This is a genomic window from Agromyces solani, from assembly GCF_058349925.1.
This window is the reverse complement of the sequence record NZ_JBYRER010000001.1, coordinates 738,566-963,306: the sequence shown is the minus strand read 5'-3', so window position 1 is coordinate 963,306 and position 224,741 is coordinate 738,566. Positions and strand designations below refer to the sequence as shown.

The following is a 224,741-nucleotide window of genomic DNA, read 5'->3' as shown; positions in this document are numbered from 1 at the left end:
GCATCGCGTTCGCGGCGATGCGCACGTAGGAGGCATCCAGCTCGAGGTCTTCGGATGCCTCGCCGGCGTCGAACGCCGACAGCGTCCACCAGACGCGGCCGGGGTCGGGCTCGCCGGGCGCGCTGAACAGCGTCGCATCGCGCAGCTGCGCGACCGTCAGGAAGTCGCCGGCGTCGAGGTCGATCGGGGCGCCTGCGCCGACGGTCGCGGCACTCCAAGCCGCCGCGAGGAACTCGCGGTTCGTCTCGGCGAGGCTCGTGGCGCGACCGGCGACTCGCTCGGGCGCGATGACGGCGACGGCCGCCTCGCGCGGCAGGTAGTGCGCGATCGGCACGAGCCGTTCGGTGAGGGCGGGGGCGAGCGACTCCATGCCCTCGACGGGGATGCCCTCGGCGATCTTCTCGAGCATCGCCGAGAGGCTCGGGAACTCGTGCACCATCTCGCGCGCCCGCTGCCTGACGGCCGGCGTGAGCAGCAGCTCGCGGCTCGGCGCGAGGCGCACCCGCTCGACGGGCTCGGGCAGCGACCGCTGGTCGGCGACCGAGAAGGCGCGCAGCTCCTCGACCTCGTCGCCGAAGAACTCGACGCGAACGGGGTGGTCGGCCGTCGGCGGGAAGACGTCGAGGATGCCGCCGCGCAGCGCGAACTCGCCGCGACGCGACACCATGTCGACACGCGCGTAGGCGAGGTCGACGAGGCGCAGGGCGATCTGCGACAGGTCGTGGCCGCGGGCGCCCTCGACGAGCTCGATCGGCTCGAGGGCGGCGAGGTTGTCGGCGATCGGCTGCAGCGCGGCGCGCACCGAGGCGACGACGACGAGGGGATGCTTCGGGCCCGATGCGGCGGCCCACTCGTGCATGCGGCGGAGGGCGTGCAGGCGCCGCCCGACGGTCTCGGCGCTCGGCGAGAGTCGCTCGTGCGGCAGGGTCTCCCACGCGGGGAACTCGAGGAGCTCGGCGTCGGGGAGGTACGGGGCGAGCGACGCCCTGAGTGCCTCACCCTCGCGGCTCGTCGCCGTGACGACGAGGAGCGCGGGTGCGAGACCGGCGGCCGCACGACGCTCGAGGAGCGCGGCGAGCAAGGGCGCATCGAGCCCCGACGGTGCCGAGAAGTCGGCGTTGCGCTGGGCCTCGGCCAGGGCGCGTTCGATCGTGGAGGCGCGCGAAAGCGCCGTGTTCAGACCCTTGAGGCTCACCGGAGAAGTCTATTCCGCCCCGCCGACACCCCGGTCGGTCGAGGAGCGGCGACGGAGTCGACGCGTATCGAGGCCACGCCCTGCAGAGGTGGTCTCGATACGGGCTGCGCCCTACTCGACCGACCTCGACCGACCCGACACGGGCTGCGCCCTACTCGACCGACCTCGACCGACCCGACACGGGCTCCGCCCTCCTCGACGGACCTCCCGATACGATGACTCCGCCCCGACGGAAGGACCACCCCATGATCATCGCCGCCGCAGACGGCTCGGCCCTCGGCAACCCCGGCCCCGCCGGCTGGGCCTGGTACGTCGCCGACGACTGCTGGGCGGCCGGCGGGTGGAAGCACAGCACCAACAACGTCGGCGAGCTCACCGCGGTGCTCGAGCTCTTCCGCGCGACCGCCCACCTCGACGACGAGCTGCTCGTGCAGTGCGACAGCCAGTACGTCATCAACTCGGTGACGAAGTGGATGCCCGGGTGGAAGCGCAAGGGCTGGCGCAAGGCCGACGGCAAGCCCGTCATGAACGTCGAGATCCTGAAGGAGCTCGACGCCGCCCTCGTCGGGCGCCGCTACCGCTTCGAATGGGTGAAGGGCCACGTCGGCCACCCGATGAACGAGGCCGCCGACCAGCGCGCCCGAGCCGCGGCCGAGGCGTTCCGCAGCGGCGGCGCGGTGCCGGCGGGCCCCGGCTGGTCGGGCGCGTGCGAGGGCGACGCCGCGGTGGCGACCGCCGTGGTCGAGGCGCTTCCCGAGCCCGAGCCGGTGCCCGCAACCGACGAGGCCGCCGCCCGGGCATCGGTCGAGGCATCCGAGTCGCTCGAGCGCCCGGCGCACGACGACCGCTCCCCCGCCGACGCGACCCTCTTCGACTTCGACGACCCGGCCGCCGACTGGCTCACGATGACGCTCGACCTCACGGTCGACGAGCACACCAGGCTCGTCGAACGCGCCCGCGCGGCGGGGCAGAGCCCCGAGGAGTTCCTCCGCGGGCTGATCTAGTGATCTAGCCGGGACGCTCAGCTCGGCGAGTGGAACCGCTGCTGCGCTGCGAGCAGCCCGTCGCTCGCGACGGCCTCGACGGCATCGGCGGCATCCGAGACGAGGTTGGGCAGCGACTGCCGCTCGGTGCCCGAGAAGTCCTTGAGCACGAAGTCCGCCGGGTCCTGTCGGCCCGGCGGTCGCCCGATGCCCACCCGCACGCGGATGAACTCGGGCCCCTGCGACTTCGCGATGTCGCGCAGCCCGTTGTGGCCGCCGTGGCCGCCGCCCTGCTTGAGCTTCACGGTGTCGAAGGGCAGGTCGAGCTCGTCGTGCACGACGATGATGCGCTCGGGCGGCACGCCGTAGAACTTGACGAGCGCCGACACGGGCCCGCCCGACGTGTTCATGTACGAGTTGGGCTTCGCGACGACGAGCTTCGGTCCGCCGGGGCGCACGAACCCCTCGGCGACGCGCGAGGGCGTCTTGTGGCTCTTGAAGCTCGCCCCGAGGCGCGCGGCGAGTTCGTCGGCGACCATCTGGCCGACGTTGTGCCGGTTGCCGGCGTACTGCGCTCCGGGGTTGCCGAGTCCGACGACGAGCCAGGTGTTCTCGGCCATGCCGTCGTCCTTCCGCGCGCGTGCCCGCCTGAACCACGCCATTCGTGCTCCGCTCGGGTCGATCCGGGCCGCTCCGGCCCGCAACGAGCGTACCCGGTCAGAACGTCGCCTGATGCGAGTCGTCGTAGGCGATCGAGTCGGCGAGCATGCCGCGCAGCGGCAGCGTGAGCCGGGTCAGCCCGGCGAGTTCGTCGGCGGTCGGCGTCGTCAGGGTGTCGATGAGCCGCTTGGTGCCGTCTTCGAGGATGCCGGAGATCGAGGGGGTGTACACGACGACGTCGCCCTCGACCGTGAGGGTCGTCGCGGTGTTTCGGAGCCCGCCGTCGCCCGCGGGCACGTCGAGCCGGAACCCCTCGATCACGATGCGGTCGGCGGTGAGCCGGATCGCGCGCTCGGTCGACCCGTCGGCGAGCTTCACCGAGACGATCGCGATCCCCGAGAGCCCCTCGATCGCGAGCGAGTCGCCCGAGAGCGTCGCCGGGTCGCCGGTGAACACCGGCGCGCCCGCATCGAGCGGCGCGAGCGGCGGGGTGGCCGGCGCGGCGGGCTCGGGCGCGGCCGGTTCCGGTTCCGGCGTCGGGGACGGCTCGGGCTCGGCGCCGCCCGAATCGGGGCCTCCCGTGCCTGGCTCGGCGGTCGGGGTCGGCGTCGGCTCGGGCGTCGCGGTCGGCACGGGCGTCGCTGCCGGGTCGTCGCAGCCGTCGATGCCGAAGAACTGCTCGATCGCGCTCGGCTCGGTGCAGTCGGTCGCCGCCGTCCGGATGTCCGTCACGGCCGAGGCGCCCTGCGCGGTGCCGGCGACGAGGAGGAGCGCGAGCGCACCGATCGCGCCGACGCGGAGATGACGAGCCCGGCTCACGCGGCCGCCTCCGAGGTCGCCTCGGCCTCGGTCTCCGTCGCGGCGGTGTCGGGGTCGGCGGCACCGGGCTCCGCCCGCTCCCCCTCGGCAGCGGCCGGCTCCGCGGTCCGATCTCTCCGCGGCGCCCAGGAGACGACCATGATGCCGCCGATGCAGCCGAGCAGGAATCCCACGAAGAAGCCACCGAGGTTCACCGCGACGAGCGAGTAGACCGAGGCGGCGAGCGCGATCACGCCGTAGAAGATGCGATGCGCGGGCATCAGGACGGCGAGCACTCCGGCCAGCACGACGATGATCGGCAGGATCGTCGCCTGCATGCCCTCGACGCCGACGTGGATCGTGAGGTTGCCGAGGTCGAGCTGGCTGGAGAGGAACATCGCCGCACCGGCGAGCACCGTGATGATGCCGCCGATGAGGGGGCGCGATCGATACCAGGCGCCGAACCCGCCCGGGCCGGCCGCATCATCGGGGTCGGCGGCCGCGGCCCCGTCGTCGTCGCGCGCGGGCGAGGCGAGTGCGGCGAGCAGGTCGCCGCCGGCGGTCTCGTCGGGTTCGGTCTGCGGGTCGTGGGTCGCGGGCATCGGTGACTCCTTCGTCGTGTGCTGGCGCGTCGTGTGCTGGCGGTGAGGGTCGCGGGGCGGGTGGCGTCGGGTCGCGCACCCGCCCCGCGGGTCGTTCCGGCGTTCAGCCCGGGATCGGGCTCAGAAGCATTCCTTGCCGTTGGTCAGCTGCAGGTGCAGGCCGTTGAGGGTGAACACGCCGGCCTGGGTGCTCCACGCGGTCTGCTTGAGCCCCGAGATCTTGATCGTGTCGGCGTCCTGCGCGAAGCCGCCCGCCTCGCCCTTCGACGGGGTCTTCACCGTCGAGGCATCCACGCCGATTCGGATGTTGCCGAACGTCGCGTCGCCCTGCAGGTCGGTGAGGCCGATCTGCAGGTCGCTCGCCGTCGCCGGCTTGCCGCCGCCGCCGGCCGAGATGAGCATGCCGAGCTTGCCGAGCGGGGTGTCGGTGACGACCGACTGGCAGAGGTTCGAGAGCGACGCCTCGCCGATGTTCGAGATCGCGACGGGGTGCGGGGTGCCGTTCTTCTCGGCGGCGACGCCCGCGTACTGCGAGAACCCGCTGCCGTCGAGCGAGGATGCGGCGATCTTGAACTGGCTGCCCGAGACGGCGAACGACACCGGTACGGCGCCGTTCGCGACGCCCGCCATGACGAGGCTGGCGGCGACGCCGACCGGAACGGCGGCGATGGCGACACGACCGAGGCGCGAGCCCGTGAGTGAGCGGAACTTCATGGATCCTCCTTGATGCGCTGAAGCGGGCGGCGGTTCGCCGCCACGGGCGACCTTACGGAGGCTATTGACTCTCCGTCAACAGCTGTTCACTCGAAGTCAATAACGATCCGGTCACTTCGACGGCGGGTCCGCCGGCCTCGCGCCGTTAGGCTCGGAACATGGCCGCCCGCGTCGATGAGATCCCCGCAGCGCGGCGGGCGCGGCTCTCGCCCGACGAACGGCGCGCCCAGCTCATCGCCCTCGGCGTCGCCGCCCTCGCCGAGCACCCCCTCGGCGAACTCAACATCGAGCGGCTCGCGGCCGAGGCGGGCGTGTCGCGGGCACTGCTGTTCCACTACTTCGGTTCGCGGCAGGGATTCCAGCGCGAGCTCGTGAAGACCGCGCGCGACAGCATGCTGCTCGCCACCGAGCCCGACCAGTCGCTCACCGCGCTCCCCCGGCTCACCGACACGCTCGCACGCACCGTCGGCTTCGTACGGGCACACGGGGGCACGTTCTATTCGCTCGTCCGCGGCCCGGCGAGCGGCGACCCGCAGATCCGCGCCGTCGTCGAGCAGGCTCGCGTGCTGCAGACCGAGCGCGTCGTCGTGCTCTTCCGCGAGCTCGGCGTCGAGCCGAGCGCGAAGCTCCGCATCGGCCTGCGCGGATGGCTCGCCTTCACCGAGCAGGCCCTCGTCGACGCGGCGCTCGCCGACGAGCTCGCCGACGACGAGATCGTCGAACTCCTCGAGCACGCGCTGCGGGGCATCGCGAGCGAGATCGACCCCGAGGCATCCCGCGTGCTCTTCGAGGCCTGAGCCGGCCGCCGCGCCCCGACCGCTCTCACGCGCGCCGGAGAACGACGAAGGCCCGCCGCGCGACCGTACGGTCGCGGGGCGGGCCCTCGGATGCCGGATTCCCCGGAGGTCGCGCGATTACTCCGCGGCGGCCTCTTCGGCGGGCGCCTCTTCGGCGGCCTCGGCCTCGGCGGCCGGGGCGGCCTCTTCACCGAGGTCGACCTTCTGCGGGGTGTGCACGTTGACGACGAGCGCGTCGCCGTCGGTCAGGAGCGTCGCACCCTTGGGCAGCTCGACGTCCTTCGCGTGGATCTGGGTGCCCTCTTCGAGGCCCTCGACCGAGACGACGACGTTCTCGGGGATGTGGGTGGCCTCGACCTCGAGCGACAGCGCGTGGTGGTCGAGGTCGGCGACGGTGCCCGCAGCCGACTCGCCCTCGAGGTGCACGGGGACCTCGACCTGGACCTTCTCGCCCTTCTTCACGACGATGAGGTCGAGGTGCTCGATGACCTGGTGCACCGGGTCCTTCTGCACGTCCTTGACGAGGACGAGCTGGCTCTTCGAGCCGATCTGCAGGTCGAGCACGGCGTTCGCCTTGCGGATGAGCAGGCCGACCTGGTGCGCCGGCACGGTGACGTGCTGCGGGTCGGTGCCGTGGCCGTAGATGACCGCGGGGATCTTGCCGGCGGCGCGGATCTTGCGGGCCGCACCCTTGCCGAAGCTGTCGCGGGCCTCCGCGACGACCTTGTTGTCCTCGTCCATGATGTTTCTCCTTGCGGGGCCGGGCGTACTGCCCTGGCGGCCCAGATCGTGTGTCTGTCGTTTCGACTCGAACGCGCGCAGCGTGCTGCGCAGAGCGTGAGGAAAAGCCGTGGAGCCTGCCCCTACCGCGTCGATCACGGATGCCTCGCCCACCGTTCGCACGGCGGCGCGACCTCCCTCGCCGAAGTCCAATCCGCAAGTCTACCAGCCCCTGCGCCCACCACGAGGCACACCGTCTCACCGCAACGTCGCGCAACCGTGAGGCCCGCTCACAGTACGCTGGAAGCCGACCCCACACCCTTCTCGAGGAGAACTCCGTGCCTGTCACCCCTTCAGCAAACATCGGCGTCGTCGGACTCGCGGTCATGGGGTCGAACCTCGCCCGCAACCTCGCGAGCCGCGAGGGCAACACCGTCGCCGTGTTCAACCGCTCGCCCGAGCGCACCCGCACGCTCGTCGCCGAGCACCCCGAGGCCGAGTTCGTCGCGAGCGAGTCGTACGACGACTTCGTCGCGTCGCTCGCGAAGCCGCGCACCGCGATCATCATGGTGCAGGCGGGCAAGGGCACCGACGCCGTCATCTCCGAACTCGTCGCGCGCTTCGAGCCCGGCGACATCATCGTCGACGGCGGCAACGCGAACTTCCACGACACCATCCGCCGCGAGGCGGAGATCTCGCCGACCGGCATCCACTTCGTCGGCACCGGCATCTCGGGCGGCGAGGAGGGCGCGCTCAACGGCCCCTCGATCATGCCCGGCGGCACCGCCGAGTCGTACGAGACGCTCGGCCCGATCCTCGCGTCGATCGCCGCCCGCGCCCCCGAGGACGGCGCGCCGTGCGTGACGCACGTCGGAACGGACGGCGCCGGCCACTTCGTGAAGATGGTGCACAACGGCATCGAGTACGCCGACATGCAGCTCATCGCCGAGGCCTACGACCTCATCCGCCAGGGCACGGGCAAGTCGCCGGCCGAGATCGCCGACATCTTCGCGGAGTGGAACACGGGCGAGCTCGAGAGCTATCTCATCGAGATCACCGCCGAGGTGCTGCGCCAGGTCGACGCCGAGACGGGCAAGCCCCTCGTCGACGTCATCCTCGACTCGGCGGGCGCCAAGGGCACGGGCGCCTGGACGGTGCAGAACGCGCTCGACCTCGGCGTCCCCGTCTCCGGCATCGCCGAGGCCGTGTTCGCGCGCAGCCTCTCGTCGCAGCGCGGCCAGCGCGCGGCGGCCACCGACCTGCCCGGCCCGTCGGGCGACTTCACGGTCGCCGACCCCGACGCCTTCATCGAGGACGTGCGGCAGGCGCTCTACGCCTCGAAGATCATCGCGTACTCGCAGGGCTTCGACGAGATCATCGCCGGCGCCGCGCAGTTCGGCTGGGACGTCAAGAAGGGCGACATCGCACGCATCTGGCGCGCCGGCTGCATCATCCGCGCCCGCTTCCTCAACCGTATCGCCGACGCCTACGCCGAGAACCCCGAGCTCGTGGCGCTCGTCGTCGCCCCGTACTTCAGCGACGCCGTCACGGGCGCGCAGGAGGCCTGGCGCCGCGTGGTCGTGGCCGCGACGCAGGCCGGCATCCCCGCGCCCGCGTTCAGCTCGTCGCTCGCGTACTACGACGGCCTCCGCGCCGAGCGTCTGCCCGCCGCGCTCGTGCAGGGCCAGCGCGACTTCTTCGGCGCGCACACCTACCTGCGCGTCGACAAGCCGGGCGTCTTCCACACGCTGTGGTCGGGCGACCGCTCCGAGATCGAGACCACGCCGTCGTCGCACTGACGGCACGGGGCATCCCAGGATGCCTCGGAGTCGAGTCGAATCGCCCGTCCCGTCGTCCGGGGCGGGCGATTCGCGTCTCGCGCGTCGGCGTGCCGCGCGGTCGCGGATAGGCTCGACGCATGGCCGAACCGAAGTGGCGCAGCGAGGGCGACGATCCCGACTACCGCTTCACGCTCGCGAACGAGCGCACGTTCCTCGCCTGGATCCGCACGGCCCTCGCCCTCATCGCCGGCGGCGTGCTGCTGCACGAGTTCGCGGCGAACGTCGGCCCGGGTCCCGTCGTCACCCTGCTGGCGGTCATGCTCGGCCTCGCGGCCGCAGCCCTCGCGCTGCTCTCGTACTTCCGCTGGCGCAGCAACGAGATCGCGATGCGCCACGGCGGCCGGCTCGGGTACAGCTGGGCCCTGCCCGTGCTCGCGGGCGTGTGCCTCGTCGCGGCGATCGTGCTCACCGTCTTCCTGGCCCTGCCATGAGCGACGCGACCGTTCGCGACCCCGGCCTGCAGCCGGAGCGCACGTCGCTGTCGTGGAGTCGAACCGCGCTCCTCGTGGCGGTGAACGCGCTGCTCGCGCTGCGCACCGGCTTCGTCGAAGGAGAGGACTGGCTCGTCGTCGCGGGTGTCGTGCTCGTCGGGGCGGCGGCCGCCGTCGCCGCGGTCGGCGCGGTGCGGCGCCGGCAACTCGAGTCGGGGCGATTCGCGCCGCCCGCGTGGCTCATCGTCGCGATCGCGACCGTGACGGTCGTCGCCGCAGCGGCGGGCATCGCCTCGGTCGTGGGCAGGAGCGGCGCATGATCGCCGATCACCCCGGGTTCGACGACAGCCCGCACGACGAACGACCGGTCTACGGCGAGCGCCGGCGGAAGGCCCTGCGCATCACCGTGCTCATCGCACTCGGTGCGCTCGTGCTGCCGCTCGTGCTCTCGCTCATCGGGCAGGCGCAGTCGGCCGCGACCCGCGCCTGCGCCGTCTACGTCGAACGCTACGACGTCGACGCCCTCGACTTCCGGGTCTCGCTCGAGCTGTTCGGCGCGGGCGGTCCCGGCTGGCAGTGCTGGGCCATCGGCCCCGGCGGCGTCGCCACCCCGCTCGCGAACCTCGGCCTGCTGCCGTCGGCGCCGACGCCCGTCGAGCCCGAGGAGCGGCCGGCCTGACGTCGGGAATCGACCGCGGAACGGTCAGGCGATCGTGTTCGCGCCCGTCCCGGTCGGGTCGCCGACCGGTTCGGGACGGTCGGCCCCGTCGGCCCCGCCGACGGCCGACCCGACGCCTTCGGCCTGCGCCGGGTCGCCGGGGTTCCGGAGGAACACGATCACCCAGCTGAACACGAGCACCGCGACGACGAGTTCGACCGCGGTCAGGTTGTAGTACCCGTTGATGAAGAACGCCGCCATCACGACGATGATCGCGACGTCGACGTAGCCGAGGATGACGAACGGGCGCGGTACCGCCGGCAGCCAGCGGTGCAGCGCGAACACGAGCACCGTGAAGACGATCGCCATGCCGGTCGCCGCGAGGTTGTGCGCCTGCAGGTACTCGTCGACCGGGAAGACGCCGACGCAGGCGAGCAGGACGCCGAGCAGGGCGAGCATGCCGGTGACCTTGCGCCGGCCCTTCATCTCCTTCGGCGTCGTCGCCGCGATCGACGAGACCGCGTAGTGCGCGATCGTCGTGACGAGCACGCCCGCGACGATGAGCGTCAGGTTGAAGGCGAGCGCGGAGATGTCGTCGGTCATGCCGAGCGAACTGAGGTTCATCTTCCACCAGTACGGGTCCGATGCGCTCAGCATGCTCGCGAGCGCGCCCAGCACGAGGAAGACGGCGAGCACGAGCGAGAGCATCATCGGGCTCATGTGCACCGACGACAGGAACACGACGTAGGCGGTGAGTGCGACGGCGACGCCGGTCAGGGCGGCGGCCGGCACCGAGAAGACGACGGCGTCGATGAAGCTGAGGCTCAGCACCGAGGCGAGTCCCGTCCAGCCGAGCAGCGCGATGACGGCGTGCGCGATCGCGAGGGCGGCGACGTCGAACCAGCGCAGCCGCCCGCGACGCTCGGCGGCGTCGGTGACACCGGCCCGGCCGGCCCGGGTGGCGACCACCGCCCGCCCGAACACGAAGGCGGCACCGGCGACGACGGCCGACGTGATCGCGATCGCCTGGCCGAGCGAACCCGGCCCCGAGATGGGCCATTCGCCGTCGCGGTAGAACAGCCAGGAGATCGGCGCGACGACGACGAGCACCGCACCGGCGAGCAGGAGTGCGACCGATTCGAGCGACTGGGTGCTCGCCGCCGGATGACGCAGCAGCTTGGCGATCGACGTGGACATCGCACTCCCTCGGCTCGGTGACCGGACGTGCGATCGAGCGATCGGACCCGGCCGTCCGGCGGGCCCGTCTTCGGGCCTCAGCCGCAACCTAGCACCCGCGCGAACGCCGCTCCAACACCCGCGATCGAGCGTCGCCGACTTCGCTCGCGAGGGCACGCCGAGGGAGATATCTTGATATCGAGACATCTCGGAGGCCAGCATGCTGCACCACGTCCAACTCGCCTGTCCCCCGCACCGGGAGGAGGCGCTCCGCGACTTCTACACGGGGGTGCTCGGACTCACCGAGCTCGAGAAGCCGCCCGCTCTCGCGGCGCGCGGCGGCTGCTGGTTCCGCGGCCATGGCATCGAACTGCACCTCGGCGTCGAGCCCGACTTCCGCCCGGCGACCAAGGCGCACCCGGGCCTGCTCGTGACGGGCCTCGACGAGTGGGCGGCACGGCTCCGAGAGGCCGGCTACCCCGTGCGCTTCGACGACGACTTCCCCGGTATGCGCCGTTTCTACAGTGAGGACTGCCACGGCAACCGGCTCGAGTTCCTCGAACCGGTCGCGTGAGCGAAGGCGGCCGCCGGCCGGTTCACCCGGCGGTGTCGGCCGGGAAGACGCGCTTGTACTTCCGCCCGTCGGCGAGCTCGACGGTGCGCGCCTCGAGCTGTCCCCGGTTCACCCGCTGGTAGATCGCCTGCGCCGTCACCCCGAACTTCGCCGCGGCCTCGGCGACCGAGAGACCGGGCAGGTCGGTCGGCACGCTCGACGGCCGCTCGCGCTTCCGGCGCCGGCTCGCCTCCTGCCGATCGGCGATCGCGGCGTCGTCGCCCGCCCAGCGGTATTTCGCCGCGGACGGGCTGAGGCCCGCGGCGTCCGCGATCTCGTCCCAGCCGGTGCCCGCTGCGACGGCCTCGCGCACGGCCGCGAGCACGGCGGGCTCGGCTTCGAGGGCGGCCACGAGCGAGCGGATGCCTCGGAGCCGCTCGAGCGGCGAGGCATCCCCCTCGCCGTCGCCGTCGCCGTCGCCGTCGCCCGAGGCGAGCGCGTCGAGGGCCACGAGCTCGGCGAGCGCCCTCGCGGTCTCGGCGGACAGGAACGACACGATCGTCGCCCGCTCAGCCGTTCAGGAGGCCGTTGCGCACCTCGCGGCGCAGCACCTTGCCGATGAGGGAGCGCGGCAGGTCGTCGGCCTGCACGATGCGCTTGGGCACCTTGTACGGCGTCAACCCGTCGCGTGCGAACTCGCGGATCGCACGCTCGTCGAACGTCGCGCCGTCGCGCAGCACGACGACCGCGACGACCTGCTCGCCGGAGTGCTCGTCGGGCAGGCCCACGACCGCTGCGTCCTCGACGTCGGGGTGCGCGCGCAGCGCCTCCTCCACCTCGCTCGGCGACACGTTGAAGCCGCCCGTGATGATGAGCTCCTTGATCCGGTCGACGATCCGCACGAAGCCCTCGTCGTCGATGGCGACGATGTCGCCCGTGCGGAACCAGCGCGCACCGCCGGCCGGATCGTCGACGAAGACGGCCTCGGTCTCGTCGGGCTTCAGCCAGTAGCCCGAGAACACCTGCGGACCGCGCACCACGAGCTCGCCCTCTGCACCCGGGGCGACGTCGGTCATGGGATCGTCGGGATCGACGACGCGGCACTCGGTCGACGGCAGCGGCAGGCCGACCGTGCCCGCCTTCCGGTTCGGAGCGACCGGGTTCGCCATGAGCACGGGCGAACACTCCGACAGGCCGTAGCCCTCGACGAGGTACCCGCCGGTCGCGGCCTCCCACGGCTCGACGACCTCGGCCGAGAGCGGCATCGCACCGGAGATCGCGATCTGGATGCCGTCGAGGGACACCCCCGCGGCCGATGCCGCCTTCGTGAGCCGGTCGTAGATCGGCGGGACGGCGGGCAGGAAGGTCGCCGGCCGCTTCTTCACGACCTTGAGCACGAGATCGGGGTCGAACTTCGGGAACAGCACGAGCCGCGCGCCCATGCTCATCGCGAAGGTCAGGCAGAGCGTCAGGCCGTAGGCGTGGAACATCGGCAGCACGGCGTAGACGACCGCGCTGCCGCGCGGCACGTCGGGCACCCAGGCGCGCGCCTGCGCCGCGTTCACCTCGAGGTTCGCGTGCGTGAGCGTCGCGCCCTTGGGGCTGCCGGTCGTGCCGCTCGTGTACTGGATGAGCGCGACGTCGTCGACGCCGGGCGCGATGATGTGCGGGTCGATCGGCTTCGAGGCGGTGAGCTCCTCCCAGCGGATCGCCCCGCGCACCTTCGTCGTGAGGGCCGCGCGCGACTCGCGGGCCTTCGCGATCGGCAGGCGCAGCATCGCCCGCATCGTGAACGGCATCGCCCGGGTCACGTCGACCGAGATGAGGTGCGGGACCGCGATGTCGTCGGGGAAGGCCTGGATCGTCGCGACGACGTTGCTCCACGCGATCGCGACGCGCGCACCGTGGTCTTCGAACTGGTGGCGGAGCTCGCGCGGCGTGTAGAGCGGGTTGTGCTCGACGACGATCGCACCGAGCCGCAGCACCGCGTAGAACGCGACGATGTGCTGCGGGCAGTTCGGCAGCACGAGCGCGACCGGGTCGCCCTTCTGCACTCCGAGCAGCCGCAGCCCTTCGGCGACGCGCTCGATCTCGTCGCCGAGTTCGCGGTAGGTCATCGTGCGCTCGAAGAACTCGAGCGCGACGTGATCGGGGTACTGCTCGACCGACGCGCGGATCAGGTCGTACAGCGACCCCTCGGGCGGCTCGACCTCGTCGGGCACGCCGTCGGCGTAGCTCGCGACCCACGGACGGCCGGGCAGGGCCGAGCGCACGATCAGGCCTCGCCGTTGAACATGCTCGTGACCGAGCCGTCTTCGAAGACCTCGCGGATGGCGCGACCGAGCAGCGGCGCGATCGGCAGGATCGTGAGCCCCTCCCAGCGCTTCTCGGGCGGCAGCGGGATCGTGTCGGTCACGACGACCTGGTCGATCGCCGGGTCCTGCAGGCGTTCGGTCGCCGGGTCGCTGAAGATCGGGTGGGTCGCGGCGACGATGACCTTCTCGGCCCCGTTCGCCTTGAGCGCCTGGGCGGCCTTCACGATCGTGCCGCCGGTGTCGATCATGTCGTCGACGAGGAGGCACACCCGGCCGTCGACGTTGCCGACGATCTCGTGCACGGTGACCTGGTTCGCGACCTTCGGGTCGCGACGCTTGTGGATGATCGCGAGCGGGGCGCCGAGATCGTCGGCCCACGTGTCGGCGACGCGAACGCGGCCCATGTCGGGCGAGACCACCGTGAGCTTGGTGCGGTCGTCGCCCGAGAGGCTCTCCTGGAAGTGGCGCAGCAGCACGGGCTTCGCGAACAGGTGGTCGACGGGGCCGTCGAAGAAGCCCTGGATCTGGGCCGCGTGCAGGTCGACGCTCATGATGCGGTCGGCGCCCGCCGTCTTCAGCAGGTCGGCGACGAGACGCGCCGAGATCGGCTCGCGGCCGCGGCCCTTCTTGTCCTGCCGCGAGTAGGGGAAGTACGGGGCGACGACGGTGATGCGCTTCGCGGAGGCGCGCTTGAGCGCGTCGAGCATGATGAGCAGCTCCATGAGCCACTCGTTGACGGGCGGGCCGAACGACTGCACGACGAAGACGTCGCAGCCGCGGACCGACACCTCGAAGCGGGTGTAGATCTCACCGCTCGCGAACGTGCGGTGCTCGGTCGGCGCGAGCTCGGTGCCGAGCGTCGCGGCGACCTGCGCGGCGAGCGCCGGATCGCTGCGGCCCGACACGACGACGAGACGCTTCTTGGTCTTCGCCTGCAGGCCGGGTGCGATGTTGTTCTCTCGGTCCAGGTCAACGACCTTCTTCTTGCGCCCCATGGTTCGCCTTCTGCTCACTCGCCTCGTTCGACGGACCGCGCCTCGGCGGCGACACGAGCCGCCTCCGTACCGGGCCGATGCTCTTCGACCCACCCCTCGATGTTGCGTTGAGGGGCGACGCTGAGGGCCAGTGCCCCGGCGGGAACGTCCTTGCGGACGATCGCGCCGGCGCCGGTCTTCGCTCCGGCACCCAGCCTAACGGGCGCGACGAGCACGGTGTGCGAACTCGTGTGCACCTCGTCGGCGATCTCGGTGCGGTGCTTGTTGACGTCGTCGTAGTTGGCCGTGATCGTGCCGGCGCCGAGGTTGACGCCGCGGCCGATCGTGGCGTCGCCGACGTACGAGAGGTGCGGCACCTTGCTGCCATCGCCGATCGTGGTGTTCTTCGATTCGACGAAGGCCCCGATCTTGCCGTCGGCGCCGAGCACGGTGCCGGGGCGCAGGTACGACCACGGGCCGACGGTCGCGCCGGCGCCGATCACGGCGAGCGTGGCGTCGGTCCGCCTCACGTGCGCGCCCGCGCCGACCTCGCAGTCGACGAGGGTCGAGTCGGGGCCGACGATCGCGCCGGTCTCGATGACGGTCGCGCCCTTGAGCTGCGTGCCGGGGCGGATGGTCACGTCGGGTTCGATCTTCACCGCGAGGTCGATCCAGGTCGTCGCCGGGTCGTCGATCGTGACGCCGGCGAGCTGCCAGCCGCGGACGATGAGGGCGTTGAGCCGCGCCGCCGTCTCCGACAGCTGGGCCCGGTCGTTGACACCGGCGACGAGCCACGGCTCGCTCACGGGCACGGCCTCGACCTCGGACCCCGCGGCCCGGAGCAGCCCGATGACGTCGGTGAGGTACTTCTCGCCCTGCGCGTTGTCGGTCGTGAGGTTCGCGAGCTGGTCGCGCAGCGCCGAGGCGCCGAAGGCGTAGATGCCGGCGTTGATCTCGGCGATCGCGCGCTCGTCGTCCGACGCGTCCTTCTGCTCGACGATGCGGTCGAAGGCGCCGGCCTCGCCGCGCACGATGCGGCCGTAGCCGGTCGGGTCGTCGTAGACGGCCGAGAGCACCGAGGCGGCCGACGCGGTGCCCCGGTGCTGGGCGAGGAACCCGGCGAGGGTGTCGGCGTCGAGCAGCGGCACGTCGCCGTTCAGCACGAGCACGTCGCCGTCGAAGTCGTCGGGCAGCGCGGCGACGGCGAGCTCGACGGCGCGGCCCGTGCCGTCGACCTCGTCCTGGTCGACGATGACGATGCCGGGGAACTCGGCCTCGACGGCGGCGGCGACGCGGTCGCGCTCGTGTCGCACCACGGCGAGCACGTGGGCCGCGTCGAGCGCGCGGGCGGTCGCGAGCACGTGGCCCACGAGGGGGGTGCCCGCGAGCGGGTGCAGCATCTTCGGCAGCGACGACTTCATGCGGGTGCCCTGGCCGGCGGCGAGGACGATGATCGCGAGGTTCTGGTCGGTCATGCGGGCTTCCTGTCGGTTGCTGGCGGATGCTTCGGCGTCGGCCACGAGTTCGCTCGAACCCGATCGTGGCCGGGCGGGCTCCGCCACCAGGATTCGAACCTGGTCCTCACAGCTCCAAAGGCTGTCGTGCTGCCGTTACACCATGGCGGATCGCGCGAGCGGTCGCGTCGCGCGCGACATCAAGTCTGCCATGGCGGCCGGGGCCCGATCGGCGCCCGGGCGGCCGTGCGCGCCCGGCCGAGGCATCCTCACCGGGCGCCGCCGCGACCGGCGGGATAATGGCGGGGTGAGAGATGCTGACGAGGTCGACCGGATCGTCGACGACTGGGAGCGCGAGCGTCCCGATCTCGACTTCGCCCCGCTGCAGGTGCTCTCGCGCGTCGCGCGCCTGTCGAAGCACCTCGACCGCGCGCGCCGCCAGGCGTTCGCCCGGTCGGAGCTCGAGTCCAGCGAGTTCGACGTGCTCTCGGCGCTCCGCCGCGCCGGTTCGCCGTATCGGCTCTCCCCCAAGCAGCTGCTGCAGCAGACGCTCGTCTCGAGCGGCACCATGACGAACCGCATCGACCGGCTCGTCGAGCGCGGGCTCGTGAGTCGCCAGACCGACCCGAACGACGGGCGCGGCATCCTCGTCGAGATGAGCCCGGCGGGGCTCACCCGCGTCGACGCCGCGATCACGCGGCTCGTCGACGCCGAGGCGGAACTGCTCGCCCGGCTGCCGGCGGCCGAGCAGAAGCGGCTCGCCGGCCTGCTGCGCAAGCTCAGCCTCGGCTTCGACGAAGGCTGACCGACGCACGGGGGCTGCCCGCTGGTCGTGAGTCGGCCCTCGCTCCGAGGTGAGCCTCGCCCGAGGCGGCCCTCGCTCACCGGTGCCGCCGTCAGGCGTAGTCGTCGCTCGCGAACCAGCGGACGCCGCCGTCGTGCACGATGAACTGCGACCACACCTCGACGTGCTCGGCTCGGCAGGCCGCGGCCAGTTCGCGCGCCCACTCGCGGTCGACCGGCGTACTCTGCTCGGGACCGCAGCGTTCCCAGGCGAAGGCCACCCGCGTCGCGCCGACGAAGTCGCACACGTACGCCACGCGGTTCGCGAGGACCTGCGCGGCCGTGCCCTCCGGGGTCGGCTCGTCAGGCGCACCGGGATAGTCGGCCATCGGCATCATGAGCAGTTGGTGGCCCTCGTCGTCGAAGAAGAGCGTCCACCACTGGCGGCGGAACGCCTGCTGGATGAGCACCTCTACCCGGTCCTGCAGTGCGGCGTCGGTCATGACGGGCACGTCGGGCAGGTTCGGGTCGGTGCTTCGCTCGCTCGTCGGTTCGGTCTCGGCGTCTCGGTCGGTCATTCATCGATCCTGCGGGCGCGCCGCGAGGTGCCGCGCGACGCGAGCACGAATCGTGAGGGATGCCGCGGAACAGCGCCCTGTGGAGGACGGGTCGTGCATCAAGCGTCTCGCCGCACGACCGGCGGTCCATCCGCGGGCAGGGCACGAGCGGCGGATCCGGGCCCGCCATCATCCACCGAATCACTCGAACATTCGTTCGAACTTCGGTACCATGGAGCATGACCTTCGACGAGCGCACGACCCCCTCCTCCGGAGCGCTCGCGGAGCACGTCACGCCGCCACCCGCAGCGTTCTCGCCACCCGCTGAGATGTCCCCGTTCGCGCGCGCACAGGAGGGTCTCGCCGTGCTCGTCGACGCCGCCGTGCGGGCGCAGCGCATCGAGGCGATGCATCGGGCGATGCACATCGATGTGATCGCGATGACGGTCGCTTTCGCGCTGCGCCATGCCGGCGCCTTCGTTTCGGCCTCACTGTCGACCGCACGTCGCGATGAGATGGCGCGCCGCAGCGTCGTGGCCGAGCTCGCGGTCGCACTGCGAACCCCCGAGCGCACGATGCAGCGCGAGATCGACGAGGCATGGGCGCTGTCGAACCTGCTGCCGGCCACCCTGTCGGCGCTGCGCCGCGGCGAACTCACGATGCAGCACGCTCGCGTCATCATCGGCGCCGGCTGCGACCTCGCCGATCAGCCGCGCGTGCGTGCCGAGCTCGACGAACGCCTCGCCGCACTCGGGGCCGAGCTCACTGCGGCGAAGCTGCGCGTCAAGGCCCGTCGCCTCCGTGAAGAGCTTCTCGCCGAGACGACCTCCGAACGGCATCGAGCCGCGCGCGACACGCGGCGAGTCGAGTTCGAGCCCGCCGCCGACGGCATGGCCTGGGTGCACGTGCTCCTCCCGGCGGCTGACGCACTGAGCATCGTCGTGCGGCTCGACGGCGCCGCGCGCGCCGCCGCCGACGCCGGTGACCACCGCACCCGGGAGCGACTTCGAGCCGACTTCGCCGACGACCTCCTTCGTGTCGGCCTCCTCCCCGATGGCGACCCGGGTGGCCAGGCGATCGCTGCGGCTCGTGCGACGGTGCACGTCACCGTTCCGGTCTTCACGCTCATGGGGCTCGACCACGCGCCCGGGCACCTCGACGGCTACGGGCCGATCGACGCCGACACCGCACGTCGCCTCGCGGCGAACGCTCCCTCGTTCACCCGGTTGCTCACTCACCCGGTGACGGGCACCGTGCTCGACGTCGATCGCGCGAGCTACCGACCGCCGGCCGACCTGCGCCGCTGGTTGCGCGTGCGAGACGGCACCTGCCGGTTCCCTGGCTGCAACCGGCCGGCGGTTCGCAGCGAGATCGATCACACCCGCGACTATGCCGACGGCAATCCGACCGCGCACGACAATCTCGCGCACCTCTGCACCGGTCATCATCACCTGAAGCACGAGACGGCCTGGTCGGTCGTGCACGGCGGCGCCGGCGTGCTCGAGTGGCGCTCGCCCTCGGGGCGGGCCTATACGACCCATCCGGCTGAGCCGATACCGACACCGCCGTATCCGGTCGAACCCGGTGATCGCCGCGGGCCGGACGCGCCGGGTCGGGTGGCCGATGCACCGAGCCTGCCGAACGTCGAGCACGGCCGCGCCGAGTACCCGCCGAACGCGCCGTTCTGACCGGGTCCATCGACGTCCCGAGCAGGTCCGACGACCCCATCCGCCGCACCGCCCCGATGACGCACCGCGCCGATGCGCCGCACCGCGCCGATTCGCCGCGCTCGCGCCCGATCCCTCTGCCGCGAACGAAACGAGCGGCGCGCCGCCGACCGCGCCCTACCGGCGCATGACCTTGCGGGCGAGCCAGTTGCCGAGGAACTGCAGCACCTGCACGAAGATCACGATGAGCAGCAGCGCCGCCCACGTGATCGCCGGCTGGAACTGGCGGAACCCGTAGACGAGGGCGAAGTTTCCGAGGCCGCCGCCGCCGATGAACCCGGCCATCGCGGTCATGTCGACGATCGCGACGACGATGAACGTGTAGCCGAGGATCAGCGGCCCCAGCGCCTCGGGGATGACGACGGTGCGGAGGATCCGCACCGGCCCCGCCCCCATCGACCGCGCCGCCTCGATCACGCCGGGCGACACCGTGATGAGGTTCTGCTCGACGATGCGCGAGATCGCGAAGGACGCCGCGATCGACAGCGAGAAGATGAGCGCGTCGTTGCCGATGCCGACGCCGATCACGTAGCGCGCGAGCGGCTGCACGGCGGCGAGGAAGATGATGAACGGGATCGGCCGGAAGAAGTTGATGACGACGTTGAGCACGTTGTACACGACGCGGTTCGGCATGAGTCCGCCGGCCCGCGTCGCGTAGAGCACGATGCCGAGCACGAGGCCGACGAACCCGCCGATGAGCAGGGTCAGCGCGACCATGTAGAGCGTCTCGGCGGCCGCGATCCAGAAGTCGGGGCCGAGTTCGAACAGGCGATCCATCAGAGGGCCTCCGTCACTTCCGCGCGCGAGCCGATCGAGGCGAGCACCGTATCGATCGAGGCATCCGCCCCCCTGATCGCGAGCGTCAGGTGACCGAACGCCCGCCCCTGGATGTCGTTGATGCCGCCGTAGACGAGTTCGAAGTCGAGCCCGGCGTTCGCGAGCTCGAGGAAGACGGACGCCTGCGAGGCGTCGGTGTCGCGGAACGAGATCGTGACGATCCGGCCATCGTGGCGCTCGCGCAGCACCGCGAGCTCCGCGGGCGACGGCACGCCCTTCACGACCGTCGCGACGAAGCGCTGCGACGACGGGTTCCGCGGATCGGAGAACACGTCGAAGACGTCGCCGTTCTCGATCACGCGACCGCCGTCCATGACGGCGACCTTCGTCGCGATCGACTGGATGACGTCCATCTCGTGCGTGATGACGATGATCGTCACGCCGAACTCCCGGTTGACCCGCTTGAGGAGCTCGAGCACCTCCTGCGTCGTGTCGGGGTCGAGCGCGCTCGTCGCCTCGTCCGCGAGCAGCAGCCGCGGCGAGGTCGCGAGCGCCCGGGCGATGCCGACGCGCTGCTTCTGGCCGCCCGAGAGCTGGTCGGGGTACGCCTTCGCCTTGTCGGCGAGCCCCACGAACTCGAGCAGCTCGGCCACGCGGGCGGTGATCTCCGTCTTCGACCAGCCGGCGACCTTGAGCGGGTAGGCCACGTTGCCGGCGACCGTCTTCGCCTCGAACAGGTTGAACTGCTGGAAGATCATGCCGATGCCGAGCCGGATGCCCCGGAGCTCGCGCTCGGGCAGGCCGACGATCTCGCGACCGTCGAGCTCGATCGACCCCGAGCTCGCGGGCTCGAGGGCGTTCACGAGCCGCAGGAGCGTGGACTTGCCCGCGCCCGAGTACCCGATGATGCCGTAGACGTCGCCCGGCTCGATGTCGAGGGTGACGTCGTCGACGGCGACGATCTCGGCCCCGGCACGATCGGGTGCCGGGTACGTCTTGGTGACGTTCTTCAGCGCGACGAGCGCCATGATGGGTCTCCTCCCGGAACGCCGCATCGGGCGGCGAGCGCCCGCGGTGACCGCGGTGCCCGCCGCCCGTGCGACGAACGATCCATCGTTCCTGCCGGAACGATCAGCCCTTGGCGGCCTCGGTGTCGGCCTCGACCTTGGCGAGGGACGACTCGAGGTCGGCGACGGGGGTGGTCACGGGAACACCGGTGCCGCCCGATGCCTCGATGAGGCCGGCCTGCACCTCGGGGTCGGTCTGGAAGATCTCGACGAGCTTCTTGTAGGTGGCGTTGTCCTTGTCCTCGGCGCGCGTGGCGAAGATGTTGACGTAGGGCAGCGCGTTCGGGTCGGTCGGGTCGTCCTGCGCGATCGCGTCCTCGAACGTCAGGCCCGCGTCCTCGACGAAGTCGTTGTTGATGACGGCCGCCGCGACGTCCGGCAGCGAGGTCGGCGTGAGCGACGCCTCGAGCGCGGTGACCTTCACCTTCGACTTCGCCTCGTCGATGTCGGCGAGGTCGCTGAAGATGGTGCCGCCGCTCTTCAGCTCGATGAGGCCGGCCGACTGCAGCACGAGAAGCGCGCGAGCCTGGTTCGAGGCGTCGTTCGGCACGGCGACGGTCTCGCCCTCCGAGATGTCGTCGACCGACTCGTACTTCGTCGAGTAGAGGCCGAGCGGGTAGATCGCGGTCGCGCCGATGGGGGTCAGGTCTTCACCGGCCGACACGTTGTAGTCCGCGAGGTACACGATGTGCTGGAACTGGTTGAGGTCGAGCTCGCCCTCGGTCGTCGCGGGGTTCGGCTGCGTGTAGTCGCCGAAGTCGATGATCTCGAGCGTGATGCCCTCGTCGGCGGCGGCCTGCTCGAAGGCGTCCCACTGCGGGTCGCCCGCGCCGACGACGCCGATCTTCACGACCTCGTCGGAACCGCCCGCCTCGGAGCCCGAGCCGTTCGAGGCGCAGGCCGCGAGCGACGCGACGAGGGGCACCGCGGCGAGCGCGGCGATGACTGAGGTGATGCGGGTACGACGTGACATGGGATTCCTCTCTCGGTGGGCGCACGCGATCGAGGGCCTGATCGGCTGCATGCCGGCATGGCTCCGCCACGGAGGATGTCGGTGGGGGCTTCGATGCCGCGAACGCGGGCGCAACTCCACGTTAGGCGAAGGTTCTTCGCCCTGTTGACCGCATGGTCACAATGCGTCACAGCTTCTGCGACGTCATCCTTCGAGCGCTTCAGATACTTCGAGCCAGCGGGTTTCGAGATCGGCGACGGATGCCTCGAGCCCGCGCAGTTCGTCGCCGAGGACGCCGAGGCCCACGTAGTCGGACTGGTCGTGGCGCGCGAGCTGCTCGTGATGCCTGGCGATCTCCCCCTGCAGCTTCTCGAGCCGGCGGTCGATCGACGAGAGCTCCTTCTCCGCGGCGCGGCGGTCGGCGCCGGAGAGCAACGGTGCAACGGTCGAGCCGGAGACGGGCGCGGCATCCCCCGCGGGGGCGAGCCTGCCGGGGCCGCCCGCCGAACCGCCCGGTGCCGCCGCAGTCGCCGGCCGCGCGGCATCCGCACCGGCCCGCAGCTCGAGGTACTGCTCGATGCCGCGCGGCAGGTCGCGCAGGTGCCCGTCGACGACCGCGAGCTGCCGGTCGGTGACGCGCTCGATCAGGTACCGGTCGTGCGAGACGACGAGGAGCGTGCCCGGCCACGAGTCGAGCAGGTCCTCGATCGCCGCGAGCATGTCGGTGTCGAGGTCGTTCGTCGGCTCGTCGAGGATGAGCACGTTCGGCTCCTGCAGCAGGATGAGCAGCAGCTGCAGGCGCCGCTTCTGTCCGCCCGAGAGATTCTTCACGGGCGTCGAGAGCTGCGCGTTCGTGAAGCCGAGCCGCTCGAGCAGTTGCCCGGGCGTGAGCTCGACGGCCTTCGACCCCTGGCCGATCGTGTAGCTCGCGCGCTGCTCGGCGACGACCGCCGACACCCGCTCGTCGCCCCACTCGGCGAGCTCGGCGAGCTCCTGGCTGAGGGTCGCGATCTTCACGGTCTTGCCGCGCTTGACCCGCCCCGCAGTCGGCTCGACCGCTCCGGTCACGAGGCCGAGCAGGGTCGACTTGCCGGCCCCGTTGACGCCGAGGATGCCGGTGCGCTCCCCCGGTGCGATGCGCCATTCGATCTCGTGCAGCACCGTGCGCGGCTCGCCGTCGAGACCCGGGTACTCGACGGTCGCGTCGAGCAGGTCGACGACGTCCTTGCCGAGGCGCGACACCGCGAGCCGGCTGAGCTCGACCGTGTCGCGCACCGGCGGCTCGTTCTCGATGAGCTGGTTCGCCGCCTCGATGCGGAACTTCGGCTTCGACGTGCGCGCGGGCGCGCCGCGCCGCAGCCATGCGAGCTCCTTGCGCATGAGGTTCTGCCGCTTCGCCTCGCTCGCCGCGGCCATCCGGTCGCGTTCGACGCGCTGGAGGATGTACGCCGCGTAGCCGCCCTCGAAGGGCTCGACGATGCCGTCGTGCACCTCCCACGTGGCCGTGCAGACCTCGTCGAGGAACCAGCGGTCGTGGGTCACGACGACGACCGCGCCGGCGGTCGCGGGCCAGCGGGCGTTCAGGTGGCGGGCGAGCCACGCGATCCCCTCGACGTCGAGGTGGTTCGTGGGCTCGTCGAGGAAGAGCACGTCCCAATCGCCGACGAGGAGCGCGGCGAGCCCGACCCGGCGGCGCTGCCCGCCCGACAGGCTCGCGACGGGCGCCTGCCACGGGACATCCGCGAGCAGGCCCGCGATGACGTCGCGCACCTTCGCGTCGCCGGCCCACACGTGCTCGTCGATGCCGCCGACGACGGCCTCGGCGACCGTCTTGCCGGGGTCGACGACGTCGGCCTGGTCGAGCATGCCGATGCGGAGGCCCCGGCGCTGCGTGACCCGCCCGCCGTCGGGCTCGAGCCGGCCCGCGAGCAGCTTCAGGAGGGTCGACTTGCCGTCGCCGTTGCGGCCGACGATGCCGATGCGGTCGCCCTCGTCGATACCGAGGGTGACCTCGTCGAAGACGGTGCGCGTCGGGAACTCGAGATGCAGGCGCTCGGCGCCGAGGAGGTGTGCCATGACCGAACGAGCCTAACGCCCGGAACCGCCGGACACGTCCGTCGGTCGCGCAGCGGCGAACCCGCGGATCGAGACCGCGCCCGAGCGCGCCCTACGCGTGCATCAGCCGCGCCCCGTGCACGGCCCCGTGCACGTGCACCGCGTTGAGCCGCGCAGCCGAGAGCGCGACCTGCAACTCGATGGCGGCATCGGCGTCGTCGACGAGGAAGGCGACGGTCGGGCCCGACCCGGAGACGATGCCCGTGAGCGCCCCGTGCGCCTCGCCGAGTTCGAGGATGCCGCCGAGCCCGGGCGCCAGCCCGAGCGCCGCCGCCTGCAGGTCGTTGTGCAGGGCGCCGGCGAGCAGGCGCGCGTCGCCCGCCCGAAGGGCCTGCAGCACCTCGGCGTCGACGACGGGGCTCTCGTCGCCCGGGTCGGCCGAGGGGTCGGCCTCGCGCCGGCGGTCGAGCTCCCGGTAGACGCCCGGCGTCGAGAGGCCGAACTCGGCGACGGCGAGCACCCAGTGGAACGAGCCCGTCGCGAGCGCGGGGCTCAGGCGGTCGCCGCGACCGGTGCCGATCGCGGTGCCGCCGGAGAGGGCGAACGGCACGTCGGCGCCGAGCTTCGCCGCGAGCGCGTGCAGCTCGTCCTTGGTGAGGCCGGTGCCCCAGAGCGCGTCGCACGCGACGAGGGTCGCGGCGGCGTCGGCGCTGCCGCCGCCCATGCCGCCCGCGATCGGCACGTGCTTCTCGATCTCCAGGCGCACGCCGCCGGGCACCCCGACCGTGCCGGCGAGCAGCTTCGCAGCCTTGATCGCGAGGTTCGAGCCGTCCGTCGGGAGCCCCGAGACGTCGATCGAGCCGCTGAACCCGACGCTGAACTCGTCGTCGGGCCACGCCCGCACGTCTTCGTAGAGCGACACGGCCTGGTACGCGGTCGCGACGTCGTGGTAGCCGTCGGGCTGCACCGCTCCGACGCGCATGAAGAGGTTGATCTTGCCGGGCGCCCGAACGTGCACTGCCTCGTCGGCCCAGGCGATCGTCATGCCACCACGCTACCCGACGGCATCGGGGCTCCGATCTCAGCCGACCTCGGCGAGCCACGCCCGCATGCGCGCCTTGACGTCGGCGAGGCGTTCGCCGTCGGGCATGCGGCCCCAGGTCAGCCCGATCGAGCTGCGGCCGCCGGCGCGATCGCTCGACGAGGCGAGCACGAACTCGCCGCCCTCGATCGGGAACCGGGCGGTGGGATGCTTCGCCCCGAGGTTGAGCGCGAGCGGCGGAGTGCCGAGCTCACGTTCGACCACGGCCGCGAGCGCTTCGAGCGCCGCGGTCTTCCCGAGATCGACGGTGCGGGTGACGCTCGCCTCGTACGTGCCGTCCTGCCGCTGGCCGGGCCGGCGGATGCCTCGGGCCTGCTCGTACGCGACCGTGACGTTCTGCGCCCACCACGGGTCGACGCCGTGCTCGGCGACGAGTCGGGTCGCGACATCCTTGTGGGTCATCTGCCGGGCGCCCGCCTCGTCGAGGAGCGCGAACCACTCGTCGCGCGGCCTTCCCGTCGCCGCCAGCACCGCGTCGTCGCCGACGCCGTCGGCATTCGCCCCCACCGCCGTCTTCGCCATGCGACGAGACTATCCGGCGGCGCGGTTCTCCCGCCCCCGCCCGGCGCACCACCGCTCGGCTCGCCGCACGACCGCCCGACTACAGGCACTTCCGGGCGACACGCCGTCGCCGAGGCCGCCCGCTCGGCGTGTCGCCTGAAGTTGCCTGCGATACGAAGCGCGAGAGAGCTCCAGAGGCCGCGCGAAACGCCAGGCGCAGGCCACCGCCGCGTGATGCGAAGGAGCTCGGCGTCAGGCGGTGCCGGCGGCGCGGGCGACGCGGAGGAAGTCGTCGACGGTGAGCTGCTCGCCCCGCGCCTGCGGGTCGACGCCCGCGGCGGCGAGTCGTTCGGCGGCGGCCGCCGAGCTGCCGCCGAGCACGCCGGAGAGCGACTGGCGCAGCATCTTCCGGCGCTGCTGGAAGGCCGCGTCGACGAGCGCGAACGTCGCGACGCGCTCCGCCTCGGACCCCGGCGCCTCGCCGCGCTCGAAGCCGACGAGCACCGAGTCGACGTTCGGCACGGGCCAGAAGACCATGCGCGACACCTGCCCGGCGGTGCGCCAGCGCCCGTACCAAGCGGCCTTGACGCTCGGCGCGCCGTAGACCTTCGAGCCGGGCTCGGCGGCGAGTCGGTGCCCGACCTCGGCCTGCACCATGACGACGCCCGACACGAGCGACGGGAAGTGCTCGAGCAGGTGCAGCAGCACGGGCACCGAGACGTTGTACGGCAGGTTCGCGACGAGCCGCACGGGCTCGGCCGGAAGCTCGACCACCTTGAGCGCGTCCTGATGGACGACGGTGAGGGAGGTGCCGGGCTGCATGATCGCCACGGTGTGCGGCAGCTGCTCGGCGAGCCGGCCGTCGATCTCGACGGCGACGACGTCGGCGCCGGCCTCGAGGAGGCCGAGCGTCAGCGACCCGAGCCCCGGACCGATCTCGAGCACCGTCTCGCCGCGCTGCACGCCCGCGGTCTGCACGATGCGCCGCACGGTGTTCGCATCGTGCACGAAGTTCTGCCCGAGCTTCTTCGTCGGGGTGACGTCGAGGAGCTCCGCGAGGTCGCGGATCTCCGCGGGGCCGAGCAGGCGCGGCGCGGGCGACTCGGCGCCGTCGGCGGGCTCGGCCTCGTGGCGGTGCATGCCGCTCATCCTGCCATGTCGACGGTCCACGACCCGTACACGTCGACCGTGTTCGCCGCGAGCTGCGCGCAGAACTCGTCGAGCGGGGTGCCGAGTACGTCGGCCATGAACCGCACTGTGTGCGGGACGAGGTAGGGCGCGTTGGGCCGACCACGAAGCGGCACGGGCGTGAGGTACGGGGCGTCGGTCTCGACGAGGATGCGATCGCGAGGCACGACTCGCAGGGCCTCGCGCAGGTTCTCCGCGTTTTTGAACGTCACGTTGCCGGCGAACGAGCAGTACCAGCCCTCGTCGGCCGCGAGGCGGGCGAGGTCCTCGCCGCCCGAGAAGCAGTGGAAGACCGTGCGCTCGGGAGCGCCGACCCGCCGCAGCGTCGCGACGACGTCGTCGTGGGCGTCGCGGTCGTGGATCTGCAGCGCGATGCCGTGCCGCTTCGCGATCTCGATGTGCGCCTCGAACGAGCGGAACTGCGCCGGCCGGCCGTCGTCGCCGGTGCGGAAGAAGTCGAGCCCCGTCTCGCCGACGGCCCGCACCCGTGGCTGCGCCGCGAGCTCGTCGATCACGGCGAGCGCGTCGTCGAGCGAGCCGGATGCCTCGAGCTCGGGCGCCTCGTTGGGGTGCAGCGCGACCGCGGCGAGCAGCCGCGCTTCGCGCGCGGCGGCCGCGGCCGACCAACGGCTCGTGGCGACGTCGGTGCCGACCTGCACGGCCCCGGCGACGCCGACGGCCGCCGCCCGTTCGAGGTGCTCGTGCACGCCGAGGAGCGTCTCGGGGCGCCCGGGCGGCGCGTCCTCCGACGGCTCGAGGTGCGTGTGGTTGTCGTACACCGCGACCGGCAGCGGTTCGGGCAGCGGCGGATACTCCGGCATCCGGCCTACTCCGCGACCTCGACCCGCGGGAACAGCGCCTCGAGCGGCGCGACCCGCTCGCCGAGCTCGGCCTCGTGGGCGCGGTCGATGCGCTGCTCCTGCACGGTGCCGGGGGCGCCGAGCGCCGTCCACAGCTTGGCAGTCGCCTTCGGCAGTACCGGCGAGAGCAGCACGGCGAGCGTGCCGAGCCCGCGGTACGCCGTGGCGAGCACGGTCTCGAGCCGGTCGCGCTGCTCCGGGTCCTTCGCGAGCGCCCACGGCTCCTCGGCCGTGAGGTAGCCGTTGAGCGCGTCGACGAGCTCCCACGCCGCGCCGATCGCGTCGTGGATCGCGACGCGATCGATCGCCTGCCACGAGGCATCCGTCGCCCGTCGCTCGACCGCGCCGATCTCGATGTCGGCCGCCTCGAGCGCGCCCTGCTTCGGCACGACGCCGTCGCAGTAGCGGTTGATCATCGCGACGACGCGCGACGCGAGGTTGCCGAAGCCGTTCGCGAGCTCCGCCTGGTAGCGGGCGGCGAGGTCCTCCCACGAGAACGAGCCGTCCTGGCCGAACGCGATCGCCCGCATGAAGTAGTAGCGGAACGCGTCGGAGCCGAACGTCGAGGTGATCTGCTCGGGCGCGATGCCCGTGAGCTTCGACTTCGACATCTTCTCGCCGCCGACGAGGAGCCACCCGTGGCCGAAGACGCCCTTCGGCACGTCGAGACCCGCGGCCATGAGCATCGCCGGCCAGATGACGGCGTGGAACCGCAGGATGTCCTTTCCGACGATGTGCTGGGCGGGCCAACGGCGCGCGAACTCCTCGTCGTCCTGACCGTAGCCGACCGCGGTGATGTAGTTGAGCAGCGCGTCGAACCACACGTAGACGACGTGGGTCTCGTCCCACGGGACCTTGACGCCCCAGTCGAACGTCGAGCGCGAGATCGACAGGTCGGCCAGGCCCGAACGCACCCAGCCGAGCACCTCGTTGCGGGCCGACTCGGGCTGCACGAAGTCGGGGCGCTCCTCGTAGAGGGCGAGCAGGCGGTCGGCGAACGCCGAGGTGCGGAAGAAGTAGTTCTTCTCGTGCAGGAGCTCGACCGGCTTCGAGTGGATCGCGCAGACCTGCTGGCCCTCGTACTCGCCCGTGCCCGCGACGAGGTCGGACTCCTGCTTGTACTCCTCGCAGCCGACGCAGTAGAAGCCCTCGTACTCGCCCGTGTAGATGTGGCCGTCGTCGTAGAGCTTCTGCAGGAACTTCTGCACGTTCGCCTCGTGGCGGGCGTCGGTCGTGCGGATGAAGTCGTCGTTCGCGATGCCGACCGTCTCGAGCAACGGGATCCACGCGTCGGCGACGAGCTTGTCGGCCCACTCCTGCGGGGTGACGCCGTTCGCGGTCGCGGTGCGCAGGATCTTCTGGCCGTGCTCGTCGGTGCCCGTGAGCATCCACGTGTCGTCGCCCGCCTGCCGGTGCCAGCGCGCGAGCACGTCGGCAGCGACCTCGGTGTACGCGTGCCCGATGTGGGGCACGTCGTTCACGTAGAAAATGGGCGTGGTGATGTAGAACGAGGAGGCTTCGGCCATGCGCTCAATCCTATGGGCGCACGGAGCACCATTACTGCGGAGGCTTCGGGCTCACCCGGACAGCCGCTCAATCCCATGGGCGCACGGAGCACCATTACTGCGGAGGCTTCGGGGAGCTACTCGGTCGCCGCCGCCTGCTGCCGTTCGTGCTCCTCGCGGTGCCGGCGGCGCACGCTGCCGTCGCCGATGGCGGGCGGGATCGCCTCGGTCACGTCGAGGTGCGCGTGCGGGGTCGGCACGCCGAGCGTGACGTCCTGCTCCTTGATGGCGGGTTCGCGCACCTTCTGCCCCGGGTAGTCGACGACGCGCAACCCGAGCACGATCTTGCCCGGCGCGTCACGGCGGTCGAGGGCCCGGTACGCGTCGACGATGCCGTCGAGTCCGAACACGTCGGCGATCGGCAGGCGGACCCGCCGGGCCGCGACGAGCGCCGCCACGCGGCCCATCGCGACGACGTCGCCCGCGCCGGCCGCGACGGCGTCGCTCGCCTCGATCGCGTCGTGGTCGAGCACGGTGAGCGTTCGCGAACTCGTCACCCCGAGCTCGGCGGCGGCGTCGGTCTCGCCGCCGAGGAAGTCGAGGAAGGCGCTCACGGGCCGCGCATGCTCGGTCGCCTCGACGATCGCCCGCACGCGATCGGCCAGCCCGGGCCCGTAACGCGTCGGGATCACGCCGAACTGCCGCAGGAAGTCGAAGCGCTCCTGGGTGGTCGTGCCGATGACGGTCGCGCCGCGCATCCGCGCGAACTGCACGGCGAGGCATCCGACCCCACCGGCCGCGGCGGTCACGACGACGGTGTCGTCGGGGCCGAGCGCGAGACCTTCGACCGCGTTCCACGCGGTCGTGCCGGCGACGTAGAGCGAGCCGGCCACCTCCCATGAGAGCCCGGCCGGTTTCGGCAGCAATTGCCGCTCGGGCACGGCGACGTGCGTGGCCTGTGCGCCGCGTTCGACGAAGCCCATGACCTCGTCGCCGCGACCGAAACGGCCCACGTCGGGCCCCGTCGCGATGACCACGCCCGCGAGATCGCGCCCCTGCATCGCCGGCAAACCGGCCGCGCCGCCGCCATGCTCGCCGCGTCTGGCCGCGCTCTCGGCGGGGTTGAGCCCCGTCGCGAAGACCTCGACGAGTACCTCGCCCTCGCCCGGCACCGGCATCGGCACGTCGTCGACGTGCAGCACCTCGGGGCCGCCGTACTCCGTGTATCGCACCGCCCGGGCCGTGAACGCCCGCGACTCGTCTCTGGTTGCCATCTCGCACCTCCTGGGTCGTGCGAACGGTTCCATTGTCCCCCTCTCGGGGGGTCGAGCGACAGGGGTTGCCCGTCGAGCCGGTTTCGGGGAAGGTACCGTGTCAGCGCCCGTCGCGGCTTGCGAGCGCGGCCTCGTAGAGCTCGCGCTTGCCGAGGCCCGTCTCTGCGGCGACGAGCCCCGCGGCGTCCTTCAGACGGGTGCCCGAGGCGGCGAGGCCGAGCACCCGCTCGAGGGCGGCCCCGGCGTCGACGACCGCCTCGCCCGCACCCCCGACGACCACGACGATCTCGCCGCGCACGCCGTCGGCGGCCCACGTCGCGAGCTCGCCGAGCGGACCGCGGCGCACCTCCTCGTGGAGCTTCGTGAGCTCGCGGCAGACGGCCGCGGGGCGGTCGGCGCCGAACGCCTCGGCGAGCGCGTCGAGGCTCGCCGCGAGCCGCGACGGCGCCTCGAAGAAGACGAGGGTGCGGCGGTCGCCCGCGAGTTCGGCGAGCCGGCGCGACCGCTCCCCCGCCTTCCGGGGCAGGAATCCCTCGAACGCGAAGCGGTCGGTCGGCAGCCCGGACACGGCGAGCGCGGTGACGACCGCGGACGGTCCGGGGATCGCGGTCACGACGACGCCCGCCGCAGCCGCGGCGGCGACGAGCGGGAAGCCGGGGTCGGAGACCGTCGGCATGCCGGCGTCGCTCAGCACGAGCAGGTCGCCGTCGCGGGCGAGATCGACGAGCTCGGCCGACTTCTGCCGCTCGTTGTGCTCGTGCAGGGCGATGAGCCGCGGCCGGTTCTCGATGCCGAGCGCGGAGAGCAGGCGCTGGGTCACGCGCGTGTCCTCGGAGGCGATGACGGTCGCCGTCGCGAGCGCTTCGCGCAGTCGCGCCGACGCATCGCCGAGATTGCCGATGGGGGTCGCCGCGAGGATGATCATGCGTTCCAGTCTGGCCTAGGGTTGGGCGCATGAGTGTCGACGAGTCGGTTGAGCCGAAGGGGTCCCGACTCGACGAGGTCGACGACGCCGACGAGCCGCGCGGTTCACGGCTCGACGAGTGGTGGGCGGCCGCGACCGCGACGCCGCGGCGCCGGGCGCTCTGGACGTGGGGCGGCCCCGTCCTCGTCACGCTCGTCGCCGCCGTGCTGCGCTTCTGGGGGCTCGGCCACCCGCAGCAGATCGTGTTCGACGAGACCTACTACGTGAAGGACGCGTGGACGCTCTGGCACAACGGCTACGAGTCGGCCTGGCCGGACGGCGCCGACGCCGACTTCGCCGCGGGCGATCCGAACACCTACCTCGACGATCCCTCCTACGTCGTGCACCCGCCGCTCGGCAAGTGGCTCATCGGGCTCGGGATGGCGGCGTTCGGCGCCGGCGACGCGTTCTGGTGGCGGGCGACGACGGCCCTGGCCGGCACGATCGCGGTCTTCCTCATCACGATGGTGGCCCGCCGCCTCTTCACGTCGACGTCGCTCGCGGTCGTCGCGGGCCTGCTCTTCGCGATCGACGGCAACGCGATCGTGATGTCGCGCGTCGCGCTGCTCGACAACTGGGTCATGCTCTTCTGCCTGCTCGGCTTCTGGTTCGTGCTGCTCGACCGGGGGTACGCCGAACGCGCCCTCGACCGTCGGCTGGCGGCCGAGTGGGGCGCCGGTCGCGACCCGCACTTCGGGCCGGCGCTCTGGGCCCGGCCCTGGGTGGTCGCCGCCGGCGCCGCGTTCGGGGCCGCGACGGCGGTGAAGTGGTCGGGCCTCTGGTTCCTCGCCGCCTTCGGGGTCTACCTCGTCGTCGTCGACGCGCTCGCCCGTCGCCGCGCCGGCGTGCCGTTCTGGGCGAGCGCGGCGCTGCTCAAGCAGGCGCCGGCGACCTTCGTGCTGCTCGTGCCGGTGGCCGCGGTCGTCTACCTGGCGTCGTGGACCGGTTGGCTCACGACCGACGGCGGCTACTACCGGCACTGGGCCGACGAGGCGGGCAACGCCTGGACGGGCGGGCTCGCCTGGGTGCCGACGTCGCTGCAGAGCCTCTGGCACTACCACGACAGCGCCTACGACTACCACGTCGGCGTGCACAGCGAGCACCCGTGGCAGTCGAACCCGCTCACGTGGCTCTTCATGATCCGGCCCACCAACATGTACTACGACCAGGGTGCCGACGGCAGCGTCTCGTCGATCATCGAGGTCGGCAATCCGCTGATCTGGTGGGCGGCGGCGATCGCGGCCGTCTACCTCGTCTACCGCTTCGCGAGGTACCGGGAATGGCAGGCGGCGGCGATCCTCGTCGGCCTCGCGGCCGGCTACCTGCCGTGGCTCATGTACCTGAACCGCACGGTCTTCCAGTTCTACTCGATCGCGTTCGAGCCGTACCTCGTGCTCGCGCTCGTGTACGTCATCGGCATCGTCGCCGGCCGTCCGACCGATCCGCGCTGGCGACGGCAGGGCGGACTCTGGACGGTCGGTGTCTACCTCGCCGTCGTCATCGCCGTCTCCGCGTTCTTCCTGCCGATCTGGACGGGTGTGCCGCTCGCGCCGATCCTCAGGCAGCTGCACTTCTGGCTGCCGACCTGGGGGTGAGCCCGGACGGCGCCGGTCGCTGCAGCGTCGGGCGGACGACAGGTCAGTCGGCGCGCCCCGCCGCGCCGAGCGCGGCGCGGCGCAGTTCGAGCTGGTCGAGCACGAGGTCGAGGCCGTAGCCGAACTCGTCGCCGAAGTCGTAGTCGTGCCCGAGGACCATCTGCTCGAGCATCTCGGCGAGGTGCGGGTACTCGTCGGCGGGCAGCTCGAGCCCCTCGGCGAAGGCCTCCGGGCCCGTCTCCGGAGTGAACGGCAGGCTGACCTCGGTGAGGACGAAGCCGTAGATGTAGGCGTCGAGCGCCGAGTAGGCGTGCGCGGCGAGCGCGAGGTCGAAGCCGTCGTTCCGCAGCACGCCGAGCACGCGGTCGTGGTGCCGCATGACGGCCTGCCCGGGATTCGAGCGCGACTCGAGGAGGCCGAGCGCCCAGGAGTGCGCCTTGAGCACGGCCCGCATGGCGTCGGCGCGCGACGTCATCGCGGTGCGCCACGGCGTGCCGATCTCGAGCAGCGGGATCTCGTCGAACGCGGCGTCGGCGAGGAGATCGAGCAGTTCCTCCTTGCCGGAGACGTGGTGGTAGAGCGACATCGCCTCTGCGCCGAGGGCCTTGCCGACGCTGCGCATGCTGACGGCCGCGAGGCCGCCGCCGTCGGCCACCTGCATGGCGGCGGCGATGATGCGCTCGCGGCTGAGCGGTTCGCGTCTCGACATTCCTCGCCCCCGTTCTCCCGCACCACTTGCGTCCTTACAACCGTAAGGCTATCGTGAACGACACAGAGACTTACAGGTGTAAGGGAGCAGCATGCGTGCAGGAGTGGTCGACCGATACGGGCCGCCGTCGGTCGTGCGGATCGAAACCGTGGCCGACCCGGTCGCGGAGCGCGGCGAGGCGCTCGTGCGCGTCATGGCGGCGACCGTCAACTCGGGCGACGCGCGCATCCGCGGCGCCCGATTCCCGCGCGGGTTCGCCCTGCCGGGCAAGCTCGCCCTCGGCGTGAAGGGCCCCCGCGCCGGGGTGCTCGGCGTCGTCTTCGCCGGCGTCGTCGAGGCGCTCGGTGCGGATGCCGCGGGCGGCGCCCCGAACGCGGGCGGCACCGGCGCCGCGTCATCCGGGTTCGCCGTCGGCGACCGCGTCTGCGGCATGACCGGCGCGCGCATGGGGGCGCACGCCGAGCTCGTCGCGGTGCCGGTGGCACGGCTCGCGCGCCTCCCCGACGCGGTGCCGTTCGACGACGCGGCCGGCGTGCTGTTCGGCGGCGCGACGGCGCTCCACTACCTGTGCGACAAGGGTGCGCTGCGGCCCGGCGAGCACGTGCTCGTCGTCGGCGCATCGGGCGCGGTCGGCACGAACGCCGTGCAGCTCGCGAAGCACTTCGGGGCGAAGGTCACGGCCGTCACGAGCGCACGGAACGCCGAACTCGTCACCGCGCTCGGCGCCGACCGGGTCGTCGACTACCGCGCGACGCCGCTCGAGTCACTCGCATCGAGCGGCGAGCGCTTCGACGTCGTGTTCGACACCGTGGGCGTGCTGAGCCCCGCGACCGGGCGACCGCTCCTCACCGACGGCGGCAGGCTGCTGCTCGCAGTCGCGAGCCTCGGCGAGATGATCACCTCCCATGGCCCGGTGAAGACGGGCACCTCCCCCGAGCGCGCCGAGGACTTCGCGACGCTGCTCGACCTCGTCGAACGAGGCGTGCTGCGGGTCGTCATCGACGACACGCTGCCGCTCGACCGCCTCGCCGAGGCGCACGCGCGCGTCGACTCGGGCCGAAAGGTCGGCAACCTCGTGCTGCATCCGCAGGAGTCCGCGCGCGCGGATGCCGGCTCGGCCGACGAGGCGGCATGACCATGGACCCGACCCGCATCATCCTCGCCGGCGGCTGGATCTCGCTCATGCTCGTCTACCTGCTCGGCGACGTGCTGCGCATCTTCTCGGGCGATGCCGAGCCGGGCCGGATCGACGACAAGCCCGCCGCAAGCTGGATGTGGCTGCTTGCCGCGCTCATCATGCTCGTGCCCATCGTCATGATCACGGTGTCGCTCATGGTGCCCGCGACGCCGCTCAAGTGGATCACCGTCATCGTCTCGGCGGCGCTCGTGGTGTTCAACCTGACCGCCCTGCCCTACAAGGGCCTCTACGACAACGTGCTCATCGTCGTGAGCTTCGCCTTCAACGCGCTCGTCATCTGGGTGGCGCTCGCCTGGAAGCCGGTCCCGGAGGCCTGATCGGCGACGCCGACTAGTGACCGGCACCGCCGTCGACGAACTTGAGGCCGATGACGCAGCCGACGAGGCCCGCGATGAGCGCGAGCTTCAGCCACGAGACATCCGAATCGCCCGTGACCATGGCCCAGACGACGGTGAGCGCCGCACCGATGCCGACCCACACGGCGTAGGCCGTGCCGGTCGAGATGTCGCGCATCGCCCACGCGAGCCCGCCCATCGAGAGGACGAGGGCGCCGAAGAAGATCACCGACGGCCAGAGCTTCGTGAAGCCCTCGCTCTTGCCGAGCGCGGTGGCCCAGACGGCCTCGAGCACACCGGACGCGATGAGGATGACCCATGCCATGACTGTTCACTCCTTGAGTGCCAGTCGTCGTGTCCGGGTACTGGGTTCCCTCGTCCGGTCGGTCGCGGATCGGGCGACCGGTCTTCAGGGTAGCAACCGGGCCTGATCACCCCCTGTGCACGCATCCGTTGCCGTTCATTACGACTCGCCCGCGAGGCGACCGCCGCGAACGCGTAGCGTTCGTTCCATGGCAGACCGCGAATACGGCTTCAAGACCCGCGCCATCCACGCGGGCAACATCCCCGACCAGGTGACGGGCGCCCGCGCGCTGCCGATCTACCAGACGAGCGCCTTCGTCTTCGACGACACCGCCGACGCGGCGGCCCGCTTCGCCCTGCAGAAGTACGGCAACATCTACTCGCGCCTCGCGAACCCGACCGTCGCGAGCTTCGAGGAGCGCGTCGCGAGCCTCGAGGGCGGCCTCGGCGCGGTGGCCACCGCCTCGGGCCTCGCCGCGCAGTACATCACCTTCGCGTCGCTCGCCGGGGCCGGCGACCACATCGTGGCGTCGGCGAACCTGTACGGCGGCTCGATCACCCAGCTCGACGTGACGCTCCGCCGCTTCGGCATCGAGACCACGTTCGTCGCGAGTGCGGACGCCGACGACTACGCCGCTGCGATCCAGGAGAACACCAAGGCCCTCTTCGTCGAGACGATCGCGAATCCCTCGGGCGAGATCGCCGACCTCGAGGCGCTCGCCGACGTCGCGCACGCGCACGGCATCCCGTTCATCGTCGACTCGACGATCGCGACCCCGTACCTCAACCGGCCGATCGAGTGGGGCGCCGACATCGTCACGCACTCGGCGACGAAGTTCCTGGGCGGGCACGGCACGACCCTCGGCGGCGTCGTCGTCGAGTCGGGCCGGTTCCACTGGCACTCCGAGAAGTTCCCGCTGTTCGGCCAGCCCGTGCCGAGCTACGGCGGCCTCGAGTGGTCGGGCAACTTCGGCGAGTACGCATTCCTCACGCGCCTGCGCGCCGAGCAGCTGCGCGACATCGGCCCGACCCTCGCGCCGCACTCGGCGTTCCTGCTCGCGCAGGGCGTCGAGACGCTCCCGTACCGCATCCAGGCGCACGTCGACAACGCCCGCACGGTGGCCGAGTGGCTCGCCGCGGACCCGCGGGTCGAGCGCGTGTTCTGGGCCGGCCTCGAGGACCACCCGCACCACGACCGGGCGAAGAAGTACCTGCCGCAGGGCCCCGGCTCGGTGTTCAGCTTCGAGGTGAAGGGCGGCCGCCGGGTCGGCCAGGCGCTCATCGAGAACGTGAACCTCGCCTCGCACCTCGCGAACATCGGCGATGCGAAGACCCTCATCATCCACCCGGCGTCCACGACCCACGCGCAGCTCACCGAGCAGCAGCTCGTCGACGCGGGCGTGCTGCCCGGCGTCGTGCGCCTCTCGGTCGGCATCGAGGACGTCGACGACATCATCTACGATCTGGACCAGGCGCTCACCGCTGCGACAGGAGGCACGCTGTGACCGACACCATCACCGCTTCGATCGACCGGGATGCCTCGGCCGACGCATCCGACCTGGAGACCGTGCGTCTCGTCAACGGGCTGAGCTGCGACCTTCCCGCCGACTCGCCGCTCGCGAAGCTGCTCCGCTCGCAGCGCACGTGGACCGGGCCCGACGCGAAGGCGCGCCTGCGCATCCTCGACGCCGCGAAGTCGGTCGCGATCGTGGGCGCCTCGCCGAAGCCGCAGCGCTCGAGCTACTTCGTCGGCACGTATCTTCAGCAGTCGAGCGACTACCGGCTGTACTTCGTGAACCCGATGGAGACCGAGATCCTCGGGCAGCCGGCGTACGCGAGCCTGAAGGACCTCCCAGAGGTGCCCGACGTCGTCGTCGTGTTCCGCAAGGGCAGCGACATTCCCAAGGTCGTCGACGAGGTCGTCGCCGCGGGTGCGAAGACCATCTGGGTGCAGCTCGGCATCTGGAACGAGGAGGCCGCGTACTACGGCGAGGAGCAGGGGCTCACCGTCGTCATGGACCGCTGCATCAAGGTCGAGCACGCCCGCTTCCACGGCGGCCTGCACCTGCTGGGCTTCGACACCGGGCAGATCACGTCGCGCAAGACGGTGCGCTGACTCGCTCACGGGCGGGATGCCTCGGCCGAGGCATCCCGCCCGTGCCGCGTCTCGCTACGCTGGGTCGATGCCCCGCGACCTCGAGTTCTCGACCGACCCCGCCAGACTCGACCGCGGGCTCGTTCACCGCTGGCTCTCGGAGCACGCGTACTGGGCGCTCGGCCGGCCCCGCGAGACGCAGGACGCGGCGATCGACGGGTCGATGAACTTCGGCGTGTACGACCGGGGCACCGGGGCGCAGCTCGCCTACGCGCGCGTCGTGACCGACGGGGTCACGTTCGGCTGGCTCTGCGACGTGATCGTCGACCCCGAGTCGCGCGGCGAGCGGCTCGGCGTCTCCCTCGTCGAGTACGTGCTCGCCGAGCTCGACCCGCTGCACCTCAAGCGCGTGCTGCTCATCACGGGCGACGCGCACGGGCTGTACGAGAAGTTAGGCTTCGCGCCGATCGGACGCACGGAGGACTGGCTGGCGCGCGTCGGGCCCGACCCGAACGTCTGACGGCGGACGCCCGCGCGGCGGGCGGCTGCTCAGGCAGCGTCCCGCCCGTACGCCAGCATCTGGAACCCCGTGCCGTCGGGGCGGACGAAGCGGTACTCGCGTTCGTGCAGGCGGGTGAACCCCAGCCGGTCGTAGAGCCGCTGGGCGGCCAGCATGTCGGGGCCGGTGTTGAGCACCACCCGCTCGACGCCCCTGATTCGGGCGAGGAGCAGCACGTGCCGCACGAGCGTCTCGCCGACGCCGCGGCCGCGCGCGTCGGGCGCGACGCCGAGGAAGCGGAAGTCGAGCTCGCCCGGCTGCGCGACCGGCGACATCGTCGCGCCCGCGCGCGGCGTGGAGGCCGTGCCGAGCAGCCCGCCCGTCGCCGTGTCGACGGCGACCCACACCCGGTGGTCGCGCGCCCGCTCGGCGACGGCGACGATGTCGGCGCGGTAGCCCTCGCTGAGTTCGAAGTCGGCCGCGTAGGCGTTCTCGACGAGCGCGGCGACCGAGTCGCCCTCGTCGACGCGCATGAGCCGGACCACGACGTCGTCGCGCGACTGCAGCGGGTACCGGTAGACGACCGAGTCGACGTCGGCGCCGACGGCCGCGTCGCGATCGGGAGAGCGATCGAAGCCGAGTCGCTCGTAGAGCGCCTGGGCCCGCGTGTTGCGGCGGCCGGTGTCGAGCACGAGGGCGGAGGCGCCCCACTCGAGCGCCACCTCGAGGCTCGCCCGCGTGAGCGCGGCGCCCAGACCGCCACCCTGCGCGGCCGGGTCGACGGAGATCAGCCGGACCTCGACCTCGCCCGGCCTCGCGACGCGCGAGTAGCGAGTGCCCGCCCGCAGCACGCTCGCGGTGCCGACGACGGCGCCGCCGGCGTCGATCGCGACGAGCACCGCGCCGTCGTCCGCCCGCCCGGCGGTGTCGGCCTCGAACGCCGCGCGCTCGGCACCCTTCGGCAGGTGCCCGTAGGGCCCGGCGGCGAACGCGCGCGCGATGACCGCCGTCTCGGCGGCGGACTCCTCCGCCCGGACCGGGCGGATGGTCGCGGAGGCGGGCGAGGTCCGGGCGGCGTTCGACATCGTCAGCCAGCCTAGGCCCACCCGCCCGCACGACGGCCCGACGACGGTCGCCGCCGGTAGGCTCGACGCGTGCTGACCGACCGCCGCGACCTCCGCGTCGCGCTGCTCGGCCCGGTCCTCGTCGAGGGTCGGTCGGGCGAGCCGACCGAGCCCGCCGGCGCGCTCGCGAAGGCTCTCCTCGCCGCGCTCGTCGGCCCCGACGGCCGCGGGGCCGGACGCACCCACGGCATCGACGCGATCGCCGACGACGTGTGGGGCGATGAACGCCCGGCGAACGAGCGCGCCGCGCTGCAATCACTCGTGTCGCGCGTGCGCTCCGCGAGCGCCCCTGGGCTCGTCGTGTCGCGCCCCGGCGGGTACGCGCTCGACGTCGACCTCGACGAGACCGACCTCGGGCTCGCCGGCGACCTCGGCCTGCGCGCCGCCGAGCTCGCGCGGTCCGGCGACCCGCGTGCCGCGATCGACGTCCTCGACGAGGCCCTCGCACTGTGGCGGGGCGAGCCGGGCCTCGACCTCGGCTCCGCACCGATCGGCGCCGAGCTGGCCGGTCGTGCCGGGGCCCGTCGCATCGGCCTGCTCGAGTTCCGCGCACGTTGCCTGCTCGACGCCGGCGACGCCGAGGCCGCGATCGACGCGCTCACCCCGCTCGCGGCGGCCGCCCCGCTCGACGAGCAGCTGCACGGCTCGCTCATCTCGGCCCTCGCCGCGGCCGGCCGGCGGACCGATGCGCTCGCGGTGTTCGCCCGGATCCGTGCGGCGCTGCGCGACGAGCTCGGCGTCTCGCCCGGGGCGCACCTCGTCGACCTCAATGCACGACTGCTCGACGACGGCGCCGAACCGTCAGCAGCCGCTCCGGCACCCGCGACCGTGCTCGTGCCGGAGCCGGACGCCCGCCCCGGGACATCCGTCACCGTGGAGCTGACCCGCGCACTCGATCCCGTCGCCGACGGCCGAACCCGGCTGGGCCTGCGCGCCGCCCCGAACCGCCTCATCGGCCGCGACACCGACCTCGACGCGGTCGCCGCGCTGCTCGCCGGGCATCGCCTCGTGACGATCCTCGGAGCCGGCGGCCTCGGCAAGACGCGGGTCGCGCAGGCCGTCGCCGAACGCTCGGACCTCCCCGCCGTCGCGGTCGCCGAGCTCGCGGGCGTCCGCGACGACGACGACGTCGAGCTCGCGCTCGGCTCCGCCCTCGGGTTGCGCGAGGCCCGGTCGTCGCGCCTGTCCGACGCCGCCGGCCGGCCCGACCTGCGGCGGCGCATCGAGGCGCGCCTCTCCGAAGCGCCGACGCTGCTCGTGCTCGACAACTGCGAGCAGGTCATCGACGGCGTCGCCGCCTGGACGGCTGACCTGCTCGCAGCCGTGCCGACGCTGCGCGTGCTCGCGACGAGCCGCAGCCCGATCGCGATCGGCGCCGAGCAGGTCTACCCGCTCGAACCGCTGCCGGTGCGCATCGACGACGAGCCGGGCCCGGGGGTGCAGCTCTTCATCGAACGCGCCCTCGCCGTGCGCCCCGACGCCGCGCTCCCCCGCGACGTCGTCGAGCGGCTGTGCGCGCGCCTCGACGGCCTGCCGCTCGCGATCGAGCTCGCGGCAGCGCGCATGCGCAGCATGACCGTCACCGAGATCGAGTCGCGTCTCGACAACCGCTTCGCCCTGCTGGCCGGGCGCGACCGCAGCGCGCCGCCGCGGCAGCGCACGCTCGAAGCCGTCATCGAATGGAGCTGGGCGCTGCTCACCCCCGACGAGCAGCGCGCGCTGACCCGCCTCTCGGGATTCGTGGACGGATTCGGCCTCGACGCGGCCGAGGCGGTGCTCGACTCCGCGCCGCTCGGCACGGCCGCCGTCGACGCGCTCGACGGGCTCGTCGAGCAATCGCTGCTCACCGTGCGCGACGATCCGCTCACGGGCGCCTCCCGGTACCGCATGCTCGAGACGGTGCGCGAGTTCGGCCAGCTCCGCCTCGAGCGGGCCGGCGAGGTCGCCGACGTGCGCGACGCCATGGCCCGCTGGGCCGAGCGGCTCTCCGACTTCCCCTACGTGGGCGGCGGTGCGACGCAGCTCGCGGCGCTGCGGGTGCTGCGCCTCGAGGAGGAGAACCTCGTCGAGATCCTGCGCCACGCCAACGCCGCTCGGCGCGTGCCGACGGCGCTCCGGCTGTACGCAGCGCTCGGCTACCTCTGGAAGGTGCGCAGCGCGCACGAGGAGATCCTCGTCTTCGGCGAGGCGATGCTGGAGGCGACCCGGCACGGCGCGCACGAACGAGAGCTCGCCGTGCCGGCGACGATGTCGGCGGTGTTCGCCGCGGGGACCTCCCTCGCGTACAGCACTCCCGGGGCCGCGCGGGCGCTCGCCCGGTTGCGCTCGCATCTGGACGACGGGTGGCCGCTGCCGCCGTGGCTCACCGCGATCGCGCGGGTCATCGGTCGCGGAGATCTCCACGGCGCGCTCGACGACGTCGTCGTCATGTCCGACTCGGCCGACGACGGGACGGCGCTCCTCGGGGCGCTGCTGCGCTGCCAGTTCGACGAGAACGCCGGCGAGCCCGCCCTCGCGATCGAGTACGCCCAGCGCGCCCACCGGCTCGCGCGCCGCCTCGGCGACGGCTGGGCCGAGTCGATGAGCTCGATGATGATCGCGCAGCTCGCGAGCCAGTCGGGCGACCCCGAGCGGGCACTGCACTGGTCGGACGTCGCGGCCGAGGGCCTCGTCGCACTCGACGCGGAGCCCGACCTGCTCCAGCTCGAGTGGATGCGCGCGGGCAACCTGCTCTCGGCGGGCCGGCTGGACGAGGCGCGCACGCTGCTCGACGAGTTGGCGGCGAGCGAGCGGCGCACCGCGGACGGCCTCGCCCTCACCACGGTCGGCGCGCTGGGCCGTTCCGAGCTCGCGCGGGCCGAGGGACGTATGGCCGACGCCGGCCGGCATGCCCGGGAGGCGGTCGACTCGTTCGGCGTCCACGATCGCTCGACGCCGTGGTACCTGATGGTGCTCGCCGACGTCGTCTCGGCGGCCGCATTCGACGGTCGCGACGCCGACGACGCCGGCCGTTGGGCGGCCCGCGTCCGCAACCGCACGGTCGCGCTCCACCGCGCCTGGCCGGCCTTCACCGACAAGCCCGTGCTGGGCACGGCCGCGCTCGGCTGGTCGGCGTGGGCGATGCACCATCCGCCCCTGCGTGCGCGCGCCGTCGAACTGCTCGCCCTCGCCGAACGACTGCACCCCCGGCAGGACCTCCCGGCGCTCCGCCTCGAACCCCACCTCGCCGCGGCCGAGCGCCTCGCGGGCGCGGCGGCCCTCGAGCAGGCGCGGGCCGGGAACGCCGACCTCACCCAGCCCGAGCGCGCCGAACGGGCCCTGCGACTGCTCGCAGCGCCCGTCGCGCCCGGCGGCCCGGGGACCTCGGCCTGACCCTCACCCGCCGTGCGGGCGTCGGCACGGTGGGAGCGCCGGCCCCGAGGCATCCGCCCTTCAGGCCTTGCGCATGTACGCGCGCACCGTGAGCGGGGCGAAGATCGCGACGACGACGGCCGCCCCCACGAGGGTCGCGAGCAGCTCGCCCGTCACGTCGGTGCCCATCGTGATGCCGCGCGCCGCGGTCACGAGATGCGAGACCGGGTTGACGTCCACGAACCACTGCAGCCAGTCGGGCATCGTGTCGGCCTGCACGTACGCGTTCGAGAGGAACGTCAGCGGGAACAGGATCAGGAACGAGATGCCCTGCACCGACCCTGCCGAGCGCGCGATCACGCCGAAGAACGCGAAGATCCAGCTGAGCGACCACGCCGCGACGACGACCACGAGGCTCGCCGTGACGACGCCGCCGAGGCCGGCCTCGGGCCGGTAGCCCATCGCGTACCCGGTGGCGAAGGTGAGCACGGTCGCGATGCCGTAGCGCACGGTGTCGGCGAGCAGTGCCCCCGCGAGCGGGGCCACCCGCGCGATCGGCAGCGAGCGGAACCGGTCGAAGACGCCCTTGTCCATGTCCTCGCGCAGTTGCACGCCCGTGACGACCGAGGTCGTGATGACGGTCTGCACGAGGATGCCCGGCAGGAGGAACGGCAGGTACGTCATCGCGTCGCCCGCGATCGCACCGCCGAAGATGAACGTGAACATGACCGTGAACAGGATCGGCTGCACGGTGACGTCGATGAGCTGCTCGGGCGTGCGCTTGATCTTGAGCAGGCCGCGCCAGGCCATGCTGAACGAGTTGCGCACCGTCTGGCCGAACGAGACGTGGTTCTTGAGCGTGCGGGCGGCGCCCGGCACGATGGTCGCGGTGGTCATGCGCGGCTCCCTTCGAGTTCGAGTTCGGATGCCTCGCCGCCGTCCTGCTCGGACTCGGCGGTGTGGCCGGTGAGGGTGAGGAAGACCTCGTCGAGCGTCGGCTTCTGCACGCTGAGCTCGGCGAGGTGGATGCCCGCGTCGCGGAACGTGACGAGGAGCTCCGCGACGAGGTCGGCGTCCTGCATGGGCGCGGTGAGCCGCGCGGCCTCGGGGCTCGCGGTGGCGCGCACGCCCAGCACGCGTTCGATCGCGGCCCGGGCGTCGCCGAGGTCGCGCGGGTCGACGAGCCGCAGCTGCAGGCTCGACTCGCCCACCGAGGCCTTGAGCTCGTCGCCCGTGCCCTCGGCGACGACGCGTCCGCGGTCGATGACGGCGATGCGATCGGCGAGCTGGTCGGCCTCGTCGAGGTACTGCGTCGTGAGCAGCACGGTCGACCCCGTCGCGACGAGCCGGCGGATGGTCTCCCACATGCGGGCGCGGGTGCGCGGGTCGAGGCCCGTCGTCGGCTCGTCGAGGAAGATGAGCGGCGGCTGGGCGATGAGGCTCGCCGCGAGGTCGAGTCGGCGCCGCATGCCGCCCGAGAACTGCTTGAGCGGGCGCTTCGCCGCCTCGGTGAGTCCGAACTCCTCGAGGAGCTCCGACGCCTTGCGCTTCGACTCGCGTCGGCCGAGGCCGAGCAGCCGCGAGAAGAGTACGAGGTTCTCCGTCGCCGACAGCGTCTCGTCGACCGAGGCGTACTGCCCCGTGACGCCGATCAGCTGGCGCACGACCTGCGCCTCGCCCTGCACGTCGTGGCCGAAGATGCGCGCCGAGCCGGCGTCGGGGCGCAGCAGCGTCGCGAGCATCGAGATGGTGGTCGTCTTGCCGGCCCCGTTCGGGCCGAGCACGCCGTAGACGGTCCCGGTCGCGACGCGCAGGTCGACGCCGTCGACCGCGCGGTTCTCGCCGAAGACCTTGACGAGGCCGTCGGCCTCGATCGCCCAGTCGCTCTGGGCTCGTGTGGTGATGTCCATGCCGATCATGCTCGCGGCACGTGCTTCCGGCGCGCTGTCGCGGCGCTGGCACGGCGCTGTCACGGAGGCCGCGACCCGGGCCGCCCCGGCCGTGTCGTCGAGGAAGCTGTCGCCGAATTGCGCGCCGGCACCCGGGGACGCACGATTCTTCGACCCGGAGCGGCATCCGTGCGCGCCGGGGGACGTACCCTTGAAGCGTGACAGCGTTCGTCTCTGCCCTCGATCTCTTCTCGATCGGGATCGGCCCCTCGAGTTCGCACACCGTCGGCCCCATGCGGGCGGCCCGCATGTTCGTGGAGTCGCTCGCGGCCCGCGGTGCGCTCGGCGACGTCACGCGCGTGTCGTGCTCGCTCTACGGTTCGCTCGGCGCCACCGGCCTCGGTCACGGCACGCCCGACGCCGTGGTCGCCGGCCTCGCCGGCCTCGAGCCGCACGACTGCGATCCCGACGACGTGCGCGACGCCTGGACCCGCCTCGCCGACGCCGGCGAGGCCGGCGCCGAGATCGCCCTGCTCGGCACGCAGCCGATCCGGCTGCGCCAGAGCGACATCTCGCTCGAGCCGCGCACGCGCCTCCCCGGCCACCCGAACGCGATGACCCTGCAGGCGTTCGGCGAGGGTCCGCTGCCGATCGCCGAGGAGACCTATTACTCCGTCGGCGGCGGTTTCATCCGTCGCGACGGCGACCCCGCCGCCGAGGCCGAGGCGCTGCGGCATCCCCTGCCCTACTCGAACGCCGCCGAGCTGCTCGCGCTCTGCGAGGAGCACGGCGTCTCGTTCTGCGACGTCGCCCGCCACAACGAGGTCGCCGTCCACGGCGAGGCCGGCATCGACGCCGGGCTCGACGCCATCTGGGACGCGATGGCCGAGTGCGTCGAGCACGGGCTCGAGACCGAGGGCACGCTCCCGGGCGGCCTCCGCGTCAAGCGCCGCGCCCCCGAGGTGCGCCGGCGCCTCGAGGAGTACGACCGCAACGAGCTCGAGTCGACCGCCCAGCGCGACACCTCCACCGAATGGCTGCACGCCTTCGCACTCGCCGTCAATGAGGAGAACGCCTCGGGCGGCCGGGTCGTGACCGCGCCGACGAACGGCGCCGCCGGCATCCTTCCCGCGGTGGGCCACTACTACCTGCGCTTCGTGCCGGGCGCCGACCGCGCGGGCATCCGCCGGTTCCTGCTGACCGCCTCGGCCATCGCGAGCCTCGTGAAGAAGAACGCCTCCATCTCGGGTGCCGAGGGCGGCTGCCAGGCCGAGGTCGGATCGGCCTGTGCGATGGCCGCCGGCGCGCTGTGCGCCGTGCTCGGCGGTACCCCGCGGCAGATCGAGAACGCCGCCGAGATCGCGATGGAGCACCACCTCGGGCTCACCTGCGACCCGGTCGCCGGGCTCGTGCAGGTGCCGTGCATCGAGCGAAACGCGATCGCCGCGTCGACGGCCGTGTCGGCGGCGCGGCTCGCCCTGCACGGCGACGGCACGCACCTCGTCTCGCTCGACACGGTCATCGAGACCATGCGGCAGACCGGGCTCGACATGATGACGAAGTACAAGGAGACGAGCGAGGGCGGCCTCGCCGTCAACGTCATCGAGTGCTGAACCGCGTGTCCCCCACTCGGGGGCTCTCCCGGACCCGCCGCGTTTCTGCCATGGTGGCCCCATGGAAAGCGACCCGACGATCGATCCGAACTACTTCCTCGGCGCCGGCCTGATCGGCCTCGTCATCGGCCTGGTGATCTACCTCGCCGTGCTCGGCCTGATGCTGTGGATCGGCTACCTCATCATCAAGGCGGCCGTGCGCAACGGCCTCAAGGAGCACACGCTCTGGCTCGAGAGCCGGCGCGGCCCGCTGCGCTGACCCGGCCGGCTCGCGTGCGGCTCAGCAGGCGCAGGTGATGCCGGATGCCTCGGCCGGGGTGACCGGCGAACCGCCGGGTCCTTCCGCGGCGACGTTCGTGAGCGGGTCCGCCGGGCGCTGCACGAGCCCGTCGTCGGTCGCATAGGCGAACCCCTCGCGCACCCAGTACTCGAACCCGCCGATCATCTCCTTGACCGGGTGGCCGAGCCGGGCGAACTCGAGCGCCGCCCGGGTCGCCCCGTTGCACGCGGGACCCCAGCAGTACACGACGACCGGGGTGCCGGCGGGCAGCCTCCCGGGCGCCTCCTCCGCGATGCGGCGGCCGGGCAGGTGCACGGCGCCGGGCACCCGGCCCTGCGCCCAGGCGGCGTCGTTGCGGGTGTCGACGAGCACGAACCCGGGGTCGCCCGCGGCGAGTCCGGCCGCGACGTCCGAGACATCGGTCTCGAACGCGAGCCGCCCCTCGAAGTGGCGGACCGCCGTCGCGGCGTCGGCCACGTGGGCGAAGAGCGGTGAGGTCGTGATCGTTGCGGTCATGCGCCCAGACTGGCAGGCGCGACGTCGGCGGCGGGCCGGAAATCGCGCCAACGCGGCGCGACTTCCGGCCAAACCGCCGCGGCTCAGTCCTCGGCGAAGAACTCCGTCACGGCCGCGCCGAGGGCGGCGAGGTCGTCGACGTGGGCGAGTTCGCGCGCCGAGTGCATCGAGAGCAGCGGCACGCCGACGTCGACCGTGCGGATGCCGAGCCGGGTCGCCGCGAGCGGCCCGATCGTCGACCCGCACGGGATCGCGTTGTTCGAGACGAACGGCTGCGCCTCCACGCCCGCGCGGCGGCACACGCCCGCCCACAGCGCGGCCCCGACCGCGTCGGTGGCATACCGCTGGTTGGCGTTGAGCTTCAGCAGCGGCCCGCCGCCGAGCACGGGTCGGTTCGCCGGGTCGTGGCGCTCGTGGTAGTTCGGGTGCACGGCGTGCCCGGCGTCGGACGAGACGATCCAGCTCGCCGCGAACGCGCGGCGCCGCTCGTCGTCGGATGCGCCGACCCCCGAGGCGATGCGTCCGAGCACGTCCTCGAGGAACGGACCGCTCGCCCCCGACCGCGACTCGGACCCGAGCTCCTCGTGGTCGAACGCCGCGAGCACGCTCACGTGCCCGGCATCGGCGGGGGCCCGCAGGATCGCGACGAGCCCCGCGTACACCGAGGTCAGGTTGTCCATGCGGCCCGAGGCGAACAGCTCGCCCGAGCGCCCGAACCGCGCGGGTGCGGCGGTGTCGGCGACGAGCACGTCGTGACCCACGACGTCCATGCCGGGTACGCCGGCCGCGGCGGCGAGCTCCGCCAGCAGGTCGACCTCCTCGTCGCCGGCGACGACCCCCCAGATCGGCTGGGTGTGTCGCTGCTTGTCGAGGTGGAGCCCCTTGGAGTTCACTTCGCGGTCGAGGTGGATGGCGAGCTGCGGGATGCGCAGCATCGGTCCGGTGCGCACGAGGTGCACGCCGCCGTCGGCGGTCGCGATGCGTCCGGCGAGCTCGAGCTCGCGGTCGAGCCAACTGTTGAGGAGCGGCCCGCCGTACACCTCGACCGAGGCCTGCAGCACGCCCTCGCTGACGGTCTGGCCGTTCGGCTTGAGCTTGAACGAGGGCGAGTCGGTGTGGGCGCCGAGGATGCGGTACGGCGTGGTCGGACCCGCGCCCTCGGGCTGCACCCACGCGATGACCGCCCCGTCGCGGACGACGACGCGGCGGCCCGGCCCCGTGGGCCAGGCCGCGGTCTCGTCGAGGCGCTCGAACCCGGCCTCCTCGAGGCGACGGGCGACCTCGGCGGCGGCGTGGTACGACGAGGGCGAGGCCTGCACGAAGCTCGCGAAGTCGACGATGTAGTCGTCGAGGTCGGGCAGGGAGCGGGATGCGGCGGTGTCGGTCGGCATGCCTCCATCCAACACTGCGAGGCGCGCGCGGGCGAACCGGAGGCGACCGTGGACCGCGCACGATCGAGGTCGGCGCGATCGAACGCCGGGTGCCATCGGACGTGCGGGGGTCAGGCGAACCGCACGACGGCCTGCAGGCGCGAACGCACCTCCATGACCTCGGTGCCGCCGAGGTGGGCCGACCCGGGCAGCCCCTCGCGGATCGCACTCGCGAGCCGTGAGCGCCGCACCAGCGCGACGACCGCGCCGCGCACCGACCCGCCGAGCTCCAGCGGCTCCGCCGCGTGCTCGTCGGGCACGACGATCATGAGCGCCGTCGGCCTGGCCTTCGCGGCCCGCCCGACGGCCTTGGCCCGCGCCGCGAGCGCCTTGAACGGCCGCTCGCCCGCGAGCGCTTCGCCGACGAGCTCGCCGCGCTTGAGCGCGACCGGCCCGCCCCAGTCCTCCGACTGGATCGCGAAGAGCCCGGTCGGCCCGAGCACGAGGTGGTCGAGCTTCGGCGGCAGGCCGTGCCCCGCGGCATCCGTCGCGAGGTCGTGCCAGATCGTGTAGGCGATGCCGAGCGTCGAGAGCGACCGCGCGGTCGCCTCCTCGGCGAGCGCGTCGGCGAGGAGGTGCCGGATGTCGCGGGGCGCGCCGCGCACGAGCGCCGGGTCGTACGGATCGGGCAGTTCGGCCCCGCGACCGACCCACTCGCGGATGGATTCCAGGTATCGCTCGCGCGAGAGCCCGCCCGGGTGCCCGTACGATCTCGCGAGCGGGCGCGAGTCGCGTCGGGGGCGGGGTGCGGCGGGCGCCCATGCCTCACGGCTCGGCGCGGTGCCGGCCGTGCCGCGACCCCGGTCGAACGCGGCCCGAGCGGTCGGGGTGCCCACGAGCGCCCATGCCGACTGCACGGCGTGGAACTTCGCCGGATCGCCGCCCGTGTCGGGGTGCGCCTCGCGCAGGGCGCGACGGTAGGCGGCGCGCAGGGTCGCCTCGTCGGCATCGGCTGAGACGCCGAGCAGTTCGTACGGCGACGCTGACAGGGGGCTCTCGGGCATTGGCTCGCTTTCGTTGCGAGCACGAGAATACCGCGCACGAATCGGCCGGCCCTCCGAAATCGGGGAGCCGGCCGTCATCCGCGCGTCGGCGTCGCCGGACCCGGGGAGTGCGAACTCCCCGGCACAACCGGAGGTGATTCTCCGTTCGCGCCGATCGGTGCGTCACTCCACCGGCAGCAGCAGCAGCCCGTCGTCGATGAGCTCCCGCACCTCGGGCAGCAGTTCGGCGGAGAGCGCCGTCTCGTCGACCTCCAGCAGTTGCGCGAGCGCCGCGACGATCGCGCCGACCGCGAGTTCGCCGTCGCACGCGCCGACGAGCGCGGCGAGTGCGGTGCCGGGCGAGATCGTGCGCGCGAACCCGCCGCCCTGCCGCAGCAGCATGGCCGTGGGGTCGGCGTCGCCGGGCCAGTAGTGGCGCTCCTCGGTGACGTCGCCGGCGACGGTCAGGTGCACGGCCCCGAGCGCCGCGTCATCGAGCGCAGCCGCCCGGTCGTGCGCATCGAGGCACCGGGCGAGGTGCCCGCCCAGGCCCGCGGGATTCGATCCGATCGCACCGTGCCGTCGCTCGACGCGGGCGAGTCGAGCCGTCGAGGATGTCGCGGCCGAGGCATCCACGTCGAGCGGGCGCCGCACGAGCACATAGCCGAACCCGACCTCGGTGACGCCCCGCGCCGAGAAGTCGTCGAGCCAGGCGTCGTACAGCCGATCGAAGGCGGCGGTGCCCGACCGGGTGCCGCCGTCGCGGATCCACGTCTCGGCGTACTCGGTGACGGGCTGCACCTCGCGCTCGACGATCCAGTGGTCGAGCGCCGCGGCCCAGCCGGCCGCGCGCTCGAGGCCGTCGGCGCCGTCGCGGTACTCCCAGTTCGCGAGGAGCTGCGCCGTTCCGCCCGGTTCGAGGTGGTCGGCGCAGCCGCGCACGACCGCCTCGACGAGCGCGTCGCCGACCATGCCGCCGTCGCGGTAGTCGTACTCGGGCACGCCCTCCGTGCGCGGGGTGATGACGAACGGCGGGTTCGAGACGATGCGGTCGAACCGCTCCCCCGCGACCGGCTCGAACAGACTGCCGAGGCGCAGCTCGACACCCTCGATGCCGTTGAGCTCGAGGTTCATCCGGGCCAGCGCGAGCGCCCGCTCCGAGATGTCGGTCGCGACGACCTCCTCGGCGAAGCGGGAGGCGTGCATCGCCTGGATGCCGCAGCCGGTGCCGAGGTCGAGCACGCGGCCCGCGGGCGTCGGCAGCATGAGCCCCGACAGCGTCGTCGAGGCGCCGCCGACCCCGAGCACGTGGTGCTCGCCGAGCGCGTGCCCGAGGGCGAGTTCTCCGAGGTCGGAGAGGACCCACCAGTGCGCCTCGCCGCGGGCGTCGGTGAACTCGTACGGGCGCAGGTCGAGTGCCGCGACGACCGTTTCGCCGTCGCGGCGCACGAGCCCCAGCCCGACCGCGTCGTCGAGACCGAGTCGCGGCAGGGCCTCGGCGACCTCGTGGGCCGGCACCGGCAGCCCGAGCACGAAGAGCTCCGCGAGCGCGGCGAGCGCCGCCGTCGTGCCGGGTCGACGTCGCCGCGCGTCGAGCACGCGCCTGGCGGGCACGCGCTCGCCGCGGTGCAACGCCGCCGAGGCCGCCTCGCCCCAGAGCTCGTCGAGCACGTCGACCGTGAAGTCGGCGGCGCGCAGGTCGGCGGCCAGGCGGAGCAGGGGCGTCGGAGTGCGTTCGGAGTCCACCCGACCATTCAAGCAGCGGGCGCTCCGAGCACGCGGTGCGATCCGGTCAGGCCGCCGTGTCGGCGTCGCGGTCGACGCCGGCCGCGCCCGGGCCGTCGACGAGGTCGAGCACGATCGGCAACGGCCCGAATCCCTCCTCGATCGTGAAGTGCCCGGCACCGGCGACCGTGATCCGGTCGAGCCCGAGCGCATCGGCGATGCCCAGCGTGCCGGCCGGGCTGCACGGGTCGTCATCGCTCTGCACGACGAGCGGCGCGGCCGTGCTCGCGTCCGCGAGCGCAGCCCCGAGCCGCTCGCGCTCCGCCTCGTCGGACCTCCCCGCGACGAACCCGGCGATCTCCGGGATGCCGGCGAGGAAGCCCTCGGACGGAGGGGCGACGAGGACGACCCGTGCCGCGGAAGGTCCGCCGAGCCCCGCCTCGGCGCGGGCGAGCGCGTGGGCGATCCAGAGGGAGCAGCCCAGACTGTGCGCGACGACCGTCAGGTCGGCGGGGCTCGTGCCTGCCAGCTCCGCCTCGAGCGCCGCCAGCCAGTCGGCGCGCTCCGGGGTGTCGGCCTCCGGCAGCTGCGGGTACCGCACCCGGTGGCCGCGCGCCCCGAGCTCGCCGGCGAGCCAGCGCTGCCAGTGGCCCTCGGGCCGATGGTTCTGCCAGCCGTGCAGGATGAGCACCTCGCCCACGTCGCCTCCTTCGTCCGCGCAGCGGCCGTCGGCCGCGGCCACCATTCAAGCGCCTCGCGCGGCGGTCCGCTCGCCCGATGTCACACACCCGTCATCTGCGCGCCATCTGGCATTGCGCCCTGTAACCCGCCTGTCACACGGTGCGCGTAGCGTGGGCGTACGATCGTGGCAGGCGAGGGAGGGTCGCATATGACGGAGTCACCGGCGCTCGAACGCCTGCGTCAAGACGCGCGCGACGAGCTCGCCGCACTCATCGAGCTGCGCTGCCGCCTCGGCGAGGACCCGTGGATGTTCCTGCCCGACCTGCCCTCGGTCGACGAGCAGGTCGTCGCGACCCTGCGCGAAGAACGACTCCAGTCGGAGGCGTGGGGCCCCGCCAGGTCGCGCGCGTACCATCCGGCGGCCCGCCCCGGCGAGGCCGCCCGATTCGAGTTCGAGCTGCTGCGGGGCATCGCACTGGAGCATCCCGAGCTGAGCGGCGCCGTGTGGGCACTGCTCGATCGCGTGCCCGCCCCCTGGTGAGGCCGCCGCCTCAGCCGGCGACCCACCCCGCTCGTCGTCAGGCGAGTCCGGTCGACGCCGCCTCGCGACGGCGTTGCACCCGCAGCCAGGTGAAGAACCCGAGCAGCGTGAACGCCCCGTAGAACAGGTAGAGCAGCGCCGAGGCGTAGTAGCCGGCCGACACGAGCAGCGGAACGCCCACGATGTCGACGGCGACCCAGATGAGCCAGAACTCCGTCCAGCCCTTCGCCATGCCCCACGTCGCGAGCAGCGATCCCATGAAGATCCACGCGTCGGCCCAGACCGGCTCGAACGACCCGAGCGCGCGGAAGATCGGCGTGAGCACGAGCGTGCCGCCGACGAGCAGCACGACGAGCAGCACGCGCTCGCGACCCGTCGCCCAGCGGGGGTCGACGGCGTTCGCCGACTCGTGGCGGTGCCGCGACCACTGGATCCACCCGTAGATCGACACGACGATGAACATGAGCTGGCGCGCCGCCTGGCCGAGCAGGTTGACCGGGTTGGGGGTGTCGAAGACGGCGCCCATGAACACCGTGAAGAGCAGGGCATTGCCGATGATGCCGACCGGCCACGCCCAGACCTTGCGTCGCAGGCCGCCGAGCGCCGACGCGAGCCCGAAGAGGTTGCCGATGATCTCGCGCCAGAGGATCACCTGTCCGCCGATCACGAGCTGCGCATCGAAGAGCCACTCGATCGGGCCGGGCTCGGCTGCGGCCTCGAGCATCATGGCGCGGTCCGCACGCGTCGGCGGCCACGGCGCACGAGCGCGGCGATCGCGCGCCAGCCGATGAGGAAGAGGGCGAGCGTCAGCGCTGCGACGACCATGAACGCCGGCTGTGCGGTGTCGCCCGTGATGACCCGCAGGGCGAGCCCTCCGGCGACGGTCACGGCCCAGACGACGACCCCGGTCGGCCACACCGCCGCGGGTGAGCGCCACGCCCGCGCGACGCCCCATCCGGCGAGAGCGGCGACGACGAACGGCCAGGCGGTCGCGACGATGCCCGCGACGTCGAGCCCCTCGGCGTGACTGCGTCGGCCGATCAGCACGAACCCGACGACGAGCACGAGGTCGACGGCGAGGCTCACCAGGATCGTGCTCGTGCCCGGCCCGCTGGGGCGCGCCGATTCGGCGCCGGTTCCGCTCATCCCCCCATCGTAGGCAGCACGGCCATCGCCCGGAGCGCGCCGGCGTCGGCGACCGGCAGCGCGCAGACGAACTCGCGGCAGCGGTAGGCCGCGGCGGCGCCATCGCGCAGGTCGCGCCCGGCGAACAGCTCGAAGCCGGCGTCGGCGAAGCGGCGCGCCTCCTGCGCGGTGACGACCGCCGTGACGGATGCCTCGTGCCGACGGCTCTCGGCGACGAGTGCCGCGCCGGCGGCGTCGTCGGGCGTCGCCCGACGGGGCGTCTCGTCGGGCACCACGGTCACGAGCTGCACGACGGGCGCGGCGAGTTCGGCCATCAGCGCGAGCGCCCCGCCGAATGCGATCGGACGTTCCACGGCGATCGCGGCGACGCTCTCCATCGCCGTGGCGGCGGCAGACCGGTACCGCTCCCCTGCGCCGAGCAGCCAGAGCCGCCAGGCCGCCTCCGCGCAGGCGGTCACGCCCGACGGGGTCGCCCCCTCGGCCGGATCGCTCGGCAGCGCGAGCCCCCTCGCGGCGAGCACGGGGTCGGGCCCTCCCGGCACCGCGAACGGCACGGGCCCTCCCGGCGCGGCCGCCTCGATCACGGCATCGACGAGCTCGCGCGCGACCTCGGCGTAGCTCGGTTCGCCGCTCGCGAGCGCGAGGTCGACGAGACCCGCCGCCAGCATGCCCGCGTCCTCGAGCGCGGCCGCGGCGGCCGAAGCCCGGCCGTCGAGCGAGGCGCGGACGATCCTCCCGTCCCCGGTGAGATGGTGGCCGATCACGAAGTCGGCGGCTCGGCGCGCGGCGCTCAGCGCCCGATCGCCGTCCTGCCCGCCGAGGACCCCCGCCGCCCGGGCGAGCGCCCCGATCGCGAGGCCGTTCCAGCCGGTGAGCACCTTCTCGTCGAGCGGGGGCGGCTCGAGCGACCGGCGTCGTCCGGCATCGGCGCGGGCGTAGCCGCCCTCGGTGCGCACGCCGTCGACGACGCTCTCCGAGTCCTGGGCGGCCGCGAACCCGCCGTCCGGCAGCTGCAGGGTGTCCACGAGGAACGCTGCGACGCCCCGGGCGACCTCGACGAGGCCCGGATCGTCGCGGGCCAGGTCGGCGCCCACCGCGAGGAGCAGGGCGTTGTCGGTGAGCATGCGCTCGTAGTGCGGTTCGCTCCAGTCGGCCCGCGTGGCGTAGCGGAAGAACCCGCCGTCGACCGGATCGCGCAGCGGCGACGCCGACATCGCCGCGAGGGTCCGTCGGGCGAGGGCACGCCCGTCGGCCCCGCTCCGCGCGAGGAAGCCGAGCACGGGCGCCACCGGGAACTTCGGCGCGCCGCCGAAGCCGCCGTGCACCCGGTCCTCCTGCACCGCCAGGGCCTCGACGGCCTCGGTCAGTCGGGCGGAGGTCGGCAGTGCCCCGGCGGTGGGTGCGCTCGCCGCCGCGGCGAGCGCACCGGCGACCGCGTCCGCGGTGCCGGTCAGCTCCGTCCGGCGCTCCCGCCAGGCCTCGTCGACCGCCGCGAGCGCCTGCCGGAACGACGGCATGCCGCGCTGCGGCTGCGGCGGGAAGTACGTGCCCGCGTAGAAGGCCCGCCCGTCGGGCGTGGCGAACACCGTGAGCGGCCAGCCGAGCTCGCGCGTGAAGGCCGACGCCGCGGCCAGGTAGCTCGAGTCGACGTCGGGGTGCTCCTCGCGGTCGACCTTGATCGACACGAACCGCTCGTTGAGCACGCGCGCCGTCGCGGCGTCGCTGAAGCTCTCACGGGCCATGACATGGCACCAGTGGCACGTCGCGTAACCGATCGAGATCATGACCGGGACGTCCCGGGCGCGCGCCTCGTCGAAGGCGTCGTCGCCCCAGGGGAACCAGTCGACCGGGTTCCCCGCGTGCGCCCGCAGGTACGGGCTGACCGCATCGGCGAGGCGTCGGCCCATGTCGCCCTCCTCAGTTCACGTCGTCGGGGTGGGAGCTCACCCGGCCCTCGCGCTCGAGCGCCGTGATCGCCTGCATCTCGGCGTCGCCGAGCTCGAAGTCGAACACGTCGAAGTTCTCGGCCATGCGCTCGCGTCGGGTCGACTTCGGGAAGACGATGTGCCCGCGCTGCAGGTGCCAGCGGATCACGACCTGGGCGGGCGACTTCTCGTGCGCGGCCGCCGGGCCGGCGATCTCCGGCAGCTCGAACAGCGGGTACTTGCCCTGCCCGAGCGGCCCCCACGCCTCGATGGCGATGCCGTGCTCCTCGGCGAACGCGGCGGTCGCCGGCTGCTGGTGGGCGGGGTGCAGCTCGATCTGGTCGACCGCCGGCACCACGTCGGTCTCGTCGAGCAACCGCTCGAGGTGCGGCACGAGGAAGTTCGACACGCCGATCGAGCGCACGCGGCCGCTGTCGCGGATCTTCTCGAACTCGCGCCAGGTCTCGACGTAGCGGTCGCGGGCGGGGCTCGGCCAGTGGATGAGGTAGAGGTCGACGTAGTCGAGCCCGAGCCGGTCGATGCTGGCGTCGAAGGCGTCGTGCACCGACTGCGTGCCCTGGTCGTCGTTCCAGAGCTTCGTCGTCACGTACAGCTCCTCGCGCGGGAGGCCGGACGCGGCGATCGCACGGCCCACACCCGACTCGTTGCCGTAGATGCGCGCCGTGTCGAGGTGCCGGTACCCGACCTCGAGCGCGTCGGTGACGATGCGTTCGGTCTCGTTCGGGTCGACCTTGAAGACGCCGAAGCCGAGTTGCGGAATGGAGTGACCGTCGTTGAGCTGGATGCGGGGAACCGTCATGCCGCCATCCCATCACGACGAGCCGCGACCGCGACAGGCCGGTTCGCTGCCCGCGAAGCGCGGGCGGTTCGCGCTTCGCGCCGTGGATCAGGCCGCAGGCGACGCCGCCTCGTCGGCACGGCGCACGGGCAGCCGCTCCCCCGCGCGCACGGCGACCGGCCACCGGTTGCCGGCCGACGGCAGCGGGCAGACGTACTGGTCGCTGAACGCGCACGGCGGCAGGTACGCCCGGTTGAAGTCGAGCTCGAGCGTGCCGCCCTCGTCGGGCTCGCCGACGGCGAGGAAGCGGAACCGGTACGACTCGACGCCGCTCGTCGCATCCGCGAACACCGCGCCGAGACCGCCCGCGTCACGGGTCAGGGTGAGCTCGACGGGGGTGCCCTCGACCTCGAACCGGGCGACGCCCGCGACGTGCTCGGTCGACGAGTGACCGTCGACGCTCGTGACGTCGAGCGTCGACTCGGCCGCGGGTTCGAAGCGCGCCCGTACGAGCCATGCGGCCGACGGCGGGAAGACGTCGATGCCCGTGAGCGAGGTGCGCGTCGGGGCGTCGGGGTCGAGCACCCGCAGCGCGAGCGCGCCGTCGCGCTCGAAGGCGCGCAGCAGGACCGCGCCGGCCGCGAGCTCGTCGCCCGGTTCGAGGCGCACCGCGCCCGAGCCATCCGCGAGACCGATGCCGACCACCGCGCCGTCGTCGGCCGACCACCGACCCGGCGCGCCCTCGACCGCCTCGGGCTCGGTGCCGAGCCAGTGCGTGTGCCGCAGCGCGGCGAGCCCGTGCGGGGCCGTCGCGCGCGCCTCGCGCGCGAGGTGCCAGGTTCGCCAGTCGGACTCGAAGCGCTCGCTCGTCATGCCTCCACGGTAGCGATCGTCGCGGCCCGTTCGGTGACGCGCGACCTCGGACGACGCGCACGTCCTACGATGGAGGGCTATGTCGACGCCAGCGCCGATCCCCGTGATCACCTATCCCGCCGAGCTGCCGGTCTCCGCGCAGCGGGACGAGATCGCGCGCGCCCTCGAGTCGCATCAGGTCGTGATCGTCGCCGGCGCGACGGGATCGGGCAAGACGACGCAGCTGCCGAAGATCTGCCTCGAGCTCGGCCGCACCTCGATCGCGCACACGCAGCCCCGGCGCATCGCCGCGCGCACGATCGCCGAGCGCATCTCCGAGGAGCTCGGCGTCGAGCTCGGCGGGCTCGTCGGCTACCAGGTGCGCTTCACCGACCGGGTGAGCGACGCGACCCGCATCAAGGTCATGACCGACGGCATCCTGCTGAACGAGATCCACCGCGATCGCGAGCTGCGCCGATACGACACGATCATCATCGACGAGGCGCACGAACGCAGCCTCAACATCGACTTCCTGCTCGGCTACCTGAAGCGGCTGCTGCCGCGCCGCCCCGATCTCAAGGTCATCGTCACGAGCGCGACGATCGACCCCGAGAGCTTCGCGAGGCACTTCGAGGATGCTTCGGGCGAGCCCGCGCCCGTCATCGAGGTCTCCGGGCGGACCTACCCCGTCGAGGTCCGCTACCGGCCGCTCGTCGCCGAGGCGGGCGCGGGCGACGACGAGGACGACGAGGGCGCCGCCGCCGAGGACAAGGACGTGCAGCGCGGCATCATCGAGGCGCTCGAGGAGCTCGACCGCGAGTCATCCGGCGACGTGCTCGTCTTCCTCTCGGGCGAGGGCGAGATCCGCGATGCCGAGCAGGCGGTGCGCGCCCGCTACGCGGGCGGCCGCGGCGGCGAGACCGAGGTGCTGCCGCTCTACGGCCGGCTCTCCTCCGCCGACCAGCACCGGGTCTTCGAGCCGTCGAAGGTGCCGGGCCTGCGCCGACGAATCGTGCTCGCGACCAACGTCGCCGAGACGAGCCTCACGGTGCCGGGCATCCGGTACGTCGTCGACGCCGGCACCGCGCGGATCAGCCGCTACTCGGTGCGCTCGAAGGTGCAGCGGCTGCCGATCGAGGCGATCTCGCAGGCGTCGGCGAACCAGCGCTCGGGCCGGTCGGGCCGCACGAGCGACGGCATCGCGATCCGGCTCTACTCCGAGGAGGACTTCGAGCGCCGTCCCGAGTTCACCGACCCCGAGATCCTGCGCACGAACCTCGCCGCCGTCATCCTGCAGATGGCGTCGCTCGGGCTCGGGCAGATCGAGGAGTTCCCGTTCCTCACCCCGCCCGACGCCCGCGGCATCCGCGACGGCCTCGAGCTGCTGCGCGAGCTCGGGGCGCTCGATGACGGCGCGACCGGCGACGGGCCCCAGCTGACCCGCATCGGCCGGCAGCTCTCACGGCTGCCGATCGAGCCGCGGTTCGCGCGCATGGTGCTCGAGTCGAAGGGCCAGGGCGTCTCGCGCGAGGTGCTCGCGATCGTGGCGGGCCTCACGATCCAGGACCCGCGCGAGCGCCCGCTCGAACGCCGCGAGGAGGCGAACGGGTTCCACGCGCGGTTCGTCGACCCGACGAGCGACTTCCTGACGCTGCTCAACCTCTGGAACCACCTCGAGAAGCAGCAGCGCGAGCTCTCGGGCAGCGCGTTCCGCCGCATGTGCAAGTCGGAGTTCCTCAACTACCTGCGCGTGCGCGAATGGCAGGACCTGTACCGCCAGCTCGTTCGTCTCGCGAAGCCGCTCGGACTGCACGTCGCCGAGCGGGCCGGCGAGCCCGACGGAGATGGCATCCACCGGGCGCTGCTCGCGGGGCTGCTCTCCCAGATCGGGCTCCGCGACGACGCGAAGACGCCGACGGGGCGCGGCGGTGCGGGCGCGGCCCGCGACGCCGACCGCCGGGGCCGACGGCGCGGGGCCGAGTTCCTCGGCGCCCGCAGCACGCGCTTCGTCGTGTTCCCCGGCTCCGCCCTCGCGAAGAAGCCGCCGCAGGCGCTCATGAGCGCCGAGCTCGTCGAGACCAGCCGGCTCTTCGCCCGCACGAACGCGGCGATCGACCCGGCCTGGGCCGAGCAGCTCGCCGGTCCCCTCGCGAAGCGCAGCTACTCCGAGCCGCGCTGGGAGCGCCGGCAGGGCTCGGCCGTCGCCGACGAGAAGGTGCTGCTCTTCGGCGTGCCCATCGTCGCGAAGCGACGCATCCAGCTCGCCCGGGTCGACGCCGAGCTCGCCCGCGAGCTCTTCATCCGGCACGCCCTCGTCGAGGAGGACTGGGACACCTCGCGGCTCGATCGCCGGCTGTTCTCGTTCGTGCAGCGCAACCGCGCCCTGCGCCGCGAGCTCGGCGAGGTCGAGGAGCGCACGCGCCGCCGCGACCTGCTCGCGGGCGACGAGGCCGTCGTCGCCTTCTACGAGGCGCGGGTGCCGCACGACGTCGCCGACGTGCGCTCGTTCGAGCGGTGGTGGCGCGGTGCGCAGCGATCGACGCCAGACCTCCTCACCATGCGGCGCGAGGACCTGCTCGGCGAGGACGCCGACCGCGGACGCGATGACGGCTTCCCCGACCGCTGGAAGCAGGGCGACCAGACCCTGTCGCTCTCGTACCGGTTCGAGCCCGGCGCCGACGACGACGGCGTGACGGTCGTCGTGCCGCTCGTGCTGCTGCCGCGCCTCACGTCGGCCGGCTTCGACTGGCAGGTGCCGGGGCTCCGCGACGAGCTCATCACGGCGCTGCTCCGGGCACTGCCCAAGGTGCTTCGGCGCCAGGTCGTGCCCGCGGCCGAGTGGGCGGCGAAGATCGCCGCGGAGCTGCCGGGCGGTCCCGAGACGGGCGAGGAGCGCGAGCCGCTCGTCGCCGAGGTCGGGCGGGCGATCCGCCGGCTCACCTTCACGCCCGTCGACCCGAGCGACTTCGACCTCGACCGGGTGCCGCCGCACCTGCGCGTGACGTTCCGCGCCGTCGACGAGCGCGGGCGCGCGCTCGGCAGCTCGAAGGACCTGGCCGAGCTCCAGGCGCGGCTCGCCGATCGCACGCGCGACGCCGTCGCGCGCGCCGTGGGCGGTGCCGGCCGGCGCACCGAACGAGCCGACGTCGAGCGCAGCGACGCACGCCCGGCCCGAGGCTCGGAAGGCCGAGGTCGCCCGCAGCCCGCCGCCGCGCCGCCCGAGCTCGCGGAGCGCGGCGGGATCACATCCTGGGAATGGGATGCCCTGCCCGAGCACCTCGACACGAGCCAGGCCGGCAACGTCATCCGCGCGTACCCGACCCTCGTCGACGAGCGCGACGCCGTCGCACTCCGCCTCGTCGCGACGGGCGAGGAGCGCGATCGGGCGCTTCGCCGAGGCATCCGCCGCCTGGTCGTGCTCGCCACCCCGACGCCCGTCGCCTACGTGCAGGAGCACCTCTCGAACGAGGAGAAGCTCGCGCTCGCCTCGAGCGCGTACCCGTCGACGCGGGCGCTCCTCGACGACTGCCTCGCCGCGTGCGTCGACGCGGAACTCCGCGCCCGCCACCCCGAGGGCATCCTGCGCACCAGGGCGGAGTTCGATGAGGTGCGCGACGCCGTCGCCGCGACGATCGTCGACCGGCTCTTCGAGACGGTGTCCCTCGTCGCCCGGATCCTCCGCGCGGCCAGGGAGGCCGACCGTGCCGTTTCCGGCGCCTCGAGCATCCAGCTGATGACGGCCCTCGCCGACATGCGCGAGCAGCTCGCCGCGCTCGTTCCGAACGGATTCGTCTCGGCGACCGGCCTCGACCGGCTGCGGCACCTCCCCCGCTACCTCGAGGCGATCACCGCGCGCGTGCGCCGGCTCGTCGACAACCCGGGACGTGATCGACAGCTCATGAACGAGTTCGGCGTCGCTCGCACGGCGTACGAGAAGGCCGGCGGCACGCTGCCCGTCGACCCCGAGGCCGACCCGGCGCTCGTGCGCGTGCGATGGCTGCTCGAGGAGCTGCGCGTCGGCCTCTTCGCCCAGGAGCTCCGCACCGCCGAGACCGTGTCGGTGCAACGCGTGCAGAAGGCGCTCGCCGGCTGAGCCGACGAGCGCCTTCCGAGGGGGATGCGACTCAGAGCACCTTCGAGAGGAACGCCTTCGTGCGCTGGTGCTTCGGGTTCGAGAGCACCTCGCGCGGGTCGCCCGACTCGACGACGACGCCGCCGTCCATGAAGACGAGCGTGTCGGCGACCTCACGGGCGAAGCCCATCTCGTGCGTCACGACGATCATCGTCATGCCGCTCTTCGCGAGCTCCTTCATGACCTCGAGCACCTCGCCGACGAGCTCGGGGTCGAGCGCCGAGGTCGGCTCGTCGAAGAGCATGAGCTTCGGCTCCATCGCGAGCGCCCGGGCGATCGCGACGCGCTGCTGCTGGCCGCCCGAGAGCTGCGACGGGTAATAGTCGCTGCGCTCGGCGAGGCCGACGCGCGCGAGCAGTTCGAGCGCACGCGCCTTCAGCTGCGCCTTCGGCAGGCCCTTCTTCAGCAGTGTCGGCGCGAGCATCACGTTCTCGACCGCCGTCATGTGCGGGAAGAGGTTGAAGCGCTGGAACACCATGCCGATGTCACGACGCTGCTTCGCGGCGTCCTTCGGGTGCAGCTCGTAGATCTTGTCGCCGTGCTGGCGATAGCCCACGAGCTGGCCGTCGACCGACAACCGCCCGGCGCTCACCGTCTCGAGGTGGTTGATGCAGCGCAGGAAGGTCGACTTGCCGGAGCCCGACGGGCCCACGAGGCAGAGCACCTCACCGCGCTTGACCTCGAGCGAGATCGAGCGGAGCACGGTGTTCGAGCCGTACGCCTTCGACACCGCCTCGGCCTTCACCATGGGCGTCTCCACGGCGTTCATGCGCCTCCTCCCGCGTGGTGGTTCGACGGCGGGACCGTGCCGCCGTCGGCGTCGAGGTCGACCGCGGCGACCGCGCTCGTCTCGACGGTCGGCTTCTGCGGCGCGGGCCGCTGGTCGATGCCCTTCGCGTAGTGCTTCTCGAGGTAGTACTGGCCGACCATCAGGATCGAGGTGATCGCGAGGTACCAGATCGACGCCACGATGAGCATCGGCACCGGCTGGTACGTCTTGGCCGCGATGTCCTGGGTGCGGGTGAACAGCTCGAGCGTGAACGGCACGGCGATGACGAGCGAGGTCGTCTTCAGCATCGAGATGACCTCGTTGCCGGTCGGCGGGATGATCACGCGCATGGCCTGCGGCAGGATGACCCGGCTCATCGTGTGCCACCAGCCGAGGCCGAGCGCCGTGGCCGCCTCCTCCTGGCCGCGGTCGACCGCGAGCAGGCCGGCGCGCACGATCTCCGCCATGTAGGCGGCCTCGTTGAGCGCGAGGCCGATGATCGCGAGGGCGAAGTAGCTGAGCAGGTCGCTCGTGACGATCGAGATCCACGGCTCGTTGCCCGGGATGCCGACGTCGATCGACTTGTAGATGACGCCGATGAGGCCCCAGAACACGAGCTGCACGTACACCGGGGTGCCGCGGAAGAGCCAGAGGTACACCCACGCCACCGACTTCACGACGGGGTTCGGCGAGAGGCGCATGACGGCGAGCACGATGCCGAGGATGATCGCGATGACCATCGAGTACACCGTCAGCTGCAGGGTGTACCCGGCGGCTTCGACGACGCGCGTGTCGAAGAGGTACTTGCCGACCTCGGGCCAGTTGTAGACGGGCCGGTTGAGGGCTGCGTCGACCACGAAGAGGACGACGAGGACGATGAGCACGACGGCGAGGACCATGCGCCACGGGTGGCGCAGCTTGATGGCCTTGATCGCCTCGGGCGGCGTTTCGGTGCCGGTCGGCGGGGTCTCGGACCCCGCCGACCGGGACTGCATGTCGGACATGACTGCGGTGACTTACCTGATCAGCCTGATCAGTTGGTCGCGCCGTTGATGACGGCCTCGTCGACCGCACCCGACTCGATGCCCGCGGCGGTCAGGATCTCGAGGTAGGTGCCGTCGTCGATGAGCGACTGCAGCGCGGCCTGGACGGCGGCGGTCATCTCGCTGTCCTTCTGGGTGGCGAAGCCGTAGGGCGCGGCGTCGAACATCTCGCCGACCGTCTCGAGCTGGCCCTCGAGCTTCGAGACCGCGTCGCCCGTCACGGGCAGGTCGGCCGAGAAGGCGTCGGCCTTGCCGTTCACGACGGCGTTCGTCACCTCGGGCTGGCCCTCGAACGGCAGGATCTCGATGGGCTCCTCGCCCGCGTCGACGCACGCCTGGCTGCGCTCGGGCAGCTCGTCGGTGTGCTGGATGGTGCCCGACTGCACGGCGACGACCTTGCCGCACGCGGTGTCGGGGGTGATGTCGCTGCCGGCGGGAGCGGCCCACAGGCTGCCCGCGTTCAGGAAGTCGACGAAGTCGACCGACGCCTGGCGCTCGACCGTGTCGGTGAACGACGACGAGCCCATGTCGAGCGCGCCCTCCTGGATGCGGGGGATGATGCTGTCGAAGCTCAGGATCTCCCACTCGGGCTCGAGGCCGAGCTTGGCGGAGACGGCCTCGGCGAGGGTGACGCCCCAGCCGACCGGGTTGCCGGCGTCGTCCTTGTACTCGTTCGGCGGGTACTCCGCGTCGGTGCCGATGCGCAGCACGCCCGAGTCCTTGACCTCGGCGGGCAGCAGGGCGACCGCGGCGTCGTCGGCCGTGATCTCGGTCGTGGGGGCTTCGCTCGACGTGCCGCCGCCCTCGCTCTCCGAGTTGTTGACGCAGCCGGTGAAGAGCAGGGCCGCGGCGGAGGCGATGGCGGCCGGCAGGAGCAGTCGGCGGATGTTCATGTTGTTACCTCTGTCGTCACACGATGATGGGGACAAACGACTGAGCGCAAAGTGAGGCTCCGTCGCCGTAGACCGAGCCTAGTCCTCCCCGGTCGCGACGCACGCATTCCGGCAGATCACGATTCGGCCGCGATTCGAAATCACCGCCGGATCACCTCGAGACGCAAGATTCCGTCTTTTCAGCACCGGATGCCGCACCGGATGCCGCTCCGCCTCGCCGGCCCGGGGGCCGAGCCGCCCGCTCGATAGGCTTGGCGCACCGTGGGAACCTACTCCGAACTGCTGAAGTCGCGAGGCGTCGCGCGCATCATCGCCGCCCAGCTGACCGCGCGCTTCCCTGCGGGCATGCTCTCGCTCGCCTTCCTGCTGCACGTCGAGCAGCAGACCGGCTCGTACGGCGCGGCGGGCCTCGTGCTCGCCGCGACCTCGATCGGCCAGGCCGTCGCGGGCCCGTTCACGAGCCGCCTCATGGGCCGCTTCGGCATGCGGCCCGTGCTCGTCGTCACCCTCGTGATCTGCGTCACCGCGATCGTCGCGATCGGCGTCCTGCCGCTCACCGTCCCGCTGTACATGATCGTCGGCCTCGTCGCCGGTCTCGCGACGCCGCCCATCCAGCCGGCGGTGCGCACCATCTACCCGAAGATGGTGAACGCGCGCCAGATCACGCCGCTGTACTCCCTCGACGCGTCGGCGCAGGAGATCATCTGGGTCGTCGGCCCGGTCGTCACGACCTTCGTCTCCACGCAGATCGGCACGGTCTGGGGCATCCTGCTCGCCGCCTTCCTGATGGTCGTCGGCGGCGCCTGGTTCATCTCCTCACCCGAGCTCGGCCGAGTGCGCATCCCGCGGTCGAAGCGGCGCTTCGGCACGGTGCTCGCGCGGCCGGCCGTGCTGCTCGCGACGATCGTCGGCTTCCTCCTCATCGGCGCGTGCGCCGCGATCGAGGCCGGAGTCGTCGCCGTGTTCGGCCACGACGGCGGCGAGGCCGGCATCGTGCTCGCGATCTTCTCGATCGGCTCGCTCGCCGGCGGCCTCTTCCTCGGCCACGTGCCGATCGGACCGTGGTCGACCGCCCGCCGCATGTTCATCGTCTTCGTCGGCACGGCGCTCGCGGCCTTCGTGATGGACTTCTGGTGGCTCTCGATCACCCTCTTCGTCGCCGGCATCGGCATCGCCCCCGCACTCGCGGTGCTCTTCTCGATCGTCTCGGCGAGCGTCAAGTTCTCCGACACGGCCGAGGCGTACGGCTGGGTCGGCACGGGCCAGCTCATCGGCGCCGCGCTCGGTTCGGCGCTCGCGGGCTTCCTCATCGACGGCTTCGGCGCGCAAGGCGCGTTCTGGGCGGCGGCGGCGATCGCCCTCCTCGGGGTGCTGGCCGCGGTGATCGGCCGTCCATGGCATCCCGACCTCCGCGGCCGCGATGCGAGCCCCATCCCCGACACCGAACCAGTGCCGCTCCAGCCCAGTTGACGAAGGGCGCCAGGATGCCTCGACCGCTCCCCCTCGCACCGCTCGTGCCGCTCTCCGACGGCCACGCGATCCCGCAGCTCGGCTACGGCCTCTACAAGGTGCCCGCCGGCGACGCGGCGCGCCTCGCGGGCGCCGCGATCGCGACCGGCTACCGCCACCTCGACACGGCCGCGTTCTACGAGAACGAACGGGGCGTCGGCGAGGCGGTGCGGGCGGCCGAGGTGCCGCGCGACGAGCTCTTCGTGACGAGCAAGGTGTGGAAGGACGACAACGGCTACGACGAGGCGCTCCGCGCCTTCGACGCCTCGATGCGCCGGCTCGCGCTCGACCGGCTCGACCTCCTCCTCATCCACTGGCCGGTGCCTTCGACCGATCGCTACGTCGAGACGTGGCGGGCGCTCGTGCGGCTTCGCGACGAGGGACGCGTGCGCTCGATCGGGGTCTCGAACTTCCACGCGCACCACCTCGAGCGCATCATCGGCGACACGGGCGTCTCCCCGGTCGTCAACCAGGTCGAGCTGCATCCGCGGCTGCCGCAGGCCGCCCTCCGCGAGTTCCATGCGGCACGAGGCATCCGCACCGAGGCCTGGTCACCGCTCGCCCGCGGCCGGCTCCTCGACGACCCCGTGCTCGCCCGGCTCGCAGCCGAGCACGGGCGCAGCCCCGCGCAGGTCGTGCTGCGCTGGCACGTCCAGCTCGGCAACGTGGTGATCCCGAAGGCATCGTCGCCCGAGCGCATCCGCGAGAACCTCGACGTCTTCGACTTCGAGCTCGGCGCCGACGACCTCGCCGCGATCGCCTCGCTCGCGACCGGCGAGCGCACCGGTCGCGACCCCGACGACGACTGAAACGCCCGGGGCGGAGGCCGCTCCATCACGGCCCGGTCACGGGTCGATCACGGTCCGGTCACAGCGCAATCCGATCGTGACCGGTCTCCCAGCGGACCTTCAGACATGCGCTCCCGCCGCGGCAATACCCTGACCGCATGAGACGACTCGCACCCGCGGCGGCGTCCGCCGCGATCATCGCCCTCCTGCTCGCCGGCTGCTCGATGGGGGCGGGCGGCGAGAGTTCCCCCGGCGTCGGCGAGCCCGGCATGCCGGCACCCGAGCAGGGCGGGGGCGACGCCGGCACCGACGGGCAGTCGGCCGACGAAGCGGTCTCCGGCCCCGAGGTCGCCGACCGCAGCGTCATCACGACCGGCTGGATCACCGTCACGGTCGACGACCCGATCGACGCCGCCGAGGAGGCCGCCGCGATCGTCGACCGGGCCGGCGGCCGGACGGACAGCCGGACGGAGCAGCCGGGCACCGACACATCGCCGGCGAGCGCGCAGCTCGTGCTGCGCGTGCCCGCCGACGAGCTCGACGACGTGGTCGACGAGCTGCGCGAACTCGGGCGCGTCGACTCGGTCTCGATGCAGGCCTCCGACGTCACGCAGCAGCGCACCGACCTCGACGCGCGGATCGAGGCCCTCTCGGCGTCGGTCGACCGGCTCGAGCAGCTGCTCGCGCAGGCGGAGTCGATCGAGGACCTCATCGCCATCGAGTCCGAGCTCACCACCAGGCAGGCCGAGCTCGACAGCCTCACGCAGCAGCGCGACCTGCTCGTCGACCAGGTCGACTACTCGACCCTCACGCTCGAGCTCACGACGGTCGAGGCGGCGCCCGCCCCGGCACCCGACGACTTCTGGAGCGGGATCGTCGCCGGCTGGACGGCGCTGACCGGATTCCTGTCGTCGCTCGCGGTCGCGTTCGGCGTCCTGCTGCCGTGGTTCGGGCTGCTCCTCGTCATCGCCGCGATCGCGACGCTCGTCGTGGTGCTCGCCACGCGTGGTCGACGACGGGCTTCGACGGCGCCCTCGCCCGCCACGCCCGGCGCGACCGCGTCCCCGCCCGCGCCCGGAGCGGACGGCGGCGCCGAGCCGGCCTCCCCGGAACCCGCTCCCACCGAGCCGGGCCCGCGGGCGTAGTCTGGCGACGTGAGCGCGACGACCGAGACCACGACGCCCGAAGCCCTCCTCGACGACGATCTCCTCGAGCGCTTCCGCGCTCGCGCCGCCGAGTACGACCGCGACAACGCCTTCTTCGACGACGACCTCGACGAACTGCGTGCGGCCGGCTACCTCACGGCACTCGTGCCCGTCGAACACGGCGGGCTCGGCTGGAGCCTCGTCGACGCCGTGCACGCGCAGATGCGGCTCGCGGGTGCCGCACCGGCCACCGCCCTCGCCGTCAACATGCACCTCGTGTGGACGGGCGTCGCGAAAGTGCTGCGCGACCGCGGCGACGACTCGCTCGACTTCGTGCTGCGCGAGGCGGGCGCCGGCGAGGTCTTCGGCTTCGGCATCTCCGAAGCCGGCAACGACCTCATGCTCTTCGGCTCGCGCACGACGGCCGAGCCCCAGCGCGACGGCGGCTACCGGTACGCGGGGCGCAAGATCTTCACCTCGCTCTCGCCCGCGTGGACGCGTCTCGGAACGATGGGACTCGACTCCGTGTCGCCCGACGCGCCGAAACTCGTCTACGGCTTCATCGACCGCGAAGACCCCGACGTGCGCATCCTCGACGACTGGAACACGATGGGCATGCGGGCGAGCCAGAGCCGCACGACCGTGCTCGACGGGGCCTACGCGGCGCCCGACCGCATCGTGCGCCGGCTCGACCCCGGTCCCAACGCCGATCCGCTGGTCTTCGGCATCTTCGCGAACTTCGAGCTGCTGCTCGCCGCCGTCTACACGGGCATCGGGCGGAGGGCGCTCGACCTCGCCGTCGCCGCGGCCGGGCGCCGCACCTCGATGAAGCACGACGGTCGCCCGCTGGCGCACGACCCCGACATCCGCTGGCGCGTCGCCGACGCGGCCATCGCCTACGACGCGATCCCGCCGCAGCTCGAGGCCGTCGCGCGCGATCTCGACGAGCTCGTCGACCACGGCGCGGCCTGGTTCGCGAAGCTCGTCGGCGTCAAGGTGCGCGCGACCGAGACCGCGAAGCACGTCGTGGACCAGGCCGTTCGCGTCGCCGGCGGGTCGAGCTACTTCGCGGGCTCCGAACTCGGCCGGCTCTACCGCGACGTCCTCGCCGGCGTCTTCCACCCCTCCGACGACGAATCGGCGCACGCGACGGTCGCGAACGCCTGGCTCGGGCCGGTGCCCGACTGACCGGCCCGCGCGCGACCCGCCAACGGCCCGATGGATAGACTGGCCGCGGCGGCGATCGTCGCCCGCGCACTCTGGAGGTCGTTGTGAACGTCGTCGCCACCGTCATCGCCCTGGGACTCTTCGTCTTCGGCATGTGGATCATGGGCACCGCGCCCGAGCTGGCCGAGTTCCAGGCGCTCGTCTTCTTCTCCGGAATCCTCGCGGTCGCGCTCTCGCTCGCGATCCCGTTCCACCTGCTCGGCCGCGCCGACGACTGACGCCGGTCGCATGACGCTGCCCGCGCACGACACGATCGTCACGTACCCGGCCGGCGAGCTCGAGCAGCGCGCCGTCGTGGTGCACACCGCACCGGCCGGCGACGGCCTCCTCGCCGTCGTGACCGACACGACCCCGTTCCACCCCGTCGACGCCGCGTGGCCCGACCAGGCGGCCGACACGGGCGCGCTGCGCGCCGGCGAGCTCGAGATGCCGATCCGCGACGCGGTCGTCGCGGCGACCGACGGGTCCGAGTTCCACCTCGGCGCCGACATCCCCGTGCGCAAGGGCACCGAGGGCTGGGCGTTCGTCGTGGCCCACCTGATCGACGACGGCGCCGGCATCGCGGAGGGCGACGAGGTCGTCATCACCGCGGATGCCTCGGCGCGACGCGCCCTCTCGCTCGGGCACAGCGCCTGCCACGCGGCATCCCTCGCGCTGAACCGTGCGGTCGAGTCGCGCTGGTCGAAGCCGGCGCGCACCGACGCGCTCGGACGCCCCGACTTCGACGGCATCGCGATCGCGTCGAGCCGCATCGAGCCGTTCGGCTCGGTCGACCGCTACCGGCTCAACAAGTCGCTGCGACGGGCCGGCTTCGATGCGACCGGCCTCGGCGACGAGCTCGACGCGCTGGCCGAGGCGGTCACCGGCACGGTCGGCGAGTGGATCGCCGCAGGGTCGGCCGTGCGCATCGACCGCGAGGGCGACCGGCTCACCGATCGCCGCAGCTGGGTCGCCGATCTCCCCGAGGGCACCGCCAGCATCGCCTGCGGCGGCACGCACGTGGACTCGCTCGCCGAGCTCGGCGGGATCGAGGTCGAACTGGGGCTCGTCGACGATGCGGGCACCCCCGTGCTCGAGATGCGCACCCGGGTCGCCGCTCACGCCTGACGCCGCGAGCCCGGCCGCGACCGGTCGCAACGGGGTTACGATTACGGGCGTGGGTATTCGCATCGAGAAGGTCGATCTGCCCGGGATCGGCGTGCGTCACGACCTCGTGACCGAAGCCGGGCGCCGCATCAGCGTGGTCTCGCACCGCGACGGCGAGCGCGATCTCGGCGTCTTCGACATCGACGACCCCGACGCCTGCCGCGACACGGTCGCGCTGAACGACGACGAGGCCGCGGCGCTCGCCGACGTGCTCGGCGCGTCGGTCATGCTGAGCCGCCTGACGAGCCTCTCCGACGAGACGGCCGGGCTCTACACCGAGCAGATCGCGCTGCCCACCGACTCCCCGTACCTCAACCGCACCCTGGGCGACACCAAGGCCCGCACGCGCACGCACGCCTCGATCGTGGCGATCGTGCGCGACGGTGCTGTGATCCCCTCCCCGACGCCCGCCGAGCCCCTGCGCGCCGGCGACGTCATCGTCGTCGTCGGCACCCGCGAAGGTGTCGACGGCGTCTCGCGACTGCTCGCCAACGGACCCGACTGACGCCGGGCCCCGCATGCACGAGACGACGCTCCTCCTCATCGAAGTCGGCGCGCTGCTCCTCGGCATGAGCCTGCTGGGCCGGCTCGCCCTGCTGATCGGCCTCTCCCCGATCCCGTTCTACCTCCTGCTCGGCCTCGCGTTCGGGTCGGGCGGCATCTTCCCGTTCGACGCGAGCATCGAGTTCCTGCAGACCGGCTCCGAGATCGGCGTGATCCTGCTGCTCGCCCTGCTCGGGCTCGAGTACACCGCGTCCGAGCTCTTCGACAGCCTCAAGTCGGCGCGCATGCCGGGTGTCGTCGACGGCCTGTTGAACGCCTTGCCCGGGGCCGCGCTCGCGCTGCTGCTCGGCTGGGGCCCCGTCGCGGCGGTCGCACTCGCAGGGGTCACCTGGGTGTCGTCGTCGGGCGTGATCGCGAAGCTGCTGCGCGATCTCGGACGGCTCTCCAACCGCGAGACGCCGGCCATCCTCGGGGTGCTCGTCATCGAAGACCTCGCCATGGCGTTCTACCTGCCCGTGCTCTCGGCGATCGTCATCGGGGTGAGCCTCGTGCAGGGGGCCGTCGCCGTCGCCGTCGCGGTGGCGGTCGTGGTGGTCATCCTCTACATCGCGCTCCGGCACGGCCACCTCGTCTCGCGCCTCTTCCCCGCCGATCATGCCGAGCCGCTGCTGCTGGGGGTGCTCGGACTCACGATGCTCGTGGCGGGCCTCGCGCAGGAGGTCTCGGTCTCGGCCGCCGTCGGGGCGTTCCTCGTCGGCATCGCCCTGTCGGGCCGGGTCGCGGTGAACGCGAGCCAGGTGCTCACCCCGCTCCGCGACCTGTTCGCCGCGACGTTCTTCGTGTTCTTCGGCCTCACGACCGATTCGTCGCAGCTCGCGACGATGATCCTGCCCGCCCTGCTGCTCGCGGCGATCACGATCGCGACGAAGCTCGCGACGGGAGCGTACGCGGCCGCGCGCGCGGGCGTCGGTACGCTCGGCCGGTGGCGCGCGGGGTTCTCGCTGGCGCCGCGCGGCGAGTTCTCGATCGTGATCGCCGGCCTGGCGGTGACCTCTGGCGTCGAACCGGCGCTCGCGTCGCTCGCGACGGACTACGTCCTCATCACGATCATCGCCGGCACGTTCCTCGCCCGGCTCCCCGACGCGATGTGGTTCCGGCAGGCGGTTCGGCGCCGGCAGCAGCGGGCGCGCCAGGCTGCCTGATCCGGATGCCGCGCGGCCCGGCCGATCAGCCCTCGGCGGAGGCCGCGGCGTCGGCGCGGTCGGCGCGTCCCAGCGCCGCCGGCTCGTCGAGCTCGGCGTCGGCCGCGTCGGCCTCGGCGAGCAGTTCGCGCACGCGCGGCACGACCTCCGTCGCGTAGCGCTCGATGCTGCCCATCATCGCCTCGTGCGGCAGGGTGCCGTTCGAGTACTTGAGGTCGAAGCGCACCGCGCCGATCGAGCGCATCGCCGCGGCGATCTTCTGCGCGACGGTCTCGGGCGAGCCGGCGTAGAGCGCGCCGTGCGACGACGCCTCGGCCTCGAAGTGCTCGCGGGTCGCCGGGCCCCAGCCGCGCTCGCGACCGATGCGGTCGATGATGACCTGGTAGTGCGGCCACAGCGTGTCGAGCGCCTCCCGGTCGGTGTCGGCGATGAAGCCCGGCGAATGGATCGCGACCGGCTGGGCCGGCTTGCCGAACTGGGCGAGCGCCTTGCGGTAGAGGTCGGCGAGCGGAGCGAACCGGGCGGGGCTGCCGCCGATGATGGCGAGCACGAGCGGCAGCCCGTAGTGCGCGGCCCGCACGACCGACTCGGGGCTGCCGCCGACGCCGACCCAGGTCTTCAGGTGCCCGTGCTCGACGGGCGGGTACACGAGCTGGTCGGTGAGCGCCGGGCGCAGCCGGCCCTCCCACGTGACCGGCTCCTGCTCGAGAAGCGCGGCGAACAGCTCGAGCTTCTCCTCGAAGAGCTCCTGGTACTGGCCGAGGTCGAACCCGAAGAGGGGGAACGACTCGATGAACGAGCCGCGCCCGAGGATCACCTCGGCGCGTCCGCCCGACAGGCCGTCGAGCGTCGCGAACCGCTGGAACACACGCACGGGATCGTCGCTCGAGAGCACCGTGACCGCCGAGCCCAGGTGGATGCGCTCGGTGCGGCCGGCGATCGCGCCGAGCACGACCTCGGGCGCCGAGACGGCGAACTCGTGGCGGTGGTGCTCGCCGATGCCGAAGAAGTCGAGCCCGAGCCGGTCGGCCAGCACGGCCTCGTCGACGACGTTGCGCAGCACCTGCGCGTGCGACAGCGTCGTGCCGTCGCCGGCGACGGTGACATCGCCGAAGGTGTCGAGTCCGAATTCGTAGCGCTCGGTCATGCCGGCCTCTCCCGTCGTCGTCGGGTGCGGACCACCCGTCGGATTTGCTCGAGTGCATGCGTACGCATGCACTGGTCGGAACCCGCTCCACGCCGAGACTATTCCCGCACCCGTCGGCTCGGGAATGGCGGAACCGGCCGCCGCGTTGAGATTCATGTCGACGCATGGAACGAGCGAGGCGTCGACCGGGATGGGAGCATGGAGATTGTGACGGATCGCCCGGTGATCGGCATCTACGGCGCGGGGAAGGTGGGCACCGCACTCGCCCGGCTGTTCGTCGGCGCCGGGTACGAGGTCCTCATCGCCGGGTCGCCCCGGCAGACCGCCCTCGAGCTGCTCGTCGGCGTCGTCGCGCCCGGCGCGCACGTGGTCGCGCCCGACGAGCTCGCCGCGCGGTCCGACGTCATCATCGTCGCGGTGCCGTTCGGCAAGGCCGGCACCGTGCCCTGGGCCGCCTTCGACGGCCGCATCGTCGTCGACGCCATGAACTACTGGCCACCGGTCGACGGCAACCTCGCCGAGGTCGACGTCGACCCGCGCACGACGAGCGAGCAGAACGCCGCACGCAACCCCCGCGCCCGCGTCGTGAAGTCGCTCAACCACCTCGGCTACCACGAGATGGAGGACGACAGCCTGCCCGCTGGCGATCCGCTGCGCCGTGCCCTCGCGGTCGTCGGCGACGACCCGGGGGCCCGCGCCGAGGTCGCAGCCCTCATCGACGCGATCGGCTTCGACCCCGTCGACGGCGGAGCGCTCGAGCACGGCGTCGCACTCGAGCCGGGGCATCCGGCGTTCGGTCGCGAACTGAGCGCGGCCGAGCTCGCGGCGCTGCTCACGCCGGCCGCCCACCTCGCGGCCTGACCCCGCGGGCCCCACCCGCTAGCCTGAACCCAGCACGGGCGAAGGGCGGGGGCCATGACGGATGCCGCGGGCTTGATCACCGCACTCGAGGCGATGGCGAGCGACGCCGAGCGGGAGAAGTACCGACGGTACTTCCCCGACGACCCATCGGCTCCGTTCATCGGCGTGCGCATGGGCGCCGTCTTCGAGCTGGCCAAGACCGCACTCGACCTGCCGGTCGCCGAGCTCGAACGACTGCTCGCCGAACCGACGCACGAGGTGCGCGCGCTCGCCTGCAGCATCATGGGCAAGTCCGCGGCCCGCCGCGCGACCGCGGAGGACCGCCGCACCGAGCTCTACGAGCTCTACCTCGCCCGGCACGATCGCATCGACCAGTGGGACCTCGTCGACCTCGCCGCGCGCGACGTCGTCGGCGGCCATCTCGTCGCCCGCGATCGTTCCCCGCTCCGCGACCTCGCCGCCTCCGCGTTCTGGCCCGAGCGCCGCACCGCCCTCGTCGCGACCTTCGCCTTCATGAGACGCGGTGAGACCGACGACGCGTTCTCGATCGCCGAGCGGCTCGCCGACGACGAGGCACCGTTCGTGCAGAAGGCCGTCGGATGGGTGCTGCGGTCCGCCGGCGATCTCGCGCCCGAGCGTCACCTCGCCGTCGTCGAGGCGCACGCCGCGACGATGCCGCGGGTCGCATTGCGCGCCGCGATCGAGCACCTGCCGAAGGAGGAGCGGGCACGAGTGCTCGCGATCCGCTGAGCGCGGATCCGGGCGACGGCGCGGACGCGCCCGCCGGTCAGCCCTCGGCCGCCGCCGCGGGCGGCTCGCCGAGCGGGCGCCGCTCGCGTCGCCGCGCGCCGAGGTCGGCGACGCCGATCGCGAACGCGATGGCCACGAACACGGCGACCGCGAGCATGCCGAGGCCGTAGGCGTCGTGGTAGACGGCGAGATCGGGATCGCCGTCGGACTCGCGGAAGATCGTCGAGTAGAAGAGCGACAACGTGACCGCGGTGCCGATCGCCGTGCCGATGCGCTGGCCGAGCTGACCGACCGAACCGGCGAGGCCGCCCTGCTTCACGGGGATGTCCATGAGCGTCAGGGTCTGGTTGGGCGAGACGACGAGGCCGCCGCCCGCTCCGCCGATCACCATCGCGCCCGCCATCGCCCACGGCGTCACCGCGGGCGGGGTCGTGAGCGCGGCGAGCACGAGCAGTCCGATGCCGGCGAGCAGCAGCACGAGGCCCCAGACGACGAGCGGGCGGCCGAGGCGGTTCACGAGGTTGCCGCCGATCCAGGAGGTGAGCGCGCTGAGCAGCGCGAAGCCGATGCCCACCATGCCGGCGTAAACGGCTTCGAGGCCGAGGCCGTGCTGCAGGTACAGCGTCGTGAGCAGGAACATCGACGGCATCGCGGCGAAGTACACGCTCGCGAGCGAGATGCCGTTGCGGAACGAGCTCACGCCGAAGAGGCCGAGCGGCACGAGCGGGTGGCGACCGGATGCCGCGTAGTGGCGCTCCCACGCGATGAACGCCGTGAGGCCGAGCACGAAGAGCACGAGCACCCACCAGCGCGCCGGGTCGTCGTCGGGCGAGCCCGTCGTGAGCAGGAACGGCCACATCAGGGCGACGACGGTCACGCCGAACAGGAGGAGCCCCACCGGGTCGAGCGACAGCGGCTTGTCGGAGGGGCGGCGGGTCACGGGAAGCAGCCAGATCGCGAGCGCGATCGCGATGAGGGCGAGCGGGACGTTGATCCAGAAGATGCCCCGCCACCCGTCGGTGGGCCCGCCGATGGCGATCATGAGGCCGCCGAGCGTCGGCCCGAACGCCGTCGCGAGGCCGATCGTCGCGCCGAACAGCCCGAACGCCTTGCCGCGCTCCTTGCCGTGGAAGAGCTCCTGGATGATGCCGAGCACCTGGGGCATCTGGATGCCGGCGGCGACGCCCTGCAGCAGGCGGGCGACGAGCAGCACCGTCGCGTTCGGCGCGAGGGCGGCTACGAGGCTCGTGAGGGTGAACAGGCTCAGGCCGACGACGAACAGCGTCTTGCGCGACCGCTGGTCGCCGATGCGGCCGGCCGGCACGAGCGTCAGTCCGAAGGTCAGCACGTAGCCCGCGACGATGAGCTGCAGCTCCGTCGAGGTGGCGCCGAACGCGTCCTCGATCGACGGCAGGCCGACGTTGACCTTCGAGAGGTCGAGGATCGTGAGCGCCGCGACGGCGACGCACACCCAGTAGGCGCGCCAGCGATGCTCGTCGGACAGCGGAATGGAACGGGTCACGGGCGGCTGAGACATCCGTTCCAGCCTATGCCCGCCCCGCCCCGGTGCCGTGCGCCGGAAATGCCGAAGGCCCCCGCCGGAGCGGGGGCCTTCTCTCGGTGGGCGTCCTGGGTGCTTACTCGAAAACAAATGAGACAGCTCGTCAAATTCGTTCTGTACTTGAGAAAGCGCACTCAGAACGGGTTTCGCGTGAACCGTCTCGTGTTCGCAAGCCTCGTCCGCCGAAAGAACTACCCGTTGAGGTCCAGCAGGCCATCGTCGATGGGTACCGGGCGGGAGCTTCGATGAAGGAGCTTGCACGAGCGTTTGAGGTTCATCGGACCACTGTTCGTGCAGCACTGGATCGTGCAGGTGAACCCGTTCGGGTTCGGACGATTTCATCAGCGCAGGTTGCTACGGCCAGCCGGCTCTCAACCACACCCGCCAGCAGCTCGCCGGATAGGTCAATCTCGTCGAATCGGGAACCTTTTGAAGCGACCCGGACATATCTCTTTATGAACTGCTCGGTCGCCTGTGTGGACGGCGGATCAGCTCACGCGCGCTTACGATTCGTAGGCGCGGATACGAAATGGAGTCAGTGCTGGGGGGCGAGTTGAAGGCCGTTCTAGTGAACCCGACGGGGGTGCAGGAGGGCGCGGTGTTTCGGGTTCGTCTCTGGTCCCCGCCGGTCGCAGCCAACGCCGCCTGGTTCGTCGATGATTGGGAACTTACCGAATGCGATCTCTGGGACGTACTGGAGTGGGCGAGAGAGCGCTCGGGGCCGAACCCGTTCGAGTTGTTCGTTCGAGCGGGCTCGGCCGAGTTCTATCGGTTGGCGGGGGAGCCAGCTGACGGTGGCGGCACTCAGGAAACCGTCATCCTTCGCACCTGACGCAACTGAAAGAGGAATGAGGTTGCACATGCGCAAAGAAGCGATATGCAAGCTAACCCGGTCGCGTAGTCGACGACGAGCGGCTGCAGCAGCGCTGCTGGCAGTCGTGATGACTGTGACCGGCCTGTCGATCACCGCCGCGCCAGCCAACGCCGTGATTGTGGGAGTCTGCACCATCAAGGCCAACGACCCCCATCCTTCGGGTCACGTCAGTGGGATGATCAATTCCGAAGGGTCTCTCGTGTGTTCCCTCGGGATGCCCGAGATCTACGTTCAGGCATATCTACAGAAGTCGACCGGCGCCAGCTGGACTGGCAACTCGCAATCCTGGATCAACGCGGTCGCTGGTAAGACCTACAGCAGCTTCGCAAACGCTTCGTGCTCCAACGGTCCCGGAACCTTCCGCACACGTGTCTCGTACGCGATCACCTCGCCGCCTGGTACCAACCCCGCCTACTCAGCGAACACGATCTACTCGCCCTGGAAGGCAGTCGCCTGCGGCAATGCCCTGATGGCATCCGCTTCGCCGAGCGCCGGCCAGTGGACAAGCGAAAAACCTCTCCCCGAGGGCGTATCGCTGAAGTCCACCGCCGACGGAGGCGTAGAAATCACCTTCGCGGTCGAGCAGTAGGGCCCCAACACGAGCCCTGCACATGAAGGGGGCGAGCCGATCGGCTCGCCCCCTTCACCAGCTCACTGAGCACGACCCCCGTGCGACCCTCGGGAAAAGGAAACTCATCCACCCCGCCGGAGATCGTCGGCGGCCCAAGCAAACCCCGCCGCCTGAGCCTGCGCCGCACAACTCCAGGCGGTCGGGCATCCGGCACTGAACTGGCCGGTCCAGTCCACATCAAGGTGGTCTCGAATCAAACCGTCACCCCGGTCCTGATTCAAGTTGACATAGTCAATATCGACTGGGCCGTCACGGACACATCCGCTGACGTCCTTGTCACGATCAAGGAGAACGGCAAGTGGCACGTTGGACGGAACCACTACGTCGATCTATTCCTCACTGGGCAGGATGACTCGTATCGATTTGCCGCCAGCGGGCTCAAGAACCGCGAGGAAGTCCGCACACAGTTCGTCCGTCACCTGGAGCGGTTGATGCGCCAATAGCCGCCGATGAGGTCCACACGAGCGCACTCTCGAACCACCCACACGACATGCGAGGGGGTGCACGGTTGCTTCTACGTCGCCTCGCCTAGGATCTTTCGCTGCTGCTCGAGCAAGGCGAGTTCCACGGAGCGCGCTCTGGTCGCTGAGAGCACCTCGAAGTCGTTCGCGGTCTGGAGTAGCTCGAGTTGCGTCTTAGCCGACTCGAGTGCGCGCAGCTCCTCAGACTTCTTTGACGCCTGCGCTGTCTTGGCCGCGCCGACAGCGTCGAGCACGTCACCCGCCGAACTGGCGATTGCCGAGACCGTCGATGCTGACCCGACGCCAAAGGCCTTGAGCGACATGTCGGGGTGGTACGACAGCTCGAACGAACGCTCGCGCAGCCAACTTCCATTGAGCGAGAGGTAGTCGGTAGCGCTACGGTCATCGACGATATCGAGGTGACGGACGGTATCAGCTTCCAGCTCCCAAGTGCCGACCGACCCTTGCCGGTAGATTCCCACCGTCACCGGGCGGGACCGCCGCAAGGCTACGAAGTCGACGAGGTCGTCGCCTGCGTCGTCTGGCGGGGTCTCGACGACGTGATCGATGATCGCGACCGCGACGCCGTAGCGGAGGGCAATCTCCTCCAATCTCGGGTCGGCGAACGCGGTATCTTGCGGAAGAGAAAGTGGGAGCTCCGGACCGTCGACCGCATGCAACGCGACCGGCGGTAGACGGAAGACGCCCGCGTCCACGACCGCTGCCTGAGCTGCAATCCACTCGCGCCGCATCTGGGAAACGAGGGCGAGTTGAGCTTGGACGGCGTCCAGCGCCGTCGCAGCGATAGTGGTTGCCTCCGGCGACTGCGCCCCGTCAGCAACCAGCTGAAGGAGGCCCCTAGTTTTCTCGGCGAGCGCGTCGAGGAGCGCCGCCAAGTCAACATGCGCGGCAGCCCATGCCTCTTCGAGTGAGGGACCGGCCGGCTCCGTCGGAACTTCCTCCGCCCAAAGAACAGCGCCGAGGCTGATTACCTTCCCAAGCAGGCTGACAATCGGCGACAGATCGCGAGACGCCTCGCTGTTGATGGATTGGATGAAGCCTCGGTCATCAAGGGTGATCGTCAGGTCGATCTTCTCGAGAATTCCCGCATCGACCGTAAGCGTCTTGCGACCGCCCGGATCTTCGACGGTGGTGTAGCTCAGGACCACATCATGCGTGTCAACAAGGTGACTTCCCGAGGTATCTGCGACCACTGACGAGCGGAGGGTTACGTCAACCGTGAACTCAGTCCGGGGCAACCAGTAACTGAGCCCCAATCCCATATCAGCCATGTCGACTCCTCATTGAATCGCAGCGCACGTACGGCAGCAGTCTGACAGTGGGCCGGGCCGGCCAGTACCCCCACCTAGAGGTACGCGCGCGAGGTCGGATCTTGAGCTCCTTTCGCGCTCTCGTGATCGCCGTGTAGAAGATGTTATGGGTGATGTCGTCCTCGTTCGCCTCCGTAATGACGATCATCACCGAGTCATACTCAAGTCCCTGAGCCTTGTGGATCGACACGGCGTACGCGACCTGGAACGGCACGGTCGTATAGGCGGTCTCGTCGTCATCGTCGGTGCTCGCGCGGTGGTAGACGTCGAAGCTAACCGTGGAATCTCCGACGTATCGCAAGTCGCCTCCATCGACGTCAATCGCAGTCACGGCTCGGTCGAGCCAGACGTCGAATTGAATGCGGTCCAGGTGAACGACGATGTCGACGATTCGACCCTTGAGGTTGTTGTAGATGAAGCGGTTGAACCGCTCGGTCTGGTTGAACAGGATGGGGTCGCCAACCTTGTAGGTGTTAACGCCCCAGACGACGGCCATGCACGGGTTGCCTCTGCTGGAACCGATTCACGTTGTTGCCACTGGCAGGGCAGCCCGCCGCCGCGTCAGGCTTCGCCTCGGCCGGCTGGCTACCTCCCCGAGATTCCCGACCTCGCCGGTTCCAGCACGATTGTTGCCGCTTTAGACCCTGATCATCGTGTCATTCTTCGTATCGTCGCGATCTGACCGTCGGCTGAGGAGCTCTGCAGCCGGGCCGAGAGAACAGCGTGTTTCAGTAAGTGACGGGGCGTCGCACGATTCATTGACGACGGCGAAACGGACGACATACTCTCACGTCCAATCGATTGACTTAATCGAGGCCGTGATGGGAAGGATGAAATTAGCGTGCGAAGAAAGACATGGGTCCCGTTGGCCGGATTGGGCGTGCTTCTGGCAGTTCTGGTCGCCGCGAGCCCAGCAAGCGCAGGAACCACGAGCTACAAGAACTCTGACGGTAAGCAGGGGACCTGGTACAACAGTACGGCTGCCGGGAGCATTACCGGGGGCACCGGCAAGGCGTACGCGGGCACAGGCACGGCATCGACGTTCCTCATCCAGACCGTTTCGACGCAGGCGTCGTATCGATATGGATGGGGTACTGGGCCCGGCAATGCCACCGTGAGTTTCGGTCACGCGGCCACTCCAAGCACGGCCGTTGCGAAGTCGCAATGTCGATGGACTTCGACGATTCCGAGCCTTGTCGACAGCTATGTGCTCGAGACGTGCAGCAGGACCACAGCCTCAACCTTCGCTGCCACGGCTGAGGAACCGACGACGTCTGAAATTGCCGCCGGAGCGAGCTCCGAACTCGCAGCGGCGGCGAACTCCGAGGTCGAAGTCCCAGGAGCTTCGCGCGGTGCCTCCCCGCTTCCGGCTTACGCTGCGGGCGAGTTCGGTGGACAGTTCAAGGCTGGTTCGCTTGTCAATCTCGGCACGTTCGACAACGCCACGTATTGGCGCGGTGCGAACGGCGCAGGAGACATCTGTGTCGTTGCCACAGTGGACAGCGCGCAAAGCTACGCGAGCGCGTGCGTGTCGGCCAAGGACTTCGCGAAGGACGGCGTGGGGGTCGCGCTGGGAGGCACGTCGGACGAGCCCACGGCATACGCCTACCTGCTTCCGTCGCAGTTCGCCGGGGCATCCGCGAAGGGTATCGATGTCGCGCCGTCGGGACTCTTCGTTCTGAGTGGATTGGCTGACACTTCAGAGGACGTCACTCTGTCAGCTTCAGGGGGAGCCGCTCTCAAGCTCCCCAGCCTCTCGGCCTTCTGACGAAGGGCGTGACTTGAGGTACTGGACCTTCCTTGTCGGGGCTGCTGCCGGCTTCGCGGCAAGCCTGTTCCTGGGCTACGCACAGCAATTCGCTGATGCGGCGGCCCAGGGTGTTCTGATCGACCTGGCCGGGTCGGCCGTCGGAGTCGGCGATCGATACGCACCGATCGTCTTGACGCTGATCGTGATGCTCGTCACGGTCGCGTTTGGGCTCGGCGTGAGTCGGGGGCGAACCGTCGCCAATTCCTGGTTCTGGCTGGGATTTGCGGTGGCCGGCGTAACCACCATCGTCGTTGGCTGGGTGCTCGCCGGGCCAGCGATGGCAGAGATGCTCTCCTATCCAGGAGCCTCCATACTCGCCCTGGTTGTTGAGGCGTCAGCCTCGGTTGCGGTGTACGTCGTGACGGGCGTCGCCTTCACGCTGGCGTGGCTAAGGCGAGCAACGCACCGTCCGCGTCTAGTCCCTCGAGAGTCGTAAATCGCAGTGGTATGCCTGCCGAAGGTAATGAGACGCCCGGCAGGCATACCACTGCTCCGTCAACTCAGAGAGGCGTCGGTCTCAGGTTGATTGGAAATGGGCCCTGGGGTCGGCGCGCGGTTCGTCGCTCAGTGGTCGTGGTAGTCACCACCTGGCGCGCCAGGCCACTCGGCGATACGCATCACCGCCGTACCAGTCAGGTGATACACTCCCGACAACTCATCTGTTCCTGGGAGGTTGCGGTGGGCACGGTTCTTCTCCTCTCGCTTTCTCCGGTGATCATCGGAGCACTCGCGAGCGTGGTGGTCTGGCTGATCTGGGGCCGCAGTGGTGACTCGCTTGCGGGTCGGCTGCGGTGGCTTTCCCTCGGTGCCGGGGTACTGCCCCCGCTGGTGACCGCCTTCTACGCGGGGGGAATGACCCTCCTCGCCCTCCAACCGACCCTTGGCCTGGATGCGATCGGCGCGCTCTGGGATCTGCAGTACATCGTGCCTTTGGTCGCAGGATTGATCGCAGTCGGACTGCTCTCGGTCCCCAATCACGACTCTGCCCCAACTCCTGGACCGTTCACGGCAGAGGTGACTCGTCGCACAACCCTGACGTACCTCGCCAGGAGTTGGGTAGTGACGCTGATCGTGCTGCTCACGATCACGCTCACTGTGACTTGTGCGGCAGGGATGGCGTCCGTCCCTGATCATGCAGGGCGTTACACGCAGTTCGGCTTCAGCATCGGAACTATGACCGTCGCTACGACGATCTACGGCTGGTACTACTCCTTGCCTACGCTTGCTCTCGTCGTGCTTCTTGCAGTCGCCTCTTGGGCCGCTCTCAATCGCATCGCGCGGCGGGCGTTGAGCGTCCCGTATGGCCGGGACGTTGCCGACCGGCGTATGCGAAGCCGGAACATCGCTGCGATCGCCTCGGGAGTCATCTCGCTTCACCTTGCGCAGATCCTTGGATCGCTTGCAGGGACCTCGACCTTGGAGGGCGGGTTTAGCACCGAACGGGCCGGGGAGGTCGCCGTACAGGCTCCCTTCGCAGCGATGACACCACTTCTCTATGTGAGCAGCTTCGCATTCGCATGCGCTGGCGTGGCATTGTGCCTCTGCGTCGCGCTCTCCGCTGTACCCGTCCCAACGCAGGCCCGCCGAGCCCGGGTGGCGGCAACCTGATGCGCATCACCCTGGCCAGCCGCGGCGGATCGCCCGCCGAGCAAATACACGGTCAGATACGTGGTCTCATTACAACGGGCGGGTTGGTTGCTGGCGAACGCCTCCCCTCGGTTCGACAATTGGCCGGCGACCTGCGAGTCGCCCCTGGCACCATCGCCAAGGTCTACAAGCAGCTCGAAGAGGAGCAACTTCTTGAGAGTCGAATCGGCGCAGGTACCCGAGTGAGCCGTGAAGCATCCGCGGTCTCTTCCTCGGTGGCGGTTGCCGCACGCCGCTTGGTAGAGACCGCCAAGGGGGACGATCTCGGTCTTGACGACGTTCTGCAGATGATCCGCGTCACGTGGTAGTCACGCACGATTGCAGCGACTGTGACATTCCCGCTGATGTGTGCATGTTACTTGCCGCGCAGCGCGGCTGGATGGCACACAGCGCCGACGTACCGCGCATAGTGGCTGGATCAAGCGCCCAGGCCGCGCTGGTGCGTCACACAGGGCCACAACAACAAGAAACCGCCCTTTCGGGCGGCTTCTCGGGATCAGATCTATTTGGCCTTACTGACGCTATCCTCACCGGCATCTACGACGTCGGTGATTCTAGTAAGGCTCTTATGGTGGACCCAGGGGGATTCGAACCCCCGACCTTCTCATTGCGAACGAGACGCGCTACCAACTGCGCCATGGGCCCGAGCCGTGAACGAGCCTATCATCCCCCGAGGGGTGGTCTTGACCACTCGGCCCGATCAGCCCGCCGCACGACGTCGACGCAGTACGGCGTCGAGGTCGTCGATGCCCGGCCGGGCGTCGTCGACGATGCCCATGCGCGCGTACGGGTTCGCGGCGCGATCGGCGGTCCGAGCGGCCTCGCGTCCGGCGGGTTCGGGCGCGGATGCCGCGGGAGCGATGTTCGGCACCCGCGGGGCGAGCCGCTCGGCGCGCCTGGCGAGCAGCGCCTCGCTCTCGACGCGCTTGAGCTCGGCCGCCGCCTCGATCGACGCCATGGCCGTCGCGGCGATCGTGCCGCGCGACAGGTGGAGCGGCTTCGGCAGCGGGCGGGGCGTCCAGCCCTCGGCCTCCGCCTCCGGCTCGGCGAACTCGATCGGCTCGAAGTCCTGCGCGACCGGCGCGACCGACGCGGCGACCGCGACCTGCGGGGTGCGCGACTTCGCGAGCCGGACGAGGCCGAGCACCGCCCCGACGAACGCGACGCCTCCGGCCGCAGCGATCAGGAGCGATGCTCCGAACGCCGCGGCGACGAGGCCGACGACGACGGCGATGAGTCCGGCGAGGGCGATGAAGGTGCATGCGGCCCGCCTGCGGCGCACCGCGCGCGCGGCACGGCGTGCGGCGTCGGGCGTACCCGCGGTGCCGTCGACGGCTGCGACGGGTTCGGTGACGGGCGCGCTCGCCACGGCCGCCGCCGCACGGGCACGCGCGGCTTCGGCCGCCTCCTCAGCGGCCCGCCGCTCGGCGATCGCCTCCTGCTCGACGGCCTCGGCGGCGAGCCGCGCCGTCTCCTCCTGCTCGTGCAGGATGCGCTGCTGGGCCGCGACCTCGCGCGCCGTCGCCTCGACGACGACGGGCTCGGGCGTCTCGGCGGTCTCGGCGAGGATGCGCAGCGTCTGCTGCAGCCGCACGGCGTTCCGCTCGGTGGCGAGGTACTGCCTGCGGCGCAGCCAGCTCGGCAGCAGGTACGCGATCCACAGCGCGGCCGCCACCGCGATCAGGATCCCCCCGCCGATCACATCCATGCGATAACGCTAGGACACGCGCGACCGCACGCTCGAATCGGCGCGGGCGTGTTCAGCGATCTGTCAGGCGGAGCGGTTCGGCCGCGGCCGCACGGTCCTCGTCGGGGATGCGCGCGGCGTCGGCCGGCGCCCGACCGTCGCGCCAGCGACGGAGCACCCCGCGGGGCACCTCCTCGCTCACGAGCGCGAACGAGAAGTGGTCGCACCAGGCGCCGTCGATGTGGATGAATCGGCGCCGGAGCCCCTCGTAGCGGAAGCCGAGCTTCTCGACGACGCGCAGCGACGGCCCGTTCTCGGGGCGGATGCAGATCTCCATGCGATGCAGCCGCAGCACCCCGAAGCAGTAGTCGGTCGCGAGCGCCACCGCCGTCGGGGTGATACCGCGTCCGGCGACCCGCTCCGAGACCCAGTACCCGATCGTCGCCGACGACAGCGAACCGTAGCTGATCGACGAGACGTTGAGCTGGCCGACGAGTTCTCCGTCGACCTCGATGACGAACGGCAGCCCGTGCCCGCTGCGCGCGTGCGCGAGCAGGTTGCGGATCGATGCCCGGGCGTCGATGAACGAACCGCCGCCCGGGTAGGTCGCCTCCCACTTCTTCAGCCACCCGCGATTCGCGAGGAGCACCCGCTCGAGCGGCTTCGCATCGCGCACCCGGATGGGCCGCAGCACGACCTCGCCGTCGCGGAGCGTGGGCAGGGGCGATGCGGCCATCGTCAGGCGGTGGGTTCGGTGAGGGTGCCGGTGTAGTCGATGAGCCAGTGCTTGAGGTCGCTGCCGAGGTCGTCACGGTCGACGGCGAGCTGGATCACGGCCTTGATGTAGTCGAGCTTGTCGCCCGTGTCGTACCGGCGCCCCCGGAACACGACCCCGTACACCCCGCCCGTGCCCTCGACATCCTCCGCCATCGTCATCAACGCGTCGGTCAACTGGATCTCACCACCCTTGCCCGGCGCCGTGTCGGCCAGCACCCCGAACACCTCGGGCTTGAGCACGTACCGGCCGATCACCGCGTAGTTCGACGGCGCGACCTCACGAGCGGGCTTCTCCACCAGGCCCGTGATCCGCACCACATCCGGGTCATCCGTCGCCTCGACCTGCGCCGCCCCGTACAGGTGGATGTGATCCGGATCCACCTCCAACAACGCCACGATCGACGCATCCCGCTTGACCTGCTCATCCAGCATCCGGGTCAGCAACTCGTCCCGGGCGTCGATGATGTCATCACCCAGCAGCACCGCGAACGGCTCATCCCCCACATGCATGTGCGCCCGATGCACCGCATGCCCGAGCCCGAGCGGGTCGCCCTGCCGCACATAGTGCATGTCCGCCAGCTGGGTCGACTCGTTCACCTTCTCGAGCTTCGCGTGATCACCCTTCTTCTCCAGCGTCGCCTCCAACTCCGCGACCCGGTCGAAATGATTCTCCAACGCGTTCTTGTTCCGACCCGTGATCATCAACACATCCGTCAGACCCGCGGCAACCGCCTCCTCGACCACGTACTGGATCGCCGGCTTGTCCACCACCGGCAGCATCTCCTTCGGCATCGCCTTCGTCGCCGGCAAGAACCGCGTACCCAGACCAGCAGCCGGAATGACCGCCTTCGTGATTCGTTGAGTCATGCGCTCAAGCGTACCGGCTGGGTTCCTTCCTTCCGGGTCGCCGGTTCGGCCCCGAGTCGCTCACCGCGGCCGGCGGGCCGTCTCCGCCTAGGATGTGTGCCATGCCCGACGATCCCGGCGTCCAGAAGCGCATCCTGCGGGCGGAGCTCCGCGAGCGCCGCCAGAACATGTCGCTGCACGAGCGCACGCACGCCACCGAGGGATTCACCGCCCGGCTCCAGGAGCTCATCGGGTCGACGGGTGCCGAGTCGATCTCGTGCTACCTCTCGATGCCCTCCGAGCCCGACACCCGGCCGTTCGTGAACTGGGCCGAGGACCGAGGCATCCGGGTGCTGTTCCCCATCACCCGCGAGGACGGGCTGCTCGACTGGACCGTCGGCGAGGAGGCGACCGAGACGCTCGGCTTCCACGGCACGCCCGAGGCCGTCGGCGAGCTGCTCGGCCCGATGGCGATCAACGACGTCGACCTCATCGTCGTCCCGGCCGCCGCGATCGATGCGACCGGCATGCGCCTCGGGTGGGGACGCGGCTATTTCGACAAGACCCTCGGATCGATGGGAAAATGTCCTCCGGTGTACGCCGTGGTCTTCGACAGCGAGTTCGTCGAGCACGTGCCGCGCGAGGTGCACGACCAGCCGGTGAACGGCGTCGTCACCCCCACGCGCATCATCGCCTTCTGAGCCGGCGCACCGCCGCCCACCCCACCGAGAGACCGCAATGCCCACGTATTCCTATCGCTGCACCGAGTGCGACAACGCCTTCGACATCCACCAGGCCTTCACCGACGACGCGCTCACCGTGTGCGAGGTGTGCGGCGGCAGGCTTCGCAAGCTCTTCAACACGATCGGCGTGACCTTCAACGGCTCGGGCTTCTACCGCACCGATTCCCGCGCCGGGGGTTCCGGGGGTTCGAAGGGCGGGGCGGATGCCTCGTCGTCGTCGTCCTCGTCCGGCTCGGGCTCGTCGGGCTCGTCGAAGCCCGCGTCGAGCGGCGGGGGCGCTTCGGCCTCGTCCTGAGCCTCGGCTAGCGTGGTGCCCGTCCGAAACCGAAACCGGAGGGGGAGGCCGTGATCAAGGGCTTCAAGGAATTCATCATGCGGGGCAACGTCATCGACCTCGCCGTCGCGGTCGTGATCGGCGCGGCGTTCACCGCGGTCGTGAACGCGGTGGTCGACGGGCTCATCAATCCGCTCATCGGCCTGCTGTTCAAGGCGAACAGCCTCAACGACCTGACCTTCGAGCTCGGCTCCGCGACGTTCTACTACGGCAGCGTCATCGGCGCGATCATCTCGTTCCTCGCCGTCGCCGCCGTCGTCTACTTCGTGTTCGTCATGCCGATGAACCACTTCAAGGAGCGCGCCGAGGCGAAGCGCAAGGCCGGGCAGCCCGACCCCGAGGAGCCCGAGACCGAGCTCACCGTGCTCGCGCAGATCCGCGACCTCCTCGCCGAACAGGGCACGACGGCCGGTTCCGGTCGCCACAGCGACCAGTAGCGCCGGTCAGTCGCGCCGCCAGTGCGGCGGCCGGTCGCGCAGCAGGCGCTCGTCGTCGGGCGAGGTGCGCCGAGGCATCCCCGTCGCATCGGCCGGCTCATCGCCCTCGGCGGGTGCGACCGGCGCCTCCGGCGACGGATCCGATCCCGGCGCGGGCGTGAGCTTCGCCCGGCGCGCCCGACCGGGTGCGCGCTCCACGCGCTGGCGCGGCTCGGGCTCGTCGGTCACGGCCGGACGCCGGCGGCGCCGACCGCCGCGCCGTCGTCGGCGGTCGCGTCGGGCTTGCCGAGCACGGTCGCGACCCGCGCGGCGACCGCGTCGGGATTGCCGAACAGCTCGAAGCTGTGCACGCGCAGGTAGTGCCATCCCAGCCGGCGCAGCACATCCGGTCGCAGGCGCAGCGACTCGCGCAGGCTCTGCCCGGCGAACGCGTCGTCGGTCTCGACCACGACCGCCTTGCCCGCGTGGGCCGCGGCCAGCGCGAGGCGTCCGCGGTAGCCGACGCTCACCCGGATGCCTCGCCGTTCGAGGCGTGCGGCGAGGTCGCGCAGCATCGAGCCGACCACCATGCGTTCGCCCGAGTCGGCCGCGCGCTCCTCGGTCTGGGTCAGCACGTTCGCGAGTGCGAGCACGCCGTGGCTCTGCCGCGACTCGTCGATGTCGTCGGGCCGGAACGCCGACACGATGTCCATCGAACGGCGGGCGCGGGTCATGCCGACGGCGAGCAGCCGGTCGCCGCCCGGCTCGCCGAGCGAGCCGAAGTTCGAGAGCAGGCGCCCGTGCGGCGTGCGGCCGTAGCCGATCGAGAAGATCACGCGGTCGCGGCTCTGGGCGACCGCCTGCTCGAGCGTCAGCACCGTGAAGGGCTCGGCGCGGTCCTTCAGGATGAAGTCCGACAGGTCGGTCCGCTTCGCGAACGCCGCGAGGACGGCCTGGTGGACGCGCGCGGCGTGCCGCGTGCTCGCGGTGATCACCATGAGCGACTCTCGCGGGCGCTTGACGGCGTGCTCCATGACGAGTTCGACGACCTTCGCGACCTCGGAGTCGATCGATTCGACGGTGCCGGTCACCGAGTCGGGGAGCCCGTTGCCCGAGACGTAGTGCAGCCCGAGGCTGCCGTGCCCGAGGAAGCTGCCGGCCCACGGCAGCGAGACGATGCGACCGCCGTAGAAGCGCCGGTTCACGAGTTCGGCGAGGTCTTCGCCGCCGGCGCGGTAGCTGCGGGTGAGCGTGAGGGTGGGCAGCAGCTCGCCGAGCCGGGCGAGCGCCGAGTCGGCGTGCAGCGCGTCGACCCCGCCGTGGTCGTGGCCGTGGTCGGGCGGCGTCTCGCCGTCGTCGATGCCGGTCTCGAAGAGCGTCGGCGTCTGCGTCACCGGGTCGCCGAAGGCGACGACCTGTTTCGCCCGCCGGATGGCGCCGAGGTTCTCGGCGATCGTCGTGGCCCCCGCATCGACGAGCACGACGGTGTCGAAGTCGATGCGGTCGTCGACGGCCGACACCTCGTAGGGCGAGGCGAGCCACACGGGCGCGAGCACGCGGAAGAGGTTCGGCGCCCCCGTGACGAGCGCCTCGGCGCGCAACCGGTCGCCGCGGAGGAGCCGCTTGAGCACGGCCGCCTCTTCGGGGTGGTCGACGAGCGCGACCTTCCAGTTCTCGGCGAGCCGCCACGCGAGGAGCGGACCGGCCGCGGACGCGTGGGCCTCGTCGACGAGGCGGAAGTCGCCCTCGAGCCGGTCGAGCACGGTCGTGTTGGCGCCGAGCAGCGCCTTCTCGCCCGCGAGCACCTGTTCGAGCACCGACTGCCACCAGGCCAGCTCGAGCTCGTCGGCGACCCTCGGCTCGGGCACGTGGCGCTTGGCGAGGTCGACGAGCAGCGGGTCGAGCCCGAGGTCGCGGAGCCGGCTGAGGATCGCGGTGCGCTCCTGCAGGTTGGCCAGCACCTCGGAGTCGGCGGCGAGCCCGGCGAGGGTGGCGACGAGGTCGCGGATCGGCCGGGCGCCGAGCTGACGCGGCGTTCCGACGAGGTCGAGCGGCGCGTCGAGGGTGGCGAGGTCGGTCGAGACGTGCTGGTAGGCGACGTGGACATCGTCGATGCCGACCGGCACGCCGGGGATCGCCCCGGCGTCGGAGTAGCGCTGCCACAAGGTTCGCTGCTGCTGGATGCCTCGGAGCGCCGCGTTGAGGTCGGTGACGTGCACCCCGGGTCGCACGAACTCGAGGGCGTGGCGGCGCAGGCGGCGACGGTTCGCGCCCGACATGCCGGACTCGCGTCGCGGGGCGGTCGCGGCGATGAGCTCGCCGAGCGGCCGGTCGAAGACCGACGGCTGGAACCGGTCCAGGGTCTCGCGCACGTCGAGCAGCAGCCGGAGGAACACGCCGAGCTCGGCGATCGACTCGAACTCGCGGAGCCGCGTCTGCGCGATGAGGGCGCGGCCTCGCTCGAGGAGCCTCGGCACCTCGACGGAGCTCAGCCGCTTGGCGAGCTCGTGCGCGTTCGTCGCCTCGGCGGAGGACGCGAACGAAGCGCCGTACCACGGCGAGTCCCCGGGGCCGTAGCGGAACTCGCCGAGCTCGGCGGCGCGCGCGAGGTCTCGGGCGACCGCGTCGCGACCCTTCGCGAGCCGCGCGAGGGCGCCGCGGTCGAGCCGGGCGGTCGTCGAGGGCGACGTCGGCAGCAGGGCGAGTCGCGCGAGCTCGCTGAGCGCGTCGAGCACCGACACGTGCAACTCGGGGTCGGGGCGGGTGAGGGCCGTGCGGTAGTCGAGCAGCACCTTGCGCAACCGCACGAGCGCGTCGTCGACGTCGGCCACGCGCGGTCGTTCGGCCTTCTCGTTGCGCGAGATCGACTGGATCAGCTCACGACGGAGTCCTCCGGTCGTCACGGCGGCGCCGCCGAGCCCGACCTGCCCCAACCGGTGCGCGATGCCGTCGAGGCTCGCGCGACGCGAGCCGACCACGAGCACCCGCTTGTCGTTCGCGACGAGCGCGCCGATCGCGTTGACGATGGTCTGCGTGCCGCCCGTGCCGGGCAGCGTCTTCACGACGACCGATGCGCCCTGTTCGATCTCGGCGACGACCTGCTCCTGCTCGGGGTCGGCGTCGAGCAGCAGCGTGTCGGTCGACGGCGGCCGCTCATCCTGGCCGACGGGCTTCGCCCGCTCGCCGCGAGCTGCGGTCACGGCGGCGCGCGCGGCCGGATTGCCGGCCAGCGCGTCGATCACGGGGTGGTCGAGCTTCGCCGCGTCGATCGCCATGCTCGGACCGACCTCGGCGAACGAGGAGACCACGAGGCGGGGCGCGACCTGGAACCAGGGCAGGTGGCTCGTGAGCCCGCGGAGGCGGTCGATCACCGGCTGGGGCTTGAAGACGCCGTTCGTGATCGCGAGGGCGACGAAGGCGTCGGCGTCGAGCGTGATCTGGAACTGGTCGCGCAGCTCGCGGGCGAGCGCGGGGTTCAGGAACGGCTGCCCCTTGAGCTTGAGCTCGAAGTCGCGGCCGTAGCGGCGGATCGCGAGGGGGCGCAGCAGCACCGGAGCGAGGAACTCCTCGCCGCCGTTGCGCCACGAAGCGAGGCCGATGGCGAGGTGCACCGACTCGATGCCGCGAACGCTCCGCAGCTCGATGCCCTTCTGCGTGATCTCGGCCGCCGCGAGCCGCGCGTTCCGCAGGGCGAGCTCGTCGCGGATGAGGCTCGAGAGGAGCGTCGACTTGCCCGTGATGAACTGCGGCAGGCCGCCGGGATGGGTCGTGGAGAGCTCGATCCGGGTGCGCGGGGTGTCGATGAACCGGACGAGCGGCGAACGTCCGCCGACCGCGCCGAGCTCGGAGTTCCAGCGCCGCCAGGCGGGTTCGGCGACGTTGCCGGCGACGAGCGCGGGATCGCCGAGGCTGAGGCCGTCGGGGCGGGTGATGTCCTGTTGCATGGGTTCCGGGGTGAGTCGGTCGGCGGCGGCGTCGGGCCCGTCGCCGAGGATCTCGTCCTCGTCGTCCTGGTTCCGATCGAGCCGCTGCACATCGACACCCTAAGGCGAAACGCGCGAAATCCTCGGAGCATCGCCGCGATCGGCGCCGTTCAGCATTCTCCCGGATACCCCATGGGTATCCGTGTTACGGTCGTCGGGTGCACGAGATCCACGACCCCGCCCCACGCTCGACCCCCCGCCCGCCCGTGACCGTCGTCGTCGGCGGCGTCGCCGGCGGCATGTCCGCCGCCACCCGGCTGCGCCGGCTCGACGAGGCGCGCGAGATCATCGTGCTCGAGCGCAGCGGCGCGGTCTCGTTCGCCAACTGCGGCCTCCCGTATCACGTGTCGGGAATCATCGCCGAGCGCGACGACCTCGCCCTGCAGACGCCCGAGCGGCTCGCCGCCCGCTTCCGCATCGATGCGCGCGTGCACCACGAGGCGATCGCCGTCGACCCCGCCGCCCGGACCGTCGCGGTGCGCGACCTCGCGAGCGGTCGCGTCGAGTCGGTCGCGTACGACGAGCTCGTGCTCGCGACGGGCGCAGCACCCCGCCGTCCCGACGACGTCGAGCCGGGCGCGCCGCTCCACGTGCTGCGCACGCTCGACGACCTCGACGGCATCATGGCCGGCCTCGACTCGCTCGCCGACGCCGGTCCGGCCGTGGTCATCGGCGGCGGCTACATCGGCATCGAGCTCGCCGACAACCTCGTGCGACGCGGTGTCGCGACGACGCTCGTGCAGCGCGGCTCGCAGGTGCTCGCCGCCCTGGACCCCGAGATGGCGGCCCCCGTCGCCGATCACCTCGCCCGGCACGGCATCGCGATCGTGCTCGGCCGCGACGTGCGCCGCGTCGCCCGCGACCACGTCGAGCTCGACGACGGCACCCGGCTGCCGGCCGGCATCGTGTTCGCCGCGATGGGCGTGCGGCCGGAATCGGGCCTCGCCGCCGACGCGGGCCTCGAGATCGGCCCGACCGGCGGCATCGTCGTCGACGACGCGCACCGCACGAGCGATCCGTCGATCTTCGCGGTGGGCGACGTCGTCGAGCAGCGCGATGCGATCGACGGCTCGGCGCGGCTCGCCCCGCTCGCCGGCCTCGCCAACCGCCACGGACGGGCGGTCGCCGACGTCATCGCCGGCACGGCGCGCCCCACTCGTCCGGCGCTCGGCACGGCGATCGTGGACGCCGCCGGCCTCACGGTCGCATCGACCGGGTGGACCGAGCGGCGCGCCGGCGACGACGGCCGGTCGGTGCGCGTCGTGCACTCGCATCCCGCGTCGCACGCCGGCTACTACCCGGGAGCGGCACCCATGTCGCTGAAGCTCGTCGTCGACGCCGCCACCGACCGGATCATCGGCGCCCAGGCGGTCGGCACCGACGGGGTCGACAAGCGCATCGACGTCCTCGCGACGGCGATCTCGACGGGACTCACCGCCTCCGAGCTCGCCGACCTCGAACTCGCCTATGCGCCGCAGTACGGCCACGCGAAGGACCCGATCAACCAGCTCGGCTACATCGCGGGCAACCTCGCGAGCGGCGAGGACCGCGTCGTCCAGTGGCACGAGCTCGACGACGAGCTCTCGAACGGCGCCGTGCTCGTCGACGTGCGCGCGGAGGCGCAGCTCGAGGAGGGCCGCATCCCCGGCGCGACCTGGATCCCCGTCGAGGGGCTGCGCGAGCGGCACGCCGAGTTCGCCGGTCGGCGCGTCGTCGTGCACTGCCGCGTCGGCCAGGGTGCGCACACCGCCGCGCGCCTGCTCGCGCGATTGGGGCACGACGTCGTCAACCTCGACGGCGGCTTCCTCACCTGGCGCGACGGCATGCGTGCCCGCGAGCTGGCCGCGGCCGCGGCATCCGAACCCGCAGACGGCGAACTCGCCGCCTGACCGACCATCCCCTGACGAAGGAGCCCGAATGCGAACCCTCTCCCCCGCCGAGGTGCACGCCACCGACGACGCCTACCTCATCGACGTGCGCGACGAGGCCGAGCTCGCCCAGGCGCGCATCGACGGCGCCCACCACATCCCGCTCGGCGAGCTCGTCGCCCGACTCGACGAGGTGCCCCGCGACCGCACCGTCTACGTGCTCTGCCACGTCGGCGGCCGCAGCGCGCAGGCGGTCATGTACCTCGAGCAGCAGGGCGTCGACGCCGTGAACATCGACGGCGGCATCGTGGGCTGGTACCGCGAGGGCCTGCCCGTCGAGCTCGGCGGTGCGTCGTGAGCACCGCCCTCGAGGAGCAGCGGCGCATCGCCAACCGGCTGAAGCGGGCTCGCGGCCAGCTCACCGCGGTGATCGAGGCCGTCGAGTCGGGCGCCGACTGCCGCACCGTGGTGACGCGGCTCGCGACGGTCTCGAGCGCGCTCGACAAGGCGGGCTTCGCGATCATCTCGACGGCGCTGCGCGAATGCCTCGCCGACGAAGCCGCGCCCCGCAGCGGGGCCGACGACGAACCAGTCGGCGACGGCGACGCGATCACCCGTGAACGCATCGGCGTCGACGAGCTCGAGCGGCTCTTCCTCAGCCTCGCCTGAGACGACGGAGGCCCCTCCCGCGTTCGCGGGAGGGGCCTCCGGTCACCACCGGACCGGGAGCGAGCCGGCGATGACGGTGGTGCACCCCTCGCGGCCGCCTGTGCAGTGGCGGCCGATCGGCTGCGAGGGGTGACGATCACGGTCGCGGATGCCTCGGCCGAGGCATCCGCGCCGATGGGCTTCAGCGGGCCGTGTACTCGAGGCCCTGCGCGGCGGCGCCCCGATGCCCGGCCTCGTCGGTCAGCGGGCCGTGTACTCGAGGCCGTGCGCGGCGGCGCCCCGATGCCCGGCCTCGTCGGTCAGCGGGCCGTGTACTCGAGGCCGTGCGCGGCGGCGACGGGCTCGTAGGTGAGCTTGCCGGCCGTGGCGTTGAGGCCCTTGGCGAGCGCCGGGTCGGCGTCGAGGGCGGCCTCCCAGCCGAGGTCGGCGATCTTCAGCGCGTACGGGAGCGTCGCGTTGATGAGCGCGGGCGCCGACGTCGCGGGCACCGCGCCGGGCATGTTCGCGACGCAGTAGTAGATCGCGTCGTGCACCTTGAAGGTGGGCTCGGCGTGCGTCGTCGGGCGCGAGCCCTCGAAGCAGCCGCCCTGGTCGATCGCGATGTCGACGAGCACGGCGCCCGGCTTCATCGAGGCGACCATCTCGTCGGTGACGACCTTGGGCGCGGCCGCGCCAGGGATGAGGACGGCGCCCACGACGAGGTCGGCGGTCTTCAGCGCGCGGGCGATCTCGTACGACGACGACGACATGGTCTTGATGCGGCCGTGATAGCGGCCGTCGATCTCGCGCAGCTTCGGCAGCGAGATGTCGAAGACGGTGACGTCGGCGCCGAGGCCGAGCGCGGTCGCCGCGGCCTGCTCGCCGGCGACGCCGCCGCCGATGACGACGACGTTGGCGGGGGCGGTGCCGGGCACGCCCGCGAGCAGCACGCCGCGGCCGCCCTTCGAGGCGTGCAGCTCGGCGGCGCCGACCTGCGGCGCGAGTCGGCCGGCGACCTCGCTCATCGGGGTGAGCAGCGGCAGCGAGCGGTCGGCGAGCTGCACGGTCTCGTACGCGATGGCGGTGACGCCCGAGTCGAGGATCGCCTGCGTGAGCGGCAGGTCGGCCGCGAGGTGGAGGTAGGTGAAGAGGGTGAGGTCGTCGCGGAGGTAGCCGTACTCGCTCGCGATGGGCTCCTTCACCTTCAGCACGAGCTCGTTCGACCACGCCTCGGCGGCGGTGGCGACGATCGTCGCGCCGGCCTCGGCGTACTCGGCGTCGGTGTAGCCCGCGCCGAGGCCCGCGCCGGCCTCGATCTGGACCGAGTGGCCGCGCTGGGTGAGCGCGTGAACGCCCGCGGGGTTCATCGCGACGCGGAATTCGTTGTTCTTGATCTCAGCAGGCACGCCGATGCGCATGGGTTGCTCCGTCTTGGCCATTGGCCGAATGGTATGTGGGGTGACGGCACCATTGTCGCCGCAAATTCGTCACGATCAAAGATCCACCGTGGATCATTCGGTAGAATCGACGAACACCATTCATTCGTGCGAAAGGCGCCCGCCCGATGACCGATGCACCGCACATCAGCGCTCCCGGCGCCGACCCCGCGGCGGTCGCGCTCGACGCGATCGACCGGCAGATCATCGCCCTCCTCCACGAGAACGCGCGCATCCCGAACGTCGAGCTCGCCCGCGCCGTGGGCGTCTCGCCGTCCACGTGCCTCGCGCGGGTGCGGTCGCTGCGCGAGCGCGGCGTCATCGTCCGGTACACGGCCGAGATCTCCCCCGCCGCGCTCGGCTATCACCTGCAGGCGCTCGTGAGCGTGCGCATCCGCCCGGGCGCCCGGCACCTCATGGAGCAGATCTCCGACGAGCTGCGCCGCGAGCCCGAGGTCGCCCAGCTCTTCTTCCTCGGCGGCACCGAGGACTTCCTCATCCACGTGCGCGTGCGCGACAGCGACCACGTGCGCCAGTTCGTGCTGAAGAACCTCTCGGCCAACCCCGCGGTCGCCCTCACCGAGACGAACCTCGTGTTCGAGCACCACACCGCGATGTCGGCGGGACTCCGCGCGGTGCTCTGAGGCGCACCGGCGCACCCGGCCGATCGGCCTCAACCGCCGAGCGGCAGGATCTCCCCGAGGTCGAGCCCGTCGGGGCTCTCCAGCTGCGCGTAGGTGCAGCTCGAGGCATCCCGGTCGGGTCGCCACCGCCGGAACTGCGCCGTGTGGCGGAACCGGTCGCCCTCCATGTGGTCGTACGCGACCTCGACGACGCGCTCGGGCCGCAACGGCACGAACGACAGGTCCTTGCCGGCGCTCCACCGACTCACCGCCCCGGGCATCCGGGTCGTGCCGGACCCTGACGGCGCGGCGGCCCGGGCCTCGGCCCACTCCCCCCACGGGTGGTCGGCGAGGTCGGTCGCGACGAGCGGCGCGAGCTCCGCGACGAGCTCGGCGCGCCGGGCCATCGAGAACGCGGCGACCACGCCGACGTGGTGCAGCCGGCCGTCGTCGCCGTACAGCCCGAGCAGCAGCGACCCGACGACGTCGCCCGACTTGTGCCACCGGTACCCCGCCACGACGCAGTCGGCCGTGCGCTCGTGCTTGATCTTGAACATCGTGCGCTTGTCGGGCTGGTACGTGCCGTCGAGCGGCTTCGCGACGACGCCGTCGAGGCCGGCGCCCTCGAACCGGGTGAACCAGTCGCGGGCGACGTCGAGGTCGGCCGTCGCCGGGGTCACGAAGACGGGGTCGGATGCCTCGGCGAGCACCGACTCGAGCCGGCCGCGCCGCTCCCCGAACGGCGTACCGGTCAGGTCGTCGTCGCCGAGCGCGAGCAGGTCGAATGCCACGAACGAGGCCGGCGTCTCGGCGGCGAGCAGCTTCACCCGGCTCGCCGCCGGGTGGATGCGCTGCTGCAACGCGTCGAAGTCGAGCCGGCCGCCGCGCACGAGCACGATCTCGCCGTCGACGACGCAGCGATCGGGGAGCTCGCGCCGCAGCGCCTCGACGAGCTCGGGGAAGTACCGCGTCATCGGCTTCTCGTTGCGGCTGCCGAGCTCGACCTCGTCGCCGTCCTTGAACACGATCGTGCGGAAGCCGTCCCACTTCGGCTCGACGTGCCCGACGTCGGGGATCTCCTTCACCGACTTGGCGAGCATGGGCGCGACGGGCGGCATCACCGGGAGGTCCATCCGACCATCCTGCACCCGGCCGCCCGCGAGCGGTAGCACTCGCCGCGCGGGGGGTCAATCCCTCGTGCGGCGGCGCCGCCGCGCCTACGTTCGTAAATGTCCGACGACGACGTCGGCGCGAGGAGAGCTGACATGAGTTCGATCATCGACCGGCCCGTGCATCGGCGCGACGGGAACCCCGACCTCGTGCTCCCGGCGATCGGCATCTGGTGGCCGATGCTCGAGGGCACGCTGCGCCGCGAGATCCTGGAGGACCTCGGCGCACCGCTGCGGGCCGTCGTCGTGCGCCGCATCTTCGAGCTGTGCGAGCTCGACCCCGGACCCGCGCCGCGCATCGGCGTCCACCTCGACGAGAACCAGCGCGCGTACATCGCCGGCTGGATGCACGCGGTCGACTGGACCTGAGCCGGGTCGGGGTCACAGCCTCGAGACCGCACGACGGCCGGTGCACCGGCCGTCGTGCGCAGGGCCTGCTCGGAGTGCGACGATAGACGGATGCCCGCCGATTCGTTCCCACTCGTCGAGGAACTCGCCATCGCCCGTCTCGTCGGCCCGTTGAGCCTCAGTCGCGGGCGTACCGTCGAGCGCGCCGGCGCGGTGCACGACCTCTCGTGGGATGCCTCGGGCTTCCGCCTCTCGGCCGTCGTCGACGGCACCGCGCCCGCGCCCTATCGGGTCGACGTCCGGCTCGATCTCGGCGTCCCGGGGCGCACGACCATCCTCTCGGGCACCTGCACCTGCCCCGTCGCCCGCAACTGCAAGCACGTCGCCGCGGTCCTGCTCGCCTCCGGCGAGCGCCACCGCCTCGACGACGCCCCGCCGTCGCCCGAGGCCCCCGCCGACCCCGCCGAGCCCGAGTGGCGCGCGGCGCTCACCGCGCTCACGGCGAGCACGCCCGAGGCGGACCCCGCTCCCCGCCAGCCCCTCGCGCTGCAGTTCGAGTTGCGCGAGCGGGTCGCCCGGCGCGGAGGACCCCGGCAGGCCGCTCGCGACGAGCCGGCCACGAACGAGGACGCCGTCGAGCGCCTCGCCGTCCGCCCGGTGACGCGCGGGGCGCGCGGCGGCTGGATCAAGGCGAACCTCACCTGGCAGAACGTCGGCTTCCAAGGTCGCGCGGGCGGATTCGACCCGCGGCAGGCGCGGTGGTTCGCCGAGTTCTCGATGCTCAAGGGCGCGCGGCACGCCGGCTTCGCGGAGTACGGCTCGGCGTGGATCTCGCTCGACGACTACGAGAGTGCGACCCTGTGGGCCCTGCTCGCCACCGCACCCGACCACGGCATCGAGTTCGTCGGCACGACCGCCCGCACGGAGGTCGCGATGGCGGGCGCCGCCGACATCGGCCTCGAGGTGCGTCGGGCCGCGGGCGACGCCCGCGACGAGGGCCGTGACGGCGGCGGTGACGACGGCGGAGCGCGCACGGGGGGCGACGGCGATGCCGGCGCGAACGATCCCGACGGCGGGGGTCCGCTCGAACTCGCGTCGAGCGTCACGATCGACGGCGAACGGCTCCCCGGCCGACGGGTGCGACTCATCGGCGATCACGGCGTCTACGCGTTCGACTTCGCCGTCGGGCGCATCGTGCTGGCACCCCTCGCGGCGCCGCTGCGCCCGGCCGCCCGGCTAGCGATGCGGCGTCGCGACCCCATCGTGGTTCCCGCCGAGGAGGTCGCGGCGTTCACCCGCGAGCAGTACCCGGTGCTCGCGCGCTCCCTGCGCATCTCGAGCGCCGACCCGTCGGTCGAGCTCCCCGAGCTGCCGCCGGCGACGCTCGTCGTGACGCTGACGCACGAACCGGGCCAGGTGCTCCGGGTCGGCTGGGAGTGGGAGGCGGACGGCGGCCGCCGCCTGCCGTTCGACGTGCCCGACGCCGAGTTCCACGACCCGGCGGGCGAGCGCCGGCCGGCGCTCGCGGCGGCCGCCGTGGCCGCGGACGAGCCCGCGGGAGCGCCCCTGCTCCGGAACTCCGCGCGCGACGCCCGCTCGGAGCCGTCGCTGCGTCCGACGACCGTGCTGCGCGGCATCGAGTCCGCCGAGTTCTCGACGCGTGTGCTGCCCCGCCTGCGGGACGTCGATCGCCTGCGCGTCGAGGAGGTCGGCGAGGCGCCCGAGTACCGCGAGCTCACCGAGGCGCCGAGGCTGGCCGTCACCGCCGTGGAGAGCGAGCGCACCGACTGGTTCGACCTCGGCGTGATCGTGACCGTCGAGGGCAAGAAGGTGCCGTTCGGCCCCCTGTTCCGGGCGCTCTCGCGCGGGCAGAAGAAGCTCCTGCTCGTCGACCACAGTTACCTGTCGCTCGACCACGAGGTGTTCGCACCGCTGCGCGAACTGCTCGAGGAGGCGGGCTCCCTCGACGAGTGGGAGACCGGCGAACTCGCGATCCACCGCACCCAGACGGCGCTCTGGAGCGAGTTCGAGGACCTCGCCGACGAGTCGGAGGCCGCCGTGTCCTGGCGCGAGACCGTCGCCGGACTGCGCTCGCTCGATCGGATCGACCCGGTCCCGCCGCCCGCGGACCTCGCGCTCGAGCTCCGCCCCTACCAGCTGGAGGGGTACCGCTGGCTCGCCTTCCTCTACGAGCATCGGCTGGGCGGCATCCTCGCCGACGACATGGGCCTCGGCAAGACCGCGCAGACGCTCGCGCTCGTCGCGCACGCCCGCGAGCAGGCGGATGACTCGGAGCCGCCGTTCCTCGTCGTCGCACCGACCTCGGTCGTGTCGAACTGGGCGCGCGAGGCCGCACGGTTCGTACCGGGCCTCCGCGTCGCGACCGTCACCACGACGCAGGCGGCGAGCCGGGTCCGGCTCGCCGACGCGATCGCGGGCGCCGACCTCGTCGTCACGAGCTACGCCATCCTGCGCCTCGACGCCGAGGCCTTCGCCGAGCCCGAGTGGGCCGGGCTCGTGCTCGACGAGGCCCAGTTCGTGAAGAACGGCAACTCGAAGGCCAACCAGGCGGCCCGAGACATCCGTGCGCCGTTCAGGCTCGCCGTGACGGGCACGCCCGTCGAGAACAACCTCATGGAGCTGTGGGCGCTCATGAAGATCGTCGCCCCCGGGCTCTTCCCCTCCGCGCGGGCGTTCGCCGAGCGGTACCGCCGCCCCATCGAGAACGATCGCAACGCCGAGCGCCTCGCGACGCTGCGCCGCCGCATCCGGCCGCTCGTGCTGCGCCGTACGAAGGAACTCGTCGCACCCGAGCTGCCCGAGAAGCAGGAGCAGGTGCTGACGGTCGCGCTCGACCCCGCGCACCGCCGTATCTACGACACGTTCCTGCAGCGCGAACGGCAGAAGCTGCTCGGCCTCATCGACGACCTCGACCGCAACCGGTTCACGATCTTCCGGTCGCTCACGCTGCTGCGGATGCTCAGCCTCTCCCCCGCGCTCATCGACTCCGAGCAGTACGCCGACGTGCCGTCGGCGAAGCTCGACGCGCTCTTCGAACAGCTCGACGAGGTCGTCGCCGAGGGCCACCGCGCGCTCGTGTTCAGCCAGTTCACGTCGTTCCTGCAGCTCGCGGCCGCGCGGCTCGAGGCCGCCGGGGTGCCGTACGCCTACCTCGACGGCGCGACCCGCCGCCGCAGCGAGGTCATCGATCGGTTCCGCACCGGCGGCGCTCCCGTCTTCCTCATCAGCCTGAAGGCCGGCGGCTTCGGCCTCAACCTCACCGAGGCCGACTACGTGTTCCTGCTCGACCCGTGGTGGAACCCCGCGAGCGAGGCGCAGGCGGTCGACCGGGCGCACCGCATCGGCCAGGCGAACACCGTGATGGTGTACCGGCTCGTCGCCGAGGAGACGATCGAGGAGAAGGTCATGGCGCTCAAGGAGAAGAAGGCCGCGCTCGTCTCGTCGGTCATGGACGACGAGGAGCTGTTCGCGACGACCCTGACGGCGGAGGACCTCCGCGGGCTCATCCAGCCGTGAGCGCCACCCGATGGGTTGTGCCGCCGGGCCGGTGAGGGGGAATCACCGGCCCGGCCGTCGACGGCCCCACGCGGGTGAGGTCGTGAACCCGCCGACGGCGCACGCCTGAAGGCACGCGCGTCGCATAGGCGAGGAAGAAGCGTTCGCCCCCTGCTCCTCCCACGTCGCACTCCGCTGCCGCGGTAACGAGGAGACGATGAACCCGAATCATCGCCGCCGCCGCGTCGCGAAGTCCTTCGATGCTATCCCGTGTCGTACCCCGATCCGGGGTACGACACGTGCCGATCGTCCCGAATTCGAGGCGGCGCCGCACCGTGATGGTGCCCCCGGCAGGATTCGAACCTGCGCTTCCGACTTAGGAGGTCGGCACTCTATCCCCTGAGTTACGAGGGCGCCGTCCGAGTCTACTTCCTGCGGTGGCTGGTCTCCGTCCGGGCATGACCGTTCGGGCAGCGGAGCCCTGCTCGGCGATGGCGCGCCGCATGTCACCGGCATCGCAATGCCGTGCCAGCACCTCGCGATCCATGTCGTCACGCGATCGGCGACCGCCGACGTCACCGGCCTCCAGCAGGATGCCGATCGGCGTCGCTCCGGTAACGTGGTCGGCGGCGCGCAGCGGGCGCGCCGGGTTGCGGCTCGGCCGCGAAAGGCGGACGGATGGCGCATCGCACGACGAGGTTCTGGGTGGGTGCCTCGACGACGGGGGCGCTCGGGTCGCCGGCCGCGGGGATCCGCCCGCTCGACGTCGACGCCGACGGCCGTGCGACGCTCGGCGACTCCGTCGACGTCGGCGAGAATCCCATGTTCCTCGCCATCTCGCCGGCCAACGGCGTGCTCGGCATCGTGCACGAGCTCGAAGACGGGCGCGTCTCGACCTGGACGCTCGAGGGCCACGGGCTCGCCGCGTTCGGCAAGCCGGGCGCCGCCTCGGGAGACCCCTGCCACATCGCCTTCGACGAGTCCGGTGAGCTGGCGTTCGCCGCGAACTACTCGGGCGGCCGGCTCACGGTCCACCACGTCTCACCGGATGCCTCGGGCGATTCGATCCTCGAGGCCGAGTTCGTCGGCACCGGCCCCGACACCACCCGGCAGGAGTCGTCGCATCCCCACCAGGCGGTGCTCGACACCGCGCGCGACCGGCTGCTCGTGCCCGACCTCGGCGCCGACCGGGTCCGCATCATCGGGCTCGCGGGCCTGCCCGAGGCACTCGGCCACGCGCCGGGCGACGACATCGCGCTGCACGCGGGGGCGGGGCCCCGCCACCTCGTGGTCACCGGCGACCTCGCGATCACCGCCAACGAGCTCGACCGCACCGCGAGCGTGATCGACCTCGTCGAGGGCCGCGAGCTCGGCTGGTTCCCGATCGGCCCCGAGACTCCGGCGCGCGGGCTCGGCTGCTCGGCGATCCGCCTCACCCGGGGCGGCATCGTGCTCATCGGCGACCGCGACGCCGACGCGCTGCGCGGACTCCGCCTCGACCCCTCGGCCGGCACGCTCGAGCTCGTCGCGACCGTTCCGACCGGCGGGCGCCACCCGCGCGACCTCGAGCTCACGCACGACGAGCGCTTCGCCCTCGTCGCCGACCAGGGGTCGGACTCGATCGCGATCGTCGCACTCGACGCGGAAGGACTCCCGGTGGAGGTCGTCACCACGCTCGCGACGCCGGCACCCGCCTGCCTGGCGCGGGTGCCGTAGCGCCCCGATACGGGCCGTCGGCTCAGACGGGCGGGTAGAGGTAGAGCGCGTCGCCAGCCGGAATCGTGCGGCGGTGGTACGAGTGATCGGAGTTCTGGTTGTACTCCTCGAGGTTCACCGAACCGTCGGCGTTGATCGACTGCACGTACGCGACGTGGTTGTACGGGAACCAGGCCACCGCACCGACCACCGGGGTCGAGGAGGTCGGCCAGCCGTGCGCGACCCACTCGTCGGCCCACGCGTAGGCGCTGCCCGAGGCGAGGTTCGACCAGTCCCACTTCCACGGCGCGCTCGTGACGCCCGCGTCGCGGTTGAGTCGCCAGGCGACGAAGTCGACGCACTCGCGGTAGTAGTAGCGCAGCGGCGAGAGGCCGCCGCCGTAGTCGTCGGGCAACTGGTCCCACCAGGGGTAGTCGTCGCCCTGGGCGCGCACCTTGGGCTTGGCGTACTCGCCGCTGCCCCGAGACGCGAGTTCGGACGCCCACTCGCGAGCCTCGGCCTCTGCGGCGAGCCGCGCGGCCTCGTCGATCTCGACCTTCGTCGTCACCGCGTAGCCGTCGGCGGTGATGGGTGCGTCGCTCGCCTCGGCCGCGACCGAGAGACCCTGCGCCTCCGCGACCGTGCGGCTGAAATCACCGGATGCCCCGAACTCGGTGCCGGTCGGAACCATCGCGTAGGCCGGAAGCGCGACCGTGCCGACGATCGCCGGAACGATCAGGATCGTCGAGAGCACGCGGAGCCGTCGATCCCGCGGGCGGGTCGTGGTCGACGCGGCGTTCGCCGGTTTCGAAGCCCCGGCCCGGCGAGATGCTCGCGGAGCGACCGGCGCCTCGGCAGCACGACGACCGTGCTCGGGTTCTCGGGGGCGGCTCCGCACCCGACCTACCCTAGGGCACGCCGCGGGCCTTTGTCACGACGGCGCGCACGCGGGCACCCGCGTGTCCCGCGGCGGCGTGCAGCGGTCGTCTCAGGCGGCGGTGGCGAGGAACTCGTTCCACTGGGGCATCGGTCGCTCGACGCCGCGCACGACCCAGCTGCGGCCGTTCGGCATCTTCGGCGTGAAGCGCAGCTCCCATCCCATCTCGGCGGGCGTCCGGTCGCTCTTCACGTTGTTGCAGCGGAGGCAGCAGGCGACGAGGTTCTCCCACGTGTCGCGCCCGCCGCGCGACCGCGGGAGCACATGGTCGATGGTCGCGGCACTGCGACCGCAGTAGGCGCAGCGATGCTCGTCGCGGCGCAGGACGCCCCTCCGGGTCACGGGGACGCGGTGCGCTCGCGGTGCGCGGACGTAGCGAGTGAGCAGGATCACGCTGGGCCGCTGCCAGGATCCGCTCGCGGCGCACACCGGATTGCCCTCCTCGTGCACGAGCACGGTGGCCTTCTGGTTCATGACGAGCAGCAGGGCGCGCTTGAACGACACGACGGCGAGCGGTTCATATCCGGCGTTGAGCACGAGAGTGCGCATGGGGGGCCTTTCGTTCGGTGCTGGATGGCTTCCAGCCGCGTGGACGGTTCGGCGACCCCTCGTCGGCCCTCAGGGCCGAACCGGCGGTGGCGGTGCAGCCGACGCCCCGAGAACGAGAAACGGGCACCGTCATGAAGACAGTGCCCGTCGAAGTGCTCGCCCGGATCGTACTCGGCTGACTGCTCGGCCGATGGTCGAAGTGCGCGCGCTCATCCGTGGAATGGATGCTGCGCCGGCTTCCCATCGCCCTCCCCCTGCTCGGATTCTCGGAGTCGTCAGGGCTTCAGGGTAGAACACGAACGGCGCGCCGGGTACTCCCGGCGCGCCGTCGTCCGCGTGTGGTCACACGCCGTTCATCGCTCAGATACCGATGCGGACGATGTAGTAGTCGCTCGTCCAGATCGGCTGCACGCGCACCGAGGCGCCCTCGTACGGTGCGTGCAGGATCATGCCGTTGCCGGCGTAGAAGCCGTCGTGGCCGTCCATGATCACGAGGTCGCCGGGCTGCGCGTCGGCCTCCGAGATGACGGTGCCCATGGCGCCCTGGCCCGAGGACGAGTGCGGCATGCTGACGCCGAACTGGGCGTAGACGTACATGACGAAGCCCGAGCAGTCGAAACCGGCGGGCGTCGCGCCGCCGTAGACGTAGGGCACGCCGATGTACTGGGTGGCCACGTCGTACACGCTCGCGAGGTCGAAGTTCGGGTACGGCGGGTTCGCGAGCAGGTCGGACGCGCTCGGTCCGTCGTAGGACGCCGCGTACGAGGCCATCGCGTTCTCCGCGGCGATGCGGGCGGCCTCGGCCTCGGCCGCAGCGCGCTCGGCGGCACGGATGGATTCGCCCGTGACCGTCTTGTAGCCGTCTTCGGTGACGGGCGCCGCGATGACGTCGTCGGTGACCTCGACGGTCTGCGCCTGCGCCTTCGAGAGCTTGGTCGCGTCGGTCTCGCCGAACTGCGGGCCGATGCTGCCCGGGGCGATCGCATAGGCCGGGATGGCAAGGGTGCCGACGATGCCCGCCGCGACGGTCATCACCAGGATGTTCGCCACGCCGCCTCGCCGGAGCGGACGGGTCGACGGCAGCGGCTTCGCTGCGACGGCCTTCGCCAGGTCTGGGGTGGTCGGGGGATTCTGGGCCGGCTTCGAAGCGATGATCGCCTTCGTCGCGGCCCCGCGGGTGCGGCTCTTCGCGAGCCGACGCCGTGAGAGTCGAGCCAAAACGTGTACCTCCGTCGCCCCGCGGCACGGGGGTGCCGCTCCACCTGTTTGCGCACGCGGCGCTTCACGGGTACCGGATCGAGCGGTGGAACGCGGGAGGCGTCTCGACCCTTGGACCGCCGGCGGGCTTCTCGCCAACGGACTCGTACGAGGGTACGCGAGTGCCGCCCGAATGTCACATTCTGATCACGGCGCGTCGAAGATCACCCGATCAGCGCCGAGAACCGGATCACTCCGCGATGAAGATGTGGCTCGCGACCTCGGTCGGGAGCTCGAGCGCACCGCTGGCGCCGTCGACCCGGACGAGCACGTACCCGCCGGTTCGGCTGAAGGTCGCGGCGGCGCCGGGCACGATGCCCGCCTGCTTGAGCTGGCCGAGCAGTTCGGGGTCGAACTGCACCGGCTCACCCAGCCTCCGGACCGTGCCGCGGACCGGCTCGTCGCGATCGGCGACGAACTCGACGACGCTCACGACGCCGGCGAGGAACGGGTCGGCCGGGGTGAGGCCCAGCTCTTCGAGCCCGGGAATCGGGTTGCCGTACGGCGACTCCTTCGGGTTGCCGAGGATCTCGATGATGCGACGCTCGACCTGCTCGCTCATCACGTGCTCCCACCGGCACGCCTCGTCGTGCACGTACTCCCACTCGAGCCCGATCACATCGGCCAGCAGCCGCTCCGCGAGCCGGTGCTTCCGCATGACGTGCACGGCCTTCGACCGGCCGGATTCGGTGAGCTCGAGGTGGCGGTCGCCGGTCACCACGACGAGCCCGTCGCGCTCCATGCGCGCGACGGTCTGGGAGACCGTCGGACCGGAGTGACCGAGCCGCTCGGAGATGCGCGCACGCAGCGGGACGATGTTCTCTTCTTCGAGGTCGAGGATCGTGCGCAGGTACATCTCGGTGGTGTCGATCAGATCGGTCACGCGTGTCCTCCCGTTGCGTCGCGGCCCGTCATCAAGCCTAGCGGCCGCCACCCTCTCGCTAGACTCGTCGCATGCCGAGCCTCGTGATCCCCGCTTCCCTGCTGCCCGCCGACGGACGCTTCGGCTGCGGTCCGTCGAAGGTGCGGCCCGAGCAGCTCGCGCACCTCGCCGAGTTCGGTCCGGCCATCCTCGGCACCTCGCACCGGCAGGCGCCCGTGAAGAACCTCGTCGGTCGTGTGCGCACCGGCCTGGCCGAGCTGTTCTCGCTGCCCGACGGGTACGAGGTCGTGCTCGGCAACGGCGGCTCGACCGCGTTCTGGGATGCCGCGTCGGCCTCCCTCATCGACCGTCGCGCGCAGCTCGCCTCGTTCGGCGAGTTCGGCGCCAAGTTCGCGAAGGCGGCGGGGGCGCCGTGGCTCGAGGCCCCCGACGTCCGCACGGCGGCCCCCGGGTCGAGCGCACGCCCCGAAGCCGCCGCGGGCATCGACGTGTACGCGTGGCCGCAGAACGAGACGTCGACGGGCGTGCAGGCTCCGGTCACCCGCGTCGTGGGTGACGAGGGCGCCCTGACCGTCATCGACGCGACGAGCGCGGCGGGCGGCGCCGCCGTCGACGCGCGCGAGTTCGACGTCTACTACTTCGCCCCCCAGAAGAACTTCGCCGCCGACGGCGGCCTGTGGTTCGCGATCCTCTCGCCCGCCGCGATCGAGCGCGTCGAGCGCCTCGCGGCGACCGACCGCTACATCCCCGAGTTCCTGTCGCTCAAGAACGCGATCGACAACTCGCGGCTCAACCAGACCCTCAACACCCCGGCACTCGCGACCCTCCTGCTCATGGAGAACCAGATCGACTGGATCAACGCCTCGGGCGGGCTCGCATGGGCCGATGCCCGAACGCGGGAGTCGTCGTCGCTGCTCTACCGGTGGGCCGAGGCGAGCGAGGTGGCGACGCCGTTCGTCGCCGACCCCGCGGACCGCTCGCAGGTCGTCGTCACGATCGACTTCGACGAGCGCATCGACGCATCGGCGATCTCGAAGGTGCTCCGCGAGAACGGCGTCGTCGACACCGAGCCGTACCGCAAGCTGGGCCGCAACCAGCTGCGCATCGCGACCTTCACCGCGATCGAGCCCGACGACGTGCGGGCGCTCATCGCCTCGATCGACCACGTGCTCGAGCAGATCGGCTGACCGGTGCGGCTCTGGCTGAGCGAGAGCGAGCGCCGGCCCGATCCGGCGCCGGCCAGGGCCGACGCCCGCAAGGCCCTCCTCGCGGGCACGCTCGGCTGGGTCGCCCTGCTCGGCGTCGGCCTCGTGGCCCGCGACCGGCTCGAGGCCGCGGGTCTCGACTGGCTCGTCGCCGCAGCGGCCGTCGGCGCCGTGCTCGGCCTCATCGGCCTCGCGGTCGTGCAGACGATGCGGCGTCGCGAGCGTCAGTCGCGAGCGGGCTCGCCGGATTCGAGGGCCTGAGCCGACTCGGCATCGGGCCCGTCGACGCCGTCATCGACGTCGCCGTCATGGCCGGACTGCACGTCGGCCTCGTCGAGCGCGTCGATGTCGATTCCGTCGAAGGCGTCGTCGCCCTCGAGCTCCCCGTCGAGACCCTCGTCGTCCTCGTCGTCGTCGAGCTCGTCCTCATCGTCGTCGAGCTCGTCCTCGTCGTCGTCGACCTCGTCGTCCACCGCGGTCTCGTCGAACTCCTCGTCGTCGGCCTCGGCCGCCTCTGCGGCCGCCGCGGCCTGCGCGGCGCGGTATTCGGCCAGCCGCTCCGACCACGGCACCCACTCGGGCGCGAGCAACGCGCGCTCGCCCGGCATGAGCTCGGTCTCGAGCACCGTGGGCTCCGACTCGTCGACGCGGGCGATCGTGACGCTCCAGTGCCAGCCCGGGTAGCCCGCGAGGTCGGCCGCGAACTGCAGGGTGAGCACGTGCTCGCCCTCGACGACGTGGCCGACGACCGACCCGACCGTCTCGGGCGCCGTCACCTCGAGCAGCGCCCGCTGCGCGAGTGCGGCGGAGGCGAGGAGCACCTCGTCGGCGATGGCGTCGGGCCCGGCCGATTCGACCGTCGCCTCGGTGGCGGTCTCGTCGACCGCCGTCTCGGATTCGTGCGGCTCAGGCATCCAGCTCGTCAGCCACCTTGCGCAGGAGCGCCGCGATCTGGCGGCCGCGCGCCTTGTCGGGGTAGCGGCCGCGACGGAGGTCGCTGCCGGCCGCGTCGAGCCACTTCACGAGGTCTTCGACGACGACGGCCATGTCGTCGGCCGAGCGGCGATTCATCTTCGCGAGGCTCGGCGGCGTCTCGACGACGCGCACCGAGAGGGCCTGCGGCCCGCGCCGGCCGTCGGCGATGCCGAACTCGACCTTCGAGCCCGCACGCACGGTCGCGCCGGCGGGAAGAGCGGAAGCGTGGAGGAAGACCTCCTGGCCGTCATCAGAGCTGATGAAGCCGAACCCCTTCTCCTCGTCGTAGAACTTGACCTTGCCGGTGGGCATCGCAGAACCTCGCTTTATACGTCGCACGGCGCGCCGAGAGCAACGCGCCGTTCAACCTCCAGTCTAGAGTCCCGCCGACCCACGCGCGGCCCCGCTGCCCTATCCTTGACGAGTGAGCGATTCCGGCCCTATCACCGAACATCGCGCCGAACGCATCCTGGCCGTCATGTTCGCGGCGATCATCGGCTGCTCGATCGTCGCGTTCTTCGCCGTCATCATCGGCAGCGCCGCAGGCGCCGCCGCCGACGACGGCTTCAGCCGGGGCGCTTGGCCGTTCGTCATCATGTTCCCGTGGTTCGGGTTGCCGATCGCGTTCCTCCTGCTGATCGCGCTCCTGATCGTCAATGCGGTGCGTCGCTCCCGCGAAGCCCGGGCCGGATCGAGCTGAGCGGAGACGATGCTCGAACTCGCCGGACGACTTCGCGAGCTGCCACGGGACGACCTCGCCGCAGCCCTCCGGACGCGCGAGTTCGACGCCTCGGGCGTGAACGACCTGTTCGATCTCGCCGAGACCCTGCTCGCACCCGACTCGGTCGATCGGGCGATCGCCCGGCTCGACCGGCACCGGCTGGCGGTGCTCGCCGCAGCCTCCGACCCGGGTGCGACGGTCGAGGACGTGCGACGCACGCTCGCTGAGCTCGGCGCACCGGCTTCCACGGTGGATGCCGCGGAGCCGATCATCGACCGCCTCGCCGAGTCGCTCCTCGTGGTGCGCAAGGGCGACCACGTGCATGTGCCGGCGGGCGTCGCGACGCGGCTCGTGCCCCGACTGGGCGTCGACCTGCCGACGGCCGCCGAGCTCGCCGCCCCGGCTCCCCCCGTGCTCGTCGGCGACGACCCGGTCGATCGCAGCCTGCTCGAACGCCACTCGTCCGACGCGGCGTACGCCACGGTCGCGGCGACCGCGGAGCTGCTCGCGGCCCTCGGCGCGCAGCCCGCGCGGGAGCTCGCGAAGGGCGGTCTCGCACTGCCCGACTCGAAGCGGCTCGCCGAGGCGAGCGGCACCGCGCTCGAGGCGCTCCCCCGCCTGTTCCATCGCGCCGACGAGGCGGGACTCGTCGTCCGCGACGGAGCGTACTGGCTCGAATCCGACCGGGGGGCCGCCTGGTCGATGGAATCGGCCCGGGGCCGCTGGCTCCTGCTCGCGTCGTGCTGGCGCGATCGCATCCCCGAGACGCTGCGCGACCTCGTCACCCGGCGCAGCGAACCCCTCACCTCCGGGGCCCTCCGCGACGACGTGCGCTGGCTGTACCCTGCCGGCGGCGTCTGGCTCGAGGACGGCCTCGAGCGCCTGCTCCACGAGGCCGAGGCGCTCGGACTCGCCGTCTCGGGCGAACCCGTCGAGGCCGCGCGTCTCGTGCTGGCGGGCGACCTCGATCGGGCCGCCGACCTCGTCGCCGCGCACTTCCCCGCGCAGGTCGACCGCGTCTACCTCCAGCACGACCTCTCGATCGTCGCGCCCGGCCCGCTCGAACCCGAACTCGATGCACGGCTCCGCGGCATCGCCGACGTCGAAGCCCGCGACCTCGCCTCGACCTATCGCGTGAGCGCGGCATCCGTGAACCGTGCGCTCGCGGGCGGCGAACGCGCCGAGACGATCCTCGACTTCCTGTCGTCGATCTCGCTCACCGGCATCCCGCAGCCGCTCGCCTACCTCGTCTCCGAGGCGGCCGAACGCTTCGGCGCCGTCCGGGTCTCCGCCGCCGCGGAGTCCGAGGCGCCGGCGCAGGCATCGATCCGCTCCGACGACCCCGAGCTCGTCGGCACGCTCGCGGTCGACCAGGCGCTGGCCTCGCTCGCCCTGCGCCGCACCGGCCCGCACCGGCTCCTGACGCGATTCGCGCCCGACGTCGTCTTCTGGGCGCTCTCCGACGCGAAGTACCCCGTCGCCGCTGAAGACGCGGAGGGCGAGATCGTGCGGCTGCAGCGCCACCGGCTCGCGCCCGCGCCCGTCGTCGCGCCGCGCGCCGACCCCGTCGCGGCACTCCTCGACCGGCTCGAGGCCGCGCAGGGCGGCGACGGCACCGAGCAGGCCTGGCTCGCCCGACAGCTCGAGGCGGCCGCGCGCTCGAAGGAGGTGCTGACCGTGACGGTGAGGATGCCCGGGGGCGACACCGCCGACTACCTCCTCGCACCGGCGAGCGTCGCGAACGGCCGCCTGCGCGCCCGCGACCACAGGGCCGACATCGAGCGCACGCTGCCGCTGTCCGCGATCGCCGCGGTCGCGCCCGCCCCCGCGTCGGAGCTGTAGCCGAGCGGGTCGCGCCGCCCGGCGCCACGAGCCCGAGGCATCCGCACCGGCCGGCCTCGCACGGAGCGGGCGTAGACTGGACGGTCATGTCGGACGGCCCACTCATCGTTCAGAGCGACCGCACGGTCCTCCTCGAAGTCGCGCACCCTCTCGCGGAGGACGCGCGGCACGACCTCGCCGTGTTCGCCGAGCTCGAGCGCGCGCCCGAGCACGTGCACACCTACCGCATCACGCGGCTCGGCCTCTGGAACGCGCGGGCGGCCGGCCACGACGCCGACGACATGCTCGGCACGCTCGAGCGCTACGCGAAGTTCCCGGTGCCGCAGACCGTCGCGGTCGACCTGCGCGAGACCGTCGGCCGCTACGGCCGGCTCGTGATCGATCGGACCGACGACGGGGCGCTGCGCCTCGCGAGCAGCGACCTCGCGGTGCTCACCGAGGTCGTGGGTGCGAAGAAGATCGCCCCGCTCGTGGGCGACCGCATCGACGACACGAGCTTCCTCGTGGCGCCCTGGGCGCGCGGGCAGCTCAAGCAGGAGCTCGTGAAGCTCGGCTGGCCGGCCGAGGACCTGGCCGGCTACACGCCTGGCACGCCGCACGGGATCGACCTCGTCGAGAACGGCTGGCACCTCCGCGACTACCAGCAGAAGGCCGTCGACAACTTCTTCGACGGCGGGTCGGGAGTCGTCGTGCTGCCGTGCGGCGCCGGCAAGACCCTCGTCGGCGCCGGCGCGATGGCGACCGCCAAGACGACGACGCTCATCCTCGTGACGAACACGGTGAGCGCCCGCCAGTGGCGCGACGAGCTGCTGAAGCGCACGAGCCTCACGGCCGACGAGATCGGCGAGTACTCGGGGCAGGTGAAAGAGGTCAAGCCCGTCACGATCGCGACGTACCAGATCCTCACCGCGAAGCGGAAGGGCGAGTACGCCCACCTGTCCCTCCTCGACGCGCTCGACTGGGGCCTCATCGTCTACGACGAGGTGCACCTCCTGCCGGCCCCCGTGTTCAAGCTCACCGCCGAGCTGCAGGCCCGCCGCCGGCTCGGCCTCACCGCGACCCTCGTCCGGGAGGACGGGCGCGAGGGGGACGTCTTCAGCCTCATCGGCCCCAAGCGCTTCGACGCCCCGTGGAAGGAGATCGAGGCGCAGGGCTTCATCTCCCCCGCGGCCTGCTACGAGGTGCGCATCGACCTGCCCCAGTCGGAGCGGCTCGCGTACGCGGCATCCGCCGACGACGAGCGCTACCGGCTCGCGGCGACCGCGCCCGCGAAGCTCGGCGTCGTGAAGGAGCTCGTCGCCCGCCACGCGGGCGAGCGCATCCTCGTGATCGGCCAGTACCTCGACCAGATCGAGGAGCTCGCCGACGCCCTCGACGCCCCGCAGCTGACGGGCGCGACTCCCGTCGATGAACGCGAACGCCTGTTCCAGGAGTTCCGCGACGGCACGACACCGGTGCTGGTGGTGTCGAAGGTCGCGAACTTCTCGGTCGACCTGCCCGAGGCGACCGTCGCGATCCAGGTGTCGGGGTCGTACGGCTCGCGGCAGGAGGAGGCACAGCGGCTCGGGCGCCTGCTGCGGCCGAAGGAGTCGGGCCTCAGCGCGAACTTCTACACGCTCGTCGCGCGCGACACCGTCGACCAGGACTTCGCGCAGAACCGGCAGCGGTTCCTCGCCGAGCAGGGCTACAGCTACACGATCCTCGACGCGCACGCGCTCGAGGCGGCCTGACCGGGCGCTCGTCGCGACGGCTCAGCGCGCCCGCTCGTAGCGCAGGAGCAGCAGGTCGCCCGCCGGGATGGCGTGCAGAAGCCGCATGGGCCGATCCTGCTCGGGCACGCCCCGCACGATGCGCCCCGCGTCGCCGCCGACGATCGTCGGGCTGAGGCTCAGGCAGAGCTCGTCGACGCGGTCGGCCTCGAGCAGCGACCCGAACAGGTGGGGACCGCCCTCGCAGAGCACCTGCGGCAGCCCGGCCGCGGCGAGCGCGTCGACCGCGACACGCAGGTCGACCGCGTCGTCGCCGCACACGAGCACGTCGGCGACCTCGGCGAGCGCGGCCCGTCGCCCCGCATCGGATGCCCCGTGCGTCACGACGAGCGGGCGGGCGCTCGCGTCGGCGAAGAAGGGATGCTGCGGCTCGAGCTCGAGCGCGGACGACACGACGGCGAGCCGGGGCTGGCCGGGCAGGCCGTGCGCGCGCCGCCAGGCCGTGTTCGCCCTGCTCAGCCGCACGCCGCCGTATCCCTCGACCCGCACGGTCCCGGCGCCGACGAGCAGCACGTCGGCGAGCGTGCGCATGACGCCCATGGCGAGCCGGTCGGCCGCGTCGCCGAGCCCGCCCGACCGGCCGTCGATCGTGACGGCGCCGTCGAGGCTCGAGACGAAGTTCATCCGCACGCGGGGCGTCGCCCGGTCGGCGAGGGCGTACGCCTCGAGCAACCCCTCGCGGTCGACGCCGGGCGCCTCGGTGTGCCCGCCGCTGTCCGTCGTCTCGGTCATGTCTCCTCGTTCGGTCCGTCGACCATGTTGTGCGCGAGGTAGGCGGGTTCGCGCCATCCCATGATCGCCTCGACCATGCGCGCCGCGTCGACCGACTCGGCGACGTTGTGCATGCGCAGGATGCGCGCCCCCTGGGCGACGCAGAACACGGCGGCGGCGATCGATCCCGCGAGGCGCTCGCCGCGCGGTCGGTCGAGGCTCTCGCCGATGAAGTCCTTGTTCGACACGGCGGCGACGAGCGGGAAGCCGAGCCGGGTGAACTCGCCGAACCGGCGGGTGAGCTCGAGGGTCTGCAGGGTGTTCTTGTTGAGGTCGTGCCCCGGGTCGAGCACGATTCGCTCCTCGGGCACGCCGCGCGAGACGGCGAGGGCGACCCGCTGCTCGAGGAACGCGCTGATATCGCCCACGACGTCGTCGTACTGCGGCATCGGGAACCACTGGCGCGGCTCGGCACGGCTGTGCGTGATGACGAGGGTCGCGTCGGAGTCGGCCACGACCTCGGCGAGCGCGGGGTCGTGCACGCCCGTCGTGTCGTTGATGACGTCGGCGCCCGCGGCGATCGCGGCGGCGGCGACCTCGGCGTGGAAGGTGTCGACCGAGAGCGCGGCACCGGCGCCCGCGAGCGCAGCCACGACGGGCACGACCCGGTCGATCTCCTCGGCCACGGGAACGGCCGGCCCCGGCCCGAACTTGGCGCCGCCGATGTCGATCCAGGCGGCGCCCGCCTCGATCGCCCGGCGACCTGCGGCGACCGCGGCGTCGAGGCCGAAGGTGGCGCCACGGTCGTAGAAGGAGTCGGGCGTGCGGTTGACGACGGCCATGACGGCGATCTCGCGCCGGAAGTCGACCTCCCGACCGGCGATCGCGCGCACCGGCCGGGCGAGGTTCGGGTCGACCCAGCCGGCCGGCTCCGACGTCACGCGGATGCCTCGGCCACGAGCTGCTCGAGGGGCACCGAGGCGTCGGCGAGCCTCACCGGGTCGATGCGCGAACCCGAGCGGATGAGCCGCTGCACCTGGTCGTTCACGTCCCAGACGTTGACGTTCATGCCCGCGACGACACGGCCCTCCCGCTGCCAGAACGCGATGAACTCGCGCGCGGCGCGGTCGCCGCGGAACACCGGCTCGACGCCGTCGGCGAGCGTGCCGTACCCCGAGTACTCCATGCCGAGATCGTACTGGTCGGTGTAGAAGTACGGGATCTCGTCGTACCGCACCCGTTCGCCCGCCAGCGCCCGGCCGGCCGCCCGGCCGGCGTTCTCGGCGTTGGCCCAGTGCTCGATGCGCAGGTGGGCCTGGAGCACGGGGTGGTAGACGCTCGCGACGTCCCCGACGGCGTAGACGTCGTCCGCGCTCGTGCGGAACGAGGCGTCTGTCACGATGCCGCCCAGGACCTCGAGGCCGGCCGCCTCCGCGAGGCCGGTCTCGGGGACGGCGCCGATGCCGACGAGGACGAGGTCGGCGGGAACGGTCTCACCGGTGTCGAGCTCGACGCCCGTCACCCGCCCGCCGGCCCCGCGGATGCCGGCGACGCCGGTCGAGAGGCGCAGGTCGACCCCGTTCGACCGGTGCAGTTCGGCGAACACCTCGCCGACCGCGCTGCCGACGGCGGCGGCGAGCGGCACCGCCTCGGGTGCGATCACGGTGACCTCGTCGCCGTAGCCGCGCGCGGCCGCCGTGGCCTCGAGGCCGATCCAGCCCGCGCCGATCGCCACCATGCGTCGATCGCCGCCCGCGAGCGCGGCCCGGAGGCGTTCGGAGTCGGCGAACGTGCGCAGCACGTGCACGCCGTCGAGCTCGCCCTCCGGCGCCCGCCACCGCCGTGCGCTCGCACCCGTCGCGAGGAGGAGCCGGTCGTAGGCGAGCGTCCGGCCGTCGCCGAGCCGCAACCGGTGCGCGTCGGGATCGAGCTCCGTCGCGCGGGCGCGGCGCAGCACCTCGACCTGCTCGTCGTCGTACCACTCGACCGGGAACACGTCGACGACGTCGCGTTCGGCCGAGCCGGTCAGGTATTCCTTCGACAGCGGCGGCCGGATGTAGGGCATCGCGTCCTCGCCGGCGACGATCGTGATCGGACCGGTGTGACCGGCCCGCCTCGCGCCCTCCGCCGCCCGGGCGCCGGCCAGGCCGCCGCCGACGATCACGATTCGTTCATCAGGCATCTCAGTGCTCCGTTCTTCCGATGCCGCAGCGGTCGAGGAAGTCACGGCGGATGCGGTCGTCGTCCCGCACGACGCCGGCGAGCGCGCTCGTGACCGTGCGGGTGCCGGGCGCCTGCACGCCGCGCAGCGACATGCACAGGTGCTCGGCCTCGATCACGACGCCGACGCCCTCGGGCTCGAGCACCTCGACGAGCCGGTCGGCGACCTGCCGGGTGAGCCGCTCCTGCACCTGCAGGTCGCGGGCGTACTGCTCGACGACGCGAGCGAGCTTCGACAGGCCGATGATGCGGTCGCCCGGGACGTACCCGAGGTGGGCGACCCCTCGGAAGGGCAGCAGGTGGTGCTCGCAGAGCGAGTCGAACGGGATGTCGCGGACGACGACGAGTTCGCCGTACCCCTCGCCGGGAAACGTCGTCGGCGTGAACGGGCGCGGCGAGAGCAGCTCGATGTAGGCGTCCGCCACGCGGCGGGGGGTCTCGGCGAGATGCTCGCTCTCGACGTCGCGCCCGAGCGCGACGAGCAGTGCCCGCACGGCGTCGATCGCGCCGTCGCGATCGATGGCGTGCGCCGCCTCGTCGGCGGTGACGGCGTGGAGCCTCGGCGCCTCGGCGGCGAATTCGATCGACGACATGTGTGTTCCTCCCGGGCCCCTCGATGCCGAGGCTAGGCCGGTGCCATTCTTTTGTCAATATTTCCTGCATTTAGAGATAGGATCGAGCCATGGCCACCCCAGCGCAGGGCGAGACCGAGGCGATCCGGGCGGCCGGCGCACTCGCCGACCCGGCCCGTCGCCGCGTGTACCACCTCGTCGCGTCGGCTCCCGAGGCGGTCGGGCGCGATCACGTCGCCGAGGCCCTCGACCTGCCCCGGTCGACCGCCGCCTTCCACCTCGACCGGCTGGTCGACGCGGGGCTGCTCACGACCGAGTCCCGCCGCCTCACCGGACGCACCGGGCCGGGCGCCGGTCGCCCTGCGAAGCTCTATCGACGCGCCGACGACGAGATCGCCCTGACCATTCCGACGAGACTGTACGAGCTCGGCGGCAGTGTCATGGCCGAGGCCATCGGCCGCGCCGTCGACGACGGGGTACCCGTGCGCGACGCGCTCCGCGAAGCGGCCGAGCAGGCCGGGCGGCGGTTGGCCGAGGCATCCGACGATCTCACCGTGGCACTCGGCGACGCCGGGTTCGAACCGCGCACCGACGGCGACGACGGCGTCGTGCTCGGCACCTGCCCGTTCCACCGGCTGGCGCGCGCGCATCCCGGCGTGGTGTGCGAACTCAACCACTCCCTCGTGTGCGGCATGGCGGGCTCGACAGGCTCCGACCCGGCACGCGTACGGCTCGATCCCGGCGCGGGGGCGTGCTGCATCCGCATCGTCGGCGCGCCGCATTGAAGCACCGTCCACACGACTCACAGGCAGGTTTCAGCAAACGTCAAGAGAATCGAGCCATGAGCGACGGACCTCGCATTCTCATCGTCGATGACGAGCCCAACATCCGCGACCTCCTCACCACCAGCCTGCGATTCGCGGGCTTCGCGGTGCGCGCCGTCGGCAACGGTGCGCAGACCATCTCGGCCGTGCTCGAGGAGGAGCCCGACCTCATCATCCTCGACGTCATGCTGCCCGACATGAACGGCTTCGGCGTCACCAAGCGCCTCCGCTCCGCCGGCTACACGGCGCCGATCCTCTTCCTCACCGCGAAGGACGACACGGAGGACAAGATCACCGGCCTCACCGTCGGCGGCGACGACTACGTGACCAAGCCCTTCTCGCTCGACGAGATCGTCGCCCGCATCAAGGCCATCCTGCGCCGCACGATGCACGCGGAGGAGGACGCGGTCATCCGCACCGGCGAACTGACGATGGACCAGGACACCCACGAGGTGCTCGTCGGCGACGTGCCGGTCGAGCTCTCCCCCACCGAGTTCAAGCTGCTCCGCTACCTCATGCTGAACCCCAACCGGGTGCTGTCGAAGGCGCAGATCCTCGACCACGTCTGGGAGTACGACTTCAACGGCGACGCCGGGATCGTCGAGAGCTACATCTCCTACCTGCGTCGCAAGCTCGACCAGCACTCGACCGAGCCGCTCATCCAGACCAAGCGCGGCTTCGGCTACATGCTGAAGAGCTCCAAGCCCTGACTCAGGTTCCGCCGCCTAGACTCGCCCAGCCATGAATCAGACGATGTTCGAGCGGTGGAACCGCATCTCACTGCGCACCAAGATCACGGGTGTGACGGTGCTCATGCTGACGCTCGGACTGCTCGTCTCCGGCATCGGCACGGCGGCGATGCTGCGCTCGTACGTCGAGGACCAGATGGAGTCGAAGCTCCAGTCGCTCGCGTCGGGCGACGGGCTCTCGAAGTACTTCGAGATCGACAGCGACCGGCCCAGGGCGCAGACGAACCTCAACCAGCTCGACTTCAGCGCGAGCGACGACGTGTTCGTCGCGATCTACACGTCGAGCGGCGAGTTCCTCCGCAGCAACTGGGAGGACCGCCCCGAGGCGGAGTGGCCGAAGATCCCGTCGACGCTCACCCAGGCGAAGGTCACCTCGCTCAACAACGGCCATTACGAGATCTTCGCGCTCGACGACGCCGACGACAACGCGACGTTCCGCGCCGTGAGCACGCTCATGACCGCCGACTCCCACGGCACCCTCGTGCCGATCATGATCGCCATCTCGTCGAAGGACACCGAGCGCCTCCTCGCCGTCTACCTCACCATCTTCTTCGGCTTCGGGCTCGGCGTCGTGCTCGTCGGAGCCCTGCTCACCCGCATGCTCGTGACGAGCACGTTCGCGCCGCTGCGCGAGGTCGAGCGCACCGCCGCGGCCATCGCCGACGGCGACTTCAGCCAGCGACTCGGCGGTGCCACCCCGAACACCGAGGTCGGCCGGCTGAACCGCTCGCTCAACACGATGCTCAACCGCATCGACCGCGCGTTCCGCGACCGCGCGCGCACGATCGACCAGATGCGCCGCTTCGTGGGCGACGCCTCGCACGAGCTGCGCACGCCGCTCGTCTCGGTGCGCGGCTACGCCGAGCTCTACCGCATGGGCGCGCTGCAGTCGCCCGAAGAGGTCGGCCAGGCGATGGAGCGCATCGAGAAGGAGGCCATCCGCATGGGCGGCCTCGTCGAGGACCTCCTCGCCCTCGCCCGCCTCGACGAGGCGAAGCCGCTCGAACTCGCCGAGGTCGACCTCGTCCCCCTCGCCCGCGACGCGGCCCTCGACACCATGGCGGCGCATCCCGACCGCACCGTCACCGTGATCGCGCCCGAGGCGGGCACCGTCGAGGATGCCTCGGAGCCCGTGGAGCTCGCCGTCGACCTCGATCAGTCGCCCATGCGCTCCACGGGTGCGATCGCCTTCGCCGGAGCCACCCTCGCGCGGCTCCGCGGACGACGGCTCGCTCCGGCCGCCCGGCGCACGTCCTCGCGAGGGGCCGGGCGCGAGGCGCAGCGCCGTCGCCAGCTCGACGCCGCCGGCGTCGACCGCGAGGCGTCCGAGGCGCGCACGGACGCGGCCGGATCGACGGGTCCCGCACCGACGATGCCGGTGCCGATCGGCTCCGGTGCCCCTGCTCCGGTGCAGCGCGCGATCGTCCTCGCCGAGGAGAACAAGATCCGCCAGGTGATCACGAACCTGATGGGCAACGCCATGCGGTTCACGACCGACGGCTCGCCCATCGAGATCCGGGTGAGCATCGATCCGGTCGAGGAGCGGGCGATGGTCGAGGTCATCGACCACGGCGAGGGCATCCCGCCGCAGATCCGCGAGAAGATCTTCCAGCGCTTCTGGCGCGCCGACACCTCCCGCACGCGCGAGACGGGCGGCTCCGGTCTCGGCCTCGCGATCGTCTCGTCGATCGTCGCCGCGCACAACGGCACGGTCGACGTCGTGGAGACCCCCGGGGGCGGTGCGACCTTCCGCGTCATGCTTCCGCTGGCGGGGTCCGCCGCAGCGCCGCAGCCGATCACCGAGGACTGATCCGCTCGACGACCCGTCCTCGACAGACGGCACCGGTTGCGATCGGTCCACGGTCGCTCGCGCGCCCTCGGGACCGCCTCGACGCCCGCCTAGCGTTGGGGTACACCCAACGAGAGGAATGCCGATGACCAGCTACCACGTCGACGCCGACCAGGTCGCCGCCGCCACCCGGACCGTGCAGGGCACGATCGGTCGCATCCAGTCCGACGTCGCCGCCCTCATGTCGCAGCTCACCGGGCTGCAGTCGTCGTGGTCGGGCCAGGCCTCGTCCGCCTTCCAGGGCGCGGTCGCCGACTGGCGGGCGACCCAGTCGCAGGTGGAGCAGAGCCTCGTCGGCCTCAACCAGGCCCTCGGCCTCGCCGCCACCCAGTACGCCGACGCCGAGCAGGCGAACGCCCGGCTGTTCCTGCGCTGACTCCGCTCCCGCGGGCGAGCCGTTCGTCCCGGCTCAGCCCGCGGTCGCGACGAGGTGGTTCGCCAGCTCGACGATCGACTGCCGGGCGGCGGCGAAGTCGACGCCCTCGGGCAGGTAGGTCACCGTGTCGGGCGGAACCTCGGGGAACGAGATCCGCAGCCAGTCCCGGTCGAGCCGCAGGTCGAGCACGCAGGGCTCCGATTCGTCGGCGCAGCGGAGCACGGCGTCGTCCTCGTCGAGCCCCTCGACCGCGACCGCGGTGCCACCCGCGGCGAGCCATGCCTCGCGCTCGAGCAGGTAGCGCCAGTCGCCGCCGGGCAGGTATGCCACCCGCCCGAAGTCCGCATCCCGGTCGGCGAAACCGATGGAGCACCGGAGGGCACCGACGGTCGTCATCGCGTACCAGTACTGGCCGATGCGGGGCCCGTCCCAGTTCGGGCCGAACCGGAGCCCCGGGAGGCCGGTGATCTGCTCGACCTCCTCGGGAGTCTCGAGTCGTCCGCACTCGGAGATGTCGACGGCGGACGTCGGCGGCTTCCACACGGCCGACGGTTCGCCCGCCGCCGCGACCGCGTCGACGACGTCGTCGGTGATCGCGGTGAACTCCGCGGCCAGCGATGCCTCGGTGTCGTGCTCGTCGAGGACGATGCCGTCGACCTGGAGCACGATCCACGATCCGGCGAGCCAGCCGTGCAGCTCGCAGAACCCGTCGACCTCGAAGAGCACGCAGCGGGGGCCGAGCGCCGTCGCGCCGTACGGGGCAGGCAGGCCGGAGCCCGCATAGGTGGACACGTAGTCGAGCGCGGCTTCCTCGGCGCCCGGGAGGATCTGCAGTTTCGCGGACTGCGCCCGCTCGGCCGGCCCCGTCCACGTGCCGGCTGCACTTCCGTCGTCCCAGGTGCACTCCAGTGCGCCGAGCTGCGCACCGGCCGAGGCGTCGGGCGATGCGATCGCACCGAGGTCGACCGATCGAACCTCGGCGACGCCGTCGCCGAGGAACCCGGCGATCGTCTCGAGCGGCAGCACCTCGTCGCAGTCGATCCCGAGTCGCGGCATCGGCGCGTCGATCGGTGCCGGGGCGGGCGATGCCGACCCGGTTGCGGACGGCTCGACGGTCTCGGCGGGCTCCGCGGACTCCGCGACCGTGCAGCCGGTGAGCAGGACGACGATCGCAGTGGCCACGACGACGCCGGGTCGCCGCCGCAGGGCGGTGCTGTGCATGGCCTCACCCTACTGAGGACGACACGCCGAGCCGGCCCTCGTCCGATCACGATTCAGCCACGAGCCGGTCGAGCTGCCCCGGCGGGCACGCACGACGAAGGGCGCCTCCCGGAGGAGGCGCCCTTCGCGCTGATGCTCGGACTGCTTAGAAGTCCATGCCACCCGTCGGGTCGCCGACCGGAGCCGGGTTCTTCTCGGGCTTGTCGGCGACGACGGCCTCGGTGGTGAGGAAGAGGCCGGCGATCGAGGCCGCGTTGAGCAGCGCCGAACGGGTCACCTTCACCGGGTCGTTGATGCCCGCCTCGAGCATGTCGACGTACTCGCCGGTCGCGGCGTTGAGGCCCTGGCCGGTCGGGAGGTTGCGCACCTTGTCGACGACGACGCCCGGCTCGAGACCTGCGTTGAGCGCGATCTGCTTGAGCGGCGCGTCGATCGCGACGCGGACGATGTTCGCACCGGTCGCCTCGTCGCCCGAGAGCTCGAGCTTCTCGAAGGCGGTCTTGCCGGCCTGGATGAGGGCGACGCCACCACCGGCGACGATGCCCTCCTCGACGGCGGCCTTCGCGTTGCGGACGGCGTCCTCGATGCGGTGCTTGCGCTCCTTGAGCTCGACCTCGGTGGCCGCGCCCGCCTTGATGACGGCGACGCCGCCGGCGAGCTTGGCGAGGCGCTCCTGGAGCTTCTCGCGGTCGTAGTCACTGTCGGTGTTGTCGATCTCCTTGCGGATCTGCGCGACGCGACCGGCGATGGCCTCCTCGTCACCGGCACCCTCGACGATGGTCGTCTCGTCCTTGGTGATGATGACCTTGCGGGCCTGGCCGAGCAGGTCGAGGGTGACGTTCTCGAGCTTGAGGCCGACCTCCTCCGAGATGACCTGGCCGCCGGTGAGGATGGCGATGTCCTGGAGCTGCGCCTTGCGGCGGTCGCCGAAGCCCGGGGCCTTGACGGCGACCGACTTGAAGATGCCGCGGATCTTGTTCACGATCAGGGTCGCGAGGGCCTCGCCGTCGACGTCCTCGGCGATGATGAGCAGCTGCTTGCCGGTCTGGATCACCTTGTCGACGATGGGCAGCAGGTCCTTGATGTTCGAGACCTTGCTGTTGACGATCAGGATGTACGGGTCCTCGAAGACCGCCTCCTGGCGCTCGGGGTCGGTGACGAAGTACGCCGACAGGTAGCCCTTGTCGAAGCGCATGCCCTCGGTCAGCTCGAGCTCGGTGCCGAAGGTGTTCGACTCCTCGACGGTGACGACGCCCTCCTTGCCGACCTTGTCGATCGCCTCGGCGATGAGCGCACCGATCTGCTCGTCGGCGGCCGAGATCGAAGCCGTGGCGGCGATCTCCTCCTTGGTCTCGACCTCCTTCGCGCTCGAGAGCAGCTCGGCCTCGACGGCCTGGACGGCCTTCTCGATGCCGCGCTTCAGCGAGATGGGGTCGGCGCCGGCGGCGACGTTGCGGAGGCCCTCGCGGACGAGCGCCTGGGCGAGGACGACCGAGGTCGTGGTGCCGTCACCAGCGACGTCGTCGGTCTTCTTGGCGACCTCCTTGACGAGCTCGGCGCCGATCTTCTCGTACGGGTCGTCGAGCTCGATCTCCTTGGCGATCGACACGCCGTCGTTCGTGATCGTGGGGGCGCCCCACTTCTTCTCGAGCACGACGTTGCGACCGCGCGGGCCGAGGGTCACCTTGACCGCGTCGGCGAGCGTGTTGAGGCCACGCTCGAGGCCGCGGCGGGCCTCTTCGTCGAAAGCAATGATCTTTGCCATGTGTGTCTCTCGTCCCTTCTCGGACGTTTCAAAGATTCGTGGTTTAGCACTCAAAACGAGTGAGTGCTAAGAAGATTCTGGCACTCTCGTGCTGGGAGTGCAAGCGAGCACGGGGCCGCGCAGCACGCTCCGGGCGAACACGTCCGCCGCGCGCCGGCGACTCACTGCGAGAAGCCGACCGAACCCGACTCCGGCACCAGTTCGATCCACGTGTTGCCCGGCGCGAGCCGCATGGGCGATCCGTCGGCGGCGGTGAGCACGATGGGGGCGGCGCTCGAGTCCTTCTTCCAGGTGCCGTGCGCCGTACGGCCCGCCACCGACACCCACGCCTCCCCCGAGCCGACCATGACGGTCTTCGGAACCTCGCCATAGCGCCAGTCGATGCCGACGCGCATCGTGACGACGTTCGTCGCGCGCACGCGCTCGCCGCCCTCCTGCGTGTCGGGCGTCCCCTCCTGCGAGCGCAGCCACATGGCGGCCCCCTCATCCCAGTCCCACGAGGGGTTGCGCGCCTCCGAGAACACGAGCGCGATCTTCGACGTCGGCGCCGCCTCGAGGGCGGGGTCGGCGAGCGGGTCGGCGGTGCCGTAGGCGAACTGCACGTCGGGCGGCGACAGCTTCGCGTTGCGGGCCACGGCCTCCTTCGAGCGGAGGATGACGTCGTGCGGTCCCGGCCGTTCGTCCGCCCGGAAGAAGAGCCCGGTCTCGTCGTAGTCGAACACGATGTTCTCGAGCGGCGTCGCCATCATCATCGCGACGAACTGGTCCTGTCCGCCGGAGTACGCGATGATCCCGCCGAGCGGCGTCGCGATGTCGGGGTCCATCGGGCGGATCGACCGTACCGGCCCGACGGTGTCGGGCACGTCGGAATGCCAGACGGCGAAGTAGCGGGTGAGGCCGCCCTCGACGAGCTCCTCGAAGACGAGGTCGGTGCGATTGAGCGCGATCTGCGGGCGCGCCTCCTCGTGGTCGTCGATCTTCACCGCGAGCGAGGGACGCGGGGGCGCCGCCGGATCGGTCGGCGTGCCGCGAAGCGGCGAGAACGCGATCGGGACGGCCTCCGAGCTCCCGGCGGGGCGCTGCTCGGCGGTCGGCGCGGGCGTCTCGGTCGGTTCAGGCCGAGGCCCCTGGCAGGCCGTGGTCAGCAGCGCCGCGGCCGCGAGCACGACGGCGACGACCGTGCGTCGAGCGCCAGGGCGAACCCCCTTCACCATGCCGTCATCGTAGCCACGGCGCCGTCGCCAGGCCCACGATCGGACGCGGACACGCCGGAGCCGGCGCCTGCGTAACGCCGCGAGTTCCGGCCCCGGACGCACCGAACGCGCCGCCGATCCGGCGACGCGTTCGGAACGCTCGGATGTCGCTCAGGCGGGACGCACCGCCTCGGCCTGCGGCCCCTTCGCCCCGGCGCCGACCTCGAAGACGACCTGCTGGCCCTCTTCGAGCACCTTGTAGCCGGCCATGTCGATGGCCGAGTAGTGCACGAAGACGTCCTGGCCGCCGTCGTCGACGGTGATGAAGCCGTATCCCTTTTCAGCGTTGAACCACTTGACGGTTCCGTTCGCCATGCGTTGCTCCCATAACTGCAGTGTGTCGATCAGCACGTGCCTGTCGCCTGTACCGGGCCGACTCGGCACGCTGTCGCGCGACGCCAGGCTCCTGGCATCCGCACGGGCTCGAGCGACCAATTCCAGATACTCACAGACGCGACATCCCGTGCACAAGAGGGGTGCCGCAACGAATGGTCGCAGAATGGCAACGATTCGACCGAACGGTCAGCCGGCCGACGCCTCCGCGTAGTCCGAGCCGAGTACGACCACGAGCGGGGTCCCCGTCTCGGCGAACGTCTCCGAGAGTCGCACGTCGGCGCCGGGCAGGAGCCCGGCGACCCCGCGGGCCGCTCCCTCGAGGTCGGCCGTCGCGTAGTACACCACGGTGGTGGTGAGGTCGTTCTCGCTGGCGTTCGCGGCGGCGCCGACCGTGACGCCGCCGGCCGTGAGGGCCTCGCTCGCCTTGGCGGCGAGTCCCGCCGTCGTCGTCCCGTTGAGCACGGTCACCGGGATCGGGGCGATCGTCGGCTCGGCCGTCGCCACCGGCGATGCCGAGGGCGTCGCCTCGGGTCCTCCCGACATGTTCAACCGGTCGTTGAAGACCATGACGGCGACGATGCCGATGCCGGCCAGCACGACGGTCGCGAGCACGGCCCAGCCGAACCGGATCCACTTCGCACCCCGGCGGGCGGGAGCGCGGTGCGCGCCGACGCGGTCGATGCCGTGCGGGATCGAGTCGAAGCGGTCGCGGGGGAACTTCTGCGCCATGGGGTCCAGATCGGGTCGGGGCCGCGCTCAGTCGAGCGGTCGGCCGAGGGAGAGCGAACGTTGCGATCGCGCCGCCCGGCGCGCCGACCGCAGCCGTTGCAGTCGCTTGACGAGCATCGGGTCGTGGCGGAGGGCCGCCGGCGAATCGATGAGTTCGCCGAGGATCCGATAGTAACGGGCGGCGGAGATCCCGAACTCCTCGCGGATCGCCTCGGCCTTGCGGGCCGGCTGCTGCCATGCGCGCGCCTCGAAGGCGAGCACGCGCACCTGGCGATCGTCGAGCGGGTCGTCGTCGGGGCGGTGCGGCACGCGCTCGGCGCTCATCCGATCCTCCCGTCGCGCGAGCCGGGGCGGCCCGCCTGCAGCACATCCTAGGCAACGCGCGCCGGGAGGCCGCCGCACGGCGACGTGTGTCCTCGTGGAACACCCGGCCGTCGTGGGGCGTTGCATCGGATGTCGTCGCACCCTCCGGGAACTGCGACGATGGAACCATCACGCGAACGAGAGGAGCGCCCATGTCACACCCCGTGCAGAAGAGCGATGAGGAGTGGCGCGCGGAACTCGACCCCGCGCGATACTCGGTGCTCCGCGAGGCGGCGACCGAGCGGCCGTGGTCGGGCGAACTGCTCGACGAGGAGCGCGCGGGCGTCTACACCTGCGGCGCCTGCGGCGCGGAGCTCTTCAAGAGCGGCACGAAGTTCGACTCGGGCTGCGGCTGGCCGAGCTTCTACGAGTCGGTGCGCCCCGAGGCGGTCGAGCTCATCGAGGACCGCTCGCTGGGCATGGTGCGGACGGAGGTCCGCTGCGCGGCCTGCGGCTCGCACCTCGGTCACGTCTTCCCCGACGGGTTCGGCACGCCCACGGGCGACCGCTACTGCATGAACTCGCTCGCGCTCGGCTTCACCCCCGAGCCGCGGTGACGACGGGTTCGGCTCGCCGGGCGGCGCTCCAGCGCCGCTCGGCCCCCAAGGTGACGGATGCCTCGCCCGACGACGCGGAACTGCTCGCGCTGCTCGAGGCGGCGGAGCGGGTGGCCGACCATGCCGGGCTCCGGCCCTGGCGAACGATCGCGCTCCGCGGTGCCGCGCGCGAACGGCTCGGCGCCGCGCTCGCCGCGGCGTCCGGACTGGAGGGGCCTGCGGCGGACAAGCTCGCGGCCAAGCCGCTTCGGGCGCCGCTCCTGATCGCGCTCGTCGTTCGACGGACCTTGCACCCGAAGGCGGCCGAGTGGGAGCAGGACGCGGCGGCGGCCGGGGTCGGGCACCTGCTGAGCCTGCTGCTGGACGAGGCCGGATGGGGCGTCATGTGGCGCACCGGCCCCCATACGAGGCATCCGGCCGTCGCGGAGATGCACGGGCTCGCCCCGAACGAGCAGCTGCTCGGGTGGCTCTACGTCGGCGGCCGCGACGGTGAGCGGGCGCCCCGCCGACCGTCGGAACCGCCTCGGTTCAGTTCGCTCGACTGACCTCGCCGGGCCGCGCGACACCCTCGGAGCGGTGCCGGTGACGCGACCATCGGATCGAGGCGACCGCGACGGCGGCGAGCGCGAGCAGCGTGCCGCCGATCGTCGCGGCGTCGACGGCGCGGCCGGTCGGCAGGAGGAGGTCGAGCGCCAGTGCGCCGGCGAGCTGCCCGGCGACGCCGCAGAGGGCGAGCAGGAGCACGCCGACCACGCGGACGACGAGTGCCTGGCCCGCGATGAACACGCACCCGATCGCGCCGCCCGCGTAGAGCCAGGGTTCGCTCGGCATGCGCTCGGGCCAGCCGGCCGCGGTGCCGTGCGCGACCGCCACGACGACGAGGGCGACCGTGCCGACCGCGAAGTTGACGAACGCCGCGGTGAGGGCGCTCGACGCCTCGGCCTTGACGCGGCCGTTGACCGCCTGCTGCCAGGCGACCGCGAGGCCTGCTGCGAATGGCAGCAGCATGAGGGCGAGCGGCACGTCGTGGGCGAGCTGCGCCGAGACGGCCCAGCCGATCGCGGCCAGTGCGAGCAGCGCACCGAGCACCCGCGTCGGCGACAGCGGCCGGCGCCCGCCCGGGCCGAGCCCCGCGAGGTCGAACACGATGCCGCCGATGGTCTGCCCCGCCACGATCGCGACCGTGAACATCGCAACGCCGAGGATGCCGGCCGACAGCCCCTGCGTCGTGACGAACCAGGCCCCGCTCAACCCGCCGAGCACCATCCACCAGGCGAGCCGGCGCGTACGGAGCGCGTCCGTCACCCGAGCGAGCCCGAGCCGCCCCGGACGCCACACGCAGAGGGCCACGACGAGGATCACGAGTCCCGAACCGAACGAGATCGCGGCCGCCGCGAACGGATCGCCGAGGTCGGCCGCGAGCGCTCCGTTGACCCGCGACTGCAACGCGGTGCAGGCACCGAACACGATCGCCAGCACGACGGCGATCCAGCGCGGCATGCGCGTGCGCTCGGCGTGCTGGTGCGGCTGGTGCACGTCGGCGGAATGCTCGGTCAAGAGCCGACTGCGGGACTTGAACCCGCAACCCCCGTATTACAAGTACGGTGCGCTACCAATTGCGCCAAGCCGGCATGGCCCGTCGACGCCGGGCCTCGACAATCCTACTCGGCGCGCGGAGACGACGGAGGCCCGGCGCGCATGCGCCGGGCCTCCGCGGGATCGGGACCGATCAGCCCGCGGGCGTCGGGGTGGGCGTCGGGGTCGAGTTCGACTCCGAGAAGGCCTGACCGGTCGCCTGGAGCACGAACGACTGGAACTCGGCGGGGTCGGTCAGCGAGCCCACGTACTGCTGGCCGTTGACGAGCACGGTCGGCGTGCCCTTGATCGACTCGAGCTCGGAGTTCGGCACCGGCTGGGTGAGGGCCCGCTCGGTGGCCTTCTGCACCCACGGGTGGAACTGCTTGTCGTCGATGCAGCTGTTGACGGTCGAGGGCGACGCGACGCCGGCCTGCTTCGCGTACTCCTTCAGCTCGTCGTTCGTGAGCCCGGCCGTGCCCTCTTCGGGCTGGTTCTCGAACAGCAGCGCGTTGAAGTCGAGGAACGCCTCGGGCGAGGAGTCGGCGACGCACGCGGCGGCGTTCGCCGCCCGCAGCGAGTACTGGGTGCCGGCGGAGCGGTTCGTGAGGATGGCGAGCGGGTGCGTCTCGAGCGTCGCGGCGCCCTGCTCGACCATCGTGCGGATGGCCTCGCCGTTCGTCGTCTCGAACTGGCCGCAGAAGGGGCACAGGTAGTCGACGTAGACGACGATGTTCGCGACGGTGCCGCTGTCGTCCTGTTCGGTGGGCGTCGGCGTCGCCCCGGCGGCGAGCGCCGGGGTCTCGACCGGGGTGATCGTGCCGTCGGCACCCGTGAGCAGGATGCCGTCGCTCGCCATGTTGGCGGGGCCCGGGCCTGCCGGCTTCACGCTGTTGAAGATGAGCGTGCCCACGAGGGCTGCGACGGCGATGACCGCCACGATGATTCCGCCCTGGAGCAGCACCTTGTTGCGGCGGTCGCGCTTCTTCTGCGCCTCGCGAAGCTCGCGCGCCTTCTCGCGCGCAGCCTCCCGCTGCTGATTACGGGTGGGGCGTGGCTGGTTCGATCCGCCATTGCTCATCGATGGTCACTCCGGTCGCTGTGTGGGCGCGCCAAACCGAGGGGCGCACGTGAACACGATAGTAGGAGCGGCGTCTGGGAATCACCCAAACGGGAGCCGGACGCCGGCCGAGCACACGCCCTCGCGTCACCACGGCTGCCGCGTCGACTCCCCCGCGCACGCGGCCCCGAGGCATCCGCCTCCGTGGACGGAGCACACGCTCGCGCATGCGATACTGAGGAGGCGTCATCGTCGACGCGCTTCCATTCACTACGGATCGTCCGGCACGTACCTGCCGGTGAAGGAGAGAAATCAACATGGCGTCAGTCACGTTCGACAAGGCCACCCGCCTCTACCCGGGCGGCACCCGCCCCGCGGTCGACCAGCTCGACCTCGAGATCGCCGACGGCGAGTTCCTCGTGCTCGTCGGCCCGTCCGGCTGCGGCAAGTCCACGTCGCTCCGCATGCTCGCGGGCCTCGAAGAGGTCAACGACGGCAACATCTTCATCGGCGACCGCAACGTCACCGACGTGCCCCCGAAAGACCGCGACATCGCCATGGTCTTCCAGAACTACGCGCTCTACCCGCACATGACCGTCGCCGAGAACATGGGCTTCGCGCTCAAGATCGCGGGCGTCGGCAAGGAGGAGCGCGCCGCACGCGTCCTCGAGGCCGCGAAGCTGCTCGACCTCGAGCCGTACCTGAGCCGCAAGCCGAAGGCCCTCTCGGGCGGCCAGCGCCAGCGCGTCGCGATGGGCCGCGCCATCGTGCGCCAGCCCCAGGTCTTCCTCATGGACGAGCCGCTGTCGAACCTCGACGCCAAGCTCCGCGTGCAGACCCGCACCCAGATCGCGTCGCTCCAGCGCCGCCTCGGCGTCACCACGGTCTACGTCACGCACGACCAGACCGAGGCGCTCACCATGGGCGACCGCATCGCGGTCCTGAAGGACGGCGTGCTCCAGCAGGTCGGCACCCCGCGCGACCTCTACGAGAAGCCGAACAACGTGTTCGTCGCCGGCTTCATCGGCTCGCCCGCGATGAACCTCTTCCACGCCGACCTCGCCGAGGCGGGCGTCAAGTTCGGTTCGGCCGTCGTGCCGGTCGACCGCGACATCCTCGCCGAGACCACGAACACGATCGCCACCATCGGCGTCCGCCCCGAGGACATCGTCGTGTCGTCGACCCCCGGCGAGGGCCTCGAGGTCGACGTCGACCTCGTCGAGGAGCTCGGCGCCGACGGCTACCTGTACGGCCACTCGACCGTCGAGGGCAAGCGCACCGACATCGTCGCCCGCGTCGACGGCCGCGCGCACCCGAACGCCGGCGACAAGGTGTACCTCACCGCGACGCCGAACCACGTGCACCTCTTCGACGCGGAGTCGGGCGACCGCCTCGGCAACAAGGCCGTCGTCAGCTGACGCATCCATGACGATCGATGCCGGTCGGGCCTCGGCCCGGCCGGCATCGTCGTCTCCGGCGGGCATGGCCCGGGCCTGAGACGCCGCGCCGCCCCGCGGCATCCGCGTTTCAGGAAATGAGCCGCTCGTCAGGGCGATCCCCGCGATTCCGTCCTGAATCGCGTACGAATTCCTGAAACGGTGCGCGCACTGGAAGGATCGACGTATGAGCGGTTCCCTCTCGATCACCTCGGCGATGACCGACCCGGCGCTCCTCGACCTGCCGTGGGACCTGCCGCTGGAGGCCTGGCCGAGCGACGCCATCGCGGCGCTGCCGAAGGGCATCTCGCGCCACCTCGTGCGCTTCGCCCACCTCGGCGGCCACGTCGTCGCCATCAAGGAGACGACCGCCGAGATGGCGCGCGGCGAGTACGAGATGCTGCGCACCCTGCAGCGGCTCGAGATCCCCTGCGTCGAGCCCGTCGCGGTCATCACGAACCGCACCGACGACGAGGGCGACGAGCTCAAGCCCGTGCTCGTCACCCGGCACCTCCGCTTCTCGCTGCCCTACCGGGCGCTGTTCTCGCAGACGCTGCGCCCCGACACCGCGACCCGCCTCGTCGACGCCCTCGCGGTGCTGCTCGTGCGCCTGCACATCGTCGGGTTCTTCTGGGGCGACGTGTCGCTCTCGAACACCCTGTTCCGTCGTGACGCCGGCGCGTTCGCGGCGTACCTCGTCGACGCCGAGACGGGCAAGCTCTACGAGGGCGGCCTCTCCAACGGGCAGCGAGAGAACGACCTCGAGATCGCCCGGGTCAACATCGCGGGAGAGCTCCTCGACCTCGAGGCCGGCGGCCGGGTCGCCGACGAGCTCGACCCCGTGCGCATCTCGAACGGCATCGTCGACGCCTACCGCAAGCTCTGGAGCGAACTCACGGGCTCCGAGTCGTTCCCCGGCGCCGAGCGCTGGCGCATCACCGAGCGGGTCAACCGGCTCAACGAGCTCGGCTTCGACGTCGAGGAGCTCGCGATCAAGACGGATGCCTCGGGCACGACCGTGCGCATCCAGCCGAAGGTCGTCGACGCCGGCCACCACCAGCGACGGCTGCTGCGCCTCACGGGGCTCGACGCCGGCGAGAACCAGGCGCGGCGCCTGCTCAACGACCTCGACTCGTACCGTGCCGCGTACGGCAAGGCCGATCTCGACGAGGAGATGGTCGCGCACGAGTGGCTCATGCGGGTGTTCGAGCCGGTCGTCCGGGCGATCCCGATCGAGCTGCGCCGCAAGCTCGAGCCGGCCGAGGTGTTCCACCAGCTGCTCGAGCACCGGTGGTTCATGGCGCAGCGCGCCGGGCACGACATCCCGCTCGCCGAGGCCGTGACGTCCTACGTCAACGAGGTGCTGCGGCACCGGCGCGACGAGGCGACCGTCATCGGCCCGCCGACCGGCGCCGTGACGGCGGCGATGGAGGTCGTGCCGACCGAGACGGCGGCGATCAGCGCGATCGACCCCGACGACGAGGACGACTGGCGCCTCAAGGTCTGACGCGCCGGCCGCCGGCCGCCGCCGGCGCGGCTACTCGGCGGCGCGCAGCTTGGCGATCTCGTAGAGCGTGACCGACGCGGCGATGCCCGCGTTCAGCGACTCGGTCGAGGCGCTGATCGGGATCGACACGATCGCGTCGCACGTCTCGGCGACGAGCCGCGAGAGGCCCTTGCCCTCGCTGCCGACCACGATGACGATCGGGCGATCCGCCCAGCTGAGGCCGGGCAGCGACACGTCGCCGTCGCCGTCGAGGCCGAGCACGAAGACGCCGCGCTCCTTGAGGCTCTTGAGCGTCTGCGTGAGGTTCGCCGCCATCGCGACGGGCACGCGCGCCGCGGCACCGGCCGACGTCTTCCACGCGGCCGAGTTGACGCCCACCGAACGGCGCTGCGGCAGGATGACGCCCTGTCCGCCGAAGGCTCCGGTCGAGCGCAGGATGGCGCCGAGGTTGCGCGGGTCCGTGATGCCGTCGAGGGCGACGAGCAGCGGCGTCTCGTCGCGGGCGATCACCTCGTCGAGCAGTTCGATCGGATGCGCGTACTCGTACGGCGGCACCTTGAGCGCGAGGCCCTGGTGCACGCCGCCCTCGCCGGCGAGCCGGTCGAGCTCGGGCTTCATGACCTCGAGGATCGGGATGCCCCGGTTGGTCGCGATCTTGACGGCCTCTTTCACGCGGTCGTCCATCTCGATGCGCGCGGCGATGTAGAGGGTCGTCGCGGGGATGCGGGTGCGCAGCGCCTCGACGACCGAGTTGCGGCCCGTCACGATCTCGGACTCGTCGCCGGACTTGGCTCGGCGCGAGGCGCCGGACGCCCCGCGCGGTGCGCCGGCCTTCTGGCCCGCGACGCGGCCGCCCGGCTTGCCCTTGCCGCCCGCCGCGGCGTAGCGCTCCTGCGCCGCCTTGCGCTTGCCGGCGGGGTGCCAGGCCCGGTCCTCCGCTTTCGGGGTCGGTCCCTTGCCCTCGAGCGCCTTCCGCCCGTGCCCGCCGGTCCCGGCCTGCTTTCCGTGGCCGCCCTTGCGCACGGCTCCGGCGCGCGACTTGCCGCTGCTGCCCTTCATGATCCCAAGCTCCAATGCGTGCCGGTCTGACTGTCTTCGATGGTGATGCCCGCCTCGGCGAGCTCGGTCCGGATGCGGTCGGCGCTCGCCCAGTCCCTCGCGTCGCGGGCCGCGCGACGGTCGTCGAGCAGGCGCTCGACGAGTGAGGAGAGGGCGGATGCCGCGGGGCCGGCGTCGGCCGTGGCCCAGTGCGGGTCGCGCGGATCGAGGCCCAGCACCCCGACCATGGCGCCGACCTGGCCGTGGGCGACCGCGGCGTCGTGCAGCTCTTCGTCGTCGAGCGCCTGGTTGCCGGCTCGGACGGTGTCGTGCAGCACGGCGAGTGCCTGCGGGACGCCGAGGTCATCGTCCATCGCCTCGGCGAACGCGGCCGGCACCTCGGGGGCGCCGACGCCCGCGAAGCGCGTGCCGGCGAGCCGCCGCTCGACGCGCTGCAGGAACGTTCGGATGCGATCGACGGCGGCCTCGGCCTCGGCCAGCGAGCCGGGCGTGTAGTCGAGGGTCGAGCGGTAGTGCGCCTGCCCGAGCATGTAACGGACGGCGATCGGCGAGGCCAGCCCGAGGAGCTCGGCCGCGTAGACCGAGTTGCCGAGCGACTTCGACATCTTCTGCCCGCCGACGTTCACGAGCCCGTTGTGCACCCAGTAGCGCGCGAAGGCCTGCCCCGCGGCGGTCGACTGGGCGAGCTCGTTCTCGTGGTGCGGGAAGCGCAGGTCGAGCCCGCCGCCGTGGACGTCGAACTCCTCACCGAGGTAGCGCGCGGCCATGGCCGAGCACTCGATGTGCCAGCCCGGCCGCCCCTCGCCCCACGGCGAGCGCCAGCCCGCCGAGGCGGGTTCGTCGGCCTTGCGCCCCTTCCACAGGGCGAAGTCGCGGGGGTCGCGCTTGCCGCGCGGGTCGGCGTCGGCCGCCGCCTCCATCTTGTCGCGCGACTGCCGGGTGAGCTCGCCGTAGGCGGGCCAGCTCGAGGTGTCGAAATAGACGTCGCCGGAGTCGTCGGCGGCGGGATAGGCGTGCCCCGACTCGATGAGGCGGGCGATCAGCTCCTGCATCTGCTGCACGCTCGCGGTCGCCCGGGGCTCGTAGGTCGGCGGGAGGATGCCGAGCTGGGCGTACCCCGCCGTGAACTCGAGCTCGACGCGGTAGGCGAGCGCCCACCACTCCTCGCCGCCCTGCTGCTCGCGGTGCGCGGCGTCGAGGATCTTGTCGTCGATGTCGGTGACGTTGCGCACGAAGGTCACGTCGTTGCCGCGGTACGCGAACCACCGACGCATGATGTCGTAGACGAGCGCACTGCGGAGGTGCCCGATGTGCGGGCTCGACTGCACGGTCGGACCGCAGACGTACATGCCGACGTGGCCCTCGCGGAGGGGCACGAAGTCGCGCAGCGTCTGGGCCTTCGAGTCGTAGAGTCGCACGGTCACCCGCCAAGCCTACCGGCGAGGTGCCGAGAACGTCGTTCGGCTCAGGCGGGCACGATCAGCGCGGTCGCGACGGCGGCGACGCCCTCGCCGCGCCCGGTGAACCCGAGCGCGTCGCTCGTCGTCGCGGCGACGCTCACGGGGGCGCCGAGCACCCGCGAGAGCAGCGCCTCGGCCTCGGCCCGGCGGGGCGCGAGCTTCGGCCGGTTGCCGACGACCTGCACGGTGACGTTGCCGATCACGAACCCGGATGCCTCGACGAGTCGCCGTGTCTCGGCGAGGAAGACCTCGCCGTGGGCGCCGGCGAAGCGGGCGTCGGCGGTGCCGAAGATCTTGCCGACGTCGCCGAGCCCCGCCGCGGCGAGCAGGGCGTCGCAGATCGCATGCGCGGCGGCATCGCCGTCGGAGTGGCCCGACAGCCCGCGCTCCCCCGGCCACTCGAGGCCGGCGAGCCACAGCGGGGTGTCGTCGCCGGCGAAGGCGTGCACATCGGTGCCGGTGCCGATGCGCGGCACCGGGGGGCGCTGCGGCGCGGGTTCGCCGACCGCCTGCTGAGCCGACTCGGCGAGCAGCTGCGCGGCCCGGTGCAGGTCGGCGGGCACGGTGATCTTGAAGGCGCGCACGTCACCGGGAACGGTGTCGACGACGAGCCCGGCCGCCGCGACCAGCGCCGCGTCGTCGGTGTACTCGGCGCGGGCGGTGCGGAAGGCGTGGTCGAGCGCCCCGCGCGGGAAGCCCTGCGGCGTCTGCACGGCCCGGAGCTCGGCGCGGTCGACGGTCTCGACCACCGATCCCGCGGCGACGCGCTTGATGGTGTCGACGACCTCGAGGGCCGGCACGATGCCGTGGCCCCGGGTGCGCACGGCGGCCTCGACCTCGTCGAAGACGAGCGCGGGGGTGAGCGGGCGGGCCGCGTCGTGCACGAGCACGGTGTCGACGGCCGAGCCGATGACCGCGAGGCCCCGGGCGACGGACTCCTGCCGCGTGGCGCCGCCGGCGACGACCTCGAGGGAGGTTCCCGCCGCGGCGACGAGCGGGGCGAGGTCGTCGCGTACCGCGTCGACCCGGTCGGCGGGCGCCACGACGACGATCGCCGGCGGCACGCGCATGGCGAGCACGCCGGCGACCGCGGTCGACAGCACGGTTCCGTCGCCGAGCGGAACGAACGCCTTCGGCTCGTCGCGGCCGAGTCTCGTTCCGCTGCCTGCGGCGACGACGATGACGGCGGTGCGCGGGGTGCTCATGTCATGAGCGTAGCCGCGCCCGCCGGGTCGTTCCGGACGGTGGTCTCGATACGGCGCTTCGCGCCTGCTCGACCGACCGGGTGCTACGAGGCGAGGACCTCGTCGAGGACGGTCGAGGCCGCCTCCTCGTCGGTCTTCTCGGCGAGCGCGAGCTCGGAGATCAGGATCTGGCGGGCCTTCGCGAGCATGCGCTTCTCGCCGGCCGAGAGCCCGCGGTCCTGGTCGCGGCGCCAGAGGTCGCGGACGACCTCGGAGACCTTGATGACGTCGCCCGACGCGAGCTTCTCGAGGTTCGCCTTGTACCGGCGCGACCAGTTCGTCGGCTCTTCGGTGAACGGCGCGCGCAGCACCTCGAAGACCTTGTCGAGCCCCTCCTTGCCGATGACGTCGCGCACGCCGACGAGGTCGACGTTCTCGGCCGGGACCTCGATGACGAGGTCGCCCTGCGTGACGTTCAGCTTGAGGTAGAGCTTCTCTTCACCCTTGATGATCCGTTTCTTCACCTCGGTGATCGTTGCGGCTCCGTGGTGGGGGTAAACGACGGTCTCGCCAACCTCAAAAAGCATGAATAATAGTCCTTTCGGCAACTTTCAGGATATCACATTCACGATCGTGCTAAGGTTCGCCTCCCCTTCACGGGCGCACCTCCGCCGTGCGATATGCTCGGACTCGATCGCGTGCGCCACCGGGCGCGCGTGCGCACGCTCGCACTTGGAGGTTCTGTGAAGGCGCGTCTCGCGGCATCGGCCGCTCTGGCCCTCGGCATCGCGCTCGGCGCGAGCGGTTGCTCGATGGTCACCTATCAGGCGACGACCGAACCCTACGACGCGAGCGACGGCGTCGGGGTGAACGTCGGCGACCTTCACCTGCGCAACGTGCTCGTCGTGAGCGACGACGGCACCGACGGCACGCTCGTGCTCACGATCGTGAACGACGGCGCCGACGACGTCGACCTCGGCGTGCAGGTCGGCGGCGGCGAGACGCGCGTCATCCCGGTCGACGCGGGCGCCACCGTCGCCTTCGGCGTCGCCGACGAGGACGAGCTCGACATCGTGACGCCGCTCGTGCTCGAGAACATCGACACCATGCCGGGCGCGCTGCTGCCCATCTACTTCCAGTACGGCACGGCCGAGGGCGTCGAGAAGGAGGTCCCCGTGCTCGACGGGCGCCTCCCCGAGTACGCCGGCCTCCTCCCGGCCGAGGTCGCCGCGCAGAACGCCGAGGTCGCCGCAGAGGACGCGGAGATCGAGGCGGAGATCGCCGGCTGACCTCCCAGAGACCGTCGAACGAGGGCGGATGTCCCGGGCCACGCGCCCGGGGCGTCCGCCCTTCTTCATGCCCGGCTTCCGGCACGGGCGCCCGCAGCGCCCGTGCCGGTGACCGCACCACGGGGATCCGCCGGTGACGGCGTCCGTTCCCCCCCGCCCTCAGCCCTCGAATCGGTAGCCGAGCCCGCGCACCGTCACGAGCTGCACGGGCTCGGACGGCTGCGTCTCGATCTTCGAGCGGATGCGCTTGATGTGCACGTCGAGCGTCTTGGTGTCGCCGAAGTAGTCGGAGCCCCATACGCGGTCGATGAGCTGGCCGCGCGTGAGCACGCGGCCCGGATTGCGCATGAGCAGCTCGAGGAGCTCGAACTCCTTGAGCGGCATCGGCACCTGCACGCCGTCGACCTCGACCGTGTGGCGGTCGACGTCCATGCGGACGCGACCGCCCTCGAGCACGGACTCGTCGAAGTCCTCGATCTCGGTGCGCCGGCGCAGCACCGCCCGGATGCGCGCGAGGAGCTCGCGCGTCTTGTACGGCTTCGTCACGTAGTCGTCGGCGCCGAGCTCGAGCCCGACGACGATGTCGATCTCCGAGTCCTTCGCCGTCAGCATGATGATCGGCACGCTCGAGCGGTTGCGGAGCTCCCGGCACACCTCCGTGCCCGGAAGTCCGGGCAGCATGAGGTCGAGGAGCACGAGGTCGGCGCCCGCTCGGTCGAACGCGGCGATCGCCGCGGGGCCGTCGGCGGCGACCTCGACCTCGTAACCCTCGCGCTCGAGCAGGAAGCTCAGCGGGTCGGAGAGGGCGATCTCGTCTTCGACGAGCAGGATGCGGGTCACTGGTGTTCTCCTCGGTCGGATGCTGCGGCCTTCGCAGCGCGTCGGCGGTCGCCGGAGGCATCCGCGTTCGATGTCTTCGACGCCTTCGACGCCTTGGCCCCCTTGGGCGCCTTGGGCGCCTTGGGCGCCGAGGTCGACTCGCCGGCAACCGTGTCCGCAGCCCCGGGTGCCTCGCCGGCGAGCGGCAGCGTGATCATGAAGGTCGACCCGCGGCCGGGCTGCGACCAGACGCGCACGTCGCCGCCGTGGTTCTGGACGGTGTGCTTGACGATGCTGAGCCCGAGGCCCGAGCCTCCCGTGTTGCGGGAGCGCGCCTGGTCGACCCGGTAGAAGCGCTCGAAGACCCGATCGAGTTCGTCGGCGTCGATGCCGATGCCCTGGTCGGTCACCGCGATCTCGACCGCGTCGTCGACGACCTTCGTGCCGACGCCGACCCGGCCGCCCTCGTTCGAGTAGGCGATCGCGTTGGCCACGAGGTTGTGCACCGCGACGACCATGAGCGCACGGTCGCCGTAGACCTTCGCCCCCGTCGAGGCCTTGACGGCGACCTCGACGTGCTTGCCGCCCGCCACGACGCGGTTCTGGTCGACGGCCGCGGCGACGACCTCGTCGACGTCGACGAGGGTGTCGGGGCGCAGGGCGTCCTTCGCCTGCAGCCGGGAGAGCTCGATGACCTCGCTCGTGATGTGGGCGAGCCTGCTCGCCTCGACCGAGAGGCGCCCCGCGAAGCGCCGCACCTGATCGGGCTCGTCGGCCGCCTGGTCGAGCGCCTCGGCGAGCAGGCTCACCGAGGCGATCGGGGTCTTGAGCTCGTGGCTGATGTTCGCGACGAAGTCGCGCCGCACCTCGTCGAGGCGGTGCGCCTCGGTGCGGTCCTCGGCGAGCAGGAGCACGAACCGGGCGCCGAGCCGTGCGACCCGAACCCGGAGGCGCATGGTCACCTCGCCCTGCGGCGACCTCGCGACGGCGAGCTCCTCGGCGACGGGCTCGCCCGTGCGGCGCACGGTCGCGACGAGTTCCACGAGTTCGGGGTGCACGAGCGCCTGATGGCGCACGAGGCCCATGGCGAGGGCGCCGGGCGAGGCGCGCAGCACGTTGTTCGACGGGTCGAGCACGATGCCGGCGGACTCGAGGACCTCGAGCACCTGGTCGATGCCGTCGGGGATCGTCGGCGCGACGACCATCGCCGCGCTCGAGCCGCGGCGCTCGGCCATGTGCAGAACGATCATGAAGGCGGCGCCCAGGAAGAGCCCGAAGGCGAGCGCGGTGAGCACCGCCCACGTGGAGTCCATGGGTCCAGACTAACGACGCCGCGACGGACCGATCCGCCGTCTCGCCCGCCGTCGCGCGGTACGTTGGGGAGTGTTCACGGAGCCGGCACCTGTTGTTCACCTCCGCCGGAGAAGATGTCGCGGGTGCCGGAACCGACCCGGCCGATTCGTGCTGTGCGCGCGGACGACGAGAGACAGAGGTATTCCGAACATGCGTGAGGTGTTCCAGCAGGAGCTGGCCGAGGTGCAGGAGCGACTCGTCGAGATCGCCGACCTCGTCGCCGTCTCGATCGACAAGGCGACCCGGGCGTTCAACGAATCCGACGTGAGCCTGGCCGAGGAGGTGATCGCCGACGACGACAAGATCGACCAGGCGGCCGTCGAGCTCGACGAGCTCGCGATCACGATCCTCGCCCGCCAGCAGCCCGTCGCCCGCGACCTGCGGATCGTCGTGAGCGCACTGCGGGTCAGCGCGTCGCTCGAGCGGATGGGCGACATGTCGACCCACATCTCGCAGCTCGCCCGCTACCGGTTCCCCGACAAGGTCGTGCCGAAGTCGCTGCGCCCGACCTTCGCGGAGATGGGCCGGCTCGACGTCGAGATCGCGCGCAAGCTCGTCGAGCTCCTCCGCACGGAGGACGTGCACCTGGCCGAGGCGATCCGCAACGAGGACGACAAGGTCGACGCCCTGCACCTCTCGGTGTTCGACAAGGTGCTCGGCGAGAAGTGGAAGGGCGAGACCGTCGACACGGTCGACGCGACCCTCGCCAGCCGATACCACGAGCGCTTCGCCGACCACGCCGTGTCGATCGCGAAGAAGGTCCAGTACCTCGCGACGGGCGACTGGGACCCGGAGAAGTCCGCGCTCTGAGCGCGGCGCAGACGTGACGAGGGGGATGCCGTGACGGCATCCCCCTCGTTCGTCTCGGCGCGGCTCGCGCCTACTTCTTGCCCTGTGCGGCGACGGCGGCGGCGCCCGCGGCGGCGGCCTCGGGGTCGAGGTACTCCGCCGGCTTCGCCGGGCGGAAGTCGTCGTCGAGCTCGTAGACGAGCGGGATGCCGGTCGGGATGTTGAGCTCGGCGATGTCGTCGTCGCTGATGCCGTCGAGGTGCTTCACGAGCGCACGCAGGGAGTTGCCGTGGGCGGTGACGAGCACGGTCCTGCCCGCGGCGAGGTCGGGGACGATGCCCTCCTCCCAGTACGGCAGCATGCGGGCGATGACGTCCTTCAGGCACTCGGTCCGGGGCAGCTCGTCGTCGGTGAGCGACGCGTAGCGCGGGTCGCCGACCTGCGACCACTCGGAGTCGTCGGCGAGCACGGGCGGCGGGACGTCGAACGAACGGCGCCAGAGCTGGAACTGCTCGGGGCCGTACTTCTCGAGCGTCTCGGCCTTGTCGAGGCCCTGCAGCGCACCGTAGTGGCGCTCGTTGAGGCGCCACGTGCGACGGACGTCGATCCACGCGCGGTCGGCGACGTCGAGCGCGATGTTCGCGGTCTGGATGGCCCGGGTCAGCACCGAGGTGTGCAGCACGTCGGGCAGCAGGCCCGACTCGCGCAGCAGCTCGCCGGCGCGCGCGGCCTCGGTGCGGCCGAGCTCGGAGAGTCGCACGTCGACCCAACCGGTGAACAGGTTCTTCTGGTTCCATTCGCTGTTGCCGTGGCGGAGCAGCACGAGGGTGTGAGGCATGCGAACAGCCTACCGGCGAGGCATCCGGCGCCCCGTCGCGTGAAGCCCCGTGACCGGATGCCTCGGCCGAGCGCCTGACAGACTGGAGGCATGCCCGACGCCTCGCCCCACCCCCGGCGCCTGCGGCCCGGGCAGCGCGTGGGCACGGTGACCCGCGGCACGACGAACACCAACCGGCTTCGCCGGATCGACCGCTGGATCGCGGCGCACCCGGCATTCGTGCACGCACCGGACCCGTTCGTCGTCGACCTCGGGTACGGGGCGAGCGGTGTCACCACGCTCGAACTGGCCTCGCGGCTCTCGCACGTGCGGCCCGACGTGCACGTGCTCGGCCTCGAGATCGAGCCGGACCGGGTGCGCGTGGCCCGCGAGCAGCTCGCGCGGGTGCGAGCGGGCGACGCCCATTTCGACGCAGGACTCGCCGTCGACTTCGCGGTCGGGGGCTTCGAGGTGCCGACCCCCGGCAGCCGTCGGGCCGCGGTGATCCGCGCCTTCAACGTGCTGCGCCAGTACGACGAGGCCGACGTCCCGGGCGCCTGGCGGCTCATGACCTCGCGCCTCGCGCCCGGCGGCCTCGTCGTCGAGGGCACGTGCGACGAACTCGGTCGCGTCTCGAGCTGGGTCGGGCTCGGCGCGGAGGGGCCGCGCACGTTCACGATCAGCCTGCGCCGCTCGGGGCTCGAGCATCCGTCGATCGTGGCCGAGCGGCTGCCGAAGGCCCTGATCCACCGGAACGTCCCCGGCGAGCGCGTCCACGAGCTGCTCGAGGCGCTCGACACGTCGTGGCGGATGCATGCTCCGCTCGCGGTCTACGGACCCTCGCAGCGCTGGATCGCGATGGTCGCGACCCTGCGGCACGAGGGGTGGCCCGTGATCGGCGGCCCGCGTCGCAGTCGGCTCGGTGAACTCACGGTGCCGTGGTCAGCGGTCGCCCCCGCCTCGAGCGGGTGACGAATCCCCGTTCAGGCCCATATTCAGCGACCTTTCCGAAATCGCGAGTTCTGCGCCTGATCGCGCATTACAGAACATGCTCATCGAGTAAGACGGCGAACTCGACACATCTTTTGCTTGACGGACGACAAAAGTCTCCCTAGGTTCAGGACCGGGCTCGCACTCGATTCGTGATGGTTCGCGTGTCCAGCATTCGAAACCAACGGAGGTCTCATGCTGTCGAAGTTGCACCACGTCCTCGCCCGGCTTCTCGCCGGAACCGTCGCCGCGATCCTCGCCGCGGGCACGATCGCGACGACCGCCGCGCCAGCGCACGCGCACGACGGCGCCCATGTGCTGATCTTCACCAAGACCACGCAGTTCCGGCACACGGACGCGATCGACACGGGCACGCCGCTCATCACGGCCGCGCTCGAAGCCGAGGGCATGGAGGTGACGCACACCGAGGACTCGACGATCTTCAACGACACCGATCTCGCGGGCTTCGACGCGCTCATCATGTTCCAGGCGTCGGGAGACCCGTGGAACGGGGAGCAGAAGGCGGCGCTCGAGCGCTACCAGCAGGCCGGTGGCGGGATCGTCGCGATCCACAACGCGACCGACATGCGCGGCAACTACCCGTGGTGGGACCAGCTCGTCGGCTCGCTCATGCCCGGGCATGCGGCGACCGGCACCGACCCGGGCCAGCCGGGCACGGTGCGCATCGAGGACGACACGCACCCCTCGACGACGCACTTCGACGACGCGCGCTGGGAACGCTCCGACGAGTGGTACAACTTCTCGAACAACGTGCGCGGCACCGCGCACGTGCTCGCCTCGATGGACGAGTCGACGTACGACGCCGGCGGCAACGCCATGGGCTACGACCACCCGATCTCGTGGTGCAAGCCCTACGACGGCGGGCGCGCCTGGGCGACCGCGATGGGGCACTTCGGCTCGCACTACCTGGAGCCCGACTTCATGGCCCACATCGTCGGCGGCGTGAAGTACGCCGCGGGCATCGAGCCCGGCGACTGCGGCGGCACCGTCTGGAAGAACTTCGAGAAGGTCGTGCTCGACGAGAACACGTCGGCACCGTTCGCGATGGACATCGCCGAGGACGGCCGGGTGTTCTACACCGAGCTCGTCCGCGGCCAGGTGCGCGTGTGGGATCCGACGACGAACAGCGTCACGACCGCGCTCGAGCTCGACGTCTACTCCGGCGGCGAGGACGGCCTGCTCGGCATCGCGCTCGACCCCGACTTCACCGACAACGGCCGCGTGTACCTCTACCGGTCGCCCGGCTCGGCGGACGACGCCGACCCCGCCAACTTCTTCAGCCGCGTCTCCCGCTTCACGATGGAGAACGGCGTCATCGACCCGGCCTCCGAGGAACTCATCATCGAGGTGCCGGCCCGACGCCTTCCCGACGAGCCCGGCCACACCGGCGGCGGGCTCGACTTCGACGCCGACGGCAACCTGTACCTCGGCGTCGGCGACGACGTGAACCCCCACTCGGAGCCGTCGGGCGGCTATGCACCGCTGTCGACCCGCGACGGCACCTTCCACGACGCCCGCGCGACCTCGGCGAACACCAACGACCTGCGCGGCAAGCTCCTCCGAATCACGCCGAAGGCCGACGGCCCGGGCTACACGGTCCCGGAGGGCAATCTCTTCCCCGAGGCCGACGACGCGGGCGACAAGACCCGTCCCGAGATCTACGCGATGGGCTTCCGCAATCCGTTCCGCTTCTCGGTCGACCAGCGGACCGGCTGGATCAGCCTCGCCGACTACTCCCCCGACAACGGCACGGACGCGCCCGACACCCGTGGACCCGCCGGCATCGCCGAGTGGAACCTCATCAAGAGCCCCGGCAACTACGGCTGGCCGCTCTGCATGGGCGACAACGAGCCGTTCCGCGACGTCGACTACACGACCGACCCGGTCACGGTCGGCGGCTTCTTCGACTGCGACGCGCCGGTCAACGACTCGCCGCGCAACACGGGCCTCACCGAACTGCCTGCGGCCCGCGCTGCGGACATGTGGTACGGCTACAACCGGTCGTCGGTGCCCGAGACGATCCCCGAGGGCGGCGGCCTCGCCCCCATGGGCGGGCCGGTCTACGACTACGACCCGGACCTCGTGTCCGACACGAAGTTCCCCGAGTCGTACGACGGCAAGCCGTTCTTCTACGAGTGGGCGCGCAACAGGATGTACTCGATCCAACTGAAGGATCCGGCGGCCGGATCGGGATCGCAGGTCGAGAAGGTCAACGCCTTCCTGCCGCAGGAGCAGTTCCTCGCGCCGATCGATTCGAAGTTCGGCCCCGACGGATCGCTCTACGTGCTCGACTGGGGCGGCGGCTTCGGGCGTGACAACCCGAACTCCGGGCTCCACCGCATCGACTACATCCAGGGATCCCGCTCGCCCATCGCGAAGATCTCGGTCGACCGCGACTCGGGCCCGGCTCCGCTCGAGGTCTCGTTCGACGGCTCGGCCTCGACCGACCCCGAGCACGCAGCGCTCGCGTACGCGTGGGATTTCGACGGCGACGGCACGACCGACGCGACGACCCCGACGGCGAGCCACGCCTACGCGGAGACCGGGGTCTACGACGCGCGCCTCACGGTGACCGACCCGGCCGGCAAGACGGGCACGACCACCGCGCCGATCACCGTCGGCAACACCCGGCCCGAGGTCGACATCTCGCTGCCGCCGAACGGAGCATTCTTCGACTTCGGCGACGACCTGTCCTGGGCGGCGCAGGTGACCGACCCCGACGACGGCACCGTCGACGGATCGGAGCTCATCATCCAACCCGCGCTCGGGCACGACGAGCACGCCCACCCGCTGACGCCGCTCAGCGGATTCACCGGCACCACCGAGACGAGCCTCGGCGGACACGCGCCGGATGAGGACATCTTCTTCGCGATCGACGCCCGCTACACCGACCACGGCGACGAGGGCGGCGAGAACCCGCTCACGGGCTCGGCGACGACGCTCGTCTTCCCGAAGCTCAAGCAGGCGGAGTTCTTCGACAGCTCGGCGCCCGGGGTCGACGTGTCCCCGAGCCGCGACACGGAGGGCGGCGAAGCCGACCGAGTCGTCGCCGCGAGCGACGGCGAGTGGGTCCACTACGACCCCGTCAGCTTCCACCGCGTCGACAAGCTCGCGCTCCGGGTCTCGGCGACCGCGGAAGGTTCGATCGAGCTCCGCGACGGCGCCGCCGACGGCGCGCTGCTCGCGACCGCCGACGTGCCGGTGACGGGGTCGACGAAGTTCGTCGACGTCGTCGTCGACGTGAGCGCGCTGCCGGGCGACTCGCTCGACCTCTACCTCGTGTTCCGCGGAGGCGAGACCAAGCTCAACTTCATCGAGGCGCTCGGGCGAGGGTCCTCCCCGACCTCCGCACCCGACGTCGCGATCACCGCACCGGCGGCGGGGGTCGAGCTCGAGCCCGGGCAGGACGTCGCGATCGAGGCCGAGGCCGGCGACCCGTACAACGCCGACGGCACCGTCACCGCCGTCGAGTTCTTCGTCGACGGCGAGTCGATCGGCATCGACGACACCGCACCGTACGCGGCGACGCTCGCGGCTCCGGAGGAGGGGCTCTACGAGCTCACCGCCGTCGCGACGAACGAGGCGGGCAAGTCGCGCACCTCGCGCACCGTCGTCGCGCAGGTGGGCGAGCTCTTCGGCGACCTCGTGCCGTTCACGAACGCCGACGGCGTGTTCGAGCGTCTCGGCGACGGCCGGTTCCGCATCACCGGCGCGGGCGACGACACGTGGCAGGGCGTCGACGAGTACTCGACCCTGTACGCGCCGGCGGCCGGTGACGAGGACTGGGAGGCGGTCGTGAAGGTCGACGCCCAGCAGAACACGAACGGGTCGGCGAAGGCCGGCGTGATCGTGCGCAACGACCTCACGCAGCCCGGCACCTCGCCCGGATACGCGATGGTCGGCATCCGCCCCTCGGGCGGCGTCGAGTTCCTCGCCGATCCCGACGGCAACGGGCAGCTCAACACGTCGGTCGCGGGCGGCACGACGAGCTACCCCGTCTGGGTGAAGCTCAAGCGCTCGGATGCCTCGTACACGGCGTACTTCTCGAAGAACGGCACGAGCTGGACCCAGGTCGGCGGCGCCGTGGCCCTCACGGGCGCGGCGAACACGCAGGACGTCGGCATGTTCATGGTGTCGCACGCGAGCGGACCCGGCACCGTCGACTTCGCCGACTTCGCGATCGACACCGACCCGACGGATCCCGAGCCCGAGCTGCCGCTCGAACCGCTCATGTGCGAGGGGGCACCGCTCTCCGACGAGTTCGACGGCCCCGTCGTCGCCGCCTCGTGGGCGCTGCGATCGGGCGCCCTGCCCGTCACGCAGTCGAACGGGGCGCTCAACCTGCCGGTGACGACGGCCGACATCAACGAGGCGTCGACCGGCCCCGTGAGCTTCGCGGGCAAGCCGCTGCCGACCGGTGCCTGGAAGGCGACGACGAAGCTCACGCTCGCGCACACCTCGCATTGGCAGTGGGCCGGTCTCGTGGTGCACCAGAGCGACGACGAGTACAACAAGCTCGCCTTCGTACGGAACCAGAACGGCAACCGTTTCGTCGAGTTCCAGTCCGAGACGGGCGGTTCGCGTTCGACGCCGGCCGCGCCGACCCTGCCCGCCGACTTCCCGTCGACGATCCACCTCGAGCTGACGAGCGACGGCACCACCCTCACGGGTGCGTACTCCGCCGACGGCACGAGCTGGACTCCGCTCGCGGGGAGCCTGCAGCTCAAGGCGAACGCCCGGATCGGCATCATGGCGGCCGGCGACCTCGGCAGCACGCCGGTGGTTGCGAAGGCCGACTGGTTCCGGTTCGCGCCGGAGCCCGCGCCCGGCGAGCCGGTGACGCCGAACGACGACTTCGACGGCGCGTCGCTCGACGGCTGCCGCTGGTCGGAGACCGTGCGCTACGACTCGAACCACGTGGAGGTCGCCGACGGCCACCTGAAGATCGAGACGCAGCCGGGCGATGTCAACGGCACGAACCCGATCTCGCCGCGCAACTTCATCCTCACCGAGGCGCCCGAGGGCGACTGGGTGGCGACGACGAGGTTCAGGGCACCGCTGAAGCACCGCTGGCAGCTCGCCGGGCTCATGATGTGGACCGACGACGACAACTATGTGAAGGCCGACGTCGTCGCCTACAACAACCCGGGCACGGCCCTCGACCTGCGGGCCGAGCTCGCGGGCGAGGTCGCCGCGCAGGGCATCGGCAACCGCCAGATCGACATCGCGAACTCGAGCGAGAGCGGGTACTGGTACATCCGGGTGACGAAGACGGGCGACGTGTACACGGCCGAGGTGAGCGACGGCGGCATCAACTGGACCTCGATCGGCGCGGGCATCACCTTCGACCGGCCGCTGCGCGGGCTCGGCCTGATGGCGATCGGTCCGCAGCAGGAGGAGCCGGTGGTGGTCGAGTTCGACTCGTTCGCGCTCGACGCCGAGTCCGACGACACGACCGCGCCGACGACCGGGCTCTCGTGGACGCCCGCGGAGCCCGACGGCGATGCCGGCTGGTACACGTCCGCGCCGAGCTTCGAGCTCTCGGCGGGCGACGGCGACGGATCGGGCGTCGCGACGACCGAGTACGCGATCGGCGACGGCGACTGGACCGCCTACTCGGAGCCGGTCTCGGTCGCGACCCAGGGCGAGGTGACCGTCGCGTTCCGCTCGACCGATACCGCCGGCAACGTCGAGGAGGCGGGATCGTCGACCGTCGCCATCGACACGGTGGCGCCCGTCACCACGGCGACGGTCGAGGCGGGCGACGGCGACGCCCGGGTCACGCTGAGCGCGACCGACGACACGTCGGGTGCGACCGGCACCGAGTTCCGGGTGGACGGCGGCGAGTGGGCGGCATACGCCGACCCGTTCGTCGTGACCGGACCCGGCGAGCACACGGTCGACTACCGCTCGGTCGACGCCGCGGGCAACGTCGAGGACCAGCAGACGGCGCAGCTCACGATCGACGAACCCCTGCCCATCGAGATGGGCGTCACGGCGACCGCCGAGACCCAGTGCCTCGCCGGCACGGCGCAGGTCGCCGTCTATGCGGCGAACACGGGCAACACGCCGGTCGACCTCGTGATCACGACCCCGTGGGGCGACCACGAGATCGCGGACGTGGCGGCGGGCTCGGCCGTGTACCACCTCTTCGACACCGGTGCGGCGAAGCTCAAGAAGGGCACGCTCCTGGTGACCGTCCGCCATGCGGACGGCGAACACGAGGCAGAGGCGCGCGCGTCGTACGCCAAGGCCACGTGCAGGTGATCGCATGACGACGGCCCCGGCGCTCCCGCGGCGGGGCCGTCGTCATGCGTGCCCCACCGCGCGAGGCGTCAGGGCTTGCGCACGCCGAGGCGCGGCAGTCGCGGCACCTCGACGGCGGCACCGGCGTCGGCCGGGACGATCTCGACCTGCGAGGCCGCGACGTCGACGCCGTGGCTCTCGACGATGAGCGGGAGATCGGCGGGCACCGCACGCTTCACGACGGCGAGCGCGATGGGGCCGAGCTCGTGATGGATCGCACTCGACGTGACGTGGCCGACGACCTTGCGCTCGGGCGCCTCGCCGGCCTCCGGCTCGGGCCGCACCTTCTCGCCGACGACGTCGTCGCCCGGCACGGGCAGCACCGTGTCGCTGCCATCGAGGTGCAGCAGCACGAGCCGCCGGGGCGGGCGGCCGAGGTTCAGCACCTTCGCGACCGTCTCCTGGCCCTTGTAGCAGCCCTTGCCGAGATCGACGGCGCTGCGCAGCCAGTCGAGCTCGTGCGGGATGGTCTTCTCGTCGACCTCGGTGGCCAGGCGCGGACGCCACGCCGCGATGCGCAGCGCCTCGGCGGCGAGCGCACCGGCAGCGGCCACCCGCCCGGCCCGCACCGACCCGGCCGCGTCGGCGAGCGACGCTCGGGCGACGAGGCGCTCGATCCACCGCCAGTCGGCCCCCGGATGCCCCGCGGCAGCGGCGTACTGGTGGGCACCCGGTCGCGGCGCGGCCCAGGGGTCGACCCAGTCGAGCGCGACGCCGGCCGGGGCGTACGCCGGCGCGGCGGCATCGAGCGCGTCGATCGACATCGCCGCGATGACGGCGACGTCGGAGCTGCGGTCGGCGACCTCGACGCGGAGCATGAACCGCATGCGGTCGAGCCAGGCCGCGAGGTCGGCCGCCTCGCCGCCCTCGACCACGAGCCAGACCGACTCGCCGTCGTCGACGGCGTGCACGGCGTGCTCGACCCGTCCGGAGGCGTCGAGCAGCAGCGCCTCGACGCCCTCCCCCGGGCGGAGCCCGGTGAACGACTGGCTCGCCATGGAGTGCAGCCAGCTCAGCCGGTCGGGCCCCGTGACCGCCACGACGCCGCGGTCGGAGAGGTCGACGACCGCCTCGCCGCGCTCGAGGCGACGCTGCTCGATCATGGGCTCGCCGTAATGGCCGGCGACGCCGGGCGACACCTCGAGGGCGACGGCCCCAGGCAGCGCGAGGAACGGGGACCCGGACATCAGTCGACCTTCGCGAGGCGGGCCGACGCGTGCGTCCGCAGGTCCTGCCCGAGCGCGGCGATGTCCCACGCCCACAGCAGGTGGCCCTCGACGAGCCCGTACAGGCGCGTGGCCGCCGCGTAGTCCTTCGCCCCCGCCGAGCGCATCACGGCATCGGTCGCGAGGTCGATGCGCGGACCCTTGACCTGGCCGAGGTAGAGCTCGCTCACACCGCCCGGATGCACGATCGACACCTCGAGGTCGAATCCGCCGTCGGCGTTGCGCAGTTGCTCGACGGACTCGGCGTCGCCGTAGCGCGGCTCGCCGACCGCCGGCAGCATCGCGGGACCCGGGTCGCCGTCGCCCTGCTCGCGCGCGAGCCGCCAGTAGCCGGTCTCCGTCGCGAGCGGCGTCGGCTCGCCGCCCTCCTCGGCCGGGAACAGCCACGTGTACGAGGTGTAGTTGAGGTGGGGCAGCCCGTCGTGGCTGAAGCTCACACGCTGCCCGAACTCGTGGGTGATCGACTCGTCGCCGACCTTGTAGTCGATGACGCCCGAGCCCTCCCACACGCCGAGGAGCCACGAGAGCGGAACGAGCTCGGCGGGAAGGTCGACGGGCAGCTCGATCATCGCCACGCCTTCACCAGCGCCTAGCGCTGACCCTTGAAGAGCTTGTAGACGACGACGCCGCTGATCCACGCGATCGCGAGGCTCGCGAGGCCGAGCAGGCCGATGAAGAGGAGTTCGAGGGCGAGCAGCTCAGACATGCCTCGAGTCTAGCCCGCGGCGACGGGGGCGACGATCGCCGCGGTGACCGCGACCACGACGAACGCGCCCGCGATCGATGCCGAGACGCGGCCGACGAATCCCGCCGGCCGTCGCGTCGCGAGCTGGACGACGAGCGTGCCGAGCACCGCGATCGCGAGCACGACGCCGAGCGCTCCGAACACGCCGAGCCACGAGTCATCCTCGAACCAGACCTCGAGCCCGCCGAGCGCGAGTGCCGCCACGATCGCGCAACCGGCTGCGGCGACGATCCAGATCAGCACGATGCCCGGCCAGCCGTAGCGCGTCTCGGTCTCGTCCGTCATGCCGCTCCGTTCGGTTCGCGAGGCGGCCCCGGCCGTCCCGTAGTATTGACCGCACCTTACTACTGGAGGGTGTGGCGTGGCGCAGCTGCTCATCCTGACGCCGGCGGCCGACGACGTACTCCCGGCGCTCGCACTCCTGACGCATCGCGTGCGGGTCATCCCCGCCTCGCCCGAGCGCCTCGTGAACGCGCCCGATGCCGAGCTCGTGCTGCTCGACGCCCGCACGAACCTCGTCGGCGCCAAGGCGCTCGCGCAGATCCTCCGCACGACCGGGCTCTCGGCGCCGCTCGTGCTCGTCGTCACCGAGGGCGGGCTGACGGCCGTCTCCCCCGACTGGGGCGTCGACGACGTCGTGCTCGAGACCGCCGGGCCGGCCGAGATCGATGCGCGCATCCGCCTCGCGATCGGCCGGGCGGCGCAGAGCCAGCCCTCCGAGCGCATCCAGACCTCGGGCGTCGTCATCGACGAGGCGAGCTACTCGGCGAAGGTGCACGGCCGGCCGCTCGATCTCACCTACAAGGAGTTCGAGCTGCTGCGGTTCCTCGCCGCGCATCCGTCGCGCGTGTTCACCCGCGAACAGCTGCTGAGCGAGGTGTGGGGCTACGACTACTTCGGCGGCACCCGCACGGTCGACGTGCACGTGCGGCGCCTCCGCGCGAAGCTCGGCGACCTCGAGAGCCTCATCGGCACGGTGCGCAACGTGGGCTACCGATTCAACGTGCACGAAGAGGATGACGAGGGCGCACCGGTCACCGCCCGTTGACCGGGCGCTCATCGACTGGAAACGCCTGCGTGCCATGATGAGTGGATGAGCCCCGACAGCATCCTCGAGGACGACCGGATGTCGGATCGCACGGCGAGCGATTTCGACGACGACTTCGAACCGCTCGACATCGAGGGCGCGCCCGAGCTGCCCGCCGAGCGCTACCTCGACCGCGAGCTCAGCTGGCTCGCCTTCAACCAGCGCGTGCTCGAGCTCGCCGAGGACCCGGCCGTTCCCGTCCTCGAGCGGGCGAACTTCCTCGCGATCTTCGCCTCGAACCTCGACGAGTTCTTCATGGTGCGGGTCGCCGGGCTCAAGCGCCGCATCATGACCGGGCTCGCCGTGCCGACGAACGTCGGGCGCGCCCCCGTCGACGTGCTGAGCGACATCTCGCGCACGGCCCACGAGCTGCAGGAGCGCCACGCGGCCGCCTACCGGGACCTCGTGAAGCCGGCCCTCGCTGAAGCCGGCATCCGCATCGCCTCGTGGACCGAGCTCGGCGACGAGGAGCGCGCGCACCTGCACGACTTCTTCTCGTCGCAGATCTTCCCGGTGCTCATGCCGCTCGCCGTCGACCCGGCGCACCCCTTCCCCTACATCTCGGGCCTCTCGCTCAACCTGTCGGTGCGCGTGCGCAACAGCCGCACCGGCCGGCAGGAGTTCGCGCGCGTCAAGGTGCCGCAGATGCTGCCGCGGTTCGTCCGCGTCGACCCCGGCGAGTCCGTCGAGGACGCGCGGTACATCACGCTCGAGGACCTCATCGCGAATCATCTCGGCGACCTCTTCCCGGGCATGGAGATCGTGGAGCACCACGTGTTCCGCGTCACCCGCAACGAGGACGTCGAGATCGAGGAGGACGAGACCGAGAACCTCATCAAGGCGCTCGAGAAGGAACTGCTGCGGCGCCGGTTCGGCCCGCCCATCCGCCTCGAGGTCACCGACGACATGGACGACGTGACCCTCGGGCTCCTCGTCCGCGAGCTCGACGTGACCGAGCAGGAGGTGTACCGGCTCTCAGCGCCGCTCGACCTCGGCGGGCTCTTCGACCTGGCCCGGCTCGACCGTCCCGAGCTGCACTACCCGACGCACGTCCCGACCACGGCCGCGCAGCTCCAGCCCTCGGAATCGAACCTGCGCGCCGACGTCTTCAAGGCCGTCTCCCGCCAGGACGTGCTGCTGCACCACCCGTACGAGTCGTTCGCGACGAGCGTGCAGGCGTTCCTCGAACAGGCCGCGGCCGACCCCGACGTGCTCGCCATCAAGCAGACCCTCTACCGCACGTCGGGCGACAGCCCGATCGTCGAGGCGCTCATCGACGCCGCCGAGGCCGGCAAGCAGGTGCTCGCACTCGTCGAGATCAAGGCGCGCTTCGACGAGCAGGCGAACATCACCTGGGCCCGCAAGCTCGAGAAGGCCGGCGTGCACGTCGTCTACGGCCTGGTCGGCCTCAAGACCCACTGCAAGCTCGCGCTCGTGATCCGCCAGGAGAAGGGCGTGCTGCGGCACTACAGCCACATCGGCACGGGCAACTACAACCCGAAGACGAGCCGCATCTACGAGGACCTCGGGCTCCTCACCGCCGACGACCAGGTCGGAAAGGACCTGACCCGCCTCTTCAACGAGCTCTCCGGCTACGCGATCGAGAAGAAGTTCAAGCGACTGCTCGTCGCGCCGCTGCACCTGCGGAAGGGGCTGCTGAAGCTCATCGCGACGGAGATCCGCAACGCCGAGGCGGGGCGCCCCTCCGGCATCCGCATCAAGGTGAACTCGATGGTCGACGAGGCCATCATCGACGCCCTCTACCGCGCCTCGAACGCGGGCGTACCGGTCGAGGTGTGGGTGCGCGGCATCTGCAGCCTGCGCCCGGGCATCCCCGGGCTCAGCGAGAACATCCGGGTGCGCTCGATCCTCGGCCGCTACCTCGAGCACTCGCGCATCTTCTCGTTCGCCAACGACGGCGACCGGCAGGTCTACATCGGCTCCGCCGACATGATGCACCGCAACCTCGACCGCCGCGTCGAGGCGCTCGTGCGGCTCACCGACCCGCAGCACCTCGCCGAGATCGAGCACGTGTTCGACCAGGCGATGGACCCGTCGACGAGCTCGTGGCACCTCGACGGGGACGGCGCATGGACACGCCGATCGGTCGATGACGAGGGCCGCCCGCTCACCGACCTGCAGAATGGCCTCATGCTCGAGATCGCCCAGCGCACCCGGCCGGGCCAGCGCAGCCGATCGGGGTCTCGCCGGTGACGACGGCCGTCTACGCCGCCGGCGCCGTCTGCTGGCGCCGCATCGACGGCAAGCTGCACGTGCTCGTCATCCACCGCACCGTCTACGGCGACGTCACGATCCCGAAGGGCAAGGTCGACCCCGGCGAGTCGTTGCCGCAGACGGCCGTGCGCGAGATCGCGGAGGAGACCGGTCTCGCCGTCCACCTCGGCGTGCCGCTCGGCGTCTCCCGCTACCCGCTGCCCTCGGGCCGCGAGAAGATCGTGCACTACTGGGCGGCCGAGGTGAGCGAGAAGGCGGTGCAGCGTTCGACGTTCAAGCCGAACGCCGAGGTCGCCGCGCTCGAGTGGGTCACCCCCAAGCGCGCCCGCGGCTACCTCACCTACGAACCCGACGTCGAGATCCTCGACAACTTCACGGCGCTCGTCGAGCAGGGCGTCACCGAGACGTTCAGCATCACCGTGCTGCGGCACGGCAAGGCCGTCGGCCGGGGCGGGTTCGAGGGGCCGGATGCCTCGCGGCCGCTCAGCGCGCGCGGCGTCGACCAGGCCGCGGGGCTCGTGGACACCCTCACCGCGTGGGGGCCGAAGCGCATCGTGTCGAGCCCCGCCGTCCGGTGCGTCACGACGGTGACGCCGCTCGCCGCGGCCACCGGCATCGAGATCAAGCGCGACGTCGGCATCAGCCAGGACGCCTGGGAGGCCGGCGACGGAGAGGTGCGACGGGTCGTCGGCAAGCGCGTGCGCGCGGCCAAGTCGGCAGTCCTCTGCAGCCACGGACCGGTGCTGCCCGAGATCATGCGCGAGCTCGCGCTCGCGACGGGCACCCCGCTCGGCACCTACGCGACCGATGCGGCGGAGCTCGAGCCCGGTGCCTTCAGCGTCGTCCACCTGTCGGCGACGAACCAGGGTTCGGGCATCATCTCGATCGAGACGCACGCCCCGCGCGCCTGACGCCCGCCGGGTTCGAGACGTCGCTTCGCCCCTCCTGACGGCACGTCCTGGTGGTCGCCCGTCTCTGCCACCTGCTCAGCGGTCGTTCACCTCCCGTTCACCGACGTGGCGGAAGCTCGTAAGGCGCGCTCATTAGCGTCGCAGGCGGGTCGGCACCGACCCACACCTGCAATCGAACCCCGGAAGGGACTTCACGTGAACTTCAAGCGTTTCGGCGTGCCCGCCGTCGTCGCCGTCACCGCGGCGCTCGCGCTCAGCTCCTGCGCCACCAACGAAGGCGGCTCGGCCGCCCCCGAAGAGACGACCTCGACGCTCTCGGGCACGCTCGACGCCGCCGGCGCCTCGTCGCAGGGCTCGGCGCAGGAGGCGTGGGTCGCCGCGTTCCAGACCGCGAACCCCGACGTCACGATCAACTACGACCCGTCGGGCTCGGGCGCGGGCCGTGAGGCGTTCATCGCGGGCGGCGTCGACTTCGCCGGCAGCGACTCGTACCTGAAGGACGAGGAGCTCGCGGGCGAGTTCGCCGCGTGCGCCCCCGACACCACGGCCATCGACCTGCCGGTCTACATCTCGCCGATCGCCGTGATCTTCAACGTCGAGGGCGTCGACGAGCTCAACCTCGACGCCGCGACCCTCGCCAAGATCTTCAAGGGCGACATCACCAAGTGGAACGACCCGGCGATCGCCGCGCTCAACGAGGGCGCCGCCCTCCCCGACGCGACCATCACCGCCGTGCACCGCTCGGACGACTCGGGCACCACGAAGAACTTCGCCGACTACCTCAACCAGACGGCCGCCGACGTGTGGGCCGAGGAGCCGAGCGACACCTTCCCGTACCAGACCGGTGAGGGCGCCCAGGGCACCTCGGGCGTCGTCGACGCCGTCACCAACGGCGTGAACACGATCGGCTACGCGGACGCGTCGCGCGCCGGCGACCTCGGCGTCGCGCAGATCAAGGTCGGCGACGAGTTCGTCGGCTACACGCCCGAGGCCGCCGCGGCCGTCGTCGCGGAGTCGCCGCTCGTCGAGGGCCGCGAGGCCAACGACCTCGCGATCGCGCTCGACCGCACCACGACCGACCCGAGCCACTACCCGCTCGTGCTCGTGAGCTACGCGATCGTCTGCCAGGAGTACGCGGACGCGGCGCAGGGCGAGCTCGTGAAGAGCTACGTCTCGTACCTCGCGAGCGAGGAGGGCCAGTCCCTCTCCGCCGAGCAGGCCGGTTCGGCCCCGCTCTCGACCGAGCTGAGCGAGAAGGTCCAGGCCGCCCTCGAGACGGTCAAGTAATCCGGCGCCCGCCCGTCCCGATCGCACCGCAGGGTGACCGATCGGGCCGGGCGGGCTCGGTGCGCGAGCCGGGCTCGCGCCCTCCCCATTCGAACGACCAGGAAGACCACCGCCACATGACGCCCCCCGAGGCATCCACCATCACCGCCAAACAGCGCCCCGGCGATCGGATCTTCTCGACCGCCACGCTGGTGGCGGGCGTGCTCATCCTGGTCACCCTCGCGGCCGTCGCGATCTTCCTCGTCGCGCAGTCGCTGCCCGCGTTCACGGCCGTCTCCGACGAGTTCAAGGGCGAGGCCGAGAACTTCTGGCAGTACGTCGGCCCGCTCGTGTTCGGCACGATCTGGGCGGCGGCCCTCGCCCTCATCATGGCCGTGCCGCTCTCGCTCGGCATCGCACTCTTCATCTCGCACTACGCCCCGCGCAAGCTCGCGCAGGGCCTCGGCTACATCATCGACCTCCTGGCCGCCGTGCCCTCGGTCGTCTTCGGCCTCTGGGGCATCACGGTGCTCGCCCCGGCGGTGCAGCCCTTCTACACGACCCTCACCGAGTGGTTCGGCTGGTTCCCGCTGTTCGCGCCGCCCGTGTCGGGTACGGGCCGCACGATCCTCACCGTCGCGATCGTGCTCGCCGTCATGATCCTGCCGATCGTCACCGCCCTCTGCCGCGAGATCTTCCTGCAGACCCCCGTGCTCCACGAGGAGGCGGCGCTCGCGCTCGGCGCGACCCGCTGGGAGATGATCAAGCTCGCGGTGCTGCCGTTCGGCCGCCCCGGCATCATCTCCGCCTCGATGCTCGGCCTCGGCCGCGCGCTCGGCGAGACGATGGTCGTCGCGATGGTGCTCTCGCCGTCGGCGATCATCAGCTTCGCGGTGCTGCAGTCGCAGAACCCGACCACGATCGCCGCGAACATCGCGCTCAACTTCCCCGAGGCGCACGACCTCGGGGTCAACATCCTCATCGCGACGGGCCTCATGCTCTTCACCATCACGCTCGCCGTCAACATGATCGCCCGCTACATCGTGGAGCGCCGCAAGGAATTCTCGGGGGCCAACTGATGAGTCTCACCGCCACTCCCCAGCAGGCGCCGGTCGCGCCGAACGGCATCTCGAACTCGCTCACGGCGGGCAAGCTCCCCCGCTACGCATCCATCTACGTGCTCGTCGGCTCGCTCGCCGTCACGAGCGCGATCTTCGGGCTCATCGCCGTCACGAACGGGTCGACGTTCGACATCGTGGGCGCGGTGTTCTGGGGCGTCGTGCTCTACACGGTCTCGATCTGGCTGATCTCGCGGCTCGTCGAGGGCGCGCGCAAGGCCGCCGACCGATTCGTCACCGCGCTCGTCGCGACCGCGTTCACGATCGCGCTGCTGCCGCTCATCTCGGTGGCCTTCACGACGCTCGTCAACGGCCTGCCCCGATTCGATCTCGACTTCTTCACGCAGTCGATGCGGAACGTCGTGGGCGTGGGCGGCGGAGCCCTGCACGCGATCATGGGCACGCTGCTCATCACGGGCATGGCCGCGCTCATCTCGGTGCCGGTGGGCCTGCTCACCGCGATCTACCTCGTCGAGTACGGCCGCGGCAAGCTCAAGCACGCCATCACCTTCTTCGTCGACGTCATGACCGGCATCCCCTCGATCGTCGCCGGCCTCTTCGCGTTCGCCCTCTTCGCCCTCATCACCGACGACCCCGGCGTGCGCATGGGCTTCGGCGGCGCCGTCGCGCTGTCGGTGCTCATGATCCCCGTGGTCGTGCGCTCGAGCGAGGAGATGCTGAAGCTCGTGCCGAACGACCTGCGCGAGGCCTCCTACGCGCTCGGCGTGCCGAAGTGGCTCACGATCGTCAAGGTCGTGCTGCCGACCTCGATCGCGGGCATCATCACGGGCATCATGATCGCCGTCGCCCGCGTCATCGGCGAGACCGCGCCGCTGCTCATCATCGCGGGCTTCACGACGAGCATGAACTACAACCTCTTCGCCGACCGCATGATGACGCTGCCGGTGTTCGTGTACACGCAGTACATGAACCAGGGCAACCCGCCCGAGGCCTACGTCGAGCGCGCCTGGGCCGGTGCGCTCACGCTCATCCTCATCGTCGCCCTGCTGAACGTCATCGCGCGCATCGTCGCGAAGGCGTTCTCCCCCAAGACCGGCCGCCGCTGAGCGCCCCCAGAACCTGCCGACCCCCGTACAGAGAGAAGCACCACTCGTGTCCAAGCGCATCGAGGTCGAGGACCTCAACGTCTACTACGGCAACTTCCGCGCCGTCGAGGGCATCACGCTCGAGATCGAACCCCGCACGGTGACCGCGTTCATCGGCCCGTCGGGCTGCGGCAAGTCGACCTTCCTCCGCACGCTCAACCGCATGCACGAGGTCATCCCGGGTGCCCGCGTCGAGGGCAAGGTCCTCGTCGACGGCAACGACCTGTACGGCCCGGGCGTCGACCCGGTGCTCGTGCGCCGGCAGGTCGGCATGGTGTTCCAGCGCCCGAACCCGTTCCCGACGATGTCGATCAAGGAGAACGTGCTCGCGGGCGTGCGGCTCAACAACAAGCGCATCGCGAAGTCCGACGCCGACGACCTCGTCGAGCGATCGTTGCGTGGTGCGAACCTCTGGAACGAGGTGAAGGACCGTCTCGACAAGCCGGGCTCGGGCCTCTCGGGCGGCCAGCAGCAGCGACTCTGCATCGCCCGCGCGATCGCGGTCTCGCCCGAGGTGATCCTCATGGACGAGCCGTGCTCGGCGCTCGACCCGATCTCGACCCTCGCCATCGAGGACCTCATCGAGGAGCTCAAGCAGGAGTACACGATCGTGATCGTGACGCACAACATGCAGCAGGCCTCGCGCGTGAGCGACAAGACCGCGTTCTTCAACATCGCGGGCACCGGCCAGCCGGGCAAGCTCATCGAGTACGCCGACACGACGACGATCTTCTCGAACCCGCAGGTGCAGGCGACCGAGGACTACGTCTCGGGCCGCTTCGGGTGATCGGCGCCTGATCGGCGCCTGCCGACGACGAGACGGATGCCCCGGAGCGAGCTCGCTCCGGGGCATCCGTGTCTCATGCCGGGGTGATGGGCCGGTTCGGGTCAGGCCTGCTTCTCCCAGGGGCCCCACTCGGACGCGCCGGGGGTGTCGCCCTGGGTCCACCACTTGGCCTTGTAGGTCGCGCCGTTGTAGCTCACGACGCTGCCGCCGACGTAGGCGGTCGTGGCGCTCCACGCCGCGACCCCGCCGCCGCCCGTGCCGGGGTCCGTCCCGCCGCCCGTGCCGGGGTCGGTGCCGCCCGTCGAGCAGGTGCCCGCGAGGGCCCAGACCGCGGCGGTGCCGGGCTGCTCGCCCTGCGTCCACCACTTGGCCGAGTACTCCTTGCCGTCGTACGAGACCTTCTGCCCACCGGTGTAGACCGCGGTCGCACTCCACGCCGGTGCCGTGCATGCGCCCGTGCCGCCGCCCGTGCCGGGGTCGGTGCCGCCGCCCGTGCCCGGCGTGTACACCGGGTCGGACGCGGGGCCGGCCTTCGCCGCGCGGAGCTTGTCGGCGAGGGTGCCGATGAGCGCGCCCTGGCGGTCGCCGTCGAGCTCCCACCACATGCCGCCGCCGAGGCCCAGGTCGGCGATGTACTGCGCCTTGCGCGTCGTCGACTGCGCGTTGTCGTAGCTCCACCACTGATTGCCGTCGTAGCGCCAGGCCGCGCCGATCGCGGCGTCGTAGTGGTCGGTGCCGAGGGTCTTCAGCTTGTCGTAGTCCTCGTTGCCCTTCTCCCACGTGCCGGGGGCCGCGCCCGTCGCGGGGCCCCAGGCGTTCACCGAGGTCGCGCCCTGCCAGCCGCGGCCGTAGGCGGCGAGGCCGATGCCGAGCTGCTTCGGCGAGATGCCGGTCTTCAGGTACTCCTTGACGGCCTTGTCGACGCTGAACTTCTTCGACGCCGGTCGCGTGTCGGCGGGGTCGTCGAAGAGGTTCGCCTGATGGCCCGTGAGGCTCGGGTCCCATGCGCCGTGCAGGTCGTAGCCCTGCACGTTGCCGTAGTCGAGGTAGCGGAAGTTCTCGGGGTTGTTCCAGCCGCCCGCGGCGATGTCGGCCGGGTTCGCCGGCAGGAACGCCGACAGCTGGTACGGGTGCCCGTTCTCAGCGGTCAGCGCGTCCATCTGGGTGCGGAACTCCTTGAGGAGCAGCGTGAAGTTCGCCTTGTCGTTCACCTCGTCGACGTAGTTGCCGACCTCGCCGTTCTGCGAGCCCGGCCACTCCCAGTCGATGTCGATGCCGTCGAAGACGCCCGCCGCCGCCCCGGTGCCGCCACGGCCGTCGATCACGGGCAGGTCGCCCCGCAGGTAGAGGTCGACGCAGCTCTTCACGAACTTCTTGCGCGAGGCGTCGGTGGCCGCGGCCTTCGAGAAGTTCTTCGACCAGGTCCAGCCGCCGATCGACAGCATGACCTTGAGGTTCGGGTGCTTCTGCTTCAGCTGCTTGAGCTGGTTGAACGACCCCGCGAGCTTCTGGTCCCACGTGTCGGCGACGCCGGCGACCGAGTTCGCGGCGGTGTAGCCCATGCCGAAATCGGCCCACGCGTCGCCCGCACCGTCGGAGCCCGTGGGCCCGGTGCCCTGCGCCTTGTTCGCGATGAAGCAGGTGAGGTCCTGGTAGTGGATGTTGCCGAACGCGTAGTTGATGTGGGTGAGGTCGTCCGCGGCGCCCGACGTCTCGAGCTGCTTGACCTGGAACGCCCGGCCGTACACGCCCCACTGGGCGAAGTAGCCGACGTTGCGGTAGCCGTTCACGGCGCTCGGCGCCTGCTCGGCCGCGACCGCCGGGGCGGCCGCCCCGAGGGCGGCGAGCCCGGCGACCATCGCGCCGGTGGCGACGGCGGCGAGCGCTGTGCGCAGGCCCCGTCGCGTACGTTGCTGATTCTCCATGATGTCCTTCGTCGTGTGGGGAACCGGACGCGCACGGTGCACGCCCTTGGACGCTCTCACGCTAGGGACGGATGTCTCGGCCGGGCGTCCGCACGATCCACATGATCGGCGTCGGCAGGTGCCGCCCGTACGTAGGACTACGTAGGTCGGCGGGCGGGCGGAGACGCCGAGGGCGGGGATTCCGGTCGCCGGAATCCCCGCCCGAGGCATCCATTCGAATCAGCAGGCCGACGGGTCGCCCCAGACGGCCGCCGTGCCCGGTGTCTCGCCCTGCGTCCACCACTTCGCGGTGTACTCGGAGCCGCCGTAGCTCACCTGCTGGCCGCCCGTGTAGACCGAGGACGCGCTCCAGGCGGACGCGTCGCACGTGCCGCCCGTCCCACCGCCACCGGTACCGCCGCCCGAGCCGGCGCCGGGCGCCACGACGGTCGCCCCGCGGGGCAGGTCGTAGAGCGTCGCGTACGTCTCGGTGCCGATCTTCACCCGCAGGTTCGAGAGCTCGGCCATCGGGAGGCGCCAGCTGAGCTTCGTGTACACGCTGCCGCCGGCCGGGATGCCGCCGGCCGGCACCTTGATCGTGTACGAGTGGAAGTCGCCCTTCAGGCCGCCGACGTTCGAGCCGGTGTGGTCGCTCGAGACCTTCGTGATGCCCCAGCCGTTCTGCTCGCCCATCGCACCCGTGTCGCTCGTCGCGGTGTCGAACGTGATCGTCGAGCCCGCGGGGATCGCCGTCGTCGAGTTGTTCGTGAAGGTCACCTTGGGGTTGATCGGGTAGTTGTTGTCACCGAGGGCGAAGTCGGAGTACTCCACCTGCAGGTCGATCGCCTTCGCGGGCATCGCGACGTTCGCCTTCGCGGCGTCATAGGGCTGCGACGCCGCGAGCCGGTCGTGCAGCAGCGACACGAGGGTCGAGCCCATCTCGTACTGGCCCTTCTGGGCGTTGTACGAGTAGTCGCCCGCGAGCTCCCAGATCATGGCGCCGCCGATGCCGTTCTGCGCGATGTAGTCGGCCTTCGCGCCGATCGCCTGGTCGGCGTCGCCCGAGAGGAAGGTCTTCGTCGTGTCGTTCCACCACCACTCGGTCTTCGTGACCGAGTCGAAGTGGTGCGTGTAACCCCCCGTGATGGTGGTCGGTGCACCGTAGCTCGCCGTGTAGTCGCCCACGACCCCCTTCTGCAGGTTGAGCACGTGCCAGATCGGGTTGGCGCCCGCGCCCACCTCGGCTCCGGTCTTGTCGAGGTCGTGCCACAGGTTGTTGATGCCGACCGCGCCGTTGCCGCACTTCGAGGTGCCGCCGAGCGACGGACCCGTTCCGGCCGGGCACTTCGTCTGGTCGGGCAGCGGCGCCTTGCCGTAGAGGCCGTTCGTCCCGCCCTGCACGCCGTCCCATCCGCGGGTGTAGAACGGCAGGCCGACGTTGATGCGGCCGGGCTGCATCGCCCCGCGGAAGTAGTGGTACGCCCAGTCGGCGTTGAGGTAGCCGATGCCGTCGTAGGCGCCGTAGACGCCGCCCGCGGCGAGCTCGGGGTCCTTGCCGTCGTCGAAGAGCGGGCCGTTGCCGCCGACGTAGTCGTTCCACGAGCCGTGCAGGTCGTAGCTCATGATGTTGACGTAGTCGAGGTACGGGGTCACCTGGTACATCTCGGCGCCGCGCAGCAGCCAGCCCGAGGCGGGAGCGGCGACCGTGAGCAGGTAGTGCTCGCCGTCGGCGGCGCCGGCGCGGTCGAGCTTCTCGCGAAGCGTCTTCATGAGCGACTCGTAGCCGGCCCAGAGCTTCGCGCGACGCGGCTCCGAGAACGAGAAGTCGTCGGGGCTGCCGGCCTTGCCGTTCGAGTTGGCGTACTCGTAGTCGATGTCGACGCCGTCGAACCCGTAGGTGCGGATGAACTCGACGGCCGAGTCGGCGAAGGCGTCGATCTTGGCCTGCGAGTCGGTGAGCGTGTAGAAGCCGCCGTCCGCGACGCGGTCGCCGTTCGCATCGAAGTATCCGCCGGTCTCGGCCCAGCCGCCGACCGAGACGAGCGCCTTCACACCGGGGTTCTGCTGCTTGTACTTCGTGAGCAGGTTGAAGTGGCCCTGGTACGGCAGCGACGGGTCCATCTCGGCGCCGGCGACGCCTGGCCACGTCATCTTCGTGGAGGCGTTGCCCGCGGCATCCTGGTTGACGGAGACCTCGCCCTGGCCGTCGATGTGGGCGAAGGCGTAGTTGATGTGGCTGACCTTCTTCCACGGGATGTCGCTCGCGAGGTACCGCGGCTGGCCGTTCTGGCCCGTGCGCCAGTTGGTGAAGTACCCGATCACGCGGTGCTCGAGCCCGTTCGGCAGCCGCTCGCGGCCCTGCTCGTCGTAGACGGTGCAGTAGGGGACGTTCACGCCGGGCGTCTGGTACAGACCGTCGGGGCGGCACTTCTCGTCGGGGTTCGTCGTCCACGGGGTGCCGCCAGGGTCCGGCGTCGGGGTGGGGGTCGGGGTGGGAGTCGGCGTCGGCGTGGGGGTCGGTGTGGGGGTTGGGGTGGGGGTCGGTGTGGGGGTCGGCGTCGGGGTGGGGTCGACCGTGCCGCACGCGCCCAGGGCCTCCCACGGACCCCACTGCTCGGCGCCGGGCACGTTGTTCTGCGTCCACCACTTGGCCTTGTAGTTCACGTTCTGGTACGAGGCGAGCTGGCCGCCCGTGTAGGTCGCGGACGCCGACCAGGCGGGTTCGCACGCGGTCGTCGCCGCGGTCGCGGCCGTGGCGCCGGCGAACCCGAGGGTGCCGAGGAGCGCCAGGCCCGAGATGAGCGCGCCCGCACGGAAGCGGGCGCGAGAAGAGAGTGTGCGCATTCGAGTCCTCACTGACTGGGGATGCCGCGGCGGGAGGCCGCCCGGCGGCTCGACGCTATCCGCGCGGGCATGGCGCGCGCGTCCGTACGACCCCGCATACGTAGGACTGCGTACGCGTGGACCGTGCGGGCCCGAGTTCAGCGCAGGGCGCCGCGCGCGGCGTGGGCCATGCGATGGGCGAGCACGGCGAGTTCGACCCGCGAGTGGACGTCGAGCTTCTGGAACACCCGGCCGACGTGCACCTCGACGGTCCGGACCGAGACGTAGAGCCGCCCCGCCGCATCTCGGTTCGAGGCGCCTTCGACGACCAGCATCGCCACTTCGAGCTCGCGTTCGGTCAGCACCTCGGCCCAGGCCGCGCGGCACGGGGCGAGCGGGTCGTCGTCGCCGGGCGAGGGAGTCGGGCCGCCGGACGCGCGGTCGATGTCCGCGTGGGCGGAGCCCCGTGCGTCGCCGGTCGGATCGCCCGGCGGACCCGGAATCGGCACCGCAGTGCCGGCGTCGCCCCCGCGGGACGTTCGCGGATTCGACGGTTCGGCCGCGCGACCGGCGTCCGCCGCTTCGGCGCCCGCGCGGGCGACCCCGCCCGGCAGCGCCCCTATCGTCCGGCGCTCGACGGCGACGGCGCCCAGCCAGGCCCCGGCGCCGCACTCGCCGAAGAGGTGCTCGGCCGCGAGCAGGTGGCGTGCCGCGCGGTCGGGGGCCCCGGCCTCGACGCAGGCCCGCGCGAGCATGAGCTCGGTGCGGGCGCGCTCGTAGGCCGAGCCGATCCGCCGACCGCCCTCGACGGCGGCGAGGTAGTCGGCCTCGAAGCGATGCCGGCCGGTGCTCCGCATGCGCCGGCGCAGCTCGCTCGCGAGGCGCGCGTCAGGAGGTCGACGTACCGCGGCGTCGCCGGCCGTCCGGACCGAATCGGCCGAGCCCCAGCCGACCGCGGCGTCGAGGCCGGGCACGTGCAGTCCGCCGCAGCTGCGATCGAACTCCCCGGCGAGCGCCACGAGCGTCGCGGCCTCCGCACGCGCACCGCCGAGGTGCGCGACGATGGCACGATCGATGAGCTCCTCGTAGCGCACGGCTCCGGCCGACGGGGGCCGGGCGGCCTCGATCGCTCGTGCGAAGGCGGAGACCTCGCCGGTCGTGATGATGTCGATGCGCCGGGCGAGCGCCGCGCCGAGGCCCCCGAGCGGGAGGGCGATCGGCAGGTCCGCGGCGCCCCGGGCGAGCACCTGCGCGGCCCGGCGCACGTCGCCCGACCAGAGTTCGAGCAGGCACGTCGCGACCGCACGAGCGGCGCGCATGAGCGGCGAGCGATCGTCGCGCGCGATCGCCGGATCGGCGGCGGTCTCGCGAACCGCGCCGAGCCACCGCACGGCACCCGGTGCGTCGCCTGCGAGGCCGCGTTCGAGGGCCGCCGCGACCGCCCGCGCTCCGCCGATCACCGGGATCGCGCCCGTCGCTGCCGGCACGACCGCATCGTCGGCCGCGTCCGGGCCGAGGTCGAGACCGAAGAGCGCGCACCACGCGGAGCCCGCGTCGAGCGGCGCACGGTCGAGGCCGTACCGCTCGGTGAGGACCCGGGCCTGGTCGAGTCGACGTCGCGCCGCGGCCAGGGCCCCGCGCTCCGCGAGCAGGCCCGCCGCCGTCGCCGCAGCCCGCGCCAGGTGGAGGCGCAGGGGACGCAGCGCCGGGTCGTCGGCTGCGTCCGAGCCGGACCCGAGTCCGCCGGCGAGCGCCGCGACGCGATCGTCGAGCTCGACCTCGGGCACGTCGCCCTCGAGCCCGGCCCGTGCAGTCAGGTAGTCCGCGAGCACCGCCGTCCGGGCCGTCTCGTCGCCGTGCTCGAGCACCCGGTCGAGCCAGGCGCGGGCGTCGTCGACGTGCCCGCCGTGCAGCGCGGCACGGCCGGCGATGCTCCAGGCGGTGACCGCCTCGGCCCCGCCCGCGTGGCTCGCCGCTTCGCGCGCGACCGCGTGCGCCCACTCGGACTCGCCCGCGGCATCCGCCGTCTCCGCGATCTCGATGAGCGGGGCGACGAGTTCGCGCGATCCCTCGAGCGTCGCGAGGGAGCGATGCCAGACCGCCTGGCGGGCGTCGCCGAGCACCGCGCACGCGTCGGCGAGCGTCGCGTGCGCCGCCGTCCGCTCGGCGAGGGTCGCCGCCCCGTGCACCCAGACCCGCATGCGCGGGTCGGCGAACGCGAAGTGCCCCGCGACCAGCAGCAGGTGCCGGCTCACCTCGCCGTCGATGAGGTCGGCCATCGGCCGCCCGGCGGCGGCGAGCAACGCGTCGATCCGGTCGTCGACGCAGACCGAGGCGACGATGAGCAGGCTGCGCTCCCACGGGGCGAGCCGCGAGCCGCTCGACGCCATCGCGACCTCGATCGCGGGCACGGACGGCAGCGGGTCGGGCAGCACGGCGTGGCCGAGCCGCTGCGCGACGCGCAGCAGGCCGGCGACCTCGATGATCGCGTCGGCGTCGCCGCCGAGTGCGAGACCGAGCCGTGCCGCGACGTGCGGGGCGACCACGAGCCGGTGCCGCGCGAGCAGGTCGACCACGGCGCGCGTGTCTTCGAAGGCCTCGATCGGCGACCGGTGCCGCGCGGGCGCTCGGGGATGCTCGGGTGTGGTCGGCATAGCCCCTCCGCTCGCTCCGTCGGTCGCGTGGGGTTATGTTAGCAACATTTACAAAGTGGGTGCGAGGTTCGGCGCCGCCGCGCAATTCCCCGTTCGGGGGCGACGTGCGCTCAGTCGCGCGGGCTCAGCAGGTACTCGTTGAACCGGCGGGTCTCGGCCGCGTCGAACGGCACCGCGACCCCGTCGAGCGCCGTGACGGCCGCCGCGAGCCGCACGCTCGAGACGAGCCAGATCGCGTCGGCCGTGGCGAGCTCGGCCGCCGGGATGTCGCGGTACACGGTCGTGCGCCCCTCGCGCTCGAGGAACTCGAACAGGCTCTGCTGCGTCGTGCCGCGCAGGATCGCACCGCTCGGCTCGGGCGTCGAGTACACGTCGCCGTGACGCAGGATGACGCTCGACGTCGGCCCCTCCATGACGTAGCCGTCGCTCGAGACGAAGAGGGCATCGTCGGCGCCTCGCCGCTTCGCCTCGCGGATCGCCGCCATGTTCGTCGCGTAGCTCAGCGTCTTCGCCCCGAGCAGCAGCCACGGCGCCGTCGCCGCGGCGTCGTGCGCGAGCCCACGGTCGAGCGAGACGACGCGGATGCCGCGCTCGCGCTCGGCGGTGCGGTCGGCCGCGCGCGACGCGGCGAGCCACGCGGTGGGCGCCGGGCCGTGTTCGACGCCGCGGCTCAGCACGAGCTTGAGGGCGAACTCCCCCGACGTCGGCAGCTCGGCGACGGCCGCGGCGATCGCCGCCCGCCACTGCGCGAGGTTCGGCGCGGGCAGTTCGCAGATCTCCGCCGAGTTGCGCAGCCGTTCGAGGTGCGGCTCGACCTCCTGCGGGTGCCCGTCGACGACGGCGAGGGTCTCGAAGATACCGTCGCCCCGCTGCGTCGACAGTTCGCCGACGCGCAACGCGGGCTCCGAGGCATCCACCGCATGGAAGGTGCGGTCGAGGTCGACCGCCGGAGCGTCGGCGGGGAGCGGTGCGATGAGCAGGGTGACGGTGTCGGGCATGCACCAATGGTAGGCGCCGACGCCTCGCCGTCATGCGCTACCGTACGGTGCATGCACGCGCTCGGCACCGGGGAGATGAGCCGGGCGTCGGGCCTGTCGCTGAAGGCGCTGCGGCTCTACGACGCCGGCGGGCTGCTCGTGCCGGCAGAGGTCGACCCGCGGACGGGCCACCGGCGCTACGCGCCGGGCCAGGTGGTCCGTGCCCGCACCATCGCGACGCTGCGCCGCATCGACCTCCCGCTCGCCGAGATCGGCGAACTGCTCGACGCGCCGCCCGCGGAGGCGCGGGAACGACTGCTCGGGTGGTGGGCGTCGCAGCGCGACGACTTCGCCGCGCGCAGCCAGGCGATCGACCGGATCGCGGCGTCGGCCGAAGGGATCGCCCCCGACGCGGTCGACCTCGATGGGGCGGACTCGGTCTCACGCGACCGGCTCCGCTTCGAGTCGCTGCCCGACACGGCGATCGCGAGCATCACGCGCACCGTCGACCAGGCCGGACTCGTTCCGACCCTGGTCGCCGACGTCGTCGAGCTCCGCCGGCACCTCGAGCGGGAGGGCGCCGTCGCCGGGGCCGGGCACTGGGTGATCTTCCACTCCCCCGTCGGCGTCGAACTGCCGGGGCGCATCGAGACCGCGGTGCCGTTCACGGGGCGTGCGGCGCCGACCAGGGGCATCGGGCTTCGGGTCGAGGCGGCCGCCCGCTACGCCGTCGTCGACGTCGCCGCCCGCGAGGTGGCCTATCCGCTGCTGCTGCGCTTCTACGACGCGGTGCGCGCGGCGGCTCGCCCGGGCGGCGTCGACGAGCAGGGCGGCGAGGGTGCGGTTCCGACCGGCTCGCCCCGCGAGTGGTACCGGGACGCCTGGCCGGACGATCCCGGGGCGACGGCCGTCCGGATCGCGATGCCGGTCGCCGATCACCGCGAGACGCTTGCCCCTGCCCCTGGGGCCGACCCCAGGATGTCGGCATGACCGCATCCCCCTCGCCTGCCGACCACGCCGCCCACTCGCCCTTCTCCGACCCCGGCGCCCACCGGTCCCTCGTCCGGGCGATCGCGCCCGACCTCGCGACGATCCACCGCGCGGCGACCGCGACGATCGCCCACTACCGCGCCGACCCCGTGCCGGCGTCGCCCGACCAGCTCGCCGACATCGATCGGCGCTGGATCTCGTCGATCCTCGACGCCGCCGCGGAACGCGCCGACGGGCCGCTCGACGCCCCCCGGCCGCCCGACCGCCGCGTCGGCGGCTGCTGCCGCGACCACTCGCTCCTCGCCGTGTCGATCCTCCGCGAGCACGGGCTGCCCGCCCGCACGCGGCTCGGGTTCGCCGGGTACTTCACGCCGGGGTACCGGCACGACCACGTCGTCGTCGAGACCCTGCGCGACGGCCGGTGGGTGCGGTTCGACCCCGAGCTCGACCCGGCCGACAACGGCTTCGACGTCCACGACATGCCGACGGGCGTCGGGGCGCCGTTCGAGACCGCCGCCGAGGCGTGGCTCTCGTATCGCACCGGCGCGACCGACGTCGCCGCGTACGGCGTGGCTCCGGGGCATCCCATCGCCGGCCCCTGGATCGTGCACGGCTACGTCCTCGGCGACCTCGCGCACCGCATGCGCACCGAACTGCTGCTCTGGGACGGCTGGGGCGTCATGGATGCCCCGGATGCGCCGCTCGTCGCCGAGGCGCTCGAACTCGCCGACCGGGTCGCCCGGCTGACGGTCGCCGCCGACGACGGGGATGCCTCGGCCGAGTCGACCCTCGCGGAGATCTGGCGCACCGACGAACGGGTTCGTCCCGGGCGGATCGTGACGACGTTCTCGCCGGTGAGGGGCTTCGGCACGACCGATCTCGAGACCCGGGCGACCGAATGGGCGAGCCCTGAGACGTGAAAAGGCCGGCCGCAGAACGCCTCTCGGCGCGAGGCCGCTCGGAGCGGCGAATATTGGAGCCCGGGGTTACTGCGGCCGGCCTCAGACAGTCTAAACGACGTCGGGGGGCGGTTCATTCCCGCCGCCCGCGCCCCGCTCGTCGTGCCGGAGCGTTTCCCGCCTCCGAATGCCGCCGATCCCGCTGAACGTGCCCGTTCGCGCGGCGACGCCCGGTCGGATCGGCCACGCTCGACGACCACGCCGACGATCAGTCGAGCGCGTCGCGTCGCCAGAGCTTCGCACACGACGTGAGCTCGTCGGCGAGCTCGGTCAGGCGCAGCGCACGTCTCGTGAGGGACGCAGACCGGTCGTGGTGCACCGAGTCCGAGGCATCCGCATCGTCGGCGAGGCTCGTGAAGCCCGTCGCACTCACGCGCGCGAACGCTGCTGCGCGCTCGAGCGCGACGGCGAAGTCGCCCGTGAAGACGCCCCGCAGCACGCGGTCGGCGAGGTCGCGGATCTCGGCCGGGCCGGCCGGGGCCGCCGCACCGGCGACGACCTGGTCGATCGTGTGCGAGACCTCGGTGCCGCGGCGGTAGGCGAGGCTCAGCATCTCGGCGTCCTGGCCCATGAGCGTGCGGAGCAGGTAGATGCGCCAGAGCGCCCCGGGCAGGCTCTTCGCCGACGCCCCCGACCACAGCTCGGCGATCGCGTCGATGCCGTGCTCGTCGGTGTAGGCGATGAGCCGGTCGACGATCTCGGGGTCGGGATCGGAGCGGACCCGGGCGAGCAGCGCCTGCGCGGTGTCGTGCGCCGCACGGTTCAGGAGGGCCGGATCCGCTCCGCCGACGAACCCGTCGAACATGCCGGGAGGGAACTTCGTCGGTCGGGGGAAGTCTGCGGCCATTCGGTAGAGGATACTCCGGTCGGTGCGGCGCCGCCGCGATCGGCTCCCCCGGGCGGGGGCCGCCCGCACTGGGGGCTTCGGCCGCTACGCGATCGGCATTAGCCTGCCGGACATGCACACCCGAAGCATTCTCGGGGCGAGCGCCGAGCTGACCGTCATGCCGCTCGAGGGCACCGTGCACCGCTGCTGAGGCGAGCGTGCCCCTCGCCTCCGAGATGGCGAGCGGCCGGACGCCGGACGACCGGCGGCCGGCCGCATCGCCGTCCGCTACGAGGCGAGGCCGTCGCCCTCCAGCCGGCGCATGAGCGCCGATCGCCAGTTGTCGCCCATCCGTTCGTACGTGATCTTCGCGTGGCAGTTGCGGCAGCGCACGTCGCATTTCGCGATCTCCCGCCGGACGCGGTCCCATGAGTACGCAGCCTTGGCCAGCTTCATGACCTCGGCGGACTTCTCGCAGTCTTCACGGTGGTCGAAGTCGAGCACTCTGACATCCGCCTCACCGCAATCGACGCAGGGGTGTGCGAGTAGGTACTCGCCGATGCGCTCGATGTTCGCGGCACGGGTCTTCGCCACCTGAGCCGCCACCGCGGCACGATGCCGGTCGAGGTTCTCGCGGTAGTACCGCTTCGCCCGGGCTCGGTTGCACTCGCGGCAGACGTTCTGCAGACCGTCGGGCGATGCCCGTCGCACGTTGAACGACGAGCGGTCGTAGAACCGTCGACACAACGTGCACTGCTTCATGTCGCGACGTTATCGGGCACCGCCGACGTCGTCGCGACCCTGCGCACGCCCCGCACGGCGAGCCTCGCCCGGCGGGCTGTTAGGCTGACTGACGCCCCCATAGCTCAGTTGGTTAGAGCAACGGACTTCAACAGAAAATAGGAGCGTCGGCGCCGAAATGCGCCGAATGAACGCCGCTGTATGCTGGAACACCCTGAGAGCCCGAGGTACTCGCCGAAAGGCAGTGACAATCCGAGGGATTGGGCGATCAGCAGGTAACCGAAAGGGAACCTCAGAGACTATACGCGGCGCACCTGACCGGCTCGGCCGAAGGTGGTGAGATAGTCCAGACTGCAAGCCGCGCGAGCGGTGGCTGGGGAGACCCAGTGCAGCAGGTTAATCCGTGGGTCGAGAGTTCGAGCCTCTCTGGGGGCACTTCAGTGCATCGGCGGCGAGCGTCCGCTCACCGCGGCACGATCCCCCGCTCGTACGCCCAGATGACGACGTGCACGCGATCGGGCAGGTCGAGCTTCGCGAGGATCGCCTTGACGTGCGTCTTCACGGTGTTGCCCGTGAGGAAGAGCCGCTCGGCGATCTCGTCGTTCGACGCGCCCGTGACCAGCAGCGCGAGGACGTCGCGCTCCCGGCCGGTGAACGGCTCGAGCAGCACCTCGGGGTCGACCGGCGCGGGCGCCCGTGCGACGAAGTCGACGAGGCTCGCCGTCGCGCGCGGGGCGAGGGTCGCGTCTCCGGCGTGCACGGCCCGGATCGCCGCCGCGAGCTCGTCGGCCGAGGCATCCTTGGTCAGGAAACCGCTCGCACCCGCCCGGATCGCCGCGAACACGACCTCGTCGAGGTCGAACGTCGTGAGCACGAGCACCCGGGCGCCGGGGTGCTCCGCGCGAACGCGCTGGGTCGCCTCGATGCCGTCCATCCGCGGCATCCGCACGTCCATGACGATCACGTCGGCGCGGCGCGCCCGCAGTCGCTCGAGCAGCTCGGCGCCGTCGGCGGCCTCGGCGACGAGTTCGAGGTCGTCGTGCGGCTCGAGCATGACGACGAGGGCCGAGCGGATGAGCTCCTGGTCGTCGGCGAGCGCGACGCGGATGCGCGGGACGCGCGGGATGCGCGGGATACGCGGCACGCGCGGGTCGCCCGTCGCCGTCATCGCGCACCACCGTCGGTCGGCGGTGCGCCGAGCGGCAACCGGGCGCGCACGCGCCACCCGGGTCCGTCGACGCGCGGGCCGGCGTCGAGGCTGCCGCCGAGCTGTGCGACGCGTTCGCGCATGCCCGGGATGCCTCGTCCGCCCGCCGTGCCGGCACGGGCCGGATTCGCGCCGGCCTCAGGGGTCGCCGCCGCCGAGCCCGCGATCGGCGCGCCGTCGTCCTCGACGGTCACGACGAGCTCGGCGCCCCAGTCGAGCCCGACGCGTGTGCGGGTCGGCGCGGGTGCGTGGCGGATGACGTTCGTGAGCGCCTCCTGCACGACGCGGTAGACGGTGAGCGCGAGGCCCGGCGGCACGTCGACGGGGTCGCCCGTCTCGACGAGTTCGACGGTGCGCCCGGGCGCCTGGGCGCGCTCGACGAGCGCGTCGAGCCCGTCGAGCCGCGGGCTCGGCTCGCGAAGGGCGGACCCGGCGCCAGGCTCACCTTCTCGTTCGTCGCCGGGTTCGACGAGCGCACCGAGGAGCCCGCGCATGTCGCTGAGCGCCGCGCGTCCGGTCGTCACGACGTGCCCGACCGCGACCCGCGCCCGGTCGTCGTCGCGACCGACGAGCACGCGCGAGGCCTCGGCCTGCGCGACCATGACCGCGAGCGAGTGGGCGATCACGTCGTGCAGCTCGCGGCCGATGCGGCGGCGCTCCTCCGCGGCGGCACGGAACTGCGCCTCGATCCGCAGCTCGGCGGCCTGGGCGATCGCGATCCGCTCCGCCTCCCGCTTGCGCAGCGTCTCGCGCCGGTACCGCCCGAGCGCCCAGGCGACGCCGATGCCGCCCGCGAGCGAGCCCGCGAGGGCGAACGCCGTGCCGGGGCTCGCGACCATCGCCGCATCGCTCGAGCGCTCCGAGACGACCACGACCCCCGTGATGACGCCGGCGCCGGCGAGGCCGAGCCCGAGCGCCGCACGGCCGGCGACGAGGTCGTCACCGGCCGCAGCCGCGTACACGAACACGAGGTAGGCGAGCGAGCTCGCCTGCAGCACGGCGAGCCCCGGCATGCCGGGCAGGCTCAGCGCGGCGAGTGCGAGCATGAGCGCGGATGCCGCCGCGATCGACGTGCGCGGAAGCCGTCGCCGGACGACGACGACCAGGTGCAGCATCCCGTAGCACGCGAGTACGATCGCCGCCCACGTGCCGTGACCTCCGCCGGCCTCGCCGAGTACTTCGACCACTGTGAACGGCAGCAGCGCGCCCGCGACGACGGCCGCCGTGACGAGGTCGGCCGTTCCCGGCGCACGCGACTCCCCCGAGGCATCCATCACCGGGCCAACGCTACCGGCCGCGATTCGCGCGCATCTCACCCGAGCGGGTGAGGCGGGCCGCGCGCGGCAGCCGCGAGGCTGGCGGAGCCGGACCGCGAACCGCGTTCGGCGGGCGCCGCAACGGCCCCCATCCGACGAGGTACAGGAGCACATGATGACCTCCCTCCGCGAATCCACCGGCACCGCATCGGTGCCCGCGACGGCGCGGCCGCAGCGATGGCTCGCCGCGAGCGCGCTGGTCGCGTCGCTCGCGATCGCCGCGCTCGGCACGGCCTGGTGGCTCGTGCCCGAGTCCGACCCGTTCGTCACGGCCTCGTCGCGCAGCCTCGCGAGCGCCGTGCTCGACCCGATGCAGTTCGCGGCCGCCACGATCGCGACGGGGATCGTCGGCGTCGTCGCCGCCGTCGCGCTCCTCGCCCGCGGCCCGCGCGAGCCCTCGGCCCCGTTCACCGCGGCGGTGATCGCCGCACTGCTCGCCCTCGCCGTGACGCTCGTGCTCGGCGATGCCGGCACGATCACGTTCGCCGGCTACGTGTTCGGATTCTGCTCGGTCGTCGCGGGGGTCGCGACGACCGCGGTGCTGCTCGTCCGGGCGCCGAAGCTCGGCGTCCCGCTGCTCGTGCTGCTCGTCGCGCTCCTCGCCGTCGCGGTGTCGTGGGCCGGCCTCACGTGGGAGGGCGTCGCCGCCTTCCTCGAGAAGTTCGGCACCGCGCTCGTCGCGAACGCCGGGCTCATCGCGATCTCGGCGGTCTCGGTCGTCGCGGTGCTCGCGTGGACGGCCATCGCGGTGATCGTCGGCCGCAGCACCCGCGAGGTGCGGCACTTCGAACGGTGGCTCGTGCGGCACCGCCGGGTGCTCACGGTGCTCGCCGCACTCGGGCCGGTGCCGTACGCCGTCGTCCGCGCGAGCTGGCTCACGCCATGGCCGCTGTTCGCACCGGCGGCCGACGAGCTCTCGCCCGCCATGCTCACGACCGGGCTCATGCTCGGCGCCGGCGCGGTCGCCGCGTGCGTGCTCACGCTCGGACTGATCCTGCCGTGGGGGCTCGTCTTCCCCGCCTGGATGCCCCGGATCGGCGGCCGGCCGGTACCGGCACGCCTCGCGATCGTGCCCGGGCTCGCCGCGGCGACCGCCATCACGATCTCGGCCGTGCCGATGCTGATCGTCGCGGCGGGCAGCCCGACGCTCGGCGAGGCGGTCGTGTTCGACCTCGTCCTGCCGTTCTGGTTCTGGGGGCCGACGCTCGCGCTGGCCGTGTGGGCGTACGCGGCGTGGCGCCGGGAGCTCAGCCGACCAGGCGCCTGAACCCGGCCATGAGCGCGACGCGCTCGGCCGAGTCGCGCGCGAGCGGGGTGACGGCGAGGGTCGTCACCCCGCTCGCGGCGAACGCCGCGACGCGCTCGGCGACGTACGACGCCGGTCCGATGAGCGAGATGGCGCGCACGAGCTCGTCGGGCACCGCGGCGACGGCCTCGGGCTTGCGACCGTCGAGGTAGAGGTCCTGGATGTGCGCGGCCTCGGCCTCGAATCCGTAGCTCGCGATGAGGTCGTTGTAGAAGTTCTTGCCGCGCGCGCCCATGCCGCCGACGTAGAGGGCGAGCTGCGGCTTCGCCGCGGCGAGCGCCATCGCCTCGAGCTGCGGGTCCTCGGTGATCGCGAGCGCGGGGCTCGCGAACACGTCGAGGGGCGCGAGCGCCTGGTCGCGCTTCGCGGCGCCCGCGGCGAGCGCGGCGCCCCACACGTCGCCCGCTCGCTCGGGGTGGTAGAACATCGGCAGCCAGCCGTCGGCGATCTCGGCGGTCTGCTCGACCGACTTCTGGCCGAGCGACGCGACCGTGATCGGGATGCGCTCGCGTACCGGGTGGTTGATGAGCTTCAGCGGCTTGCCGAGCCCCGTGCCCTCGCCCGCCGGCAGCGGGATGGTGTAGTTGCGGCCCTCGTGCACGACGGGCTCGCGCCGCCACGTCATGCGGCAGACGTCGATGATCTCGCGGGTGCGGCCGAGCGGCGCGTCGTAGCGCACGCCGTGGAAGCCCTCGATCACCTGGGGACCCGACGCGCCGATGCCGAGCTCGAACCGCCCGCCCGACACGTAGTCGAGCCCCGCCGCGGTCATCGCGGTGAGCGTCGGCGTGCGCGTGTACAGCTGCAGGATGCCGCTCATGAGCGTGAGCCGCTCGGTTCGCGCGGCGAGGAATCCGAGCTGGCTGACCGCGTCGAACGAGTACGCCTCGGGCACGGCCACGAGATCGACGCCGGATGCCTCGAGCTCGGCGACCTCGTCGGCCGCTTCGCGGAAGCCGCCCGCGTAGTTCAGGAACATGCCGACGCGCATCCGTCACTCCTCATCGTGTGGGGTTCGTGCAAGCGCCCGGCGACGTGCGCACGGGCACCTCAGAGGCTATCGAACGCCCGCGGCGCGGCCTCGCCGGTTGTGGGGTTCCGACGACCCTCAGGTTGCTCCGAGTCGGATGCCGCAGGCTGGACTCCAAACGACTGCCGCAACGACTCGATGGGAGGGCGATCCGTGAGCTGGAGCCTCGTGCTCGACATCGTGCTCGTGCTCGTCTTCATCGGCGCCGCGGTCAACGGGTGGCGCGCGGGCCTGCTGCGCAGCGCGGCGGGGCTCATCGGCCTCGTCGCGGGCGGGGTCGCCGCCTGGTTCGTCATGCCGTGGCTCGCGGGGCTCATGCCGCTGCCGGAGCTGCGCGCGACGGTCGCGATCGCCGCCGCGCTCGTGCTGCTCTCGCTCGGCGCCTGGCTCGGCGCCGTCGTCGGGCGGTCGCTGCGCCGCGGTGCGCACAAGGCCAAGCTCGGCGTGCTCGACCGGGTGCTCGGCGTGCTCGGCAACCTCATCGTGACCGCGTTCGTGATCGCGCTCGTCGCCTCCGGCGTCTCGGCGATGGGCGTGCCGGTGCTGTCGCCCGCCGTCGCCGGGTCGACCGTCGTCCGTGCGCTCGACCAGGTCACGCCGCCCCCGGCGAAGTCGGCCCTCGCGGAGCTCCGTGCTGCGGCACTGGGCGAAGGACTGCCGTGGCTCGTCGACGTGCTCGACACGCCACTGCCGACCGATCCCCCGCCGCAGGGCGGGGTCGACTCGCCGGCGATCGCCGAGGCGTCGCGGTCGGTCGTGCGCATCACCGGCACCGCGTTCCAGTGCGGCAGCAACGTCTCGGGGTCGGGATTCGTCGTCGCCGACGACCGCATCGTGACGAACGCCCACGTCGTGGCGGGCGTCGACGAGCCGATCGTCGAGGCGCCGGGCCTGCCCGCCGTCCTCGGCCGGGTCGTCGCGTTCGATTCCGAGCACGACCTGGCGATCATCGCGGTCGACGGGCTCGACGCTCCGGCACTGCCGATCGACGAGCCCGCCGTCGGCGACGAGGTCGCGGTCGCGGGATACCCGTTCGGCGGGCCGCTCGAGCTGCGGCCCGGACGCGTCGCGGCGAGCGGCCCGGTCAGGATCACGACCGACGGGGCCACGTCGACCCGCGACATCGTGACGCTCTCGGCGGAGGTCGACCACGGCAACTCCGGCGGGCCGCTGCTCGACGCCGACGGCGAGGTCGCCGGCGTCGTCTTCGCCCGCTCCGAGACGGTCGCGACCGTGGGGTTCGCCGTTCCCGTGTCGACGCTCGCGCCGCTCGCGGCCGAGGCATCCGCCCTCGACGATGCCGTGGACTCGGGGGCGTGCGCGGCCTGAACCGACCGCTGCGCGGGGTCAGTCGGCGGTGAAGCCCTCGAAGCGGATGCCCCAGCTGAGCTGCCACTCCTCGCCGGGGTCGAGCCAGCGCAGGCCGCGACCCGAGTTGAACGCCTCGGCAGGCGCGGTCATCGGCTCGATCGCGATCGCGACGTCGCCGTTCTCGCCCGGGAACTCGCGCGACGTGTACACCTGCACGTAGCCGAACTCGTCGTCGGCCCACACCGAGACGCTGCGTCCGTCGGGCGCCGTGAGCGTGTGCAGCACCCGGCCGTCGTCGCTCGCGAGCTCGCCGAAGGCGTCGTCGAGGCGGACGTCGCCGACGCGCCGGCCCTCGCGGAAGTCCCACTCGGTGCCGTCGACCGGCACCTCGCCCGTCGGCAGCAGCCGCTCGTCGACCTCGATGTGGCTCGCGGCGTCGAGGCGGAGGACCAGGTCTTCGGTGCGCACGCCGCCGATCTTCAGGTACGGATGCGTGCCGAGCGCGACCGGGGCGGCGTCGGCGCCGAGGTTCTCGACGAAGTGCGTGACCCGCAGGCCGTCGGCGACGAGCTCGTAGTGCACGGCCGTGCCGAGCAGGAACGGGTAGCCGAGCTGCGGGTAGATGCGTGCGGCGAGCGTCACCGAGTCGCGCTCGCGGTCGACGGCCGTGTACTCCGTGTAGCGCAGCAGGCCGTGGATGGCATTGCCCCGGGCCGGCTCGGTGATCGCGAGCTGGTGGTCGACGCCGTCGTGGCTCCACCGGCCGTCGCGGATGCGGTTGGGCCACGGTGCGAGCACGATGCCGGCGCCCATCGGCGGCGACTGGTCGTCGCCGTACGGCGGTACGAGGTCGATGCCGTTGATGCTGAGGCCGCGGAGCCCGGCGGCCACGGCCGTGACGGTGGCCCGGATCTCGCCGCTCGACGTCGTCGTCTCGAGCTCGAACTGCTCGCCCGTGGGAAGGGTCATGGACCAACTCTAGGGTCTGCGTCGGGCGCGTGCGCGGTGACGACCGCGAGCCCCGCCTCCTCGAGCTCGGCGACGACCGGGCGCGGGGCCGAGGCATCCGTGACGAGTTCGTCGAACGCGTCGACGGGGCCGACGCGGCCGAGGTGCACCTCGCCGACCTTCGACCCGTCGGCGACGACGATGGCGCGCGCGGCACGCTGCAGCATGAGCGCCTTGACCTGGGCCTCCGGCAGGTTCGCGTTCGTGACGCCGTGCACCGGGTCGACCCCGTTGCAGCCGATGACGGCGAGGTCGACGTGCACGTCGCGCAGCATCGATCCGGCCAGCGGGTCGACGAGCGAGTGCTGGCGCGGGCGCAGGGTGCCGCCGGTGACGACGACCTGGAACCGGGGGATCTCGCTCTCGAGCTCCAAGGCGATCGAGAGCCCGTTCGTGAACACGACGACGTCGTCGAGATCGGTGCGCTGCGTGAGGGCGCGGGCGACCTGCAGCGTCGTCGTGCCCACGTCGAGGATGAGGCTCTGGCCGCTGCGCACGAGCCCGGCCACGTGCGCGCCGATGCGTCGCTTCGGCTCGACGGACGCCTCGAGCGCCTCCTCGAAGCTCGGCTCGCGCTCGGGCCGGTCGACGCCGGGCGCCCCGGCGGGCACGGCCCCGCCGTGGACGCGGCGGATCACGCCCTGACGCTCGAGCGCGTCGAGGTCGGCGCGAGCGGTGACCGTCGTCACCCCGAACGCCCGGCTCAGTTCGGCGACACGCACGAACCCGCGTTCGGCGACGAGCGCACGCGCGAGCTCACGACGCCGAGGGGCATCGACCTGGGCGTCGAGGCGGGGTTGCTCGTCCATACCGGAATCATCCGTTCTCGACGGCGACTTTGCAATACGAAAGCGGTTTGTTTGCGAAACGAAAGTCGCGTAGGGTGTGCGGCGTGACCGACACCCCTGCCTCCGACCCGCGCATCGCCGTGCAGCGCACGCGGCTCGCCGACGGGCGCGAACTGATCTACTTCGACGACGCCGACACCGAACTGCCCGCCGAGCGGGCGATCGACGAGCGCGAGCTCGGCCCCCGCCCCGCGACGGCCGAGATGCGGCAGGACGTGCTGACGGGCGAATGGATCTCGATCGCCGCGGCCCGCCAGCACCGCGTCGTGCTGCCGCCCGCCGAGCTCGATCCGCTCGCCCCGCAGGCGCCGGGCAATCCGTCGGAGATCCCGAGCCGGTACGACGTCGCGGTGTTCGAGAACCGCTCGCCGTCGTTCGGCCCCGAGCTCGCCGGGACGGCCGACCCGTCCGGACCCCACGCACCGGACGACTCGCTCGCCGAGCTGCGCCGGGTCGGGCTCGAGCGCCGCCTGCCGTCGGTCGGCCGGTGCGAGGTCGTCTGCTTCAGCCCCGAGCACGAGGGCTCCTTCGGCACGCAGACGGTCTCGCGGGCCCGAACCGTGATCGAGGCGTGGGCGCACCGCACCGCCGAGCTCTCGGCGCTGCCCGGCGTGCAGCAGGTGTTCCCGTTCGAGAATCGCGGTCGCGAGATAGGGGTGACCCTGGGGCACCCGCACGGCCAGATATACGCCTACCCGTACGTGACCCCGCGCACCGAGCGGCTGCTCGCGTCGATCGACGCGTACGGCCCGACCCTCGTCGCCGACCTGCTCGACCGCGAACTCGGCGGCCCGCGGGTCGTCCTCGCGGGCGAGCACTGGAGCGCCTTCGTGCCGTTCGCGGCACGGTGGCCGATCGAGGTGCACCTGCTCCCCCATCGGCAGGTCCCCGACCTCGCGGCGACGACGCTCGACGAGCGCGACGAGCTCGCGGTCCTGTACCGGCGCCTCCTGCGCGGGGTGGACCGCCTCTACGACACGCCGACGCCGTACATCGCGGCGTGGCACCAGGCGCCCGCGCACGAGCGCCGCGACGAGGTGCGCCTCATGCTGCAGCTCACGAGCCCGCGGCGCGGCGCCGACAAGTTGAAGTTCCTCGCCGGCTCGGAGGCCGCGATGGGAGCATGGGTCGGGGACGTCCCGCCCGAAGCACAGGCCGAGGCGCTTCGCGCCGCGATCGAAGGAGCCGCAGAATGACCGTCGCCGACGCCGCCCACGGGTTCGCCGAGTGGTTCGGCCGACGACCGGCAGGGGTGTGGTCGGCGCCTGGCCGGGTGAACCTCATCGGCGAGCACACCGATTACAACGACGGCTTTGTGTTCCCGTTCGCGATCGACCGTCGCACGGCGGTCGCGCTGGGCGACCGCGACGATCGGGTGCTGCGCGTGGCGACGAGCCACGAGCCCGAGGCGGTCGAGATCCGCCTCGACGACCTCACGCCCGACGCCGTGTCGGGCTGGGCCGCGTATCCGCTCGGCGTCGCCTGGGCGCTGCGCGAGTCGGGCGCCGACCTCGACCACGCCCGAGGCGTCGACCTCTACATCACCTCCGACGTGCCGATCGGCGCGGGCCTGTCGAGCTCGGCGGCGATCGAGTGCGCCGTCGCGCTCGCACTCGACGAGCACTGGGGCCTCGGGTTCGACCGGCCGACGCTCGCGAAGGTCGGCCGCCTCGCCGAGAACCGCGTGGTGGGTGCCCCGACCGGCATCATGGACCAGACCGCATCGCTGCTCGGCGAGGTCGACTCGGCCGTCTTCCTCGACTGCCGCAGCCTCGATGCCGACGTGATCCCCCTCGGCCTGGCCGCCGAGGGCCTGTCGATCGTCGTCGTCGACACACGGGTCGCGCACGCCCACGCGTCCGGGGGCTACGCCGCGCGCCGGGCGTCGTGCGAGGCGGGCGCGCACGGCCTCGGGGTCGAGTCGCTGCGCGAGGTGCGGGTCGACGACCTGCCCCGCGCGGCCGAGCTGCTCGACGACGAGACGTTCCGCCGGGTGCGCCACGTCGTGACCGAGAACCAGCGCGTGCTCGACACCGTGCGCACCCTCCGCGAGCACGGTGCGGGCGCGATCGGCCCCCTGCTGGACGCCTCGCACGTCTCGATGCGCGACGACTTCGAGATCTCGGTGCCCGAACTCGACCTCGCCGTCGCGACCGCGCAGTCGTCGGGCGCGATCGGCGCCCGCATGACGGGTGGCGGGTTCGGCGGCGCGGCGATCGCGCTCGTGCCCGACGCCCTCGTGCCGGAGCTGACCCGCGCCGTCGCCGCCGCCTTCGCCGAACACGGAAGTCGCGAGCCGGTGATCTTCACGGTCCGCGCCTCGGAGGGCGCCCGCCGCGACGCATGACTCACGGCGGGCCCGCATCGGCCCGCGCCCGTGGCCGCGTCGAGTCGCTACTCGCGTGGTTTGTATCGCACGGCGACCGCGCCCGACCGGAACTCACGGCGCTCCACGAGCTCGAGCCGGACGCGCTCGTGCAGGCCGGCGAGCAGCGTCGGCCCGTGCCCGGCGAGCACGGGCTGCACGACGAACACGTACTCGTCGATCAGTCCGAGGTCGGCCAGCGCGCGCGGGAGCGTCACGCCGCCCACGAACAGGCCCTCGCCCGGCTCCTGCTTGAGACGCCGGACCGCCTGCCCCAGGTCGCCTCGCACCAGCTCGGCGTTCCAGTCGACCCCGCCCAGCGTGCTCGACACGACGTGCTTCTTCGCCCGGTCGATGGTCTCGGCGAACGGGATCTCCCACTCGTCCATCCAGTCGGGCCACGTACCGGTGGCGGGCTTCCGCCAGGCCGACTCCATCATCTCGTAGGTCACCCGGCCGAAGAGCAGGGCATCGGCCCGTTCCAGCTCCGCGGTCCAGTAGCGCATCGACTCCTCGTCGGGCGGGAGCCCCGCCTCGTGATGGCAGCAGCCGTCGAGCGTGACGTTGATCGAATATCGGAGTGGTCTCATCTCGTCGTCTCCCTCGATGCGAGCACGGCGTCCTCCCCGGACCGTACCAAGTGCCGCGCCCGTCCGGTCGTCTCGGCGCGGTGCGGCGCCGGGAGACCGCCCCGCGGTCAGTCGACGGGCGACGGTTCGCGGGCCGGCTCGACCGCGCGGGGCGTGCCGCCGGTGATGCGCACGAGGTCGGCGAACGTGGTCGGGAACACGGTCTTGGCGTGCCCGGCGGCGGCCCAGACGACCGGATGGGCGGCGAGGTCGGTGTCGACGATCGTGCGCACCGGGGCCGGATGGCCGATCGGGGCGACACCGCCGATGACCTGGCCCGTCGCCTCCTTGACCGTCTCCTTCGACGCACGGCGGATGACGCCACCGAGCTCCGACCCCAACCACTCCGTGTCGACGCGGTGGGCGCCCGACGTGAGCACGAGGATCGGCTCGCCGTCGAGCGTGAAGACGAGCGAGTTCGCGATCTGCCCGACCTCGACGCCGAGGGCCTCGGCGGCCAGCTGGGCCGTCGTCACGGCGTCGTCGAACCACACGATCTCGGGCTCGAGCCCCTGCGCGGCGAGGGCGGCGGCGACGCGGTCGACGGCCTGATGCGACGGTGCGGACGAGGGTGAGCTCATCTCCCGATCCTACGGCTCCCCCGCCGGGCGGTGCCGCGCGACGGGCGGCCACGAACGAGACATCCCGATGGCGTAGAGTTCGCGCGTGTCACAGCCCTCCCTCGCCCGCCGACTCGGACTCCGCGACGCGGTCGTCATCGGTCTCGCCGCCATGATCGGCGCCGGCGTCTTCGCCGCCTTCGCCCCTGCCGCCGCCGCCGCGGGATCGGGCCTCCTCATCGGACTCGCGATCGCCGCCCTCGTCGCCTTCGCCAACGCGAGCTCGACGGCGCAGCTCGCGGCCCGATACCCGGAGTCGGGCGGCGCCTACCGGTACGGGCGCGAGCGGCTCGGTGCCTGGCCCGGATTCCTCGCCGGCTGGGGATTCGTCATCGGGAAGACCGCGAGCTGCGCCGCGATGGCCATGACCTTCGCCGCCTATCTCGTGCCGCCCGCCTGGCAGCGCCCGGTCGCCGCCGTCGCCGTCATCGTGCTCGCCGCCGTCAACCTGCGCGGCATCACCCGAACGGCGCGCGCGGCGAGCGTCATCGTCGCGGCGGTGCTCGGCGTGCTCCTGCTCGTCGTCGCCGCGGGCGCCGGTCCGCTCCTCCAGGGCGGAATCCCCGTCGACGGCCTGCTCGACGCCGGGTGGCCGGGCATCCTGCAGTCGGCCGGCCTGCTGTTCTTCGCGTTCGCCGGTTACGCCCGCATCGCGACCCTCGGCGAGGAGGTGCGCGACCCCGAGCGCACGATCCCCCGCGCCATCCCCATCGCCCTCGGCATCGCCGTCGCCCTGTACGCCCTCATCGGTTCGGTGCTGCTGGCCACCCTCGGCGCCGACGCGCTCGCGACGTCGACCGCGCCCCTCGTCGACCTCGTCGACGACGTCGGCTGGAGCTGGGCCGCCCCGATCGTGCGCATCGGCGCCGCGGCCGCCGCCCTCGGCGCGCTCCTGGCGCTCATCGCGGGGATCGGCCGCACCGCCCTCGCCATGGCGCGCGACGACGAACTGCCGCGCCCCCTCGCGGCGGTGCATCCGCGGTTCCGGGTGCCGCACGTGGCCGAGATCACCGTCGCCGTCGCCGTCGTCGCCCTCGTGCTGACCGTCGACCTGCGCGATGCGATCGGGTTCAGCTCGTTCGGCGTGCTCGGCTACTACCTCGTCGCGAACCTCGCGGCGATCACGCAGCCCGCCAACGAACGGCGCGTCCCCCGCGCCCTCTCCGCGCTCGGCGCCATCGGCTGCGTCGTGCTCGTGGTCACGCTGCCGCCCGTCGCCATCGCGGCCGGTGCCGCGGTCTTCGCCGTCGGCATCGCGTGGCGGCTCGTCGTCCGGGCGCTCCTCAGGCGCCGCGACGGCCGCCGCTAGGCTGTCGCCATGTCCGTCGATCCCAGCGCACGCATCATCACCCTGGCCGGCATCGCCGCCCCCGCACTCGCCGACGACGCCTTCGTCGCCGCCGGCGCCGTGATCGTCGGCGACGTCCGCCTCGAGCCGGGGTCGAGCGTCTGGTACAACGCGGTCCTGCGCGCCGAGGCCGAATCCATCGTGCTCGGCGCGGACTCGAACCTGCAGGACACGGTCGTCTGCCACGTCGACGCCGGCTTCCCGCTCACCGTCGGCCGCCGGGTCTCGGTCGGGCACGGCGCCGTGCTGCACGGGTGCACCGTCGAGGACGACAGCCTCGTCGGCATGAACGCCACCGTGCTGAACGGCGCCGTCATCGGGGCGGGCTCGCTCGTCGCCGCGGGCGCCGTCGTGCTCGAAGGCACCATCGTGCCGCCCGGCTCGCTCGTCGCCGGGGTGCCCGCCAAGGTGCGGCGGGAGCTCAGCGAGGCCGAACGCGAGGGCATCCGGCGCAACGCCGCCGCCTACCTGACCCACGTCGGAGAGCACACCGCCGGCGACTGAGCGGTCGAGCCCTGCGGGGCTCGAGCGGTCCCCCGGCGGGCCGACTCACGCCGCGTCGACGAGGACGGGAGCCGGCTCCGGACCGGCGAACCGTCGCCGAACCGCCCGTGCCCGGCGCACCGCCCACCGCGACGGGATCGCGACCGCCATCGAGACCGCCCCGGCGACCGAGCGGTCGTAGCGCCCGAGCATGCGCTTGCGCTCGAACGCACGACGCAGGGCGCCGCCGGCGAGGTCGTAGCGGCGCACCCGCACGGGCAGCCGGCCGTCGGACCGCTCGACGACGAGCGCCTCGAGGGCTCCGGCCCAGTCGTCGGCGCCGGTGCCGTGGAAGTAGTTGTCGTCGAGCCATCCCGGAGCGGGCCGCCGGCCCGCCCACTCGGCGACCGCCCGGCCGTCGCCGAACAGGCCGCTGCCCTCGAACGCGGTGTTGATGAGCTGCGGGCCGACCCCGAACTCGTCGACGAGGATCGCGGGGACCCCTGACGCCACCGCCTCGAGCACGGCGGTCGAGCTCACGGTGACGAGCACGGCCGCGCGCTCGAGTTGCCGCGCCATCGGGCCGTCCTCCACGACGAGGTTCGGCGGCAGGCTGCCGCCCAGCCGCTTCCGCACGGCCGGGTCGCCGAGCAGGTCCGCGTAGTCGTGCGCCTCGGCGTGGGTCTGGGCCTCGCCGCGGCGGGCACGCACCTTCACGACGACGCGTCGCCCCGGTCGCCGACGGGCCGCGTCGGCGAGCCAGCCGAGCATCCGCACGCGGTCGTCGAGCTCGGCCGGGACCTTGGCCTGCGCGGCGAACACGAGGTCGCCGTCGGCGGGCGACATGGCCGGCCGCTCCGGCGCCGAGGCATCCCCGTCGCCGGTCGCCCCGTCGGCGTGCGAGGCGACCGCGAGGAACGGCAGTGTCGCGAGACCGAAGCGGACGTCGATGCCGAGGGCGTCGGCGAGCGCCTCGAACTCGCGCACCTCCCGGCGGCTGTGCAGCACGACGAGGTCGACCTGCTCGCGGTAGATCACGGCCTTCGGCACCGCGGGGATGGTGAGGCCGGGGAACCCGCTCATGATCACCGGGCGGTCCGGCAGCGCGCCGACCATGGGGGCGACCACCCGCACGAGCGGTCCTCGCAGGGCGAGCATGACCGCGTCGGGGCGCCGTGCGAGGAGCCGGCGCTCGAGCGAGGCGAGGCTGATCCGACGCACGCTCTTCGGGTGGAACGTCGACCCGGCCAGCGCCGCGCCGAGTTGACGGTCGCTCGGCAGGACGGGCGTCGTGACCAGCAGGAGCTCCGCCCCCCAGCCGTCGGGCAGGCGCGAGGCGAACGACGCCCCCCACTTGACGTACGAATCGGAGTCCGCGACGACGACGAGCCGCCGGCGCGCGCCGCGCGGCGCAGACGGACGCCCCGACGCGGACGTCTCGCTCACAGCGCCGGCACGCGGCGGAGCTTCGCTCGCGGCGCCTCCTCGCCGGGGAAGACGCGCTTCACGCCGTCGCCCATCGCCTCGCCGATGACGCGGATGTCGCGCACGAGGTGCTCGAAGCCCGCCGGCTCGAGCGAGGCGGCCTGGTCGGAGCCCCACATCGCGCGGTCGAGCGTGATGTGGCGCTCGACCGCGACGGCGCCGAGCGCGACCGCGGCGAGCGAGATCTGCAGGCCGCGCTCGTGCCCCGAGTACCCCACGGGCACGCCCGGGTAGCGCCGGCGCAGCGTGTCGATCGTGCGCAGGTTCGCCTCCTCCGGCGGCATCGGGTAGCTCGACGTAGCGTGCATGAGCACGAGCCGCTCGGTGCCGAGCACCTCGACGGCCCGGTCGATCTCCTCGAGCGTCGACATGCCGGTCGAGCAGATGACGGGCTTGCCCGTCGCGGCGAGCGCCTCGAGCAGCGCGAGATCGGTGATCGATGCCGACGCGACCTTGTGCGCGACGACGTCGAGGCGCTCGAGGAACGCGACCGAGGGCACGTCCCACGGCGAGGCGAACCAGTCGAGGCCCGAGCGCATCGCATACGAGGCGATCTCGAGGTACTCCGACTCCCCGAACTCGACCCGGTGGCGGTACTCGAGGTAGCTCATCGTGCCCCACGGGGTCTCGCGCGGGACATCCCGCATGTGCTCGGGCGTCGCGATCTCGGGAGTGCGCTTCTGGAACTTGACCGCCTGCGCGCCCGCCTCGACGGCCACGTCGATGAGGCGCTTGGCGACCTCGACGTCGCCGTTGTGGTTGAGGCCGATCTCGCCGATCACGTAGACCGGTTGACCCGGGCCGATGAGCGATCGGCCGATGCGGACGGTGTTCATGCGAGGGCTCCCTGCGGTGTCGATCGATCTGCGGACGGTGCGATCGGGGCTGAGTCCCCGTCGATGGGCGCGGCGCCCCGCTCGCGGGACGCGAGCACGAGTTCGGCGAGCTCGCGGACGGCGCCGTCGCCGCCCCGCGCCTCGAGGACGAGGCGGGCGGCATCGCGGACGGCGGGCACCGCGTCGGCCACGGCGAGGGGCCAGCCGACGAGCGCCATGGCGGGCAGGTCGCCGACGTCGTTGCCGAGGTACGCGATGCGATCGAGCGGGATGCCTCGGGCCTCGGCCCACTCGGCGAGCGCCGGCGCCTTGTCGTGCATGCCCTGGAGCACGTCGACCTCGAGCTTCGCCGCGCGCGCGGCCACCACGCGGTTCGTCTCCGCGGAGAGGACGAGCACCGGGATGCCGGCCGCGTGCAGGCGGGCGACGCCCTGCCCGTCGCTGCGGCTCACCCGCACGAGTTCGCGACCCTCGGTGTCGATCCACGCGGTGTCGTCGGTGTGCACGCCGTCGAAGTCGGTGACGACCGCGTCGACGTCGACGACCCGGGCCGGCCGGTCGATGAGGTCGACGAGCGCCCGCGCGATGACGAGGTCGGCCGCCGTGTCGATGTCGACGCCGTGCAGGGGCGGCACGACCTGCGGCGCGATGCGGCCGAAGAACCGGTGCCGGGCGGCCCGGAAGCCCGCGGTGCGCATCGCCGTGAAGGCCCCCGTCTCGCGGAACTCGGGCTCGCGCTCCTGCCGCCGGTGCCGCACGGCGGCGTCGTGGTTGGCGCCGAAGACCGAGCCGTCTCCGGCGGCCCGCCACACGAACGCGTGGCTCTCGACGGCCGCGAACACGCTGTCGGCCTCGTGGCTCGCGACCCGGGCGACCGCCGCGTCGAGGTCGGAGGGATCGATGAAGGGCGATGTCGCCTGCACGAAGAGCGTCACCGGAGGCAGCGGCCCCTCGATCTCGAGCTCGTCGAGCGCGTGCAGCAGTGCCGACTCGCTCGCCGCGGTGTCGCCCGCGAGGTCGGCCGGCCGGTCGACGACGGCGGCGCCGGCGGCCCGCGCGACGCGGGCGATCTCCTCGTCGTCGGTGGAGACGACCACGGCGGTGACGCTGCGCGCGGCTCGGGCGGCGGCGACGGCGCGGCCGACGAGCGAGACCCCGCCGAGCCGCATGAGGTTCTTGCCCGGCAGGCCCTTCGACCCGCCGCGCGCCGGAATGATCGCGACGGCGGCGCCGCGCTGATCGGTCTTCGACTCGGCCATGCGGGCAGGCTACGGAGCCGAGGTGGCGCCGGAGTGGCGCGTGGGTGAACGGTTCGCCACCTGGCGCGGGCGCGGCCGGATCGGCGCGCGGGGTCCCTGCCTCAGGCGACGCGCAGCTCGGCGGCCTTCACGACGTTCGCGAGCAGCATCGCGCGGGTCATCGGCCCGACCCCGCCGGGGTTCGGCGAGAGGTGGCCCGCGACCGCCGCGACGCCGGGGTCGACGTCGCCCGTGAGCCGGCCCTTGCCGGTCTCCTCGTCCTGCACGCGGGTGATGCCCACGTCGAGCACGGCCGCGCCGGGCTTGATCCACTCGGGCTTCACGAGGTGGGGCACGCCGACGGCCGCCACGACGATGTCGGCACGGCGCACCTCAGCGGCCAGGTCCTGCGTGCGCGAGTGCGTGAGCGTGACGGTCGCGTCGAGCCCCTTGCGCGTGAAGAGCAGTCCGAGCGGACGGCCGACCGTGAGGCCTCGGCCGATCACGGTGACGTGGCGCCCGCGGATCGGCACGTCGTAGCGCTGCAGCATCTCGACGATGCCCGCAGGCGTGCACGGGAGCGGCGAGTGCAGCTCGCCCTCGATGCCGAGCACGAGCCGACCGAGGTTCGTGGGGTGGAGCCCGTCGGCGTCCTTGTCGGGGTCGATGAGCTCGAGCATCGCGTTCTCGTCGTGCCCCGCGGGCAGCGGCAGCTGCACGATGTACCCGGTCACCTCGGGGGCGGCGTTGAGGTCGCGGATCGCCGCGCGCACATCGGCCTCGGTCGCCGTGACCGGCAGGTCGACGCGGATCGACTCGATGCCCACCTCGGCGCAGTCGCGGTGCTTGCCCGCGACGTACGAGCGCGACGCCGGGTCGTCGCCGACGAGCAGCGTGCCGAGGCCGGGCGTCACGCCACGCGCCTTCAGCTGCGCGATGCGGCCGGCGAGTTCGTGCTTCACGGCGGACGCCGTGGCGACCCCGTCGAGGGTGATGGCGGTCATGGGGCTCCTCGGTGGGCGAGCGGGTGGGCGAACGGGCGGATGCCTCGGGGCGGGCGTTGCGCCGGGGCGACGATCGCCGCCCCGGCGCGATGGCCTACTGCTGCAGGCCGGGGTAGAGCGGGAACGCGGCCGTGAGCGCCTCGACCCGGGCGCGGAGCGCCGCGACATCCGCCTCGCCCTGCAGCGTCAGCGCGATGATGTCGGCGACCTCGGTGAACTCGGCGTCGCCGAAGCCGCGGGTCGCGAGCGCCGGCGTACCGATGCGCAGGCCCGAGGTGACCATCGGCGGGCGCGGGTCGAAGGGCACCGCGTTGCGGTTGACCGTGATGAGCGCCTCGTGCAGCAGGTCTTCGGCCTGCTGGCCGTCGATCTTCGAGTTCCGGAGGTCGGCGAGCACGAGGTGCACGTCGGTGCCGCCCGTCAGCACGTCGACGCCGGCGGCGCGCGAGTCGTCGGCGGTGAGGCGCTCGGCGAGGATCTTCGCGCCGCGGAGGGTGCGCTCCTGGCGGTCCTTGAAGTCGGCCGATGCGGCGATCTTGAACGCGGTCGCCTTCGCGGCGATCACGTGCATGAGCGGGCCGCCCTGCTGCCCGGGGAACACGTTCGAGTTGAGCTTCTTCGCGAGCTCCATGTCGCGCGACAGGATGAAGCCAGAGCGCGGGCCGCCGATCGTCTTGTGCACCGTCGACGAGACGACGTCGGCGTGGGGCACGGGGTTCGGGTGCAGGCCGGCGGCCACGAGACCGGCGAAGTGCGCCATGTCGACCCAGAGCTTGGCGCCGACCTCGTCGGCGATCTCGCGGAAGGCCGCGAAGTCGAGCTGGCGGGGGTACGCCGACCAGCCGGCGATGATGACCTGCGGGCGGTGCTCGAGGGCCTTCTCGCGGACGACGTTCATGTCGACGAGGAAGGTCTCGGGGTCGACGCCGTACGCGACCGCGTTGTAGAGCTTGCCCGAGAAGTTGAGCTTCATGCCGTGCGTGAGGTGCCCGCCGTGGGCGAGCTCGAGGCCGAGGATCGTGTCGCCGGGCGTCGCGATCGCGGAGAGCACGGCCGCGTTCGCGGTCGCGCCCGAGTGCGGCTGCACGTTGGCGTACTCGGCGCCGAAGAGCGACTTCGCGCGCTCGATCGCGAGCGACTCGGCGACGTCGACGTACTCGCAGCCGCCGTAGTAGCGGCGACCGGGGTAGCCCTCGGCGTACTTGTTGGTGAGCACGGAGCCCTGCGACTGCAGCACCGAGACGGGAACGAAGTTCTCGCTCGCGATCATCTCGAGGTAGTCGCGCTGGCGACCGAGTTCGAGCTCGAGAACTTCGGCGATCTCGGGGTCGACCTCGGAGAGGGGCGCGTTGAAGACGGATTCGGCCAAGACTGGCTCCTTCATGACGTACGGACCTTAAGGGGTGCTGCCTCTGCGACTCGCGCGGAGGAAGGCGTACCGGCCCAGGCGTGCGGTCGGTCCGTACCAGTCGCTCCCCGATGGGAATCCATCTCAACGCCAGTCGCGACGCGAGCAAGCATAGCAACGGATGCCTCCGGCCGCCGCCCGTTCGCGGGGCCGGCGCGGTCGGGAGGCGGCGGACGACCGGCCCGTCGGTCTTCCGCCCGCTCGCCGTTCCGTGGCAGGATGTCCCCCGAGACCTTTTCGTCAAGATTCCTATCTTTCGCGTCCAGGAGGCACCGATGCCGAGCGCCACCGTCCGCACCGCCGTCGCCGTGGCCGCCTCGCTCCTCGTGCTCTCCGGCTGCTCGGCCGACCCGGGCGACACCGGGTTCGCCGGCATCGTCCCGGCCCCGGCCCGGTTCGAGCTGACCGACCGCGGCGACTTCACGCTCGGCGAGCGCACGCGGTTCATCGTCTCGGGCGAGGGCGCCGCCGCCGTGGCCGAGACGTTCGCGACGCCGCTCCGCGCCGCGACGGGCTACGACCTGCCCGTCGAGACCGGCTCGGCCGAGGCATCCGACATCGAACTCGTCATCGACCCCGAGGTGCAGGGCGACGAGGGGTACACGCTCGAGAGCGGCGCCGACGGCGTGCGGATCGCCGCCTCCGCGCCCGCCGGACTCTACTGGGGCACGCAGTCGCTCCGGCAGATGCTGCCCGGCGAGATCGAGGCGGTCGGCGCCGACGCGCCCGAGGGCGGCTGGCGGGTGCCGGCCGCGTCGATCGCCGACCGGCCGCGGTTCGCCTACCGCGCCTCGCTCGTCGACGTCGCACGCCACTTCTTCCCGGTGGAGTACGTCCTGCAGCACCTCGACCGCATGGCGCTCATGAAGCTGAACGTGCTGCACCTGCACCTCACCGACGACCAGGGCTGGCGCCTGCAGATCGACTCGTGGCCCGAGCTCACGGGCATCGGCGCCTCGACCTCGGTGGGCGGCGACGGCGGCGGCTTCTACACGAAGGACGACTACCGCCGCATCGTCGAGTACGCGGCCGAGCGGTTCATCACGGTCGTGCCCGAGATCGACCTGCCCGGGCACACGAACGCCGCGCTCAGCGCGTATCCCGAGCTCAACTGCGACGGCGTCGCGCCTGCACCGTACGAGGGCATCGAGGTCGGCTTCTCCACGCTGTGCGCCGACCCGGCGCGCGCCGAGGCGACCGACCGCTTCCTCGCCGACGTGCTCGGCGAGGTCGCCGAGATGACGCCCGGCCCGTGGATCCACGTCGGCGGCGACGAGCCGCTCGCGACGGAGCCCTCCGACTTCCTCGACCTGACGCGACGCATCACCGCCGCTGCCGCCGCGACGGGCAAGACCGTGATCGCGTACCACGAGATGGGCGCCTCGAGCGAGCTGCCGCCCGGCACGATCGGGCACTACTGGGACCTGACCGCCGCGCACGAGATGCCCGCGAACCGCCGCGACGAACCCGTGCGCCCGTACCCCGAGTCGGCCGGGCAGGCGCGATCGTTCCTCGAGCAGGGCGGCCGGCTCGTGCTCGCGCCGGCCGACACGACGTACCTCGACATGATGTATCCCGACCGGCCCGTGGGCCCGCTCGGCACCGAGCTCGGCACGCGTTGGGCCTCGACGATCACGCTCGAAGAAGCTTACGCGTGGCAGCCCGAGGAGACGGTCGAGGGGCTCGACGAGGCCGACATCCTCGGCGTCGTCGCCTCGGTCTGGACCGAGACGCTCTCGAACGCGGCCGACTTCGAGTTCATGGTGTTCCCCCGCATCGCCGCGATCGCCGAGGTCGGGTGGTCGCCCGCCGACGCGCGCGACGAGGAGGGCTTCCGGTCGCGGCTGCCGACGCTCGGCGCCCACCTCGACGGCCTGGGCGTCGCCTACCGCGAGGTCGGCGGGGTCGACTGGGCGGAGTAGCCGCGGCCAGGTCGGCGGGGCCGACTGGGCCGAGTCGCCCCGGCCAGCGTCGCGTGCGCCCGCGCCCCTGCTGCCGCGGTCGGTTCGCTCGGGAGGAGATCGCACGATCGGGAGGGCGGAATCGGCGATCGGGTCCTCCCGATCGTGCGATCTCCTCCCGTCCGGCTTCCCCGCTCGTCCTCGACAACGATGATCCGCGCAGATTCTCCTCAGTACGCGCCCTGCGACGGTCGCGGCGGACGACGCGACCGATGATTGCGGGATGGAGCTCGAGCACTGGATCGACCGGCGGGGCGGCGTCGCGCACGTGCACGACGCCCTCCGAGCAGGCTTCACGCGTTATGCGATCCGTTCGGCGATCGCGTCCACCAGCATCGGGCGGGTGCGCCGCGACTGGTTGCGCACCGCCCGCCCGAAACCGGGCTTGCTGCGCGCCGCCGGTTCGGGCGGTCGGCTCGCCTGCCTGACCGCCGCCGCGCATCACGGGGTGTGGACGCTCGAGGACGGCCGCTTCCACCTCGCCGTGCCCCCGCACTCGGGTCACGCGCGCCCGGGTGACGCAATCGTGCATTGGAGCTCACGCCCGCTCGCGGTCGGTCGCTACGCGCTCGTCGAGCCGATCGCGAATGCGCTCTGGCAACTCGCCGACTGCCAACCGTTCGAATCCGCGCTCGCGACGTGGGAGTCCGCGGTCCGCAAGCGTCTCGTCGCCGTCGACCTGCTCGAGCGGCTGCCGATGCGCAGTGCGTCCGGGCGGCGCGTCCTCGAGGCGTGCTCGCAGTTGTCGGATTCGGGCATCGAGTCGCTCCCGGTCGCGAGGCTCGCGCGCATCGGCGTCATCGTTCGGCAGCAGGTTGCGATCGACGGGCACCCGGTCGACGGCCTCATCGGCGACCGGCTCGTGCTCCAGATCGACGGCTACGGATTCCACCGGTCGGCCGAGCAACGGCGACGCGATATCGCCGGCGACCGGCGACTCCGGCTGATGGGCTACACGGTCTTCCGCTACGACTACCAGGAGGTGCTCTTCGACTGGGATCGCATCGAGCTGGAGGTCTGCACGGCGATCGCCCAAGGGCTTCACCGCGGGTGACGCGCGTGCGCGGGGAGGAGATCGCACGATCGGGAGGACGGAATCGGCGAACGGGTCCTCCCGATCGTGCGTTCTCCTCCCGATCGGCGTGAGCTCGGTGGCCCGCACCGGGTCGCCGCCAGGAACGACGACGGCGGATGCCTCGGGGCCCGAGGCATCCGCCTGCCGTGTGCGCGGCGCGCGCTACTTGACGCTGCCCGCCGTGAGGCCGCCGACGAGGCGCTTCTCGATGAGCATGAAGAGCACGACCACCGGGATGATCGCCACGATCGAGACGCCGAACACGTACTGCCAGCTCGTCGAGTACTGGCCGACGAACTTCGTGAGCGCGACCGACATCGGCTGGTTGCCCGCCGTCGACAGAATTACGAGCGAGGCCGCGAACTCGTTCCAGCACGCGACGAAGGTGAAGACGATCGCCGTCACGATGCCGGGCCACACGAGCGGCAGGTTGATCTTGAAGAGCACCGTGAGCCGGCCCGCGCCGTCGATCTGCGCGGCCTCGTCGACCTCCTTCGGGATCCCCGCGAAGAACGAGTGCATGATCCACACCGCGAAGGACAGGTTGAATGCCGCGTTGATGAAGATCATCGCCGCCCAGGTGTCGATCATCCCGAGCGTCGTGAACTGCCGGAACAGGCCCGAGGTGAGCACGGCCGGCTGCAGCATCTGCGTGACGATCACGAGGAACAGGAACACGAAGCGGAACGGGAACCTGAAGCGCGCCGTGTAGTACGCGGCGGGCAGGGCCACCGCGAGCACGAGCAGCGTCGCGAAGACGGAGATCACGATCGTCGAGATCATGTTCTGCGGCAGCGGCGTCTCGGGGGTCGACCACATGTCGATGTAGTTCTCCCAGTGCCACTCCGTGGGGAAGTAGGTGGGATCGACCGAGAGGATCTGCGACTTCGTCTTGACCGAGCCGAAGAACATGATGAGGTACGGCACGATGAAGACCACGAGCACGATGAGGCCCGCGAACATGCGCAGGAGCACGCGGCCGAGCGAGACCTGGTCTTCGGTGTACCGACGCTTGCGGGGCGGCGTCTGACCGCCGGATGCCCCACGGCCGGTGTCGCTCGCGAGCATCGCGCGGGTTTCGGTGACGGTCACTCGCCGACCTCCTTCATGGGCTTGACGACCTTCACGTAGATCGCGACGATCACGATCACGATCACGAAGGCGACGACCGAGAGCGCCGAGGCCACGTCGACCTTGTGCTGGTTCTGGATGTACTTGAAGATCATCGTCATGATCGTGTCGGCGTCGTAGCCGGGGATCGAGCCGGTCATCACCCTCAGGATCGGCAGCGAGTTGAACACGTTGATGATGTTGATGAGCACGGCGACGCTGAGCGCGCCGCGCAGCTGCGGCAGCACGATCGTGAAGTAGGTGCGCACGGAGCCCGCGCCGTCCATCTTCGCGGCCTCGAGCGTGTCGCCCGGGACGGTCGCGAGGCCCGCGAGGATCGTGTACGTCGTGAACGGCAGCGACACGAAGATGGCGACGATGATCGACCACATGAACGCGGTGGTCGGGTTCTTCGTCCAGCCGTAGCCCTCGGGGGTGTCGACGAGCCCGATGTCGACGAGGAACTTGTTGATGATGCCGAAGTACGGTTCGAGGCCGTAGTAGACGACCATCGTGGTCATGACGACCGAGGCCGCCCACGGGATGATGACGACGAGGCGCACGAGCTGACGGCCCGGGAAGGCCTTGTTGAGGATCTGGGCCAGGCCGAGCGAGATCACGACGGTGAACGCGACGACCACGACGACCCAGACGATCGTGCGGAAGAAGATCGGCCAGAAGTACGGGAACTGGAAGACCTCGACGTAGTTGTCGAAGCCGACCGATCCCTTGTCGAGCCCCGACAGCGAGATGTCGCGGGTCGAGTTGTAGAACATGACGACGGCCGGGAACAGCACGACGCCGAAGATGAGGATCAGCGCGGGGGTGATCCAGGGAAGCGCGGCCGCGAGGTCGCGGCCGCCGGGCTTGCCGCGGCGAGCGGGCTTCGCGCCCTTCCCGCCTGCCGGCGATCCCCCGGAACGGGGGCGGCCTGCGGCCGCCCCCGTCGGGTTCGGTGATGCGTCGGTCGTGGAGCTCATGGTGCGAGGATCACCGAACCCTTTCCGTGTGCGATCGAGACGAGCGTCAGCTCGCGTCGACCTGCGCCTGGATCTCGGTCAGCACGTCCTGGGCCGGCTTCGACTGGATCTGGCCGAACAGGGCCTTGAACGCACCGTCGGTGGCCTGCCACTTCGGGTTCGAGCTCGGGTAGAATTGCGCGTCGGGCAGCACCTCGAGGAACGGCGCGAGCGCCTCGTCGTCCTGCAGCTGCTCGGCGCCCGACTTGGTGACGGGGAGGAAGCCCTCGGCCTGCACCCACGGCACGTACACGTCGGCCGAGTAGTAGTAGTCGAAGAACTTCTTGATCGCTTCCTGCTTGTCGCCGTCGTTCTGGAAGGCCATGAGCTGGTCCATGACGCCGAGCGTGAAGGGCGAACCGTCCTGCGTGGGGATCGGGACGATCGAGTAGTTCAGGTCGGGGTTGCCGTCCTCGATCTGGCCGACCGTCGGCGGGAGGCCGACCTGCATGCCGATCTTGCCCTGGACGAAGATCTCCATGAGCGGGGTGCGGTCGGTCGAACCCGGGTCGGCCTGCGTGGCGCCCGCGTCGATCATCTTCTTGATCTGGTCGGCGCCGGGCAGGTTCTCGGGGATGTCGACCGTGATCTCCTCGGCGTCGCCGAAGGTGCCGCCGCCTCCCCAGAGCCACACGGCCGCCTCGGCCTGCGCCTCCTCCGAGCCGAGGGGCATGCCGTAGCCGGCCACGCCGCCGCCGAGCTTCGAGATCTTGGTCGCCGCGTCGAGCAGCTCGTCCCAGTTGGTCGGGGCCTCGACGCCCGCCTGGTCGAGGAGGTCGTTGTTGACGAACAGGGCGCGCGCCGACGCGATGAGCGGCAGGGCGTACGCGGTGCCGTCGACCTCGGCGTTCGCGAGGAACGAGTCCTGGAAGTCGCTGTAGGTGTCGTCGGAGACGACGTCCTTCGTCTCGTAGAGCAGGCCGTCGGCGGCGAAGCCGGCGAAGGGGCCGCCGTTGTAGATGTCGGGCGCCTCACCGCCCTGGATCTTCGTCGTGATGACCGACTCGAGGTTGTCCCACGACTGGACCTCGAGCTCGACGTCGATGTCGGGGTTCTCCGCCTCGAAACCCTCGATGACCGTGTCCCAGTTGGCCTGGGTGGCGTCGGAGTAGCTCGGGACGAGCATGTTGAGCGTGGTCTCGCCGGAGGCGTCGCCGCCGTCGCCGTTGCCGCCGCCGAAACCGCACGACGCGAGCGTCAGCGACGCGGTGGCCGCGAGCGCGACCGCGGCGCCCAGGCGCAGTGACTTCTTCATTGAATGCTTCCTCACTCTGGTGGTCGGTGCACCAGCGGCGAAGGGTCACGCGCCGGTGCGTTCGCTCGAAAGCTGCAGCGATCGTGAAATCAGTTGCAGTTTCATGAACGTTTCGTCGAACAAACGATCAGGTGCGTTCATTCGACGCTGGGCAATCTATTCCGGATGCCTCACGGCCGTCAAGCCGCGGGAGCCATTTGTTATCAGATTTTGTTCAGATCCCTCACAAACCCCCCTTTTGCGGGATGGCATTGGGAAACGATCTTTTCCATGATCGGTGGACACGGATTGCAGTCATCTGCAATCATTGCTGCGTCAGTGCCCTGCTCCGCCGGGCTCGCCCATCGACTGGAGATCCCCGTGACCGTGCCCAGCGCATCCGCACCCGCCGCCCACATGGCCGCCGAGCTCGCCTCGCAGCCCGAGACGTGGGCACGCGCGGCCGAGCTGCACGACGAGCAGTCGCGACTCCCCCGCCGCGGCGAGCGCATCGCGGTCGTCGGCTGCGGCACGAGCTGGTTCATGGCGCAGTCCTACGCGTGGCTCCGCGAGTCGGGCGGCCACGGCGAGACCGACGCGTTCGCCGCCTCCGAGGCGTTCGCGCTCCGCGACTACGACGCCGTCGTCGCGCTCACCCGCTCGGGCACGACCACCGAGGTGCTCCAGCTCGTCGAGCAGCTGCGCGGAAGCGTGCGCACGATCGGCGTCATCGGCGACGCCTCGTCGCCGCTCGTCGACCTCGTCGACGATGCCATCACGCTGCCCTTCGCCGACGAGCAGTCGGTCGTGCAGACCCGGTTCGCCACCACCGCGCTCGCCCTCTTCCGCGCCTCCCTCGGCGAAGACCTCGCCCCCGCGATCGCCGACGCCGAGCGAGCCCTCGCGGCCGAGCTCGACCCCGCCCTCGTCGAGGCCGACCAGTACACCTTCCTCGGCCGAGGCTGGGGCGTCGGACTCGCCCACGAGGCGGCGCTCAAGATGCGCGAGGCCTCGCAGTCGTGGACGGAGTCGTACCCGTCGATGGAGTACCGCCACGGCCCGATCGCGATCGCCGCCCCGGGCCGGGTGACCTGGCAGTTCGGCGAGGCGCCCGAGGGGCTCGCCGCCGACGTCGCCGCGACCGGCGCGCGGTTCGAGACGAGCTCGCTCGACCCCATGGCCGACCTCGTGCGCGCGCAGCGCGTCTCCCTGGCCCGCGCGATCGCCCGCGGGCTCGACCCCGACCAGCCCCGCAACCTCACGCGCTCCGTCATCCTCGAGGGCTGACCCCATGACCGCTGAGCCGACGAGGAACGGCCCGCCTCCGCTCGGACCCGGTGCCGCGGTGCTCGCGTTCGACGTGGGCGGCACCGACACCAAGTCGGGCCTCGTGGATGCCTCGGGCCGTGTGCTCGGGCTCCGGCGCACGCCGACGCCGCTCGATGCGACCGACCCGGCGGGCGCGATCGTCGCCTCCTTCGCCGAGCTCGCCGCGGCGCTCCGCACGGACTCGCCCGGCGTCGTGCCGGTCGCGGCGGGCGTGAGCGTGCCGGGGCTCGTCGACGAGGCGAGCGGCATCGGCATCTTCTCGTCGAACCTCGGCTGGCGCGACGCGCCCATCCGCGAGCTCGCCGAGCGCGCCCTCGGGCTGCCCGTCGCGTTCGGCCACGACGTCCGCGCCGCAGGCGACGCGGAGCACCGGCTCGGCGCCGCACGCGGCTACGACGACGCCGTCGTGCTCGCGATCGGCACCGGCATCGCGAGCTCCATCCTCATCGGCGGGCGTCCGTACGCCGGCGGCGGCTACGCCGGGGAGTTCGGGCACTCGCTCGCCGACCCCGCCGGCGAGCGCTGCGCGTGCGGGGCCATCGGCTGCGTCGAGACGATCGCCTCGGCTGGGGCGATCGCGCGGCGCTATGCCGCGGCGACCGGCGAGCCCGTCGGCGGTGCGCGGGAGGTGCTCGACGCGGCGACCGCCGGCGATTCCACGGCGCGACGCATCTGGGACGACGCCGTCGAGGCGCTCGCCCAGGCACTCGCGCGGCTCGTGGCGAACCTCGCCCCCGAGGCCGTGGTCATCGGCGGCGGGCTGTCCCAGGCGGGGCCCGCCCTGTTCGACCCCCTCGGCGAGCGCCTCGACGCACTGCTGAGCTTCCACCGGCGGCCCGTGCTCGTGCGCGCCTCGCTCGGCGACGACGCGGGCCTGCTCGGCACGGTGCTCGCCGCCCGCGACCTCGTCGCGTCGGGCGGATCGAGCCGCGGCGCGGGCACGTCCCCCACCCGCACCGGGGAGCCGGTCTCGTGATCCTCACCGTCACCCCGAACCCCGCCGAAGACCTGACCTGGCACGTCGACGAACTCCGCCCCGGCCAGACCCATCGGGTGCCGGCCGGCGTCTCGCGAGCGGGCGGCAAGGGCCTCAACGTCGCCCGTGTGCTCGCCGCCCAGGGCCACGACGTGCTCGCGCTCACGACCGCGGGCGGAAGCGCGGGCGACCGCCTCGTCGCCGACCTCGAGCGCAGCGGCATCGCGCATCGCGTCGTACCGGTGGCCGGCGAGACCCGTCGCAGCCTCGCCTTCGTCGACGAGGCGACCGGCGAGACCTCCATCTTCAACGAACTGGGCGCACCGCTCGCGACCGCCGAGTCCGCGACGCTCCTCGCCGAGGCGGCCCGCCTGGGGCGCACGGCATCCGTCGTCGCGATCTCGGGCAGCCTGCCGCCCGGCCTCGACCCGTCCGATCTCGCCGCCCTCGTCGCCGAGCTGACCGCCGCGGGCGCCGCCGTCATCGTCGACACCAGTGGGCCGGCCCTCGTCGCCGCGGCACGTGCTGGCGCGACCGTGCTGAAGCCCAACCGCGACGAGCTCGCCGAGGTGACCGGCATCGCCGACCCGGTCGCGGGCGCGCACGCCCTCATCGAGGCCGGCGCCGAGCTCGTGGTCGTCTCGCTCGGCGCCGAGGGGCTCATGGTCGTCGCGGCGGCGGAGGCCGGAGGCATCCGGGCCCGCCTCGCCGAGCCGCTGCGCGGCAACGCGACCGGCGCCGGCGACGCCGCCGTCGCGGCGATCGCGGCCGCCCTCGCCGCCGCACCGACCCTCGCGACCGATCCGGCCGAGCGCGACGCACGCGTCGCCCTCGCGCGCCGCGCCACCGCGTGGTCGGCGTCGGCCGTGCTCATGCCGCTCGCGGGCGCGCTCTCGCCCGAGCACGCGAGCCTCGAGTCCCGGGTCGTCGTCGACATCGACGGCGACCCGGTGGACGTCCTCCCCGCCATCGACCCGGAAGCCACCGCATGACGCTCACGCCCACCCGCACCATCCTCGAGGCGGCCGCGGCCGCCGGCACCGGCGTCGGCGCCTTCAACGTGCTGCACCTCGAGACGGCCGAGGCCCTCGTGGGCGCGGCGGAGGACACGGGCCTGCCCGTCATCCTGCAGCTGTCGGAGAACTGCGTGCGCTACCACGGCGCGTTCGAGCCGATCGCCCGTGCGACGCTCGCCGTCGCGGAGGGGTCGAGCGCGCGGATCGCCGTGCACCTCGACCACGCCGAGGACGCCGGGCTCGCCCTGCGCGCGATCGACCTCGGCTTCGGCTCGGTCATGTACGACGGCGCGAAGCTCGACTTCGGCGACAACGTCGCGACCACGCAGCGGGTGGTCGCCGCGGCGGCGGAGCGCGGCGTGCTCGTCGAGGCCGAGCTCGGCGAGATCGGCGGCAAGGACGGCGCCCACGCCCCGGGCGTGCGCACCGACCCCGACGAGGCCGTGCGCTTCGTCGCGGAGACCGGCGTCGACGCCCTCGCGGTGGCCGTGGGCTCGTCGCACGCGATGACCGAGCGCGTCGCCGCGATCGACCTCGGGCTCATCGCACGCCTGCGCGCGGCCGTGCCCGTGCCGCTCGTGCTGCACGGCTCGTCGGGCGTGCCCGACGAGACGATCGTCGCCGGCATCGCGGCGGGCCTCACCAAGATCAACGTGTCGACCCACCTGAACAAGGCGTTCACGGGCGCGATCCGCGAGTTCCTCGCGGAACACCCGACCGCCGTAGACTCTCGCAAGTACGTCGCGGCGGGTCGCGACGCGGTGCGCATCGAAGCGGGCCGGATGCTGCGGCTCTTCGCCTCGGCCGAGGCCGGGAAGGACGGGAACGGATGAACCGCGCTGAACGGCTGAGCGCCGTGCTCGACCTCTTGGCCGACGGCGGTCAGGTCGAGGTCGAGCAGATCGTGGACCGGCTGAACGTGTCGCCCGCGACCGCACGACGAGACCTCGACGCCCTCGCGAGTCAGCAGCTGCTCACCCGTACGCGCGGCGGCGCGGTCGCCCACTCGGTCGCGTACGACCTGCCGATCCGCTACAAGAACCAGCAGAACCCCGAGTCGAAGGCGGCGATCGCCCGGGCGGCGAGCGCGATGGTGCCGCGCGGCGCCGTCATCGGGCTCTGCGGCGGCACGACGGCCACGGCGATCGTCGAGGCGCTCATGTCGCGCGCCGACATCATGGAACCCGCCACCGATCCGAGCCTCACCGTCGTGACCAACGCGATCAACATCGCCATGCAGCTGGCGATCCGGCCGCAGATCAAGACGGTCGTCACGGGCGGCGTCGTGCACGCGCGCTCGTACGAGCTCGTCGGCGCGTACACCGACGCCGTGCTCGGCAGCGTCACCCTCGACTACGCCTTCATCGGCGTGAACGGCATCGACCCCGCGATCGGACCGACGTCGCACGATGAACGCGAGGCCGCGGTCAACGCGCTCATGGCGTCGCGCGCGACGCACCCGGTGCTCGTGGCCGACTCGTCGAAGCTCGACAAGCGCGCCTTCGCGCAGATCGGGCCCCGCCGGCTGTTCTCGACGCTCATCACCGATTCGGGCGTCACCGAGGAGCAGTTGGCGCGTCTCGCCGACCACGGGTACGACGTTATCGTTGCTTAGGTGAGCACCCCCGAAGCTTCCTCGCCTTCCACCGTCATCCACTCGGCGCGTCTCGTGTCGGGCTTCGACAGCGTCCCCGACGCATGGGTGCGGTTCGAGGGCGACCGCATCGCGGAGCGCGGACTCGGCGACGGATGGCGCGCCGCGATCGACGGTTCCACGAGCGTCACGGATGCCTCGGGTCGGTTCCTCGTGCCCGGATTCATCGACCTGCACTGCCACGGCGCCGGCGGCGCGGCCGCCGACGAGGGCGACGAGGCGATCGAGCGCATCCTCGCGGTGCACAACGCGCACGGCACGACGCGCACGGTGCTCTCGCTCGTCACCGCACCGGTCGATCGGCTCGCCGAGCAGGTCGCCGCGATCGAGCGGTTCGCGGCGCGGGATCCGCGTGTGCTCGGCTCGCACCTCGAGGGGCCGTTCCTCGACGACGGCTTCCGCGGCGCGCATGACCCGGCGCTCCTGCGCACGGCCGACGACGACGCGGTCGACACGCTGCTCGCCGCGGCCGCCGGTACGCTGCGGCAGATCACGATCGCGCCCGAGCACGAGGGCGCGGCCGGGGCGATCGCCCGCTTCGTCGATGCGGGCGTCGTGGTCGCGGTCGGCCACACGAGCGCCGACTTCGGCACGGCGCTCGCGGCGTTCGAGGCCGGGGCCTCCATCCTCACCCATGCCTTCAACGGCATGCGCGGGATCCACCACCGCGCTCCCGGACCGGTGGTCGCGGCGATGCACGCCGACCACGTCACGCTCGAGATCATCAACGACGGCGTGCACGTGCACCCCGACGTGGTGAAGCTCGCCTTCTCCGGCGCATCCGGGCGGGTCGCGCTCATCACCGACGCGATGGCCGCCGCCGGAGCGGCGGACGGCGACTACATCCTCGGCTCGCTCGAGGTGGTGGTGGCCGAAGGCGTCGCGCGACTGCGGGAGGGCGGTTCGATCGCGGGTTCGACGCTCACCCTCGACGAGGCGCTGCGACGCACGGTCGTCGACTGCGGCATCCCGTTCGACCAGGCGATCGCGGCGCTCACCATGGTCCCGGCCGCCGCCATCGGGCGCGCGCACGACCTCGGCCGTCTCGACCGCGGCTTCGCCGCCGACGCGGTGCTGCTCGGCGACGAACTCGACGTGCAGGCCGTCTGGACCGCGGGCGCGCGCCTGGTCTGATCGGCGTTCACCGCTCCGCCAGGGCACGCTGCCGTGTTCCTGCGGTGTTCCCAGTGGCGTGTCCTCTGAAGCGTGGGGCGTGGGGCGGGACTGCCAGGGCGCGCTGCCGTGTTCCCCCTCGGGGTGTTCCCAGTGGCGTGTTCCCTGCAGGGTGGGGCGTGGGGCGGGGCCCCGAGGCGTGTTCCCCATCGCCTCCGGACCCCTGCCCGTTCGAGCGACGGCGCCTCCCCCGGCGCCACCGCTGCCCCGCCGGCGGGTACCCGGCGGCCATCTCGGTGTTCGGGTCGCCGAGACGGCGGTCTCGAGGGCGTGTTCATGCCCTCACCACATGAGACGGGGGGATCACGGTTCCATGACGCGACTTCCGGAGATTTTTTCTTCGGAATGATCCCGACCACGAATCGGAGGGCGGTGAACCGCCGGAAACCTCGGGCGTCGGCCGCGTCCCGGCTGCTCCTCGGTGACGATCGTGACCCAATTCGCGGCCGGGATCTGGTGGAATTGGTGGGTTCGCCGTTCCGCGTCATGAATTCCCCTGCGACGCGTCTCTTCAGTGGACGACCTTTCGCCCGCGCCGGGCGACGACCCGAACCACCGATCCGCCCCACCGACCAGAAGGAGCCGCGCGTGCCGCCCGTGCGCACCGATCACGCCGCCGACGCCGCGCTCATCGAGCGCACTCGACGGGGCGACTCCGCCGCCTACGGCGAGCTCTGGCAGCGGCATGCGGCCTCGGGACGCACGGTCGCGCGCTCGTACAGCTCCCTCGACCCCGACGACCTCGTCGCCGAGTCGTTCACCAGGATCTACGACGCGATCCTCGCCGGCAAGGGCCCGACGGCCGCGTTCCGGCCGTACCTCTTCACGACGATCCGCAACACCGCCGCGAGCTGGGGCCGCGCCAGGCACGAGACGAACCTCGAGACGCTCGAGTCCTTCGAGGACCCGGAGACGAACGAGGCGGCGACCCTCGAGGCGCTCGACCGCTCGACGACCGCGCAGGCGTTCCGGTCGCTCCCGACCCGATGGCAGGAGGTGCTCTGGTACAGCGAGGTCGAGGGCATGACTCCGCAGCAGATCGCGCCGCTCGTCGGCATGAGCGCCAACGCCACGGCGGCGCTCGCCTACCGCGCGCGCGAGGGCCTCCGCCAGGCGTGGATCCAGGCCCACCTCAAGAACGCCGTCGAACCCGAATGCCGGTGGACGATCGACCGCCTCGGCACCTACACCCGCGGAAAGCTGCGCACGCGCGACACGACCAAGCTCGAGGCGCACCTCGACGACTGCGCCCGCTGCACGATCGTCGCGGCCGAGGCGCGCGAGGTCGGCTCGCGCCTCGCACTCGTGCTCCTGCCGCTCGCGGCGGGCATCGGCGGGGCGACGGCCTACTCGGCCTGGCTCTCGCAGGGCGTGCCCGTGACGAACGTCGCGATGGGCGCCGGCGGCGTGGGCGCGGTCGGCGCAGCGAGCGCGGCCGGCGCGAGCGGGACCGCCGGCGCGAGCGGCGCGGGCGCCTCCGGCGCGGGCGGCACGGCCGCAGGGACGGGAGTCGCAGGAACGGTCGGCGGCACCGGCATCGCGATCGGCACCGGCGTGCTCGTGCTCGCCGCGGCGGCCGTCGCCGCGGCGGTGATCGTGCCGAGCCTCGTCCCGACCGAGGCTCCGGCCGCGGCCCCGGCGAACGAGGCCGTCGCCGAGGCGCCCGCCGCCGGCCCGGTCGAGGCGCCCGCCGCCGTGGCTCCGCCCGCGGACGAGCCGGCCGATGACGCTCCGAGTCCGGGCGATGCCCCTGTCGCGGACCCCGTGCCCGCACCGGGCACCCCGTCGCCGACCGCCCCGCCTCCGGCGCCGACCGAGTCGCCCGCACCGCCGCCGACGCCGACCCCCACACCCACCCCGACCCCGACCCCGGTCGACACCGAGGCGCTCGCACCGGCGGTCTTCGAGCCCGACACCGGCGGCGGACTCGTCGAACCCGTCGTCTCCGGCACCGCCGAGCCCGGTGCCTCGATCACCGTGAGCGACGGTGCGGCGACTGCCGGATTCGCGATGACGGCGCTGACGACCTCCGGGTGGCAGACGACCGCCGACGCGGACGGCGCGTGGTCGCTCACGCTCGACGGCGTGCCCGCCGGCGATTCGGTCTTCCGGGCCGTGCAGGTCGACGTGGCGGGCAACCGGTCCGAGGCGACCGAGTTCGCCGTGCACCTCGCGGAACCGCCCCGCCTGAAGCTGTTCGTCTGGAGGGGCGTGGTCTGGCGCATCGACGTGACCGACGGCATCGCCGGCGTCGACGCCGACCTCGTCGTCGACGGCGCGACCTGGCACTCGTTCGAGCTCGACCGGCGGGGGTCCGCACGATTCTGGCTCGCCGAGGACCTCGACGACGTGCAGACGATGACGGTGCGCCATCGCCTGGGCGAACGCGTCGGCCCGGCCGGACAGGCCGTCTTCTCGGGCGACGAGCCCGTCACGGCGGCACCGAGCGTCGGCTGAGGCATCCCGGGCCGGTAATCTGGGCGGATGACGACCGCTGCCGCGCCCGAACGCCTGTACCACTGGGTCGTGACCCTGAGCTGCGTCGACGGACCCGGAATCGTGCACGCGATCTCGGGGGCGATCGTCGCGTCGGGCGGCAACATCACCGAGAGCCAGCAGTTCGCGAGCCTCGACACAGGTCGGTTCTTCATGCGCCTGCAGGTCGAGTCGCCCGCCACGCGCCGCGAGTTCGAGGCGGCGCTCGAGCCGGTGACCGAGCGCTGGAGCATGCAGTGGCACCTCGACGAGGTCGGGCGGCCGTTGCGCACGCTCGTGCTCGCCTCGACCGCCGGGCACTGCGTCAACGACCTGCTCTTCCGCCAGCGCGCCGGGCAGTTGCCGGTCGAGATCCCGCTCGTGCTCTCGAACCACGGCACGCTGCGCGACCTCGTCGACTTCTACGGGGTGCCGTTCGAGTCGGCCCCCGTGACGAGCCCCGACGAGAAGGCCGCGTTCGAGCGTCGCCTGCTCGAGGCGATCGACGAGCACGACATCGAGCTCGTCGTGCTGGCCCGGTACATGCAGATCCTCTCCCCCGAGCTGTGCGAGACGCTCGCCGGCCGGTGCATCAACATCCACCACTCGTTCCTGCCGGGCTTCAAGGGCGCGAACCCCTACCGGCAGGCCCACGCCCGCGGCGTGAAGCTCATCGGCGCGACCGCGCACTTCGTGACGAGCGACCTCGACGAGGGGCCGATCATCGAGCAGAACGTCGTGCGGGTCGACCACTCGCGATCGGTCGCCGAGCTCGTCGCGATCGGCCAGGACGAGGAGAGCCGCACCCTCAGCCAGGCCGTGAAGTGGTTCGCCGAACGCCGGGTGCTGCTCGACGGCGCCCGCACGATCATCTTCCGCTGAGCCGCGCGGACCCGCTGAGCGGGCGCGGGTAGACTCGAGGGTTGTGAGCAACGCACCCCAGCCGGCCGCACCCCAGCCGGCCGAGCCCGCCCAGCCGAAGATCGGGCCGAACGACATCCTCCGGTTCTTCCTCGAGCTGTTCGCGATCGTCTCGCTCGGCATCTTCGGCTTCACCGAGTTCGCGCTGCCGTGGCCGGGCCTGCTCATCGGCATCGGCGCTCCCGCGCTCGCGATCCTCCTGTGGGGGCTCTTCCGATCGCCCAAGGCCGTCTTCCGGGTCGACGCGTTCGTGAAGGCACTCGTCGAGATCGCCGTGTTCTCGTCGGCGGCGATCGCGTGGTGGATCATGGGCCAGCCGATCGTCGCGGTCGTCTTCGCCGTCGTCGCCGCGGTGAGCGGCATCATCAACGGCCGCAAGGAGCTCGCGGGCTGACGCGGCCCGCACCGGCGTCCGCCGGGCGGGGTGCGTCGTGGGCGGCGCGTCAGGTCTCCGCGGCCGCCTCGTCGTCGGGCTCCGCGCCGCCCGCGGTGCGGAAGTGCCCGAGCACCGAGAGCAGCAGGCCGCCGACGGCCCAGCCGGCGAGCACGAGCCACGGGAAGGTCGTGTCGGCCGCCGGGAAGTACGAGAGCTCGCGGACGAGCGTCGCCGCGGCGCCCGGCGGGAACCACTGCCCCACGTCGCCCCACGGCTCGGCGATGAACTCCTTCGGGACGGTCGCGGCCGAGATCGGGTTGGCGAACAGCAGCATGACGACGGGCCCGACCGCGATGCCCGCCCGGCCGAACAGCGCGACGAACCCGGTGATCGGCGCGGCGATGGCCGCGAGCGCGAGCCCGATCGCGGCGGCGTTGAGCCAGTAGTCGCCCTGCAGTGCCCCGAACCAGCCCTGCAGGATGCCGGCGAGCACGAGCCCGCCGACCGCCGAGTACACGACGACGGCGAGCACGCGACGCATCGCCCCGATCACGACGAGCGAGATCGCGATGCCGCCGATCATGCCGCCGAGCACGAGCGGGAAGAGCGCGGCCGCGAGGCCCGTACCGCGCGGATCGCTGTCGGCGAGCGGCACGACATCGGTCACGGCGACCGTGATGTGCGGCGGCGGCGCGGGCGCGCCCGCGGCTGCCGCGGCCGCTGCGGCCTGCGCGTTGACCCCCTCTTCGAGGCCGGATGCCACGCCGCCGAGCAGCTGCGCGACGACGAGGCTCGAGGCCGACGAGGTGAGCACCTCGGGCTCCTCGCCGAGCACGACGGCGCCGTACACCTCACGGGATTCGATCGCGTCGACTGCGGCGTCGCGATCGTCGACCTCGGTGAACGCGATGGCCCCGGGCTGCTGCTCGTCGACGGCGGACTCGGCCGCGGCGACCGCCTCGGCGGGACCCGTGATGGCGATCGGCAGGTCCTTCGCCTCGGCGGTGACCGACGGCCACGAGAAGGCGAGCACGATGACGGCGACGACCGCGGCGAGCGCGACGCCCAGGCCGATCACTCGGCCGATCGGGGTGTGCCGGTTCTCGGCATCGGTGTGTGGCATGGTCTCCTCCGCCCTGGTGCGCCCGTGCGCGGCCGGGTCGGCCGACGGTCGCATGACGACTACTCAAAACGAATGTTCGTTCTTTATAAGAATGCTCTCGGCGCCTATGCTTGTCAAGAACGTTCATTCTGTTTGCGACCGAGGGGGATGCCGATGCCGAAGGTGACCGCCGAGTACCGGGCCGCCCGCCGCGACGAGATCCTCGACGCAGCGCTCCGCGCGTTCACCGAGCAGGGCTTCCAGCGCACCTCGATGGCCGACATCATCGCGGAGTCGGGGCTGTCGGCGGGGGCGATCTACGGGCACTTCGCGGGCAAGCGCGAACTCGTCGCCGCGGTGGCCGCCAGAACCCTCGAGGCCCGGCGCTCCGAGCTCGTCGCCCGCAGGGCGGAGGGGCGCCCCCTCTCCCCCGGCGAGGTCATGGCGACCGTCGTCGACGGCATGCGTCACGAGAAGTTCAGCCGGATCCTCGTGCAGCTGTGGGCCGAGGCGGCGCACGACCCCGAGGTCCGCGGCCTCGTGCAGGGCGTGCTGGCGCGCCTGCGCGCGACGCTGCACGACCAGCTCGTCGAGTGGGCCGAGGCGAACCCCGACCGCGTCGACGGCGACCCGTCGGCGTGGGCCGACCGGCTCACCCCCGTGCTCATCGCCCTCGGCCCCGGATTCGTCGTGCAGCGCGAGCTCGTCGACGGCTTCGACGAGGAAGGGTACCTCGCGGCACTGCCCGAGCTCCTCCCGCACTGAGGGCGGTCCGCCGCCCCGACGGCGCGGGCTGCGGCCCCGAAGACGGCGGATGCCTCGGAGCGACGTGCGCCCGAGGCATCCGTTCGATCCCGGCAGGGGTCAGATGCCCTGCCAGGCCGGCTTGTTCGCCCAGGCGTGCCGGTAGTAGTCGAGGTTCGCGAGCTTCGAGGCCGCGGCCGCGTCGACGATGACGGTCGCGTGCGGGTGCAGCTGGATGGCCGAGCCCGGCTGGCTCGCCGAGACGCCGCCCTCGACGGCCGCGGCCACCGCGTCGGCCTTGGCCTCGCCGAAGGCGAGGAGCACGAGGTGGCGCGCCCGCAGGATCGTGCCGATGCCCTGCGTGATGCAGTGCATCGGCACGTCGTCGGGAGCGTCGAAGAATCGCGCGTTGTCGATGCGGGTCGGCTCGGTGAGGGTCTTCACCCGGGTGAGCGACGCGAGCGACGATCCGGGCTCGTTGAACCCGATGTGCCCGGTGCGGCCGATGCCGAGGATCTGCAGGTCGACGCCGCCCGCAGCCTCGATCGCCGCCTCGTAGTCGGCACCCGCGTGCTCGATCGTCGACGGGTCGCCGTTCGGCACCCGCACGAGCTCGGGCGTGAGGCCGAGCGGCTCGACCACCTCGCGCGTGATGACCGCTCGGTAGCTCTCGGGATGTCCCGCGGGAAGGCCCACGTACTCGTCGAGCGCGAACCCGCGGACTCCGCGGACGTCGATCGACTCCGCGGCGATGCGATCGGCGAGGGCCCGGTAGCTCGCGAGCGGGGTCGAGCCCGTGGCGAGGCCGAGCACCGCGTCGGGCTTCCTCCGGATCAGCGCGACGATGGCGTCGGCGACGAGGTCGCCCGCGGCCTGCTCGCTGTCGACGATTACGACTTCTGCCATTGCTCTACTCCAACCAGGGCAGCGCCGACCGCTGCTGCCGGAAAACCGAGGGGGATGACCCGGACCCGCTCAGCGAGGTCCAATGAGGCCAGGAACGCCGAATCGGCGGCCCACTCGTTCAGGATACGGCGCGTGCCGTCGAGCAGCGGCTCGCCGAGCGCGGCGAGCCCGCCCCCGATGACGACGTCGTCGACATCGGCGGTCAGCACGAGCAGCCGGACCGCCGCGGCGACGCCCCAGAGGAAGCGCTCCCGCACCCGGATCGCCTCGGCGTCGCCCGCCCCGGCGGCCTCGAAGAGATCCCGGGCCGGCAGCTCGGCCGGCGTCGGCCAGGTCCTCGCGATCGCGGAGCCCGAGGCGAACGTCTCGAGGCATCCGTGCTGCCCGCACCCGCACCGGTCGCCGGCGGGGTCGACCGGGATGTGCCCGATCTCGCCCGCGACGCCGTGACCGCCGCGAAGCAGCCGCCGGCCCTGCACGATGCCCGCGGCGAGTCCCGTGCCGAGGTTGAGGTAGGCCATCGATCGCTGCTCGCCCGGCCGGTCGTCGCCGGGGGCGACGGAATTGCCGCCGAGGCCGAGCAGGTGCCGGGCGCCCAGCGCCGCCGCCTTGACGTCGTTCTCGACCCGCACGTCGACGCCGAGCCGGTCGGCGAGCCGGGGCCCGAGGTCGAGCCCCTCGAGCCCGAGGTTGACGGCATGCGCGACCCGGCCGGTCTCGTGGTCGACCGCGCCGGGGATGCCGATGCCGATCGACGTGAACGCGCCGATGCCGAGCCCCGAGAGCTCCGCCATCCGCTCGACCGTCCTGAGGGCGGTCTCGAGGACCGCCTCGGCGCCGAAGCCGGTGGGCATGCGCACCTGGTCGGTCAGTTCGCCGCCGTCGCCCATCGCGACCGCCGCCGTCTTCGTACCGCCGATGTCGATACCGAGCCGCACGGCGCCACCGATGCTCACCGGGCCGCCACCGGCGCGAGCGCGCCGTCGACGAACGCGAGCACCGCGTCGCCGACGAGGCGCGAGGCGCCGAAGGTCGCGACGTCCGCGTAGGCGCGGTCGTGCGAGGGCCAGCCCATGTCGATCGTCACGACGTCGTCGCGGAGCGCGCGGAGCTCGTCGATCGCCGCGCGGGCGAACGCGTGCCGGTGCAGGTCCTTGCCGATGACGAGCACCGAACCCGGCAGCGCGGCCGCGTCGGCGAGACCGGCGGTCTCGGCGATCGGCACGACCCTGGCCCGGCCGAGCCACGACGGGGTCTCGGCCACCGCCTCGGCCGCGAACGGCCCCCAGGGGGCGATGCCGATCGCGATGTTCGCGACGGTGTCGACGCGGATCACCGTGCCGATGCCGGAGGCGTGCGAGAGGCGTGCGCGCGCGTCATCCGACACCTCGAAGGCCGCGACCACGCGCGCGATCTCCTCGTCGTCGTGGGCCGGCTCGATGACCTCGGGGGCCGCCGGCCCGGCGGGCACCGCCGGCGCCGTCGTGCCGAGCGCGCGCACCCGCGCGGCGGCGTCGCGCACCCGCTCGGCGGGCAGCCGTCCGGAGCCGACGGCCTGCGCGACGGCCTCGACGATCTCGCCGATCTGCTCGTCGGTGTTGTCGGCCCCGATGCACAGCAGGTCGCACCCGGCGGCGAGGGCGCGCACAGCGGCTTCGGGTATGCCGTGCACGCCGCTCGCCCCCTTCATGTCGAGGGCGTCACTCACGATGACGCCTTCGAACCCCAGCTCCCCGCGGAGCAGGCCGTGCAGAATACGCGGGGAGAGGGTGGCCGGATTCTCCGCATCGAGGTGCGGCAGGAGGATGTGGGAGGTCATGATCGTGCGGGTGCCCGCCGCGATCGCCGCCTCGAACGGCGCGAGCTCGCGCTCGCGCAGCGTCTCGACCGGCACGTCGACGACGGGCAGGGCGAGGTGCGAATCGGTCGCGGTGTCGCCGTGGCCGGGGAAGTGCTTGGCGCTCGCGGCGATGCCCGTCTGCTGCAGCCCCTCGACCCATGCGGCCGAGTGCCGCGAGACGAGCTCGGGATCGGCGCCGAAGCTGCGCACGCCGATCACCGGGTTGTCGGGATTCGCGTTGACGTCGACGTCGGGTCCGAACGTCACCGTGCAGCCGGTCGCGGCGAGCGCGCGGCCGACCTCCGCCGCGACCCGGCGGGTGAGGTCGACCTCGTCGATGCGCCCGAGCACGGCGTTGCCCGGGAACGGTGCCCCGCGGTCGTAGAAGAGCCGCGTGACGTCACCGCCCTCCTCGTCGATCGCGATGACGGCGAGCGGGTTCGCCTCGCGCAGGCTCGCGTTGAGCGCGCGCAGCTGCTCGGGGTCGACGACGTTCTCGCCGAAGAGGCAGATGCCGCCGAGGCCGGCGCGCAGGCGGGCGAGCACCCACTCGGGTGCCACCGGCCCCGTGAAGGCCGGAAGCAGGGTCGTCAGGATGTCCCGGTGCAGCGTCGAGGCGTCACCGGTCGGGGTCGCGGCGCTCATCCCTTGACGGCTCCCGACACGAGGCCGCCGACCATCCGGCGCTGCACGAACAGGAAGAAGATGACGACGGGCAGCGTGATGAGGGTCGAGCCGGCCATCACCGCGCCCCAGTTCGTCGCCTCGGTCGCCGACTGGAACGCGTTCAGCCACGGCGGGAGGGTGAGGTTGTAGCCCTTCAGCAGGAGCAGCGCCATCAGGAACTCGTTCCAGCTCTGGATGAACGCGAAGATGCCGGTCGAGACGAGCGCGGGGGCCATGAGCGGGAAGGTGATCTTCCAGAAGGCCTGCGCCTTGGTGCAGCCGTCGATCATGGCCGCCTCTTCGAGTTCCTCGGGCACGCCCTTCACGAAACCGCGGAGCATCCAGATCGTGAACGGCACGACGGCGGCGAGGTGCACGATGAACAGGGCGAGCAGCGTGTTCATCAGGCGCCAGTCGTCGATCATGTTGTAGATCGTGAACATCATGGCCTCGCCGGGCACCATCTGCACGACGAGCACCGCGACGATGAAGAACACCCGGCCGCCGAAGCGGAAGCGCGTCAGGGCGATCGAGGCGAGGAAGGCGAAGATCGCGCCGACGACGACGACCGAGAGCGCCACGACGAGGCTCGAGCCGAGCGCGTGCGGGAAGTCGGTCTGCCCCGGCGCCGCCTCACGGGTCCATGCCGTGACGTAGTTCTTGAAGGTGAAGTCCAGCGGCAGGAGGTTCGGGTTGCGGCTGATGATCTGGTTCGACGGGGTGAACGACATGTTCACCATCCAGTAGACCGGGAACACCGAGCACATGATCACGACGAGCGCGAAGAGGTTGAGGCCGAGCCGGCCCACGAGCCCCTTGCGCCGGCCGGGGCGGCGACCACCGCGGCCGCCTCCGACCGTGGTCGCGGCGCGCGTCGACGTCGCGATCGAGTCGGGCTCTTCGGCGAGCTGCATTCCGGGACTGATGCTCACAGCTCGTCCTCGTCTTTCAGGGAGTTGCGGACGTTGAAGTAGGAGAGGCCCATGAGCAGGATCATCATGAACACGCCGATCGCGGCGGTCGTGCCGAACTCGCCGAGACCCTGCCGGAACAGGTAGGTCGGCAGCACGTTCGTCTCGCTCGCGAGGCCGCCCTGCTGCTGCAGGGAGTACACCTGGGTGAAGATGCGCAGGTTCCAGATCGTCTCGAGCACGAGCACCGCCGTGATCACGTTGCGCATGTACGGCAGGACGATGAGCCGGAACCGCTGCCAGGCGTTCGCACCGTCGAGGGAGGACGCCTCGATGACCTCGCCGGGCACCTGGCCGAGACCGGCGTAGAACGTGATCGCCACGAAGGGGACGCTCTGCCACGTGACGATGATGACGAGCACCATCATGAACGACCAGGGGTTCTCGAGCCATCCGTGGCCGCGCCAGTCCTGGGTTCCGGTGATCGTGTTGAGGGCCCAGTTGACGACGCCGTAGTCGGTGTCGAACATCCAGCCCCAGACGACGGTCGCCGTCAGCGGCGGCATCGCCCAGGCGAACAGGAGCGACACCGACACCGCGAGCCGCCAGCCCTTCGACAGCTTGGTCATCGCGAGGGCGATGAGCATGCCGAAGAGCACGATGAGCACCGTGAGCACGACCATGAGGCCGAGGCTGCGGACGAGCACCTGCGGGAACTGCGAGTCGGTGAAGATCTCGAGGTAGTTGTCGAACCCGACGAAGTCGGCCGGGGTGCCGAGCATCTTGTTCTTGATCTCGAGGTTCGTGAACGAGGTGATGAACATCACGATCGTCGGGTAGACGACCATCACGACGAGCAGGGCGATGCTCGGGCCGAGCAGCACCCAGGGAGCCCAGGGCAGCGGCTTCTTCTTGCGGGGGCCCTGCGAGCCCTTGGGGGGACGGGGTGGTTTCGTGGTCGGCGTGCGCGGCGCTGCGTCAGGCTCGGTGAGGGTTGCACTCATGGCTGCTCCTCCGGGGGACCGCGGGGGGACGCGGGTATGACTGATGGTACGACTCGCGGCACCGGCGCCGCTCGAGCTCTTCCCGGGGACGTGCCGGGTGGATTGCGGGGGCGGAGCTGTGTGGGACTCCGCCCCCGCGGGGCTCAACAGGCTAGCTGTTGAGGATCTCCTCGATCTGCGCGTCGAGGTCGGCCGCGATGGCCGCGACGTCACCGCCCTGGGCGATCTTCACGAGCGCCTCGGGGATGATCTGCGCGGCCTCGACCTCGGCCCACTTCGGGGTGGTCGGGGTGACCTTCGAGTTCTCGAGCGCGGTGGCCTGGGCCTTCGCGATCGGGGTGTCGGGCAGCGACGAGGCGGCCGCGGTCAGACCCGGGGTCAGGCCGGCCTCGGCGAGGAGCTGCTGGTAGCCCTCACCCGTCATGATGTCGAGCGCGGCGCGAGCCTGCTCGGGGTTGGCGCTCTTCGTCGCGACGGCGACGTTCGAGCCGCCGGCGAAGATCGGCGCGGTCTCGCCGGCCTCGAGGCCGGGCAGCGGGAAGGCCTGCAGGTCCGAACCGTACGTGTCCTCGCAGCCGGGAGCCTCGGCGTCGGCCGGCGCGGTGATCGACCACTGCACCCAGGCCGGAGCCGAGAGGAAGACGATCTCGCCGGCGCAGAACGGCACCTGCGGGTCGGTCTCGTCGCCGTCCTTCGGCGCGTTCGAGGCCTTCTCGTAGACCTGCTGCAGCTGCGTCAGGCCCTCGATGCCGCCCTCGCTCGAGAAGCCGGCCTTCCAGGCGTCGCCCTCCTGCTCGGCGATGAAACCGCCGTGCGACCAGACGTAGGGCAGCGCGTTGTACCAGTCGCGACCCGGAGCCCAGATGCCCGAGACGGTGTCGGTCTTGCGCGCCTCGCCCGTGGCGACGTACTCGTCGAGCGTCGTCGGGATGGCGGTGTCGCCGAGCACCTGCTCGCTGTAGAACACGATGCGGCCGCCCGCGTAGTACGGCGCCGCGTAGAGCTCGTCGTCGTACGTCGCCGAGTCGACGAGGCCCGGCAGGTAGGCGGAGCTGTCGAAGTCCTCGAGCGGCTGGAAGAGACCCTGGTCGGCGAAGCTCGCCGTCTGGGTGTTGCCGACCTCGACCACGTCGGGCGAGTCGTTCGACTGGAGCGCAGCGGCGTAGGTGTCGCTCACGTCGGCCCAGGTCTTCTCCTCGACGTTGAGGGTCCAGCCTTCGTTCTCGGACTCGAAGGTGTCCTTGAGGTAGGCGCGGGCCTCCTTCGGGGTGTCGCTGCCGACGACCCAGACGGTGATCTCGCCGCCGTCGGCGGAACCGTTGTCGCCGCCACCGGTGCTGCAACCGGCGAGGGTCAGGGCAGCCGCGGCACCGAGGGCCACAATGCCGAGTTTCCTCATTTGTCGTTTCCTTTCATGGGGATGGGGTTGGCAGCGGGGGTTCGCTGTCACCCTTGGTGCGTGGAGTCCCTCACGAGACCCCGAGTTGTCCGGAGAGGACCATGACGGCCGCGCCGCGGAGGACGACGTCCTCCGCCTGCTCGGACATCCGGAGCCTCAGATCACGGTTGACGACCGCCATCGTCCGCTGCCGGAGGGTGTCGACGGTCGCGTCGTGGAACGGACCGTCGAGCAGTTCGGCGGGGCCGCTGAGGACGACCTCCGTCAGATTGAGGGCGCCGACCACGGGCGCCAGCACGATGCCGAGCCGCCGGCCGGCCTCGCGCAGGATCTCGTCGCGCGCGGCCTGCACCGTCGCGGGGTCACCGGAGAGGGCGTCGAGCTGCGCGGTCAGGCGCGGCACGGCGAGCCAGGCCTCCAGGCAGCCGTCGCGACCGCACGCGCAGCGCGGGCCGCCGTCGGTGCCGACGACGACATGGCCGATCTCGCCCGCGGCGAATCCGCCGCCGATGACGGGACGGCCGCCGACGATGAGCCCGGCGCCGACGCCGTGGCCGATCTTGACCAGCAGGAGCTCGTCGAGCGCGGTCGCGCCGTGCTCGGCGAGCACCGCGACGTTCGCGTCGTTGGCGACGTGCACGGGCAGGTCGGTGCGGGCGGCGAGCCGCGCCTGCAGCGGCAGGTCGAACCAGCCGAGGTTCGGGGCGGAGCGCACGACTCCGAGCGGGTCGACGACACCGGGCGATCCGACGCCGATGCCGAGCACCGGGGCGGTCGAGAGGCCGAGCAGCCGGTCGACGATCGCCTCGACGAGCCCGACCGCCTGCTCGCCGGTCGCACCCCCGCGCTCGAGCGCGACGCGCTCGATGATGGTGCCGTCGAGTGCGGTGACCACGCCGCGGAACACCTCGTGCTCGGAGAGGTCGAGCCCGAGGATCTGGAAGGCTCCGCGGTCGACGTCGATGATGGTCGCGGGCTTGCCGGGGCGGACGCCCTCGCGCTGGCCGAGCTCGACGACGAGGCCCTCGGCGATGAGCTCGGCGACGAGGTCGGAGACGGTGACGCGGGTCAGCCCGGTCTCACGCGCGACGTCGGCCCGGCTCTGCGCGCCGGCCGTGTAGAGCGTCTGCAGCACGAGCGCGCGATTGTGGCTGCGGGCGTGCTCGGGCAGCACCTTGCTCGTCGGCCGCAGGGCGCGCGAGCGGGTGAAGATCGGGGCACCCACGAAGGGAACGGTGAGCAGGTCGGAAGCACCCGCCGAGGCGGGGTGCGTCGGCTCCGTGGTGACCGGGCCTCGCTGCGCTTCCGTTGCAGTCACGTTTGTTAGTAAACATTACGAACAAACCTCGCGCAAGAGTTCGCTCGGATTTTCTCGGCCCGTTACCGAGCTGTGACCTGCGGCGGCGGCCCTTGCTCAGGCCGTCTGCGCGACCGGCTCGGCGGCCCGCGCACGCGCGTCGGCCGAGGCATCCAACCGCCCGCCGATGGCGCGCAGGGCGGCGAGGATCGTCACGAGATCGACGACCTCCTGCAGGAGCGCCCCCACGGTCGCCGGGATGACGCCGAACGCGGCGACGAGCATGAGCCCGACGCTCACGACGATGCCGATCCAGATGCTCTGCAGGGCGATGCGCACGGTGTCGCGGCCGATCTCCACGGCCTTCGCCGTGCGCGAGATGTCGTCGACGAGGATGACGGCCGACGCCGACTCGCTCGCCGCCGTCGCTCCCTTCGCACCCATCGCGATGCCGACGTCGGCGGCGGCGAGCACGGGCGCGTCGTTGACGCCGTCGCCCACCATGATGACGGGCCGCTCGGCGATCGCCGCGACCTCGCGCACCTTGTCGGCCGGCAGGCACTCGGCGCGCACCTTCGTGATGCCGAGCTCGGCGGCGATGTGATCGGCGGTCGCCTGCGCGTCGCCGGTGAGCATCATGGTGTTGCGCACGCCGAGCTCGCCCAGTCGCTCGAGCGTCGACCGGGCGTTCTCCCGCAGCCGGTCGCTCGCGAGCAGGGCCCCCGCGTAGCGGCCGTCGACCGCGACGTAGACGGCGAGCTCCCCGGGCGCGATCCCGGTGCGCTCCGCCTCGGCGGCGTGCGCCCGCACGAAGGCGAACTTGCCGACGACGACCTCGCGTCCGCCGATCGTCGCGACGACGCCGTTCGTCGCCTCCTCGCGTGCGGCGTCGGCCTCGGCGAGCACGAGCCCCCGCGCGCGGGCCGCGTCGATCATCGACGCCGCGAGCACGTGGGACGAGTACTGCTCGGCCGAGGCGACGAGACCGAGCAGCTCGTCGTCGGCGAAGCCGCCTCGCGGCCGGATCGCGACGAGCGTCGGCTCGCCGTGCGTGAGCGTGCCGGTCTTGTCGAAGACGGCCGACTTCGCCGCGGAGAGCGACTCGAGCACGCCGCCCGCCTTCACGATGACCCCGTTGCGGGCCGCCCGGCTCATGCCGCCGATGAACGCGACCGGTGCGGCGATCAGCAGCGGGCAGGGCGTGGCGAGCACGAGCACCTCGGCGAACCGCACGGGGTCTCCCGACACCCACCACGCGACGCCCGCGAGCGCGAGCGAGAACAGCGTGAACGGTACGGCGTATCGGTCGGCGAGCCGCACGACGGGCGCCTTCGACTCGGCGGCGCCGGCGACGAGCGCGACGATCTGCTGGTACTGGCTGTCGGCGGCGGTCGCCGTCGCGGTGATCTCGACGGCCGACTGCCCGTTCACCGAGCCGCTCAGCACCGCGTCGCCGGCCTGCTTCTCGACCGGCACGCTCTCGCCCGTGATCGACGACTCGTCGAACGCCGCCTCGTGCGAGCGCAGCTCGCCGTCGACCGGCACGATCTCGCTCGGGCGCACGAGCAGCACGTCGCCCGCGACGACGCGGTCGACCGGCACCTCGACGAGCTCGTCGCCCTCGACGCGGTGCGCGAGCTGCGGCGAACGGGTGAGCAGCGCATCGAGCTCGCGCTTCGCCCGGCGGTTGGCGTAGTCCTCGAGCGCCGCTCCCCCGGTGAGCATCAGCACGACGAGCAGCGCCGCCACGTACTCGCCGACGAGGACGGTCGCGACGATGGCGGTCACCGCGAGGATGTCGAGGCCCCAGTGCCCGCGCAGGATGTCGCGCACCATCAGGGCCGCCTGCCATGCGGCGATCGCGAGCGCGTAGCCGCTGAACAGCCACTGCACGGCCTCCCCCGCGCCGGCGAGGGCGAGCCCGAGGCCGACCAGTCCGATCGCGAGCGTGAGGGTCACGACCCAGTACCGACGGGCGAGCTTCATGAGGCGAGCCATGCGTCCATCCTGCCCCGCGCGGCCCGCGGACGCGACGAAGGGGTGGATGCCCCGGGCATCCACCCCTTCACCGGGCGGCCGCGATCGCGGCCCGGCCTCACGCGGCCAGGCGCGCCTTGAGGTTCGCGTCGATCGTGTCGAGGAACTCCTCGGTCGTCTGGTACGCCTGCTCGGGGCCGACGAGGAGCGCGAGGTCCTTCGTCATCGCACCCGACTCGACGGTCTTGATGACGACGTCCTCGAGGGTCGAGGCGAAGTCGATGAGCTCCTGGTTGCCGTCGAGCTTGCCGCGGTGCGCGAGGCCGCGCGTCCAGGCGTAGATCGAGGCGATCGGGTTCGTCGAGGTGGGCTTGCCCTGCTGGTGCTGGCGGTAGTGGCGGGTGACCGTGCCGTGCGCCGCCTCGGCCTCGACGACCTTGCCGTCGGGCGTCGCGAGGACCGAGGTCATGAGGCCGAGCGAGCCGAAGCCCTGCGCGACGGTGTCGGACTGCACGTCGCCGTCGTAGTTCTTGCAGGCCCAGACGTAGCCGCCCTCCCACTTGAGCGAGGAGGCGACCATGTCGTCGATGAGGCGGTGCTCGTAGGTGAGGCCGGCGGCGTCGAACTGCTCCTTGAACTCGGTGTCGAACACCTCCTGGAACAGGTCCTTGAAGCGGCCGTCGTAGGCCTTGAGGATCGTGTTCTTCGTCGAGAGGTACACCGGGTAGTTGCGCGAGAGGCCGTAGTTGAGCGAGGCGCGCGCGAAGTCGCGGATCGACTCGTCGAGGTTGTACATGCCCATCGCGACGCCGGCGCCCGGCGCCTGGAACACCTCGAACGACTGCGGCTCCGAGCCGTCCTTCGGGGTGAAGGTCATCGTGAGGGTGCCCTCGCCCTCGAAGCGGAAGTCGGTGGCGCGGTACTGGTCGCCGAAGGCGTGACGGCCGACGACGATCGGCTTGTTCCAGCCGGGGACGAGCCGCGGGATGTTCGAGATGATGATCGGCTCGCGGAAGATCACGCCGCCGAGGATGTTGCGGATCGTGCCGTTCGGCGAGCGCCACATCTTCTTGAGGCCGAACTCCTCGACGCGCGCCTCGTCGGGGGTGATCGTCGCGCACTTGACGCCGACGCCGTGCCTCTTGATCGCGTTGGCCGCGTCGACCGTGATCTGGTCGTCGGTCTCGTCGCGCTTCTGGATCGAGAGATCGTAGTACTCGAGGTTCACGTCGAGGTACGGGTGGATGAGCTGGTCCTTGATGGCCTGCCAGATGATGCGGGTCATCTCATCGCCGTCGAGCTCGACGACCGTGCCTTCAACCTTGATCTTGGACAAGTTGAGTTCTCCTTGGATCTCTCGGGGAATTGAGGAAGTCTCGTAGGGCGGATACGCCGTCTGCCAGCTTACCGCGTCGCGGAGATATCTCGACATCGAGAGAACTCCGGATGCCTCGCCGGCACCCGGGCGCGACGCTCAGGGTCGAATCGGGGTCATCCCTGCTACCGTGCCCCGGGATCGACGGGTTAGCCTTGGCGCATGGCTGAGCTGAGACTGGAAGAACTGTCCGCCTCGAACATCGTGGCGGCGAACACGTTGTCGCTGAAGCCCGGCCAGGAGCAGTTCATCGCTCCCGTCACCTACTCCGCCGAGGCCTCGGTCGTGAATCCGCAGACGGCGTGGCAGCGCGTGGCGCTCCAGGGCGACAAGGTCGTCGGCTTCATCCACGGCAACTTCGACCCCGACAACGTGCACGAGGAGTTCCGGGCCTGCATCTGGCGCATCAACGTCGACGCCGAGGTGCAGGGCAAGGGCGTCGGCCGCTTCCTCACCCGCGCGCTCGCCGAGGAGGCCAAGCGCCGCGGCTTCGACCGCATCACCGTGCTGTGGGAGCCCGGCGAGCTCGGTCCCGAGAAGTTCTTCCACCGCGTCGGCTTCGTCGACGTCGGCGAGACCCAGTACGGCGACGTCATCGGGGCGATCGAGCTCTGAACGAGGTTCCCGAGGCGTTCGCCGGGCCGGCCGAGGGCTTCGTCGACGCGGTGCTCGCCGTCGTCGGCGACATCCCGCCGGGCTGCGTCGCGACCTACGGCGACATCGCCGCGCTCCTCGGTTCGCGCGGGGCCCGCGCGGTCGGGCAGGTGATGGCCAGGTACGGGGCGGATGTCGCGTGGTGGCGCGTGATCCGCGCCGGCGGCCGTCCGCCGTCGGGCCACGCCGAGCGCGCCCGCGAGCACTACGAGCGCGAGGGAACGCCGCTCATCGCCACGCGCGACGACGACGGCTACCGCATCGACCTCGCCGCAGCCCGCTGGCGGCCCTAGCGTTCAGTTCGCTCCGGCCACCGGGATGCGGATCGTGATCGTCGTGCCCGCGCCGGGCGGGCTGTCGACCGCGAGCTCGCCGCCCACGGCGTCGACCCGGTCGGCGATGCCGAGCATGCCGCTGCCCTCGGGCGAGGCCCCGCCCGCGCCGTTGTCGCGCACGACGAGCTCGAGCACCCCGTCGACGAGGTGCGCACGCACCCAGGCGCGGGTCGCCCGCGAGTGCTTCGCGACGTTCGCGAGCGCCTCGGCGACGGCGAAGTACGCCGTCGACTCGATGACCTCGGGCAGCCGCCCCTCGGCCTGCACGTCGATCTCGACCGGCACGGGGCACCGCCCGGCGAGCTCGGGCACGGCGAGCGCGAGCCCGCCCGACGAGAGCAGCGACGGGTGGATGCCGTGCGCGAGCTCGCGCAGCTCTTTGAGCGCCTGGCCGAGCATCGCGATGTTGCCGTCGAGTTCGACGCCGAGCTGCTCGACGCCGCGGTCGCGCGCCTGGTTCGCCGCGAGCCGCAGTCGCATCGCGAGCGAGACGAGGTGCTGCTGCGCCCCGTCGTGGAGGTCGCGCTCGATGCGGCGACGCGCCTCGTCGCCGGCTTCGACGATGCGCGCCCGCGACTGGCGCACCTGCTCGAGGGTGCGCTCGATCTCGGAGCGCAGGCGGCCGTTGTCGACCGAGAGCCGGAGGGCGCTCGACACGCCGTCGAGCAGTCGCATGTTGTCGGTGAGCACCCGGTCGTGGCGGATGAGCGCGATCGGCATGCCCGTCGGCGATGCCACGGGCAGCAGGCTGTGGTCGCCGTGCCGGTCGGCGGGGTCGTGGACGATGGGCTCGCCCGCGGCATCCGCGTACCGGCCCCGCTCCTCGTCCCACCAGTAGACGCGCACCGAGGCGTCGCGCAGGGTGCGGGCGAGCGACTCCGCCCACAGCCCGCGGTCGGCGCCCTCGCGGGTGATGCGCATGAGGTCGGCGACCCGGGCCCGCATGTTGCGCGTGTGCGAGATGCCCGCGACGTAGCTCACCGGGATCGACGCGATCGCGACGAGCGAGACCGTCGTCAGCACCTGGTCGGCCGCGCTGCGGGTCGCGTAGGTGACGGCCTGCGCCGCGAGGGTCGTCGCCCAGGCGAAGAGGGCGAGCGGCATCAGGAACGCGACCGTGCGGGCGGGCACGCTGCCGCGCACCCAGCGCACGAGCAGCCGCGCCGCGATCACGAGGGCGAGCACCACGCCGACGAGCCGGTAGCCGATGTCGATCGCGCCGTAGACGGCCGGGAGGTCGGCGATGCGATACGGGTTCGGCGCGCACGCGCAGATCTCCGCGGGCGGCTGGGCGAGCAGCACGGCGCCGAGCAGGTACACGAGCGACGCGACGATCGCGATGCCGGCGATGACCCGGCTGAGGCGGTCGACGAGGTCGCCGCGCGGGTACAGCAGCACGAGGATGCCCGTGAGCAGGCCCCACCAGAGGTGCACGCCGAAGACGAGCGGCCACAGCCAGGCGATGTCCTCGATGACGCGGAGGAACGACAGCGGGATCCACAGCACGGGGAAGAGCACCATGAGCCGGGCGGGCGCACGCGACGGCCCGATCGCCCAGGCGACCCCGGCGCACGCGGCGAACACGAGCGGCACGATCGCGTGCAGCGTGGTGTAGCTGACCTCGAGGCGCGCTTCGGCGGGCGTCGCGAGGTAGCCCGTGACCTCCATCGTGAGGCTCAGTGCGACCACGACCGCGATCGTGATGCTGCGTCTGACGATCCGGCCCTTGCGGCCGGGAGCCATCACCTCGCGCCGAGGAGCGTCAGCACCGCGAGCACGCGACGGTGGTGCTCGGGCGACTCCTCGAGGTCGAGCTTCTGCAGGATCGACCGGACATGGGTCTCGACCGTCTTCAGGCCGAGGAAGAGCGTCTGGGCGATGCCGCCGTTCGAGTACCCCTGCGCCATGAGCTCGAGCACCGAGCGCTCGCGCTCGGTGAGGCGCGACAGCGGGTCGTCGGCGCGGGTGCGGTGCACGAGCTGCTCGACCACCTCGGGGTCGACGACCGAGCCGCCCGAGGCGACCGTCTCGACCGCCCGCACGAGCGTCTGCGGCTCGGAGACGCGCTCCTTGAGCAGGTACCCGGTGCCGCTGCCCGCGCCCATGACGCGCAGCGCGTACTCGGGGGTCGCGTACATCGAGAGGAGCAGTACGCCGATGGTCGACCCGCCCGCCCGCAGCTCCTCGAGCGCGAGGATGCCCTCGTCGCGGAAGCTCGGCGGCATGCGGATGTCGAGCACCGCCGCGTCGATGCCGCCCGCGCGCACGACCTCGACGAGCTCGTCGCCCGTGCCCACGGAGGCCACGACCTCGAGCCCGCCGCCCTCGAGCACCTTCGCGATGCCCTCGCGCAGCAGCAGCGCGTCGTCGGCGATGGCCACCCGCAGCGGCCGGGATGCCTCGACCATCGCACCTCTCCTTCAAAACGGCACGGGCGACCGAACCGGTCGCCCCCGCCTGATTCGACGGTACCGCGTCGGGTCGCCGCGCCGCGCCCCCGATTCAGGGGGTACCCGGATCCGGCGCGCCCGGAAGCATGGCAGGCTGCCCGGGCGACGTGCGCGCGTCCGTCGGATCAGGGTGAGCCCTGCCCGGGATTCGTGGCGGCTCCTGATCCGGCGCGCTTCAGCGGCGGCGAGACTGCGGACATGTCCACGATCCAGTTCCCCATGACCCCCGCGATCGCCGTCGACTCCCACCGCGACATCGACCTGCTCGAACGCCGGGGCGTGCCGCTCGACGGCTGCATCCGTACCCGCCGGACGCGTTCGGTCGCGGAGATCACCGGCGCCTACCTCCGCGGCGTGCGCATGTTCGTGATCGGCGGCGCGGAGGAGCTCGCCGACTTCCGCGAACTGCCCGACGTGACGGTGCTCGTCCAGCTCGACTTCGCCGGCTCGTTCCCGCGGACCCGCGACGCCGAGCGCGGGGTGGCACCGCACGCCGCCGCCCGCACGATCGGCGCCTGCCGCGCCGCCGGCATCAGGGTCGCGGGCTTCACGCTCGACCTCTCGCGCGGGCCCGCCGTCGTGCGCGGCCGCCGGATCCGCCGCGCACTCGCCCTCATGCGCCGCCTCGAACGCCGCGAACGACTCGGATTCGAGACACTCGACCTCGACTTCGGCGGCCCGGACGCGGCCTGGTCCGAGGTCGCGGCCACCCGCGGCCTCCGCACCGCCGTTCGCGGCGCCGCCCGTCGCTACCGCGTCGTCGCCCGCCGGGCGGCCTGAGTGCGGCGGGCGACCGGGCGCGCGCACCACGGCGAGGGGGATGCCTCGAGCCCGGCGCGGGCTCGAGGCATCCCCCTCATGAACGCGGTCGCGAGGCTCAGACGAGCGAGTCCCGCCACGCCGCGTGGAGCGCGGCGAACCGGCCCTCACCGCCGATGAGGTCGGCGGGTGCGCCGTCCTCGACGATTCGGCCGTGCTCCATGACGAGCACGCGGTCGGCGATAGCGACCGTCGAGAGGCGGTGCGCGATGATGATCGCGGTGCGGTCGGCGAGCAGCTTGGTGAGGCCCTCCTGCACCAGTCGCTCGCTCGGGATGTCGAGCGAGCTCGTCGCCTCGTCGAGGATGAGCACCGCCGGGTTCGCGAGGAACGCCCGTGCGAACGAGATCAGCTGGCGCTGGCCGGCACTCACCCGTCCGCCGCGCTTGTTCACGTCGGTGTCGTACCCGTTCGGCAGGCCCTCGATGAACTCGTGCGCGCCGACCGCCATGGCCGCACGCACGATCTCGTCGCTCGTCGCGTCGGGCTTGCCGAGCGCGATGTTGTCGGCGACCGAGCCCGAGAACAGGTACGCCTCCTGCGTGACCATGACGATCGCACGGCGCAGGTCCTTCGGGTGGAGCTCGGCGAGCGAGACCCCGTCGAGCGAGACGACCCCGTCGCTCGGGTCGTAGAACCGCGCGATGAGCTTCGCGAGCGTCGACTTGCCGGCGCCGGTCGAGCCGACGAGCGCGATCGTCTGGCCGGCCGGGATGTCGAGGTCGAACCGGGGCAGGATGCTCCGCCCCTCGACGTAGGAGAACTCGACGCCGTCGAACCGGACGCGGCCCTCGGCCTTCCAGAGGTCGACCGGGCGCGCCGGGTCGGGCACGCTCGGCTCCTCCTCGAGGACGCCCGAGATCTTCTCGAGCGCCGACGAGGCCGACTGGTAGCCGTTGTAGAACATCGCCAGGTCTTCCATCGGGTCGAAGAAGCGCTTCGTGTAGAGCACCGCCGCGAGGAGCACGCCGACCTCGAGGCTGCCGTCGATGACGCGGAAGCCGCCGAGCACGATCGTCACCGCGACCGCGGTGTTGCCGATGAGTGCGAGGCCCGGGTTGAACACCACGAAGAGGCCGAGCACCTTCGCGTTGACGTCGCGGTAGTCCTCGACGAGTCCGCCGAACTCCCGCTCGTTGCGGCGTTCCTTCCGGAACGCCTGCACGGCGCGGATGCCCGTCATGGTCTCGACGAACTGCACGATGAGCTTCGCCGACGCCACCCGCGAACGCCGGAACAGCGTCTGCGAGCGCACCTGGAACCACCGCGTGAGCAGGCCCAGCGGGATGAGCGCGACGAGCAGCACGAACCCCGACGGCGCGTCGAGGACGAACAGCATGATCGCGGTGAACACCATGTACATGAGCCCGCGCACGAGCAGCGTGAGGCCCTCGTCCATGAGCTCGCGGATGGCGTCGAGGTCGCTCGTCTGCCGCGAGATGATGCGCCCCGACGTGTACGTCTCGTGGAACTCGAGCGAGAGCTTCTGCGTGTGCAGGAACACGCGCGTGCGCAGGTCGATGAGC

Annotated in this window: 208 protein-coding genes, 4 tRNA genes and 1 riboswitch (2 of these 213 running past the window's edge); of the genes, 94 read left to right on the top strand and 118 right to left on the bottom strand. The window is 71.9% G+C overall.

Annotated elements, in window-relative coordinates; all coding sequences use genetic code 11:
- Positions 1-1,195, bottom strand: the start of a protein-coding gene (gene mfd / locus AC3RJ7_RS04485; protein ID WP_491454622.1) for a transcription-repair coupling factor. The gene continues 2,441 nt to the left of window position 1, outside the view; only the first 1,195 of its 3,636 coding nucleotides appear in the window; its start codon is at positions 1,193-1,195; its stop codon lies beyond the left edge, outside the window.
- Positions 1,196-1,440: 245 nt separating this feature from the next.
- Here mfd and AC3RJ7_RS04480 point away from each other — a divergent pair, with 245 nt between their 5' ends.
- Positions 1,441-2,199 carry an RNase H family protein gene (locus AC3RJ7_RS04480; protein WP_491454621.1) on the top strand — a complete coding sequence of 253 codons (759 nt, stop codon included), beginning with the start codon at positions 1,441-1,443 and terminating at the stop codon, positions 2,197-2,199.
- Between the two features lie 17 nt (positions 2,200-2,216).
- Here AC3RJ7_RS04480 and pth read toward each other — a convergent pair whose 3' ends face one another.
- From pth to AC3RJ7_RS04460, 4 genes are all read right to left on the bottom strand, one after another.
- A complete protein-coding gene (gene pth, locus AC3RJ7_RS04475) occupies positions 2,217-2,798 on the bottom strand; it encodes an aminoacyl-tRNA hydrolase (RefSeq protein ID WP_491454620.1) in 582 nt (193 codons plus the stop codon).
- A 97-nt stretch (positions 2,799-2,895) separates the two neighbouring features.
- On the bottom strand, positions 2,896-3,657 hold the full coding sequence (locus AC3RJ7_RS04470) for a hypothetical protein (RefSeq protein ID WP_491454619.1): 762 nt from the start codon (positions 3,655-3,657) through the stop codon (positions 2,896-2,898).
- On the bottom strand, positions 3,654-4,238 hold the full coding sequence (locus AC3RJ7_RS04465; protein WP_491454618.1) for a DUF6114 domain-containing protein: 585 nt from the start codon (positions 4,236-4,238) through the stop codon (positions 3,654-3,656). The genes AC3RJ7_RS04470 and AC3RJ7_RS04465 overlap by 4 nt, the downstream gene beginning before the upstream one ends.
- 120 nt (positions 4,239-4,358) lie before the next feature.
- A complete protein-coding gene (locus AC3RJ7_RS04460) occupies positions 4,359-4,952 on the bottom strand; it encodes a DUF6230 family protein (protein WP_491454617.1) in 594 nt (197 codons plus the stop codon).
- Between the two features lie 158 nt (positions 4,953-5,110).
- Between AC3RJ7_RS04460 and AC3RJ7_RS04455 the strand changes: the two genes are divergently transcribed.
- Positions 5,111-5,749 carry a TetR/AcrR family transcriptional regulator gene (locus AC3RJ7_RS04455; protein ID WP_491454616.1) on the top strand — a complete coding sequence of 213 codons (639 nt, stop codon included), beginning with the start codon at positions 5,111-5,113 and terminating at the stop codon, positions 5,747-5,749.
- A 117-nt stretch (positions 5,750-5,866) separates the two neighbouring features.
- Here the strand turns inward: AC3RJ7_RS04455 and AC3RJ7_RS04450 are convergent, their stop codons facing one another.
- Positions 5,867-6,490 (bottom strand): 50S ribosomal protein L25/general stress protein Ctc, encoded by a 624-nt coding sequence (locus AC3RJ7_RS04450; protein ID WP_491454615.1) that lies wholly within the window; start codon positions 6,488-6,490, stop codon positions 5,867-5,869.
- Between the two features lie 365 nt (positions 6,491-6,855).
- Here AC3RJ7_RS04450 and gnd point away from each other — a divergent pair, with 365 nt between their 5' ends.
- The 4 genes from gnd (at position 6,856) to AC3RJ7_RS04430 (ending at position 9,420) form a co-directional block, all read left to right on the top strand.
- The gene (gene gnd, locus AC3RJ7_RS04445; protein ID WP_491455226.1) at positions 6,856-8,268 is read left to right on the top strand and encodes an NADP-dependent phosphogluconate dehydrogenase; all 1,413 of its coding nucleotides are present in this window, start codon (positions 6,856-6,858) and stop codon (positions 8,266-8,268) included.
- A 119-nt stretch (positions 8,269-8,387) separates the two neighbouring features.
- On the top strand, positions 8,388-8,741 hold the full coding sequence (locus tag AC3RJ7_RS04440) for a YidH family protein (RefSeq protein WP_491454614.1): 354 nt from the start codon (positions 8,388-8,390) through the stop codon (positions 8,739-8,741).
- A complete protein-coding gene (locus AC3RJ7_RS04435; protein WP_491454613.1) occupies positions 8,738-9,061 on the top strand; it encodes a DUF202 domain-containing protein in 324 nt (107 codons plus the stop codon). Before AC3RJ7_RS04440 ends, AC3RJ7_RS04435 begins: the two co-directional genes overlap by 4 nt.
- A complete protein-coding gene (locus AC3RJ7_RS04430) occupies positions 9,058-9,420 on the top strand; it encodes a hypothetical protein (protein WP_491454612.1) in 363 nt (120 codons plus the stop codon). The genes AC3RJ7_RS04435 and AC3RJ7_RS04430 overlap by 4 nt, the downstream gene beginning before the upstream one ends.
- Positions 9,421-9,444: 24 nt before the next feature.
- On the opposite strand, the gene AC3RJ7_RS04425 is transcribed toward AC3RJ7_RS04430, so the two are convergent.
- Positions 9,445-10,596, bottom strand: a complete 1,152-nt coding sequence (locus tag AC3RJ7_RS04425; RefSeq protein WP_491454611.1) for a DUF998 domain-containing protein — start codon at positions 10,594-10,596, stop codon at positions 9,445-9,447.
- A 199-nt stretch (positions 10,597-10,795) separates the two neighbouring features.
- On the opposite strand from AC3RJ7_RS04425, the gene AC3RJ7_RS04420 reads away from it, so the two are divergent.
- Entirely contained in the window at positions 10,796-11,149 is a 354-nt protein-coding gene (locus AC3RJ7_RS04420) for a VOC family protein (protein WP_491454610.1), read from the top strand.
- A 22-nt stretch (positions 11,150-11,171) separates the two neighbouring features.
- Here the strand turns inward: AC3RJ7_RS04420 and AC3RJ7_RS04415 are convergent, their stop codons facing one another.
- From AC3RJ7_RS04415 to AC3RJ7_RS04395, 5 genes are all read right to left on the bottom strand, one after another.
- Positions 11,172-11,684, bottom strand: a complete 513-nt coding sequence (locus AC3RJ7_RS04415) for a hypothetical protein (protein WP_491454609.1) — start codon at positions 11,682-11,684, stop codon at positions 11,172-11,174.
- Positions 11,685-11,697: 13 nt separating this feature from the next.
- Positions 11,698-13,401, bottom strand: a complete 1,704-nt coding sequence (locus AC3RJ7_RS04410; protein WP_491454608.1) for a long-chain-fatty-acid--CoA ligase — start codon at positions 13,399-13,401, stop codon at positions 11,698-11,700.
- Between the two features lie 2 nt (positions 13,402-13,403).
- A complete protein-coding gene (locus tag AC3RJ7_RS04405; protein ID WP_491454607.1) occupies positions 13,404-14,438 on the bottom strand; it encodes a ribose-phosphate diphosphokinase in 1,035 nt (344 codons plus the stop codon).
- A gap of 14 nt (positions 14,439-14,452) precedes the next feature.
- A complete protein-coding gene (gene glmU / locus AC3RJ7_RS04400) occupies positions 14,453-15,892 on the bottom strand; it encodes a bifunctional UDP-N-acetylglucosamine diphosphorylase/glucosamine-1-phosphate N-acetyltransferase GlmU (RefSeq protein WP_491454606.1) in 1,440 nt (479 codons plus the stop codon).
- 78 nt (positions 15,893-15,970) lie between these two features.
- A tRNA-Gln gene (locus AC3RJ7_RS04395) sits at positions 15,971-16,042 on the bottom strand.
- 136 nt (positions 16,043-16,178) lie between these two features.
- On the opposite strand from AC3RJ7_RS04395, the gene AC3RJ7_RS04390 reads away from it, so the two are divergent.
- A complete protein-coding gene (locus tag AC3RJ7_RS04390) occupies positions 16,179-16,676 on the top strand; it encodes a MarR family winged helix-turn-helix transcriptional regulator (protein WP_491454605.1) in 498 nt (165 codons plus the stop codon).
- A 91-nt stretch (positions 16,677-16,767) separates the two neighbouring features.
- On the opposite strand, the gene AC3RJ7_RS04385 is transcribed toward AC3RJ7_RS04390, so the two are convergent.
- Positions 16,768-17,232 (bottom strand): hypothetical protein, encoded by a 465-nt coding sequence (locus AC3RJ7_RS04385; protein WP_491454604.1) that lies wholly within the window; start codon positions 17,230-17,232, stop codon positions 16,768-16,770.
- Positions 17,233-17,450: 218 nt separating this feature from the next.
- On the opposite strand from AC3RJ7_RS04385, the gene AC3RJ7_RS04380 reads away from it, so the two are divergent.
- Positions 17,451-18,899, top strand: coding sequence for an HNH endonuclease signature motif containing protein (locus tag AC3RJ7_RS04380; protein ID WP_491454603.1), 1,449 nt, complete (start codon positions 17,451-17,453; stop codon positions 18,897-18,899).
- Between the two features lie 156 nt (positions 18,900-19,055).
- On the opposite strand, the gene AC3RJ7_RS04375 is transcribed toward AC3RJ7_RS04380, so the two are convergent.
- From AC3RJ7_RS04375 to rsmI, 11 genes are all read right to left on the bottom strand, one after another.
- Complete coding sequence (locus AC3RJ7_RS04375; protein ID WP_491454602.1) at positions 19,056-19,715, bottom strand: methionine ABC transporter permease; 660 nt, start codon at positions 19,713-19,715, stop codon at positions 19,056-19,058.
- Positions 19,715-20,743: a methionine ABC transporter ATP-binding protein gene (locus AC3RJ7_RS04370; protein ID WP_491454601.1), complete on the bottom strand. Its 1,029-nt coding sequence runs from the start codon at positions 20,741-20,743 to the stop codon at positions 19,715-19,717. The genes AC3RJ7_RS04375 and AC3RJ7_RS04370 overlap by 1 nt, the downstream gene beginning before the upstream one ends.
- Before the next feature lie 103 nt (positions 20,744-20,846).
- A complete protein-coding gene (locus AC3RJ7_RS04365) occupies positions 20,847-21,755 on the bottom strand; it encodes a MetQ/NlpA family ABC transporter substrate-binding protein (RefSeq protein WP_491454600.1) in 909 nt (302 codons plus the stop codon).
- A gap of 183 nt (positions 21,756-21,938) precedes the next feature.
- Positions 21,939-23,810, bottom strand: coding sequence for an ABC-F family ATP-binding cassette domain-containing protein (locus tag AC3RJ7_RS04360; RefSeq protein ID WP_491454599.1), 1,872 nt, complete (start codon positions 23,808-23,810; stop codon positions 21,939-21,941).
- A 91-nt stretch (positions 23,811-23,901) separates the two neighbouring features.
- A complete protein-coding gene (locus AC3RJ7_RS04355) occupies positions 23,902-24,834 on the bottom strand; it encodes a 4-(cytidine 5'-diphospho)-2-C-methyl-D-erythritol kinase (protein ID WP_491454598.1) in 933 nt (310 codons plus the stop codon).
- Positions 24,835-24,870: 36 nt separating this feature from the next.
- Positions 24,871-25,413, bottom strand: a complete 543-nt coding sequence (locus AC3RJ7_RS04350) for a hypothetical protein (RefSeq protein WP_491454597.1) — start codon at positions 25,411-25,413, stop codon at positions 24,871-24,873.
- A 231-nt stretch (positions 25,414-25,644) separates the two neighbouring features.
- Positions 25,645-26,532, bottom strand: a complete 888-nt coding sequence (gene rsmA / locus AC3RJ7_RS04345; RefSeq protein WP_491454596.1) for a 16S rRNA (adenine(1518)-N(6)/adenine(1519)-N(6))-dimethyltransferase RsmA — start codon at positions 26,530-26,532, stop codon at positions 25,645-25,647.
- A 5-nt stretch (positions 26,533-26,537) separates the two neighbouring features.
- Positions 26,538-27,401, bottom strand: a complete 864-nt coding sequence (locus AC3RJ7_RS04340; protein ID WP_491454595.1) for a TatD family hydrolase — start codon at positions 27,399-27,401, stop codon at positions 26,538-26,540.
- Positions 27,402-27,406: 5 nt separating this feature from the next.
- Positions 27,407-28,966 carry a methionine--tRNA ligase gene (gene metG / locus AC3RJ7_RS04335; RefSeq protein WP_491454594.1) on the bottom strand — a complete coding sequence of 520 codons (1,560 nt, stop codon included), beginning with the start codon at positions 28,964-28,966 and terminating at the stop codon, positions 27,407-27,409.
- A gap of 116 nt (positions 28,967-29,082) precedes the next feature.
- Positions 29,083-30,219 carry an NADP-dependent oxidoreductase gene (locus AC3RJ7_RS04330; RefSeq protein WP_491454593.1) on the bottom strand — a complete coding sequence of 379 codons (1,137 nt, stop codon included), beginning with the start codon at positions 30,217-30,219 and terminating at the stop codon, positions 29,083-29,085.
- Between the two features lie 100 nt (positions 30,220-30,319).
- On the bottom strand, positions 30,320-31,144 hold the full coding sequence (gene rsmI / locus AC3RJ7_RS04325; RefSeq protein WP_491454592.1) for a 16S rRNA (cytidine(1402)-2'-O)-methyltransferase: 825 nt from the start codon (positions 31,142-31,144) through the stop codon (positions 30,320-30,322).
- Positions 31,145-31,173: 29 nt separating this feature from the next.
- On the opposite strand from rsmI, the gene AC3RJ7_RS04320 reads away from it, so the two are divergent.
- Positions 31,174-32,778, top strand: a complete 1,605-nt coding sequence (locus AC3RJ7_RS04320) for a dolichyl-phosphate-mannose--protein mannosyltransferase (RefSeq protein WP_491454591.1) — start codon at positions 31,174-31,176, stop codon at positions 32,776-32,778.
- A gap of 43 nt (positions 32,779-32,821) precedes the next feature.
- Here AC3RJ7_RS04320 and AC3RJ7_RS04315 read toward each other — a convergent pair whose 3' ends face one another.
- Positions 32,822-33,487 (bottom strand): TetR/AcrR family transcriptional regulator, encoded by a 666-nt coding sequence (locus AC3RJ7_RS04315; RefSeq protein WP_491454590.1) that lies wholly within the window; start codon positions 33,485-33,487, stop codon positions 32,822-32,824.
- A 148-nt stretch (positions 33,488-33,635) separates the two neighbouring features.
- Here AC3RJ7_RS04315 and AC3RJ7_RS04310 point away from each other — a divergent pair, with 148 nt between their 5' ends.
- Together AC3RJ7_RS04310 and AC3RJ7_RS04305 are read left to right on the top strand one after the other, a co-directional pair.
- Positions 33,636-34,622 carry an NAD(P)-dependent alcohol dehydrogenase gene (locus AC3RJ7_RS04310; RefSeq protein ID WP_491454589.1) on the top strand — a complete coding sequence of 329 codons (987 nt, stop codon included), beginning with the start codon at positions 33,636-33,638 and terminating at the stop codon, positions 34,620-34,622.
- Complete coding sequence (locus tag AC3RJ7_RS04305) at positions 34,619-35,002, top strand: hypothetical protein (protein ID WP_491454588.1); 384 nt, start codon at positions 34,619-34,621, stop codon at positions 35,000-35,002. The genes AC3RJ7_RS04310 and AC3RJ7_RS04305 overlap by 4 nt, the downstream gene beginning before the upstream one ends.
- Before the next feature lie 13 nt (positions 35,003-35,015).
- On the opposite strand, the gene AC3RJ7_RS04300 is transcribed toward AC3RJ7_RS04305, so the two are convergent.
- Positions 35,016-35,345: a DMT family transporter gene (locus AC3RJ7_RS04300; protein WP_491428616.1), complete on the bottom strand. Its 330-nt coding sequence runs from the start codon at positions 35,343-35,345 to the stop codon at positions 35,016-35,018.
- Positions 35,346-35,532: 187 nt separating this feature from the next.
- Between AC3RJ7_RS04300 and AC3RJ7_RS04295 the strand changes: the two genes are divergently transcribed.
- The 3 genes from AC3RJ7_RS04295 (at position 35,533) to AC3RJ7_RS04285 (ending at position 37,938) form a co-directional block, all read left to right on the top strand.
- A complete protein-coding gene (locus AC3RJ7_RS04295; protein ID WP_491454587.1) occupies positions 35,533-36,828 on the top strand; it encodes an O-acetylhomoserine aminocarboxypropyltransferase/cysteine synthase family protein in 1,296 nt (431 codons plus the stop codon).
- A 119-nt stretch (positions 36,829-36,947) separates the two neighbouring features.
- Positions 36,948-37,439 (top strand): CoA-binding protein, encoded by a 492-nt coding sequence (locus AC3RJ7_RS04290; RefSeq protein ID WP_491455225.1) that lies wholly within the window; start codon positions 36,948-36,950, stop codon positions 37,437-37,439.
- Positions 37,440-37,506: 67 nt separating this feature from the next.
- Positions 37,507-37,938, top strand: coding sequence for a GNAT family N-acetyltransferase (locus AC3RJ7_RS04285; RefSeq protein ID WP_491454586.1), 432 nt, complete (start codon positions 37,507-37,509; stop codon positions 37,936-37,938).
- A 29-nt stretch (positions 37,939-37,967) separates the two neighbouring features.
- Here AC3RJ7_RS04285 and AC3RJ7_RS04280 read toward each other — a convergent pair whose 3' ends face one another.
- The gene (locus AC3RJ7_RS04280) at positions 37,968-39,002 is read right to left on the bottom strand and encodes a GNAT family N-acetyltransferase (protein WP_491454585.1); all 1,035 of its coding nucleotides are present in this window, start codon (positions 39,000-39,002) and stop codon (positions 37,968-37,970) included.
- A gap of 69 nt (positions 39,003-39,071) precedes the next feature.
- Here AC3RJ7_RS04280 and AC3RJ7_RS04275 point away from each other — a divergent pair, with 69 nt between their 5' ends.
- A complete protein-coding gene (locus AC3RJ7_RS04275) occupies positions 39,072-42,413 on the top strand; it encodes an AfsR/SARP family transcriptional regulator (protein WP_491454584.1) in 3,342 nt (1,113 codons plus the stop codon).
- A gap of 60 nt (positions 42,414-42,473) precedes the next feature.
- On the opposite strand, the gene AC3RJ7_RS04270 is transcribed toward AC3RJ7_RS04275, so the two are convergent.
- The gene (locus tag AC3RJ7_RS04270; RefSeq protein ID WP_491454583.1) at positions 42,474-43,289 is read right to left on the bottom strand and encodes an ABC transporter permease; all 816 of its coding nucleotides are present in this window, start codon (positions 43,287-43,289) and stop codon (positions 42,474-42,476) included.
- Positions 43,286-44,302, bottom strand: coding sequence for an ATP-binding cassette domain-containing protein (locus AC3RJ7_RS04265; RefSeq protein ID WP_491454582.1), 1,017 nt, complete (start codon positions 44,300-44,302; stop codon positions 43,286-43,288). The genes AC3RJ7_RS04270 and AC3RJ7_RS04265 overlap by 4 nt, the downstream gene beginning before the upstream one ends.
- A gap of 197 nt (positions 44,303-44,499) precedes the next feature.
- Here AC3RJ7_RS04265 and AC3RJ7_RS04260 point away from each other — a divergent pair, with 197 nt between their 5' ends.
- Complete coding sequence (locus tag AC3RJ7_RS04260; protein WP_491454581.1) at positions 44,500-45,894, top strand: L-serine ammonia-lyase; 1,395 nt, start codon at positions 44,500-44,502, stop codon at positions 45,892-45,894.
- 61 nt (positions 45,895-45,955) lie between these two features.
- A complete protein-coding gene (locus tag AC3RJ7_RS04255; protein WP_491454580.1) occupies positions 45,956-46,153 on the top strand; it encodes a hypothetical protein in 198 nt (65 codons plus the stop codon).
- Positions 46,154-46,174: 21 nt separating this feature from the next.
- Here AC3RJ7_RS04255 and AC3RJ7_RS04250 read toward each other — a convergent pair whose 3' ends face one another.
- The 5 genes from AC3RJ7_RS04250 to AC3RJ7_RS04230 form a co-directional block, all read right to left on the bottom strand.
- On the bottom strand, positions 46,175-46,690 hold the full coding sequence (locus AC3RJ7_RS04250; RefSeq protein ID WP_491454579.1) for a rhodanese-like domain-containing protein: 516 nt from the start codon (positions 46,688-46,690) through the stop codon (positions 46,175-46,177).
- 83 nt (positions 46,691-46,773) lie between these two features.
- Positions 46,774-48,081 (bottom strand): M18 family aminopeptidase, encoded by a 1,308-nt coding sequence (locus AC3RJ7_RS04245; RefSeq protein ID WP_491454578.1) that lies wholly within the window; start codon positions 48,079-48,081, stop codon positions 46,774-46,776.
- A 110-nt stretch (positions 48,082-48,191) separates the two neighbouring features.
- On the bottom strand, positions 48,192-49,124 hold the full coding sequence (locus tag AC3RJ7_RS04240) for a DnaJ domain-containing protein (protein ID WP_491454577.1): 933 nt from the start codon (positions 49,122-49,124) through the stop codon (positions 48,192-48,194).
- Positions 49,125-49,286: 162 nt separating this feature from the next.
- On the bottom strand, positions 49,287-50,849 hold the full coding sequence (locus tag AC3RJ7_RS04235) for a DUF7059 domain-containing protein (protein WP_491454576.1): 1,563 nt from the start codon (positions 50,847-50,849) through the stop codon (positions 49,287-49,289).
- A gap of 46 nt (positions 50,850-50,895) precedes the next feature.
- Positions 50,896-51,528, bottom strand: coding sequence for an RBBP9/YdeN family alpha/beta hydrolase (locus AC3RJ7_RS04230; RefSeq protein WP_491454575.1), 633 nt, complete (start codon positions 51,526-51,528; stop codon positions 50,896-50,898).
- 189 nt (positions 51,529-51,717) lie between these two features.
- Between AC3RJ7_RS04230 and AC3RJ7_RS04225 the strand changes: the two genes are divergently transcribed.
- On the top strand, positions 51,718-52,050 hold the full coding sequence (locus tag AC3RJ7_RS04225) for a hypothetical protein (protein WP_491454574.1): 333 nt from the start codon (positions 51,718-51,720) through the stop codon (positions 52,048-52,050).
- A gap of 37 nt (positions 52,051-52,087) precedes the next feature.
- Here AC3RJ7_RS04225 and pnuC read toward each other — a convergent pair whose 3' ends face one another.
- From pnuC to AC3RJ7_RS04200, 5 genes are all read right to left on the bottom strand, one after another.
- Complete coding sequence (gene pnuC, locus AC3RJ7_RS04220; RefSeq protein ID WP_491454573.1) at positions 52,088-52,777, bottom strand: nicotinamide riboside transporter PnuC; 690 nt, start codon at positions 52,775-52,777, stop codon at positions 52,088-52,090.
- Positions 52,774-53,196 (bottom strand): DUF3054 domain-containing protein, encoded by a 423-nt coding sequence (locus AC3RJ7_RS04215; protein WP_491454572.1) that lies wholly within the window; start codon positions 53,194-53,196, stop codon positions 52,774-52,776. The genes pnuC and AC3RJ7_RS04215 overlap by 4 nt, the downstream gene beginning before the upstream one ends.
- Positions 53,193-55,103: a thioredoxin domain-containing protein gene (locus tag AC3RJ7_RS04210; protein ID WP_491454571.1), complete on the bottom strand. Its 1,911-nt coding sequence runs from the start codon at positions 55,101-55,103 to the stop codon at positions 53,193-53,195. The genes AC3RJ7_RS04215 and AC3RJ7_RS04210 overlap by 4 nt, the downstream gene beginning before the upstream one ends.
- Before the next feature lie 10 nt (positions 55,104-55,113).
- Positions 55,114-55,941, bottom strand: coding sequence for an aldo/keto reductase (locus AC3RJ7_RS04205; RefSeq protein WP_491454570.1), 828 nt, complete (start codon positions 55,939-55,941; stop codon positions 55,114-55,116).
- An 87-nt stretch (positions 55,942-56,028) separates the two neighbouring features.
- The gene (locus AC3RJ7_RS04200; protein ID WP_491454569.1) at positions 56,029-56,793 is read right to left on the bottom strand and encodes a DUF1684 domain-containing protein; all 765 of its coding nucleotides are present in this window, start codon (positions 56,791-56,793) and stop codon (positions 56,029-56,031) included.
- A 79-nt stretch (positions 56,794-56,872) separates the two neighbouring features.
- On the opposite strand from AC3RJ7_RS04200, the gene hrpA reads away from it, so the two are divergent.
- Positions 56,873-60,865 carry an ATP-dependent RNA helicase HrpA gene (hrpA, locus tag AC3RJ7_RS04195; protein WP_491454568.1) on the top strand — a complete coding sequence of 1,331 codons (3,993 nt, stop codon included), beginning with the start codon at positions 56,873-56,875 and terminating at the stop codon, positions 60,863-60,865.
- Between the two features lie 31 nt (positions 60,866-60,896).
- On the opposite strand, the gene AC3RJ7_RS04190 is transcribed toward hrpA, so the two are convergent.
- Genes AC3RJ7_RS04190 through AC3RJ7_RS04180 form a run of 3 tightly spaced genes read right to left on the bottom strand, consistent with a single transcriptional unit; the run spans position 60,897 to position 63,609 of the window.
- The gene (locus tag AC3RJ7_RS04190) at positions 60,897-61,673 is read right to left on the bottom strand and encodes an amino acid ABC transporter ATP-binding protein (protein ID WP_491454567.1); all 777 of its coding nucleotides are present in this window, start codon (positions 61,671-61,673) and stop codon (positions 60,897-60,899) included.
- Positions 61,670-62,677: an amino acid ABC transporter permease gene (locus AC3RJ7_RS04185; protein WP_491454566.1), complete on the bottom strand. Its 1,008-nt coding sequence runs from the start codon at positions 62,675-62,677 to the stop codon at positions 61,670-61,672. Before AC3RJ7_RS04185 ends, AC3RJ7_RS04190 begins: the two co-directional genes overlap by 4 nt.
- Before the next feature lie 29 nt (positions 62,678-62,706).
- Positions 62,707-63,609 (bottom strand): ABC transporter substrate-binding protein, encoded by a 903-nt coding sequence (locus tag AC3RJ7_RS04180; RefSeq protein ID WP_491454565.1) that lies wholly within the window; start codon positions 63,607-63,609, stop codon positions 62,707-62,709.
- A gap of 261 nt (positions 63,610-63,870) precedes the next feature.
- On the opposite strand from AC3RJ7_RS04180, the gene AC3RJ7_RS04175 reads away from it, so the two are divergent.
- The 8 genes from AC3RJ7_RS04175 (at position 63,871) to AC3RJ7_RS04140 (ending at position 71,130) form a co-directional block, all read left to right on the top strand.
- Complete coding sequence (locus tag AC3RJ7_RS04175) at positions 63,871-65,079, top strand: MFS transporter (protein ID WP_491454564.1); 1,209 nt, start codon at positions 63,871-63,873, stop codon at positions 65,077-65,079.
- A 14-nt stretch (positions 65,080-65,093) separates the two neighbouring features.
- On the top strand, positions 65,094-65,927 hold the full coding sequence (locus tag AC3RJ7_RS04170) for an aldo/keto reductase (protein ID WP_491454563.1): 834 nt from the start codon (positions 65,094-65,096) through the stop codon (positions 65,925-65,927).
- 137 nt (positions 65,928-66,064) lie between these two features.
- The gene (locus tag AC3RJ7_RS04165) at positions 66,065-67,051 is read left to right on the top strand and encodes a DUF4349 domain-containing protein (protein ID WP_491454562.1); all 987 of its coding nucleotides are present in this window, start codon (positions 66,065-66,067) and stop codon (positions 67,049-67,051) included.
- A gap of 9 nt (positions 67,052-67,060) precedes the next feature.
- A complete protein-coding gene (locus tag AC3RJ7_RS04160) occupies positions 67,061-68,239 on the top strand; it encodes an acyl-CoA dehydrogenase family protein (RefSeq protein ID WP_491454561.1) in 1,179 nt (392 codons plus the stop codon).
- A gap of 83 nt (positions 68,240-68,322) precedes the next feature.
- Positions 68,323-68,496 (top strand): hypothetical protein, encoded by a 174-nt coding sequence (locus AC3RJ7_RS04155; RefSeq protein WP_491454560.1) that lies wholly within the window; start codon positions 68,323-68,325, stop codon positions 68,494-68,496.
- A 10-nt stretch (positions 68,497-68,506) separates the two neighbouring features.
- Entirely contained in the window at positions 68,507-69,385 is an 879-nt protein-coding gene (locus tag AC3RJ7_RS04150; RefSeq protein ID WP_491454559.1) for a metal-dependent hydrolase, read from the top strand.
- Positions 69,386-69,434: 49 nt separating this feature from the next.
- Positions 69,435-69,929: a cation:proton antiporter regulatory subunit gene (locus tag AC3RJ7_RS04145; RefSeq protein WP_491454558.1), complete on the top strand. Its 495-nt coding sequence runs from the start codon at positions 69,435-69,437 to the stop codon at positions 69,927-69,929.
- Positions 69,930-69,942: 13 nt separating this feature from the next.
- Complete coding sequence (locus AC3RJ7_RS04140; RefSeq protein ID WP_491454557.1) at positions 69,943-71,130, top strand: cation:proton antiporter; 1,188 nt, start codon at positions 69,943-69,945, stop codon at positions 71,128-71,130.
- A 25-nt stretch (positions 71,131-71,155) separates the two neighbouring features.
- On the opposite strand, the gene AC3RJ7_RS04135 is transcribed toward AC3RJ7_RS04140, so the two are convergent.
- On the bottom strand, positions 71,156-72,277 hold the full coding sequence (locus AC3RJ7_RS04135) for an LLM class flavin-dependent oxidoreductase (RefSeq protein WP_491454556.1): 1,122 nt from the start codon (positions 72,275-72,277) through the stop codon (positions 71,156-71,158).
- A gap of 198 nt (positions 72,278-72,475) precedes the next feature.
- On the opposite strand from AC3RJ7_RS04135, the gene AC3RJ7_RS04130 reads away from it, so the two are divergent.
- Both AC3RJ7_RS04130 and AC3RJ7_RS04125 read left to right on the top strand, forming a co-directional pair.
- A complete protein-coding gene (locus AC3RJ7_RS04130) occupies positions 72,476-73,138 on the top strand; it encodes an NADPH-dependent F420 reductase (RefSeq protein WP_491454555.1) in 663 nt (220 codons plus the stop codon).
- A 54-nt stretch (positions 73,139-73,192) separates the two neighbouring features.
- Positions 73,193-73,888 carry a DNA alkylation repair protein gene (locus AC3RJ7_RS04125; RefSeq protein WP_491454554.1) on the top strand — a complete coding sequence of 232 codons (696 nt, stop codon included), beginning with the start codon at positions 73,193-73,195 and terminating at the stop codon, positions 73,886-73,888.
- A 37-nt stretch (positions 73,889-73,925) separates the two neighbouring features.
- Here the strand turns inward: AC3RJ7_RS04125 and AC3RJ7_RS04120 are convergent, their stop codons facing one another.
- Positions 73,926-75,425, bottom strand: a complete 1,500-nt coding sequence (locus AC3RJ7_RS04120) for an MFS transporter (RefSeq protein WP_491454553.1) — start codon at positions 75,423-75,425, stop codon at positions 73,926-73,928.
- Positions 75,426-75,978: 553 nt separating this feature from the next.
- On the opposite strand from AC3RJ7_RS04120, the gene AC3RJ7_RS04115 reads away from it, so the two are divergent.
- The 3 genes from AC3RJ7_RS04115 (at position 75,979) to AC3RJ7_RS04105 (ending at position 77,397) form a co-directional block, all read left to right on the top strand.
- The gene (locus AC3RJ7_RS04115) at positions 75,979-76,281 is read left to right on the top strand and encodes a hypothetical protein (RefSeq protein ID WP_491454552.1); all 303 of its coding nucleotides are present in this window, start codon (positions 75,979-75,981) and stop codon (positions 76,279-76,281) included.
- A gap of 28 nt (positions 76,282-76,309) precedes the next feature.
- Positions 76,310-76,912 carry a hypothetical protein gene (locus AC3RJ7_RS04110; protein ID WP_491454551.1) on the top strand — a complete coding sequence of 201 codons (603 nt, stop codon included), beginning with the start codon at positions 76,310-76,312 and terminating at the stop codon, positions 76,910-76,912.
- 80 nt (positions 76,913-76,992) lie between these two features.
- Positions 76,993-77,397: a hypothetical protein gene (locus AC3RJ7_RS04105; protein WP_491454550.1), complete on the top strand. Its 405-nt coding sequence runs from the start codon at positions 76,993-76,995 to the stop codon at positions 77,395-77,397.
- Positions 77,398-77,468: 71 nt separating this feature from the next.
- Here the strand turns inward: AC3RJ7_RS04105 and AC3RJ7_RS04100 are convergent, their stop codons facing one another.
- Together AC3RJ7_RS04100 and AC3RJ7_RS04095 are read right to left on the bottom strand one after the other, a co-directional pair.
- A complete protein-coding gene (locus AC3RJ7_RS04100; protein WP_491454549.1) occupies positions 77,469-78,707 on the bottom strand; it encodes a hypothetical protein in 1,239 nt (412 codons plus the stop codon).
- Entirely contained in the window at positions 78,700-79,242 is a 543-nt protein-coding gene (locus AC3RJ7_RS04095; RefSeq protein ID WP_491454548.1) for an ATP-binding domain-containing protein, read from the bottom strand. Before AC3RJ7_RS04095 ends, AC3RJ7_RS04100 begins: the two co-directional genes overlap by 8 nt.
- A gap of 345 nt (positions 79,243-79,587) precedes the next feature.
- Between AC3RJ7_RS04095 and AC3RJ7_RS04090 the strand changes: the two genes are divergently transcribed.
- From AC3RJ7_RS04090 to AC3RJ7_RS04075, 4 genes are all read left to right on the top strand, one after another.
- Positions 79,588-80,514, top strand: a complete 927-nt coding sequence (locus AC3RJ7_RS04090) for a hypothetical protein (protein ID WP_491454547.1) — start codon at positions 79,588-79,590, stop codon at positions 80,512-80,514.
- Positions 80,515-80,527: 13 nt separating this feature from the next.
- The gene (locus AC3RJ7_RS04085) at positions 80,528-80,992 is read left to right on the top strand and encodes a hypothetical protein (protein WP_491454546.1); all 465 of its coding nucleotides are present in this window, start codon (positions 80,528-80,530) and stop codon (positions 80,990-80,992) included.
- A 242-nt stretch (positions 80,993-81,234) separates the two neighbouring features.
- Positions 81,235-82,164: a hypothetical protein gene (locus AC3RJ7_RS04080; RefSeq protein ID WP_491454545.1), complete on the top strand. Its 930-nt coding sequence runs from the start codon at positions 81,235-81,237 to the stop codon at positions 82,162-82,164.
- Positions 82,164-82,511, top strand: coding sequence for a GntR family transcriptional regulator (locus AC3RJ7_RS04075; protein ID WP_491454544.1), 348 nt, complete (start codon positions 82,164-82,166; stop codon positions 82,509-82,511). The genes AC3RJ7_RS04080 and AC3RJ7_RS04075 overlap by 1 nt, the downstream gene beginning before the upstream one ends.
- A 261-nt stretch (positions 82,512-82,772) precedes the next feature.
- Here the strand turns inward: AC3RJ7_RS04075 and AC3RJ7_RS04070 are convergent.
- The 4 genes from AC3RJ7_RS04070 to galU all read right to left on the bottom strand — a co-directional run bounded on the left by AC3RJ7_RS04070 (position 82,773) and on the right by galU (position 85,534).
- Positions 82,773-82,848 (bottom strand) — tRNA-Ala (locus AC3RJ7_RS04070).
- A gap of 55 nt (positions 82,849-82,903) precedes the next feature.
- Positions 82,904-83,911, bottom strand: coding sequence for a hypothetical protein (locus tag AC3RJ7_RS04065; RefSeq protein WP_491454543.1), 1,008 nt, complete (start codon positions 83,909-83,911; stop codon positions 82,904-82,906).
- A 52-nt stretch (positions 83,912-83,963) separates the two neighbouring features.
- Positions 83,964-84,626, bottom strand: coding sequence for a GNAT family N-acetyltransferase (locus tag AC3RJ7_RS04060; protein WP_491454542.1), 663 nt, complete (start codon positions 84,624-84,626; stop codon positions 83,964-83,966).
- Positions 84,627-84,628: 2 nt separating this feature from the next.
- Positions 84,629-85,534: a UTP--glucose-1-phosphate uridylyltransferase GalU gene (gene galU, locus AC3RJ7_RS04055; protein WP_491454541.1), complete on the bottom strand. Its 906-nt coding sequence runs from the start codon at positions 85,532-85,534 to the stop codon at positions 84,629-84,631.
- A gap of 101 nt (positions 85,535-85,635) precedes the next feature.
- Between galU and AC3RJ7_RS04050 the strand changes: the two genes are divergently transcribed.
- From AC3RJ7_RS04050 to mscL, 3 genes are read left to right on the top strand one after another with little or no spacing between them, the layout of a single operon-like run.
- The gene (locus tag AC3RJ7_RS04050) at positions 85,636-86,214 is read left to right on the top strand and encodes a 5-formyltetrahydrofolate cyclo-ligase (protein WP_491454540.1); all 579 of its coding nucleotides are present in this window, start codon (positions 85,636-85,638) and stop codon (positions 86,212-86,214) included.
- 37 nt (positions 86,215-86,251) lie between these two features.
- Positions 86,252-86,551: an FmdB family zinc ribbon protein gene (locus tag AC3RJ7_RS04045; protein ID WP_491454539.1), complete on the top strand. Its 300-nt coding sequence runs from the start codon at positions 86,252-86,254 to the stop codon at positions 86,549-86,551.
- 50 nt (positions 86,552-86,601) lie between these two features.
- The gene (gene mscL, locus AC3RJ7_RS04040; RefSeq protein WP_491454538.1) at positions 86,602-87,027 is read left to right on the top strand and encodes a large-conductance mechanosensitive channel protein MscL; all 426 of its coding nucleotides are present in this window, start codon (positions 86,602-86,604) and stop codon (positions 87,025-87,027) included.
- A gap of 6 nt (positions 87,028-87,033) precedes the next feature.
- Here mscL and AC3RJ7_RS04035 read toward each other — a convergent pair whose 3' ends face one another.
- A complete protein-coding gene (locus tag AC3RJ7_RS04035; RefSeq protein ID WP_491454537.1) occupies positions 87,034-87,255 on the bottom strand; it encodes a hypothetical protein in 222 nt (73 codons plus the stop codon).
- Entirely contained in the window at positions 87,252-91,040 is a 3,789-nt protein-coding gene (locus tag AC3RJ7_RS04030) for an AAA family ATPase (RefSeq protein ID WP_491454536.1), read from the bottom strand. Before AC3RJ7_RS04030 ends, AC3RJ7_RS04035 begins: the two co-directional genes overlap by 4 nt.
- Before the next feature lie 107 nt (positions 91,041-91,147).
- On the opposite strand from AC3RJ7_RS04030, the gene AC3RJ7_RS04025 reads away from it, so the two are divergent.
- The 3 genes from AC3RJ7_RS04025 to AC3RJ7_RS04015 are packed head-to-tail and all read left to right on the top strand — an operon-like array spanning position 91,148 to position 93,526.
- A complete protein-coding gene (locus tag AC3RJ7_RS04025) occupies positions 91,148-92,878 on the top strand; it encodes an FAD-dependent oxidoreductase (protein ID WP_491454535.1) in 1,731 nt (576 codons plus the stop codon).
- 28 nt (positions 92,879-92,906) lie between these two features.
- Positions 92,907-93,215, top strand: a complete 309-nt coding sequence (locus AC3RJ7_RS04020) for a rhodanese-like domain-containing protein (RefSeq protein WP_491454534.1) — start codon at positions 92,907-92,909, stop codon at positions 93,213-93,215.
- Positions 93,212-93,526, top strand: coding sequence for a metal-sensitive transcriptional regulator (locus AC3RJ7_RS04015; RefSeq protein WP_491454533.1), 315 nt, complete (start codon positions 93,212-93,214; stop codon positions 93,524-93,526). Before AC3RJ7_RS04020 ends, AC3RJ7_RS04015 begins: the two co-directional genes overlap by 4 nt.
- A 299-nt stretch (positions 93,527-93,825) precedes the next feature.
- On the opposite strand, the gene ald is transcribed toward AC3RJ7_RS04015, so the two are convergent.
- Positions 93,826-94,923 carry an alanine dehydrogenase gene (gene ald, locus AC3RJ7_RS04010; RefSeq protein ID WP_491455224.1) on the bottom strand — a complete coding sequence of 366 codons (1,098 nt, stop codon included), beginning with the start codon at positions 94,921-94,923 and terminating at the stop codon, positions 93,826-93,828.
- A gap of 146 nt (positions 94,924-95,069) precedes the next feature.
- Between ald and AC3RJ7_RS04005 the strand changes: the two genes are divergently transcribed.
- Positions 95,070-95,585, top strand: coding sequence for an Lrp/AsnC family transcriptional regulator (locus AC3RJ7_RS04005; RefSeq protein ID WP_491454532.1), 516 nt, complete (start codon positions 95,070-95,072; stop codon positions 95,583-95,585).
- Between the two features lie 29 nt (positions 95,586-95,614).
- On the opposite strand, the gene AC3RJ7_RS04000 is transcribed toward AC3RJ7_RS04005, so the two are convergent.
- Positions 95,615-96,697 carry an ATP-dependent DNA ligase gene (locus AC3RJ7_RS04000; RefSeq protein WP_491454531.1) on the bottom strand — a complete coding sequence of 361 codons (1,083 nt, stop codon included), beginning with the start codon at positions 96,695-96,697 and terminating at the stop codon, positions 95,615-95,617.
- A gap of 132 nt (positions 96,698-96,829) precedes the next feature.
- Here AC3RJ7_RS04000 and AC3RJ7_RS03995 point away from each other — a divergent pair, with 132 nt between their 5' ends.
- Positions 96,830-97,102 carry a hypothetical protein gene (locus AC3RJ7_RS03995; protein ID WP_491454530.1) on the top strand — a complete coding sequence of 91 codons (273 nt, stop codon included), beginning with the start codon at positions 96,830-96,832 and terminating at the stop codon, positions 97,100-97,102.
- A 90-nt stretch (positions 97,103-97,192) separates the two neighbouring features.
- Positions 97,193-100,618 (top strand): DEAD/DEAH box helicase, encoded by a 3,426-nt coding sequence (locus AC3RJ7_RS03990; protein ID WP_491454529.1) that lies wholly within the window; start codon positions 97,193-97,195, stop codon positions 100,616-100,618.
- Between the two features lie 318 nt (positions 100,619-100,936).
- Here AC3RJ7_RS03990 and AC3RJ7_RS03985 read toward each other — a convergent pair.
- Positions 100,937-101,011, bottom strand: a tRNA-Arg gene (locus AC3RJ7_RS03985).
- A 264-nt stretch (positions 101,012-101,275) separates the two neighbouring features.
- Between AC3RJ7_RS03985 and AC3RJ7_RS03980 the strand changes: the two genes are divergently transcribed.
- On the top strand, positions 101,276-102,313 hold the full coding sequence (locus tag AC3RJ7_RS03980; protein WP_491454528.1) for a lactonase family protein: 1,038 nt from the start codon (positions 101,276-101,278) through the stop codon (positions 102,311-102,313).
- A 22-nt stretch (positions 102,314-102,335) separates the two neighbouring features.
- Here AC3RJ7_RS03980 and AC3RJ7_RS03975 read toward each other — a convergent pair whose 3' ends face one another.
- The 4 genes from AC3RJ7_RS03975 to AC3RJ7_RS03960 all read right to left on the bottom strand — a co-directional run bounded on the left by AC3RJ7_RS03975 (position 102,336) and on the right by AC3RJ7_RS03960 (position 105,918).
- On the bottom strand, positions 102,336-103,046 hold the full coding sequence (locus tag AC3RJ7_RS03975) for a CHAP domain-containing protein (RefSeq protein ID WP_491454527.1): 711 nt from the start codon (positions 103,044-103,046) through the stop codon (positions 102,336-102,338).
- A gap of 234 nt (positions 103,047-103,280) precedes the next feature.
- Positions 103,281-103,778, bottom strand: a complete 498-nt coding sequence (locus AC3RJ7_RS03970; protein ID WP_491454526.1) for an HNH endonuclease — start codon at positions 103,776-103,778, stop codon at positions 103,281-103,283.
- 360 nt (positions 103,779-104,138) lie between these two features.
- Complete coding sequence (locus tag AC3RJ7_RS03965) at positions 104,139-104,996, bottom strand: C40 family peptidase (RefSeq protein ID WP_491454525.1); 858 nt, start codon at positions 104,994-104,996, stop codon at positions 104,139-104,141.
- Between the two features lie 229 nt (positions 104,997-105,225).
- The gene (locus tag AC3RJ7_RS03960; RefSeq protein ID WP_491454524.1) at positions 105,226-105,918 is read right to left on the bottom strand and encodes an iron-dependent transcriptional repressor DtxR; all 693 of its coding nucleotides are present in this window, start codon (positions 105,916-105,918) and stop codon (positions 105,226-105,228) included.
- Positions 105,919-105,989: 71 nt separating this feature from the next.
- Between AC3RJ7_RS03960 and serC the strand changes: the two genes are divergently transcribed.
- Together serC and AC3RJ7_RS03950 are read left to right on the top strand one after the other, a co-directional pair.
- Positions 105,990-107,105: a phosphoserine transaminase gene (serC, locus tag AC3RJ7_RS03955; RefSeq protein ID WP_491454523.1), complete on the top strand. Its 1,116-nt coding sequence runs from the start codon at positions 105,990-105,992 to the stop codon at positions 107,103-107,105.
- A 3-nt stretch (positions 107,106-107,108) separates the two neighbouring features.
- The gene (locus AC3RJ7_RS03950) at positions 107,109-107,384 is read left to right on the top strand and encodes a DUF2530 domain-containing protein (RefSeq protein ID WP_491454522.1); all 276 of its coding nucleotides are present in this window, start codon (positions 107,109-107,111) and stop codon (positions 107,382-107,384) included.
- Here AC3RJ7_RS03950 and AC3RJ7_RS03945 read toward each other — a convergent pair.
- Complete coding sequence (locus tag AC3RJ7_RS03945) at positions 107,348-108,037, bottom strand: DUF3027 domain-containing protein (protein WP_491454521.1); 690 nt, start codon at positions 108,035-108,037, stop codon at positions 107,348-107,350. The two genes, AC3RJ7_RS03950 and AC3RJ7_RS03945, sit on opposite strands and share 37 nt — an antisense overlap.
- Positions 108,030-108,410, bottom strand: coding sequence for a cold-shock protein (locus tag AC3RJ7_RS03940; RefSeq protein ID WP_491454520.1), 381 nt, complete (start codon positions 108,408-108,410; stop codon positions 108,030-108,032). Before AC3RJ7_RS03940 ends, AC3RJ7_RS03945 begins: the two co-directional genes overlap by 8 nt.
- Before the next feature lie 112 nt (positions 108,411-108,522).
- On the opposite strand from AC3RJ7_RS03940, the gene AC3RJ7_RS03935 reads away from it, so the two are divergent.
- The 3 genes from AC3RJ7_RS03935 (at position 108,523) to AC3RJ7_RS03925 (ending at position 112,391) form a co-directional block, all read left to right on the top strand.
- Positions 108,523-108,798: a multidrug ABC transporter ATPase gene (locus AC3RJ7_RS03935; protein WP_491454519.1), complete on the top strand. Its 276-nt coding sequence runs from the start codon at positions 108,523-108,525 to the stop codon at positions 108,796-108,798.
- Positions 108,799-108,807: 9 nt separating this feature from the next.
- Positions 108,808-110,661, top strand: a complete 1,854-nt coding sequence (locus tag AC3RJ7_RS03930; RefSeq protein WP_491454518.1) for a helicase-associated domain-containing protein — start codon at positions 108,808-108,810, stop codon at positions 110,659-110,661.
- An 86-nt stretch (positions 110,662-110,747) separates the two neighbouring features.
- Positions 110,748-112,391 carry a DNA repair helicase XPB gene (locus tag AC3RJ7_RS03925; protein ID WP_491454517.1) on the top strand — a complete coding sequence of 548 codons (1,644 nt, stop codon included), beginning with the start codon at positions 110,748-110,750 and terminating at the stop codon, positions 112,389-112,391.
- A 21-nt stretch (positions 112,392-112,412) separates the two neighbouring features.
- Here the strand turns inward: AC3RJ7_RS03925 and AC3RJ7_RS03920 are convergent, their stop codons facing one another.
- From AC3RJ7_RS03920 to folE, 4 genes are read right to left on the bottom strand one after another with little or no spacing between them, the layout of a single operon-like run.
- Positions 112,413-113,162 (bottom strand): pyrimidine reductase family protein, encoded by a 750-nt coding sequence (locus AC3RJ7_RS03920; protein ID WP_491454516.1) that lies wholly within the window; start codon positions 113,160-113,162, stop codon positions 112,413-112,415.
- On the bottom strand, positions 113,159-114,082 hold the full coding sequence (gene folP / locus AC3RJ7_RS03915; protein ID WP_491454515.1) for a dihydropteroate synthase: 924 nt from the start codon (positions 114,080-114,082) through the stop codon (positions 113,159-113,161). Before folP ends, AC3RJ7_RS03920 begins: the two co-directional genes overlap by 4 nt.
- A complete protein-coding gene (locus tag AC3RJ7_RS03910; RefSeq protein ID WP_491454514.1) occupies positions 114,079-115,323 on the bottom strand; it encodes an NAD(P)/FAD-dependent oxidoreductase in 1,245 nt (414 codons plus the stop codon). Before AC3RJ7_RS03910 ends, folP begins: the two co-directional genes overlap by 4 nt.
- A gap of 1 nt (position 115,324) precedes the next feature.
- Positions 115,325-115,954 carry a GTP cyclohydrolase I FolE gene (gene folE, locus AC3RJ7_RS03905; RefSeq protein WP_491454513.1) on the bottom strand — a complete coding sequence of 210 codons (630 nt, stop codon included), beginning with the start codon at positions 115,952-115,954 and terminating at the stop codon, positions 115,325-115,327.
- 89 nt (positions 115,955-116,043) lie between these two features.
- Between folE and AC3RJ7_RS03900 the strand changes: the two genes are divergently transcribed.
- From AC3RJ7_RS03900 to AC3RJ7_RS03885, 4 genes are all read left to right on the top strand, one after another.
- Complete coding sequence (locus AC3RJ7_RS03900; protein WP_491454512.1) at positions 116,044-116,718, top strand: helix-turn-helix transcriptional regulator; 675 nt, start codon at positions 116,044-116,046, stop codon at positions 116,716-116,718.
- Between the two features lie 56 nt (positions 116,719-116,774).
- Positions 116,775-117,467, top strand: coding sequence for a response regulator transcription factor (locus AC3RJ7_RS03895; RefSeq protein ID WP_130353365.1), 693 nt, complete (start codon positions 116,775-116,777; stop codon positions 117,465-117,467).
- Between the two features lie 31 nt (positions 117,468-117,498).
- A complete protein-coding gene (locus AC3RJ7_RS03890; protein WP_491454511.1) occupies positions 117,499-119,316 on the top strand; it encodes a sensor histidine kinase in 1,818 nt (605 codons plus the stop codon).
- 124 nt (positions 119,317-119,440) lie between these two features.
- The gene (locus AC3RJ7_RS03885; RefSeq protein WP_491454510.1) at positions 119,441-119,731 is read left to right on the top strand and encodes a WXG100 family type VII secretion target; all 291 of its coding nucleotides are present in this window, start codon (positions 119,441-119,443) and stop codon (positions 119,729-119,731) included.
- A 33-nt stretch (positions 119,732-119,764) separates the two neighbouring features.
- On the opposite strand, the gene AC3RJ7_RS03880 is transcribed toward AC3RJ7_RS03885, so the two are convergent.
- The 6 genes from AC3RJ7_RS03880 to AC3RJ7_RS03855 form a co-directional block, all read right to left on the bottom strand.
- A complete protein-coding gene (locus AC3RJ7_RS03880; RefSeq protein WP_491454509.1) occupies positions 119,765-120,952 on the bottom strand; it encodes a hypothetical protein in 1,188 nt (395 codons plus the stop codon).
- 145 nt (positions 120,953-121,097) lie between these two features.
- Entirely contained in the window at positions 121,098-122,717 is a 1,620-nt protein-coding gene (gene groL, locus AC3RJ7_RS03875; RefSeq protein WP_244853078.1) for a chaperonin GroEL, read from the bottom strand.
- Between the two features lie 161 nt (positions 122,718-122,878).
- Positions 122,879-123,931, bottom strand: coding sequence for a DUF3048 domain-containing protein (locus tag AC3RJ7_RS03870; RefSeq protein ID WP_491454508.1), 1,053 nt, complete (start codon positions 123,929-123,931; stop codon positions 122,879-122,881).
- Between the two features lie 150 nt (positions 123,932-124,081).
- Entirely contained in the window at positions 124,082-124,285 is a 204-nt protein-coding gene (locus AC3RJ7_RS03865; RefSeq protein ID WP_491454507.1) for a cold-shock protein, read from the bottom strand.
- 207 nt (positions 124,286-124,492) lie between these two features.
- Complete coding sequence (locus AC3RJ7_RS03860; RefSeq protein ID WP_491454506.1) at positions 124,493-125,035, bottom strand: LytR C-terminal domain-containing protein; 543 nt, start codon at positions 125,033-125,035, stop codon at positions 124,493-124,495.
- Between the two features lie 27 nt (positions 125,036-125,062).
- Entirely contained in the window at positions 125,063-125,359 is a 297-nt protein-coding gene (locus tag AC3RJ7_RS03855) for a DUF3263 domain-containing protein (RefSeq protein ID WP_491454505.1), read from the bottom strand.
- 191 nt (positions 125,360-125,550) lie between these two features.
- On the opposite strand from AC3RJ7_RS03855, the gene msrB reads away from it, so the two are divergent.
- Positions 125,551-125,955 (top strand): peptide-methionine (R)-S-oxide reductase MsrB, encoded by a 405-nt coding sequence (gene msrB / locus AC3RJ7_RS03850; RefSeq protein ID WP_491454504.1) that lies wholly within the window; start codon positions 125,551-125,553, stop codon positions 125,953-125,955.
- Positions 125,952-126,500, top strand: coding sequence for a nitroreductase family protein (locus AC3RJ7_RS03845; protein ID WP_491454503.1), 549 nt, complete (start codon positions 125,952-125,954; stop codon positions 126,498-126,500). The genes msrB and AC3RJ7_RS03845 overlap by 4 nt, the downstream gene beginning before the upstream one ends.
- Here the strand turns inward: AC3RJ7_RS03845 and AC3RJ7_RS03840 are convergent.
- From AC3RJ7_RS03840 to AC3RJ7_RS03830, 3 genes are all read right to left on the bottom strand, one after another.
- Positions 126,484-127,512 carry a DMT family transporter gene (locus AC3RJ7_RS03840; RefSeq protein WP_491454502.1) on the bottom strand — a complete coding sequence of 343 codons (1,029 nt, stop codon included), beginning with the start codon at positions 127,510-127,512 and terminating at the stop codon, positions 126,484-126,486. The two genes, AC3RJ7_RS03845 and AC3RJ7_RS03840, sit on opposite strands and share 17 nt — an antisense overlap.
- A gap of 1 nt (position 127,513) precedes the next feature.
- Positions 127,514-127,586 (bottom strand) — tRNA-Thr (locus tag AC3RJ7_RS03835).
- A gap of 98 nt (positions 127,587-127,684) precedes the next feature.
- Complete coding sequence (locus tag AC3RJ7_RS03830; protein WP_491454501.1) at positions 127,685-128,611, bottom strand: DsbA family protein; 927 nt, start codon at positions 128,609-128,611, stop codon at positions 127,685-127,687.
- 296 nt (positions 128,612-128,907) lie between these two features.
- On the opposite strand from AC3RJ7_RS03830, the gene AC3RJ7_RS03825 reads away from it, so the two are divergent.
- Both AC3RJ7_RS03825 and AC3RJ7_RS03820 read left to right on the top strand, forming a co-directional pair.
- Positions 128,908-130,008, top strand: coding sequence for an ABC transporter ATP-binding protein (locus AC3RJ7_RS03825; protein ID WP_491454500.1), 1,101 nt, complete (start codon positions 128,908-128,910; stop codon positions 130,006-130,008).
- 205 nt (positions 130,009-130,213) lie between these two features.
- A complete protein-coding gene (locus AC3RJ7_RS03820; protein WP_491454499.1) occupies positions 130,214-131,533 on the top strand; it encodes a DUF4032 domain-containing protein in 1,320 nt (439 codons plus the stop codon).
- A 30-nt stretch (positions 131,534-131,563) separates the two neighbouring features.
- On the opposite strand, the gene rlmB is transcribed toward AC3RJ7_RS03820, so the two are convergent.
- The 4 genes from rlmB to AC3RJ7_RS03800 form a co-directional block, all read right to left on the bottom strand.
- Positions 131,564-132,592 (bottom strand): 23S rRNA (guanosine(2251)-2'-O)-methyltransferase RlmB, encoded by a 1,029-nt coding sequence (gene rlmB, locus AC3RJ7_RS03815; RefSeq protein WP_491454498.1) that lies wholly within the window; start codon positions 132,590-132,592, stop codon positions 131,564-131,566.
- The gene (cysS, locus tag AC3RJ7_RS03810) at positions 132,589-134,016 is read right to left on the bottom strand and encodes a cysteine--tRNA ligase (RefSeq protein ID WP_491454497.1); all 1,428 of its coding nucleotides are present in this window, start codon (positions 134,014-134,016) and stop codon (positions 132,589-132,591) included. The genes rlmB and cysS overlap by 4 nt, the downstream gene beginning before the upstream one ends.
- Positions 134,017-134,057: 41 nt before the next feature.
- On the bottom strand, positions 134,058-135,257 hold the full coding sequence (gene ispD, locus AC3RJ7_RS03805) for a 2-C-methyl-D-erythritol 4-phosphate cytidylyltransferase (protein ID WP_491454496.1): 1,200 nt from the start codon (positions 135,255-135,257) through the stop codon (positions 134,058-134,060).
- An 83-nt stretch (positions 135,258-135,340) separates the two neighbouring features.
- Positions 135,341-135,823 carry a CarD family transcriptional regulator gene (locus tag AC3RJ7_RS03800; RefSeq protein WP_022889889.1) on the bottom strand — a complete coding sequence of 161 codons (483 nt, stop codon included), beginning with the start codon at positions 135,821-135,823 and terminating at the stop codon, positions 135,341-135,343.
- 93 nt (positions 135,824-135,916) lie between these two features.
- Here AC3RJ7_RS03800 and AC3RJ7_RS03795 point away from each other — a divergent pair, with 93 nt between their 5' ends.
- Positions 135,917-136,525, top strand: coding sequence for a hypothetical protein (locus tag AC3RJ7_RS03795; protein WP_491454495.1), 609 nt, complete (start codon positions 135,917-135,919; stop codon positions 136,523-136,525).
- 159 nt (positions 136,526-136,684) lie between these two features.
- Here the strand turns inward: AC3RJ7_RS03795 and AC3RJ7_RS03790 are convergent, their stop codons facing one another.
- Together AC3RJ7_RS03790 and AC3RJ7_RS03785 are read right to left on the bottom strand one after the other, a co-directional pair.
- The gene (locus AC3RJ7_RS03790) at positions 136,685-137,365 is read right to left on the bottom strand and encodes a winged helix-turn-helix domain-containing protein (RefSeq protein WP_491454494.1); all 681 of its coding nucleotides are present in this window, start codon (positions 137,363-137,365) and stop codon (positions 136,685-136,687) included.
- Positions 137,362-138,657: a sensor histidine kinase gene (locus tag AC3RJ7_RS03785; protein WP_491454493.1), complete on the bottom strand. Its 1,296-nt coding sequence runs from the start codon at positions 138,655-138,657 to the stop codon at positions 137,362-137,364. Before AC3RJ7_RS03785 ends, AC3RJ7_RS03790 begins: the two co-directional genes overlap by 4 nt.
- Positions 138,658-138,847: 190 nt before the next feature.
- On the opposite strand from AC3RJ7_RS03785, the gene phoU reads away from it, so the two are divergent.
- Positions 138,848-139,507, top strand: a complete 660-nt coding sequence (gene phoU, locus AC3RJ7_RS03780; RefSeq protein WP_491454492.1) for a phosphate signaling complex protein PhoU — start codon at positions 138,848-138,850, stop codon at positions 139,505-139,507.
- Positions 139,508-139,577: 70 nt separating this feature from the next.
- Here the strand turns inward: phoU and AC3RJ7_RS03775 are convergent, their stop codons facing one another.
- Positions 139,578-140,324 carry a phosphoglyceromutase gene (locus tag AC3RJ7_RS03775; protein ID WP_491454491.1) on the bottom strand — a complete coding sequence of 249 codons (747 nt, stop codon included), beginning with the start codon at positions 140,322-140,324 and terminating at the stop codon, positions 139,578-139,580.
- 90 nt (positions 140,325-140,414) lie between these two features.
- On the opposite strand from AC3RJ7_RS03775, the gene AC3RJ7_RS03770 reads away from it, so the two are divergent.
- Positions 140,415-141,275, top strand: coding sequence for a class I SAM-dependent methyltransferase (locus AC3RJ7_RS03770; protein WP_491454490.1), 861 nt, complete (start codon positions 140,415-140,417; stop codon positions 141,273-141,275).
- Between the two features lie 213 nt (positions 141,276-141,488).
- Positions 141,489-147,581 (top strand): ThuA domain-containing protein, encoded by a 6,093-nt coding sequence (locus AC3RJ7_RS03765; protein ID WP_491454489.1) that lies wholly within the window; start codon positions 141,489-141,491, stop codon positions 147,579-147,581.
- A 68-nt stretch (positions 147,582-147,649) separates the two neighbouring features.
- Here AC3RJ7_RS03765 and ygfZ read toward each other — a convergent pair whose 3' ends face one another.
- From ygfZ to AC3RJ7_RS03750, 3 genes are all read right to left on the bottom strand, one after another.
- A complete protein-coding gene (ygfZ, locus tag AC3RJ7_RS03760; RefSeq protein WP_491454488.1) occupies positions 147,650-148,807 on the bottom strand; it encodes a CAF17-like 4Fe-4S cluster assembly/insertion protein YgfZ in 1,158 nt (385 codons plus the stop codon).
- Positions 148,807-149,415 (bottom strand): nitrobindin family protein, encoded by a 609-nt coding sequence (locus AC3RJ7_RS03755; RefSeq protein ID WP_491454487.1) that lies wholly within the window; start codon positions 149,413-149,415, stop codon positions 148,807-148,809. The genes ygfZ and AC3RJ7_RS03755 overlap by 1 nt, the downstream gene beginning before the upstream one ends.
- Before the next feature lie 146 nt (positions 149,416-149,561).
- On the bottom strand, positions 149,562-149,876 hold the full coding sequence (locus AC3RJ7_RS03750) for a hypothetical protein (RefSeq protein WP_491454486.1): 315 nt from the start codon (positions 149,874-149,876) through the stop codon (positions 149,562-149,564).
- Between the two features lie 76 nt (positions 149,877-149,952).
- Here AC3RJ7_RS03750 and AC3RJ7_RS03745 point away from each other — a divergent pair, with 76 nt between their 5' ends.
- The 7 genes from AC3RJ7_RS03745 to pstB all read left to right on the top strand — a co-directional run bounded on the left by AC3RJ7_RS03745 (position 149,953) and on the right by pstB (position 158,101).
- The gene (locus tag AC3RJ7_RS03745) at positions 149,953-150,639 is read left to right on the top strand and encodes a response regulator transcription factor (RefSeq protein ID WP_491454485.1); all 687 of its coding nucleotides are present in this window, start codon (positions 149,953-149,955) and stop codon (positions 150,637-150,639) included.
- Between the two features lie 45 nt (positions 150,640-150,684).
- Positions 150,685-152,892 carry an RNA degradosome polyphosphate kinase gene (locus AC3RJ7_RS03740; RefSeq protein ID WP_491454484.1) on the top strand — a complete coding sequence of 736 codons (2,208 nt, stop codon included), beginning with the start codon at positions 150,685-150,687 and terminating at the stop codon, positions 152,890-152,892.
- Complete coding sequence (locus AC3RJ7_RS03735; RefSeq protein WP_491454483.1) at positions 152,889-153,824, top strand: NUDIX hydrolase; 936 nt, start codon at positions 152,889-152,891, stop codon at positions 153,822-153,824. Before AC3RJ7_RS03740 ends, AC3RJ7_RS03735 begins: the two co-directional genes overlap by 4 nt.
- 195 nt (positions 153,825-154,019) lie before the next feature.
- Complete coding sequence (gene pstS / locus AC3RJ7_RS03730) at positions 154,020-155,111, top strand: phosphate ABC transporter substrate-binding protein PstS (RefSeq protein WP_491454482.1); 1,092 nt, start codon at positions 154,020-154,022, stop codon at positions 155,109-155,111.
- Positions 155,112-155,227: 116 nt separating this feature from the next.
- Positions 155,228-156,169, top strand: a complete 942-nt coding sequence (pstC, locus tag AC3RJ7_RS03725) for a phosphate ABC transporter permease subunit PstC (protein ID WP_491454481.1) — start codon at positions 155,228-155,230, stop codon at positions 156,167-156,169.
- A complete protein-coding gene (gene pstA, locus AC3RJ7_RS03720; protein ID WP_491454480.1) occupies positions 156,169-157,275 on the top strand; it encodes a phosphate ABC transporter permease PstA in 1,107 nt (368 codons plus the stop codon). Before pstC ends, pstA begins: the two co-directional genes overlap by 1 nt.
- Before the next feature lie 46 nt (positions 157,276-157,321).
- The gene (gene pstB, locus AC3RJ7_RS03715) at positions 157,322-158,101 is read left to right on the top strand and encodes a phosphate ABC transporter ATP-binding protein PstB (RefSeq protein WP_491454479.1); all 780 of its coding nucleotides are present in this window, start codon (positions 157,322-157,324) and stop codon (positions 158,099-158,101) included.
- A 101-nt stretch (positions 158,102-158,202) separates the two neighbouring features.
- Here pstB and AC3RJ7_RS03710 read toward each other — a convergent pair whose 3' ends face one another.
- The 4 genes from AC3RJ7_RS03710 to AC3RJ7_RS03695 all read right to left on the bottom strand — a co-directional run bounded on the left by AC3RJ7_RS03710 (position 158,203) and on the right by AC3RJ7_RS03695 (position 166,480).
- Complete coding sequence (locus AC3RJ7_RS03710) at positions 158,203-160,026, bottom strand: glycosyl hydrolase family 18 protein (RefSeq protein ID WP_491454478.1); 1,824 nt, start codon at positions 160,024-160,026, stop codon at positions 158,203-158,205.
- A 219-nt stretch (positions 160,027-160,245) separates the two neighbouring features.
- Positions 160,246-162,849 (bottom strand): glycosyl hydrolase family 18 protein, encoded by a 2,604-nt coding sequence (locus tag AC3RJ7_RS03705; protein ID WP_491454477.1) that lies wholly within the window; start codon positions 162,847-162,849, stop codon positions 160,246-160,248.
- Between the two features lie 137 nt (positions 162,850-162,986).
- Positions 162,987-165,482 carry a LuxR C-terminal-related transcriptional regulator gene (locus AC3RJ7_RS03700; RefSeq protein WP_491454476.1) on the bottom strand — a complete coding sequence of 832 codons (2,496 nt, stop codon included), beginning with the start codon at positions 165,480-165,482 and terminating at the stop codon, positions 162,987-162,989.
- 110 nt (positions 165,483-165,592) lie between these two features.
- Positions 165,593-166,480 (bottom strand): aminodeoxychorismate lyase, encoded by an 888-nt coding sequence (locus AC3RJ7_RS03695; RefSeq protein ID WP_491454475.1) that lies wholly within the window; start codon positions 166,478-166,480, stop codon positions 165,593-165,595.
- Positions 166,481-166,531: 51 nt separating this feature from the next.
- Between AC3RJ7_RS03695 and AC3RJ7_RS03690 the strand changes: the two genes are divergently transcribed.
- Together AC3RJ7_RS03690 and AC3RJ7_RS03685 are read left to right on the top strand one after the other, a co-directional pair.
- Entirely contained in the window at positions 166,532-167,449 is a 918-nt protein-coding gene (locus AC3RJ7_RS03690; RefSeq protein WP_491454474.1) for a MerR family transcriptional regulator, read from the top strand.
- Positions 167,446-168,369: a transglutaminase-like domain-containing protein gene (locus AC3RJ7_RS03685; protein WP_491454473.1), complete on the top strand. Its 924-nt coding sequence runs from the start codon at positions 167,446-167,448 to the stop codon at positions 168,367-168,369. The genes AC3RJ7_RS03690 and AC3RJ7_RS03685 overlap by 4 nt, the downstream gene beginning before the upstream one ends.
- Positions 168,370-168,616: 247 nt before the next feature.
- On the opposite strand, the gene AC3RJ7_RS03680 is transcribed toward AC3RJ7_RS03685, so the two are convergent.
- The 4 genes from AC3RJ7_RS03680 to AC3RJ7_RS03665 all read right to left on the bottom strand — a co-directional run bounded on the left by AC3RJ7_RS03680 (position 168,617) and on the right by AC3RJ7_RS03665 (position 172,456).
- Complete coding sequence (locus AC3RJ7_RS03680) at positions 168,617-169,255, bottom strand: DNA-directed RNA polymerase subunit beta (protein WP_491454472.1); 639 nt, start codon at positions 169,253-169,255, stop codon at positions 168,617-168,619.
- 267 nt (positions 169,256-169,522) lie between these two features.
- Positions 169,523-169,996 carry a hypothetical protein gene (locus AC3RJ7_RS03675; RefSeq protein ID WP_491454471.1) on the bottom strand — a complete coding sequence of 158 codons (474 nt, stop codon included), beginning with the start codon at positions 169,994-169,996 and terminating at the stop codon, positions 169,523-169,525.
- Positions 169,997-170,438: 442 nt separating this feature from the next.
- Positions 170,439-171,143, bottom strand: a complete 705-nt coding sequence (locus AC3RJ7_RS03670) for a response regulator transcription factor (protein ID WP_491454470.1) — start codon at positions 171,141-171,143, stop codon at positions 170,439-170,441.
- A complete protein-coding gene (locus AC3RJ7_RS03665; protein WP_491455223.1) occupies positions 171,140-172,456 on the bottom strand; it encodes a sensor histidine kinase in 1,317 nt (438 codons plus the stop codon). The genes AC3RJ7_RS03670 and AC3RJ7_RS03665 overlap by 4 nt, the downstream gene beginning before the upstream one ends.
- Before the next feature lie 157 nt (positions 172,457-172,613).
- On the opposite strand from AC3RJ7_RS03665, the gene AC3RJ7_RS03660 reads away from it, so the two are divergent.
- Positions 172,614-173,765, top strand: coding sequence for a hypothetical protein (locus AC3RJ7_RS03660; protein WP_491454469.1), 1,152 nt, complete (start codon positions 172,614-172,616; stop codon positions 173,763-173,765).
- On the opposite strand, the gene AC3RJ7_RS03655 is transcribed toward AC3RJ7_RS03660, so the two are convergent.
- Positions 173,746-174,795 (bottom strand): LLM class F420-dependent oxidoreductase, encoded by a 1,050-nt coding sequence (locus AC3RJ7_RS03655; RefSeq protein WP_491454468.1) that lies wholly within the window; start codon positions 174,793-174,795, stop codon positions 173,746-173,748. The genes AC3RJ7_RS03660 and AC3RJ7_RS03655 overlap by 20 nt on opposite strands.
- Before the next feature lie 192 nt (positions 174,796-174,987).
- Here AC3RJ7_RS03655 and AC3RJ7_RS03650 point away from each other — a divergent pair, with 192 nt between their 5' ends.
- Positions 174,988-176,163, top strand: coding sequence for a MarP family serine protease (locus AC3RJ7_RS03650; protein ID WP_491454467.1), 1,176 nt, complete (start codon positions 174,988-174,990; stop codon positions 176,161-176,163).
- 18 nt (positions 176,164-176,181) lie between these two features.
- On the opposite strand, the gene AC3RJ7_RS03645 is transcribed toward AC3RJ7_RS03650, so the two are convergent.
- Positions 176,182-177,114 (bottom strand): aldose 1-epimerase family protein, encoded by a 933-nt coding sequence (locus AC3RJ7_RS03645; protein ID WP_491454466.1) that lies wholly within the window; start codon positions 177,112-177,114, stop codon positions 176,182-176,184.
- On the bottom strand, positions 177,111-177,962 hold the full coding sequence (locus AC3RJ7_RS03640) for a DeoR/GlpR family DNA-binding transcription regulator (protein ID WP_491454465.1): 852 nt from the start codon (positions 177,960-177,962) through the stop codon (positions 177,111-177,113). The genes AC3RJ7_RS03645 and AC3RJ7_RS03640 overlap by 4 nt, the downstream gene beginning before the upstream one ends.
- 83 nt (positions 177,963-178,045) lie before the next feature.
- Between AC3RJ7_RS03640 and galT the strand changes: the two genes are divergently transcribed.
- The gene (gene galT, locus AC3RJ7_RS03635; protein WP_491454464.1) at positions 178,046-179,197 is read left to right on the top strand and encodes a galactose-1-phosphate uridylyltransferase; all 1,152 of its coding nucleotides are present in this window, start codon (positions 178,046-178,048) and stop codon (positions 179,195-179,197) included.
- Complete coding sequence (gene galK / locus AC3RJ7_RS03630; protein WP_491454463.1) at positions 179,194-180,348, top strand: galactokinase; 1,155 nt, start codon at positions 179,194-179,196, stop codon at positions 180,346-180,348. Before galT ends, galK begins: the two co-directional genes overlap by 4 nt.
- A 47-nt stretch (positions 180,349-180,395) precedes the next feature.
- On the opposite strand, the gene AC3RJ7_RS03625 is transcribed toward galK, so the two are convergent.
- Positions 180,396-180,956, bottom strand: coding sequence for a dihydrofolate reductase family protein (locus AC3RJ7_RS03625; RefSeq protein WP_491454462.1), 561 nt, complete (start codon positions 180,954-180,956; stop codon positions 180,396-180,398).
- Positions 180,957-181,063: 107 nt separating this feature from the next.
- Positions 181,064-181,576, bottom strand: a complete 513-nt coding sequence (locus tag AC3RJ7_RS03620; protein ID WP_491454461.1) for a YbaK/EbsC family protein — start codon at positions 181,574-181,576, stop codon at positions 181,064-181,066.
- Between the two features lie 85 nt (positions 181,577-181,661).
- Between AC3RJ7_RS03620 and AC3RJ7_RS03615 the strand changes: the two genes are divergently transcribed.
- Both AC3RJ7_RS03615 and AC3RJ7_RS03610 read left to right on the top strand, forming a co-directional pair.
- Positions 181,662-182,924 carry an APC family permease gene (locus AC3RJ7_RS03615; RefSeq protein WP_491454460.1) on the top strand — a complete coding sequence of 421 codons (1,263 nt, stop codon included), beginning with the start codon at positions 181,662-181,664 and terminating at the stop codon, positions 182,922-182,924.
- A gap of 9 nt (positions 182,925-182,933) precedes the next feature.
- Positions 182,934-183,467 carry a gamma carbonic anhydrase family protein gene (locus AC3RJ7_RS03610; RefSeq protein WP_491454459.1) on the top strand — a complete coding sequence of 178 codons (534 nt, stop codon included), beginning with the start codon at positions 182,934-182,936 and terminating at the stop codon, positions 183,465-183,467.
- Between the two features lie 45 nt (positions 183,468-183,512).
- On the opposite strand, the gene AC3RJ7_RS03605 is transcribed toward AC3RJ7_RS03610, so the two are convergent.
- From AC3RJ7_RS03605 to glyA, 5 genes are all read right to left on the bottom strand, one after another.
- Positions 183,513-184,892, bottom strand: a complete 1,380-nt coding sequence (locus AC3RJ7_RS03605) for a DUF6716 putative glycosyltransferase (RefSeq protein WP_491454458.1) — start codon at positions 184,890-184,892, stop codon at positions 183,513-183,515.
- A complete protein-coding gene (locus tag AC3RJ7_RS03600) occupies positions 184,889-185,767 on the bottom strand; it encodes an N-acetylneuraminate synthase family protein (protein ID WP_491454457.1) in 879 nt (292 codons plus the stop codon). The genes AC3RJ7_RS03605 and AC3RJ7_RS03600 overlap by 4 nt, the downstream gene beginning before the upstream one ends.
- Positions 185,764-187,026: a cytidylyltransferase domain-containing protein gene (locus tag AC3RJ7_RS03595; protein ID WP_491454456.1), complete on the bottom strand. Its 1,263-nt coding sequence runs from the start codon at positions 187,024-187,026 to the stop codon at positions 185,764-185,766. Before AC3RJ7_RS03595 ends, AC3RJ7_RS03600 begins: the two co-directional genes overlap by 4 nt.
- 101 nt (positions 187,027-187,127) lie before the next feature.
- On the bottom strand, positions 187,128-188,009 hold the full coding sequence (locus AC3RJ7_RS03590; RefSeq protein WP_491454455.1) for a bifunctional methylenetetrahydrofolate dehydrogenase/methenyltetrahydrofolate cyclohydrolase: 882 nt from the start codon (positions 188,007-188,009) through the stop codon (positions 187,128-187,130).
- Between the two features lie 94 nt (positions 188,010-188,103).
- Positions 188,104-189,378, bottom strand: a complete 1,275-nt coding sequence (glyA, locus tag AC3RJ7_RS03585) for a serine hydroxymethyltransferase (protein ID WP_491454454.1) — start codon at positions 189,376-189,378, stop codon at positions 188,104-188,106.
- Between the two features lie 65 nt (positions 189,379-189,443).
- A riboswitch (ZMP/ZTP riboswitch) is annotated at positions 189,444-189,525 on the bottom strand.
- 167 nt (positions 189,526-189,692) lie between these two features.
- Here glyA and AC3RJ7_RS03580 point away from each other — a divergent pair.
- Entirely contained in the window at positions 189,693-191,339 is a 1,647-nt protein-coding gene (locus tag AC3RJ7_RS03580) for a beta-N-acetylhexosaminidase (protein WP_491454453.1), read from the top strand.
- 262 nt (positions 191,340-191,601) lie between these two features.
- Positions 191,602-192,432: an endonuclease domain-containing protein gene (locus AC3RJ7_RS03575; RefSeq protein WP_491454452.1), complete on the top strand. Its 831-nt coding sequence runs from the start codon at positions 191,602-191,604 to the stop codon at positions 192,430-192,432.
- Between the two features lie 183 nt (positions 192,433-192,615).
- Here AC3RJ7_RS03575 and AC3RJ7_RS03570 read toward each other — a convergent pair whose 3' ends face one another.
- From AC3RJ7_RS03570 to AC3RJ7_RS03560, 3 genes are read right to left on the bottom strand one after another with little or no spacing between them, the layout of a single operon-like run.
- Complete coding sequence (locus tag AC3RJ7_RS03570) at positions 192,616-193,545, bottom strand: carbohydrate ABC transporter permease (protein ID WP_491454451.1); 930 nt, start codon at positions 193,543-193,545, stop codon at positions 192,616-192,618.
- Positions 193,542-194,543, bottom strand: a complete 1,002-nt coding sequence (locus tag AC3RJ7_RS03565) for a carbohydrate ABC transporter permease (protein WP_491454450.1) — start codon at positions 194,541-194,543, stop codon at positions 193,542-193,544. Before AC3RJ7_RS03565 ends, AC3RJ7_RS03570 begins: the two co-directional genes overlap by 4 nt.
- Before the next feature lie 46 nt (positions 194,544-194,589).
- Positions 194,590-195,837 (bottom strand): extracellular solute-binding protein, encoded by a 1,248-nt coding sequence (locus tag AC3RJ7_RS03560; RefSeq protein ID WP_491454449.1) that lies wholly within the window; start codon positions 195,835-195,837, stop codon positions 194,590-194,592.
- 396 nt (positions 195,838-196,233) lie between these two features.
- On the opposite strand from AC3RJ7_RS03560, the gene AC3RJ7_RS03555 reads away from it, so the two are divergent.
- The 9 genes from AC3RJ7_RS03555 to AC3RJ7_RS03515 all read left to right on the top strand — a co-directional run bounded on the left by AC3RJ7_RS03555 (position 196,234) and on the right by AC3RJ7_RS03515 (position 205,754).
- The gene (locus tag AC3RJ7_RS03555; protein ID WP_491455222.1) at positions 196,234-197,103 is read left to right on the top strand and encodes an SIS domain-containing protein; all 870 of its coding nucleotides are present in this window, start codon (positions 196,234-196,236) and stop codon (positions 197,101-197,103) included.
- A 4-nt stretch (positions 197,104-197,107) separates the two neighbouring features.
- Positions 197,108-198,121 carry an ROK family protein gene (locus AC3RJ7_RS03550; RefSeq protein WP_491454448.1) on the top strand — a complete coding sequence of 338 codons (1,014 nt, stop codon included), beginning with the start codon at positions 197,108-197,110 and terminating at the stop codon, positions 198,119-198,121.
- Positions 198,118-199,113 (top strand): 1-phosphofructokinase family hexose kinase, encoded by a 996-nt coding sequence (locus AC3RJ7_RS03545; protein WP_491454447.1) that lies wholly within the window; start codon positions 198,118-198,120, stop codon positions 199,111-199,113. Before AC3RJ7_RS03550 ends, AC3RJ7_RS03545 begins: the two co-directional genes overlap by 4 nt.
- Positions 199,110-199,970 (top strand): class II fructose-bisphosphate aldolase, encoded by an 861-nt coding sequence (locus AC3RJ7_RS03540; RefSeq protein ID WP_491454446.1) that lies wholly within the window; start codon positions 199,110-199,112, stop codon positions 199,968-199,970. The genes AC3RJ7_RS03545 and AC3RJ7_RS03540 overlap by 4 nt, the downstream gene beginning before the upstream one ends.
- A complete protein-coding gene (locus AC3RJ7_RS03535) occupies positions 199,967-200,752 on the top strand; it encodes a DeoR/GlpR family DNA-binding transcription regulator (RefSeq protein ID WP_491454445.1) in 786 nt (261 codons plus the stop codon). Before AC3RJ7_RS03540 ends, AC3RJ7_RS03535 begins: the two co-directional genes overlap by 4 nt.
- Positions 200,753-201,925 (top strand): N-acetylglucosamine-6-phosphate deacetylase, encoded by a 1,173-nt coding sequence (gene nagA / locus AC3RJ7_RS03530; protein WP_491454444.1) that lies wholly within the window; start codon positions 200,753-200,755, stop codon positions 201,923-201,925.
- Positions 201,926-202,552: 627 nt separating this feature from the next.
- A complete protein-coding gene (locus AC3RJ7_RS03525; protein ID WP_491454443.1) occupies positions 202,553-204,421 on the top strand; it encodes a sigma-70 family RNA polymerase sigma factor in 1,869 nt (622 codons plus the stop codon).
- A 27-nt stretch (positions 204,422-204,448) separates the two neighbouring features.
- Positions 204,449-205,321 carry a formyltetrahydrofolate deformylase gene (gene purU, locus AC3RJ7_RS03520; RefSeq protein ID WP_491454442.1) on the top strand — a complete coding sequence of 291 codons (873 nt, stop codon included), beginning with the start codon at positions 204,449-204,451 and terminating at the stop codon, positions 205,319-205,321.
- Positions 205,322-205,364: 43 nt separating this feature from the next.
- Positions 205,365-205,754 (top strand): YrdB family protein, encoded by a 390-nt coding sequence (locus tag AC3RJ7_RS03515; protein ID WP_491454441.1) that lies wholly within the window; start codon positions 205,365-205,367, stop codon positions 205,752-205,754.
- 49 nt (positions 205,755-205,803) lie between these two features.
- Here AC3RJ7_RS03515 and AC3RJ7_RS03510 read toward each other — a convergent pair whose 3' ends face one another.
- On the bottom strand, positions 205,804-206,859 hold the full coding sequence (locus AC3RJ7_RS03510) for a hypothetical protein (protein ID WP_491454440.1): 1,056 nt from the start codon (positions 206,857-206,859) through the stop codon (positions 205,804-205,806).
- 153 nt (positions 206,860-207,012) lie between these two features.
- Here AC3RJ7_RS03510 and AC3RJ7_RS03505 point away from each other — a divergent pair, with 153 nt between their 5' ends.
- Positions 207,013-207,603 (top strand): TetR/AcrR family transcriptional regulator, encoded by a 591-nt coding sequence (locus AC3RJ7_RS03505; RefSeq protein ID WP_491454439.1) that lies wholly within the window; start codon positions 207,013-207,015, stop codon positions 207,601-207,603.
- 99 nt (positions 207,604-207,702) lie between these two features.
- Here the strand turns inward: AC3RJ7_RS03505 and nagB are convergent, their stop codons facing one another.
- The 9 genes from nagB to AC3RJ7_RS03460 form a co-directional block, all read right to left on the bottom strand.
- Positions 207,703-208,488 carry a glucosamine-6-phosphate deaminase gene (gene nagB / locus AC3RJ7_RS03500; RefSeq protein WP_491454438.1) on the bottom strand — a complete coding sequence of 262 codons (786 nt, stop codon included), beginning with the start codon at positions 208,486-208,488 and terminating at the stop codon, positions 207,703-207,705.
- Positions 208,473-209,444, bottom strand: a complete 972-nt coding sequence (locus AC3RJ7_RS03495; RefSeq protein WP_491454437.1) for an ROK family protein — start codon at positions 209,442-209,444, stop codon at positions 208,473-208,475. Before AC3RJ7_RS03495 ends, nagB begins: the two co-directional genes overlap by 16 nt.
- Positions 209,441-210,973, bottom strand: coding sequence for a glycoside hydrolase family 3 protein (locus AC3RJ7_RS03490; RefSeq protein WP_491454436.1), 1,533 nt, complete (start codon positions 210,971-210,973; stop codon positions 209,441-209,443). Before AC3RJ7_RS03490 ends, AC3RJ7_RS03495 begins: the two co-directional genes overlap by 4 nt.
- Positions 210,970-211,926, bottom strand: coding sequence for a carbohydrate ABC transporter permease (locus tag AC3RJ7_RS03485; protein WP_491454435.1), 957 nt, complete (start codon positions 211,924-211,926; stop codon positions 210,970-210,972). The genes AC3RJ7_RS03490 and AC3RJ7_RS03485 overlap by 4 nt, the downstream gene beginning before the upstream one ends.
- Positions 211,923-212,909 carry a carbohydrate ABC transporter permease gene (locus AC3RJ7_RS03480; RefSeq protein WP_491454434.1) on the bottom strand — a complete coding sequence of 329 codons (987 nt, stop codon included), beginning with the start codon at positions 212,907-212,909 and terminating at the stop codon, positions 211,923-211,925. The genes AC3RJ7_RS03485 and AC3RJ7_RS03480 overlap by 4 nt, the downstream gene beginning before the upstream one ends.
- A 151-nt stretch (positions 212,910-213,060) precedes the next feature.
- Positions 213,061-214,308: an extracellular solute-binding protein gene (locus AC3RJ7_RS03475; protein WP_491454433.1), complete on the bottom strand. Its 1,248-nt coding sequence runs from the start codon at positions 214,306-214,308 to the stop codon at positions 213,061-213,063.
- Positions 214,309-214,378: 70 nt separating this feature from the next.
- The gene (locus AC3RJ7_RS03470) at positions 214,379-215,551 is read right to left on the bottom strand and encodes an ROK family transcriptional regulator (protein ID WP_491455221.1); all 1,173 of its coding nucleotides are present in this window, start codon (positions 215,549-215,551) and stop codon (positions 214,379-214,381) included.
- 171 nt (positions 215,552-215,722) lie between these two features.
- Positions 215,723-217,603 (bottom strand): heavy metal translocating P-type ATPase, encoded by a 1,881-nt coding sequence (locus AC3RJ7_RS03465; protein WP_491454432.1) that lies wholly within the window; start codon positions 217,601-217,603, stop codon positions 215,723-215,725.
- 97 nt (positions 217,604-217,700) lie between these two features.
- Positions 217,701-218,918, bottom strand: a complete 1,218-nt coding sequence (locus AC3RJ7_RS03460; RefSeq protein ID WP_491454431.1) for an NADP-dependent isocitrate dehydrogenase — start codon at positions 218,916-218,918, stop codon at positions 217,701-217,703.
- A gap of 201 nt (positions 218,919-219,119) precedes the next feature.
- Between AC3RJ7_RS03460 and AC3RJ7_RS03455 the strand changes: the two genes are divergently transcribed.
- Both AC3RJ7_RS03455 and AC3RJ7_RS03450 read left to right on the top strand, forming a co-directional pair.
- Complete coding sequence (locus AC3RJ7_RS03455; protein ID WP_491427020.1) at positions 219,120-219,572, top strand: GNAT family N-acetyltransferase; 453 nt, start codon at positions 219,120-219,122, stop codon at positions 219,570-219,572.
- 50 nt (positions 219,573-219,622) lie between these two features.
- Positions 219,623-219,904, top strand: a complete 282-nt coding sequence (locus AC3RJ7_RS03450) for an MGMT family protein (RefSeq protein WP_491454430.1) — start codon at positions 219,623-219,625, stop codon at positions 219,902-219,904.
- 3 nt (positions 219,905-219,907) lie between these two features.
- Here the strand turns inward: AC3RJ7_RS03450 and AC3RJ7_RS03445 are convergent, their stop codons facing one another.
- On the bottom strand, positions 219,908-221,689 hold the full coding sequence (locus AC3RJ7_RS03445; RefSeq protein ID WP_491454429.1) for a sensor histidine kinase: 1,782 nt from the start codon (positions 221,687-221,689) through the stop codon (positions 219,908-219,910).
- A complete protein-coding gene (locus tag AC3RJ7_RS03440) occupies positions 221,689-222,354 on the bottom strand; it encodes a LuxR C-terminal-related transcriptional regulator (protein ID WP_491427017.1) in 666 nt (221 codons plus the stop codon). Before AC3RJ7_RS03440 ends, AC3RJ7_RS03445 begins: the two co-directional genes overlap by 1 nt.
- Before the next feature lie 240 nt (positions 222,355-222,594).
- On the opposite strand from AC3RJ7_RS03440, the gene AC3RJ7_RS03435 reads away from it, so the two are divergent.
- Entirely contained in the window at positions 222,595-223,176 is a 582-nt protein-coding gene (locus tag AC3RJ7_RS03435) for a hypothetical protein (RefSeq protein WP_491454428.1), read from the top strand.
- A gap of 97 nt (positions 223,177-223,273) precedes the next feature.
- On the opposite strand, the gene AC3RJ7_RS03430 is transcribed toward AC3RJ7_RS03435, so the two are convergent.
- Positions 223,274-224,741, bottom strand: partial view of an ABC transporter ATP-binding protein gene (locus AC3RJ7_RS03430; protein WP_491454427.1) — the 3' portion only. Its footprint extends 338 nt past the window's final position; only the last 1,468 of its 1,806 coding nucleotides appear in the window; its start codon lies beyond the right edge, outside the window; the stop codon is at positions 223,274-223,276.

Bases quoted from the DNA above. Each gene is read 5' to 3' on its own strand.
- AC3RJ7_RS04480 (WP_491454621.1), top strand. From the start codon at position 1,441: ATGATCATCGCCGCCGCAGACGGCTCGGCCCTCGGCAACCCCGGCCCC.
- pth (WP_491454620.1), bottom strand. From the start codon at position 2,798: ATGGCCGAGAACACCTGGCTCGTCGTCGGACTCGGCAACCCCGGAGCG.
- AC3RJ7_RS04465 (WP_491454618.1), bottom strand. From the start codon at position 4,238: ATGCCCGCGACCCACGACCCGCAGACCGAACCCGACGAGACCGCCGGC.
- AC3RJ7_RS04460 (WP_491454617.1), bottom strand. From the start codon at position 4,952: ATGAAGTTCCGCTCACTCACGGGCTCGCGCCTCGGTCGTGTCGCCATC.
- AC3RJ7_RS04455 (WP_491454616.1), top strand. From the start codon at position 5,111: ATGGCCGCCCGCGTCGATGAGATCCCCGCAGCGCGGCGGGCGCGGCTC.
- AC3RJ7_RS04450 (WP_491454615.1), bottom strand. From the start codon at position 6,490: ATGGACGAGGACAACAAGGTCGTCGCGGAGGCCCGCGACAGCTTCGGC.
- gnd (WP_491455226.1), top strand. From the start codon at position 6,856: ATGGGGTCGAACCTCGCCCGCAACCTCGCGAGCCGCGAGGGCAACACC.
- AC3RJ7_RS04440 (WP_491454614.1), top strand. From the start codon at position 8,388: ATGGCCGAACCGAAGTGGCGCAGCGAGGGCGACGATCCCGACTACCGC.
- AC3RJ7_RS04435 (WP_491454613.1), top strand. From the start codon at position 8,738: ATGAGCGACGCGACCGTTCGCGACCCCGGCCTGCAGCCGGAGCGCACG.
- AC3RJ7_RS04430 (WP_491454612.1), top strand. From the start codon at position 9,058: ATGATCGCCGATCACCCCGGGTTCGACGACAGCCCGCACGACGAACGA.
- AC3RJ7_RS04425 (WP_491454611.1), bottom strand. From the start codon at position 10,596: ATGTCCACGTCGATCGCCAAGCTGCTGCGTCATCCGGCGGCGAGCACC.
- AC3RJ7_RS04420 (WP_491454610.1), top strand. From the start codon at position 10,796: ATGCTGCACCACGTCCAACTCGCCTGTCCCCCGCACCGGGAGGAGGCG.
- AC3RJ7_RS04405 (WP_491454607.1), bottom strand. From the start codon at position 14,438: ATGGGGCGCAAGAAGAAGGTCGTTGACCTGGACCGAGAGAACAACATC.
- glmU (WP_491454606.1), bottom strand. From the start codon at position 15,892: ATGACCGACCAGAACCTCGCGATCATCGTCCTCGCCGCCGGCCAGGGC.
- AC3RJ7_RS04385 (WP_491454604.1), bottom strand. From the start codon at position 17,232: ATGACCGACCGAGACGCCGAGACCGAACCGACGAGCGAGCGAAGCACC.
- AC3RJ7_RS04380 (WP_491454603.1), top strand. From the start codon at position 17,451: ATGACCTTCGACGAGCGCACGACCCCCTCCTCCGGAGCGCTCGCGGAG.
- AC3RJ7_RS04375 (WP_491454602.1), bottom strand. From the start codon at position 19,715: ATGGATCGCCTGTTCGAACTCGGCCCCGACTTCTGGATCGCGGCCGCC.
- AC3RJ7_RS04370 (WP_491454601.1), bottom strand. From the start codon at position 20,743: ATGGCGCTCGTCGCGCTGAAGAACGTCACCAAGACGTACCCGGCACCC.
- AC3RJ7_RS04365 (WP_491454600.1), bottom strand. From the start codon at position 21,755: ATGTCACGTCGTACCCGCATCACCTCAGTCATCGCCGCGCTCGCCGCG.
- AC3RJ7_RS04360 (WP_491454599.1), bottom strand. From the start codon at position 23,810: ATGGCACACCTCCTCGGCGCCGAGCGCCTGCATCTCGAGTTCCCGACG.
- AC3RJ7_RS04355 (WP_491454598.1), bottom strand. From the start codon at position 24,834: ATGACGATCGCCTGGGCCGACGAGGCAGTGCACGTTCGGGCGCCCGGC.
- AC3RJ7_RS04350 (WP_491454597.1), bottom strand. From the start codon at position 25,413: ATGGCGAAGACGGCGGTGGGGGCGAATGCCGACGGCGTCGGCGACGAC.
- rsmA (WP_491454596.1), bottom strand. From the start codon at position 26,532: ATGCACCGCCACGAGGCCGAGCCCGCCGACGGCGCCGAGTCGCCCGCG.
- AC3RJ7_RS04340 (WP_491454595.1), bottom strand. From the start codon at position 27,401: ATGCCGGAGTATCCGCCGCTGCCCGAACCGCTGCCGGTCGCGGTGTAC.
- metG (WP_491454594.1), bottom strand. From the start codon at position 28,966: ATGGCCGAAGCCTCCTCGTTCTACATCACCACGCCCATTTTCTACGTG.
- AC3RJ7_RS04330 (WP_491454593.1), bottom strand. From the start codon at position 30,219: ATGGCAACCAGAGACGAGTCGCGGGCGTTCACGGCCCGGGCGGTGCGA.
- rsmI (WP_491454592.1), bottom strand. From the start codon at position 31,144: ATGATCATCCTCGCGGCGACCCCCATCGGCAATCTCGGCGATGCGTCG.
- AC3RJ7_RS04320 (WP_491454591.1), top strand. From the start codon at position 31,174: ATGAGTGTCGACGAGTCGGTTGAGCCGAAGGGGTCCCGACTCGACGAG.
- AC3RJ7_RS04315 (WP_491454590.1), bottom strand. From the start codon at position 33,487: ATGTCGAGACGCGAACCGCTCAGCCGCGAGCGCATCATCGCCGCCGCC.
- AC3RJ7_RS04305 (WP_491454588.1), top strand. From the start codon at position 34,619: ATGACCATGGACCCGACCCGCATCATCCTCGCCGGCGGCTGGATCTCG.
- AC3RJ7_RS04300 (WP_491428616.1), bottom strand. From the start codon at position 35,345: ATGGCATGGGTCATCCTCATCGCGTCCGGTGTGCTCGAGGCCGTCTGG.
- AC3RJ7_RS04295 (WP_491454587.1), top strand. From the start codon at position 35,533: ATGGCAGACCGCGAATACGGCTTCAAGACCCGCGCCATCCACGCGGGC.
- AC3RJ7_RS04285 (WP_491454586.1), top strand. From the start codon at position 37,507: ATGCCCCGCGACCTCGAGTTCTCGACCGACCCCGCCAGACTCGACCGC.
- AC3RJ7_RS04280 (WP_491454585.1), bottom strand. From the start codon at position 39,002: ATGTCGAACGCCGCCCGGACCTCGCCCGCCTCCGCGACCATCCGCCCG.
- AC3RJ7_RS04270 (WP_491454583.1), bottom strand. From the start codon at position 43,289: ATGACCACCGCGACCATCGTGCCGGGCGCCGCCCGCACGCTCAAGAAC.
- AC3RJ7_RS04265 (WP_491454582.1), bottom strand. From the start codon at position 44,302: ATGGACATCACCACACGAGCCCAGAGCGACTGGGCGATCGAGGCCGAC.
- AC3RJ7_RS04255 (WP_491454580.1), top strand. From the start codon at position 45,956: ATGGAAAGCGACCCGACGATCGATCCGAACTACTTCCTCGGCGCCGGC.
- AC3RJ7_RS04250 (WP_491454579.1), bottom strand. From the start codon at position 46,690: ATGACCGCAACGATCACGACCTCACCGCTCTTCGCCCACGTGGCCGAC.
- AC3RJ7_RS04245 (WP_491454578.1), bottom strand. From the start codon at position 48,081: ATGCCGACCGACACCGCCGCATCCCGCTCCCTGCCCGACCTCGACGAC.
- AC3RJ7_RS04240 (WP_491454577.1), bottom strand. From the start codon at position 49,124: ATGCCCGAGAGCCCCCTGTCAGCGTCGCCGTACGAACTGCTCGGCGTC.
- AC3RJ7_RS04225 (WP_491454574.1), top strand. From the start codon at position 51,718: ATGACGGAGTCACCGGCGCTCGAACGCCTGCGTCAAGACGCGCGCGAC.
- pnuC (WP_491454573.1), bottom strand. From the start codon at position 52,777: ATGATGCTCGAGGCCGCAGCCGAGCCCGGCCCGATCGAGTGGCTCTTC.
- AC3RJ7_RS04215 (WP_491454572.1), bottom strand. From the start codon at position 53,196: ATGAGCGGAACCGGCGCCGAATCGGCGCGCCCCAGCGGGCCGGGCACG.
- AC3RJ7_RS04210 (WP_491454571.1), bottom strand. From the start codon at position 55,103: ATGGGCCGACGCCTCGCCGATGCGGTCAGCCCGTACCTGCGGGCGCAC.
- AC3RJ7_RS04205 (WP_491454570.1), bottom strand. From the start codon at position 55,941: ATGACGGTTCCCCGCATCCAGCTCAACGACGGTCACTCCATTCCGCAA.
- AC3RJ7_RS04200 (WP_491454569.1), bottom strand. From the start codon at position 56,793: ATGACGAGCGAGCGCTTCGAGTCCGACTGGCGAACCTGGCACCTCGCG.
- hrpA (WP_491454568.1), top strand. From the start codon at position 56,873: ATGTCGACGCCAGCGCCGATCCCCGTGATCACCTATCCCGCCGAGCTG.
- AC3RJ7_RS04190 (WP_491454567.1), bottom strand. From the start codon at position 61,673: ATGAACGCCGTGGAGACGCCCATGGTGAAGGCCGAGGCGGTGTCGAAG.
- AC3RJ7_RS04185 (WP_491454566.1), bottom strand. From the start codon at position 62,677: ATGTCCGACATGCAGTCCCGGTCGGCGGGGTCCGAGACCCCGCCGACC.
- AC3RJ7_RS04180 (WP_491454565.1), bottom strand. From the start codon at position 63,609: ATGAACATCCGCCGACTGCTCCTGCCGGCCGCCATCGCCTCCGCCGCG.
- AC3RJ7_RS04170 (WP_491454563.1), top strand. From the start codon at position 65,094: ATGCCTCGACCGCTCCCCCTCGCACCGCTCGTGCCGCTCTCCGACGGC.
- AC3RJ7_RS04165 (WP_491454562.1), top strand. From the start codon at position 66,065: ATGAGACGACTCGCACCCGCGGCGGCGTCCGCCGCGATCATCGCCCTC.
- AC3RJ7_RS04150 (WP_491454559.1), top strand. From the start codon at position 68,507: ATGACGCTGCCCGCGCACGACACGATCGTCACGTACCCGGCCGGCGAG.
- AC3RJ7_RS04140 (WP_491454557.1), top strand. From the start codon at position 69,943: ATGCACGAGACGACGCTCCTCCTCATCGAAGTCGGCGCGCTGCTCCTC.
- AC3RJ7_RS04135 (WP_491454556.1), bottom strand. From the start codon at position 72,277: ATGACCGAGCGCTACGAATTCGGACTCGACACCTTCGGCGATGTCACC.
- AC3RJ7_RS04130 (WP_491454555.1), top strand. From the start codon at position 72,476: ATGGAGATTGTGACGGATCGCCCGGTGATCGGCATCTACGGCGCGGGG.
- AC3RJ7_RS04125 (WP_491454554.1), top strand. From the start codon at position 73,193: ATGACGGATGCCGCGGGCTTGATCACCGCACTCGAGGCGATGGCGAGC.
- AC3RJ7_RS04120 (WP_491454553.1), bottom strand. From the start codon at position 75,425: ATGTCTCAGCCGCCCGTGACCCGTTCCATTCCGCTGTCCGACGAGCAT.
- AC3RJ7_RS04115 (WP_491454552.1), top strand. From the start codon at position 75,979: ATGGAGTCAGTGCTGGGGGGCGAGTTGAAGGCCGTTCTAGTGAACCCG.
- AC3RJ7_RS04110 (WP_491454551.1), top strand. From the start codon at position 76,310: ATGCGCAAAGAAGCGATATGCAAGCTAACCCGGTCGCGTAGTCGACGA.
- AC3RJ7_RS04100 (WP_491454549.1), bottom strand. From the start codon at position 78,707: ATGGCTGATATGGGATTGGGGCTCAGTTACTGGTTGCCCCGGACTGAG.
- AC3RJ7_RS04095 (WP_491454548.1), bottom strand. From the start codon at position 79,242: ATGGCCGTCGTCTGGGGCGTTAACACCTACAAGGTTGGCGACCCCATC.
- AC3RJ7_RS04075 (WP_491454544.1), top strand. From the start codon at position 82,164: ATGCGCATCACCCTGGCCAGCCGCGGCGGATCGCCCGCCGAGCAAATA.
- AC3RJ7_RS04065 (WP_491454543.1), bottom strand. From the start codon at position 83,911: ATGGATGTGATCGGCGGGGGGATCCTGATCGCGGTGGCGGCCGCGCTG.
- AC3RJ7_RS04060 (WP_491454542.1), bottom strand. From the start codon at position 84,626: ATGGCCGCATCGCCCCTGCCCACGCTCCGCGACGGCGAGGTCGTGCTG.
- galU (WP_491454541.1), bottom strand. From the start codon at position 85,534: ATGACTCAACGAATCACGAAGGCGGTCATTCCGGCTGCTGGTCTGGGT.
- AC3RJ7_RS04050 (WP_491454540.1), top strand. From the start codon at position 85,636: ATGCCCGACGATCCCGGCGTCCAGAAGCGCATCCTGCGGGCGGAGCTC.
- AC3RJ7_RS04045 (WP_491454539.1), top strand. From the start codon at position 86,252: ATGCCCACGTATTCCTATCGCTGCACCGAGTGCGACAACGCCTTCGAC.
- AC3RJ7_RS04020 (WP_491454534.1), top strand. From the start codon at position 92,907: ATGCGAACCCTCTCCCCCGCCGAGGTGCACGCCACCGACGACGCCTAC.
- ald (WP_491455224.1), bottom strand. From the start codon at position 94,923: ATGCGCATCGGCGTGCCTGCTGAGATCAAGAACAACGAATTCCGCGTC.
- AC3RJ7_RS04005 (WP_491454532.1), top strand. From the start codon at position 95,070: ATGACCGATGCACCGCACATCAGCGCTCCCGGCGCCGACCCCGCGGCG.
- AC3RJ7_RS04000 (WP_491454531.1), bottom strand. From the start codon at position 96,697: ATGGACCTCCCGGTGATGCCGCCCGTCGCGCCCATGCTCGCCAAGTCG.
- AC3RJ7_RS03995 (WP_491454530.1), top strand. From the start codon at position 96,830: ATGAGTTCGATCATCGACCGGCCCGTGCATCGGCGCGACGGGAACCCC.
- AC3RJ7_RS03990 (WP_491454529.1), top strand. From the start codon at position 97,193: ATGCCCGCCGATTCGTTCCCACTCGTCGAGGAACTCGCCATCGCCCGT.
- AC3RJ7_RS03980 (WP_491454528.1), top strand. From the start codon at position 101,276: ATGGCGCATCGCACGACGAGGTTCTGGGTGGGTGCCTCGACGACGGGG.
- AC3RJ7_RS03970 (WP_491454526.1), bottom strand. From the start codon at position 103,778: ATGCGCACTCTCGTGCTCAACGCCGGATATGAACCGCTCGCCGTCGTG.
- serC (WP_491454523.1), top strand. From the start codon at position 105,990: ATGCCGAGCCTCGTGATCCCCGCTTCCCTGCTGCCCGCCGACGGACGC.
- AC3RJ7_RS03945 (WP_491454521.1), bottom strand. From the start codon at position 108,037: ATGCCTGAGCCGCACGAATCCGAGACGGCGGTCGACGAGACCGCCACC.
- AC3RJ7_RS03940 (WP_491454520.1), bottom strand. From the start codon at position 108,410: ATGCCCACCGGCAAGGTCAAGTTCTACGACGAGGAGAAGGGGTTCGGC.
- AC3RJ7_RS03930 (WP_491454518.1), top strand. From the start codon at position 108,808: ATGCTCGAACTCGCCGGACGACTTCGCGAGCTGCCACGGGACGACCTC.
- AC3RJ7_RS03925 (WP_491454517.1), top strand. From the start codon at position 110,748: ATGTCGGACGGCCCACTCATCGTTCAGAGCGACCGCACGGTCCTCCTC.
- AC3RJ7_RS03920 (WP_491454516.1), bottom strand. From the start codon at position 113,162: ATGACCGAGACGACGGACAGCGGCGGGCACACCGAGGCGCCCGGCGTC.
- AC3RJ7_RS03910 (WP_491454514.1), bottom strand. From the start codon at position 115,323: ATGCCTGATGAACGAATCGTGATCGTCGGCGGCGGCCTGGCCGGCGCC.
- folE (WP_491454513.1), bottom strand. From the start codon at position 115,954: ATGTCGTCGATCGAATTCGCCGCCGAGGCGCCGAGGCTCCACGCCGTC.
- AC3RJ7_RS03900 (WP_491454512.1), top strand. From the start codon at position 116,044: ATGGCCACCCCAGCGCAGGGCGAGACCGAGGCGATCCGGGCGGCCGGC.
- AC3RJ7_RS03895 (WP_130353365.1), top strand. From the start codon at position 116,775: ATGAGCGACGGACCTCGCATTCTCATCGTCGATGACGAGCCCAACATC.
- AC3RJ7_RS03890 (WP_491454511.1), top strand. From the start codon at position 117,499: ATGAATCAGACGATGTTCGAGCGGTGGAACCGCATCTCACTGCGCACC.
- AC3RJ7_RS03885 (WP_491454510.1), top strand. From the start codon at position 119,441: ATGACCAGCTACCACGTCGACGCCGACCAGGTCGCCGCCGCCACCCGG.
- AC3RJ7_RS03880 (WP_491454509.1), bottom strand. From the start codon at position 120,952: ATGCACAGCACCGCCCTGCGGCGGCGACCCGGCGTCGTCGTGGCCACT.
- groL (WP_244853078.1), bottom strand. From the start codon at position 122,717: ATGGCAAAGATCATTGCTTTCGACGAAGAGGCCCGCCGCGGCCTCGAG.
- AC3RJ7_RS03870 (WP_491454508.1), bottom strand. From the start codon at position 123,931: ATGGTGAAGGGGGTTCGCCCTGGCGCTCGACGCACGGTCGTCGCCGTC.
- AC3RJ7_RS03865 (WP_491454507.1), bottom strand. From the start codon at position 124,285: ATGGCGAACGGAACCGTCAAGTGGTTCAACGCTGAAAAGGGATACGGC.
- AC3RJ7_RS03860 (WP_491454506.1), bottom strand. From the start codon at position 125,035: ATGGCGCAGAAGTTCCCCCGCGACCGCTTCGACTCGATCCCGCACGGC.
- AC3RJ7_RS03855 (WP_491454505.1), bottom strand. From the start codon at position 125,359: ATGAGCGCCGAGCGCGTGCCGCACCGCCCCGACGACGACCCGCTCGAC.
- msrB (WP_491454504.1), top strand. From the start codon at position 125,551: ATGTCACACCCCGTGCAGAAGAGCGATGAGGAGTGGCGCGCGGAACTC.
- AC3RJ7_RS03830 (WP_491454501.1), bottom strand. From the start codon at position 128,611: ATGAGCAATGGCGGATCGAACCAGCCACGCCCCACCCGTAATCAGCAG.
- AC3RJ7_RS03825 (WP_491454500.1), top strand. From the start codon at position 128,908: ATGGCGTCAGTCACGTTCGACAAGGCCACCCGCCTCTACCCGGGCGGC.
- AC3RJ7_RS03820 (WP_491454499.1), top strand. From the start codon at position 130,214: ATGAGCGGTTCCCTCTCGATCACCTCGGCGATGACCGACCCGGCGCTC.
- rlmB (WP_491454498.1), bottom strand. From the start codon at position 132,592: ATGAAGGGCAGCAGCGGCAAGTCGCGCGCCGGAGCCGTGCGCAAGGGC.
- ispD (WP_491454496.1), bottom strand. From the start codon at position 135,257: ATGAGCACCCCGCGCACCGCCGTCATCGTCGTCGCCGCAGGCAGCGGA.
- AC3RJ7_RS03800 (WP_022889889.1), bottom strand. From the start codon at position 135,823: ATGCTTTTTGAGGTTGGCGAGACCGTCGTTTACCCCCACCACGGAGCC.
- AC3RJ7_RS03795 (WP_491454495.1), top strand. From the start codon at position 135,917: ATGCTCGGACTCGATCGCGTGCGCCACCGGGCGCGCGTGCGCACGCTC.
- AC3RJ7_RS03785 (WP_491454493.1), bottom strand. From the start codon at position 138,657: ATGGACTCCACGTGGGCGGTGCTCACCGCGCTCGCCTTCGGGCTCTTC.
- phoU (WP_491454492.1), top strand. From the start codon at position 138,848: ATGCGTGAGGTGTTCCAGCAGGAGCTGGCCGAGGTGCAGGAGCGACTC.
- AC3RJ7_RS03775 (WP_491454491.1), bottom strand. From the start codon at position 140,324: ATGCCTCACACCCTCGTGCTGCTCCGCCACGGCAACAGCGAATGGAAC.
- AC3RJ7_RS03770 (WP_491454490.1), top strand. From the start codon at position 140,415: ATGCCCGACGCCTCGCCCCACCCCCGGCGCCTGCGGCCCGGGCAGCGC.
- AC3RJ7_RS03765 (WP_491454489.1), top strand. From the start codon at position 141,489: ATGCTGTCGAAGTTGCACCACGTCCTCGCCCGGCTTCTCGCCGGAACC.
- ygfZ (WP_491454488.1), bottom strand. From the start codon at position 148,807: ATGTCCGGGTCCCCGTTCCTCGCGCTGCCTGGGGCCGTCGCCCTCGAG.
- AC3RJ7_RS03755 (WP_491454487.1), bottom strand. From the start codon at position 149,415: ATGATCGAGCTGCCCGTCGACCTTCCCGCCGAGCTCGTTCCGCTCTCG.
- AC3RJ7_RS03750 (WP_491454486.1), bottom strand. From the start codon at position 149,876: ATGACGGACGAGACCGAGACGCGCTACGGCTGGCCGGGCATCGTGCTG.
- AC3RJ7_RS03740 (WP_491454484.1), top strand. From the start codon at position 150,685: ATGAGCCCCGACAGCATCCTCGAGGACGACCGGATGTCGGATCGCACG.
- pstC (WP_491454481.1), top strand. From the start codon at position 155,228: ATGACGCCCCCCGAGGCATCCACCATCACCGCCAAACAGCGCCCCGGC.
- pstA (WP_491454480.1), top strand. From the start codon at position 156,169: ATGAGTCTCACCGCCACTCCCCAGCAGGCGCCGGTCGCGCCGAACGGC.
- AC3RJ7_RS03710 (WP_491454478.1), bottom strand. From the start codon at position 160,026: ATGGAGAATCAGCAACGTACGCGACGGGGCCTGCGCACAGCGCTCGCC.
- AC3RJ7_RS03705 (WP_491454477.1), bottom strand. From the start codon at position 162,849: ATGCGCACACTCTCTTCTCGCGCCCGCTTCCGTGCGGGCGCGCTCATC.
- AC3RJ7_RS03700 (WP_491454476.1), bottom strand. From the start codon at position 165,482: ATGCCGACCACACCCGAGCATCCCCGAGCGCCCGCGCGGCACCGGTCG.
- AC3RJ7_RS03695 (WP_491454475.1), bottom strand. From the start codon at position 166,480: ATGCCCGACACCGTCACCCTGCTCATCGCACCGCTCCCCGCCGACGCT.
- AC3RJ7_RS03690 (WP_491454474.1), top strand. From the start codon at position 166,532: ATGCACGCGCTCGGCACCGGGGAGATGAGCCGGGCGTCGGGCCTGTCG.
- AC3RJ7_RS03685 (WP_491454473.1), top strand. From the start codon at position 167,446: ATGACCGCATCCCCCTCGCCTGCCGACCACGCCGCCCACTCGCCCTTC.
- AC3RJ7_RS03680 (WP_491454472.1), bottom strand. From the start codon at position 169,255: ATGGCCGCAGACTTCCCCCGACCGACGAAGTTCCCTCCCGGCATGTTC.
- AC3RJ7_RS03675 (WP_491454471.1), bottom strand. From the start codon at position 169,996: ATGAAGCAGTGCACGTTGTGTCGACGGTTCTACGACCGCTCGTCGTTC.
- AC3RJ7_RS03670 (WP_491454470.1), bottom strand. From the start codon at position 171,143: ATGACGGCGACGGGCGACCCGCGCGTGCCGCGTATCCCGCGCATCCCG.
- AC3RJ7_RS03665 (WP_491455223.1), bottom strand. From the start codon at position 172,456: ATGGATGCCTCGGGGGAGTCGCGTGCGCCGGGAACGGCCGACCTCGTC.
- AC3RJ7_RS03660 (WP_491454469.1), top strand. From the start codon at position 172,614: ATGACCTCCCTCCGCGAATCCACCGGCACCGCATCGGTGCCCGCGACG.
- AC3RJ7_RS03655 (WP_491454468.1), bottom strand. From the start codon at position 174,795: ATGCGCGTCGGCATGTTCCTGAACTACGCGGGCGGCTTCCGCGAAGCG.
- AC3RJ7_RS03645 (WP_491454466.1), bottom strand. From the start codon at position 177,114: ATGACCCTTCCCACGGGCGAGCAGTTCGAGCTCGAGACGACGACGTCG.
- AC3RJ7_RS03640 (WP_491454465.1), bottom strand. From the start codon at position 177,962: ATGGACGAGCAACCCCGCCTCGACGCCCAGGTCGATGCCCCTCGGCGT.
- galK (WP_491454463.1), top strand. From the start codon at position 179,194: ATGACCGTCGCCGACGCCGCCCACGGGTTCGCCGAGTGGTTCGGCCGA.
- AC3RJ7_RS03625 (WP_491454462.1), bottom strand. From the start codon at position 180,956: ATGAGACCACTCCGATATTCGATCAACGTCACGCTCGACGGCTGCTGC.
- AC3RJ7_RS03620 (WP_491454461.1), bottom strand. From the start codon at position 181,576: ATGAGCTCACCCTCGTCCGCACCGTCGCATCAGGCCGTCGACCGCGTC.
- AC3RJ7_RS03610 (WP_491454459.1), top strand. From the start codon at position 182,934: ATGTCCGTCGATCCCAGCGCACGCATCATCACCCTGGCCGGCATCGCC.
- AC3RJ7_RS03600 (WP_491454457.1), bottom strand. From the start codon at position 185,767: ATGAACACCGTCCGCATCGGCCGATCGCTCATCGGCCCGGGTCAACCG.
- AC3RJ7_RS03595 (WP_491454456.1), bottom strand. From the start codon at position 187,026: ATGGCCGAGTCGAAGACCGATCAGCGCGGCGCCGCCGTCGCGATCATT.
- AC3RJ7_RS03590 (WP_491454455.1), bottom strand. From the start codon at position 188,009: ATGACCGCCATCACCCTCGACGGGGTCGCCACGGCGTCCGCCGTGAAG.
- AC3RJ7_RS03580 (WP_491454453.1), top strand. From the start codon at position 189,693: ATGCCGAGCGCCACCGTCCGCACCGCCGTCGCCGTGGCCGCCTCGCTC.
- AC3RJ7_RS03575 (WP_491454452.1), top strand. From the start codon at position 191,602: ATGGAGCTCGAGCACTGGATCGACCGGCGGGGCGGCGTCGCGCACGTG.
- AC3RJ7_RS03565 (WP_491454450.1), bottom strand. From the start codon at position 194,543: ATGAGCTCCACGACCGACGCATCACCGAACCCGACGGGGGCGGCCGCA.
- AC3RJ7_RS03560 (WP_491454449.1), bottom strand. From the start codon at position 195,837: ATGAAGAAGTCACTGCGCCTGGGCGCCGCGGTCGCGCTCGCGGCCACC.
- AC3RJ7_RS03555 (WP_491455222.1), top strand. From the start codon at position 196,234: ATGGCCGCCGAGCTCGCCTCGCAGCCCGAGACGTGGGCACGCGCGGCC.
- AC3RJ7_RS03550 (WP_491454448.1), top strand. From the start codon at position 197,108: ATGACCGCTGAGCCGACGAGGAACGGCCCGCCTCCGCTCGGACCCGGT.
- AC3RJ7_RS03540 (WP_491454446.1), top strand. From the start codon at position 199,110: ATGACGCTCACGCCCACCCGCACCATCCTCGAGGCGGCCGCGGCCGCC.
- AC3RJ7_RS03535 (WP_491454445.1), top strand. From the start codon at position 199,967: ATGAACCGCGCTGAACGGCTGAGCGCCGTGCTCGACCTCTTGGCCGAC.
- purU (WP_491454442.1), top strand. From the start codon at position 204,449: ATGACGACCGCTGCCGCGCCCGAACGCCTGTACCACTGGGTCGTGACC.
- AC3RJ7_RS03510 (WP_491454440.1), bottom strand. From the start codon at position 206,859: ATGCCACACACCGATGCCGAGAACCGGCACACCCCGATCGGCCGAGTG.
- AC3RJ7_RS03505 (WP_491454439.1), top strand. From the start codon at position 207,013: ATGCCGAAGGTGACCGCCGAGTACCGGGCCGCCCGCCGCGACGAGATC.
- nagB (WP_491454438.1), bottom strand. From the start codon at position 208,488: ATGGCAGAAGTCGTAATCGTCGACAGCGAGCAGGCCGCGGGCGACCTC.
- AC3RJ7_RS03490 (WP_491454436.1), bottom strand. From the start codon at position 210,973: ATGAGCGCCGCGACCCCGACCGGTGACGCCTCGACGCTGCACCGGGAC.
- AC3RJ7_RS03480 (WP_491454434.1), bottom strand. From the start codon at position 212,909: ATGAGTGCAACCCTCACCGAGCCTGACGCAGCGCCGCGCACGCCGACC.
- AC3RJ7_RS03475 (WP_491454433.1), bottom strand. From the start codon at position 214,308: ATGAGGAAACTCGGCATTGTGGCCCTCGGTGCCGCGGCTGCCCTGACC.
- AC3RJ7_RS03465 (WP_491454432.1), bottom strand. From the start codon at position 217,603: ATGGCTCGCCTCATGAAGCTCGCCCGTCGGTACTGGGTCGTGACCCTC.
- AC3RJ7_RS03455 (WP_491427020.1), top strand. From the start codon at position 219,120: ATGGCTGAGCTGAGACTGGAAGAACTGTCCGCCTCGAACATCGTGGCG.
- AC3RJ7_RS03445 (WP_491454429.1), bottom strand. From the start codon at position 221,689: ATGGCTCCCGGCCGCAAGGGCCGGATCGTCAGACGCAGCATCACGATC.
- AC3RJ7_RS03440 (WP_491427017.1), bottom strand. From the start codon at position 222,354: ATGGTCGAGGCATCCCGGCCGCTGCGGGTGGCCATCGCCGACGACGCG.
- AC3RJ7_RS03435 (WP_491454428.1), top strand. From the start codon at position 222,595: ATGTCCACGATCCAGTTCCCCATGACCCCCGCGATCGCCGTCGACTCC.